Origin of the sequence: Pseudonocardia sp. ICBG162, from assembly GCF_020496225.1 — a bacterium.
Classification (GTDB): domain Bacteria; phylum Actinomycetota; class Actinomycetes; order Mycobacteriales; family Pseudonocardiaceae; genus Pseudonocardia; species Pseudonocardia alni.
This window is the reverse complement of the sequence record NZ_JAHLJD010000031.1, coordinates 852884-1078448: the sequence shown is the minus strand read 5'-3', so window position 1 is coordinate 1078448 and position 225565 is coordinate 852884. Positions and strand designations below refer to the sequence as shown.

Annotated in this window: 224 protein-coding genes, 1 tRNA gene, 1 pseudogene and 1 riboswitch (2 of these 227 cut by a window edge); of the genes and pseudogenes, 131 read left to right on the top strand and 95 right to left on the bottom strand. The window is 74.4% G+C overall.

Going from position 1 to position 225565, the window contains the following annotated elements; all coding sequences use genetic code 11:
* On the bottom strand, window positions 1-80 hold the start of the coding sequence (ppc, locus tag KPL60_RS29940; protein ID WP_226367883.1) for a phosphoenolpyruvate carboxylase. The gene continues 2689 nt to the left of window position 1, outside the view; 80 of the gene's 2769 nt are visible here — the first part of the coding sequence; its start codon is at window positions 78-80; the stop codon falls past the left edge of the window.
* A 207-nt stretch (window positions 81-287) separates the two neighbouring features.
* Between ppc and KPL60_RS29935 the strand changes: the two genes are divergently transcribed.
* A complete protein-coding gene (locus tag KPL60_RS29935) occupies window positions 288-2306 on the top strand; it encodes a beta-galactosidase (RefSeq protein WP_226367882.1) in 2019 nt (672 codons plus the stop codon).
* Window positions 2307-2445: 139 nt separating this feature from the next.
* Here KPL60_RS29935 and KPL60_RS29930 read toward each other — a convergent pair whose 3' ends face one another.
* From KPL60_RS29930 to KPL60_RS29910, 5 genes are read right to left on the bottom strand one after another with little or no spacing between them, the layout of a single operon-like run.
* Window positions 2446-2724 carry an HPr family phosphocarrier protein gene (locus tag KPL60_RS29930; protein ID WP_226354180.1) on the bottom strand — a complete coding sequence of 93 codons (279 nt, stop codon included), beginning with the start codon at window positions 2722-2724 and terminating at the stop codon, window positions 2446-2448.
* 26 nt (window positions 2725-2750) lie between these two features.
* Entirely contained in the window at window positions 2751-4265 is a 1515-nt protein-coding gene (locus KPL60_RS29925) for a PTS fructose transporter subunit IIC (protein WP_062398517.1), read from the bottom strand.
* On the bottom strand, window positions 4262-4711 hold the full coding sequence (locus KPL60_RS29920; protein ID WP_226354179.1) for a PTS sugar transporter subunit IIA: 450 nt from the start codon (window positions 4709-4711) through the stop codon (window positions 4262-4264). Before KPL60_RS29920 ends, KPL60_RS29925 begins: the two co-directional genes overlap by 4 nt.
* The gene (gene pfkB / locus KPL60_RS29915; protein WP_226356598.1) at window positions 4708-5655 is read right to left on the bottom strand and encodes a 1-phosphofructokinase; all 948 of its coding nucleotides are present in this window, start codon (window positions 5653-5655) and stop codon (window positions 4708-4710) included. The genes KPL60_RS29920 and pfkB overlap by 4 nt, the downstream gene beginning before the upstream one ends.
* Before the next feature lie 26 nt (window positions 5656-5681).
* Window positions 5682-6443: a DeoR/GlpR family DNA-binding transcription regulator gene (locus KPL60_RS29910; protein ID WP_226354178.1), complete on the bottom strand. Its 762-nt coding sequence runs from the start codon at window positions 6441-6443 to the stop codon at window positions 5682-5684.
* 98 nt (window positions 6444-6541) lie between these two features.
* On the opposite strand from KPL60_RS29910, the gene KPL60_RS29905 reads away from it, so the two are divergent.
* The 4 genes from KPL60_RS29905 (at window position 6542) to KPL60_RS29890 (ending at window position 11352) form a co-directional block, all read left to right on the top strand.
* Window positions 6542-8203, top strand: a complete 1662-nt coding sequence (locus tag KPL60_RS29905) for a phosphoenolpyruvate--protein phosphotransferase (RefSeq protein ID WP_226367881.1) — start codon at window positions 6542-6544, stop codon at window positions 8201-8203.
* Between the two features lie 203 nt (window positions 8204-8406).
* Entirely contained in the window at window positions 8407-10038 is a 1632-nt protein-coding gene (locus KPL60_RS34345; RefSeq protein WP_305080725.1) for a DICT sensory domain-containing protein, read from the top strand.
* Window positions 10039-10117: 79 nt separating this feature from the next.
* The gene (locus KPL60_RS29895) at window positions 10118-10735 is read left to right on the top strand and encodes a ClpP family protease (protein WP_226367880.1); all 618 of its coding nucleotides are present in this window, start codon (window positions 10118-10120) and stop codon (window positions 10733-10735) included.
* Window positions 10736-10740: 5 nt separating this feature from the next.
* The gene (locus KPL60_RS29890) at window positions 10741-11352 is read left to right on the top strand and encodes a ClpP family protease (RefSeq protein WP_062403890.1); all 612 of its coding nucleotides are present in this window, start codon (window positions 10741-10743) and stop codon (window positions 11350-11352) included.
* Window positions 11353-11363: 11 nt separating this feature from the next.
* On the opposite strand, the gene KPL60_RS29885 is transcribed toward KPL60_RS29890, so the two are convergent.
* From KPL60_RS29885 to KPL60_RS29875, 3 genes are all read right to left on the bottom strand, one after another.
* On the bottom strand, window positions 11364-11645 hold the full coding sequence (locus tag KPL60_RS29885; RefSeq protein WP_226354176.1) for a helix-turn-helix domain-containing protein: 282 nt from the start codon (window positions 11643-11645) through the stop codon (window positions 11364-11366).
* Window positions 11646-11716: 71 nt separating this feature from the next.
* A complete protein-coding gene (locus tag KPL60_RS29880; RefSeq protein WP_226367879.1) occupies window positions 11717-12562 on the bottom strand; it encodes an alpha/beta fold hydrolase in 846 nt (281 codons plus the stop codon).
* A 63-nt stretch (window positions 12563-12625) separates the two neighbouring features.
* A complete protein-coding gene (locus KPL60_RS29875) occupies window positions 12626-12946 on the bottom strand; it encodes a metalloregulator ArsR/SmtB family transcription factor (RefSeq protein WP_226354174.1) in 321 nt (106 codons plus the stop codon).
* A gap of 100 nt (window positions 12947-13046) precedes the next feature.
* On the opposite strand from KPL60_RS29875, the gene KPL60_RS29870 reads away from it, so the two are divergent.
* The gene (locus KPL60_RS29870) at window positions 13047-14978 is read left to right on the top strand and encodes a heavy metal translocating P-type ATPase (RefSeq protein ID WP_226367878.1); all 1932 of its coding nucleotides are present in this window, start codon (window positions 13047-13049) and stop codon (window positions 14976-14978) included.
* A gap of 22 nt (window positions 14979-15000) precedes the next feature.
* Here the strand turns inward: KPL60_RS29870 and KPL60_RS29865 are convergent, their stop codons facing one another.
* Window positions 15001-15624, bottom strand: coding sequence for a TetR/AcrR family transcriptional regulator (locus KPL60_RS29865; protein ID WP_226354172.1), 624 nt, complete (start codon window positions 15622-15624; stop codon window positions 15001-15003).
* 96 nt (window positions 15625-15720) lie between these two features.
* Between KPL60_RS29865 and KPL60_RS29860 the strand changes: the two genes are divergently transcribed.
* Window positions 15721-18015 carry a HAMP domain-containing sensor histidine kinase gene (locus KPL60_RS29860; protein WP_226368270.1) on the top strand — a complete coding sequence of 765 codons (2295 nt, stop codon included), beginning with the start codon at window positions 15721-15723 and terminating at the stop codon, window positions 18013-18015.
* 15 nt (window positions 18016-18030) lie between these two features.
* Here KPL60_RS29860 and KPL60_RS29855 read toward each other — a convergent pair whose 3' ends face one another.
* The gene (locus tag KPL60_RS29855) at window positions 18031-18720 is read right to left on the bottom strand and encodes a response regulator transcription factor (protein WP_073576792.1); all 690 of its coding nucleotides are present in this window, start codon (window positions 18718-18720) and stop codon (window positions 18031-18033) included.
* Window positions 18721-18821: 101 nt separating this feature from the next.
* Between KPL60_RS29855 and KPL60_RS29850 the strand changes: the two genes are divergently transcribed.
* The 8 genes from KPL60_RS29850 (at window position 18822) to KPL60_RS29815 (ending at window position 28402) form a co-directional block, all read left to right on the top strand.
* Entirely contained in the window at window positions 18822-20420 is a 1599-nt protein-coding gene (locus tag KPL60_RS29850; protein ID WP_226367877.1) for a carboxyl transferase domain-containing protein, read from the top strand.
* 8 nt (window positions 20421-20428) lie between these two features.
* The gene (locus KPL60_RS29845) at window positions 20429-22513 is read left to right on the top strand and encodes a biotin carboxylase N-terminal domain-containing protein (RefSeq protein ID WP_226367876.1); all 2085 of its coding nucleotides are present in this window, start codon (window positions 20429-20431) and stop codon (window positions 22511-22513) included.
* The gene (locus KPL60_RS29840; protein WP_100878929.1) at window positions 22510-23670 is read left to right on the top strand and encodes an acyl-CoA dehydrogenase family protein; all 1161 of its coding nucleotides are present in this window, start codon (window positions 22510-22512) and stop codon (window positions 23668-23670) included. Before KPL60_RS29845 ends, KPL60_RS29840 begins: the two co-directional genes overlap by 4 nt.
* A gap of 92 nt (window positions 23671-23762) precedes the next feature.
* Entirely contained in the window at window positions 23763-24782 is a 1020-nt protein-coding gene (locus KPL60_RS29835; protein WP_226367875.1) for an NADP-dependent oxidoreductase, read from the top strand.
* 22 nt (window positions 24783-24804) lie between these two features.
* Window positions 24805-26268, top strand: coding sequence for a fused MFS/spermidine synthase (locus tag KPL60_RS29830; protein ID WP_226367874.1), 1464 nt, complete (start codon window positions 24805-24807; stop codon window positions 26266-26268).
* Window positions 26269-26740: 472 nt separating this feature from the next.
* Entirely contained in the window at window positions 26741-27181 is a 441-nt protein-coding gene (locus KPL60_RS29825; protein ID WP_226354166.1) for a hypothetical protein, read from the top strand.
* Between the two features lie 64 nt (window positions 27182-27245).
* Window positions 27246-27845 (top strand): superoxide dismutase, encoded by a 600-nt coding sequence (locus tag KPL60_RS29820; RefSeq protein ID WP_226367873.1) that lies wholly within the window; start codon window positions 27246-27248, stop codon window positions 27843-27845.
* A complete protein-coding gene (locus tag KPL60_RS29815; RefSeq protein WP_226367872.1) occupies window positions 27842-28402 on the top strand; it encodes a flavin reductase family protein in 561 nt (186 codons plus the stop codon). The genes KPL60_RS29820 and KPL60_RS29815 overlap by 4 nt, the downstream gene beginning before the upstream one ends.
* Here the strand turns inward: KPL60_RS29815 and KPL60_RS29810 are convergent.
* On the bottom strand, window positions 28344-28520 hold the full coding sequence (locus KPL60_RS29810) for a hypothetical protein (protein ID WP_168172146.1): 177 nt from the start codon (window positions 28518-28520) through the stop codon (window positions 28344-28346). The genes KPL60_RS29815 and KPL60_RS29810 overlap by 59 nt on opposite strands.
* A gap of 301 nt (window positions 28521-28821) precedes the next feature.
* Between KPL60_RS29810 and KPL60_RS29805 the strand changes: the two genes are divergently transcribed.
* Window positions 28822-30198 carry an ATP-dependent 6-phosphofructokinase gene (locus KPL60_RS29805; RefSeq protein WP_226367871.1) on the top strand — a complete coding sequence of 459 codons (1377 nt, stop codon included), beginning with the start codon at window positions 28822-28824 and terminating at the stop codon, window positions 30196-30198.
* An 8-nt stretch (window positions 30199-30206) separates the two neighbouring features.
* Here KPL60_RS29805 and KPL60_RS29800 read toward each other — a convergent pair whose 3' ends face one another.
* Window positions 30207-31034, bottom strand: a complete 828-nt coding sequence (locus KPL60_RS29800; RefSeq protein ID WP_218622750.1) for a SirB1 family protein — start codon at window positions 31032-31034, stop codon at window positions 30207-30209.
* A gap of 19 nt (window positions 31035-31053) precedes the next feature.
* Window positions 31054-32016: an ATP-binding protein gene (locus tag KPL60_RS29795; protein ID WP_226367870.1), complete on the bottom strand. Its 963-nt coding sequence runs from the start codon at window positions 32014-32016 to the stop codon at window positions 31054-31056.
* A 222-nt stretch (window positions 32017-32238) separates the two neighbouring features.
* Between KPL60_RS29795 and KPL60_RS29790 the strand changes: the two genes are divergently transcribed.
* Together KPL60_RS29790 and KPL60_RS29785 are read left to right on the top strand one after the other, a co-directional pair.
* The gene (locus KPL60_RS29790; RefSeq protein ID WP_226354161.1) at window positions 32239-32691 is read left to right on the top strand and encodes a MaoC family dehydratase; all 453 of its coding nucleotides are present in this window, start codon (window positions 32239-32241) and stop codon (window positions 32689-32691) included.
* Between the two features lie 13 nt (window positions 32692-32704).
* Entirely contained in the window at window positions 32705-33913 is a 1209-nt protein-coding gene (locus KPL60_RS29785; RefSeq protein ID WP_226367869.1) for an acetyl-CoA C-acetyltransferase, read from the top strand.
* Between the two features lie 42 nt (window positions 33914-33955).
* Here KPL60_RS29785 and KPL60_RS29780 read toward each other — a convergent pair whose 3' ends face one another.
* Entirely contained in the window at window positions 33956-34444 is a 489-nt protein-coding gene (locus tag KPL60_RS29780) for an inorganic diphosphatase (RefSeq protein WP_073576771.1), read from the bottom strand.
* A gap of 226 nt (window positions 34445-34670) precedes the next feature.
* Here KPL60_RS29780 and dacB point away from each other — a divergent pair, with 226 nt between their 5' ends.
* From dacB to hpt, 4 genes are all read left to right on the top strand, one after another.
* Window positions 34671-36080 carry a D-alanyl-D-alanine carboxypeptidase/D-alanyl-D-alanine-endopeptidase gene (gene dacB / locus KPL60_RS29775; RefSeq protein ID WP_226354159.1) on the top strand — a complete coding sequence of 470 codons (1410 nt, stop codon included), beginning with the start codon at window positions 34671-34673 and terminating at the stop codon, window positions 36078-36080.
* 147 nt (window positions 36081-36227) lie between these two features.
* Window positions 36228-37205, top strand: a complete 978-nt coding sequence (locus tag KPL60_RS29770; RefSeq protein ID WP_235975617.1) for a zinc-dependent metalloprotease — start codon at window positions 36228-36230, stop codon at window positions 37203-37205.
* Window positions 37184-38314, top strand: a complete 1131-nt coding sequence (gene tilS / locus KPL60_RS29765; RefSeq protein ID WP_374228779.1) for a tRNA lysidine(34) synthetase TilS — start codon at window positions 37184-37186, stop codon at window positions 38312-38314. The genes KPL60_RS29770 and tilS overlap by 22 nt, the downstream gene beginning before the upstream one ends.
* 58 nt (window positions 38315-38372) lie before the next feature.
* Entirely contained in the window at window positions 38373-38933 is a 561-nt protein-coding gene (hpt, locus tag KPL60_RS29760; RefSeq protein WP_073576928.1) for a hypoxanthine phosphoribosyltransferase, read from the top strand.
* A 7-nt stretch (window positions 38934-38940) separates the two neighbouring features.
* On the opposite strand, the gene KPL60_RS29755 is transcribed toward hpt, so the two are convergent.
* Complete coding sequence (locus tag KPL60_RS29755) at window positions 38941-39951, bottom strand: S1 family peptidase (protein ID WP_226367868.1); 1011 nt, start codon at window positions 39949-39951, stop codon at window positions 38941-38943.
* A gap of 345 nt (window positions 39952-40296) precedes the next feature.
* Here KPL60_RS29755 and ftsH point away from each other — a divergent pair, with 345 nt between their 5' ends.
* The 11 genes from ftsH (at window position 40297) to KPL60_RS29700 (ending at window position 51028) form a co-directional block, all read left to right on the top strand.
* A complete protein-coding gene (gene ftsH / locus KPL60_RS29750) occupies window positions 40297-42804 on the top strand; it encodes an ATP-dependent zinc metalloprotease FtsH (RefSeq protein WP_226367867.1) in 2508 nt (835 codons plus the stop codon).
* 32 nt (window positions 42805-42836) lie between these two features.
* Window positions 42837-43451 (top strand): GTP cyclohydrolase I FolE, encoded by a 615-nt coding sequence (folE, locus tag KPL60_RS29745; RefSeq protein WP_226354155.1) that lies wholly within the window; start codon window positions 42837-42839, stop codon window positions 43449-43451.
* A 49-nt stretch (window positions 43452-43500) separates the two neighbouring features.
* Window positions 43501-44331 (top strand): dihydropteroate synthase, encoded by an 831-nt coding sequence (folP, locus tag KPL60_RS29740; protein ID WP_226356595.1) that lies wholly within the window; start codon window positions 43501-43503, stop codon window positions 44329-44331.
* Window positions 44328-44693, top strand: coding sequence for a dihydroneopterin aldolase (folB, locus tag KPL60_RS29735; RefSeq protein WP_073576766.1), 366 nt, complete (start codon window positions 44328-44330; stop codon window positions 44691-44693). The genes folP and folB overlap by 4 nt, the downstream gene beginning before the upstream one ends.
* Window positions 44690-45205 carry a 2-amino-4-hydroxy-6-hydroxymethyldihydropteridine diphosphokinase gene (gene folK, locus KPL60_RS29730; protein ID WP_226367866.1) on the top strand — a complete coding sequence of 172 codons (516 nt, stop codon included), beginning with the start codon at window positions 44690-44692 and terminating at the stop codon, window positions 45203-45205. The genes folB and folK overlap by 4 nt, the downstream gene beginning before the upstream one ends.
* Window positions 45202-45738 carry a DUF3180 domain-containing protein gene (locus KPL60_RS29725; protein WP_226354152.1) on the top strand — a complete coding sequence of 179 codons (537 nt, stop codon included), beginning with the start codon at window positions 45202-45204 and terminating at the stop codon, window positions 45736-45738. Before folK ends, KPL60_RS29725 begins: the two co-directional genes overlap by 4 nt.
* A gap of 48 nt (window positions 45739-45786) precedes the next feature.
* Window positions 45787-47688, top strand: coding sequence for a PrsW family intramembrane metalloprotease (locus KPL60_RS29720; protein ID WP_226367865.1), 1902 nt, complete (start codon window positions 45787-45789; stop codon window positions 47686-47688).
* A 285-nt stretch (window positions 47689-47973) separates the two neighbouring features.
* Window positions 47974-48897, top strand: coding sequence for a Rossmann-like and DUF2520 domain-containing protein (locus KPL60_RS29715; RefSeq protein ID WP_226354151.1), 924 nt, complete (start codon window positions 47974-47976; stop codon window positions 48895-48897).
* A complete protein-coding gene (gene panC, locus KPL60_RS29710; RefSeq protein ID WP_226367864.1) occupies window positions 48894-49781 on the top strand; it encodes a pantoate--beta-alanine ligase in 888 nt (295 codons plus the stop codon). Before KPL60_RS29715 ends, panC begins: the two co-directional genes overlap by 4 nt.
* Before the next feature lie 22 nt (window positions 49782-49803).
* A complete protein-coding gene (panD, locus tag KPL60_RS29705) occupies window positions 49804-50214 on the top strand; it encodes an aspartate 1-decarboxylase (protein ID WP_226354149.1) in 411 nt (136 codons plus the stop codon).
* A 10-nt stretch (window positions 50215-50224) separates the two neighbouring features.
* On the top strand, window positions 50225-51028 hold the full coding sequence (locus KPL60_RS29700) for a type III pantothenate kinase (RefSeq protein ID WP_226367863.1): 804 nt from the start codon (window positions 50225-50227) through the stop codon (window positions 51026-51028).
* 6 nt (window positions 51029-51034) lie between these two features.
* Here KPL60_RS29700 and KPL60_RS29695 read toward each other — a convergent pair whose 3' ends face one another.
* The gene (locus tag KPL60_RS29695; RefSeq protein WP_226367862.1) at window positions 51035-51796 is read right to left on the bottom strand and encodes a class I SAM-dependent methyltransferase; all 762 of its coding nucleotides are present in this window, start codon (window positions 51794-51796) and stop codon (window positions 51035-51037) included.
* Window positions 51797-51974: 178 nt separating this feature from the next.
* Between KPL60_RS29695 and lysS the strand changes: the two genes are divergently transcribed.
* From lysS to KPL60_RS29675, 4 genes are all read left to right on the top strand, one after another.
* Window positions 51975-53432: a lysine--tRNA ligase gene (gene lysS / locus KPL60_RS29690; RefSeq protein WP_226356594.1), complete on the top strand. Its 1458-nt coding sequence runs from the start codon at window positions 51975-51977 to the stop codon at window positions 53430-53432.
* 276 nt (window positions 53433-53708) lie between these two features.
* The gene (locus KPL60_RS29685; protein ID WP_226367861.1) at window positions 53709-54056 is read left to right on the top strand and encodes an Lsr2 family protein; all 348 of its coding nucleotides are present in this window, start codon (window positions 53709-53711) and stop codon (window positions 54054-54056) included.
* Window positions 54057-54135: 79 nt separating this feature from the next.
* On the top strand, window positions 54136-54963 hold the full coding sequence (locus tag KPL60_RS29680) for a siderophore-interacting protein (RefSeq protein ID WP_226367860.1): 828 nt from the start codon (window positions 54136-54138) through the stop codon (window positions 54961-54963).
* Window positions 54964-55193: 230 nt separating this feature from the next.
* Window positions 55194-57737 carry an ATP-dependent Clp protease ATP-binding subunit gene (locus tag KPL60_RS29675; protein ID WP_226354145.1) on the top strand — a complete coding sequence of 848 codons (2544 nt, stop codon included), beginning with the start codon at window positions 55194-55196 and terminating at the stop codon, window positions 57735-57737.
* Between the two features lie 71 nt (window positions 57738-57808).
* Here KPL60_RS29675 and KPL60_RS29670 read toward each other — a convergent pair whose 3' ends face one another.
* The gene (locus KPL60_RS29670; RefSeq protein ID WP_226367859.1) at window positions 57809-58495 is read right to left on the bottom strand and encodes a nucleoside/nucleotide kinase family protein; all 687 of its coding nucleotides are present in this window, start codon (window positions 58493-58495) and stop codon (window positions 57809-57811) included.
* A 29-nt stretch (window positions 58496-58524) separates the two neighbouring features.
* Between KPL60_RS29670 and KPL60_RS29665 the strand changes: the two genes are divergently transcribed.
* Window positions 58525-59559 (top strand): YihY/virulence factor BrkB family protein, encoded by a 1035-nt coding sequence (locus KPL60_RS29665; protein WP_226367858.1) that lies wholly within the window; start codon window positions 58525-58527, stop codon window positions 59557-59559.
* A gap of 4 nt (window positions 59560-59563) precedes the next feature.
* Here KPL60_RS29665 and KPL60_RS29660 read toward each other — a convergent pair whose 3' ends face one another.
* Window positions 59564-61039 carry a helix-turn-helix domain-containing protein gene (locus KPL60_RS29660; RefSeq protein WP_226354142.1) on the bottom strand — a complete coding sequence of 492 codons (1476 nt, stop codon included), beginning with the start codon at window positions 61037-61039 and terminating at the stop codon, window positions 59564-59566.
* A 191-nt stretch (window positions 61040-61230) separates the two neighbouring features.
* On the opposite strand from KPL60_RS29660, the gene KPL60_RS29655 reads away from it, so the two are divergent.
* From KPL60_RS29655 to KPL60_RS29645, 3 genes are all read left to right on the top strand, one after another.
* Complete coding sequence (locus KPL60_RS29655) at window positions 61231-62754, top strand: aldehyde dehydrogenase family protein (RefSeq protein ID WP_100878912.1); 1524 nt, start codon at window positions 61231-61233, stop codon at window positions 62752-62754.
* A complete protein-coding gene (locus tag KPL60_RS29650; RefSeq protein WP_226354141.1) occupies window positions 62754-63155 on the top strand; it encodes a DUF779 domain-containing protein in 402 nt (133 codons plus the stop codon). The genes KPL60_RS29655 and KPL60_RS29650 overlap by 1 nt, the downstream gene beginning before the upstream one ends.
* Window positions 63156-63220: 65 nt before the next feature.
* Complete coding sequence (locus KPL60_RS29645; protein ID WP_226367857.1) at window positions 63221-63805, top strand: cysteine hydrolase family protein; 585 nt, start codon at window positions 63221-63223, stop codon at window positions 63803-63805.
* 44 nt (window positions 63806-63849) lie between these two features.
* On the opposite strand, the pseudogene KPL60_RS29640 reads toward KPL60_RS29645, so the two are convergent.
* The 4 genes and pseudogenes from KPL60_RS29640 to KPL60_RS29625 all read right to left on the bottom strand — a co-directional run bounded on the left by KPL60_RS29640 (window position 63850) and on the right by KPL60_RS29625 (window position 66418).
* Window positions 63850-64589: pseudogene (locus tag KPL60_RS29640) on the bottom strand (NAD-dependent deacetylase).
* Between the two features lie 101 nt (window positions 64590-64690).
* Window positions 64691-65008 (bottom strand): antibiotic biosynthesis monooxygenase, encoded by a 318-nt coding sequence (locus KPL60_RS29635; protein ID WP_073576923.1) that lies wholly within the window; start codon window positions 65006-65008, stop codon window positions 64691-64693.
* Window positions 65009-65018: 10 nt separating this feature from the next.
* Window positions 65019-65372, bottom strand: a complete 354-nt coding sequence (locus KPL60_RS29630; RefSeq protein ID WP_208826218.1) for an MmcQ/YjbR family DNA-binding protein — start codon at window positions 65370-65372, stop codon at window positions 65019-65021.
* A 119-nt stretch (window positions 65373-65491) separates the two neighbouring features.
* Window positions 65492-66418, bottom strand: a complete 927-nt coding sequence (locus tag KPL60_RS29625; RefSeq protein WP_226367856.1) for an alpha/beta hydrolase — start codon at window positions 66416-66418, stop codon at window positions 65492-65494.
* A gap of 79 nt (window positions 66419-66497) precedes the next feature.
* Between KPL60_RS29625 and KPL60_RS29620 the strand changes: the two genes are divergently transcribed.
* Window positions 66498-67088, top strand: a complete 591-nt coding sequence (locus tag KPL60_RS29620; RefSeq protein ID WP_226367855.1) for a TetR/AcrR family transcriptional regulator — start codon at window positions 66498-66500, stop codon at window positions 67086-67088.
* Here the strand turns inward: KPL60_RS29620 and KPL60_RS29615 are convergent.
* Both KPL60_RS29615 and KPL60_RS29610 read right to left on the bottom strand, forming a co-directional pair.
* Window positions 67075-67575, bottom strand: coding sequence for a 2'-5' RNA ligase family protein (locus KPL60_RS29615; protein ID WP_226367854.1), 501 nt, complete (start codon window positions 67573-67575; stop codon window positions 67075-67077). The genes KPL60_RS29620 and KPL60_RS29615 overlap by 14 nt on opposite strands.
* An 11-nt stretch (window positions 67576-67586) precedes the next feature.
* Window positions 67587-68450, bottom strand: coding sequence for an A/G-specific adenine glycosylase (locus tag KPL60_RS29610; RefSeq protein WP_226367853.1), 864 nt, complete (start codon window positions 68448-68450; stop codon window positions 67587-67589).
* 426 nt (window positions 68451-68876) lie between these two features.
* On the opposite strand from KPL60_RS29610, the gene KPL60_RS29605 reads away from it, so the two are divergent.
* Window positions 68877-69713 (top strand): hypothetical protein, encoded by an 837-nt coding sequence (locus tag KPL60_RS29605; protein WP_226354134.1) that lies wholly within the window; start codon window positions 68877-68879, stop codon window positions 69711-69713.
* 3 nt (window positions 69714-69716) lie between these two features.
* On the opposite strand, the gene radA is transcribed toward KPL60_RS29605, so the two are convergent.
* Both radA and KPL60_RS29595 read right to left on the bottom strand, forming a co-directional pair.
* Window positions 69717-71096, bottom strand: coding sequence for a DNA repair protein RadA (gene radA / locus KPL60_RS29600; RefSeq protein ID WP_075309695.1), 1380 nt, complete (start codon window positions 71094-71096; stop codon window positions 69717-69719).
* Window positions 71093-71830: a copper chaperone PCu(A)C gene (locus KPL60_RS29595; RefSeq protein WP_226354133.1), complete on the bottom strand. Its 738-nt coding sequence runs from the start codon at window positions 71828-71830 to the stop codon at window positions 71093-71095. Before KPL60_RS29595 ends, radA begins: the two co-directional genes overlap by 4 nt.
* A gap of 344 nt (window positions 71831-72174) precedes the next feature.
* Here KPL60_RS29595 and KPL60_RS29590 point away from each other — a divergent pair, with 344 nt between their 5' ends.
* The 3 genes from KPL60_RS29590 to ispF are packed head-to-tail and all read left to right on the top strand — an operon-like array spanning window position 72175 to window position 73852.
* Window positions 72175-72666: a CarD family transcriptional regulator gene (locus KPL60_RS29590; RefSeq protein ID WP_020625956.1), complete on the top strand. Its 492-nt coding sequence runs from the start codon at window positions 72175-72177 to the stop codon at window positions 72664-72666.
* 5 nt (window positions 72667-72671) lie between these two features.
* Window positions 72672-73388 carry a 2-C-methyl-D-erythritol 4-phosphate cytidylyltransferase gene (gene ispD, locus KPL60_RS29585; protein WP_226367852.1) on the top strand — a complete coding sequence of 239 codons (717 nt, stop codon included), beginning with the start codon at window positions 72672-72674 and terminating at the stop codon, window positions 73386-73388.
* The gene (gene ispF, locus KPL60_RS29580; RefSeq protein ID WP_226354131.1) at window positions 73385-73852 is read left to right on the top strand and encodes a 2-C-methyl-D-erythritol 2,4-cyclodiphosphate synthase; all 468 of its coding nucleotides are present in this window, start codon (window positions 73385-73387) and stop codon (window positions 73850-73852) included. Before ispD ends, ispF begins: the two co-directional genes overlap by 4 nt.
* On the opposite strand, the gene KPL60_RS29575 is transcribed toward ispF, so the two are convergent.
* Entirely contained in the window at window positions 73849-74268 is a 420-nt protein-coding gene (locus KPL60_RS29575; RefSeq protein ID WP_226354130.1) for a glyoxalase/bleomycin resistance/extradiol dioxygenase family protein, read from the bottom strand. The two genes, ispF and KPL60_RS29575, sit on opposite strands and share 4 nt — an antisense overlap.
* Before the next feature lie 67 nt (window positions 74269-74335).
* Here KPL60_RS29575 and cysS point away from each other — a divergent pair, with 67 nt between their 5' ends.
* Together cysS and rlmB are read left to right on the top strand one after the other, a co-directional pair.
* Window positions 74336-75727: a cysteine--tRNA ligase gene (gene cysS, locus KPL60_RS29570; RefSeq protein ID WP_226367851.1), complete on the top strand. Its 1392-nt coding sequence runs from the start codon at window positions 74336-74338 to the stop codon at window positions 75725-75727.
* A 14-nt stretch (window positions 75728-75741) separates the two neighbouring features.
* Window positions 75742-76716 carry a 23S rRNA (guanosine(2251)-2'-O)-methyltransferase RlmB gene (rlmB, locus tag KPL60_RS29565; protein ID WP_226354128.1) on the top strand — a complete coding sequence of 325 codons (975 nt, stop codon included), beginning with the start codon at window positions 75742-75744 and terminating at the stop codon, window positions 76714-76716.
* Between the two features lie 112 nt (window positions 76717-76828).
* Here the strand turns inward: rlmB and KPL60_RS29560 are convergent, their stop codons facing one another.
* From KPL60_RS29560 to KPL60_RS29550, 3 genes are read right to left on the bottom strand one after another with little or no spacing between them, the layout of a single operon-like run.
* Window positions 76829-77674, bottom strand: a complete 846-nt coding sequence (locus KPL60_RS29560; protein WP_226356592.1) for a metal ABC transporter permease — start codon at window positions 77672-77674, stop codon at window positions 76829-76831.
* Window positions 77675-77682: 8 nt separating this feature from the next.
* On the bottom strand, window positions 77683-78519 hold the full coding sequence (locus tag KPL60_RS29555; protein WP_178375751.1) for a metal ABC transporter ATP-binding protein: 837 nt from the start codon (window positions 78517-78519) through the stop codon (window positions 77683-77685).
* Between the two features lies 1 nt (window position 78520).
* Complete coding sequence (locus KPL60_RS29550; protein ID WP_226367850.1) at window positions 78521-79534, bottom strand: metal ABC transporter solute-binding protein, Zn/Mn family; 1014 nt, start codon at window positions 79532-79534, stop codon at window positions 78521-78523.
* Between the two features lie 163 nt (window positions 79535-79697).
* On the opposite strand from KPL60_RS29550, the gene KPL60_RS29545 reads away from it, so the two are divergent.
* From KPL60_RS29545 to KPL60_RS29530, 3 genes are all read left to right on the top strand, one after another.
* Window positions 79698-80801, top strand: a complete 1104-nt coding sequence (locus tag KPL60_RS29545; protein ID WP_226354126.1) for a LacI family DNA-binding transcriptional regulator — start codon at window positions 79698-79700, stop codon at window positions 80799-80801.
* Window positions 80795-81637, top strand: a complete 843-nt coding sequence (locus KPL60_RS29540; RefSeq protein ID WP_226367849.1) for an MOSC domain-containing protein — start codon at window positions 80795-80797, stop codon at window positions 81635-81637. The genes KPL60_RS29545 and KPL60_RS29540 overlap by 7 nt, the downstream gene beginning before the upstream one ends.
* Window positions 81638-82081: 444 nt before the next feature.
* The gene (locus KPL60_RS29530; protein WP_226354124.1) at window positions 82082-83032 is read left to right on the top strand and encodes a transglycosylase domain-containing protein; all 951 of its coding nucleotides are present in this window, start codon (window positions 82082-82084) and stop codon (window positions 83030-83032) included.
* Between the two features lie 26 nt (window positions 83033-83058).
* Here the strand turns inward: KPL60_RS29530 and otsB are convergent, their stop codons facing one another.
* From otsB to KPL60_RS29515, 3 genes are read right to left on the bottom strand one after another with little or no spacing between them, the layout of a single operon-like run.
* Complete coding sequence (gene otsB / locus KPL60_RS29525; RefSeq protein ID WP_226354123.1) at window positions 83059-83823, bottom strand: trehalose-phosphatase; 765 nt, start codon at window positions 83821-83823, stop codon at window positions 83059-83061.
* The gene (locus KPL60_RS29520) at window positions 83820-85238 is read right to left on the bottom strand and encodes a trehalose-6-phosphate synthase (RefSeq protein WP_226354122.1); all 1419 of its coding nucleotides are present in this window, start codon (window positions 85236-85238) and stop codon (window positions 83820-83822) included. The genes otsB and KPL60_RS29520 overlap by 4 nt, the downstream gene beginning before the upstream one ends.
* Before the next feature lie 33 nt (window positions 85239-85271).
* Window positions 85272-86744 carry a threonine/serine exporter ThrE family protein gene (locus tag KPL60_RS29515; RefSeq protein ID WP_226354121.1) on the bottom strand — a complete coding sequence of 491 codons (1473 nt, stop codon included), beginning with the start codon at window positions 86742-86744 and terminating at the stop codon, window positions 85272-85274.
* A 153-nt stretch (window positions 86745-86897) separates the two neighbouring features.
* On the opposite strand from KPL60_RS29515, the gene KPL60_RS29510 reads away from it, so the two are divergent.
* From KPL60_RS29510 to KPL60_RS29500, 3 genes are all read left to right on the top strand, one after another.
* Window positions 86898-86972, top strand: a tRNA-Thr gene (locus KPL60_RS29510).
* Window positions 86973-87041: 69 nt separating this feature from the next.
* A complete protein-coding gene (locus KPL60_RS29505; protein WP_226367848.1) occupies window positions 87042-88853 on the top strand; it encodes a tyrosine-type recombinase/integrase in 1812 nt (603 codons plus the stop codon).
* Between the two features lie 20 nt (window positions 88854-88873).
* Window positions 88874-89785 carry a phosphotransferase enzyme family protein gene (locus KPL60_RS29500; RefSeq protein ID WP_226367847.1) on the top strand — a complete coding sequence of 304 codons (912 nt, stop codon included), beginning with the start codon at window positions 88874-88876 and terminating at the stop codon, window positions 89783-89785.
* Between the two features lie 222 nt (window positions 89786-90007).
* Here the strand turns inward: KPL60_RS29500 and KPL60_RS29495 are convergent, their stop codons facing one another.
* From KPL60_RS29495 to KPL60_RS29485, 3 genes are all read right to left on the bottom strand, one after another.
* Window positions 90008-90616 (bottom strand): DUF3800 domain-containing protein, encoded by a 609-nt coding sequence (locus KPL60_RS29495; protein ID WP_226367846.1) that lies wholly within the window; start codon window positions 90614-90616, stop codon window positions 90008-90010.
* 296 nt (window positions 90617-90912) lie between these two features.
* Entirely contained in the window at window positions 90913-91764 is an 852-nt protein-coding gene (locus tag KPL60_RS29490) for a hypothetical protein (protein WP_226367845.1), read from the bottom strand.
* Between the two features lie 669 nt (window positions 91765-92433).
* The gene (locus KPL60_RS29485) at window positions 92434-92793 is read right to left on the bottom strand and encodes a winged helix-turn-helix domain-containing protein (protein ID WP_226367844.1); all 360 of its coding nucleotides are present in this window, start codon (window positions 92791-92793) and stop codon (window positions 92434-92436) included.
* A gap of 141 nt (window positions 92794-92934) precedes the next feature.
* Here KPL60_RS29485 and KPL60_RS29480 point away from each other — a divergent pair, with 141 nt between their 5' ends.
* From KPL60_RS29480 to mobF, 11 genes are all read left to right on the top strand, one after another.
* Window positions 92935-93159, top strand: coding sequence for a helix-turn-helix domain-containing protein (locus KPL60_RS29480; protein ID WP_226367843.1), 225 nt, complete (start codon window positions 92935-92937; stop codon window positions 93157-93159).
* Window positions 93159-93398, top strand: coding sequence for a hypothetical protein (locus tag KPL60_RS29475; RefSeq protein ID WP_226367842.1), 240 nt, complete (start codon window positions 93159-93161; stop codon window positions 93396-93398). Before KPL60_RS29480 ends, KPL60_RS29475 begins: the two co-directional genes overlap by 1 nt.
* On the top strand, window positions 93395-93685 hold the full coding sequence (locus tag KPL60_RS29470; protein ID WP_226367841.1) for a hypothetical protein: 291 nt from the start codon (window positions 93395-93397) through the stop codon (window positions 93683-93685). The genes KPL60_RS29475 and KPL60_RS29470 overlap by 4 nt, the downstream gene beginning before the upstream one ends.
* A complete protein-coding gene (locus KPL60_RS29465; protein ID WP_226367840.1) occupies window positions 93682-94071 on the top strand; it encodes a hypothetical protein in 390 nt (129 codons plus the stop codon). The genes KPL60_RS29470 and KPL60_RS29465 overlap by 4 nt, the downstream gene beginning before the upstream one ends.
* 107 nt (window positions 94072-94178) lie before the next feature.
* Window positions 94179-94658 (top strand): WhiB family transcriptional regulator, encoded by a 480-nt coding sequence (locus tag KPL60_RS35265; RefSeq protein WP_374228778.1) that lies wholly within the window; start codon window positions 94179-94181, stop codon window positions 94656-94658.
* Window positions 94655-95194, top strand: coding sequence for a hypothetical protein (locus tag KPL60_RS29450; RefSeq protein WP_226367839.1), 540 nt, complete (start codon window positions 94655-94657; stop codon window positions 95192-95194). The genes KPL60_RS35265 and KPL60_RS29450 overlap by 4 nt, the downstream gene beginning before the upstream one ends.
* A gap of 2 nt (window positions 95195-95196) precedes the next feature.
* On the top strand, window positions 95197-97137 hold the full coding sequence (locus tag KPL60_RS29445; protein WP_226367838.1) for a type IV secretory system conjugative DNA transfer family protein: 1941 nt from the start codon (window positions 95197-95199) through the stop codon (window positions 97135-97137).
* Window positions 97134-98024: a hypothetical protein gene (locus tag KPL60_RS29440; protein ID WP_226367837.1), complete on the top strand. Its 891-nt coding sequence runs from the start codon at window positions 97134-97136 to the stop codon at window positions 98022-98024. The genes KPL60_RS29445 and KPL60_RS29440 overlap by 4 nt, the downstream gene beginning before the upstream one ends.
* Window positions 98021-98704 (top strand): hypothetical protein, encoded by a 684-nt coding sequence (locus KPL60_RS29435; protein ID WP_226367836.1) that lies wholly within the window; start codon window positions 98021-98023, stop codon window positions 98702-98704. The genes KPL60_RS29440 and KPL60_RS29435 overlap by 4 nt, the downstream gene beginning before the upstream one ends.
* Window positions 98701-99588 carry a hypothetical protein gene (locus tag KPL60_RS29430; protein WP_226367835.1) on the top strand — a complete coding sequence of 296 codons (888 nt, stop codon included), beginning with the start codon at window positions 98701-98703 and terminating at the stop codon, window positions 99586-99588. The genes KPL60_RS29435 and KPL60_RS29430 overlap by 4 nt, the downstream gene beginning before the upstream one ends.
* A gap of 202 nt (window positions 99589-99790) precedes the next feature.
* Complete coding sequence (gene mobF, locus KPL60_RS29425) at window positions 99791-104155, top strand: MobF family relaxase (protein ID WP_226367834.1); 4365 nt, start codon at window positions 99791-99793, stop codon at window positions 104153-104155.
* Window positions 104156-104237: 82 nt separating this feature from the next.
* On the opposite strand, the gene KPL60_RS29420 is transcribed toward mobF, so the two are convergent.
* Window positions 104238-104813: a hypothetical protein gene (locus KPL60_RS29420; RefSeq protein WP_226367833.1), complete on the bottom strand. Its 576-nt coding sequence runs from the start codon at window positions 104811-104813 to the stop codon at window positions 104238-104240.
* A 502-nt stretch (window positions 104814-105315) separates the two neighbouring features.
* On the opposite strand from KPL60_RS29420, the gene KPL60_RS29415 reads away from it, so the two are divergent.
* The 5 genes from KPL60_RS29415 (at window position 105316) to KPL60_RS29395 (ending at window position 108705) form a co-directional block, all read left to right on the top strand.
* On the top strand, window positions 105316-106161 hold the full coding sequence (locus KPL60_RS29415; RefSeq protein WP_226367832.1) for a hypothetical protein: 846 nt from the start codon (window positions 105316-105318) through the stop codon (window positions 106159-106161).
* The gene (locus tag KPL60_RS29410) at window positions 106131-106760 is read left to right on the top strand and encodes a hypothetical protein (RefSeq protein ID WP_226367831.1); all 630 of its coding nucleotides are present in this window, start codon (window positions 106131-106133) and stop codon (window positions 106758-106760) included. Before KPL60_RS29415 ends, KPL60_RS29410 begins: the two co-directional genes overlap by 31 nt.
* Window positions 106761-106880: 120 nt before the next feature.
* Window positions 106881-107801: a hypothetical protein gene (locus tag KPL60_RS29405; RefSeq protein WP_226367830.1), complete on the top strand. Its 921-nt coding sequence runs from the start codon at window positions 106881-106883 to the stop codon at window positions 107799-107801.
* Window positions 107802-107926: 125 nt separating this feature from the next.
* Window positions 107927-108172 carry a hypothetical protein gene (locus KPL60_RS29400; protein ID WP_226367829.1) on the top strand — a complete coding sequence of 82 codons (246 nt, stop codon included), beginning with the start codon at window positions 107927-107929 and terminating at the stop codon, window positions 108170-108172.
* A gap of 155 nt (window positions 108173-108327) precedes the next feature.
* Window positions 108328-108705 (top strand): hypothetical protein, encoded by a 378-nt coding sequence (locus KPL60_RS29395; RefSeq protein WP_226367828.1) that lies wholly within the window; start codon window positions 108328-108330, stop codon window positions 108703-108705.
* 231 nt (window positions 108706-108936) lie between these two features.
* On the opposite strand, the gene KPL60_RS29390 is transcribed toward KPL60_RS29395, so the two are convergent.
* From KPL60_RS29390 to KPL60_RS29380, 3 genes are read right to left on the bottom strand one after another with little or no spacing between them, the layout of a single operon-like run.
* The gene (locus KPL60_RS29390; protein WP_226367827.1) at window positions 108937-109398 is read right to left on the bottom strand and encodes a nitroreductase/quinone reductase family protein; all 462 of its coding nucleotides are present in this window, start codon (window positions 109396-109398) and stop codon (window positions 108937-108939) included.
* Between the two features lie 48 nt (window positions 109399-109446).
* On the bottom strand, window positions 109447-110442 hold the full coding sequence (locus tag KPL60_RS29385; RefSeq protein WP_226367826.1) for an alcohol dehydrogenase catalytic domain-containing protein: 996 nt from the start codon (window positions 110440-110442) through the stop codon (window positions 109447-109449).
* Entirely contained in the window at window positions 110439-111047 is a 609-nt protein-coding gene (locus KPL60_RS29380; RefSeq protein ID WP_226367825.1) for an NAD(P)-binding domain-containing protein, read from the bottom strand. Before KPL60_RS29380 ends, KPL60_RS29385 begins: the two co-directional genes overlap by 4 nt.
* Before the next feature lie 144 nt (window positions 111048-111191).
* Between KPL60_RS29380 and KPL60_RS29375 the strand changes: the two genes are divergently transcribed.
* Complete coding sequence (locus KPL60_RS29375; RefSeq protein WP_226367824.1) at window positions 111192-111803, top strand: TetR/AcrR family transcriptional regulator; 612 nt, start codon at window positions 111192-111194, stop codon at window positions 111801-111803.
* Window positions 111804-111927: 124 nt separating this feature from the next.
* Here KPL60_RS29375 and KPL60_RS29370 read toward each other — a convergent pair whose 3' ends face one another.
* Complete coding sequence (locus tag KPL60_RS29370) at window positions 111928-112557, bottom strand: TetR/AcrR family transcriptional regulator (protein ID WP_226367823.1); 630 nt, start codon at window positions 112555-112557, stop codon at window positions 111928-111930.
* Window positions 112558-112793: 236 nt separating this feature from the next.
* On the opposite strand from KPL60_RS29370, the gene KPL60_RS29365 reads away from it, so the two are divergent.
* Both KPL60_RS29365 and KPL60_RS29360 read left to right on the top strand, forming a co-directional pair.
* On the top strand, window positions 112794-114374 hold the full coding sequence (locus tag KPL60_RS29365; protein WP_226367822.1) for an alpha/beta hydrolase: 1581 nt from the start codon (window positions 112794-112796) through the stop codon (window positions 114372-114374).
* Between the two features lie 46 nt (window positions 114375-114420).
* Window positions 114421-115011, top strand: coding sequence for a hypothetical protein (locus KPL60_RS29360; RefSeq protein WP_226367821.1), 591 nt, complete (start codon window positions 114421-114423; stop codon window positions 115009-115011).
* Between the two features lie 212 nt (window positions 115012-115223).
* On the opposite strand, the gene KPL60_RS29355 is transcribed toward KPL60_RS29360, so the two are convergent.
* Window positions 115224-115682 carry a MarR family winged helix-turn-helix transcriptional regulator gene (locus KPL60_RS29355; protein WP_226367820.1) on the bottom strand — a complete coding sequence of 153 codons (459 nt, stop codon included), beginning with the start codon at window positions 115680-115682 and terminating at the stop codon, window positions 115224-115226.
* Window positions 115683-115731: 49 nt separating this feature from the next.
* Between KPL60_RS29355 and KPL60_RS29350 the strand changes: the two genes are divergently transcribed.
* The gene (locus tag KPL60_RS29350; protein ID WP_226367819.1) at window positions 115732-116226 is read left to right on the top strand and encodes a pyridoxamine 5'-phosphate oxidase; all 495 of its coding nucleotides are present in this window, start codon (window positions 115732-115734) and stop codon (window positions 116224-116226) included.
* A 64-nt stretch (window positions 116227-116290) separates the two neighbouring features.
* Here KPL60_RS29350 and KPL60_RS29345 read toward each other — a convergent pair whose 3' ends face one another.
* Entirely contained in the window at window positions 116291-117232 is a 942-nt protein-coding gene (locus tag KPL60_RS29345) for a GlxA family transcriptional regulator (protein ID WP_226367818.1), read from the bottom strand.
* A gap of 121 nt (window positions 117233-117353) precedes the next feature.
* On the opposite strand from KPL60_RS29345, the gene KPL60_RS29340 reads away from it, so the two are divergent.
* The 3 genes from KPL60_RS29340 to KPL60_RS29330 are packed head-to-tail and all read left to right on the top strand — an operon-like array spanning window position 117354 to window position 119432.
* Window positions 117354-118022 (top strand): DJ-1/PfpI family protein, encoded by a 669-nt coding sequence (locus KPL60_RS29340; protein WP_226367817.1) that lies wholly within the window; start codon window positions 117354-117356, stop codon window positions 118020-118022.
* A complete protein-coding gene (locus tag KPL60_RS29335) occupies window positions 118019-118426 on the top strand; it encodes a hypothetical protein (RefSeq protein WP_226367816.1) in 408 nt (135 codons plus the stop codon). The genes KPL60_RS29340 and KPL60_RS29335 overlap by 4 nt, the downstream gene beginning before the upstream one ends.
* Before the next feature lie 46 nt (window positions 118427-118472).
* A complete protein-coding gene (locus KPL60_RS29330; protein ID WP_374228776.1) occupies window positions 118473-119432 on the top strand; it encodes a ferritin-like domain-containing protein in 960 nt (319 codons plus the stop codon).
* 69 nt (window positions 119433-119501) lie between these two features.
* On the opposite strand, the gene KPL60_RS29325 is transcribed toward KPL60_RS29330, so the two are convergent.
* Window positions 119502-120215: a GAF and ANTAR domain-containing protein gene (locus tag KPL60_RS29325; protein ID WP_226367815.1), complete on the bottom strand. Its 714-nt coding sequence runs from the start codon at window positions 120213-120215 to the stop codon at window positions 119502-119504.
* 146 nt (window positions 120216-120361) lie between these two features.
* Here KPL60_RS29325 and KPL60_RS29320 point away from each other — a divergent pair, with 146 nt between their 5' ends.
* The 6 genes from KPL60_RS29320 (at window position 120362) to KPL60_RS29295 (ending at window position 127197) form a co-directional block, all read left to right on the top strand.
* Window positions 120362-121309 (top strand): acyl-CoA desaturase, encoded by a 948-nt coding sequence (locus KPL60_RS29320; protein WP_226367814.1) that lies wholly within the window; start codon window positions 120362-120364, stop codon window positions 121307-121309.
* A gap of 62 nt (window positions 121310-121371) precedes the next feature.
* Entirely contained in the window at window positions 121372-121680 is a 309-nt protein-coding gene (locus KPL60_RS29315) for a YciI family protein (RefSeq protein WP_226367813.1), read from the top strand.
* A 159-nt stretch (window positions 121681-121839) separates the two neighbouring features.
* Entirely contained in the window at window positions 121840-123375 is a 1536-nt protein-coding gene (locus tag KPL60_RS29310; RefSeq protein ID WP_226367812.1) for a long-chain fatty acid--CoA ligase, read from the top strand.
* A gap of 45 nt (window positions 123376-123420) precedes the next feature.
* Window positions 123421-124419, top strand: a complete 999-nt coding sequence (locus KPL60_RS29305) for an LLM class flavin-dependent oxidoreductase (RefSeq protein WP_208822968.1) — start codon at window positions 123421-123423, stop codon at window positions 124417-124419.
* 73 nt (window positions 124420-124492) lie between these two features.
* Complete coding sequence (locus KPL60_RS29300) at window positions 124493-126448, top strand: acetoacetate--CoA ligase (RefSeq protein WP_226367811.1); 1956 nt, start codon at window positions 124493-124495, stop codon at window positions 126446-126448.
* 2 nt (window positions 126449-126450) lie between these two features.
* The gene (locus KPL60_RS29295) at window positions 126451-127197 is read left to right on the top strand and encodes an LLM class flavin-dependent oxidoreductase (RefSeq protein ID WP_226367810.1); all 747 of its coding nucleotides are present in this window, start codon (window positions 126451-126453) and stop codon (window positions 127195-127197) included.
* 8 nt (window positions 127198-127205) lie between these two features.
* Here the strand turns inward: KPL60_RS29295 and KPL60_RS29290 are convergent, their stop codons facing one another.
* Both KPL60_RS29290 and KPL60_RS29285 read right to left on the bottom strand, forming a co-directional pair.
* On the bottom strand, window positions 127206-127979 hold the full coding sequence (locus KPL60_RS29290; RefSeq protein ID WP_226367809.1) for an SDR family NAD(P)-dependent oxidoreductase: 774 nt from the start codon (window positions 127977-127979) through the stop codon (window positions 127206-127208).
* Between the two features lie 58 nt (window positions 127980-128037).
* Window positions 128038-128349, bottom strand: a complete 312-nt coding sequence (locus KPL60_RS29285; RefSeq protein WP_226367808.1) for a hypothetical protein — start codon at window positions 128347-128349, stop codon at window positions 128038-128040.
* Window positions 128350-128518: 169 nt separating this feature from the next.
* Here KPL60_RS29285 and KPL60_RS29280 point away from each other — a divergent pair, with 169 nt between their 5' ends.
* Together KPL60_RS29280 and KPL60_RS29275 are read left to right on the top strand one after the other, a co-directional pair.
* Complete coding sequence (locus KPL60_RS29280) at window positions 128519-129679, top strand: LLM class flavin-dependent oxidoreductase (protein WP_226367807.1); 1161 nt, start codon at window positions 128519-128521, stop codon at window positions 129677-129679.
* Window positions 129676-130044: a nuclear transport factor 2 family protein gene (locus KPL60_RS29275; RefSeq protein ID WP_226367806.1), complete on the top strand. Its 369-nt coding sequence runs from the start codon at window positions 129676-129678 to the stop codon at window positions 130042-130044. Before KPL60_RS29280 ends, KPL60_RS29275 begins: the two co-directional genes overlap by 4 nt.
* A gap of 10 nt (window positions 130045-130054) precedes the next feature.
* Here the strand turns inward: KPL60_RS29275 and KPL60_RS29270 are convergent, their stop codons facing one another.
* Window positions 130055-130792, bottom strand: a complete 738-nt coding sequence (locus tag KPL60_RS29270) for a LuxR C-terminal-related transcriptional regulator (protein ID WP_226367805.1) — start codon at window positions 130790-130792, stop codon at window positions 130055-130057.
* Window positions 130793-130893: 101 nt separating this feature from the next.
* Between KPL60_RS29270 and KPL60_RS29265 the strand changes: the two genes are divergently transcribed.
* From KPL60_RS29265 to KPL60_RS29255, 3 genes are read left to right on the top strand one after another with little or no spacing between them, the layout of a single operon-like run.
* Entirely contained in the window at window positions 130894-132477 is a 1584-nt protein-coding gene (locus KPL60_RS29265; protein ID WP_226367804.1) for a class I adenylate-forming enzyme family protein, read from the top strand.
* Window positions 132474-132974 (top strand): flavin reductase family protein, encoded by a 501-nt coding sequence (locus KPL60_RS29260; protein ID WP_226367803.1) that lies wholly within the window; start codon window positions 132474-132476, stop codon window positions 132972-132974. Before KPL60_RS29265 ends, KPL60_RS29260 begins: the two co-directional genes overlap by 4 nt.
* Window positions 132971-134029 (top strand): zinc-binding dehydrogenase, encoded by a 1059-nt coding sequence (locus KPL60_RS29255; protein WP_226367802.1) that lies wholly within the window; start codon window positions 132971-132973, stop codon window positions 134027-134029. The genes KPL60_RS29260 and KPL60_RS29255 overlap by 4 nt, the downstream gene beginning before the upstream one ends.
* A 43-nt stretch (window positions 134030-134072) precedes the next feature.
* Here KPL60_RS29255 and KPL60_RS29250 read toward each other — a convergent pair whose 3' ends face one another.
* The 4 genes from KPL60_RS29250 to KPL60_RS29235 form a co-directional block, all read right to left on the bottom strand.
* On the bottom strand, window positions 134073-134276 hold the full coding sequence (locus KPL60_RS29250) for a CsbD family protein (protein WP_208822960.1): 204 nt from the start codon (window positions 134274-134276) through the stop codon (window positions 134073-134075).
* A 74-nt stretch (window positions 134277-134350) separates the two neighbouring features.
* Window positions 134351-135148, bottom strand: coding sequence for an aldo/keto reductase (locus KPL60_RS29245; protein ID WP_226368266.1), 798 nt, complete (start codon window positions 135146-135148; stop codon window positions 134351-134353).
* 145 nt (window positions 135149-135293) lie between these two features.
* Complete coding sequence (locus KPL60_RS29240) at window positions 135294-135734, bottom strand: CBS domain-containing protein (RefSeq protein WP_073576711.1); 441 nt, start codon at window positions 135732-135734, stop codon at window positions 135294-135296.
* A 35-nt stretch (window positions 135735-135769) separates the two neighbouring features.
* A complete protein-coding gene (locus tag KPL60_RS29235; RefSeq protein ID WP_226367801.1) occupies window positions 135770-136384 on the bottom strand; it encodes a carboxymuconolactone decarboxylase family protein in 615 nt (204 codons plus the stop codon).
* 189 nt (window positions 136385-136573) lie between these two features.
* Here KPL60_RS29235 and KPL60_RS29230 point away from each other — a divergent pair, with 189 nt between their 5' ends.
* Together KPL60_RS29230 and hppD are read left to right on the top strand one after the other, a co-directional pair.
* The gene (locus tag KPL60_RS29230) at window positions 136574-137620 is read left to right on the top strand and encodes a Glu/Leu/Phe/Val dehydrogenase dimerization domain-containing protein (RefSeq protein WP_226367800.1); all 1047 of its coding nucleotides are present in this window, start codon (window positions 136574-136576) and stop codon (window positions 137618-137620) included.
* A complete protein-coding gene (hppD, locus tag KPL60_RS29225) occupies window positions 137620-138816 on the top strand; it encodes a 4-hydroxyphenylpyruvate dioxygenase (RefSeq protein ID WP_226367799.1) in 1197 nt (398 codons plus the stop codon). The genes KPL60_RS29230 and hppD overlap by 1 nt, the downstream gene beginning before the upstream one ends.
* Window positions 138817-138836: 20 nt before the next feature.
* On the opposite strand, the gene KPL60_RS29220 is transcribed toward hppD, so the two are convergent.
* Window positions 138837-140234, bottom strand: a complete 1398-nt coding sequence (locus KPL60_RS29220; protein ID WP_226367798.1) for an amidase — start codon at window positions 140232-140234, stop codon at window positions 138837-138839.
* A 100-nt stretch (window positions 140235-140334) separates the two neighbouring features.
* Here KPL60_RS29220 and KPL60_RS29215 point away from each other — a divergent pair, with 100 nt between their 5' ends.
* From KPL60_RS29215 to KPL60_RS29200, 4 genes are all read left to right on the top strand, one after another.
* Window positions 140335-141975, top strand: coding sequence for a sigma-54-dependent Fis family transcriptional regulator (locus KPL60_RS29215; RefSeq protein ID WP_226367797.1), 1641 nt, complete (start codon window positions 140335-140337; stop codon window positions 141973-141975).
* Between the two features lie 114 nt (window positions 141976-142089).
* Window positions 142090-143202 carry an NDMA-dependent alcohol dehydrogenase gene (locus KPL60_RS29210; RefSeq protein WP_226354089.1) on the top strand — a complete coding sequence of 371 codons (1113 nt, stop codon included), beginning with the start codon at window positions 142090-142092 and terminating at the stop codon, window positions 143200-143202.
* The gene (locus tag KPL60_RS29205) at window positions 143202-144134 is read left to right on the top strand and encodes a MoxR family ATPase (protein ID WP_226354088.1); all 933 of its coding nucleotides are present in this window, start codon (window positions 143202-143204) and stop codon (window positions 144132-144134) included. Before KPL60_RS29210 ends, KPL60_RS29205 begins: the two co-directional genes overlap by 1 nt.
* Window positions 144135-144217: 83 nt before the next feature.
* Window positions 144218-145084, top strand: coding sequence for a VWA domain-containing protein (locus tag KPL60_RS29200; RefSeq protein ID WP_226354087.1), 867 nt, complete (start codon window positions 144218-144220; stop codon window positions 145082-145084).
* Between the two features lie 14 nt (window positions 145085-145098).
* Here KPL60_RS29200 and KPL60_RS29195 read toward each other — a convergent pair whose 3' ends face one another.
* The 9 genes from KPL60_RS29195 to KPL60_RS29155 form a co-directional block, all read right to left on the bottom strand.
* Window positions 145099-145641 (bottom strand): DUF1345 domain-containing protein, encoded by a 543-nt coding sequence (locus KPL60_RS29195; protein WP_226367796.1) that lies wholly within the window; start codon window positions 145639-145641, stop codon window positions 145099-145101.
* 226 nt (window positions 145642-145867) lie between these two features.
* A complete protein-coding gene (locus KPL60_RS29190) occupies window positions 145868-146797 on the bottom strand; it encodes an undecaprenyl-diphosphate phosphatase (RefSeq protein WP_226367795.1) in 930 nt (309 codons plus the stop codon).
* Between the two features lie 129 nt (window positions 146798-146926).
* The gene (locus KPL60_RS29185) at window positions 146927-147550 is read right to left on the bottom strand and encodes a DedA family protein (protein ID WP_208822936.1); all 624 of its coding nucleotides are present in this window, start codon (window positions 147548-147550) and stop codon (window positions 146927-146929) included.
* Window positions 147551-147828: 278 nt separating this feature from the next.
* A complete protein-coding gene (locus KPL60_RS29180) occupies window positions 147829-148587 on the bottom strand; it encodes an FAD:protein FMN transferase (RefSeq protein ID WP_226367794.1) in 759 nt (252 codons plus the stop codon).
* The gene (locus tag KPL60_RS29175; protein ID WP_226354083.1) at window positions 148584-149051 is read right to left on the bottom strand and encodes an FMN-binding protein; all 468 of its coding nucleotides are present in this window, start codon (window positions 149049-149051) and stop codon (window positions 148584-148586) included. Before KPL60_RS29175 ends, KPL60_RS29180 begins: the two co-directional genes overlap by 4 nt.
* A gap of 5 nt (window positions 149052-149056) precedes the next feature.
* On the bottom strand, window positions 149057-150472 hold the full coding sequence (locus tag KPL60_RS29170; RefSeq protein WP_226367793.1) for a ferric reductase-like transmembrane domain-containing protein: 1416 nt from the start codon (window positions 150470-150472) through the stop codon (window positions 149057-149059).
* A gap of 23 nt (window positions 150473-150495) precedes the next feature.
* Window positions 150496-151932 (bottom strand): HAMP domain-containing sensor histidine kinase, encoded by a 1437-nt coding sequence (locus KPL60_RS29165; protein WP_226354081.1) that lies wholly within the window; start codon window positions 151930-151932, stop codon window positions 150496-150498.
* Entirely contained in the window at window positions 151929-152627 is a 699-nt protein-coding gene (locus tag KPL60_RS29160; protein WP_255656658.1) for a response regulator transcription factor, read from the bottom strand. The genes KPL60_RS29165 and KPL60_RS29160 overlap by 4 nt, the downstream gene beginning before the upstream one ends.
* A gap of 12 nt (window positions 152628-152639) precedes the next feature.
* Window positions 152640-154031 (bottom strand): helix-turn-helix domain-containing protein, encoded by a 1392-nt coding sequence (locus KPL60_RS29155; protein ID WP_226354080.1) that lies wholly within the window; start codon window positions 154029-154031, stop codon window positions 152640-152642.
* A gap of 202 nt (window positions 154032-154233) precedes the next feature.
* Between KPL60_RS29155 and KPL60_RS29150 the strand changes: the two genes are divergently transcribed.
* Genes KPL60_RS29150 through KPL60_RS29140 form a run of 3 tightly spaced genes read left to right on the top strand, consistent with a single transcriptional unit; the run spans window position 154234 to window position 156988 of the window.
* Complete coding sequence (locus KPL60_RS29150; RefSeq protein ID WP_226354079.1) at window positions 154234-155250, top strand: amidohydrolase family protein; 1017 nt, start codon at window positions 154234-154236, stop codon at window positions 155248-155250.
* Window positions 155247-155966 carry an iron-sulfur cluster assembly protein gene (locus KPL60_RS29145; RefSeq protein ID WP_226354078.1) on the top strand — a complete coding sequence of 240 codons (720 nt, stop codon included), beginning with the start codon at window positions 155247-155249 and terminating at the stop codon, window positions 155964-155966. Before KPL60_RS29150 ends, KPL60_RS29145 begins: the two co-directional genes overlap by 4 nt.
* A complete protein-coding gene (locus tag KPL60_RS29140; protein WP_226367792.1) occupies window positions 155963-156988 on the top strand; it encodes an NAD(P)-dependent alcohol dehydrogenase in 1026 nt (341 codons plus the stop codon). The genes KPL60_RS29145 and KPL60_RS29140 overlap by 4 nt, the downstream gene beginning before the upstream one ends.
* 164 nt (window positions 156989-157152) lie before the next feature.
* On the opposite strand, the gene KPL60_RS29135 is transcribed toward KPL60_RS29140, so the two are convergent.
* The gene (locus KPL60_RS29135; protein WP_226354076.1) at window positions 157153-157614 is read right to left on the bottom strand and encodes a MarR family winged helix-turn-helix transcriptional regulator; all 462 of its coding nucleotides are present in this window, start codon (window positions 157612-157614) and stop codon (window positions 157153-157155) included.
* 100 nt (window positions 157615-157714) lie between these two features.
* Here KPL60_RS29135 and KPL60_RS29130 point away from each other — a divergent pair, with 100 nt between their 5' ends.
* Genes KPL60_RS29130 through KPL60_RS29120 form a run of 3 tightly spaced genes read left to right on the top strand, consistent with a single transcriptional unit; the run spans window position 157715 to window position 159923 of the window.
* Window positions 157715-158833 (top strand): LLM class flavin-dependent oxidoreductase, encoded by a 1119-nt coding sequence (locus KPL60_RS29130; protein WP_226367791.1) that lies wholly within the window; start codon window positions 157715-157717, stop codon window positions 158831-158833.
* On the top strand, window positions 158833-159408 hold the full coding sequence (locus KPL60_RS29125) for a CE1759 family FMN reductase (protein ID WP_226367790.1): 576 nt from the start codon (window positions 158833-158835) through the stop codon (window positions 159406-159408). Before KPL60_RS29130 ends, KPL60_RS29125 begins: the two co-directional genes overlap by 1 nt.
* A 5-nt stretch (window positions 159409-159413) precedes the next feature.
* Window positions 159414-159923 (top strand): VOC family protein, encoded by a 510-nt coding sequence (locus KPL60_RS29120; RefSeq protein ID WP_226354073.1) that lies wholly within the window; start codon window positions 159414-159416, stop codon window positions 159921-159923.
* 9 nt (window positions 159924-159932) lie between these two features.
* Here the strand turns inward: KPL60_RS29120 and KPL60_RS29115 are convergent, their stop codons facing one another.
* Complete coding sequence (locus tag KPL60_RS29115; protein ID WP_226367789.1) at window positions 159933-160517, bottom strand: hypothetical protein; 585 nt, start codon at window positions 160515-160517, stop codon at window positions 159933-159935.
* 44 nt (window positions 160518-160561) lie between these two features.
* Between KPL60_RS29115 and KPL60_RS29110 the strand changes: the two genes are divergently transcribed.
* The 4 genes from KPL60_RS29110 to KPL60_RS29095 all read left to right on the top strand — a co-directional run bounded on the left by KPL60_RS29110 (window position 160562) and on the right by KPL60_RS29095 (window position 165158).
* Complete coding sequence (locus KPL60_RS29110) at window positions 160562-161461, top strand: alpha/beta fold hydrolase (protein ID WP_226367788.1); 900 nt, start codon at window positions 160562-160564, stop codon at window positions 161459-161461.
* A gap of 31 nt (window positions 161462-161492) precedes the next feature.
* Window positions 161493-162050 (top strand): hypothetical protein, encoded by a 558-nt coding sequence (locus tag KPL60_RS29105; RefSeq protein ID WP_226367787.1) that lies wholly within the window; start codon window positions 161493-161495, stop codon window positions 162048-162050.
* Between the two features lie 59 nt (window positions 162051-162109).
* The gene (locus KPL60_RS29100) at window positions 162110-163510 is read left to right on the top strand and encodes an IS1380 family transposase (RefSeq protein ID WP_226365313.1); all 1401 of its coding nucleotides are present in this window, start codon (window positions 162110-162112) and stop codon (window positions 163508-163510) included.
* 124 nt (window positions 163511-163634) lie between these two features.
* Window positions 163635-165158, top strand: coding sequence for an alpha-amylase family glycosyl hydrolase (locus KPL60_RS29095; RefSeq protein WP_226367786.1), 1524 nt, complete (start codon window positions 163635-163637; stop codon window positions 165156-165158).
* 16 nt (window positions 165159-165174) lie between these two features.
* Here KPL60_RS29095 and KPL60_RS29090 read toward each other — a convergent pair whose 3' ends face one another.
* The 4 genes from KPL60_RS29090 to KPL60_RS29075 form a co-directional block, all read right to left on the bottom strand.
* A complete protein-coding gene (locus tag KPL60_RS29090) occupies window positions 165175-166254 on the bottom strand; it encodes a hypothetical protein (protein WP_226367785.1) in 1080 nt (359 codons plus the stop codon).
* A 120-nt stretch (window positions 166255-166374) separates the two neighbouring features.
* Window positions 166375-167349: an NAD(P)-dependent oxidoreductase gene (locus tag KPL60_RS29085; protein WP_226367784.1), complete on the bottom strand. Its 975-nt coding sequence runs from the start codon at window positions 167347-167349 to the stop codon at window positions 166375-166377.
* 17 nt (window positions 167350-167366) lie between these two features.
* A complete protein-coding gene (locus KPL60_RS29080; protein ID WP_374228774.1) occupies window positions 167367-169151 on the bottom strand; it encodes a choline/carnitine O-acyltransferase in 1785 nt (594 codons plus the stop codon).
* Window positions 169152-169156: 5 nt separating this feature from the next.
* On the bottom strand, window positions 169157-170026 hold the full coding sequence (locus tag KPL60_RS29075; protein WP_226367782.1) for a pre-mRNA-splicing factor SPF27 family protein: 870 nt from the start codon (window positions 170024-170026) through the stop codon (window positions 169157-169159).
* A 204-nt stretch (window positions 170027-170230) separates the two neighbouring features.
* Between KPL60_RS29075 and tatA the strand changes: the two genes are divergently transcribed.
* Together tatA and KPL60_RS29065 are read left to right on the top strand one after the other, a co-directional pair.
* A complete protein-coding gene (gene tatA, locus KPL60_RS29070) occupies window positions 170231-170506 on the top strand; it encodes a Sec-independent protein translocase subunit TatA (protein WP_255656654.1) in 276 nt (91 codons plus the stop codon).
* Window positions 170507-170526: 20 nt separating this feature from the next.
* Window positions 170527-171267, top strand: a complete 741-nt coding sequence (locus tag KPL60_RS29065; protein WP_226367780.1) for an SDR family oxidoreductase — start codon at window positions 170527-170529, stop codon at window positions 171265-171267.
* Between the two features lie 93 nt (window positions 171268-171360).
* Here the strand turns inward: KPL60_RS29065 and KPL60_RS29060 are convergent, their stop codons facing one another.
* Complete coding sequence (locus KPL60_RS29060; protein WP_226367779.1) at window positions 171361-171666, bottom strand: hypothetical protein; 306 nt, start codon at window positions 171664-171666, stop codon at window positions 171361-171363.
* Between the two features lie 326 nt (window positions 171667-171992).
* On the opposite strand from KPL60_RS29060, the gene ectA reads away from it, so the two are divergent.
* From ectA to thpD, 4 genes are all read left to right on the top strand, one after another.
* On the top strand, window positions 171993-172583 hold the full coding sequence (ectA, locus tag KPL60_RS29055) for a diaminobutyrate acetyltransferase (RefSeq protein WP_226367778.1): 591 nt from the start codon (window positions 171993-171995) through the stop codon (window positions 172581-172583).
* Window positions 172580-173833, top strand: a complete 1254-nt coding sequence (gene ectB / locus KPL60_RS29050) for a diaminobutyrate--2-oxoglutarate transaminase (protein ID WP_226367777.1) — start codon at window positions 172580-172582, stop codon at window positions 173831-173833. The genes ectA and ectB overlap by 4 nt, the downstream gene beginning before the upstream one ends.
* A 9-nt stretch (window positions 173834-173842) precedes the next feature.
* Window positions 173843-174238 carry an ectoine synthase gene (locus tag KPL60_RS29045; RefSeq protein WP_226354060.1) on the top strand — a complete coding sequence of 132 codons (396 nt, stop codon included), beginning with the start codon at window positions 173843-173845 and terminating at the stop codon, window positions 174236-174238.
* 128 nt (window positions 174239-174366) lie between these two features.
* Window positions 174367-175293: an ectoine hydroxylase gene (gene thpD, locus KPL60_RS29040; RefSeq protein WP_226367776.1), complete on the top strand. Its 927-nt coding sequence runs from the start codon at window positions 174367-174369 to the stop codon at window positions 175291-175293.
* 12 nt (window positions 175294-175305) lie between these two features.
* Here the strand turns inward: thpD and KPL60_RS29035 are convergent, their stop codons facing one another.
* The gene (locus tag KPL60_RS29035) at window positions 175306-176094 is read right to left on the bottom strand and encodes an SGNH/GDSL hydrolase family protein (protein ID WP_226367775.1); all 789 of its coding nucleotides are present in this window, start codon (window positions 176092-176094) and stop codon (window positions 175306-175308) included.
* A 153-nt stretch (window positions 176095-176247) separates the two neighbouring features.
* Here KPL60_RS29035 and KPL60_RS29030 point away from each other — a divergent pair, with 153 nt between their 5' ends.
* Both KPL60_RS29030 and KPL60_RS29025 read left to right on the top strand, forming a co-directional pair.
* Window positions 176248-176916, top strand: a complete 669-nt coding sequence (locus KPL60_RS29030) for a DUF3159 domain-containing protein (protein WP_226367774.1) — start codon at window positions 176248-176250, stop codon at window positions 176914-176916.
* A gap of 272 nt (window positions 176917-177188) precedes the next feature.
* Complete coding sequence (locus tag KPL60_RS29025; RefSeq protein ID WP_226354056.1) at window positions 177189-178394, top strand: hypothetical protein; 1206 nt, start codon at window positions 177189-177191, stop codon at window positions 178392-178394.
* 44 nt (window positions 178395-178438) lie between these two features.
* Here the strand turns inward: KPL60_RS29025 and thiE are convergent, their stop codons facing one another.
* Window positions 178439-179140, bottom strand: coding sequence for a thiamine phosphate synthase (gene thiE / locus KPL60_RS29020; protein WP_374228796.1), 702 nt, complete (start codon window positions 179138-179140; stop codon window positions 178439-178441).
* 30 nt (window positions 179141-179170) lie between these two features.
* Window positions 179171-179279: riboswitch (TPP riboswitch) on the top strand.
* Between thiE and thiO the strand changes: the two genes are divergently transcribed.
* The 3 genes from thiO to KPL60_RS29005 all read left to right on the top strand — a co-directional run bounded on the left by thiO (window position 179277) and on the right by KPL60_RS29005 (window position 181422).
* On the top strand, window positions 179277-180449 hold the full coding sequence (gene thiO / locus KPL60_RS29015; protein WP_226354054.1) for a glycine oxidase ThiO: 1173 nt from the start codon (window positions 179277-179279) through the stop codon (window positions 180447-180449). It overlaps the preceding riboswitch by 3 nt.
* The gene (gene thiS, locus KPL60_RS29010; protein ID WP_062398305.1) at window positions 180449-180649 is read left to right on the top strand and encodes a sulfur carrier protein ThiS; all 201 of its coding nucleotides are present in this window, start codon (window positions 180449-180451) and stop codon (window positions 180647-180649) included. The genes thiO and thiS overlap by 1 nt, the downstream gene beginning before the upstream one ends.
* Before the next feature lie 2 nt (window positions 180650-180651).
* Window positions 180652-181422 carry a thiazole synthase gene (locus KPL60_RS29005; RefSeq protein ID WP_226354053.1) on the top strand — a complete coding sequence of 257 codons (771 nt, stop codon included), beginning with the start codon at window positions 180652-180654 and terminating at the stop codon, window positions 181420-181422.
* Window positions 181423-181468: 46 nt separating this feature from the next.
* Here the strand turns inward: KPL60_RS29005 and KPL60_RS29000 are convergent, their stop codons facing one another.
* On the bottom strand, window positions 181469-181990 hold the full coding sequence (locus KPL60_RS29000; RefSeq protein WP_226354052.1) for a gamma carbonic anhydrase family protein: 522 nt from the start codon (window positions 181988-181990) through the stop codon (window positions 181469-181471).
* A 97-nt stretch (window positions 181991-182087) separates the two neighbouring features.
* On the bottom strand, window positions 182088-182693 hold the full coding sequence (locus tag KPL60_RS28995) for a hypothetical protein (RefSeq protein WP_226367772.1): 606 nt from the start codon (window positions 182691-182693) through the stop codon (window positions 182088-182090).
* Window positions 182694-182757: 64 nt separating this feature from the next.
* Here KPL60_RS28995 and KPL60_RS28990 point away from each other — a divergent pair, with 64 nt between their 5' ends.
* Window positions 182758-183564: a class I SAM-dependent methyltransferase gene (locus KPL60_RS28990; protein WP_226367771.1), complete on the top strand. Its 807-nt coding sequence runs from the start codon at window positions 182758-182760 to the stop codon at window positions 183562-183564.
* Between the two features lie 198 nt (window positions 183565-183762).
* Here the strand turns inward: KPL60_RS28990 and KPL60_RS28985 are convergent, their stop codons facing one another.
* The 7 genes from KPL60_RS28985 to KPL60_RS28955 all read right to left on the bottom strand — a co-directional run bounded on the left by KPL60_RS28985 (window position 183763) and on the right by KPL60_RS28955 (window position 193106).
* Window positions 183763-185556, bottom strand: a complete 1794-nt coding sequence (locus KPL60_RS28985; protein WP_226367770.1) for an HNH endonuclease signature motif containing protein — start codon at window positions 185554-185556, stop codon at window positions 183763-183765.
* Between the two features lie 503 nt (window positions 185557-186059).
* Window positions 186060-186998 (bottom strand): response regulator transcription factor, encoded by a 939-nt coding sequence (locus KPL60_RS28980; RefSeq protein WP_308016853.1) that lies wholly within the window; start codon window positions 186996-186998, stop codon window positions 186060-186062.
* Window positions 186995-188377: a histidine kinase gene (locus KPL60_RS28975; protein ID WP_308016852.1), complete on the bottom strand. Its 1383-nt coding sequence runs from the start codon at window positions 188375-188377 to the stop codon at window positions 186995-186997. The genes KPL60_RS28980 and KPL60_RS28975 overlap by 4 nt, the downstream gene beginning before the upstream one ends.
* A gap of 22 nt (window positions 188378-188399) precedes the next feature.
* A complete protein-coding gene (locus KPL60_RS28970; protein WP_226367769.1) occupies window positions 188400-189743 on the bottom strand; it encodes an iron-containing alcohol dehydrogenase in 1344 nt (447 codons plus the stop codon).
* A gap of 169 nt (window positions 189744-189912) precedes the next feature.
* Window positions 189913-191028 carry an XdhC/CoxI family protein gene (locus KPL60_RS28965; protein ID WP_226354047.1) on the bottom strand — a complete coding sequence of 372 codons (1116 nt, stop codon included), beginning with the start codon at window positions 191026-191028 and terminating at the stop codon, window positions 189913-189915.
* On the bottom strand, window positions 191021-192202 hold the full coding sequence (locus KPL60_RS28960; RefSeq protein WP_226367768.1) for a VWA domain-containing protein: 1182 nt from the start codon (window positions 192200-192202) through the stop codon (window positions 191021-191023). Before KPL60_RS28960 ends, KPL60_RS28965 begins: the two co-directional genes overlap by 8 nt.
* Before the next feature lie 10 nt (window positions 192203-192212).
* Complete coding sequence (locus KPL60_RS28955) at window positions 192213-193106, bottom strand: MoxR family ATPase (RefSeq protein WP_226354045.1); 894 nt, start codon at window positions 193104-193106, stop codon at window positions 192213-192215.
* Between the two features lie 578 nt (window positions 193107-193684).
* On the opposite strand from KPL60_RS28955, the gene KPL60_RS28950 reads away from it, so the two are divergent.
* The gene (locus tag KPL60_RS28950) at window positions 193685-194209 is read left to right on the top strand and encodes a transglycosylase family protein (RefSeq protein ID WP_226354044.1); all 525 of its coding nucleotides are present in this window, start codon (window positions 193685-193687) and stop codon (window positions 194207-194209) included.
* Between the two features lie 155 nt (window positions 194210-194364).
* On the opposite strand, the gene KPL60_RS28945 is transcribed toward KPL60_RS28950, so the two are convergent.
* The 3 genes from KPL60_RS28945 to moaC are packed head-to-tail and all read right to left on the bottom strand — an operon-like array spanning window position 194365 to window position 195799.
* A complete protein-coding gene (locus KPL60_RS28945; protein ID WP_226367767.1) occupies window positions 194365-194814 on the bottom strand; it encodes a molybdenum cofactor biosynthesis protein MoaE in 450 nt (149 codons plus the stop codon).
* Entirely contained in the window at window positions 194811-195293 is a 483-nt protein-coding gene (locus tag KPL60_RS28940; RefSeq protein ID WP_226367766.1) for a molybdenum cofactor biosynthesis protein B, read from the bottom strand. Before KPL60_RS28940 ends, KPL60_RS28945 begins: the two co-directional genes overlap by 4 nt.
* Window positions 195290-195799: a cyclic pyranopterin monophosphate synthase MoaC gene (gene moaC / locus KPL60_RS28935; RefSeq protein WP_083474373.1), complete on the bottom strand. Its 510-nt coding sequence runs from the start codon at window positions 195797-195799 to the stop codon at window positions 195290-195292. The genes KPL60_RS28940 and moaC overlap by 4 nt, the downstream gene beginning before the upstream one ends.
* Window positions 195800-196256: 457 nt before the next feature.
* Between moaC and KPL60_RS28930 the strand changes: the two genes are divergently transcribed.
* On the top strand, window positions 196257-196862 hold the full coding sequence (locus tag KPL60_RS28930) for a transglycosylase family protein (protein WP_226354041.1): 606 nt from the start codon (window positions 196257-196259) through the stop codon (window positions 196860-196862).
* 73 nt (window positions 196863-196935) lie between these two features.
* On the opposite strand, the gene KPL60_RS28925 is transcribed toward KPL60_RS28930, so the two are convergent.
* Together KPL60_RS28925 and KPL60_RS28920 are read right to left on the bottom strand one after the other, a co-directional pair.
* Window positions 196936-197538, bottom strand: coding sequence for an NTP transferase domain-containing protein (locus tag KPL60_RS28925; protein WP_073576670.1), 603 nt, complete (start codon window positions 197536-197538; stop codon window positions 196936-196938).
* Window positions 197539-197540: 2 nt separating this feature from the next.
* A complete protein-coding gene (locus KPL60_RS28920; protein WP_020623622.1) occupies window positions 197541-197723 on the bottom strand; it encodes a hypothetical protein in 183 nt (60 codons plus the stop codon).
* Between the two features lie 123 nt (window positions 197724-197846).
* Between KPL60_RS28920 and KPL60_RS28915 the strand changes: the two genes are divergently transcribed.
* Complete coding sequence (locus KPL60_RS28915; protein WP_226367765.1) at window positions 197847-200168, top strand: helicase-associated domain-containing protein; 2322 nt, start codon at window positions 197847-197849, stop codon at window positions 200166-200168.
* 78 nt (window positions 200169-200246) lie between these two features.
* Here the strand turns inward: KPL60_RS28915 and KPL60_RS28910 are convergent, their stop codons facing one another.
* The 4 genes from KPL60_RS28910 to KPL60_RS28895 form a co-directional block, all read right to left on the bottom strand.
* Window positions 200247-200816, bottom strand: a complete 570-nt coding sequence (locus KPL60_RS28910; protein WP_224387299.1) for an ATP/GTP-binding protein — start codon at window positions 200814-200816, stop codon at window positions 200247-200249.
* A gap of 28 nt (window positions 200817-200844) precedes the next feature.
* Window positions 200845-201555, bottom strand: a complete 711-nt coding sequence (locus KPL60_RS28905; RefSeq protein ID WP_226354039.1) for a DUF742 domain-containing protein — start codon at window positions 201553-201555, stop codon at window positions 200845-200847.
* Window positions 201556-201632: 77 nt separating this feature from the next.
* Window positions 201633-202061 carry a roadblock/LC7 domain-containing protein gene (locus KPL60_RS28900; RefSeq protein WP_020623626.1) on the bottom strand — a complete coding sequence of 143 codons (429 nt, stop codon included), beginning with the start codon at window positions 202059-202061 and terminating at the stop codon, window positions 201633-201635.
* Window positions 202058-206449, bottom strand: coding sequence for a nitrate- and nitrite sensing domain-containing protein (locus tag KPL60_RS28895; protein ID WP_226367764.1), 4392 nt, complete (start codon window positions 206447-206449; stop codon window positions 202058-202060). The genes KPL60_RS28900 and KPL60_RS28895 overlap by 4 nt, the downstream gene beginning before the upstream one ends.
* Before the next feature lie 363 nt (window positions 206450-206812).
* Between KPL60_RS28895 and KPL60_RS28890 the strand changes: the two genes are divergently transcribed.
* The 3 genes from KPL60_RS28890 (at window position 206813) to KPL60_RS34935 (ending at window position 209462) form a co-directional block, all read left to right on the top strand.
* On the top strand, window positions 206813-208474 hold the full coding sequence (locus KPL60_RS28890) for a DNA repair helicase XPB (protein WP_226367763.1): 1662 nt from the start codon (window positions 206813-206815) through the stop codon (window positions 208472-208474).
* An 82-nt stretch (window positions 208475-208556) separates the two neighbouring features.
* Entirely contained in the window at window positions 208557-208790 is a 234-nt protein-coding gene (locus tag KPL60_RS28885) for a hypothetical protein (protein ID WP_226354036.1), read from the top strand.
* Between the two features lie 120 nt (window positions 208791-208910).
* Complete coding sequence (locus KPL60_RS34935; protein ID WP_308016851.1) at window positions 208911-209462, top strand: PspC domain-containing protein; 552 nt, start codon at window positions 208911-208913, stop codon at window positions 209460-209462.
* Window positions 209463-209559: 97 nt separating this feature from the next.
* Here the strand turns inward: KPL60_RS34935 and KPL60_RS28875 are convergent, their stop codons facing one another.
* Complete coding sequence (locus tag KPL60_RS28875; RefSeq protein ID WP_226354035.1) at window positions 209560-210168, bottom strand: TIGR03086 family metal-binding protein; 609 nt, start codon at window positions 210166-210168, stop codon at window positions 209560-209562.
* A 63-nt stretch (window positions 210169-210231) separates the two neighbouring features.
* On the opposite strand from KPL60_RS28875, the gene KPL60_RS28870 reads away from it, so the two are divergent.
* Window positions 210232-211197, top strand: coding sequence for a YafY family protein (locus tag KPL60_RS28870; protein ID WP_226367762.1), 966 nt, complete (start codon window positions 210232-210234; stop codon window positions 211195-211197).
* A 91-nt stretch (window positions 211198-211288) separates the two neighbouring features.
* On the opposite strand, the gene groL is transcribed toward KPL60_RS28870, so the two are convergent.
* Window positions 211289-212917, bottom strand: coding sequence for a chaperonin GroEL (groL, locus tag KPL60_RS28865; protein WP_020622657.1), 1629 nt, complete (start codon window positions 212915-212917; stop codon window positions 211289-211291).
* A gap of 218 nt (window positions 212918-213135) precedes the next feature.
* On the opposite strand from groL, the gene glp reads away from it, so the two are divergent.
* The 4 genes from glp (at window position 213136) to KPL60_RS28845 (ending at window position 219092) form a co-directional block, all read left to right on the top strand.
* Entirely contained in the window at window positions 213136-214389 is a 1254-nt protein-coding gene (gene glp, locus KPL60_RS28860; protein WP_226367761.1) for a gephyrin-like molybdotransferase Glp, read from the top strand.
* Window positions 214390-214991: 602 nt separating this feature from the next.
* Window positions 214992-215702, top strand: a complete 711-nt coding sequence (locus KPL60_RS28855; protein WP_226354032.1) for a phosphatidylserine decarboxylase — start codon at window positions 214992-214994, stop codon at window positions 215700-215702.
* A 10-nt stretch (window positions 215703-215712) separates the two neighbouring features.
* The gene (gene pssA, locus KPL60_RS28850; RefSeq protein ID WP_226367760.1) at window positions 215713-216720 is read left to right on the top strand and encodes a CDP-diacylglycerol--serine O-phosphatidyltransferase; all 1008 of its coding nucleotides are present in this window, start codon (window positions 215713-215715) and stop codon (window positions 216718-216720) included.
* Between the two features lie 23 nt (window positions 216721-216743).
* Window positions 216744-219092 (top strand): AAA family ATPase, encoded by a 2349-nt coding sequence (locus tag KPL60_RS28845; protein WP_226367759.1) that lies wholly within the window; start codon window positions 216744-216746, stop codon window positions 219090-219092.
* A gap of 91 nt (window positions 219093-219183) precedes the next feature.
* Here KPL60_RS28845 and KPL60_RS28840 read toward each other — a convergent pair whose 3' ends face one another.
* The gene (locus KPL60_RS28840) at window positions 219184-219879 is read right to left on the bottom strand and encodes a LytR C-terminal domain-containing protein (protein WP_226367758.1); all 696 of its coding nucleotides are present in this window, start codon (window positions 219877-219879) and stop codon (window positions 219184-219186) included.
* 16 nt (window positions 219880-219895) lie between these two features.
* Window positions 219896-220213, bottom strand: coding sequence for a DUF3263 domain-containing protein (locus KPL60_RS28835; RefSeq protein WP_100878847.1), 318 nt, complete (start codon window positions 220211-220213; stop codon window positions 219896-219898).
* 204 nt (window positions 220214-220417) lie between these two features.
* On the opposite strand from KPL60_RS28835, the gene KPL60_RS28830 reads away from it, so the two are divergent.
* Entirely contained in the window at window positions 220418-220999 is a 582-nt protein-coding gene (locus KPL60_RS28830) for a peptide deformylase (protein WP_226354029.1), read from the top strand.
* Window positions 221000-221105: 106 nt separating this feature from the next.
* On the top strand, window positions 221106-221372 hold the full coding sequence (locus tag KPL60_RS28825) for a hypothetical protein (protein WP_226354028.1): 267 nt from the start codon (window positions 221106-221108) through the stop codon (window positions 221370-221372).
* 10 nt (window positions 221373-221382) lie between these two features.
* On the opposite strand, the gene KPL60_RS28820 is transcribed toward KPL60_RS28825, so the two are convergent.
* Complete coding sequence (locus tag KPL60_RS28820) at window positions 221383-222027, bottom strand: response regulator transcription factor (protein WP_226354027.1); 645 nt, start codon at window positions 222025-222027, stop codon at window positions 221383-221385.
* Entirely contained in the window at window positions 222024-223178 is a 1155-nt protein-coding gene (locus KPL60_RS28815; protein ID WP_226367757.1) for a sensor histidine kinase, read from the bottom strand. The genes KPL60_RS28820 and KPL60_RS28815 overlap by 4 nt, the downstream gene beginning before the upstream one ends.
* A gap of 122 nt (window positions 223179-223300) precedes the next feature.
* On the opposite strand from KPL60_RS28815, the gene KPL60_RS28810 reads away from it, so the two are divergent.
* Both KPL60_RS28810 and KPL60_RS28805 read left to right on the top strand, forming a co-directional pair.
* On the top strand, window positions 223301-224113 hold the full coding sequence (locus tag KPL60_RS28810; protein WP_226367756.1) for an ABC transporter ATP-binding protein: 813 nt from the start codon (window positions 223301-223303) through the stop codon (window positions 224111-224113).
* A protein-coding gene (locus KPL60_RS28805) for an FtsX-like permease family protein (RefSeq protein WP_226367755.1) crosses the window boundary here: on the top strand, window positions 224110-225565 show its 5' portion. Its footprint extends 659 nt past the window's final position; 1456 of the gene's 2115 nt are visible here — the first part of the coding sequence; the start codon lies at window positions 224110-224112; its stop codon lies beyond the right edge, outside the window. Before KPL60_RS28810 ends, KPL60_RS28805 begins: the two co-directional genes overlap by 4 nt.

The window sequence follows — 225565 nt, the reverse complement described above, 5'->3', positions numbered from 1 at the left end:
TTCTGCTCGCTCTCGCTGACGACGCCCGAGTGCGCGGTCAGCGAGTCGGGGGCGAGTGCGGTGGTCTCCGAGGGGCTCACGCAGGCTCTCCGGTTCTCCGCGCGGTGGCGCGGGTCGGGACGGGCCGCTCGCGTCGTCGGGAACGGGGTTCGGGCAGCGGCATCGTCCCCCGCCGGCGCGGGCCGGGGCCATCGCTGGCGCCGCCCGTAACCCCGGGGAAACCTGATCCGCACGAACCCGGACACATCCGCACGACATCGCACATCGTCGCGGGTCACACTGGGCGCATGACCCGCTGGCTGCGTCGCACCCCCGGTGCCTCCCGTCCCCGCATCGAGTTCGGGGCCGACTACAACCCCGAGCAGTGGCCGCGCGCGGTGTGGGAGTCCGACGTCGCACTCATGCGCGAGGCAGGCGTGACGGTCGCGACCGTCGGCGTCTTCTCCTGGGCGCTGCTCCAGCCCGCGCCGGACCGCTGGGACCTCGGGTGGCTCGACGACGTGCTGGACCTGCTGCACGCGGGCGGGATCGCCGTCGACCTCGCGACGGGCACGGCGTCACCCCCGCCGTGGCTGCACCACCGGCACCCGGAGATCCTCGCCGTCGACGCCGACGGCCGGACCCTGGCGCCGGGCGGGCGCCAGCACCACCGCCCGACCTCCCCGGTGTTCCGCCGCCACGCCCTCGCCCTGGTCGAGCGGCTCGCCCGCCGCTACGGCGACCACCCCGCGCTCGCCGCCTGGCACGTGTCCAACGAGCTGGGCTGCCACGACGTCCACGACCACTCCGACGACGCCCGGGTCGCGTTCCGGGCCTGGCTGCAGCGCCGCTACGGCGACCTCGACCGGCTCAACCACGCCTGGGGCACCGCGTTCTGGTCCCAGCACTACGGCGACTGGGACGAGATCGGCACCCCGCGCCGCACCGGCCCGGGCACCCACCCGAACCCGACCCAGCAGCTCGACTTCGCCCGCTTCTCCTCCGACGCCCTGCTCGACCACCTGCGCACCGAGCGGGACCTGCTGCGCGATCTCACCCCGGACGTGCCCGTGACCACCAACTTCATGGTGATGGGCGAGACCAGCGGCATGGACTACGCGACCTGGGCGCCCGAGGTCGACATCGTCGCCAACGACCACTACGTGTTCCCCGGCCCGGACGCCCGCGACGAGCTGTCGTTCTCGGCCAACCTCACCGGCAACCTCGCCGGCGGGCACCCGTGGTGGCTGATGGAGCACTCGACGTCGGCGGTGAACTGGCAGCCGGTCAACCGCGCCAAACGCCCCGGGGAGCTCGCCCGCGACGCGCTCACCCACCTCGCGCACGGCGCCGACGCGCTCTGCTTCTTCCAGTGGCGCCAGTCCGCGGCGGGCGCGGAGAAGTTCCACTCGGCGATGGTGCCGCACGCCGGGCCGGCCTCGGCGCTGTTCCGCGACGTCACCGCGCTCGGGGCGACACTGCGCGACCTGGCCCCGGTCGCCGGGGCGCGGCGGGTCCCCGCGCCGGCCGCGGTGCTGTGGGACTGGCCGTCGTGGTGGGCCGCCGAGCAGCCGTTCACCCCGACCACCGAGCTGCGCTACAAGGCCGAGGCGCTCGGCTGGTACCGGGCGTTCCTCGACGCCGGGGTGCGGGCCGACGTCACGTCCGCGGACGCGGACCTGTCCGGCTACGGGCTGGTCGTCGCCCCGGTGCTGCACGTGGTCGGCCCGGACCGGGCGGCCGCGCTGACCGCCTACGTCGGGGCCGGTGGGCACCTGGTCACCACCTACTTCTCCGGCACCGTCGACGACGACGCGCACGCCGTCCTCGGCGGCTACCCGGGCGCGCTGCGCGACCTGCTGGGCATCCGGGTCGAGGAGTTCGCGCCGCTCGACCCGGGCGCCGTCGTCGAGCTCGACGACGGCTCCACCGGTGACCTGTGGAGCGAGGCCGTGCAGGTGGTGGACCCGGCCGTCGAGGTGCTCGCCCGCTGGACCGGCGGCGGCACCGACCCGGCCGCGGGGGACCTCGCCGGGCTGCCCGCGGTGACCCGCCGCCCGGTCGGGGACGGGTCGGCGACCTACGTCCCGACCCGCCTCGCCGACCGCGCCCCGCTGCTGCGACGCCTGCTGGCCGCCGCCGGGATCGCCCCCGAGCTGCCCGGCGAGCTGGTGGGACGGGTGGAGCTGGTCCGCCGCGACGGGTTCCGGTTCGTCGTCAACCGGACCGACGCCCCCGTCGACCTGGGGCCGCTCGGCGCGGCGGAGGTGCTCGCCGGCCCGGCCGGCACCCTGCCCCCGCGCGGGGTGACCGTCCTGCGGGACTGAGCCGCGGGATCGAGCCGCACGTTCCGGCCCCCAAGAGGGCGGACACGTGCGTCTCGGCGGGACCGGGGTGCGGACGGCCGGACGCCCCGCCGCGCGGGAGGCGCGGCGGGGCGTCCGGGTCGTACCGGGTGACGCAGGGTCAGCTCGCGTCGAGGTCCTGCTCCAGCAGCGCGGCCAGGGCCGCGACGGCGGCCTCGCCCTGCTCGTCGTCGGAGGAGGTCAGCACGACCTCCTCGCCGGACTTCACGCCCAGGCCCATCACCGACAGGATCGAGGCGGCGTCGACCGGACCACGCTCGCCGTCGGCGGTCCCGATCCTCACCTTGACCCCCTGCTCCTTGGCGGCGGTCACGAACAGGTTGGCGGGGCGGGCGTGCAGCCCGACCGACGAACCGACCTTCACACGGCGCTCGGCCATGGTGGGTGCTCCTTCTCTCGGGTGGGTCAGCCCGCGACCGGCGCGGCGGCCGGGGCGGTGGCGGTCTGCTCGGCGGCGGCCGGGGCCGGGGTGCGGCGGGCCGACTTCAGGCCGACGACCAGGGCGGCGGAGACCAGGGTGCCCGCGATGATCGCCAGCAGGTAGGCGAACGGGTTGCCGATCAGCGGGACCACGAAGATGCCGCCGTGCGGGGCCCGCAGGGTCGCGCCGAAGGCCATCGACAGCGAGCCGGCCACCGCGGACCCGGCCATCAGCGACGGGATGACCCGCAGCGGGTCGGCCGCGGCGAACGGGATCGCGCCCTCGGTGATGAACGAGGCGCCCAGCAGCCAGGCGGCGCGGCCGTTCTCCTGCTCGGCCTTGGTGAACAGGTTCTTGCGGACGGCGGTGGCCAGGGCCAGCGCCAGCGGCGGGGTCATGCCGGCGGCCATGACCGCGGCCATGATCATCAGCGCGGTCTCGGAGCCGGTGGACAGCCCGGCGACGGCGAAGGCGTAGGCGGCCTTGTTGACCGGGCCGCCCATGTCGAAGGCCATCATCAGGCCGAGCAGGGCGCCGAGCAGGATCGCGTTGGTGCCCGACAGGCCGTTGAGCCAGTTGGTCAGGCCGGTCGTGGCGGCCGCGAGCGGTGTGCCGACGACCAGGAACATGATCGCGCCGACGACGGCGGTACCGATCAGCGGCAGCACCAGCACCGGCATGATCCCGGCCAGGGCGCGCGGCGGCTGCCACAGCTTGAGGCCGTAGATGACCGCACCGGCGAGCAGACCGGCGACCAGGCCGCCGAGGAACCCGGCGTGGGTCTGGACGGCGATCATGCCGCCGACGAAGCCGGGCACCAGGGCCGGGCGGTCGGCGATGGCGTAGGCGATGAAGCCGGCCAGGACCGGGACCAGGAAGCCGAACGCCAGGCCACCGACCTGGAAGAACAGCGCGGCCCAGGACTGCAGGGCACCCGGGTCGAAAACGACCGAGGCGACGCCGTCGTCACCGAAGGAGACGACGTCGGGCGCCTCGGTGATCTGGTAGCCGCCCAGGGCGAAGCCCAGCGCGATCAGCAGACCGCCGGCCGCGACGAACGGGATGACGTAGGAGACGCCGGTCATCAGCCAGCCGCGCAGCTTCGAGCCGAAGCCGGCGCCGAAGTTCTTGGTGTCCAGGTCGGACCCGTCGCGCTGGGCCGGGACGGCGGCCGCGGCCGAGCCCTTCGGCTGCGCGGTCGCCTTCGCGACGGCCTGCTCGATCAGGCCCGGCGCGCCGCCGATGGCCTTCTTGACCGGGGAGGTGACGGTCGGCAGGTGCGCGAAGCGCTCCTTGTCCCGCACCTCGACGTCGGCGGCCAGGATGATCGCCTCGGCCTCGTCGAGCTGGGCCTGGGTGAAGGGCGTCGAGCCCGCGGACCCCTGGGTCTCGACGACGATCTCGTGACCCGCCTCCTCGGCGGCGACCTCGAGGGCCTCGGCGGCCATGTAGGTGTGGGCGATGCCCGTCGGGCATGCGGTGACGGCGAGGAGCTTCACGCTCCCACCTCCTGCTGGATGAAGGTCGCGACGGCGGCCGGGTCGGTGGCGTTGCGGAGCTCGTTCTTGAACGAGGCACGGACCAGGCGACGGGCCAGCGCAGCGAGCACCGTCATGTGGTCGGTGTTCCCGCCCTCGGGGGCGGCGATCATGAAGATGAGGTCGGCGGGGCCGTCCTCGGCGCCGAAGTCGACACCCGACGGCGCGCGGCCGAAGGCCAGCGTCGGCTCGGTGACGGCCGCGGAACGGCAGTGCGGGATGCCGATGCCACCCTCCAGGCCGGTCGGCATCTGGGCCTCGCGGGCCTCGATGTCGGCGAGGAACCGGTCGAGATCGGTGACCCGGCCGGCCTTCACCAGGCGCTCGGCGAGCGCGGTGACGGCGGTCCTGCGGTCGGCCGACGGCACGTCGAGGTCGACCAGATCTGCGGTGATCAGTGCGGTCATGCGGCATCTCCGGTGAGGGCGAGGGTGACGTCCGGCGTGGGGGCCAGTTCGACGTCGTCGATTCGGATGTCGGCCGGACCCGGCGTGGCGGAGCCGGGCAGTCGGCAGGCGGCGGCGCCGTAGGCCACGGCCTGCCGCAGGGCGTCGGGTCCCTCCCCACCCGCGGCCAGGAACCCGGCCAGGGTGGAGTCACCGGCGCCCACCGTGCTGAGCACGGTGATCGGAGGGGTCCGGGCGTGGTACTCGCCGGACCGGTCGACCAGCAGGGCGCCACCGGCGCCCAGGCTGACCAGGACCGCGCCGATCCCGCGGGCACGCAGCTCGCGGGCGGCCAGCAGCACGTCGCCGAGGCTGCCCAGGGGGCGCCCGACGAGCTCGGCCAGCTCGGCGTGGTTGGGCTTCACGAGGTCGGGGGCCGCCGCGACGGCGTGGTGCAGCGGCGCGTCCGAGGTGTCGACGGCGATCCGCAGGCCGGGCCGGCGGCAGCGCCGGACCAGCTCGGCGTAGAAGTCGTCGCCGACGCCCGACGGCAGCGAGCCGCAGCCCACCAGCCAGGTCGCGCCCGCGCCGAGCGCGCAGGCCCGGTCCATCAGGGCCTCGACCTCGTCGGCGGCCAGGTGCGGGCCCCGCTCGTTGATCTTCGTGGTGACGCCGTCCGGCTCGACCAGGGTGATGTTGACCCGGGTGGCCTCGGTGATCGGCACCGCGACGGTGGTGACGTCGGTCGGCTCCAGCAGTGCGGCCAGCCGCTCGCCGGGCGTCGCGCCCGACGGCATCAGCGCCACCGTGCGGTGCCCGGCCGAGGCCAGGGCGCGGGCGACGTTGACGCCCTTGCCGCCGGGGTCGATCCGGACCGACTCGGCCCGGTGGACCTCGCCGCGCACCAGGTGCGGCAGCGCGATGGTCCGGTCCAGGCTCGGGTTCGGGGTGACCGTCACGAACATCCGCGGTGCGGGGACGGAACGGGGTGTCATGCGCGTACCACCTTGGGGCCGGCGGCCTCCAGCGCGGCGGCGTCCGCCGCGTCGAGGCCGGTGTCGGTGATCAGCGTGTCGACCTCGGCCAGCGTGCCGAAGCGGACGAACTGGTCGGAGCCGAACTTGCTGGCGTCGGCGAGGACGACGGTGCGGCGGGCGGCGCGCAGCATCGCCCGCTTGGTCGCGCCCTCGCCGGTGTCGGGTGTGGTGAGGCCGCGTGCCACGGAGAAGCCGTTGGTCCCGATGAAGGCGACGTCGATCGTGAGACCGGCCAGCACCTCGGTGCCCCAGTCGTCGACGGTGGCAAGCGTCGTCCCGCGGACCCGGCCGCCGAGCAGTCGCAGGTCCACGTTCGGGCGCCCGGCCAGCGAGGACGCGATCGGCAGCGAGTTGGTGACGACGGTGACGTCGCGCTCGCGGGGCAGGGTGCTCGCGAGCCGGGAGGTCGTGGTCCCGGCGTCGAGCAGGACGGTCGCGGCGGTGCCCAGCTCGGCGAGGGCGGCCTTGGCGATCCGCTCCTTCTCCGCGCCGAACTGGCTGTCGCGCTGGCCGACCCCGGGCTCGAAGTTCAGCAGGTCCGACGGGATCGCCCCGCCGTGCACCCGCCGGACGAGGGCCTGGCGCTCCAGGGTCCCGAGGTCCCGGCGGATGGTCTCGGGGGTGACATCGAGCTCCTCGGCGACAGCGGCCACGTCGACCCGGCCCCGATCCCGGGTCCGGTCGAGCAGCCACTGCTGACGCTCCGCTGCGTACATCTTCGTTCGCTCCCGCTTCGATGCTTGCTTGTGTCTGAGTATGTGGGTTTTACTGTGTTTGTCAACGGGTCACGTCGAAGTAACCCCGGGAGCCACTCATGCCGAGCACGACCGCCCTCACCGGAATCCCCGCCAGCCCCGGCCGTGCCGGCGGCCGCGTCGTCCGCGTCGCCGAGCCGCCGGGCGAGCCGGCCGCCGGCCCCGCCCCGGCCGACGCCTCCGCCGAGGCCGCGCGGATCGCGCCGGCCGTCGAGCTGGTGTCGCAGCGCCTGACCGCGCGCGCCGCGACCGTCAGCGGGGACGCGCGGGAGGTGCTCGAGGCGACCGTGACGATGGTCGGGGACCCGGCCCTGCTGGAGAGCGCGCAGGACCTGGTCACCGGCCAGGGCCGCCCCGCCGCGCGCGCGGTGTGGGAGGCCGCGAACTCCTTCGCGGAGATGCTGACGTCGATGGGCGGCTACATGGCCGAGCGCGCCCGCGACATCCACGACGTGCGCGACCGCATCGTCGCCGAGCTGCTGGGGCTGCCCGCGCCGGGCGTCGCCGACCTGGACGCGCCCGCCGTGCTCGTCGCGACCGACCTGGCCCCGGCCGACACCGCCGGGCTGAAGCCGGGCGTCGCGCTCGCCCTGGTCACCGAGCAGGGCGGCCCGACCAGCCACACCGCGATCCTCGCGCGTTCGCTGGGGATCCCCGCGGTCGTCGGCTGCGCGGGCGCGACCCGGATCGCCGAGGGTGCCGCGCTGACCGTCGACGGCGGCACCGGTGAGGTCGTCGAGGTCGCCACCCTCGACGAGGCCACCGCGTTCGCCGCCGCCTCCTCGGTCACCGCCGAGTGGGACGGCGTCGGCCGCACCGCCGACGGCCTGGTCGTGCCGGTCCTGGCCAACGTCGGCGACGGCCCCGGCGCGGCGAAGGCCGCGGACGCCCGGGCCGAGGGCGTCGGCCTGTTCCGCACCGAGCTCGCGTTCCTCTCCGCGGCCGAGGAACCCACCGAGGCCGCCCAGCGCGAGGTCTACACCGCGGTGCTGTCCGCGTTCGCCGGCAAGCCGGTCACCGCCCGCACCCTCGACGCCGGCGCGGACAAGCCGCTGCCGTTCCTGTCGCTCGACGGCGAGCCCAACCCGGCGCTGGGCGTGCGCGGCCTGCGGATCGCCCGCGTCCCGGGCAACGGCGACGGCGTGCTGGAGCGCCAGCTCGCCGCGCTCGCCGCCGCGGCGAAGGAGACCGGCGTCGCGCTCAAGGTGATGGCGCCGATGGTCGCCACCGCCGAGGAGGCGCGCTGGTTCGTGCAGCGCTGCCGGGCGCACGGCATCGAGCAGGCCGGCGTGATGATCGAGATCCCGGCCGCGGTGCTCACCGCCGACGAGATCATGGCCGAGGTCGACTTCGTCTCGGTCGGCACCAACGACCTGGCCCAGTACCTGTTCGCCGCGGACCGCCAGTCCGGGCCGGTGGCCGCGCTCAACGACCCGTGGCAGCCGGCGCTGCTGCGGCTGATCGGGTTGCTCGGCGAGGCGTCGGCGCGCACCGGCACCCCGGTCGGGGTGTGCGGCGAGGCCGCGGCCGACCCGGGGCTCGCCGCGGTGCTGGTGGGGCTCGGCGTCGCGAGCCTGTCGATGGGCTCGGGTGCGCTCGCCGCGGTCGGGGCGAACCTGGCCGGGCTGACGGTGGAGCAGTGCCGGGAGCGGGCCCGCGCGGCCTGCGCCGCGGCCGACCCGATCGCGGCCCGCCGGGCCGTCGCCGCCCTCGACGGCTGATCGTCCGTTCGTCGCGTCCGTCCTCCCGCTCGGCCGTGCGGTGGACGGACCGGCGGTCGTCACGCCGCTGGTCGCAGTGACCTGTGGTCCCACCGGACGTACCCGGCCACCGGTTGCCCTCGGCGACCCGCGGTTGTTGGCTCGACACACGGCGTGATCCTGTATCGCGAACCGGGGCGCCGTCCGACGACCGGAGGTCACCCATGTCCGAGGGACCGCTTGCCCACGCCGTCCGGGTGGCCTCGGAGCAGGCCTACGTCGACGGGCTGTCCGAGGGCCGCCGCGAGGCCTGGGAGCGGGCCTCGGGTGCGCGCCCGGAGCCGGCGTCGAAGCGGCTGCTCGTGCACCTGTCGCACTCCATCGAGCGCGCGGTGATGTCCGGGCCGCGGGAGGACCCGACGGTCGTCGTCGCGCTGTTCCAGCAGCTGCGCTTCTTCGACCGCGAGCGCGAGGTCTACGCGCGGATGGCCCAGGCCGGGATGCACGTCGTCGTCGCGTTCGCCGACGGCGGGGTGCACGACGTGCCGGACGGCGTCCACCTCGTGGTGCTGGACCCGGACGAGCCGCTGGCGTCGGAGTGGAGCGTCGTCGCGCTCGGGCCCGGGGCGGGTGCGTTCCTGGTCGCGACCGACCAGTACGCCCGCGACCCGCGCGAGCAGGGCGAGGCCGGGCGGGTGTTCCTCGGACGCTGGGGCTACGCCCGTGCCCAGGCCGGGACCGAGCTCGCGCGGCTGCGGTTCGCGCTGGGGGACCGGCTGCCGTCCTCGGTGCGGCGCACGGTCGACGAGCTGCTCGGCTCCTCGATGCCGACCGGCGGCGACCCGGCGGCCTCGGCGGGCACCACCGGCGAGGCGTGGGCGACGACCTCGCTCAACCACATGATCGACCGGTTGCTGTCGGCCCGGGCCGGCACCCGTGAGCTGCGGTCCCAGCTGGCCGACGCCCAGCGCGCCGCGGCCGCCCGTGCCGCCGCCGCGGTCGACCCGGCGAGCGGCCTGCCCACCGCCGAGGCCCTGGACCGCTTCGCCGGTCCGGCGGGGCCGGAGGCGCTGCCCGTCGGCGTCGCGCTGTTCGACCTGCCCGGCCTCGACGGCTCCGTCGTGCACGACGACGACCGCGCCGCCTGGTTCGCCGCCCACCAGGTCGCGGCGGCGATGACCCAGCCGCTCGGCCCGGTCGATGCGGCCCTGCGGCTGTCCGAGCGCGAGTTCGCGCTGGTCGTGCCCGGTGCCTCGGACCGGCACCTGGCCGGGCTCTGCGACCGGGTCGGCGAGCGGCTGGCGCTGGCCTCGCAGGGCTGGCCGGGCATCGCGCTGGCCGGGCGGGTCGCGTTCGCGGTCACGACGACCCGGCCGCTGCCGCTGGCCGACCTGCGCGAGGCGCTGGCCCACCTGCCTGAGGAACCGGGCGACGCCGGCCCGGTCGACGCCGGCCGGAACCCGGCCGGGGACCGCATCGTCGTCGCGGCGACCGGGCGGGAGGGCGCCCCGCCGCGGCCGTCCCCGGAGCCGTCGGCCGCGGCCCGGCACCGCGGTCCCGACGACGTCGCACCGCGCCCGCGCCCGGCCGGGAACGGCGGCGGGTCCGACGACCCGGTCGCGCCCCCGCCCGACGCGCACGCCCCGCCGCCGCGGCCCGCGCCGGCGCCGCCGCCGTCGCGGCCCCGGCCCTACCTCGACGCGTCCTCGACCGGCCCGCAGCCGGTCACCGGTGAGGCGGCCGCCGACCCGCGGGCCGCGGCGCAGGAGGCGCTGCGCCGCCTGGTCCAGGGCGACCAGGGTGCCGGCTACGACGTGTTCGCCGACCGGCACCCGGGCGGCGGTCACCCCGGCTGACCGGCGCGTTCGCCCTGGGCGGAGCTGCCCAGGGCAGAACCGGGCGCGGACCGGGCCGTCCCCCGGCCACGGTGGGGACATGAGCGACTCACCGCGCACCCCGCGCTTCGACGACCGCGCCCGCCGCGACCTCTACGACCAGCGCGTCGTGGTGCTCGACGGCCCCCTCGACGACGACAACGGCATCCTGCTCGCCACCCAGGTCGTGGCGCTGGCCGCCCGCGACCCGGACGCCGACATCGCCTTCTGGATCCACTCGCCCGGCGGGTCGGTGCCGGCGATGCTGGCGCTGCGGGACCTGTTCCGGCTGGTGCCCTGCGACGTCTCGACGCTCGTGCTCGGCATCGCCTACAGCGCCGGGCAGTTCCTGCTCTCGGCGGGCACCCCGGGCAAGCGGCGCGCGCTGCCGCACTCGCGGGTGCTGATGCACCAGGGCTCGTCGGGGATCGGCGGGACGGCCGTCGACATCGAGCTGCAGGCCGACGACCTGCGCCACACCCGCGACACCGTGCTCGGCCTGATCGCCCAGGACACCGGGCAGCCGGTGGACCGGATCTTCACCGACTCGCTGCACGACCGCTGGTACTCCGCGGCCGAGGCGCTCGACTACGGCTTCGTCGACGCCGTCGTCGACCGGTTCGACCAGGTGGTGCCGCGCCGCGGTGCCGTCCCGACCGGCTTCGGCGTGGGGCGGTGACGGCGGTGAGCACCTACACGATCCCGAACGTCATCGCCCGCACCCCGGGCGGCGAGCGGGTCCTCGACGTCTACTCCCACCTGCTCACCGAGCGGGTCGTCTACCTGGGCACCGAGATCGACGCGGGCGTGGCGAACGCGCTGATCGCCCAGCTGCTGTTCCTGGAGGCCGACGACCCCGACCGCGAGGTGCAGCTCTACGTCAACTGCGGGGGCGGCGATCCCAGCGCGATGCTCGGCATCTACGACACGCTGCGCCACGTCCGCTGCCCGGTCGCGACGACGTGCGTCGGCCAGGCCGTCTCGGTGGGCGCGGTGCTGCTCGCCGCCGGGACCGAGGGTCGTCGCGGCGCGCTGCCGCACGCCCGGGTCGTGCTGCACCAGCCGGCGGCGCAGGGCCGCGGGTCCATCCCGGACCTGATCCTGCAGGCCGACGAACTGGTCCGGATCCGCGCCGACATCGAGGAGATCCTGGCCCGGCACACCGGGCAGACCGTCGAGCGGCTGCGCGCCGACACCGACCACGACCGCGTGTTCACCGCGTCCGCGGCCCGGGACTACGGCCTGCTCGACACCGTGCTCGAACCGCAGCCGCCGCGCACCCGCGAGCGTCGCTGAGCGGCGCCGGGTCAGGCCGCCAGCGCGTAGGCGCACTGCGGCCCGTGCGCCCGCGGCGCCGTCGCGAGACCGTCGGCGACGCCGCGGGTCAGCCCGGCCAGGTCGGTCCCGAGCGCCCCGGCGACGGCGGCGATCATCTCGCTGGAGGGCTCCTTGCGGCCCCGCTCCACCTCCGAGAGGTACTGCGGGGACACCCCGGCGCGCCCGGCCGTCGCGTGCAGGGTCTCGCCGCGGGCGTGCCGCCGTCGTCGCAGCTCACGACCGAGTGCGTGCCGCCAGAGGGGTTCGCTCATGGGGGCACGGTAGGGCCGGACGGCGGCCGCGGTCCCCGGGTTCCGCCCACAGCGGAACCCGGGGCGGGCGCTCAGGCCTTCAGGAAGTCGAGCAGCGCGGCGTTGAACTCGTCGGGGTGGGTCGCGTTGAGACCGTGCGGGCCACCCTCGATCAGCACGAGCTGTGCACCCTCGATCGCCTCGTGCGAGCGCTTGCCGGACACTTCGAACGGGACGATCGCGTCGGCGTCGCCGTGGATGACCAGGGTCGGGATGCCGGCGTCGGAGACCTTCTGCACGTCGTCGCGGAAGTCGGTGCGCCCGAACGCGGTGATGCAGTCCAGGGTGCCCTTCGGCGACGCGAACTCGGCGATCGCGCGGTGGTAGGCACGGTTCGGCTCGCTGATCAGGTCGGTCCGGTCGCCCGCGGCGAAGAAGTTCGACGTGAACTCCTCCAGAAAGGCGATCCGGTCACCGGTGACGCCGCCCTGGAACTGCTCGATCGTGGCGTCGTCGAGACCGCCGTCGGGGTTGTCGTCGGACTGGTAGAGGTACGGCGGGACGGCCGCGGCCAGCACGGCGCGGGCGACCCGGTCGGTGCCGTGCCGCGCGATGTGGCGGACGACCTCGCCGCCGCCCATCGAGAACCCGACGAGGGTGGCCTCGCGCAGGTCGAGGTGCACGAGCAGGGCGTGCAGGTCGTCGGCGAAGGTGTCGTAGTCGTAGCCGTCCCAGGGCTGGGAGGACTGGCCGAAACCGCGACGGTCGTAGGTCACGACCCGGTGACCGGCGTCGACCAGCGCGGGGACCTGCTTCTCCCAGGACCTCCCCGACAGCGGCCAGCCGTGGATCAGCACGACGGGGGCGCCGGAACCCTGGTCGGTGTAGTGCAGCTCGACCGGGCTGCCGTTCTCGGTACCGATGCTGAGCTGGGGCATGGGGTGCTCCTCCGGGAAGATCGGTTGCGTCCTCCCGATTCGCGTACCCGCCCCGCCGCGGGCCTACCCGTCGACGGCCGTGCCCTGCCCGAGCATCCGCTCCAGCACGGCGCGGACGGTCGCGTCCTCCACGGTGTAGTACACGTAGGTCCCCTCGCGCCGGTTCTCGACCAGGCCCGACAGCCGCAGCTTGGACAGGTGCTGGCTCACCGCCGTGGGGGCGGCGCCGACCAGGTCGGCGAGGCAGGCCACCGAGGACTCGCCCTGCAGCAGCGCCCAGAGGATCTTGACCCGGGTCGGGTCGGAGAGCATGCGCATCGCGTCCGCCACCCGGCGGACCTCGTCCTCGGGCGGCATCGCGAAGCCGTGGATGGACTCGTGCACGACGCCGAGGATACCTGCGTGACTGCGCGGATGGTCCACCGTCTCACCATCTGGATGGCTGGCTGCGTATCTTCGTGCATGCGCAGGTATGGTTCCACGCATGCGATCCGCTCTGACCCTGCCCGAGGTCCGCTGGGCCGGGGCCTCCCTGCTGGCCTTCCTGGCCGCGCTCGGGGCCGACCTGCTCGGCGCGCCGTCCGCGGTGGTCGTCGGCCTGTACCTGGCCTGCTACGTCCTCGGCGGCTGGGAGCCCGCGCTCGAGGGCCTGCGCGCGCTCGGGGAGAAGCGGCTCGACGTCGACCTGCTGATGATCGTCGCCGCGGTCGCGGCCGCCGCGATCGGACAGTGGTTCGACGGCGGCCTGCTCGTCGTCATCTTCGCGACGTCCGGCGCGCTGGAGTCGGTCATGACCGCCCGCACCCGGGCCGGCATCCACGCGCTGCTCGACCTCGCCCCGGAGACGGCCACCGTCGCCGACGACGACGGCACCGAGCGCACCCTCCCGGCGGCCGGGCTCGTCGCGGGGCAGGTCGTGGTCGTCCGGCCGGGGGAGCGGGTCCCCGGCGACGGCACCGTGCTCGACGGGGTGTCGGAGGTCGACACCTCCGCGCTGACCGGGGAGCCGGTCCCGGCCCGCACCGGCCCCGGCGACGCGGTGCTCGCGGGCACCGTGAACGGCACCGGCGTGCTGCGGGTCCGGGTCTCGCGGGACGCGGCGGACACCGTCGTCGCGGGGGTCGCGGCGCAGGTCGAGCGGGCCGCGGAGACCAAGGCGGGCCGCCAGCTGTTCATCGAGCGCGTCGAGCAGCGCTACTCGGTGCTGGTCGTCGCGGGGACGGTGCTGCTGCTCACCGTGCCGCTGCTGCTCGGCGCCCCGTTCCAGGAGACGCTGCTGCGCGCGATCGTCTTCATGATCGTGGCCTCGCCGTGCGCGATCGTGCTCGCGACGATGCCGCCGCTGCTCGCCGCGGTCGCGGTGTCCGGCCGGCGCGGGACGCTGGTCAAGGACGTCACCGTGCTGGAGGCGCTCGCCGAGGTCGACACCGTGGTGCTCGACAAGACCGGCACGCTGACCTCCGGCCGCCCGCAGGTGGTGTCGGTGACCCCGCTCGGGTCCCGGCGCGCCGACGAGCTGCTCGCCCTGGCCGGGGCCGCCGAGGCCGGCAGCGAGCACGTGCTGGGCCGGGCGGTGCGCGCGCACGCCCTGGAGCGCGGCCTGCACCTGCCCCACGCCGAGGGGTTCACCGCGGTCCCGGGCGAGGGTGTGCGGGCGGTCGTCGGCGGGCGGAGCGTCGCCGTCGGGCGCCCGGAGCTCGCCGGTGACGTGGAGGTCCCCGGGGTCGCCGCGCTGCAGGAGGCGGGGCGGACCGCCGTCGTCGTGCTGGTGGACGGCGAGCCCGCCGGGGTGGTCGGGCTGTCCGACGAGCCGCGTCCGGGTGCCGCGACCGCGCTGGCCGCGCTGCGCCGCGAGGTCGGCGGCGACCCGCAGGTCCTCACCGGCGACGCCGAGCGCCCGGCCCGGGTGCTCGCCGGGCGGCTCGGCCTGACCCGGGTGCGGGCCGGGCTGCTGCCCGACGGCAAGGTCGAGGTCGTCCGCGCCGAGCAGGCCCGGGGCCGCCGGGTGCTCGCCGCGGGGGACGGCATCAACGACGCGCCGCTGCTCGCGTCGGCCGACGTCGGGCTCGTCGTCTCCGAGGGGGCGGGGGCGCTGTCCCTGGACGCCGCCGACGGCGTGCTCACCCGCGACCCGCTCGGCTCGCTGGCCCCGCTGGTCGTGCTGGCCCGGCGGGCGCGGCGGATCGCGCGGGCGAACCTGGCCTTCGCCGCCGCGGTGGTCGTCGTCCTGGTCGGGTGGGACCTGGTCGGGACGTTGCCGCTGGTCGTCGGCGTCGCCGGGCACGAGCTGTCCACGGTGCTGGTGTGCCTGAACGGGCTGCGGCTGCTCGTAGTCGCGCGCCGGGAGGACCGGCGGGCCCGGGCCGCCGTCGCGCCGGTCGCCGTGGCCGCCGAACGGGAGCGCGTCGGGGTCTGACGGGTGCTCGGCCCGGAGCTGGTCAGGCCGGGTCGACCGCCAGCGCGGCCAGCGCCATCCGGCGCAGCACCGCGGCCCGGGCGTCCGCCCCGCGCGGGGACGGCTGCTCGGCCCGCGGCGCGTACGGCGTGGAGTTGAGCAGGCCGAACACCCCGTGGGCGACGGTGCGGGCCTCGGCCGGGGCGACGTCGGGGTGCGCCCGGCGCAGCGTGTCCACCCACAGCTCGACGTAGGTGCGCTGCAGCCGCCGCACGGTGCGGCGCGGCTCCTCGGGCAGGTTCGCCAGGTCCCGGTCCTGCACGACGATCAGCTCCGGCTCGCGGGTCGCGAACGCGACGTGGAAGTCGACGAGGTCGGCCAGCGCGGCACGGGGGTCGTCGTGGTGCACGCGGGCGCGGCCGCCGTCGAGCAGGCGCTCGGAGATGTCGATGAGCAGCTCGGCGAGCAGCGCCTCCTTGCCGGGGAAGTGCCGGTAGAGGGCGGGGCCGCTGACACCGACCGCGGCGCCCAGGTCGGCGATGCTCACCCCGTGGAAGCCGTGCCGGGCGAACAGCCGGGCCGCCTCGGTGAGGATCTGCTCGCGCCGCGACGGGGCCTCCGTGCGCGCGCCCGCGCCGTCCGCGGGGGAGGGTCCTGCTGCGACCATCGGACGATCGTAGCGTCGTCGGTTAACGGTTGTTAACGCGCCGTGCGGTCCGTCTCAGGCTCCGCACAGGTCGGCGGCGATACCCTCGTGAGCGTGATGAGGACCCTGCGCCGGATGCGCGAGCGTCTCGGCGTGCGCGCCGCGTCCGCCCTCGCGGCGGCGACGGCGGTCGCGATGGTGCTCGTCGTCGCCGGTGTGTCGCTGGTGCTGATCCTCGAGAGCCAGCTGAAGCGCAACACCGAGGAGGCCCTGCTGGCCAACGCCCAGCAGGTGGCCGAGCGCATCCAGGCCAACTTCGCCGACTACCGCCCCGGCGACCCGGCCAAGGAGAACGCGGTGGTGACCACCGCCCGCCGCACCGACCTGGTGCAGGTCGTCACGGCCTGGAGCGACCGGACCGGCGCGCCCGACGACCGGGTCGGGTCGAACGGCGAGGGCCGCAACATCGAGGTGTTCGCCTCGTCCGAGCCGCTGGACGGCCAGCCGAAGCTGGTGGACTGGGTCCTCGCCCCGCACGAGACGCGCTCCCAGATGGACGTGCCGGTCACCTTCCACGACGCGGGCGGCCCGGAGCCCGACGCCGGGCCGCTGCAGACCGAGAACATGATGGTCGTCGGGCTCGGCGTGCGGGCCTTCGACCGGCCGATCACGATCTACTCCGCCCAGCCGACCGACCAGATGCACAGCGCCGTCGACCTCGTGACCTGGCTCGTCGCGGGCGGGGTCCCGCTGCTGGTGCTGGTCGCGGGCGGCTTCACCTATCTGTTCGCCGGCCGTGCGCTGCGCCCGGTGGAGGACATGCGGTCCCGGGTCGCCGGGATGGGCGACAAGGACCTCTCCCAGCGCGTCGACGAGCCGGCCGCCCGCGACGAGGTCGGCCGTCTCGCCCGCACCATGAACCAGATGCTCGGGCGGATCGAGTCCTCCCAGGCGACCCAGCGCCGCTTCGTCGCCGACGCCAGCCACGAGCTGCGCAGCCCGCTCGCGACCGTGTCGACCGGTCTGGAGCTGCTCGGCTCGGGCATGCCGGAGGCGTCCGCGGACCGGGCCACCGTCGACGTCCTGCGCGGGGAGGCCTCCCGGCTGACCGGCCTGGTCGAGAACCTGCTGTTCCTCGCCCGTGCCGACGAGCGCGGCATCGCGCCGCGCCGCGAGGAGGTCGACCTCGACGAGATCGCCGACGCCGAACGGGAGCGTCCGTCGGCCGAGACCGCCGTCGCGGTCCGGGTGACCAGCGAGCCCGTCCGGGTGGTCGGCGACCGCGGGCAGCTGGTCCGGGTGCTGCGCAACCTGGTCGACAACGCCAAGCGGCACGCGTCGTCGACGGTCGCGGTGTCGGTCCGGGCCGAGGGCGACCTCGCGGTGATCGAGGTCGACGACGACGGCAACGGCGTCCCCGAGGCCGACCGCGCCCGGGTCTTCGAGCGCTTCGTGCGGCTCGACGAGGCCCGCTCCCGCGGCGACGGCGGCTCCGGGCTCGGCCTGGCGATCGTCGCCGAGCTGGTCGCGGCGCACGGCGGGACCGTGGAGGCGACCTCGTCGCCGGAGCTGGGCGGGGCCCGGTTCCGGGTCACCGTGCCCGCCGTGACGGCGCCGCTTCCCGAGGAGGAGACCCCCGAACCGGTGGAGGCCGACCACGCCGGTGCCGGGCCCGACGGCGAGCCGGCCGCGGAGCTGTGCGACGACCGGCCCTCCGGCCCGATCCCGCGGGTGACCGCGCGGTCGCCGTGGGCGCGGGCCGAGGAGCCCGCCGACTTCGGCCCGGACGCGTGGCTGGGGCAGGGCGGCGCCGACCACGGGACACCGGAGCACGGCACGGCGCGGAACGTCACGGCGCAGAACGGTGCGGAGCAGCCCGACCCGGCGCGGAACGGTGCGGCGCGGAACGGTGCGGCGCAGGGCGGCGCGGCGTCGGGCGGCACCGCTCCGGTCCGCCCGGTCATGGGCTCCGCGGTCGCTCCCGAGGGCTCCGTGGGGGCGGGCGCGTCGGCGCGCGGGACCGCCGCTGCGGATGGCATGATGCGCACGCCCGGTGACCCGGCCGTCACCCACGGCTCGGGCACGGACGGTCGGACCCCGGACAGCGGTCCGGTGACGACCCCGCCCGACCCGGAGGACGACGTGTCCGCACCACCCGCCCGCAGTCGTCTCGACCCGCCGACCGGTCCGCTGCCGATCCGGCCGAACACCGTCGGCAGCCCGTTCGACGAGAACGCCACCCGGCCGTTGCCGGTCGTCACGCCGCGTGGGCAGCGGGGCCGTGGCGGCACCGCCGTCGCCAGCCGGGAGACGGCCCGTGACACCCGGGACACCGGGCGCGAGCCCGCCCGGGCCGAGCGGGAGCCGGTCGGGACGCCGTCGCCGCGGCGGCCGTTCGACCGTCGTCGCTGAGCGGGTCCCCGCAGGTCAGCGGGGCGGCGCGGGCGCGGGCTCGGACATCCGGTAGCCGACGCCGCGCAGCGTCTCGATGCTGTGCGTCCCGAACGGTGCGTCGATCTTGCGGCGCAGGTAGCCGACGTAGACCTCGACGACGTTGACCTCGCCGTCGTAGTGGGCGTCCCAGACCGAGCGCAGGATGTCGGTCTTGGTCACGACCTGCCCGGTGTTCTGCATCAGGTGCTCGAGCACGCCGAACTCGCGCGGGGTCAGCGGGATCTCGGTCTCGCCGCGGTGCACCCGGTGTGTGCCCGGGTCCAGGCTGAGGTCCCCGACCCGCAGGACGGTCGGTGCGGCCTCCCCGGCCCGGCGCAGCAGCGCGCGCAGTCGCGCCTGCAGCACGACGAACGAGAAGGGCTTGGTCAGGTAGTCGTCCGCGCCGAGGTCGAAGGCGTCGGCCTCGTCGTACTCGCCGTCCTTGGCGGTCAGCATGAGCACCGGCGTCCACACGCCGCGGTCGCGCAGGTGCTGCAGGATCCGGTAGCCCGACAGGCCCGGCAGCATGATGTCGAGGATGACCACGTCGTGCCGGCCGGTCAGCGCGAGCTGCAGCCCGGTGGGGCCGTCGTGCGCGACCTCCACCTCGTGCCCCTCCCCGGCGAGGCCGCGGCGGACCAGCTCGGCGAGCGGCTTCTCGTCCTCGACCAGTAGCAGGCGCACGCACCCAGCCTAGTCCGCGGGACGCCGGCTCTGGACGCCACGTGTTAACAACCGCTAACCTGTTAACGGTCATTAACAGACAGCGTTCCCCGGGAGGTCCGATGACGGCACCGCAGGCCCCACCCGCGCCGGCCCCGGAGGCCCCGCGGCTCGGCACGGCGGTGGATCCGGCCGACCCGCGCGCCGCGGAGAACGACGCCGCGCACCGCGCCCTGGTCGCCGACCTGCGCGACCGGCTGGAGCGGACCCGGCTCGGCGGGCCGGAGCGCTCGCGGGCCCGGCACGTCGAGCGCGGGAAGCTGCTGCCGCGCGACCGGGTGGACGCGCTGGTCGACCCGTCGTCGCCGTTCCTGGAGCTGTCCCCGCTGGCCGCGAACGGCATGTACGACGACCAGGCCCCCGGCGCCGGGATGATCACCGGGGTCGGGCGGGTCGCCGGCCGGGAGGTCGTGGTCGTCGCCAACGACGCGACCGTCAAGGGCGGCACCTACTACCCGATGACGGTCAAGAAGCACCTGCGCGCGCAGGAGGTGGCGCTGCACAACCGGCTGCCCTGCGTGTACCTGGTGGACTCCGGGGGCGCGTACCTGCCCGAGCAGGACGACGTGTTCCCCGACCGCGAGCACTTCGGCCGGATCTTCTACAACCAGGCGCAGATGTCCGGGCAGGGCATCCCGCAGATCGCCGCCGTCCTCGGCTCCTGCACCGCGGGTGGCGCCTACGTCCCCGCGATGAGCGACGAGGCCGTCATCGTCCGCAACCAGGGCACGATCTTCCTGGGCGGACCGCCGCTGGTGAAGGCCGCGACCGGCGAGGTCGTCACCGCCGAGGAGCTGGGCGGCGGGGACCTGCACGCGAAGGTCTCCGGCGTCACCGACCACCTCGCCGTCGACGACGCCGATGCGCTCGCCCGGGTCCGCGCGATCGTCGCGACGCTCGGTCCGCGCGCCCCGCGGCCGTGGGAGGTGCGCCCCACCGAGGAGCCCGCCGTCGACCCCGCCGGGCTCTACGCCGCGGTGCCCACCGACACCCGCACCCCCTACGACGTGCGCGAGGTCATCGCCCGCGTCGTCGACGGCTCGCGGTTCGCCGAGTTCAAGTCCGAGTACGGCACCACCCTGGTCACCGGGTTCGCCCGGATCCACGGCCACCCGGTCGGGATCGTCGCGAACAACGGGATCCTGTTCTCGGAGTCCGCGACCAAGGGCGCGCACTTCGTCGAGCTGTGCGACCAGCGCGGCATCCCGCTGGTGTTCCTGCAGAACATCTCCGGCTTCATGGTCGGCCGCGAGTACGAGGCGGGCGGCATCGCCCGCAACGGCGCGAAGATGGTCACCGCCGTCGCCTCCACCCGGGTGCCGAAGCTGACCGTCGTCATCGGCGGGTCCTTCGGCGCCGGCAACTACGCGATGTGCGGGCGGGCGTACTCGCCGCGGTTCCTGTTCATGTGGCCCAACGCCCGCATCTCGGTCATGGGCGGCGAGCAGGCCGCCACCGTGCTCGGCACCGTCGGCAACGCCGACCCGGACGCGATCCGCGCCCAGTACGAGGAGCAGGGACACCCCCTCTACTCCACCGCCCGGCTGTGGGACGACGGCGTCATCGACCCCGCCGACACCCGCACCGTCCTCGGGCTGTCCCTGTCCGTCGCCGCCAACGCGCCCCTGGCCGACCCGGCCTTCGGCGTCTTCCGGATGTGAGGCCCCCCATGGGATCGGCACTGTTCGACACCGTCCTGGTCGCGAACCGCGGCGAGATCGCGGTCCGCGTCATCCGCACCCTGCGCTCGCTGGGCGTCCGGTCGGTCGCCGTCTACTCCGACGCCGACGCCGCGGCCCCGCACGTCCGCGCCGCCGACGAGGCCGTCCGGATCGGCCCGGCCGCCGCCGGCGAGTCCTACCTGTCGGTGGAGAACGTGATCGCCGCCGCCCGGGCGACCGGTGCGCAGGCGATCCACCCCGGCTACGGCTTCCTGTCCGAGAACACCGCGTTCGCCGCCGCGTGCGAACAGGCGGGGATCGCCTTCGTCGGGCCGCCGTCGTCGGCGATCGAGGCGATGGGCGACAAGATCCGCGCCAAGCAGACCGTCGCCAAGGCCGGGGTGCCGGTCGTGCCCGGCTCCGACGGCTCCGGCCTCACCGACGACGACCTGGCCGCCGTCGTCGCCGACATCGGGTACCCGGTGCTGCTCAAGCCGTCCGCGGGCGGCGGGGGCAAGGGCATGCGCGAGGTGTACTCCCCGGAGCAGCTGGCCGACGCGATCGCCGGTGCGCGCCGCGAGGCCCGCGGCTCCTTCGGCGACGACACCCTGCTCGTCGAGCGGCTGGTCACCACGCCGCGGCACATCGAGATCCAGGTGATGGCCGACGCGCACGGCGCCGTCGTGCACCTCGGCGAGCGCGAGTGTTCGCTGCAGCGCCGCCACCAGAAGATCATCGAGGAGGCGCCGTCGGCTCTGCTCACCCCCGCGCAGCGCGACGAGATGGGCCGCGCCGCCTGCGAGGCCGCCCGCAGCGTCGGCTACACCGGGGCCGGGACCGTCGAGTTCATCGTGAGCTCGGACCGTCCCGACGAGTTCTTCTTCCTCGAGATGAACACCCGCCTGCAGGTCGAGCACCCGGTCACCGAGGAGGTCACCGGCCTGGACCTGGTCGAGCTGCAGCTGCGCGTCGCCGCGGGGGAGCCGCTGCCGATCACCCAGGACGACGTGGTGCTCACCGGGCACGCGATGGAGGCCCGGGTGTACGCCGAGGCCACCGCCGTGTCCGGCGACGCGCTCACCTTCCTCCCCTCCGGCGGGCCGGTGCTGGACTGGACGCCGCCGCCCGGGGTGCGGGTCGACGCCGGGATCGAGACCGGCACCGTCGTCGGGTCCGACTACGACCCGATGCTGGCCAAGGTCGTCGCCCACGGCGCCACCCGCGACGAGGCGCTGCGCCGGCTCGACGCCGCGCTGCGCGACACGGTGCTGCTCGGGCTCGACTCCAACATCGGGTTCCTGCGGGCCCTGCTCGCCGACGACGACGTCCGCGCCGGTGACCTCGACACCGGGCTGATCGCCCGGCGCGGCGCCGCGCTCGTCGACGACACGGTGCCCGCCGACGTCCTCGGTGCGGTCGCCGGTCTCGGGCTGCTGCGCCGGGAGCCGGCCGGGCCCGTGGTGGACCCCTTCGACGTCCCCGGTGGCTGGCGGGTCGGGGAGCCCGCCTGGACGGTGAGCCGCCTGGTCACCGGGGGCGCCGACGGTGCGGTCGAGGTGCGGGCCCGCGGCCGGGCGGCCGGGTTCGACCTGGCTTTGCCCACCGCCGGTGGAGCGGCGGACGGGGACGCGGGGGACACCGCCGTCCCGGCATCGGCGACGCCCGCCACGGCCGCCGTCCGGTGCCGCACCGTCGCCGTCGCACCGGGGGTCGTGGAGCACACCCAGGGCGGCCGCACCCGCCGGTTCGCCGTCGCCGAGGGTGCCGACGGGGTCGTCTGGATCGGCCGCGACGGGCACGCCTGGGGCGTGCGCGAGCAGGCGCCGACGGAGGCCGCCGCGGCCGCCGGCGGTGCGGGCGGGCCGGTCGTCTCGCCGATGCCGGGGACGGTGACCGTCGTCGAGGTCGCCGATGGGGACGCCGTCGTCGCAGGTCAGAAGTTGGTCGTCGTCGAGGCCATGAAGATGGAACACGTGCTCACCGCCCCCGTCGACGGGACGGTGCGCGAGCTGAGGGCCCGGGCCGGAGCCACCGTCGCGAAGGACGCGGTGCTGCTCGTGGTCGAGCCCGCCACCCAGGAGGAGCAGGCATGACCACCGCCCAGGACACCACCACCGCCGAGGAGTACGAGGCGCTGCGCGCCTCGGTCGAGGAGTTCGCCCGCAAGGAGGTCGCGCCCGTCATCGGCGACCTCTACATCCGCGAGGAGTTCCCCTACGACATCACCGCCAAGATGGGCGAGATGGGCCTGTTCGGCCTGCCCGTCCCCGAGTCCTACGGCGGCATGGGCGGCGACTACCACGCCCTCTGCCTGGCCCTGGAGGAGCTGGCCAGGGTCGACTCCTCGGTCGCGATCACCGTGGAGGCCGGCGTCGGGCTCGGTGCCATGCCGATCCTGCGCTTCGGCACCGACGAGCAGAAGGCGCGCTGGCTGCCCGACCTGGCCGCGGGCCGCACCCTCGGCGCGTTCGGCCTCACCGAGCCGGGCGGCGGCTCCGACGCCGGCGCCACCCGCACCACGGCCCGGCTCGACGGCGACGAGTGGGTGATCAACGGGTCGAAGTGCTTCATCACCAACTCCGGCACCGACATCACCTCGGTCGTCACCGTCACCGCCGTCACCGGCGAGAAGCCCGACGGCCGCAAGGAGATCTCGGCGATCCTCGTCCCGGCGGGCACGCCCGGGTTCACGGTGAGCGAGAAGTACTCCAAGGTCGGCTGGAACTGCTCCGACACCCGCGAGCTCTTCTTCGACGACGTCCGCGTCCCCGCGGCGAACCTGCTCGGCGAGCGCGGCCGCGGCTACGCCCAGTTCCTGTCCATCCTCGACGAGGGCCGGGTCGCGATCGCGGCGCTGGCGACCGGGCTGGCCCAGGGCTGCGTCGACGAGTCCGTCCGCTACGCCGGCGAGCGCGAGGCGTTCGGGAACACCATCGGCTCCTACCAGGCGATCCAGTTCAAGATCGCCGACATGGAGGCCCGCGCGCACACCGCCCGGCTGGCCTGGCAGCACGCCGCGCGGCTGCTCGTCGCGGGGGAGCCGTTCAAGAAGGAGGCGGCGATCGCCAAGCTCGTCTCGTCGAACGCCGCGATGGACAACGCGCGCGACGCCACCCAGATCTTCGGCGGCTACGGCTTCATGAACGAGTACCCGGTCGGGCGGTTCTACCGCGACGCGAAGATCCTCGAGGTCGGCGAGGGCACCTCCGAGGTGCAGAAGATGCTGATCGCGCGGCACCTGGGCCTGTAGCGACGATCCGTTCGGTCACCGAACGACATTCCCGTCACGCGCGTGACGACCGTGATGCGGTGCCGCGCGCGTGACGGGGGTAGACCGGTGTCATGAGCAACGAGGTCAACCACCAGGTACGGCTCGCCGCACGCCCGCAGGGCACCCCCGGCCCGGAGGTGTGGGAGCACACCACCGAGCCGGTGCCCGAGCCCGGCGAGGGCCGCATCGTCGTCCGGATCAGCCACATCTCGCTGGACCCGGCGATGCGCGGCTGGATGAACGAGGGGCGTTCGTACGCGCCCCCGGTCGGGATCGGCGAGGTGATGCGCGCGCTCGGCCTCGGTGAGGTCGTCGCGTCGAAGAACGCCGACTTCGCCGTCGGCGACACCGTCACCGGTGTGCTCGGCGTGCAGGAGTACGTGGAGAGCGACGGCCGCGGCCTGCAGAAGGTCTCCCCGACCGCGGACGTGCCGCCGGAGCGCTACCTCGCGCTGCTCGGCATGACCGGCATGACCGCCTACTTCGGGCTGTTCGACGTCGGCGCCCTCAAGGAGGGGGAGACGGTCGTCGTCTCCGGTGCGGCCGGCGCCGTCGGGTCGGTGGTCGGGCAGCTCGCGAAGGTCAAGGGCGCCCGGGTCATCGGCATCGCGGGCGGCCCCGAGAAGTGCGCGTGGATCACCGACGACCTCGGGTTCGACGCCGCGATCGACTACCGCTCCGACAACGTGTCGCAGCGACTCAAGGAGCTCGCCCCCGAGGGCGTCGACGTCTACTTCGACAACGTCGGCGGGGACATCCTCGACGCCGTGCTCGGCAGGCTCGCGATGCACGCCCGCGTCGTCATCTGCGGGGCGATCAGCCAGTACAACGCCGAGGGCGGCATGACCGGCCCGAAGAACTACATGAACCTGCTGGTCAGCCGGGCCCGCATGGAGGGCTTCCTGGTCGGGGACTACATCCCCCGCTGGGGCGAGGCCGGCACCGAGCTCGCCGGCTGGCTCGCCGACGGGCGCCTGCACAGCCGTGAGGACGTCGTCGACGGCGCCGTGTCCGACTTCCCGGAGGTGTTCCTCAAGCTGTTCCGCGGCGAGAACACCGGCAAGCTCGTGCTCCGGCTGAACCGGGCCTGATCCCGACCGGCACCATGGCGGGGTGCGCCTCGCCATGGCCCGGACCGCCGTCGTCGTCTCGGGGGCGGCGATCCTCGTCGTCGAGACCCTCGCGACCCGGCTCGTCGCGCCCTACGTCGGACTGACGCTCGAGTCGACCACCGCCGTGATCGGGGTGGCCCTCGCGGGGATCGCGGCGGGCGCCTCGCTGGGCGGGCGGTGGGCCGACGAGCGCGACCCGGTCGCCGTCGCCGCGCTGATGATGGTCGTCGGCGGGCTCGGCACCCTCGCCGTACGGCCGGTGGTCCGGCTGCTCGGGCCGCTGCTCGGCGCGGGGCCCTACGCCGCCGTGGTGCTCGTCGCCGCGTCCACCCTGGTCTCGGTGACGGCGCTGGCCGCGGTCACCCCGGCCGTCACCAAGGCCCGGCTGACCGGGCTGGACCGTTCCGGCGAGGTCGTCGGCGGGCTGTCCGCGGCGGGCACCCTCGGGTCGCTCGCCGGGACCTTCCTCACCGGGTTCGTGCTGGTCGCGCTGCTGCCGGTGAGCGCGATCCTGCTGGTCACCGCGGCCGCCTGCCTCGTGCTCGGGCTCGTCCTGGCACCCCGGCGGCGGCGCTCGGACATCGCGAAGGGCGGTGCCGCGGCGCTGCTGCTGGCCGTCGCGCTCGTCGCGCTGCCGGGGCGCTGCGACGCCGACACCACCTACTACTGCGCCGCCGTCCGGACCGACCCCGCGGACCCGGCCGGTCGCTATCTGGTGCTCGACGACCTGCGCCACTCCTACGTCCGCCTCGGCGACCCCGCGCACCTGGAGTTCGCCTACACCAAGCGGTTCGCCGCGGCCGTCGACACCGCGTTCCCGCAGGGGCGCCCGGTCGACGCGGTGCACATCGGCGGCGGCGCGCTGACCATGCCGCGCTGGCTCGCCGCGACCCGCCCCGGCAGCACCTCGACCGTGCTGGAGCTGGACCAGGGCGTGATCGACCTCGGCGTCCGCTCCCTGGACGCGGGCGGGATCCCCGGCACCACCGTGCGCACCGGCGACGCCCGGGTGAACCTCGCCGCGCTGCCCGACGACTCCGCCGACCTCGTCGTCGGCGACGCCTTCGGCGCCCGCTCGGTGCCCTGGCACCTGTCCACCGCGGAGTTCCTCGACGAGGTGCAGCGGGTGCTGCGCCCGGGCGGGCTCTACGTCCTCAACGTGATCGACCGGTACCCGCTCGACCTGGTCAAGGCCGCCACCGCGACCGTCGAGTCGCGGTTCGCGACGACGATGCTCCTCGCCCTCCCCGACGAGTTCGCCCCCGGTGGCGGCGGGAACGTCGTGGTCGTCGCCTCGGACCGGCCGCTCGACCCGGCCGCCCTCGGCGCCGCCGTCGCCCGCTCCGAACCGGCCGGCACGGTCCTCGCCCCGGACCGCACCGCCGCGTTCACCGCGGGGACGCCGGTCTTGACCGACGACCGCGCCCCGGTGGACCAGCTGATCACCACCGGGCTGGCGGGGTAGGGCGCCGTCCCCTCCGCGCCCCGGGGTGCGGTGCCCGGCTCGCCCTGCCCGGCTCGCCCTGCCGCGCTCGGCCTGACCTGCTCGGCCCGCCCTCGCCCTGCTCGCCCCGTCCCGTGCGGACCGCCCCCGCCCTGCTCGGCCCGCCGTGCCGCGCCCCGTTGCGATCGGCCGCGTCCCGCCGCGCCGCGTCCCGCCACGCCGAGATGCAGCTCAGCGGGAATTGTGGATCTCCAGGGCCCGCTGAGCTGCATCTCGACGCCGGTGATCCGTGCACGGACGATCCGGCCGCCTGACGGCCCCGTTCCCGTCGGTGGAATCGGTCCGGGCTCGGACGACTCGGGCCGTCGCCGAGCAGCCTCGCGGGAGACGCGCCCCGCCGGGAGGCGAGGCCCGGCCGCGCGGGGTCCGGATCACGCTAGGGTCGGCGACGGGGTCCGGTGGGCCCCGTCGGACGATCGAGGGGGAGACGGGCGTGGCGACCTGGGAGGACCTGAAGGCCTACGTCGTGGTCCGGTACGAGATCGTCCGCCAGGGTGCGGACGAGCTGCGGTTCCGGCTGCCGACGACCGAGGACCGGGACCAGCTCGTCGTCGTGAAGCGGGTGCGGGAGGGCGCGGGCCGCCCCGGCGTCGAGGTCACCGACGCGGCGGCCGCGGTCGCCGACCCGGACCAGGAGTGGGTGCAGATCGAGTCCCCGGTCGCACGGCTCGGCGAGGTCGACCTCGGCCGCGCCCTGGAGCTCGCGGGGCCGTCGGTGGTCGGTGGGCTGGCCGCGGAGGAGGGCGTCGTGGTGTTCCGGCACTCGATCCCGCTCGGCCCGGCCGCGCTGGACGGGTTCGAGTTCCCGTTCCGCCAGGTCGTCCACCTCGCCGACGAGCTGGAGCACGCGCTCACCGGGCGCGACGACAACTGAGGCCGGGCCGTGCGGCCGCCGTCACACTTGACCTGAAGTCCGGTTCAGCTATCAGGCTGCGGGCATGGCCGACTACACGCTTCCGGACCTGCCCTACGACTACTCCGCGCTCGCCCCGCACATCGCGCCCGAGATCATGGAGCTGCACCACTCCAAGCACCACAACACCTACGTCCAGGGCCTCAACACCACCCTCGACAAGCTCGCCGACGCCCGCGACAAGAACGACTTCGGCGCCGTCGTCGGACTCGAGAAGACCCTCGCGTTCAACCTCGGCGGCCACGTCAACCACTCCGCCTTCTGGAACAACCTCTCCCCCGACGGCGGCGACAAGCCCACCGGCGATCTCGCCACCGCCATCGACGACGACTTCGGCTCCTTCGACGGCTTCCAGGCCCACTTCACCGCCGCCGCCACCACCATCCAGGGCTCCGGCTGGGCCATCCTCGGCTACGACCAGCTCGGCGGACGCCTGCTCATCCACCAGCTCTACGACCAGCAGTCCCAGCTCCCCGCAGGCCAGACCCCCATCGTCCTGCTCGACATGTGGGAGCACGCCTTCTACCTGCAGTACCGCAACGTCAAGCCCGACTACGTCGCGGCCTGGTGGAACGTCGTCAACTGGGCCGACGCCGCCGAGCGGTTCGCCCGGGCGCGGGCGTGACGGTCGCCGATCCGGCCGGGGGCCTGCGGACGGCGTTCCGCGGGCACCCCGCCGGGGTCGCCGTGCTCACCGCGACCGGGCTCGACGGGCCGGTCGGGATGACGGCGTCGTCGGTCGCCTCGGTCGGGGTGGACCCGCCCGCGGTGTCGTTCTCGACCGCCCGTGACTCGCGGCTGGCCGGTGCGCTCGCCGGGGGCGGGACGGTCGTCGTGCACCTGCTCGACGACACCGACACCGGCCTCGCGGCGGCGTTCGCGGTCCCGGGCGCGGAACGGTTCGGGGCGGGCGTCCGGTGGATGGCCCTGCCGACCGGGGAGCCGTGGCTGGTCGACGTGGGCACCGCGCTGCGCTGCCGGGTCCTGTCGGTCACCGAGGTCGGGGCGTCGCTGCTGGTCGCGGCCGAGGTCGTCGAGCTGCTCGGGCTGCGCCGTCGCGGCCGGCCCCTGGTGTGGGTCGGACGGGCCTACCGCGGCGTCACCGTCGAGGACGCGGACGCGGTCACAGCGGCTGCGGATGCACGTCCAGCGCCTGGTCGATCACCGTGCGCAGGCGGTTGAGCAGCTCGTCGGCCTCGCTCCAGGTGACCGCGCCGGTCGCGACGCCGTGGCGCAGCTCCTCGGCGATGGTGCGGGCGAATCCGGTGGACCAGGTGTGACGGGGGTCGATGCTCCGCATGGACGAATTTTGCCCTACGCGACCTGCGGTGTTCACCCCGGGTGCTCGTTTCGTTCACAGCGCGTGTGCGACAGGGTGGGCGAAATCGGTGACGTCTGTCGATGCACACCGCAACGACGCGGGGCGGTCCGCGGGCCGGCCGGTGACGCAGCGGCGACGACGATGGTCCGATCGGCGGGACCCGGCGCACCCGCGGGTGGTCCCGCGGCGTCGTCCCCGGGGGTCGGATCGACGATTCGCCCGGTGTGCGTCACGATGATCGCCCGGCCCCCGGGCGAATCGATCCAGACGGAGTGTGCGCGTGACCACCTCGGAGTACAGCAGCATCACGCCCGGGGACCTGGCCATCGACACGCTCGGCCCGGCCCGCATCACCTCGCCGCTGGCGCCGCTGCTCGACGCCCGCCGCACCACCGAGCACTACGTCGACGCCGGTGACCGGGTCCTGCTCGACGACACCGCCGCCGGGATCCGCGCCCGCGGCGTCGAACCGGAGGAGCTGCCGGGCCTGGAGCCGTGCGGGCCGCGCCGGCAGATCTACTTCGACCCGTCGAAGACCCGCGCCGGGATCGTCACCTGCGGCGGGCTGTGCCCGGGGCTCAACGACGTCATCTCCGGCCTGGTCCGCACCCTGACCTACCACTACGGCGTGCGCCGGGTCGTCGGGTTCCGCAACGGCTACCGCGGCTTCGTCTCCTCCTACGGCCACGACGTCGTCGAGCTGAGCCCGGAGTCGGTGCGCGACATCCCGGTCGACGGCGGCACCTTCCTCGGCACCTCGCGCGGCCCGCAGGACCCCGAGGAGATCGTCGACTGCCTCGAGCAGATGCACCTCAACGTGCTGTTCGTGATCGGCGGCGACGGCACCATGCGCGGCGCGATGGAGATCGCCAGGGTGGTGGGGGAGCGGGGGCTGCGGATCGCCGTCGTCGGGATCCCGAAGACGATCGACAACGACATCCCGTTCATCGACCAGTCCTTCGGATTCCAGACGGCGTTCTCCCAGGCCAGCGAGGCCATCCGGTCGGTCACGGTGGAGGCCAAGTCCACCCCCGGCGGGGTCGGCCTGGTCAAGCTGATGGGCCGGCACTCCGGCTTCATCGCCTGCTACGCCTCGCTCGTGCGTTCCGACGCCGACGCCGTCCTGATCCCCGAGGTGCCCTTCGAGCTGGACGGCGAGACCGGTCTGCTGAACCACCTGCGACGACGGGTGTCCCAGCGCGGGCACGCGGTCGTCGTCGTCGCGGAGGGAGCCGGGCAGGAGATGCTGCCGCCGGTCGGGCGCACCGACGCCTCCGGCAACGCGAAGCTCTCCGACGTCGGCCCCTGGCTCAAGGAGCGCATCGCCGACTCCTTCGCCGACGCCGGGATGGAGACCACCGTCCGCTACGTCGACCCGAGCTACATCATCCGCAGCGTCCCCGCGAACCCCTACGACAGCGTGCACACCGTCCGGCTGTCCCAGGCCGCGGTGCACGCCGCCATGTCCGGGCGCACCGCGATGGTGGTCGGACGGGTGCGGCGCCGGTTCGTGCACATCCCGATGAGCCTGGCCGTCAGCCGTCGCAACCAGGTCGACCCGCACGGCGACCTGTGGATGGCGGTGCTGGAGTCGACCGGGCAGCCGTGGCGCTTCGGCGAGGACTCCGGCGCACCGACCCGGGCCCCGCACACCTGACCGGGGTCCTAGTTGAGATGGGCCCGGTGCTTCATCGCCTCGGTGCGCACCTCGTCCAGCACCTCGGCGCCCGAGCGCGATCCGCGCCCCGGACCGTCCACCCAGGACTCCATCAGCCGGGCCGCCTCGTCCCAGCGGGCCTGCGCGGCGAGCACCTCGCCGAGCTCGCGGATGAGCTCCGGGCCCTGGTGGCGCAGGCCCAGCCGCATCCGGAGCACCCACTCCAGGCCGTCGTGGTCGCGGGAGCGGCCGTAGGTCGCCCGCAGGTTCTCCAGCATCCGGGCGAGGATCTGGCGGGTCGAGGTGCGCGGCAGCATGCCCGAGTCGAAGGGCACCTCCGGGCCGGCGCCCGTCGTCGCGCGGAAGAGCTCCTCGCAGCCCGCCGGGTCGAGCCGCCTGCCGCCGTCGAAGGCGTCGACGAGGCGCTGGGTGCCGGGCACCCGCACCAGGAAGTGCCCGGGCATGCCGACGCCCTCCAGCGGTACCCCGGCCCGGCGGCCCACCTCGATCGCGACGACCGACAGGGTGATCGGGATGCCGGTGCGGCGCTCGAGGACGTCGGGCAGGAAGGAGTTGCGCGGGTCGGCGTAGTCGGTGGAGTTGCCGCGGAACCCGGCCTCGGTGAACAGCCGGTGCAGCAGCGACTCGAACCCGGTGACACCGTCGGCGAGCTCGTCGAGCGTCGCGCGGGCCCGTGCGGTGGACACCGCCGCGACCTCCGGGTCCGGGGCGGCGCCGGCAGCGATCGCCAGTGCGGCCTCGTCGAGCGGCGGTTCGGGCCCGGTCACCATCCGCAGGAAGCGGGTCACCGGGTCGGCGCGGTCGTGCCGGGTCACCCCGGGACCGTACCGGGATTCACGGGGGCGACATCGTGACGCGCACGACCGTGCCCGTCACCTGACCGGGATCGTCCTCCGCGGTCCACACCTGCAGCACGTCCGACAGCTCCGAGGCCAGCCACATCCCCCGGCCACGGTTCCCGGCGACCGGCGGTGCGGCGAGCCCGGGGAACGCGAGCTGGCACGTCGCGGCGTCGCTCATCTCCGAGACCAGCCCCGCCTCGGTGCGCCACATCCGCAGGACCGGGTGACCCGACCCGTGCTCGACGCCGTTGCTGATCAGCTCGTTGACCGCCAGCACGAGGTCGGAGATCCGGCTGGGCCCCAGCCCGGACAGCTCGGCCTGCCGCTCGACGACGCGCCGCATCGACCCGAGGTCGTCCAGGGTCACCGGCAGCGTCACGAGCGCAGGCCCCAGCTCGTCCGGCGGGCACTGCGGGTTCTCGGCCAGCAGCTCGTGGTCGTCGCGCCGGCAGCCGCTCGGGACCGGGGCGCCGTCGACGAGGAACTCGTCGTGCAGGGCCCCGGCGTGCGCGCGGTCGGCCTCGACGTCGGGGAAGCAGCACAGCAGCTCGACGGGCAGCGCGCGCAGGGCGTGCGAGAGGGCGAGGTCGAGGCGGGTCCAGTAGGCGGCGTCCGCACCGGGCAGCTCGACCGGCTGGCCGACCGTGCAGACCCCGGACGCGCCGTCGGCCAGCGCCTCGCGCACCGCGCGGCTCCAGCGCCCCGCGACCGTGAACGGCGGGGCCGAGTGCATCCGGTCCGGCGTGCGGAACTCCACCCCGGCGTCGTGGCCGAGGGAGCGGCGCAGCACCGCGGCACACCGCGGGTCGACCACCACGAGCGCACGACGGCCCGCCTCCAGTGCCTCGGTCACCGGTGCGGTGAGGGCGACGGCCTGGTGTTCGGGATCCCGGTACGGCACGGCCCGGTGGACGAGGCCGTCCGGGTCGGGACGCGGGGTGGTGGTGGCGGTCATCGGCGGTCGGGGGCGGTCGGGGTCATGGGGCGTAGGCCTTCCACGTCGAAGCTGTGCCCATCTGCTCAAGGCGGCTCCTGACGGGGTGACCATAACCAAGCCGCACCGGTCGTGTGGTGCGGGGCGTGTGTGTTCGACGACGTCGCACCCCCCGGCGGCCCGCGGTGCGGTAGGGAAAGCTGGAAACGGATCACCCATCACGCACCACGAACGGAGTGACAGATGCGCGTCTTCGACGGAGTGGACGAGCTGCGGGCGGCCAAGGGGACCGAGATCGGGACCTCGCCCTGGCTGACCGTCACGCAGGAGCGGATCGACGGCTTCGCCGACGCCACCGACGACCACCAGTGGATCCACGTCGACGCCGAGCGGGCCGCGTCCGGACCGTTCGGCGCCACCATCGCCCACGGCTTCCTGTCGCTGTCGCTGCTGCCCAAGCTGGTCCAGGCCGTCTACAAGGTGGACGGGGTCAAGATGGGCGTGAACTACGGCCTCAACAAGGTCCGGTTCACCAGCCCGCTGCCGGTGGGCAGCCGGATCCGCGGCCGGGTCGAGCTGACCGACGTCAGCGACGTCCCCGGCGGCGTCCAGCTCACCATCGGCGTGACCGTCGAGGTCGAGGGATCCGAGAAGCCCGCCCTGGTCGCCGAATGGCTGACCCGGCAGTTCGTCTAGGAGGAGAGACCCCATGCGTGATGCGGTGATCTGCGAGCCGCTGCGGACCCCGGTGGGCGGGTTCGGGGGGTCGCTGCGCGACGTCCCGGCCCACACCCTGGCCGCGACGGTGATCCGCGCCCTGATGGAGCGGACCGGGCTGGACCCCGACGTCGTCGAGGACGTCGTGCTGGGCAACTGCTACCCGACGATGGACGCCCCGGCGATCGGCCGGGTCGCCGCGCTCGACGCCGGCCTGCCGGTGACCGCGGGCGGCATCCAGATCGACCGCCGCTGCGGCTCGGGCCTGCAGGCCGTGCTCTACGCGGCCGGCCAGGTCCGGACGGGTGCGGCGGAGGTCGTGCTGGCCGGCGGCGCCGAGTCGATGTCGGGCGCGTCGTTCTACTCCACCGGGATGCGCTGGGGGGTCAAGGGCGGCGGCGTCACGCTGAACGACTCGCTGGCCCGCGGCCGCGTCACCGCCGGCGGGAAGAACTTCCCGGTGCCGGGCGGCATGCTGGAGACCGCGGAGAACCTGCGCCGCGACTACGCGATCCCGCGCGCCGAGCAGGACGAGTACGCCGTCCGCTCGCACCACCGGGCCGCGGCCGCGCAGGAGTCCGGGATGTTCGCCGAGGAGATCGTCCCGGTGACCGTGCCCGGCCGGAAGGGCGACACCGTCGTCGAGCGCGACGAGCACGTCCGCCCCGACTCGACGGTCGAGAAGCTGGCGACGCTGCGCCCGATCCTGGGCAAGGACGACCCGGACGCCACCGTGACCGCCGGCAACGCCTCCGGCCAGAACGACGGCGCCGCGATCTGCGTGGTGACCAGCCCGGAGAAGGCCGCCGAGCTAGGACTGCGCCCGCTGGCGAGGGTCGTGTCCTGGGGCCTGGGCGGGGTCCCGCCCAAGACGATGGGCATCGGCCCGGTCCCGGCGACGGCCAAGGCCCTGGACGTGGCCGGGCTGACCCTGGCCGACATCGACCTGATCGAGCTGAACGAGGCGTTCGCGGCGCAGGTCCTGGCCTGCACGCGGGAGTGGAAGTTCACCGACGCCGACTTCGAGCGCACCAACGTGCACGGGTCGGGGATCTCGATGGGGCACCCGGTCGGCGCCACCGGCGGCCGCATCCTGGCCACCCTCACCCGCGAGATGCAGCGTCGCGACGCCCGCTACGGGCTGGAGACGATGTGCATCGGCGGCGGCCAGGGGCTCGCCGCGGTGTTCGAGAAGGTGTGACCCGTACCCGGGGCGGCCGTGCGCGGCCGCCCCGGCGACCGGTCAGTGCCCGGCGTTCTTCGCGCGCTCGTAGGACGCCTTGATCTCGCGCTCGGCGTCGGCCCGGCCGACCCAGGACGCGCCCTCGACGCTCTTGCCCGGCTCGAGGGTCTTGTAGATCTCGAAGAAGTGCTGGATCTCCGCCCGGTCGAACTCGGCCAGGTGGTGGATGTCGCGCAGGTGCTCCTGGCGGGGGTCGTCCGAGGGGACGCAGAGGACCTTGTCGTCGCCGCCCTTCTCGTCCTTCATCCGGAACATGCCGATCGCGCGGGAGCGGATGACGCACCCCGGGAAGGTCGGCTCCTGCACCAGGACCAGGGCGTCCAGCGGGTCCCCGTCCTCGCCCAGGGTGTCGTCGATGAACCCGTAGTCGGCGGGGTACTGGGTGGCGGTGAACAGGGTGCGGTCGAGCCGGATACGTCCGGTCTCGTGATCGACCTCGTACTTGTTCCGGCCGCCCTTGGGGATTTCGATGGTGACGTCGAAGTCCACGGTTCGTTGCTCCTTGAAGAGGGTCAGCGGTCTTGTGTCACGGCTCCACCGGATCCGGGGCGGGGCCGCTGGCCCGCCCGCTCCGGCGGTGTCGGTGCTGCCCCCTAGTGTGAGGGACCGGGTGGGCACGGGTGCACGCCGGTGAGGGCGGAGCGGGCCGATGTGGCCCGCGTCGCACCACCGTGCGGGCAGGTCGGCCGCCGGACGAGCAGGTACAGGAGGGTCCGTGGGACGCAGGCATCGCCGGCCGGAGCGCAGCTACCGGCGGTTCGCCGTGGTCGCGGTCGCGGTGATGGCACTGGCCTCGCTGTTCGGCGCCGTCGCCCTGGCCGGGCCGGACGCCCGCAGCTCGTTCGGGCTCGGCACCGCCGCCACCCAGTACCCGCCGGTCCCGATGCCCGCGCTGCGCCCGCTCACGCCGACGGCGCCGGTGCCGAGCGCCGCCGGGATCACCCAGGCCCTGTCCTCCCAGCTCGACGCGCCCGAGCTCGGCGAGGTCACCGGGGTCGTCATGGACTCCGCGGCCCCGCGCGGGGTGAAGCCGATCTGGGAGCGCGACGGCGACCGCGGCATGGTCCCCGGCTCCACGACGAAGCTGCTCACCGCCGCGGCCGCGCTGCTGTCGCTGAACCCGACCGACCGGCTCGCGACCCGGGTCGTGCCCGGCCCGTCCCCGGACTCGGTCGTCCTCGTCGGGTCCGGCGACCCGTCGCTGACCGCGCTGCCCGACGGGCAGGACGGGCTCTACCCGGAGCCCGCGCGGATCGCCGACCTCGCCGAGCAGGTGAAGAAGGCCGTCGGCCGCCCGATCACGACGGTCTACACCGACGCGAGCCTCTGGAAGGGCCCGGCCGAGTCGCCGGGCTGGGGGCCCACCGACGTCGCGGACGGCTACGTCGCCCCGATGTCGGCGCTGATGCTCGACGGCGGGCGCACCGACCCGCTGCAGCAGGACGGCCCGCGCAGCACCGACCCCGCCGCGGCCGCCGGCAAGGCGCTGGCCCGCGCGCTCGGCGCCTCCGACGTCCGCGAGGGCGTCGCCGCCGCGAACGCGCCGGTGCTGGGCAGCGTGTCCTCCCCGCCGATCGCGAGCCTCATCGAGTACATGCTCACCGCCTCGGACAACGTCACCGCCGAGGCGATGGCCCGCCAGGTCGCGGTGTCCAAGGACGGCGAGGCCTCGTTCGACGGCGCCTCGAAGGCCGTCACCGAGGCGCTGGTCCAGGCCGGCTACGACGTGTCCGGGCTGAAGCTCGCCGACGGCAGCGGCCTGTCCCGGGACAACCTGATCCCGGCCCGGCTGCTCGGCGCGGTGCTGTCCTCGGCCGCCGCCCAGTCCGACAGCCCGACCGACGTGCAGTTCCTGCGCCCGATCCTCACCGGGCTCCCGGTCGCCGGTGGTGGCGGGACGCTCGCCGACCGGTTCGGCGACCCGCGGTCGGTCGCCGGGCGCGGCGTCGTGCGGGCCAAGACCGGCACGCTGTCCGGCGCCTCCAGCCTGGCCGGGGTCGTCACCGACGTCGACGGCAGGCTGCTGGTGTTCGCGCTGCTGTCCAACGGCACCTCGCCCGCCGACGCCCGGCCCGCGCTGGACCGCATCGCGGCGACGCTGTCGCGCTGCGGTTGCCGCGGCTGACCCGGTCTCGCGCACCCGTCGTCGCGGGTAGCGTGGGGACGCATGGAGACCGACACGACCGGCCAGGTCACCGGCCGCCGGCCCGACCGCACCGGCGCCGGACTGCCGGTGAACTGGTCCCTGGCCGCGTCGACGGCGGCCTCGCTGATGCCCGCCGGGCCCCGCACCACCCCCGCGGTGGCGGGCGCGCTGGTGGAGCGTCTGCGCACCGACTCCGCCCGCGCCGAGGGACACGTCCGCGAGGTCACCGGCCTCGGGGCGGACCTGCCGCTGCTGCCCGCCGACGTGCTGGACCGGCCCGCCTGGGCGCGTGCCGCCGTCGGGGGGATGGAGGCGCTGACCTCCGGCGCCCGGCTGCCCGACTCGCCGTGGCCGCTGCGCACGGTCACCGCGGCGGGCTCGGGGGTGCAGCTCGGCGCGCTGCTCGCCTACATGGGTGCCCGCGTGCTCGGCCAGTACGACCCGTTCGGCGGGCCCGGCGGGGCGGGGCGGCTCATCGTCGTCGCCCCGAACGTCTACGCCGCCTCGCGCTCGCTCGACGTCGACGGTGACCAGTTCGGCCTCTGGGTCTGCCTGCACGAGGCCACCCACCGGCTCCAGTTCACCGCGGTGCCGTGGCTGCGCGACCACTTCGCCGGGCTGGTCACCGAGCTGCTGTCGCTGCAGGAACCGGACACCGCGCGGCTCGCCCGGCTGCCCGACGCGATCCGCGCGCTGCGCGGCGAGGACGGCCGCAAGGCCGACGTGCTCGCCCTGGTCGAGCTGTTGCAGGGCCCCGAGCAGCGGGCCGTGCTCGACCGGCTGCTCGCCCTGTCGACCCTGCTGGAGGGGCACGCCGACCACGTCATGGACGCCGTCGGGCCGGACGTGGTCCCCGACGTCGCGCTCATCCGGCGCCGGTTCACCGAGCGCCGCCGCGGCGGCGGGCTGATCGACCGGATCCTGCGCGCGCTGCTCGGGGTCGAGGCGAAGATGCGCCAGTACGCCGTCGGCGCCGCGTTCTGCCGGGCCGTCGAGCGCGAGGCCGGGATGGCCGGGATCAACCGGGTCTGGGAGTCGCCCGAGACGCTGCCGACCCGCGCCGAGCTGGACGACCCCGCCGCGTGGCTGCGCCGCGTCGCCTGACGAGTCACGGGCCCGCCGCGGCGGGCCGGGTCCGGCGCGCCGTGCGGGCCGCACTGGACCGGCTGCCCGGTGACGCGGCCGCCGCCCCGCCGCTGGTCGCCTGCTCCGGCGGTGCCGACTCCACGGCGCTGGTGCTCGCCGTCCGGGAGGCCGTCGAGGGGCCGGTGCACGCCGCCGTCGTCGACCACGGGCTGCAGGACGGGTCCGCGGAGCGCTCGGCGGGGCTCGCCGCGCGGCTGCGCGGGCTCGGGGTGACGGCGACGGTGCACCCGGTCGTCGTCGGCGCCGTGGGCGGCCCCGAGGGCGCGGCCCGGACCGCCCGGTACGCGGCGCTGCGGGCGGCGCGGCCGTCGCCGTCGTCGCCGGTGCTGCTCGGGCACACCCTCGACGACCAGGCCGAGACGGTGCTGCTGGGCCTCGGCCGGGGCTCCGGGGCACGGTCTTTGTCCGGGATGCGTGAGTGGACCGAGCCGTGGCTGCGCCCGCTGCTCGGGGTGCGCCGGGCCGACACCGTCGCCGCCTGCGCGGCCGCCGGCGTCGCGGTCTGGGCGGACCCGCACAACGCCGACCCCCGCTTCGCCCGCTCCCGGCTGCGCCACGAGGTGCTGCCGCTGCTGGAGGACGTCCTGGGCGGCGGGGTCGCGGCCGCCCTCGCCCGCACCGCCGACCAGCTCCACGACGACGACGCCGCCCTCTCCGCCGCCGCGGCCCGGCTGCTGTCGGCGGCCCGCGTGGCCACGGACGGTGAGCGGGGTGCACCGGCGGGGGAGACCGGGCCGGGTGATTCCGGCGACAACGGCTCACCACCGGGTACCGCCGTGACCGACCCGACCGGGGTCGCGGCGGGGGTCGGGGAGGCCGTCGGCACCGCGCTCGACACCGGGGTCCTGGCCGCTGCCGAGCCCGCCGTGCGACGCCGGGTCCTGCGGGAATGGCTCGCCGGAGCGGGCGCGCGGGCCCTCACCGACGCGCAGCTGCGGGCCGCCGACGACCTCGTCGGGGCCTGGCGCGGGCAGGGCGGACCGGCGCTGGGCGGCGGCTTGGTGCTGGCCCGCGCCCGTGGCAGGCTCGTGCTGCGCCGCCGCAGCCGGCCGCGTGACCGGGCGTGACCGCGGGTCCGGTGGAGGCGTCGACCGGGCCGTCACACGGTCCGTGCGAGGGGGTCGGGTGTACGACGGGGACATCTCCTCGGTGCTGGTCACCGAGGAGCAGGTGCGCGAGAAGACCGCGGAGCTGGCGCAGCAGGTCGCCGGTGACTACGCCGACCTCGTGCGCGACGGCCGCGAGTCCGACCTCGTGCTGATCGGCGTCCTCAAGGGCGCCGTCATGTTCATGACCGACTTCGCCCGCGCGCTGCCCATCCCGGCCCAGCTGGAGTTCATGGCGGTCAGCTCCTACGGATCGTCGACCTCGTCGTCGGGCGTCGTGCGGATCCTCAAGGACCTCGACCGCGACATCGCCGGGCGGCACGTGCTGATCGTCGAGGACATCATCGACTCGGGGCTGACCCTGAACTGGCTGCTGGGCAACCTGCAGACCCGCTCGCCCGCGTCGCTGGAGGTCGTGACGCTGCTCCGCAAGCCGGACGCGGTGAAGGTCGACGTCCCGGTGCGCTACGTCGGCTTCGACATCCCGAACGAGTTCGTCGTCGGCTACGGCCTCGACTACGCCGAGCGCTACCGCGACCTGCCCTACATCGGCACGCTCGACCCGTCGGTCTACGCCTGAGCGCGGCTCAGCCGAGCCCGGGCCCGGCGGGTGTGGCCAGCGCCCGCGGGTCCACCCCGGCCGGGGCCACGGTGAACGCGGGCCCGCCGGCGAGCGCCAGACCGGCCGGACCGTCGGTGCGGGCGGCGTAGTCCAGCGCCCTCGCCAGGTCGGTGTACTCGATGCTGGGCAGGTCGTCGGTGGTGGTGAGGCTGGACAGCACGCCGATCGCGCGGCCCTGCGCGTCGAGCAGCGGGCTGCCCGACTCCCCGGCGACGCCGTCCTGCACGGCGAACACCGTGTGCCCCCAGCCGCCACCGACCTCGGCGGCGGCCGCACCGGCGCGCACCCCGACCGTGCGGACGCCGCCGGCGCCGGGCGGGTTGGTGAGGCCGTAGACGGGGGTGCCGGCGGGCAGCGGCGCGGTGCGGACCGCGCCGGGACCGCCGAAGAACGGCACCGCGGCACCCACCGAGGGGCGGGCGCCCGCGGGCAGCTCGACGAGTGCGAGGTCGTTGTAGGCGCAGACGTCGGGGTCGCGCTCCCCGCGGGCCTGCATGGTGTTCCACGAGCTCCACGCCAGCGTCCCGGTGACCGTGCCGTCGCGGCCGTGCACCAGCACCGGGGTGCCCAGCGGCACCGCGTCGGAGGTGCAGCCGTCGGTCTCGGTCTCGTCGCCGGTGCCGCCGCAGTGGGCGGCCTGCCCGAGGAAGGTGCGCTCGCCCGCGGTGAACACGAACCCGGCCGTGCACAGGCCCGCGCCGGTGGTCTCGGTGACGGTCCCCGGCCCGATCGACCCCGGCCCCGCGACGACGGCCGGGTGCGGAACGAGGTCGCTCGCCTCGGCCCGGGCGGTGGTCGCCGGCGGCGCGGTCACGACCGGCGGCGTCGGTGCGGCGGCCGCGGGCGCCGGGATCACGGGCACGGCGACGGCCGTCCCCACCGGCACGGTGAACACCGCCAGTGCCGCCGCGGCGGCGAGACCGGCGGCGAGCACCGACACCGTCCGCCGGGGTCCGGCCACCGCGTGCAGCGCCATCCGATCGTCCCTCCCGACCCGCAGACCATCGCCGCTGGACCGGACGGAGCAGGGCGCCGCTGCCCTCCGCCGCCGTCCGGGTACCGAGCGTGCTGCACAGTTGTCCCACACCACGGTGTCGACGTGTGCGTCGGGACACCCCTGTGGGGGAACCGGGCAGGTCGCCGGTTCGTTCATGGATCGGCCGCCCGCTCACCGGGCGGTCCGGCCAGGTCCGTCCGGAGCACTCCACCCACCGTGGGGCTATCCTTGCGGGTCAGGGCCCTCCGGCGGGGCGGTACACCGTCCGCCGCCGCTGCCGAGAACCACTCCCGGGAAGGTGAAGGCCACCCAGGCCGACGTTGCATGGACCGCAAGCGCCTGCTCCGCAACCCGCTGATCTGGATCCTCGTCGCACTCCTGATCTATCTCGGGTTCAGCCAGCTGTTCGACGACACCCGCGGATACACCGAGGTCACGACGTCGGTCGCGCTCTCCCAGGTGCAGTCGGGGAACGTCAAGGACGCCCTCGTCGAGGACCGTGAGCAGCAGCTCCGCCTCACGCTGGACCGCCCGATCGAGGTCAACGGCAACGAGACCACCCAGATCCTCACCCAGTACCCGGCGCAGATCTCCGGTCAGATCTTCGACCAGGTCCGCCAGGTCCCCGGGATCGCCGAGTACGACACCGTCGTCCGCCAGGACTCCTTCCTCTCCACGCTGCTGATCACGATGATCCCGCTGGCGCTGGTCCTGATCCTGCTGTTCTGGTTCCTGAACAACGCCCAGGGCGGCGGGAACCGGGTCATGAGCTTCGGCAAGTCCAAGGCCAAGCAGCTGAACAAGGACATGCCGAAGAACACGTTCGCGGACGTGGCGGGCGCCGACGAGGCGGTCGAGGAGCTCTACGAGATCAAGGACTTCCTGCAGAACCCGGGCCGCTACCAGGCCCTGGGCGCGAAGATCCCCAAGGGCGTGCTGCTCTACGGCCCGCCCGGCACCGGCAAGACGCTGCTGGCCCGTGCGGTCGCCGGCGAGGCGGGCGTGCCGTTCTACACGATCTCCGGGTCCGACTTCGTCGAGATGTTCGTCGGTGTCGGTGCCTCCCGGGTGCGCGACCTGTTCGAGCAGGCCAAGCAGAACGCGCCCTGCATCATCTTCGTCGACGAGATCGACGCGGTCGGCCGCCAGCGCGGCGCCGGCCTCGGCGGCGGGCACGACGAGCGCGAGCAGACCCTGAACCAGCTGCTCGTCGAGATGGACGGCTTCGACGCCCGCGGCGGCATCATCCTGATCGCCGCGACGAACCGGCCGGACATCCTGGACCCGGCGCTGCTGCGCCCGGGCCGGTTCGACCGGCAGATCCCGGTCGGCGCCCCCGACCTGGCGGGCCGTCGCGCGATCCTGAGCGTGCACTCCAAGGGCAAGCCCTTCGCCGACGACGTCGACCTCGAGTCGCTGGCCAAGCGCACCGTGGGCATGTCCGGTGCCGACCTCGCCAACGTGATCAACGAGGCCGCGCTGCTGACCGCCCGCGAGCACGGGACGCTGATCAACGGCGCCGCGCTGGAGGAGTCGGTCGACCGCGTCGTCGGCGGCCCCCGGCGCAAGTCGAAGATCGTCTCCGAGCGCGAGAAGAAGATCACCGCGTACCACGAGGGCGGGCACGCGCTGGCCGCGTGGGCGATGCCGGACCTGGAGCCGGTCTACAAGCTCACGATCCTGCCGCGCGGGCGCACCGGCGGGCACGCGCTCGTCGTCCCGGAGGACGACAAGGGCCTCATGACCCGCGCCGAGATGATCGCGCGGCTGGTCTTCGCGATGGGTGGGCGTTCGGCCGAGGAGCTCGTCTTCCACGAGCCCACGACCGGCGCGTCCTCCGACATCGACCAGGCCACCAAGATCGCCCGCGCGATGGTCACCGAGTACGGCATGAGCGCCAAGCTCGGCGCCGTCCGCTACGGCCGCGAGCAGGGCGACCCGTTCCTCGGCCGCTCGATGGGCAACCAGGCCGACTACTCGCTCGAGGTCGCCCACGAGATCGACGAGGAGGTGCGCAAGCTCATCGAGGCCGCGCACACCGAGGCGTGGGAGATCCTCAACACCTACCGCGACGTGCTCGACGACCTGGTGCTGGAGCTCCTGGACAAGGAGACCCTGAACCGCAAGGACCTCGAGCGGATCTTCGGGTCGGTGGAGAAGCGGCCGCGGATCACCGCGTTCGACGACTTCGGCGTGCGCACGCCGTCGGAGAAGCCGCCGATCAAGACCCGGCGCGAGCTGGCGCACGAGCGCGGTGAGGTCCTGCCGCCCGAGGAGGACGAGCGCACCCCGGCCGAGGTCGGCTCGGGCTCCGCGAACGGCTACGGCGACGCGCCCGGCACCCCCGGCGCCTCCCCGTTCCCGGCGGGCGGCTCGGTCCCGAGCCGCCCGGACGCCCCGAACGACGGCGGCTACGGCCCCGGTGACGGCGGCCCGGGCCACGGCGGCGGCAACGGCGGCAACGGGAACGGGAACGGCTACGGCGCGCCCGGCAACGGGCACGGCGCCCCGGCCCACGGCTACGGCCGGGCCGGGTCCTACGGCGGACCGGGGCAGCCCCCGCCGCCGGCCGTCGCCCCGAACTACGGCGCCCCGCCGGACTGGCGGCCCGCGACGACCCCGCAGGGGCAGAGCTGGCCGCCGCCGAACTGGGCGCAGCCGCCGCAGCAGGGTGGGCCGCAGGGCCCCGCCCAGGGTGGTCCGTGGCCCGGTCCCGGACCGGGCGACGGCGGCAACGGCAACGGCGCGCACGGCAACGGCGCGCCGGGTGGTGCGAACGACCCCGGCGCCGGCGAGCAACGGCGCGGACACGACCCGGAGGCAGGACACTGAGCACGTCGACGACGGACGGACGCTCCGGACCGGTGGAGTCCGCCGCGGTGGCGGCCGGGGTGACCCAGGCCGTACCCGGCGGGGTCGACCTGGACCGTGCGGAGCGCGCCGTCCGCGAGCTGCTGATCGCGGTCGGGGAGGACCCGGACCGCGAGGGCCTCAAGGAGACCCCGGCCCGGGTCGCGCGCGCCTACGGCGAGATCTTCGCCGGGCTGTTCGTCGACCCGGACACGGTGCTGGAGAAGACCTTCGACGAGGGCCACGGCGAGCTCGTGCTGGTCAAGGACATCCCGATGTTCTCCACCTGCGAGCACCACCTCGTGCCCTTCCACGGGGTGGCCCACGTCGGCTACATCCCGGCCGTCGACGGCCAGGTCACCGGGCTGTCCAAGCTGGCCCGGGTGGTCGACCTGTACGCCAAGCGCCCGCAGGTCCAGGAGCGGCTGACCGCGCAGATCGCCGACGCCCTGGTGCGCAAGCTGAACCCGCGCGCGGTGATCGTCGTGCTGGAGGCCGAGCACCTGTGCATGGCCATGCGCGGCATCCGCAAGCCGGGGTCGCGCACCACCACCTCGGCGGTGCGCGGGCTGTTCAAGAGCTCGGCGACCTCCCGCGCGGAGGCGCTCTCGCTGATCAGGGGGCGCTGACGTGGTCGCCCCCGGCGGGGCGTTGCCGGAGCTCGGCCGCTGCGCGGTCATGGGGATCCTGAACGTCACCCCCGACTCGTTCTCCGACGGCGGCCGCTACGTCGACCGGTCGCACGCCGTCGCGCACGGCGTCGCGATGCGCGACGCCGGGGCCGACCTCGTCGACGTCGGCGGGGAGTCGACCCGGCCCGGCGCGCAGCGGATCGACGCCGCGACCGAGCGGGACCGCGTCCTGCCGGTGGTGCGCGAGCTCGTCGCCGCGGGCGTGCGGGTCAGCGTCGACACGACCCGGTCCGAGGTCGCGCAGGCCTGCGTCGAGGCCGGTGCGGCGATGGTCAACGACGTCTCCGGCGGCCTGGCCGACCCGCGGATGGCCGCGGTCGTCGCCGAGGCGCGGACGCCCTGGGTGATCATGCACTGGCGCGGGCACAGCGCCGGCATGCAGCAGCTCGCGGGCTACGAGGACGTGATCGGCGAGGTCCGGTCCGAGCTCGTCGCCCGGGTCGACCACGCCGTGATGGCCGGGGTCGACCCCGGCCGCATCGTGCTCGACCCCGGTCTCGGGTTCGCCAAGAACGCCTCGCACAACTGGGCCCTGCTGCGCCGGCTCGACGTGTTCGTCGACCTGGGCTTCCCGGTGCTGGTCGGGGCCTCGCGCAAGCGGTTCCTCGGCGAGCTGCTGGCCTCGGCCGAGGGCGAGCCGCGCACCCCGCCGGGCCGCGACATCGCGACCGCCGCGGTCAGCGCGCTCGCCGCCAACGCGGGCGCCTGGGGCGTGCGGGTGCACGACGTCGAGTCCACGATGGACGCCATCGCGGTCGCCGCCGCCTGCCGGCTCGGCGCCTCGCGCGCCCGCACCCCGCGGGAGACCGGGCGGTGAGCGACCGGATCGAGCTACGGGGTCTGCGGGTCCGCGGGAACCACGGCGTGTTCGACCACGAGCGCCGCGACGGCCAGGAGTTCGTCGTCGACCTGGTGGTGCACGCCGACCTCGCGCCCGCCGCCGCCTCCGACGACCTGGCCGACACGCTGCACTACGGCGAGCTCGCCGAGCTGGCCGCGGGCATCGTCGGCGGTCCGGCCCGTGACCTCATCGAGGCCGTCGCCGGGGAGATCGCGCAGGCCGTGCTGGACTCCGACGCCCGGGTCGCCGCCGTCGAGGTGACGCTGCACAAGCCGTCGGCGCCGATCCCGCTGACCTTCGACGACGTCGCGGTCGTCCTGACCCGGAGCCGGGCGTGACCCGCGCGGTCCTGTCCCTCGGCTCCAACCTGGGCGACCGGGCCGCGCACCTGCGCACGGTCGTCGCGGACCTGGGGGCGGCCGTCGTGGCGGTGTCGCCGGTGTTCGAGACGGCGCCGTGGGGCGTGACCGACCAGCCGGACTTCCTCAACGCGGTGCTGGTCGCGGACGACCCGGCGCTCGACGCGTGGGGCTGGCTGCGCCGCGGGCAGGCCCTCGAGGACGCCTCGGGCCGGGTCCGCGAGCAGCGGTGGGGCCCGCGCACCCTCGACGTCGACGTGGTGCAGGTGACCGACGACGGCGCCCCGGTCACCTCGGACGACCCGGAGCTGCTCCTGCCGCACCCGGGCACCCCCGACCGGGCCACCGTGCTGCTGCCGTGGCTGCTCGCCGAGCCCGGCGCCGTCCTGCACGGGCACGGGCCGGTCGCCGACCTGCTGGACCGGCTCGGCCCGGACGGCCGTGCCGGCGTGCACCGCCGTGACGACGTCGTCCTGCGGGACCCGGCGTGACCGCGCCCGGACCGGGCGGACGGCGCCCCGGCCGCGGCCCGGACGACGACCCGCGCCCGACCGTCCGCCCGACCCGGGTCCGCGACGTCGCCGCGATCGCCGTGGTCGCGGCCCTGCTCGGCAACATTCTCGTCCAGCTGACCTACGGGTCGCTGCCGACGCTGCCGGTCGCCGCGGCGGTCGTCGTCGCGGTCCTCGCCGCCGCCGAGGCCGCGGGCGGGGTCGTGCTGCGGCGCCGGATCGAGCGCCGGAACGGGGCCGTCCCGGTACCGCCGCTCGTCGCGGCCCGGGCGGTGCTGCTCGCCAAGGCCTCCGCGGTCGGCGGCGCGGTGGTCGCCGGGCTGTGGGTGGGCGTGCTGATGCACACCCTGCCGCGGGCCGCGGTCGTGGTGGCCGCGTTCCGGGACAGCGTCGTCGCCGGGGTCGGCGTGGTCAGCGCGCTACTGCTGGTCGGCGCCGCGTTCTGGCTGGAGTACTGCTGCCGGTCCCCCGACGACCCGGACGACACCGACGGTGGGATCCGCGCGGGCTGAGGCGCGTCCCCCCGCGCGGACCGGGCCGGTTCTCTACGCTGGACGGTCATGACGTCCCCGACGCTCGGCCGCCCGTACGCCCCGGTGCCGGCGCCGTCCGCCAAGCGACGGGGCGTGCTGCTGCCGGTCGTGGGCCTGGTGGTGCTGGCCCTGCTCGCGGTGATCACGATCGGGGTGCTGCAACGCGCGATCGGGACGCCGGGGGTGATCGTCGGGACCCTGGCCGCGCTGCTGCCGGTCGTGCCGGTGGTGGCGGCGTTCCTCTGGGTGGACCGCTGGGAGCCCGAGCCGCCGCGGATGCTGATGGGCGCGTTCCTCTGGGGCGCCGGGTTCGCCGCGCTGGTCGCCCTGCTGATCAACACGAGCGCCTCGGCGGTGCTCGACGCGGCCGCCGGGCGCGGCGCGGGCGACCTGTTCGGCCCGGTCGTGGTCGCCCCGGTCGTCGAGGAGTTCACCAAGGGCCTGTTCCTGGTCGGGCTGCTGGTGTTCCGGCGCCGCGAGTTCGACGGGATCGTCGACGGCGTCGTCTACGCCGGGATCGTCGCGGCCGGGTTCGCGTTCAGCGAGAACATCCTCTACCTGGGCCGCGCGGTGTCCGAGCCGGAGTCGGCGGGCGTGCTCGCGACGCTGTTCGTCCGCGGCGTCGCCTCGCCGTTCGCGCACCCGCTGTTCACCTGCATGATCGGCATCGCCGCCGGGATCGCGGTGACCAGCCGCAGCATCGGGGTGCGGGTGCTGGCGATGATCGCCGGCTACGTCGCCGCGGTGGTGCTGCACGCGCTGTGGAACGGCGCGTCGGTGCTGGCCGCGACGCCCGGCGGCTTCTTCCAGATCTACCTGTTCGTGATGGTCCCGATCTTCGTCGGGCTGATCCTGCTCGTGGTGTTCGCCCGTCGCCGCGAGGCGCGGATCGTGGCCGCGCAGCTGCCCGGCTTCGCCGCCGCGGGCTGGATCGCGCCGAGCGAGGTGACGCTGCTGGCCCGGCTGTCCCGGCGGAAGGGCTGGCGCACGCTGGTGCGGCGCCGCTCCGGCCCGGCCGCGGCGAAGGCCGTCGCCGAGTACCAGTCCGCGGTCACCGAGCTGGCGTTCATGCGGAACCGGATCGCGCGCGGCGCGGTGCGGGAGAGCGCCCACGCCCTGCACGACGAGAAGCTGGCCGCGGTGCTGCGGGCCCGCGCCGTCGCCGTCGGGGTGCCGGAGGCGCTGGTCGCGGCCTGGGCGCGGAAGCGTCCGTCGGGCTGGGAGCCGCCGCCCCCGGCCGCGCCGGACGGCAGCTTCTCCGGCCAGTTCCGCATCCCGACCTTCCCCGACGGCGGCGGCGCGTCCTCCTCCGCGGGGCCCGCCGTGCCGCCGCTCCCGCCCGGCCCGGACACACTCATGACCGCGGCGCCCTGGGGGCGCCCCGAGGGACCGCGGGCCGCTCCGTGGTCGGGCGCGCCGCGGACCCCCACCCCGCCCGCCCCGTACGCCCCGGGGCCGCCCGGCGGCGCCCGTCCCGCCGGCCCGCGCGGTCCGGGGGCGGCCGATCCCGAGGCCCGCTCCGACGGCCCGGGCGTGCCCGGCCGTCCGCAGGAGCCGGCCCGACGTCCCGGCCACCCGGGTGCCGGGCCCGGTCCGGTCCCCGGCGGCCGGGGAGCGGGCTCGCCGTCACCCGGACACCAGCAGCCCGGACACCAGCAGCCCGGCCACCAGCAGCCCGGCCACCAGCAGCCCGGTTCCCCGGTGTCCGGTCCGGCACCGTCCGCCTCGCCGGCGCCGGGCCCCGCGGTCCCCGGCGCAGCCGGACCCGCCCCGGGGGGAGGCGACGAGCACCTCACCCGTGCCGTCCGCCGTCCGGAACCACCCGCCGCCGAAGCCCGCGGCCGCCACCACGACAACCCGTCCGACCCCGGCCCCACCCGTCCGATGCTCCGCCCCGACGACGACCCGGACCGTCCCGCCGCCCGGTGACCCGGGCCGATCCGGGGCCGATCCGGGCGCCGGGGACCGCCCGCCCGCCCCCACTCCGTCCCATGATCACCGGTTGTGGAGCGGAGCGTTCGCGAGGCGGGCGCCGAACTCCACAACCGTCGATCACCGACGGGGCCGGGGTGAGGCCGGTCTCAGGAGCACGCCCCGCCACCCGGCGCCCGTCTACCCTCGCGTCCGGCGCGCGGCCACCGGAGGTCGCGCCACCCGCGGATTGCCCGACCGGTACCCCACCAGGACCGGAACGGGAGGAAACGGATTCTCGTGATGGACTCTGCGATCGATGGCGGTCGCCCCGCGCGGCTCGCGGTCGGGGTGGTCTCGGCCGGTCGGGTCGGTGCGGTGCTGGGCGCCGCGCTCGCCCGCGCGGGCCACCACGTCGTCGCCGCCTCCGGGGTCTCGCAGGCCTCGGTGCGCCGGGCGGAGACCCTGCTCCCCGACGTCCCCCTGCTCCCGCCGGACGAGGTCTGCTCGCGCGCCGACCTGGTCCTGCTCGCCGTCCCCGACGACGTGCTGCCCGGCCTGGTCCGTGGCCTCGCCGCCGCCGGATGCTTCCGCCCGGGCCAGATCGCCGTCCACACGGCGGGGTCGCGCGGCGTCGCGGTGCTGGACCCGGCGACGGAGCGGGGTGTGCTGCCGCTGGCGCTGCACCCGGCGATGACGGTGACCGGCCGCCCCGAGGACGTCGACCGGCTCGCCGCCTGCTGCATCGGCGTCACCGCGCCCGGCGACCCGGAGCACGGCGACCCGCGCGACGCCGTCGGCTGGAGCGTCGCCGAGGCACTCGTGCTGGAGATGTCGGCCGAGCCCGTCCGCATCCCCGAGGCGATGCGCCCGCTCTACCACGCCGCGCTCGCCCACGGCGCCAACCACCTGACCACCCTGGTCGGGGACTGCGTGCAGCTGCTGGAGACCGCGGGCATCCGGCCCGCGGAGCGGCTCGTCGCGCCGCTGCTGTCGGCCGCGCTGGACAACGCGCTGCGCCACGGCGACCGCGCGCTGACCGGACCGGTCGCCCGCGGCGACGCCGGCACCGTCCGGACCCACCTGGAGCACATCGCCGACGCCGACGCCGACCTGGCCGCCGTCTACCGAGCGCTGGCCGGGCGCACCGCCCACCGCGCCGCCGCCGCCGGGCTCCTCGGCCCCGACGGCGTCCGCGACATCGAGACCGCACTGGAGGAGAAGTGAGCACCCCCGGCTCCACCCGGAACGGCTACGGCACCGGCCGGCTGACCGTGCACGCCGACCCGGCGAAGCTCGCCGCGGTCACCCGCGCGCTGCGCGGCGCGGGCCGCAAGGTCGTCCTCATCCCCACGATGGGCGCCCTGCACGAGGGCCACCGCGAGCTGATCCGGCACGCGAAGCGGATCCCCGGCGCCGTCGTCCCGGTCGTGTCGATCTTCGTGAACCCGCTGCAGTTCGGCGCGGGCGAGGACCTCGACCGCTACCCGCGCCCGATCGAGGCCGACCTCGACGCCTGCCGCGACGAGGGCGTCGAGCTGGTGTTCACCCCGCAGGTCGAGCACATGTACCCGCCGGGCTCGCAGACCCGCGTCACCGCCGGGCCGCTCGGCGACGAGCTGGATGGCGCCTCCCGGAAGGGGCACTTCGACGGCGTCCTGACCGTCGTGTCGAAGCTGTTCCACATCGTCGGCCCGGACGTCGCGCTGTTCGGCGAGAAGGACTACCAGCAGCTGACGCTGATCCGCCGGATGGTGCGCGACCTGGACTTCCCGACCCGGGTCGTCGGCGTCCCGACCGTCCGCGAGGACGACGGCCTGGCCCTGTCCTCGCGCAACGTCTACCTCGAGCCCGGGCAGCGCCGCGCCGCCGCCGTGCTGTCGCGCGCGCTCGCCGCCGGTGCCGCGGTGTCGGTCCGCGGGCACGACGCCGTGCTGGACGCCGCCCGCGCCGAGCTGGCGACCGAGCCGGAGGTCGACGTCGACTACCTCGAGCTGCGCGACACCGACCTCGGACCGGCCCCCGCCCCGGGCGCCGGGGACGGCCGCCTGCTCGTCGCCGCCCGGGTCGGCGCCACCCGCCTGATCGACAACGCCCCCATCGCGTTCTGACCGCGTCCCGAGGAGAACCGCCGTGAACCGCACGATGATGAAGTCCAAGATCCACCGCGCCACCGTGACGCAGGCCGACCTGCACTACGTCGGATCGGTCACCGTCGACGCCGACCTCATGGCGGCCGCCGACCTGCTCGAGGGCGAGCAGGTCAGCATCGTCGACATCACCAACGGTGCCCGCCTGGAGACCTACGTGATCACCGGCGAGCCCGGCTCCGGGGTGATCGGCATCAACGGCGCCGCCGCGCACCTGGTGCACCCCGGTGACCTGGTCATCCTGATCTCCTACGGCTCCTACGACGAGGCCGAGCTGCGCGACTACACCCCGCGCGTCGTCTTCGTCGACGCCGACAACCGGATCGCCGACCTGGGCGCCGACCCCGGGCACGCCCCGGCGGGTTCGGGCCTGCTGACCAGCGCGGCCCGCTGAGGACGACACGGTGCTGCTCTGCATCGACGTCGGGAACACCCACGTCTCGCTGGGGCTCTACCCCGACACCGGGACGGGTGCGGAGGCGCTCGACCCGGAGCCGGAGCGGCGCTGGCGGCTGCGCACCGACACCTCCGCGACCGCCGACGAGCTGGACCTGACCGTCACCGGGATGCTCGGCGCGCACTTCCCCGAGGTCACCGCGGTCGCCGCGCTGTCCACGGTGCCCGGACCGTCGCGGGAGCTGCGGACGCTGCTCTCGCGCTGGTCGGACCGGATGCGGACGCTCGTCGTCGGACCGGGGGTGCGGACGGGCGTGCCGCTGCTGGTGGACCACCCGCGCGAGGTGGGCGCGGACCGGGTCGTGAACTCGCTCGCCGCGCACCACCTGTTCGGCACCACCTGCATCTGCGTCGACCTCGGGACCTGCACGAACATCGACGTCGTCACCGCGAAGGGCGAGTTCCTCGGCGGGGCGCTGGCCCCGGGCATCGACATCGCGATGCAGGCGCTGGCCGAGCGGGCGTCGTCGCTGCGGCCGGTGGACCTGGTCGAGCCGCGCTCGGTGATCGGCCGGACGACGGTCGAGGCCGTCCAGGCCGGGGTGCTCTACGGCGCTGCCGGGCAGGTCGACGGGCTGGTCCGCCGGATCCTCGCCGAGCTGGGCCCGGACGCGCTGCCGGTCACCGTGATCGTCACCGGCGGTCTCGCGGAGCTGGTGTACGGCCGCGCGGACACGGTCACCCACCACGTCCCCGACCTGACGCTGCACGGGCTGCGGCTGACCCACCTGCGCCACCACCGCGCCCGCTGAGCCGGTTCAGGCGCGGCGCGCCCGCCACACGATGGTGCGCATCGGCATCGCGAACCGGCCGTCGGCGTCGGCGACCCGCCCGGTGAGGAAGGCGCGCACGGCGGCGAACACCGCGTCGCGTTCGGCGGGGGTGCTGAGCATCGCCCAGGAGTGCGTGGCGATGTCGGCGACGTGTTCCTCGACGCCGGTCGCCCGCGACCACGTGACCTGCTCCTGGTGCGCGTCGGTGAACCAGGGCTCGTCGGGGAGCCGGGCCGGGTCGCCGCCGCCGGCCGCATTACCGGGAACCCGTCGCCCGCGCTCGCCCACCCCGCCCAGCTCGTGGACCCAGGCGACGTCAGGATCCCCGCTGTTCCACAGCCCGGCCAGCAGCCCGCCGGGACGCAGCACCCGGGCGATCTCGGGGACGGCGACGTCCAGGTCGAACCAGTGCAGCGCCTGCCCGACCAGGACGGCGTCGACGTCGCCGTCGGGCAGCGGGATCCGTTCGGCGGACCCGGTCCGGGCGTCGGCGCCGGGGGTGCGTTCGCGCAGCACCGCGAGCATCGCCGCGTCCGGCTCGACCGCGACGACGTCGAGCCCGCGCGCGAGCAGGGTGCGGGTCAGCTTCCCGGTGCCCGCGCCCAGGTCGAGGACCCGCACCGGTCCCGGTCCGGCCCCGGCCAGCGCCAGGTCGACGGCGGCGTCGGGGTAGCCGGGACGGTGGTCGTCGTAGGCACGGGCGACGGCCCCGAACGTGCGCCCCCGTGCCACCCCCTCGTCGGTCACACCTCGCACGGTAGACCGCCGCGCCCCGCGTCGGGTCGCCCTCGCCGTGCTCCACACCCCGCCAGCAGCAGGCGGGGGTGACGGCGGGGCCCCGGGGGTACCGCCGATAGCCTGACGAGTCGTGAACACTCCCGGCACCCCGTCCGACCCGGCGACCGAGGCCGACCTCCCCGAGCAGATGCGGGTCCGCCGGGCCAAGCGCGCGGAGCTGATCGCCGCGGGCACCGACCCGTACCCCGTCGAGGTCCCCCGCACGCACTCGCTGCGCCAGGTCCGCGACGCCCACCCGGACCTGCCCGCGGACACCGCGACGGGCGAGACCGTCGCCGTCGCCGGCCGGGTGATCTTCGTGCGGAACACCGGCAAGCTGTGCTTCGCGACGCTGCGCGAGGGCGACGGCACCGAGCTGCAGGCCATGCTCTCGCTCGACCGGGTCGGGGCCGAGGCGCTGGCCGGCTGGAAGGCCGTCGTCGACATGGGTGACTTCGTCGCGGTGCGCGGTGAGGTCATCACCTCGCGACGGGGCGAGCTCTCGGTGATGGTCGACGAGTGGACGGTCGCCGCGAAGTCGGTCCGGCCGCTGCCGACCGCGCACAAGGAGCTCTCCGAGGAGAACCGGGTCCGGCAGCGCTACGTCGACCTCATCCTGCGCCCGCAGGCCCGCGAGACCGTGCGCGCGCGGTCCACCGTGCTGCGGACCGTCCGCGAGTCGCTCACCGGCCGCGACTTCATCGAGGTCGAGACGCCGATGCTGCAGAACCTGCACGGCGGTGCCACCGCGCGTCCGTTCGTGACGCACGCGAACGCACTCGACTCCGATCTGTATCTGCGGATCGCACCGGAGCTGTTCCTGAAGCGTTGCGTGGTCGGTGGTATCGAGCGCGTCTTCGAGCTGAACCGGGTGTTCCGGAACGAGGGCATCGACTCCACGCATTCCCCGGAGTTCGCGATGCTGGAGGCCTACCAGGCCTACGCGACCTACGACGACATGGCGGTCCTGACCCGGGAGCTGATCCAGTCCTCGGCGCAGGCGCTGTTCGGTTCCACCACGGTGCGCCACCACGACGGCACCGAGCACGATCTCGGTGGCGAGTGGCGATCGGTGACCATCTACGGATCGGTGTCCGAGGCCGTCGGGCAGGACGTGACGCCGGACACGGAACTGTCGGAACTGCAGCGGATCGCGCACACCCACGACGTCGACATCACCGATTATCCGACGGCCGCACAGATCGTGCTCGAGTTGTTCGAGAAGCTCGTCGAGCACACCCTGCACGAGCCGACCTTCGTGCGCGACTTCCCGGTCGAGGTGCGGCCGCTGACCCGCGCGCACCGCGACGACCCGCGGTTGTCGGAGTCCTGGGACCTCATCGTCTTCGGCGTGGAGCTGGCCACGGCCTACTCCGAGCTGGTGGACCCGGTCGAGCAGCGGGAACGCCTGCACGCCCAGTCGCTCAAGGCCGCGGCGGGCGACCCGGAGGCCATGCAGCTCGACGAGGACTTCCTGCGCGCCATGGAGTACGGCATGCCGCCCACCGGTGGGATGGGAATGGGTATCGACCGTCTCCTGATGACGCTGACCGGCCTCGGAATCCGCGAGACGATCCTGTTCCCGCTGGTCCGCGGCGAGTCCTGAACCGGTTCCGAACGCACATCCGACGACGTCCCCGGCCGCGAAGAGCGACCGGGGACGTCGTGTTTGTCGGACCCGTACGAGTGGTGTCGAACTCGTTTCGCCGTATTCTCCGTACCCAGGTCGACGCCACGAACATTTCTCGGATACGCTCTGATTCGAGTCGGAACCGGTACCCGGTGGCCTCATATTGCGTCCTGCTATTGCATCGCGCAGTCGCCGATGTCCGCCCCGGTCCCTCATCATGAACGTGTTCGGCCATTCAGGGAGGCTGCGGAGATGGCGCAGATCAAGGAAGTCCGGCTCGTCGACGATCTGACCGGCGACGCGGCTGACGAGACGATCGAGTTCGGTCTCGACGGACGCAACTACGAGATCGACCTGTCCGACGGGAATGCGAAGAAGCTGCGCGACGTGCTCGCCGACTACGTCGCGGCCGCCCGTCGCGCCGGTGGCGCGGCCCGCCGGCGCAGCAGCGGCTCCTCGGGCGCGGCGGCCCGCCGCCCGTCGGTCGACCGCGAGCAGAACCAGGCGATCCGCGAGTGGGCCCGCAACCGCGGGATGAAGGTCTCGGACCGCGGCCGCATCCCGGCCGAGGTGCTCGAGGCCTACCACCAGGAGAACTAAGGTCTGCCTTACCCAGTGGGGCGGGGGAGGGGTACCGTCGCGACGGCCCCTTCCCCTCTCGTCGTTGGGAGGCAGCCTGATGGCCCGCCCCGTCACCAATCTCCGGGTGCTCCGCACCGAACGCCTGAGCCCGCACATGGTGCGCGTCGTCGCCGGTGGCGACGGCCTGGCGGCGTTCCCCGTCACGGAGTACACCGACCGCTACGTCAAGATCCTCTTCCCGCTCCCCGGCGTCGAGTACCCCGAGCCGCTGGACATGGACCGGGTGCACGCCGAGCTGCCGCGTGACCGGTGGCCCGCCCAGCGGACCTACACCGTCCGCTCGCTCGACCACGCCGCCGGTGAGCTCGTCATCGACTTCGTCCACCACGGCGACACCGGCCTCGCCGGCCCGTGGGCGGCCGCCGCCCGCCCGGGCGACCGGCTGCGGATGCTCGGCCCGGGCGGCGCCTACGCCCCCGACCCGGACGCCGACTGGCACCTGCTCGTCGGCGACGAGGCCGCGCTGCCCGCGATCTGCGCCGCGCTCGAGCGGATCCCGGCCGGGCGGCCGGCCGTCGCCGTCCTGCAGGTGGACGGTCCCGGCGACGAGATCGACGTGCCCGCGGGCCCCGGGGTGGACGTGCGGTGGCTGTACCGCACCGACGCCGGGGGCGACCCGGACTCGGAGCAGCTGGCCGCCGTCGTCGCGGATCTGGAGTTCCTCCCCGGGCGCGTGCACGCCTTCGTGCACGGTGAGGCGATCGCCGTGCGCGAACTCCGCAGGCACCTCACCCGCGAGCGCGGCGTCGCCAAGGACGACCTGTCGATCTCCGGGTACTGGCGCCGCGGGCGTGACGAGGAGGGGTTCCGGCAGTTCAAGGCGGCCGAGCGGGAACGCGAGGAGGCCGCCGCCACGACCGGCTGACGTCTGCCGGGAACACGGCAGGTGTCACCCGTGTTACTGCGGGCACGTACCCCGGTGCACGTCAGGTGGAGGCGCCGGGGCCCCTTCGACCGATACAGTGGTATGAGGTCTCCCGTGAGGGTGGCCTGGCGCGGTGTCACGCGAGGGCGCAGTGTCGGTTCGGGCGAGCCCGGACCGTACGGAGATGCTGGTCGCGCCGTCAGTGAGGCGCAGCAGGCAAGGAGTGCGAATTGTTCGAGAGGTTCACCGACCGAGCGCGACGTGTTGTCGTCCTGGCCCAGGAAGAGGCCCGGATGCTCAACCACAACTACATCGGGACCGAGCACATCCTCCTTGGCCTGATCCACGAGGGAGAGGGCGTCGCCGCGAAGGCGCTCGAGTCCCTCGGTATCGCTCTGGAGGGCGTGCGACAGCAGGTCGAGGAGATCATCGGCCAGGGGCAGCAGGCCCCGTCCGGGCACATCCCCTTCACCCCCCGGGCGAAGAAGGTGCTGGAGCTGTCGCTGCGCGAGGCGCTGCAGCTCGGCCACAACTACATCGGGACCGAGCACATCCTGCTCGGGCTCATCCGCGAGGGCGAGGGCGTCGCGGCCCAGGTGCTGGTCAAGCTGGGCGCCGACCTCAACCGTGTCCGTCAGCAGGTGCTCCAGCTGCTGTCCGGCTACCAGGGCAAGGAGCCGCAGGAGAGCGGCACCGGTGGCCGTGGCGAGGGCACCCCGTCCTCGTCGCTGGTGCTGGACCAGTTCGGTCGCAACCTCACCCAGCAGGCCCGTGAGGGCAAGCTGGACCCGGTCATCGGCCGGGAGAAGGAGATCGAGCGGATCATGCAGGTCCTCTCGCGGAGGACCAAGAACAACCCGGTGCTGATCGGTGAGGCCGGCGTCGGCAAGACCGCCGCCGTCGAGGGCCTCGGCCAGGCGATCGTCAAGGGCGAGGTCCCGGAGACGCTGAAGGACAAGCAGCTCTACACCCTCGACCTGGGCTCGCTGGTCGCCGGTTCCCGCTACCGCGGTGACTTCGAGGAGCGCCTCAAGAAGGTGCTCAAGGAGATCCGCACCCGCGGCGACATCATCCTGTTCATCGACGAGATCCACACCCTGGTGGGTGCGGGTGCCGCCGAGGGCGCGATCGACGCCGCCTCGATCCTCAAGCCGATGCTGGCCCGCGGCGAGCTGCAGACCATCGGTGCGACGACGCTCGACGAGTACCGCAAGTACGTCGAGAAGGACCCCGCGCTGGAGCGCCGCTTCCAGCCGATCCAGGTGTCCGAGCCGTCGGTCGAGCACACGATCGAGATCCTGCGTGGTCTGCGTGACCGGTACGAGGCGCACCACCGCGTCACGATCACCGACGACGCACTGGCCTCGGCCGCGACGCTGGCCGACCGCTACATCAACGACCGCTTCCTGCCGGACAAGGCGATCGACCTGATCGACGAGGCCGGCGCCCGGATGCGCATCCGCCGGATGACGGCTCCGCCGGACCTGCGGGAGTTCGACGAGAAGATCGCGAACGTCCGCCGGGACAAGGAGTCGGCGATCGACGCGCAGGACTTCGAGCGGGCCGCGCACCTGCGCGACCAGGAGAAGACCCTGCTCGGCGAGAAGGCCGAGCGCGAGAAGCAGTGGAAGTCGGGCGACCTCGACGTCGTCGCGGAGGTCGACGGCGAGCAGATCGCCGAGGTGCTGGGGAACTGGACCGGCATCCCGGTGTTCAAGCTGACCGAGGAGGAGACGACCCGTCTGCTCAAGATGGAGGACGAGGTCCACAAGCGGATCATCGGCCAGGAGGACGCCGTCCGCTCCGTCTCGCAGGCGATCCGTCGTACCCGCGCCGGTCTGAAGGACCCGAAGCGCCCGTCCGGCTCGTTCATCTTCGCCGGCCCGTCCGGTGTCGGTAAGACCGAGCTGTCCAAGGCGCTCGCGAACTTCCTGTTCGGCGAGGACGACGCCCTCATCCAGATCGACATGGGTGAGTTCCACGACCGCTACACCGCCTCGCGGCTGTTCGGTGCCCCTCCCGGGTACGTCGGCTACGAGGAGGGCGGCCAGCTCACCGAGAAGGTGCGGCGCAAGCCGTTCTCGGTGGTGCTGTTCGACGAGATCGAGAAGGCGCACCAGGAGATCTACAACACGCTCCTGCAGGTGCTCGAGGACGGCCGTCTCACCGACGGTCAGGGACGCACGGTCGACTTCAAGAACACCGTGCTGATCTTCACCTCGAACCTGGGCACCCAGGACATCTCGAAGGCCGTGGGGCTGGGCTTCTCCTCCGGCGGCGACGAGAAGTCGAACTACGAGCGGATGAAGACGAAGGTCAACGACGAGCTGAAGAAGCACTTCAGGCCGGAGTTCCTCAACCGCATCGACGACATCATCGTCTTCCACCAGCTCAACCAGGAACAGATCATCCAGATGGTCGACCTGATGATCGGGCGGGTGGAGAAGCAGCTGGCGAACAAGGACATGGGCATCGAGCTCACCGACTCCGCCAAGAAGCTGCTGGCCCACCGCGGGTTCGACCCGGTCCTGGGCGCCCGGCCGCTGCGCCGGACGATCCAGCGGGAGATCGAGGACCAGCTGTCGGAGAAGATCCTGTTCGGCGAGATCGAGGCCGGGCAGATCGTCATCGTCGACGTCGAGGGCCTCGACACCTCCGCGGAGGAGGGCTCCAACGCCTGGTCGGACAAGGCCAAGTTCACCTTCCGTGGTGAGCGCAAGCCGTCCGAGCCGGTGCCGGACTCCCCGCCCACCGCGCTGGCCGGCGAGGAGTGAGACAGACCCACGCATGACGACGGCGGGCCGTCCCGGGAGTTCCCGGGGCGGCCCGCCGTCGTGTGCGGGTCCTACGCCGAGGGCAGCGCGACGACCAGGTCGGCCCGGTCCCGCGACGCCTCGACGAGCCGGGCGTTCGGCTCGTCGGTCCGTTCCACCCAGGCCCGGGCGGCCTCCGGTGTCTTGCCGAAGTGCACGTGCCGTGCGACCAGGCGTTTTAGGCGGAGCGCCTCGTCGGTCTCGTGGAACCAGACGGCGTCGAACCCGGCCCGCACCGCCCGCCAGCCGGGGGTGTCGAGGAGCAGGTAGTTGCCCTCGCTGACCACGAGCCGGCACTCCGGGTGCACCGGGACCGACCCGGCGACGGGCTGCTCGATCTCGCGGTCGAACGCCGGGGCGTACACCGGGCCCGCGCCGTCGTCGGGGGTGAGCCGCAGCCGGGCGAGCAGCGCGGCGTAGCCGTCGGCGTCGAAGGTGTCCGGGGCGCCCTTGCGGTGACGGCTGCCCAGCCGGTCCAGCTCGACGTCGGCGAGGTGGAAGCCGTCCATCGGGACGTGGGTGACCCAGCCGGGGCCGAGCCCGTCCGGGGGCGTGGCGGCGAGCGCCCGGACCAGGGCCAGCGCGACGGTCGTCTTCCCGGCCCCGGGGGCGCCCGCGATGCCGAGCACCGCCCGTCGTCGTCCGGCGGCGAGCGCCCGCGCGCGCTCCACCAGCTCGTCGAAGCGGTCGGTCCGGGCCGGGGTGTCCACGAGCGTCATTCTCACCCGCCTGCGGCTAGGTTCTGCGCATGAGCTCGGTGCGCCCGGTCCCCGAGACCCGGCTGATGACCGGCGAGGAGCTCTCCGCCGACGACGCCGCCCAGACGCTGCGCCGCTACGGCCTCGGGCACCTGCTGTCCGCGGGCTTCCTGCGCTTCCGCTACGGCGACGGCTTCTCCCACGCCCGCGCGTTCGGCCTGCAGCTCGCGCTCGCCGCCGTCCCGCTGATCATCGCCGGGGTCGGGCTGTCCGCCGCGGCGGGCGCCGAGGGGGCCTCGGAGGTCGTCGCCCGCACGGTGCTGGCGCTGTCCCCCGGGACCAGCGACGAGCTGGTCGCCGACGCCGTCCGCGGTGCCGGGGCGGGGGAGGCCGACCCGGACGACCCCGGTGAGCCCGCCGAGCGCGACGACACCCCCACCGGCGAGCGCGGCGAGCTGGTCCTCGTGCTCGGCCTGCTCACCGCGTTCGCCGCGGCGACCTCGGCGTTCGCGCAGCTGGAGCGGGGCGCGAACCGGATCTACGGCACCGAGCGGGACCGGCCCGCGCTCGCCAAGTACGCGCGTGCCGCGGCGCTCACCGCCACCGCGGGCGTCGCGATGGCGGCCGGGCTGCTGCTGATCGTGGCGGGGGAGCCGTTCGGGGACGCGGTGCGCGAGGTGTACCGGTGGGGCGCGGTCGCCGAGACGGTGTGGGACGTCGTGCGCTGGCCGGTCGGGCTGGCGCTGCTCGTCGTCGCGGTGACGGTGCTGCTGCGGTTCGCGCCGCGCCGTCGCCAGCCGGGACTGTCCTGGCTGGGGGCCGGGGCCGCGGTCACGGTGCTGCTGTGGCTGGTCGCGTCCGGGCTGCTGGGCCTCTACGTCGCCGTCGCGGACACCTTCGGTGAGACCTACGGCCCGCTGACGGCGGTGATGGCCCTGCTGATCTGGGCGAACATCACCGGGGTCGCGTTGCTGGCCGGGGTGGCGCTGTCCGCGCAGCTGGAGGCGGTGCGTGCCGGTGAGGAGGACCCGCGGCTGCCCGACTCCGACGACGACGGCATCCCCGACCACACCGACCCGGACTGAGCGCTCAGCCGAGCTCGTCGCGCCGCGGGTCCGACGACGGCAGCAGCGCCCGCAGCCGGTGGCGCAGCTCCTCGTCGTCGGTGCCGTCGCCCCGGCCGGCCCGGACCAGGGTCCACAGCGCGTCCGGGTCGTCGGCCCGCAGCAGCGCCGACCGGACGGCGACGGCGAGCTGCTCGCGGGCCCGGCGGATCTCCGGTGCGTCCGAGGTCGGCAGCAGCGGTCCGCGGGCGGCCTCGGCCGCGGCGTCGCGGATCCGGCCCTCCCGCAGCGCCGCGCGCAGCCGCAGGAAGTCGGCGTCGACCTCGGCGACGAGCCGGTAGGGCTGGGTGCGCACGGTGTCCTCGCCGACGGCGCGGCGCAGCCGGTGCACCTCGGCGCGCACGGTGATGGCGCGGCCGCCGTCGCCGTAGAGGGCGGCGGCGAGCTGGTCGGCGGTCAGTCCCTCCGGGTGCAGCGCCAGCAGCGCGAGGACCTCGGCGTGCCGCAGGCCCAGGCGCACCGGGCGCCCGTCCCGGCGGGCGACGACGGGGGTGCGCGCCCCGAGCAGCGGCAGCGTCAGGGCCGTCCGGACGGGTCCGCCCGCGGGCAGCCGCAGCAGCCAGCCCTCGCCGAGCGGCTCCAGCACCCCCGCGACGGGCCCGCCGCCCAGCGGCACCCCGCCGACCGCGACGCCGTCGACGACGACCCGGTCCCCGCCGTCGGGCAGGGCGATCCGCTCCGGGAACTCGCTGCCCGGCGACGCGGCCAGCACCCGCCCGTGCGCGGACAGCAGCGCGCCCGGGGTGCCGCCGAGCCGGGTCAGGTGCGGCCAGTACTCCTCGCGCAGCCGCCGGTCGTGGGCCTCGGCGATGGCCAGCAGCCGGTGCTCGGCCAGCCGCGCGGCCGCGGTGACCAGCGCCAGCGTCGTCGGGTGGAAGCTCTCCTCCGGCCCGGTGACGTCGACGGTGCCCACCACCCGTCCGGTCGCCGGGTCGCGCACCGGGGCGGCTGCGCAGGTCCACGGGTGGTAGGCGCTGACCAGGTGCTCGGCGGAGTGGATGCGGACCGGGGCGGCGCCGGCCAGCGCGGTGCCCATCGCGTTGGTCCCGACGGCGTCCTCGCTCCACCGGGTGCCCTCCACGAGGTCGACCCGCTCGGCCCGGGTCAGCACCGCGCGGGCGCCCTCGCGCCACAGGATCCGCCCCTGCTCGTCGGTCACGATCATCATGTGCCGGGCCTGCTCGGCGGCGTCGGTGAGCGTGTCGCGCAGCACCGGCAGCACGGACGCGAGGGGGTGCGCCGCCCGCCGGTCGGTGAGCTCGGCGCGGTCGTAGTCGTGCGGAGGGCGGGAGCGTTCCGGGTCGACCGCCGCGGCCAGCGAGCGGGCCCAGGAGGCGCGGACCTCGGGCCGGACCCCGGCGCCGCGCGCACCGGGGGAGCCGCCGAGCACGGCGTCGCGCGCCCGCTCGTACACCCGGCGATCCGCGTGCTGCGCTGCCACGTCCTCACCTTACGGTCAGCTTTGCCTTACCTGAATCGAATCCGCGTCATCGGTACTCACCGGAGGGTCAGGTTCCGCATCTGCGTGCAACTTCCGTGCAACCCCCACCTTCCTAGTGTCGGCGGTCACGCGCAACGTGCGTTCCGCACCGCGCCCTCGGTTCGACGAAGCACCTCAGGGAAGGACCATTCATGGCCGTCTACGCCAACCCCGGTCAGCCGGGCAGCGTCGTCTCCTTCAAGCCGCGCTACGAGCACTTCATCGGCGGCGAGTACGTCGCTCCGGTGAAGGGCCAGTACTTCGAGAACCCGACCCCGATCACCGGTGAGAACTTCACCGAGGTCGCCCGGGGCACCGCGGAGGACGTGGAGAAGGCGCTCGACGCCGCGCACGCCGCCGCCCCGGCCTGGGGGAAGACCTCCGCCGGCGAGCGCGCGAACATCCTGAACAAGATCGCCGACCGGGTCGAGGCCAACCTCGAGCTGATCGCCATCGCCGAGTCCTGGGACAACGGCAAGGCCTGCCGCGAGACCCTGGCCGCCGACATCCCGCTGGCCGTCGACCACCTGCGCTACTTCGCCGGTGCGATCCGGGCGCAGGAGGGCACCTCGTCGGAGATCGACGCCGACACCATCGCGTACCACTTCCACGAGCCGCTGGGCGTCGTCGGCCAGATCATCCCGTGGAACTTCCCGATCCTGATGGCGATCTGGAAGCTGGCCCCCGCGCTGGCCGCCGGCAACGCGATCGTCCTGAAGCCCGCCGAGCAGACCCCGGTCTCGATCCACGTGCTGCTCGAGCTGGTCGCCGACCTGCTCCCGCCGGGCGTGCTGAACGTCGTCAACGGCTTCGGCGTCGAGGCCGGCAAGCCGCTGGCGTCGAACAAGCGCATCCGCAAGATCGCCTTCACCGGTGAGACCACCACCGGCCGGCTGATCATGCAGTACGCCTCGGAGAACCTGATCCCGGTCACCCTGGAGCTGGGTGGCAAGAGCCCCAACATCTTCTTCGACGACGTCGCCTCGCAGCAGGACGCCTTCTACGACAAGGCGCTCGAGGGCTTCGCGATGTTCGCCCTCAACCAGGGCGAGGTCTGCACCTGCCCGTCGCGTGCCCTCGTCCAGGGCGGCATCTACGACGAGTTCATCGAGCAGGCCGTCAAGCGCGTCGAGCAGATCAAGCAGGGCAACCCGCTCGACACCGACGTCATGATGGGTGCGCAGGCCTCGAACGACCAGTTCGAGAAGATCCTCTCCTACATCGACATCGGCCGGCAGGAGGGCGCCAAGGTCCTCGCCGGTGGCGAGAAGGCCGAGCTGGGCGGCGACCTCGCGGGCGGCTACTACATCAAGCCGACCGTGTTCGAGGGCAACAACCAGATGCGGATCTTCCAGGAGGAGATCTTCGGGCCGGTCGTGTCGGTCGCGCGCTTCAGCGACTACGACGACGCCATGAAGATCGCCAACGACACGCTCTACGGCCTCGGCGCCGGCGTGTGGAGCCGCGACGCGAACACCGCCTACCGCGCGGGCCGCGAGATCCAGGCCGGCCGGGTGTGGGTGAACAACTACCACGCCTACCCGGCGCACGCGGCCTTCGGTGGCTACAAGCAGTCCGGCATCGGGCGCGAGAACCACAAGATGATGCTGGACCACTACCAGCAGACCAAGAACATCCTGCAGAGCTACTCGCCGAACGCGCTGGGCTTCTTCTGATGGGTGAGCCGGACGTCGGCGTCACCCCGACCGAGCGGGTGACGCTGACGCCGGCCGCCGCCGATCTGCTGGTCAGGCTCACCGACCTGCACGGTCCGCTGATGTTCCACCAGTCCGGTGGGTGCTGCGACGGCAGCGCCCCGATGTGCTTCCCGGACGGGGACTTCAAGACCGGCGACTCGGACGTCCACCTGGGAGACCTGCAGGTGGACGGTGTCGGGAAGCCGATCGGCTTCTGGATGTCGGCATCGCAGTACGAGTACTGGAAGCACACGCATCTCACGGTCGACGTCGTCAAGGGACGCGGCAGCGGGTTCTCGGTCGAGGCGCCGGAGGGCGTCCGGTTCCTGATCCGCTCGCGGCTGTTCACCGACGACGAGTACCGGGCGATGCAGGACTGACCACTCCACACCACGGCCCGGGACACCCGTCCCGGGCCGTGGTCGTCCCCGGCCGAGGAGCACCGATGACGCACACCCTGCGCGGGCTGATGGGCCTGCCGGCAGAACCGGCCCCGCTGTCCCGCTCCGCACTCATCATGATCGACCTGCAGAACACCTACACCGAGGGCGTGATGCGGCTGGAGAACGTCGAGCCGGCCCTCGGGGAGGCGGCCGAGCTGCTCGACCGCGCCCGCTCCGCCGGGTCCCGGATCATCCACATCCGGCACGACGCCGGCGAGGGCAGCCCGTACGACGTCACCGCGCCGATCGGCGCCATCCACGACTCGGTCGCCCCGCGCGACGGCGAGGCCGTGGTGACCAAGAACTTCCCCAGCGCGTTCGTCCACACCGGGCTGGCGGAGCTGCTGGAGGGCTACCAGGACCTGGTGCTCGCCGGGTTCATGACGCACATGTGCGTGAACTCCACCGCGCGCAGCGCGTTCTCCGGCGGCTACGTGCCGACCGTCGTCGCGGCGGCCACGGCCACCCGGGCCCTGCCCGGCGTGCACGGCACCGTCGCGGCGGCCGAGGTCCACGACGCGGCACTGGCCGGCCTCGCCGACCTGCCCGCGATCGTCGTCCCGGACCAGAAGGCCGTCCCCTCCTGAGCCCTGCCCCGCCCCGCGGCACGCAGGTGCGCGGGGCGGGCGGGTCAGAGGGCGGCGTCGATCGCGGCGAGGGTCGCGGCCGCGGGGGCCGCGATGCCGACCCCGCGGCCGTGGCGCACCTGCGGCTCGCGGACGTTGATCCGCACCAGCGCGCCGGTCGCGGCCGAGGCGAGCTCCGAGCGGCGACGCACCGTGGGCAGCGCACCGCCCGCCCCCAGCTCGACGACGACCACCCCGGTCCGGTGCGCCGCCAGCCAGTCCACGTGCCGCTGCAGCGCCGTCGCGGCGTGCGCGTCGTCCCAGCCGCCGTCGCCGAACATCAGGATCGCCGGACGGGCGAGGCCGCCGCAGCCCGGGCAGCGGGGCAGCTCGCCGACGGCACGCATGGTGGCCTCGTCGACCGGCACCTCGACGCCGTCGGCGGGCCACACGCCGTGACCGCAGAGCCGCAGGCACTGCAGGTGGTGGATGGAGCCGTGCACCTCGGCGACGTCGTCCGGGGCGAAGCCGGCCCGCTGGAACTGGCCGTCGACGTTCGAGGTGAACACGTTCGAGGGCACCCGGGCGGCCCAGCGGCGCAGCACCGCGAACCCCGGGTGCGGCACGGTGTCCCGGTAGAGGTGCAGGCGGTGGCCGTAGAAGCCCAGGCCAGCGCGGGGTCGTCGGCGAAGTGCGCGGGATCGGCCAGCTCCTCGAAGCGCAGGCCGAGGCGGGCGTAGGGCGGGTAGGCCCGCCAGAAGCCCTCGCCGCCGCGGAAGTCCGGCAGCCCGGAGTCGACGCCCATCCCGGCGCCCGCGGTGACCAGCAGGGCGTCCGCGTCGCGGACCAGGCGGGCCGCCGCGGCGATCTCGTCGGAGAAGGCCGCGGCGACCTCGCGGGCGTCGATCAGGACCCCGCCGCGATCTGCTGCAGGTCGACGACCTCGAACTCCAGCAGCGACGCGCCCTTGGCGACCGGCTGCGGCGAGCGCTGGCCGGCGTGCGCCTCGGCGGCCGGGCCCTCGCGCCACGCCTGGAAGTCGGCCTCGGTCTCCCAGCGGGTCACGACGAAGTACCGGTCGTCGCCGGAGACGGGGCGCAGCAGCTCGAACCCGAGGAAGCCGGGCTGCCCGTCGACGGCGTGCAGGCGGTTCGCGAACCGCTTCTCCAGCTCGGGGCCCGCGTTCTCCGGGACCTCGATCGCGTTGATCTTCACAATGGCCATGTCCGCCACGTTATCCCCGCCCGGCCTCGTCGACGCGCATGTGCCACGCGTCACCGACCAGCTCGGCCAGCCGGTCGTCGTCCACCTGGTCCAGGCGGACGAGCACCAGGGGCCACGGCGCGTGCCCGGCGTCGGTGAAGAACAGGTCGGGCTCGCCGAGCAACAGGGCCTGCTTCTCCGCCTCGTCGCCGACGTACAGCACCGCGACGTCGGTCCTGATCACCCGTCGTCTCCCGGGCACCCGCTCCGGCCAGGACCACACGAAGCCCTTGCCGCGCACCCGGAAGTCGAACCCCTCACTCGGGTTCTCGACGACGCCGTCGAGGGCGAGCGCGATCCGCCGCACGTCCTGTTCGTCCGCCACGGGGCGAGCCTAGGGGCGGCGAGCACCACAGGGGACGGTGCGCCCTCCGCGGCGACGACGGCGCGAGCGGCCCGCCGGGTCGCCGTCCGGGAGGCCGCCCGGCACCGGCGGGAGAGGTGTCAGCCCGTCGCCGTCCCGGACCGCACCGCGGCGACGTCGGCGGCGACCCGGTCGGCCGCCGCCGCGGCGGCCGGCGACACCTCGTCGAGCTGCAGGAAGTTGTGGATCATCCCCGCCTCGCGGCGCAGGGTCGTGGGCACGCCCGCCGCGGCGAGCCGCCGGGCGTAGGCCTCGGCCGGGTCGCGGATCGGATCGTGCTCGGCGGTGACGACGACCGCCGGGGGCAGCCCGGACAGGTCGGGGACGTGCAGCGGGCTGACCCGCGGGTCGTGGAGCAGGGACCCGTCGCCGCCGACCCACAGCCGGGCGAAGAAGGTCGCGGAGGCGGCGTCGAAGCCGTATCCGGTCGCCTTCTCCCGCATCGAGGCCGAGGTGGTGTCGGACAGGTCGGCGTTGGGGTACACCAGGACCTGCAGGTCCGGCAGCGCCTCCGGGGCCTCGTCGCGCAGCCGGAGGCAGGCCAGCGTCGCGAGCGTGCCGCCCGCGCTGTCCCCGCAGACGACGACGGCGCCCGGCGTGGCCCCCGGCCCGCCGGCGGCGACGGCCCGCAGGGTCGCGACGGTGTCGTCGACCGACGCGGGCCAGGGCGCCTCGGGCGCGAGCCGGTAGTCGACGGCGAGCACGTCGGCGCCCGCGGCCGCGGCCAGCCGCCGCACCGGCCGGTCGAACGACGCGACGCTGCCGACCGTCCAGCCGCCGCCGTGCAGGTACACGACCAGCGGCGCGGGCTCCGGCCCCGGCCGGTACAGCCGGCCCGGGCAGGTCGGCAGCGTGACCTCGCGGACCTCGTACATCTCCGGGCCCCGCGGCCGACCCGCGGCACGGGCCGCGATCGCCCCGCGGATCGCGGGGACGTCGGGCGAGCCGAATGCGGACGACGCGGCGGCGAACTCGGCCAGGGCCCGGTCGGCGAACTCCTGTGGCATGACAGGCCTCCTCTTCTGCACTTGAGTGCAACGGAGGTAGAATGCACTCGGATGCAGAAAATGTCGAGGGCGGAGGACGATGACGACGAGGGCCCCGGACCCGCGGCGCGTGCGCAGCCGCGAGCTGCTCTACGAGGCCGCGACCGCGCTCGTCGCCGAGCGGGGGTTCGCGGCGACGACGATGGAGGACATCGCGCACCGCGCGGGACTGTCCCGCCGCACGGCGTTCAACCACTTCCCGAGCAAGGGCGAGCTCGCGGTCGAGTGGGCGATGCGGCGCGAGGTCGCGGCGACCGCGGCCACCGGCGGGCCCGCACCCGGTGACCACGTCCCCGACCGGATCCGGGCCTGGTTCCGCGAGCTGGGCGCACTGACCGACGCCGACCCGGACGGGACCGAGCAGATGATGCTCGGCTGGCTCGCCGCGCTCGGGCCGGTCCGGCACCGGACGACCGCGGCCCGGCGGCTGGCGGAGTGGATCGAGCGGGGCCGCGACGGCGGGGGGATCGACCCGGCCACCGACCCGGACGTCGCCGCCGACCTCCTGTTCGACGGCTACCTCGGGGCCGTCCTGCGCTGGTGTGCGATCCCGGCCGACCGCCGCGGGCCGCTCACCCCCATGGTGGAGGCGCTGGTCGAGCAGGCCCTCGCGGGGCTCAGCCCGCGCTGAGGGCCACCGTCTCCCCGGTGCGCGAGTCGTGCAGCTCGACGGCGGTGATCCGCGCCCGCACCGGCTCGACCGGGTGCAGCCGCGCGAACGCCTCGGCGGGCCGCCCGGTCGCCAGCACCACGTGCGGCAGCCAGGAACCCGGCAGGTGCGCGGCGTGCGCGCCCCGCACCCGCCCGGCCAGCGCGTCGTGCACCGCCGTGTGCGCGGCCAGCACCTCGGGGTCGGTGACGGCGGTCAGCGCCAGCGCGTCCGGCGCGTCCGGGCCGACCGAGCCGAGCCCGGCCAGCCACAGCACCGGCAGCGCGACCAGGCGCAGCTGGGCGGTCAGCTCCCGCACGGCGGGCGGCGGGACCGTGCCCGCCGCGGCGACGGTCACGTGCGGCGTGCCGGCCGCGACCGGGATCCCGGCCGCGGCGAGCCGGTCGCGCAGCGCGGTGAGCGCGGCGGCGCCGTCGCCGTCGAGCCGGAAGCGGACGGTGCTGGGCATCGGTCCCCCGCTCAGACGGGGAGGGCGAAGCGGCCGTCGTCGGTCTGCTCGGCCAGGCCGTCGACCAGCAGCGAGTGCAGGCACCGGTCGCGCTGGCCCGCGTCGGACCAGACGGCGTCCAGCGCGGCCCGCTCGACCGGCCCGTGCGCGGTGCGCAGCACGTCCATGAGCTTGCCGCGTACCTGCCGGTCGGTGCCGGCGAAGCCCTGGACCGGCTTGCGCGGGCCGTCGTAGGCGGGCCTGCCGGCCGCCACCCAGGCGCAGCGGGCCGCGACCGGGCAGTCCGCGCAGCGCGGCGAGCGGGCGGTGCAGACGACCGCGCCCAGCTCCATCAGCCCGGCCGAGACGACGGCGGCCTCTGCGTCGTCGTCGGGCAGCAGTGCGTCCACGTCGGCCAGGTCGGCCCGGGTGCGGGCCGGTCCGGCGTCGCCCTGACCGTGCACCGCGCGGGCCACGACCCGGCGGACGTTGGTGTCGACGACGGCGGCGCGCAGCCCGAAGCCGAACGCCGCCACCGCCCGCGCGGTGTAGGAGCCGACACCGGGCAGGGCCTCGAGCGCCTCGACGTCGGAGGGGACGGCGTCGCCGTGCTGGGTGGCGATCGCCGCGGCCGCGTCGTGCAGCCGGATCGCGCGGCGCGGGTAGCCGAGCTTGCCCCAGGCCCGCAGCACGTCCGCGCGCGGCGCGGCGGCCAGCGACGACGGCGCAGGCCAGCGCTCCATCCAGTCCCGCCAGACCGGTTCGACCCGGGCGACCGGGGTCTGCTGGAGCATGAACTCGCTGACCAGCACGCCCCACGGGGTGGTCTCCGGGCGCCGCCACGGCAGGTCGCGGGCGTGCGCCCGGAACCACTGGGAGATCAGATCGGCCACCACCGCTCCAGTGTCGCGCGCCCCGGCCGGGCCCCCGGCGACGACCCCGCCGTGATCACGGAACGGGCACCGCCGGCGTCGCCCGGTGACCGTCCCGGTGCCGGCGTGTGGATCACGGTCCCTACCGCGCCCGCCACCGGGGCGCGCGCCACGACCGGGGCGGTTCCCGTCCGCGGGGGGCCGGGCGGGACCCTGTCGCCGGACGACGCCGGTCACCCCGGGTCGGTCCGCCACCCGCCCGGGGGTCGGGCGATCCGGGTCGCCGACCCCCGTCCGGGCCGGTCCCGGGAGTGCGCGCGCGGTCGTTCCGGCGCTGCGCTCACCCGGTCGGGACGCGCGGGTCGCCCCGCCGGGTGGACCTCGCCGGACATGTCCGGTCCCGGCGCGGCGGCGGCGACTTCGTGTAACCGGAGATCTACCGTCGGTGACATGCACCCGGTGGGTCCCCTGCCGGCGTCGGTCTACTGGCGCCGGCGCGCATGCGCGGTCGGCGTCGCGCTGCTCGCGCTCTTCGCGCTGCTGTGGCTCACCACCTGGCTGCTGATCCCGCGGGGCTCCGACGAGCCCGCCGGGACGGCCGCACGGACGACCCCCCAGTCGTCGCAGACCACACCGGACACGGGGACGGCCGCACCCGCGCCGCCCCCGGGGTCCCCGTCCCCGGCATCCCCAGCCCCGGGGACGGGGGCACCCGCGTCCGTGCCGCTCCCCGACCCCGCCGCGCCCGGATCCCCTCCGGCCGCCGCGGCGGGGACGTCCGCCGGGCCCGCGACCCCGAACGCGGGCCCGGCGGACGAGACGGTCCGCCCCGACGACACACCACGCCCGTCCGTGCAGGTGCCGCAGGCCGCACCCTCCCCGCCGACCGGTCCGGTGCCCTGTACCGACGCGATGATCGAGGTGCGCGCCGAGACCGGGCAACCGACCTACCCCTCCGGCGCGCGGCCCGAGCTGCGGCTGGTCGTCACCAACGTCTCCGGCCAGCCCTGCGTGCGCGACCTCGACGGCGCCCAGCAGGAGATCGCCGTCTGGAGCGGCGACGGGGCGACCAAGCTCTGGTCGTCCAACGACTGCGCCAACCCGTCGTCGGACGACCTGCGCACCCTGGTGCCCGGCCAGCCGGTGGCCTTCGCCGTGACCTGGACCGGGCTCGCCTCGGAGCCCGGCTGCGCGGGCGAGCGCACCCGGGTGGGCCCGGGCGGCTACCGGGTGCTGGCCCGGCTCGACCGGGTCGTGAGCGAGCCCGCCCCGCTGCTCATGAGCTGACGCTCAGCGGATGCGGGCCATGATCTCGCGCAGCGACGACGCCTCGGTGATCTGCATCCCGGTCCGCCCGACCTCGGCCCCGGTGGGGACGATCGCCCGGGTGAAGCCCAGCCGTGCGGCCTCCGCGAGGCGCCGGTCCACCCCGTGCACCCGGCGCAGCTCGCCGGCCAGCCCGAGCTCGCCCAGCACGACGAGGTCCGCGGGCAGCGCCGCGTCCCGCTTCGCCGAGACGACCGCCAGCGCGATCGCGAGGTCGGCCGCGGGCTCGGTGATCCGCATCCCGCCGACGGTGGCGGTGTAGACCTCGGCGTCGTGCAGCTTGAGCCCGCCCCGCCGCTCGACGACGGCGAGCAGCATCGGCACCCGGGACGAGTCCAGCCCGGTCACCGCGCGGCGCGGGCTCGGGATGTTCGCCCCCGCCACCAGCGCCTGCACCTCGGCCAGCAGCGGCCGTCGCCCGTCCATCACGACGGTCACCGCGGTCCCCGGCTGCACCGCGTCGGCGCCCTGACCGAACCGGCCGAGGAACAGCCCCGAGGGGTCGGCGAGACCGACGATGCCGGAGTCGCGCAGCTCGAAGCAGCCGACCTCGTCGGCCGGGCCGAACCGGTTCTTCACCCCGCGGACCATCCGCAGCGCCGAGTGCTTGTCGCCCTCGAAGTGCAGCACCACGTCGACGAGGTGCTCCAGCACCCGCGGACCCGCGATGCCGCCGTCCTTGGTGACGTGGCCGACGAGCAGCACGGCCAGGCCGCGTTCCTTCGCCAGCGCGGTCAGTCCCACGGTGACGGCGCGGGTCTGGGTCACCCCGCCGGGGCTGCCGTCGACCGAGGCGGTGGACATGGTCTGGATGGAGTCCACCACCAGCAGCGACGGCCGCAGCGCGTCGACGTGGCCGAGCACCGACTCGAGGTCGGACTCGGCGGCGAGGTAGAGCTCGTCGTGGACGCCGCCGGTGCGCTCGGCGCGCAGCCGGACCTGGCCCGCGGACTCCTCACCGGAGACGTAGAGGACCCGGGACCGGGCCGCTGCCTGCGCGGCGACCTCCAGGAGCAGCGTCGACTTGCCGACGCCCGGCTCACCGGCCAGCAGCACCACCGCGCCCGGGACGAGCCCGCCACCGAGGACCCGGTCCAGCTCGTCGACGCCGGTCGGCCGGGCCCGGGCGGAGTCCAGCTCCACCTCGGCGATCCGCCGGGCCGGGGTGCTGGGCGCCCCGGCGACGACGGTCCGGCCGCCCCCGCCGGTGCGCACCGGCTCGACCTGCTCCAGCGACCCCCAGGCCTGGCAGCCCGGGCAGCGCCCCACCCACTGCGCCGTGCGGTGGTCGCACTCGGTGCAGCGGTAGCCGCCCGAGCGGGCGGCGCGGGACCGGGGGGTCAGTTGCCGGCGACGCCGCCGGCGCCGCTGCCCTCGTTGCCGGGCGCGACGGGGGCGCCCTCACCGGCCGGGACCGGGTTCGACTGGTCGACCGGCGGGGCCTCGGCCTGGCCGCCGGTCTCGGAGTTGACGCCGGTCTCGGCGCCGTTGGTGCCCGACTCCTCCGTGCCGGTCGAGGCCCGCTCCGGGGCGTGCCCCGGCGAGTTCGTGTCGGTCGGCACGCCGGTCGGGACGGTGACGGTCACCGAGCCGGCCTTCTCGAACACGAACGTCATCGGGAGCTGCGCGCCGGAGGGGATCGGGCGGGTCAGGCCCTCGGCGACGAGCTGCACGCGCTTGGCGTTGGTCGGGGCCAGCTGCAGGTTGCCCGGCGAGACCAACGCGATGTCCTGCGGCATGGTCGCGTCGCCCTGGATCTGCACCGACGCCGCGGCCGGCGAGGTCACCGACACCAGCCGGTCGGCGACCGAGCCGGTGTTGACCAGGGTGGCGACGAGCGGTGCGGCGCCGCCCTGGCGGTAGAGCGCGTCCGGTCCCGCGGGCGTGGTCGGGTAGGCGACCTGGACGTCGCGCAGGTCGACCGAGCCGACCGAGGCGTTGGCGCCGTTGACGGCGGCGACCTGCTCTGCGGTCTGCGCGATCTGCCCGGCTCCACAGCCGCTGATCAGCAGGCCGGTCAGGGCGACGGCGCCGGCGACGCCGGCCAGGGTCCGGGCGGAACGGCGGGTGCGGCTCACGGTCGTCGTGTCCTTCCTTGCCGGTGCCCCGAAGTGCCCCCGGCGCACATGCTGGGTCTGTCGGGGGGCAGCCTAGTCGCGCGCTCCGACGCGTTGCGCGGTCGGGCACCCGGGTGTGACGACCGCGTCCCCGCCGGACGGTGGGGCGGCAGACCCGGTGGTCCGGGACGTGACGCGGCGGCGACCGGCACGTGGCCGGGCCGCCCCGGATGGGCGCCACACCCGCGGGAAACACGTTCCTCCGCCGTTGTCAACCCCCTGACCTGCGACGACGGTGAAAGCCGGTCACCGTCCCGCCCGGGCGACGTGTTAATCTGGACCCAGCGAAAGGGGCCAGAGGACACATGGTTTTCAAGGTCGGAGAGACCGTCGTCTACCCGCACCACGGTGCCGCGCTCATCGAGGCGATCGAGACCCGGACGATCAAGGGCGAGGAAGTGCAGTACCTCGTCCTGAAGGTCCAGCAGGGCGATCTGACGGTGCGCATCCCCGCCGACAACGTCGAGGTGGTCGGTGTTCGTGACGTCGTGGGCCAGGAGGGGCTGGATCGGGTCTTCGAGGTGTTGCGCGCGCCGCACACCGAGGAGCCCACGAACTGGTCGCGCCGGTACAAGGCGAACTGGGAGAAGCTCACGTCCGGTGACGTGAACAAGGTCGCCGAGGTCGTCCGCGACCTCTGGCGGCGGGAGAAGGACCGGGGCCTGTCCGCCGGTGAGAAGCGGATGCTGGCCAAGGCGAGGCAGATACTGGTCAGTGAGCTCGCGCTGGCCGAGGGCACCGACGAGGAGCGGGCCGAGGTCCTGCTCGACGAGGTGCTCGCCACCGCGAACGCCTGACCGGCGTGCACGGACCGTCCTCCGGGGCGGGTGTCGTCGCGGTGCTTCCCGCGGCCGGTTCCGGGGTGCGTCTGGGTGCAGGTGTGCCCAAGGCGTTCGTCGGACTGGCCGGGGTTCCCATGCTGGTACGCGCGGTCGACGGCCTTCTCGCGTCCGACGTCGTCGGACACGTGGTGGTCGTCGTCCCCGCGGACCAGGTGGACGCCGCCGCCGCCATGCTGCCCGGACGCCCGGCGACCGTCGTCGCCGGCGGTGCCGACCGCACCGCCTCCGTCGCGGCGGGTCTCGCCGCGACCGGGCCGGACGCCGAGGTCGTGCTGGTGCACGACGCCGCGCGCCCGCTCACACCACCCGACGTCGTCCGCCGGGTGGTCGACGCCGTGCGCGCGGGCGCGCCCGCGGTGATCCCGGTGCTCCCCGTGGCCGACACGGTCAAGCGGGTCGACGCCGCCGGGACCGTCGTGTCCACCGTGGACCGCTCCGAGCTGCGTGCGGTGCAGACACCGCAGGGGTTCCGCGCGGCCGACCTGCGCCGCGCCCACGCGGGCACACCCGACCCCCGCACCGACGACGCCGGGCTGGTCGAGGCGCTCGGCGACCCGGTCACCACCGTCGCCGGGGACCCGCTCGCGTTCAAGGTCACCACCGCGTGGGACCTGCGCATCGCCGAACTGCTGCTCGCCGGGGCGGGCCGCGTCACCGAGCACGAGGAACACGTATGAGGGTCGGGATCGGTACCGACGTGCACCCGGTCGAGCCGGGCCGCGACTGCTGGGTCGCGGGTCTGCTGTGGCCCGGGACCGACGGCTGCGCCGGGCACTCCGACGGCGACGTCGCCGCACACGCCCTGTGCGACGCCCTGCTGTCCGCGGCGGGGCTGGGCGACCTGGGCGCGGTGTTCGGCACCGGCCGTCCGGAGTGGACGGGTGCGAGCGGGGCGACCCTGCTCGCCGAGGTCCGCCGCCTGCTCACCCGCGACGGCTGGACCGTCGGCAACGCCGCCGTCCAGGTGGTCGGGAACGACCCGAAGATCGGGAAGCGCCGGGCCGAGGCCGAACGGGTGCTGTCGGAGGTGGTCGGCGGCCCGGTATCGGTGTCCGGCACGACCACCGACGGCCTGGGGCTGACCGGGCGCGGCGAGGGCCGCGCCGCCGTCGCGACGGCGCTGCTGCTGCCCGCGGGCTAGAGACGCCCGGTCCGCTCCTGGATCTGCTCCGGGGTGAGGTCGTCGGCGTGGGCCGCCACCATCCAGGCGTGGCCGAACGGGTCGGCGAGCCGGCCGCCGCGCTGCCCGTAGTCGTGGTCGGTCACCGGGAACAGCACCCGGCCGCCGTGCTCCACCATCGCCGCGGCGACCGCGTCCGGGTCGTCGACCTCCAGGGCCAGGATCACCGCGCCGGGCCCCGACGGCGCGGGGTCGACGTCGTCGCCGTCCTTGACGGCCCACTCCGCGCCGCCGGCCCGCAGCAGGGCGTGCACCACGGCGCCGGAGCCGTCGGTGTAGCGCTCCACGAGCTCCGCGCCGAACGCGGCGAGGTAGAAGTCGATCGCGGCGTCGGCGTCGTGCACGACCAGCCGCGGGTACATCCGCTGAACAGCCATGTCGGACACCTTGCCGCAGCGGCACCGCCCGTGTAGTGGACGAATCGGAGGCCCGTACCCTGGTGACGTGAGCCTCAGACTTCTCGACTCAGCGACCAGGGAGCAGCGTGCGTTCACGCCGCTGCGGGCCGGAGCAGTGTCGATGTACGTCTGTGGGGCGACGGTGCAGGGCCTGCCGCACATCGGTCACGTCCGCTCGGGCCTGAACTACGACGTGCTGCGCCGCTGGCTGGCCCGGTCCGGGTACGACGTCACGCTGGTCCGCAACGTCACCGACATCGACGACAAGATCCTGCGCAAGGCGCACGCCGCGGGCCGTCCGTGGTGGGAGTGGGCGGCCACCCACGAGCGGGCCTTCACCGCCGCGTACGACGCGCTGGGCTGCCTGCCGCCGTCGGTGGAGCCCCGGGCGACCGGGCACATCACGCAGATGGTCGAGCTGATCGAGCGGCTGGTCGAGCGCGGTCACGCCTACCCCGCGGGCGGCGACGTGTACTTCGCCGTGCGCACCCTGCCCGACTACGGCGCGCTGTCCGGTCAGCGCGTCGACGACGTCCACCAGGGTGAGGGCGAGGGCGGCGCCAAGCGCGACGCCCTGGACTTCACGCTGTGGAAGGCCGCCAAGCCCGGCGAGCCCAGCTGGCCCACCCCCTGGGGGAACGGGCGTCCCGGCTGGCACCTGGAGTGCTCGGCGATGGCGACCGCCTACCTCGGCCCGGAGTTCGACATCCACGGCGGCGGCCTCGACCTGGTGTTCCCGCACCACGAGAACGAGCGCGCCCAGAGCCACGCGGCCGGGGACGGGTTCGCCCGGTTCTGGCTGCACAACGCCTGGGTGACCATGGGCGGGGAGAAGATGTCGAAGTCGCTGGGGAACACCCTGGCGATCGAGAACCTGCTCGAGCGGGTCCGCCCGGCCGAGCTGCGCTACTACCTGGTCGGCCCGCACTACCGGTCGGCGATCGAGTACTCCGACGCCGCGCTGGACGAGGCCGTCGCCGCGTACCGGCGGATCGAGTCGTTCGTGCACCGGGTGCGCGAGCGGCACGGCCTGCCCGAGGTCGCGGCGGAGCTGCCCGGCGCGTTCACCGCCGCACTCGACGACGACCTGGGCACCCCGCTCGCGCTCGGCACCGTGCACACCCTGGTGCGCGAGGGCAACACCGCCCTCGACGCCGGGGACGTCACCGGTGCGCTGCGGGCCGCGTCCGCGGTCCGTGCGACGACCGAGGTACTCGGCCTGGACCCGCTGGCAGCCGGCGGCGTGGCCGAGGAGTCGGGCGACGCCGCCCGGCAGGCACTGGGCACCCTGGTGGAGACGATGCTCGAGCGCCGCCGGGCCGCGCGCGCCGAGCGCGACTTCGCCACCGCGGACCGGCTCCGCGACGAGCTGCTCGCCGCCGGGATCGCCGTCGAGGACGGCGCCGACGGCTCCACCTGGACTCTCAAAGACAACTAGGACTCGTAGAACTCATGGCAGGCAATTCCAAGCGCCGCGGTGCGATCCGTAAGGAAGGCACCAAGAAGGGCATGGTCGTCGGATCCGGCGGCCAGCCCCGGCGCGCACTGAAGGGCAAGGGCCCGACCCCGCCCGGCGAGATGCGACCCGGCCACCCGAAGGCGAGGGCGGCCGCGCGCCGCGCCGCCCAGGACCAGCAGCAGCGCCGGCGCCCGGTCGCGGGCCGTCGCGGTGACGGGGAGACCCCGGAGACCGTGCTCGGCCGCAACCCGGTCGTCGAGTGCCTGCGGGCCGGCGTCCCGGCGACGGCGCTGCAGGTGGCCACCGGCATGTCCGCCGACGACCGGGTCACCGAGGCCGTCGCGCTGGCCGCGGAGCGGGGCATCTCCATCCTGGAGGTGCCGCGCAACGACCTCGACCGGATCAGCGGCGGAGCGCTGCACCAGGGCCTCGCCCTGCAGGTGCCGCCCTATGCCTACGCCCACCCCGACGAGGTGCTGGAGGCCGCGTCGCACTCCGGGCGCCCGGCGCTGGCCGTCGCCCTGGACGGGGTGACCGACCCGCGCAACCTGGGTGCGGTCGTCCGGTCGGTGGGGGCGTTCGGCGGGCACGGCGTCGTCGTGCCGCAGCGGCGCGCCGCGGGCATGACCGCGGTGGCCTGGCGGACCTCGGCGGGCACCGCGGCCCGGGTCCCGGTCGCGCGCGCCACGAACCTGACCCGCACCCTGCAGGAGTACGCCTCCGCCGGGCTGATGGTCGCCGGTCTGGCCGCCGACGGCGACGTCTCCCTCGACGACTTCGACCTGGCCACCGGGCCGCTGGTGATCGTCACCGGGTCGGAGGGCAAGGGACTGTCCCGGCTGGTCCGCGAGACCTGCGACGTGACCGTCTCGATCCCCCTGGCCGGCCGCGTGGAGTCCCTGAACGCCTCGGTCGCCACCGGCGTGGTGCTGGCCGAGGTGGCCCGCCGCCGTCGCGTCGGCCGCTGACCCGACGCGTGATCGCCGCGACGCGCGGTGATCCGCTCCCCGCGCGCGTCCGGACGCACGCGACGGGCGGATCACCGCGCGGACAGCGGATCACCGCCGCCGGAGCCGAGGGTCAGGCGCGGACCGGGCCCCGGCCGCGCAGCCGGCCCACCAGCCGGCAGAGCAGGTAGGCGACGAACCCGATGGTCGCCACATAGGCCGAGATCGGCAGCCCCGGCGCCAGCGACAGGATCGTCCCGCCGACCAGCGCGACCTCCGCGATGACGATCGCGAGGACGGTCGCCAGCAGCGGGTTCGCAGTGACCCGGTTCGCCGCGGCGCCGGGCACGATCAGCACCGACAGCACCAGGATCGCGCCGACGATCGGCACGGCCAGCGCCGTCACCAGGCCGATCAGCACGCCGAACACCAGGGTCAGCGCGCGGACGGGCACGCCGCGCGCCAGCGCGACGTCGGGGTCGGTGCTGGCGAACAGCAGCGGCCGGTAGAGCAGCGCCAGGGTCACGAGCACGACGACGGCGACGACCCCCAGCACCCACAGGTTCTGCTGGTCGACCGACACGATGGAGCCGGTGAGCAGGCCGAACCGGTTGGAGGAGCGGCCGTCGTAGAGAGCCAGGAACAGCACTCCCAGGCCGAGCCCGAACGCCATCACCACGCCGATCGCGGAGTCCCGCTCGCGCTGGCGCAGGCCCAGCACGCCGAAGATCACCGCGGCGACGACGGCGCCCACCACCGCCCCCACCCCGACGGCGACGCCGAGCAGCAGCCCGGCCGCGGCCCCGGTAAAGGCCAGCTCGGCGGTGCCGTGCACGGCGAAGGCCATCCCGCGGCTGACGATCAGCGGGGCGAGCAGCCCGGCGACCAGCCCGAGCACCGCGCAGGCGATGAGCGCGTTGCGGACGAACGGGTAGCCCAGCAGCGTGCCGGTGCCGGACAGGTCGAGGATCCGGGCCAGGAACTCGGTCACGCGCCACCCCCGACCGCGACGCCGTGCTCGGCGTGCTCGTCCCGGGTGACCGGGGAGTCCTCGGCCCCGACGACGACCAGCCGGTCGCGGACCCGCAGCACGTCGACGTCGGTGCGGTAGAGCCGCGACAGCGTCTCCGAGGTCATGACCTCGTCGGTGGTGCCGATCGAGAACCGGCCGTCGACGAGGTAGAGGACCCGGTCCACCAGCGGCAGCACCGGGTTGATCTCGTGGGTCACGAACAGCACCGCGGTGCCCGCGGCGCGGCGGCGCTCGTCGATCAGCCGGGTCACGATCCGCTGGTGGGACAGGTCCAGGCTGAGCAGGGGCTCGTCGCACAGCAGTACCGCCGGGTCCCCGACGAGTGCCTGCGCGACCCGCAGCCGCTGCTGCTCGCCGCCGGACAGCCGCCCGACGGGGGCGTCGGCGTACCCGGTCCCGCCGACCTGGGCCAGCGCGCGGTCGACGCGCTCGCGCCGCTCGCGTCGCCGGCCCAGGCCGAGACCGAAGCGGTGCCCGTCGAGGCCGAGGCCGACGAGGTCGCGCCCGCGCAGCGGCAGATCCGGGTCGAGCGGCTGCTGCTGCGGGACGTAGCCGATCTCGGGGCTGCCGCGCCGCGGGGTGTGCCCGCCGACGGTCACGGTGCCGTCGGAGAGCGGGAGCAGCCCCAGCAGGACGCGCATCAGCGTCGTCTTGCCGGAGCCGTTCGGGCCGAGGACGGCGACGAACTCGCCGGGTGCGACGTCCAGATCGAGGCCGGACCACAGGGTCCGGTCCCCGAACCGGAGGCCCGCTCCGCGCAGCGACAGCGCGGACTGCTGCGAGGAACCCATGTCAGCGGTTCAGCGCCGCGGAGAGCTCGTCCAGGTTGGCGTTCATCCACTGCACCCAGTCGGTGGTGCCCGCGGGCAGCGTCTCCGACATCTCCACGACCGGGACGCCTCCCTTCTGGGCGGCGTCGCGGACCTGGTCGGTGGTCGGCGAGGTCGTCTGGCTGTTGAGGATCAGCGCGTCGACCGGCGGCTGCGCGGTGAACAGCCCCAGCATCTGCGCGACGACGGCGGCCGGCGGGTCGGTGCCCTCCTCGACGGCCGAGGAGAACTCCTGCGGGGTCGCGTTCGCGATCCCGGCGGCCTGCAGCAGGTAGGCGGGCACAGGCTCGGTGACGGCGACCCGGGCCCCCGGGTGCGCGCGGCCGATCTCGGTGGCCTTCGACGTCAGCTGGGCGACGCCGCCCTCGAGGGTCTTGGCGTTGGTGCGGAAGTACTCCGCGGCGCTCGGGTCGATGCGGCCGAGCTGGTCGGCGAGCTGCTCGGCGACGCGGCCGACCGCGGCCGGGTTGTACCAGACGTGCTCGTTGAACGAGCCGTGCTCGTGCTCGTGGTCCGCCGCGGCCGCGGGCGCGGGGGTGGCCTCGGCGGCGTGGTCGTGGCCGTGGTCGTCGGCGGCGGCCTCCTGGGCCCCCTCGATGCCGGAGACCTCGACGGCGTCCACCAGCGGGGCCTTGTTGCCGGACGCGGCGACGAGGTCGGTCATGAACGCGTCGTAGCCGCCGCCGTTCATGATCAGCAGCTGGGCCTCGCCGACGGTCGCCGCGTTCTGCGGGGTCGGCTCGTAGCCGTGCGGGTCGACGTCGGGGGAGCTGATGATCGACTCGACCCTGGCGTAGTTGCCGCCCACGGCGCGGGCGACCGCGCCCCAGGCGTCGGTGGAGGCGACGATCTTCACCTGCGGGGTGTCGGCGCTGGTGGGGGCGTCGACCTGGCCGGAGCCGCAGGCGGTCAGACCCAGGGCGAGTGCGGCCAGCCCGGCCACGAGCGCGGCCGGGCGGAGCGGGGATCGGGACACGGACGGAACTCCCATCAACATATCGGCATAGATTTATTGGAAATCATTCTCAGATTCACTCTACCGCTGTACGGGGAGCCGGGAACGCGTGCGGCGTGTGATCCCGTCGTGGCCGGTCGGGGCGGACTTTCACGTGCGTGACCGCGCCGCTACCGTTCGGGGAATGACCGGCCCCCAGCACCCGCGGCGTCCGGCGACGCTCGCGTCGCTGGCCGCCGAGCTCGGGGTCTCCCGGACGACCGTGTCGAACGCCTACAACCGTCCCGACCAGCTGTCCGCGCCGCTGCGCGAGCGCGTCCTGGAGGCGGCCCGGCGGCTCGGCTACCCGGGCCCGGACCCGGTCGCCCGCTCGCTGCGCACCCGGCGCGCTGGAGCGGTGGGCCTGCTGCTGACCGAGGCGCTCAGCTACGCCTTCCGCGACCCGGGCGCCACCGGCTTCCTGGAGGGGCTCGCGCTGGCCTGCGAGAAGGCGGGCACCGGCCTGCTGCTGATCCCGGTCAGCCCGGAGCACTCCGACGTCGACTCCGTCTACCAGGCCGGGGTCGACGGCTTCGTCGTCTACTCGGTCAGCGAGGACGACCCGCACTTCCGGGCCGTCCTGCAGCGCCCGGTGCCGACGGTCGTCTGCGACCAGCCCACCGGGATCACCGGGGTGGACCGCGTCGGCGTCGACGACCGCGCCGGGACCCTCGCGCTCGGGCGGCACCTCGTCGAGCTCGGCCACCGCCGCGTCGGTGTGCTCTGCATGCGCCTGTCCTCGCACCGGCACGACGGCAGGGCCGACGTCGCCCGGCAGGAGGGCAGCTCCTACGCCGTGCAGCGCGAACGCCTCGCCGGGCTGCGCGCGGCGCTCGCCGAGGCGGGCGTCGAGTGGGCCGACGTCCCGGTCATCGAGCGGTTCGAGCACTCCCTCGACGCCGGCGCGGACGGCGCCGCCACCCTGCTGGACTCCCACCCCGGGATCACCGCGCTGGTGTGCACCTCCGACATCCTCGCCCTCGGCGCGCTGCGCGAGGCCCGCGACCGCGGCCTGCGGGTGCCCGAGGACCTCTCGGTCGCCGGGTTCGACGGCGTGCCCGAGGCCGAGCGCGTCGGCCTGACCACGGTCCGCCAGCCGTTCCGGGAGAAGGGCCTCGAGGCCGGGCGGCTGCTGCTCGAACGCGGCGACCGCCACGTCCCCGAGCACGTCACGCTCCCGACCGAGCTGATCGTCGGGGTGACCACCCGCGAGCTGCGCCAGTCCGGGGAGTTCTTCTCCGGATGGTGAGCCTGACCGGGCTGCGCCCCTACCCGGTCAAGTCCTGCCGGGGCGCGGACGTGGCCCGCGCCGTCGTCGAACGGGCCGGTCTCGCCGGGGACCGGCGCTGGATGCTGGTCCGCGACGACGGCGCCATGGTCACCGCGCGCACCCACCCGCGGCTCGTGCTCGTCGCGCCCACCCCCGCCGCCGACGGGCTCCGCCTGACCGGACCGGGGCTGCCGCCGCTCACCGTCCCCGTGCCCGACGGCGAGCCGGTGCCGGCCCGCGTGCACCGCTGGGACACCGCGGGCGTCCCGGCCGGCCCGGAGGCCGACGCCTGGTTCTCCGAGCTGCTCGGCGACCCGGTCCGGCTGATCCACCTCGACGACCCGGCCCGGCGCCGTCCCGACCCCGACTTCTCCCACGACGACGACCGCGTCTCCTACGCCGACGGCTACCCGCTGCTGCTCGCCTCCACGGCCTCGCTGCACGCGCTGGACGCGCTCGTCGCCGACGGCCCGAACGCGGCCGAGGCGCCGCTGCCGATGACCCGGTTCCGGCCGAACGCCGTCGTCGACGGCGCACCCGCCTGGGCCGAGGACGGCTGGCGGCGCATCCGGATCGGCGCCGCGGAGTTCCGGGTGGCCAAGGGCTGCGCCCGCTGCGTGCTCACCACCGTCGACCCGGACACGGCGGTCAAGGGCCGCGAGCCGATGGCGACCCTGGCCCGGCACCGGCGGTTCGACGGCAAGGTGTGGTTCGGGGTCAACCTGATCCCGGACGACCCGGGCGCGGAGATCGCCGTCGGCGACGAGGTCGAGGTGCTCGACGCCGTCGACCCGGCCTGCGGTCCGCCGCGCTGACCCGGACCGGCCACGGTTCCTCCCGCCCCGTCGGTATCGTCGGGTTCGGGTCGCCCGTCCGGGTGGCCGGACCGGGGCGAGGGGGAGGCTGCGCTGAACGACGAGCGCGACCCCCGTCGCCGTCCACCGCCGCCGCCCCCGGGCCCCGCCGGGCGCGGACGACCGCTGCCCCCACCCGCCCCGCGCCCCGGCGCGGGTCCGCGACGCGTCGTGCCGCCCCCGCCGTCCGGACGTCCGCCGGCGGGCGGGCGGCCACCCCGCGCCGTGCCACCCCCTCCGGCCCCGCGACCCTCCGCGCCGCCCGACCGCCCGGACGCCCTGCGCCCGGCCCCGCGCCCCGCACCGTCCGACCGCCCGGACGTGCTCCACCCGGCTCAGCGGCCACTGCCCACGCGCCGCGGCGCCCGCCGGACCGGCCCGCCGCCGCGTCGCGGAGCGGTCCCCGTGCCCCGCCCCGAGGAGACCCGCGCCCCGCGCCGCCCGATCGGGCCGCAGATCGCGGCGCTGCGGGAACGGCTGCGCCGGCTGCGGCCGCAGCGGCCGCCGGGGACCCCGCCGCCGTCGACCCGGGCCCGGCTGCGCAGGCTGCTGCGCTGGGCCCTGGTCGCCCAGGCCGTCCCGCTGGTCCTGGTGCTGCTGTTCACCCTGGTCAACCCGCCGTACACGATGTTCCGGCTGTGGAACTTCGGGCCGACCGTCGCGCAGTGGACCGACGCCGAGCACGTGTCGCGCAACTTCCTGGTCGTCGTCATGGGGCAGGAGGACCAGCAGTTCCCGGAGCGCATCCTCGCCGTCGACTACGGGATGCAGTGGGCGCGGGTGCAGGCGTACATGGACGGCACCGACGACCCGTCCGGGTCGACCATCACCCAGCAGACGTCGAAGAACCTGTTCCTGTGGGCCGGGCGCTACCCGCCGCTGGAACCGGTGCGCAAGGCGCTGGAGATCCCGCCGGCGGAGACGATGGAGCTCGTCATGTCCAAGCGCCGGATCCTGGAGATCTACGTCAACGTCGCGCAGTTCGCGCCGCGCGTCTACGGCGTCTGCGCCGCCTCCTGGTACTACTTCGGCAAGTCCAGCCGCTCGCTCAGCGTGGACGAGTCCGCCCAGCTCATCGGGCTGCTGCCGTCCCCGCTGCACGTCGAACGCGCCCCCGGCGGCGGCATGCGCTTCCTCGGCGACACCAACGGCAACGGCGTCGCCGACCCCGGCGAACGCGGCTGGATCAGCGCGAAGGGCTACTGGCACGCCCGCGAGCGCGCCCCGCGCTGGTACGCCCAGATGGGCGGGCTCGCCGCCACCGAGGGCCTCGGGATCCCCGGCAACGCCTCCGACCTGCCCGCCGCCGACGACCCGTGCCGCGAGCCACCGGCCGCGCTGGCCGACCTCGACTGAGCCGCCGCGACCCGGTCAGGACCCGGTCAGGACCCGCAGCGCAGCGCGGCCAGCCGCTCCAGGACCCCGGCCATCTCCTGCGGGTCGGTGACCCGGAAGCGGGCCGCGGTGTCGCCGTCGCCGACCTTGATGCCGACGTCGCCGTCGCCCAGCACCCGGAACGCGGTCTCGTCGGTGACGTCGTCCCCGGCGAACAGCACCGCGTCCGCGTGCAGGGCCGACCGCAGCGCCTCGACCGCGGAGCCCTTGGTGGTCTCGACGACGGCCAGGTCCAGCACGTCCTTGCCCGCGACGGCGTCCACGCCGTCACCGACCCACTCGGCGTCGACCCGCTCCAGCAGCGCCGCCCCGGCGGCCGGGTCCATGCCGCGCACGTGCACCGCTCCGCCCGCGGGCTTGGTCTCCAGCCGCGCCCCGGGGGTCCCGTCGACCAGGGCGCGCAGCCCGTCGAGCAGCGCGGTCCGCCGGCGCTCCTGCTCGGGCGTCAGCAGGCCGCCGCGCCCGAGCAGGGCGGCGAGCCCGTCGTCGTACTCGGCGCCGTGGCTGCCCACCAGCCCGACCGGCGGGACGAACCCGGAGACGGTCGCGAGGTCGTCGCGGCCCCGGCCGGACAGCATCACGACGGTCGTCGCGTCGTGCGCGGCGAGGCGCCGGACGGCGTCGGCCGAGGCGGGCAGCGGCCGCGACGCCGACGGGTCGTCGACCAGCGGGGCCAGTACGCCGTCGAAGTCGAGGGCGACGAGCAGCCGCCCCACCCCGGCGAGCCGCTCCAGGGCGGCATCGGGGCTCACTGCTCGACCCGGATGCCGAGTGCCTCCAGGAACCCGGTGGCCCAGCGGTCGACGTCGTGGTCGAGGACCTGGCGGCGCAGCGTGCGCATCCGCTTGCGCCCCTCCTCGGCGTTCATGGTCAGCGCCGCGTAGAGCGCCTCCTTGACGCCGTCGGTGTCGTGCGGGTTGACCAGCAGTGCGCTGGTCAGCTCGATCGCGGCACCGGCGAACTCGGACAGCACGAGACAGCCGCCGTCGTCGGGTCGGCAGGCGACGTACTCCTTGGCGACGAGGTTCATGCCGTCGCGCAGCGGGGTCACGAGCATGACGTCGGCGGCGAGGAAGAACGCGGCGAGCTCCTCGCGCGGCAGCGACCGGTGCAGGTAGTGCACCGCCGGGTGCCCGACGCGGGCGAACTCGCCGTTGATCCGGCCGACGGCCTGCTCGATGTCGGCGCGCATCTGCTGGTAGTGCTCGACCCGCTCCCGCGACGGCGTCGCCAGCTGGATCATCACGGCGTCGTCGACGGACACCCGCTCCTCCTCGAGGAGCTCGTGGAACGCGCGGAGCCGGACGTCGATGCCCTTGGTGTAGTCGAGCCGGTCGACCCCCAGCACGATCTTCTCCGGGCTCCCGAGCTCCGTCCGGATCTCGGCGGCGCGCTTCTCGACCTCGGGGGTGCGGGCCAGCTCGTCGAGCCGGTGCGAGTCGATCGAGATCGGGAACGCGCCGAGCCGGATGCGCCGTCCGCCGTGGTGGAGCACCTCGGGGTCGCGGTCGGTGGAGGCCCCGGCGAGCTCCTGGGCGAGCCAGTGGAAGTTGCGGACGCCGCCGTCGGTGTGGAAGCCGACGAGGTCCGCGCCGAGCAGGCCCTCCATGATCCGGGTCCGCCACGGGAGCTGGCGGAACAGCTCGACCGGCGGGAACGGGATGTGCAGGAAGAAGCCGATCCGCAGGTCCGGGCGCAGCTCGCGCAGCTTCCCCGGGACGAGCTGGAGCTGGTAGTCCTGCACCCAGACCGTCGCACCCTGCGCGGCGACCTTCGCGACCTCCTCGGCGAAGCGCTGGTTCACCGCGGTGTAGGCGCGCCACCAGTGCCGGTGGAACTGCGGCGGTGCGACGACGTCGTGGTAGAGCGGCCAGAGCGTGCCGTTGGAGAAGCCCTCGTAGTAGTCGGTGACCTCCTGCGCGGTCAGCGTCACCGGGAACAGCGACAGGCCGTCCTCGGCGAAGGGCTCGACCTCGGCGTCGGGGACGCCGGGCCAGCCGACCCAGGCACCCTCCCGGGCCCGCAGGGTCGGCTCCAGCGCCGTGACCAGGCCGCCCGGGCTGCGACGCCAGGTGGTGCTGCCGTCCGGGTGCCGCTCCAGGTCCACGGGGAGCCTGTTGGCCACCACCACCAGATCCGCTGCGGTCACCGGTTCCCCTGTGGACACATGCCCTCCTCGACGCTCGCCCCGCGGCCGACCCTACTTCGGATCGGCCCCGTCGGCCGTGGCGTCCGACACCGGGGAACCGACGGCCGCGCCGCCGGTGGGCGAGTTCTCCGCTCCGCCCGGCCGGTCCTCCGGCCGGCGCCGGGGGCTGGCCACGAACTGCCCGAGGGCGACGCCCGCCGCCAGCGCGAGCCCGACGGCCAGCGCGATCGTGATCGTCACGAGCCCTTCGGAGGGGCCCTCGATCGCCAGCTGGTAGAAGCCGCGGTAGGCGGCGAGACCGGGCAGCAGGGGGGTGACCCCGGCCAGCGTGACGACCATCGGCGGGGTCTGGGTGCCCCGGCGCAGCAGACCCGCCGCCAGGCCGACGACGAGCGCCGCGGCCCCGGTCGCGGGCACCTGCCCGAGGCCGGCGTTCTGCGTGAGCAGGCCGTAGACCAGCCAGCTCGACGCGCCGACCGCACCCGCGATCGGCAGCGACCGTAGTGGCGCGTACCCGGCGAGTGCGTAGAACGCGGCCGCCAGCGCACCCGAGACCAGCGACAGCCCGAACTGGCCCGGCCCGGACGGCAGGTCCCCGGACACCTCGATCTGGGTGCCCATCGCGAGCCCGAGCTGCAGGCCCAGCACGACGCCGGTCAGCAGCCCCGCCGACAGCAGCGAGATCTCGACCATGCGGGCGGCCGCGGTCAGGTAGTAGCCGGTCAGGGCGTCCTGCACGGTGGAGACCACGCTCAGCCCGGACAGCAGCACCGTGATGCCCGCCGCGACGACGTAGGACGCCCGGGTGCCCGGCGGGAACACCTCCAGCTGCACCAGCGCGACCGTCGAGGCGGTGACGAGGAAGCCGCCGACCACCTGCTGGAAGAACGCCGCGACCCCGCGCCGGGCCAGCATCCGGCCGATCCGGTCGATGATCGCGGTGGTGACGAACGCCGTCGTCGCCGTGAGCGGACCGCCACCGAGCAGCAGGGCGATCGACGCGGCCAGCGCGGCCCAGCCGAACGTCGCCACCCAGCGGGGGTAGGGGTGCGGGTGCCGCACGACCTCCGACACCTTCGACGACGCCGCCCGCACGTCGAGCCGGCCCGCCTCGACGTCGCGGATGATCTCCTCGGTCTCGGCCAGCCGGGACAGGTCGAGCGTGCGGTAGCGGACCAGCCGCATCGTCGTCACCGGCTGCGCGGCGTTGCCCCGGTGGCAGCACATGGTGATCGAGGTGAACGTGATGTCCACGTCGACGGCGGGCAGGCCCGCCAGGTTGGCCAGCCGCAGCATCGTCGCCGTGACCTCGTCGACCGACTCGCCGGAGGACAGCTCGATCTCACCGATCCGCATGCAGAGGTCCAGGACCTCCTGCACGCGGGCGTCGTCGGGAACCTGCGGGCCGAGCATGAGCATCGGCACCGTCGACGGACCCGGGGTGAGCAGCCGTTTCGCGTCACGCCGCAGCGCGCCGCGCAGTCGCCGTGCGAACCGGTCGGCCGTCGGCGTCTCCTCGGCCACGATCCCTCCATTCCGTCGTGCGGGTCTGGCGTCGCCTACCAGGCTAGGGGCGGGCCGCCGACCGGCGTCGGGGCGTCGGCCGACCTCACACCGTCCGACGGCCGGACGGGGTGAGCGGTCGCGACGGAGGGGCGGGTTAGGCTGGGGCTGCCCGCCGGTGTAGCTCAGTGGTAGAGCAACCGCCTTGTAAGCGGTAGGTCGTCGGTTCGATCCCGACCTCCGGCTCCACTCTTAACCAGCGGTTTCGTTCGGACCGGGCCCGGCGGAACCGCTCGCGTGACCCCTTTCGTGACCCAGGTGAGTACCTACCATGACCACATGGCCGCCCGGGAGCAGCGCAGACGTAGTCCGCGGGGTGCGATCGACGTCCTCCCGAGCGGCGCACGCCGGGTGCGGGTGCACGCCGGGACCGACCCCGTCACGAAGCGGAAGCACCGGTTGGTCGAGGTCGTCCCGGCCGGGCCCGACGTCGAGGCACGAGCAGAGGCCGTGCGCGCCCGCATGGTCCAAGAGGTCGCGGAGCGCCGGAACCCGCGGACCGCGGCGACGGTCGAGCAGCTGCTCGACCGCTATCTGGAGCAGTTCGACGGAGCCGCGAGCACCCGGACGCTGTACCGCGGGTACGTGCGGAACCACATCCTTCCCCTGCTCGGCTCGGTGAAGGTGGCGCAGCTCGATCCGGAGACACTGGACTCGTACTACGCCGAGCTGCGCCGCTGTCGCGACCACTGCGACGGTTCCCGCCGGACCGACCACCGGACGAAGGCGCGGCACGAGTGCGACGCGCGGTGCGGGGCGCACCGGTGCCGTCCACTGGCCGCGTCGACGGTCCGACACATCCACTTCATCCTGTCGGGCGCGTTCCGCAAGGCCGTCCGGTGGCGCTGGATCGTGACGAGCCCGATCGGCCAGGCGGAGCCGCCGCCCGCGTCTAAGCCGAACCCGCAGCCGCCCACCGCGGCCCAGGCCGCCGCGATCGTCTCCGCGGCCTGGGAGGACCCGGACTGGGGGGCGCTGGTCTGGACGGCGATGACGACCGGCGCCCGGCGCGGGGAGCTGTGCGCCGTCCGATGGCCTGCGGTCGTGCTCGACGAGGGGCGGGAGACCCTGTGGCTCCGCCGAGCGATCGCGAAAGGCGACGACGGCCGGCCTGTCGAGGGCGATCTCAAGACCCACCAGCAGCGCCGGATCGCGCTCGACCAGGAGACCGCTGCAGTCCTCCGGGAGCACCGCCGCCGCTACGAACGACGAGCCGAGTCGCTGGGGCTGACCCCGAACCCCGACGGTTTCGTGTTCGGCCGTTCGCCGGACGGCGCGGACTTCGTCCTGCCCGACAGCGTGACGCAACGCTACGAGCGCCTGGCGAAGCGGCTGGGCGTCGGAACGACGTTCCACAAGCTCCGGCACTACTCCGCGACCGAGCTGATCGTCGCGGGCGTCGACCTGCGGACGGTCGCCGGACGTCTGGGCCACGGCAGCGGTGGCGTGACGACGCTGCGGACCTACACCGCGTGGGTGTCGGAGGCGGACCAGCGCGCGGCAGTCGGGATCGGGGCCGGGATGCCGACCCGCCCGGCTGAGGGTGAGCCGTTCGTTCGGGCACCACGTCATCCCTACGAGCTCGTCGCCGCCGCGGTCGCAGGGCGGATCGAGTCCGGCGAGCTGGCCGCGAGGGAGCCGATCCCGACGGCCGAGGCGCTGGCGGCGGAGCACGCGGTGTCGCTCTCGACCGCGCGGCGCGCAGTGGGCGTGCTGCGGGCCACCGGGTACATCGTCGAGGGGGCCGGCCGACCCCTTGTCGCAGCTCGCGGGCCGCGCGCGCCGCAACAGCCGGAACCCGAGCCGTCGCCGGCCATCTCTCCTGCGCCGCTGGCGTCTGCCTACTGGACGCTGACGGCCCGCGGGCCGGACGGCGTCCGGTACCCGCCGCGTGTCGTCGCGGGCAGCCTGGCCGACCTCGACGGGTTCCGCGCCCACCTGGTCGGCATCGCCAGGATCGAGGACCCCGGCAACACCGACACCGGGGAGTCCTGGATCGGGCGCTACGAGCTGGAAGTCGCACCGGTGGATCCGGCGTCACCGCTCGCTCCCATGACGCTGCGGTGGTAGCTGCTCACTACGGTTGGGCCGTGGCCGGTGCACCCAGCTCCCCGACCTTCGGGCGCGACTCGACGCTGCCCGTCCTGCACGAGGCGTGCCGTCGGGCCGGTCTGCCGTCCGACGGGGCCGAGCTGCTCCGGCTCGGCGAGAACGCGATCTACCGCCTCGCCGGTGCGCCCGTCGTCGTCCGGATCGCGCGGTCGGCGCAGCGATGGCCCGACGCGGTGAAGGAAGTCCGGATGTCCCGGTGGCTCGCAGAGCAGGGCGTCCGCGTCGTCCGGCTCGCGGACGTCGAGGACCAGCCGTTCGACGTCGAGGGATACCCGGTGACGTTCTGGGAGCACATCGATGGTCGGCGGGGGCGGCCGAGCGACGTCGGAGACCTCGCTCGCATCCTGCGGTCCATCCACGAGCTGCCCGTCGACCAGGCGCCGGAGCTGCCGACGTTCGACCCGTTCGCCCGGGTCGTGCACCGCATCGAGCAGTCACCCATCCCGGACGACGACCGGGCGTTCCTCGCGAAGACCCTCGACGAGGTTCGAGTCCAGCTCGGTGACTTGGAGTTCCCGCTTGCCCCTGCAGTGCTGCATGGAGACGCGCACGTGCAGAACCTGATGGTTCCGGCTGATGGCCGGCCGGTCGTCATCGACCTGGAGAACATGGCACTCGGGCAGCCGGAGTGGGATCTGAACGTCACGGCTGCCGAGTACCTAACAGCAGGCTTCTGGACCGCCAAGCAGTACAGGGAGTTCGTGGATGCCTACGGGTTCGATGTCACCAGCTGGTCGGGCTTCGAAGTTCTTCGGCCAGTACAGGCGATCAAGATGACTACGTGGCTGATGCAGAACGTCGATGAGGCGTCGAAGATCAGGGCCGAGTACGAGCGGAGAATCCGGACGATTCGGACTGGGCGAGACGAGCGCGACTGGAGCCCGTTCTAGACGTTTATCCAGGTCAGGGGTGGGGGCGAGACGAGCTGACGCGGTGGCGTCCCTCAAGATTGAGGCTTGAGGAACGCCACCCGGGTCAGTTGACATGGAGCTTTCGCGTGCCCCACCCACTTGAACCCAGCAGTGAGCCTGAGGCTCAAACCGGGTGACGCAGCAGTGAGCCTGGGGCTCAAACCACGTCGATGACAGGATACGTCCGCGCGAAGGGTTTGCTCAACCAGCCCGCCGTCGGCCACTCAGCTTGCCGGAGGCGACGGCTCGTAGCCTCGGCTCCTGTGCAGCTCGACCTCGGTACGTCGCGATGTTGAGACGTGCGTCTCGCCCATCAGTCAACTCGGGACGCTCGAACACTGTAGCCAGCTTCAGTGCGATCTTGCCCTTGTTGGAGCGGGTAGAGCGTGGCGCCAACGAAAGCATCCGTTCGTGACGGATAGCGCCCGCGACCATGTCGGCAACCTGCAAGATGTCGTTGGTCTTCGAGTCGAGCGCCACTGCTGACACCACGGAGGTGTTCTTCAGTCGTGCGTTGGTCAAGTTCCGCACGGTCTCTTCCAGCGACTCGCCAACCGGGGTCGACAGACCGTCGAGATGGACGCCGACGAGTTCACGACGGTTGATGCACCCGACCAGTAGCTGACTAGTGATCTCGGCATGAACCCGCCATTGATCTTCCCGTCCGCGGAAAGGGTCGTGCACCGAGCCCGAGACGACACACGCCGCGATCGTTGCGTCGGACTCGTGCAAGACACGGATGATCTCGCCGTAGACCGGGATCGAGCTGCGGTTGATCTCGGCGAACTGAACTCTCCACTGAACCCGCACTTCTCCCGCACTGCGAGCAGCTCACGTGCAAGCCTGCCAGGTTCTCGTACCTTCACGGAGGCGAGCACGAAGAAGTCGTTGTTCGATGCCCGAGCGCCGCTCTCGTCGATGAAGATTGAGGCCGTCGGGTACCGAAGGGGTACCGACACGGGGTCACCAGGTGCTCGCGCCATCGGTGTCCCCCAGGTATCAAGCGGATGAATCCTGAGCAGTCTACCCGTGCTCCCCGACAGCGTGATGCGACGACGCGGGCAGCGTCCACACGTTCGAGCGAAGCAGGTTGCTTGTGGCCACCTTCAACCCGATCGCGACGCGCGATCACTCAATTCCGCAAGCTCTGAAGCGTGTCGTTCGCGGGGGTATGCCGCGGATACCTGTTGAACAAAGTCGGCGACATAGCGCTGGTACCGGCTGGATTGCAGCGGCCCGGCCAGCTCGATCGCTGAGCGCGCCGCCGCGACGGCTTCGTCGAGCGATCCCTCCTGCATCGCCCCGGCCGCGGTGACCATATTGATGAACGCCCGGGTCCGGGGCGGGGTCGCGTCGGAGGCGATTGCCAGGCCGGCGAAGTGGCGGGTCTCCTCGCCGCGGCCGAGGTCGCGGAAGCAGTGTGCGGCCTCGCCGGCCAGCTCGGCGGGGTCGAAGTAGTTGATCCATGCCGGGTCGGCGTCGCCGCCCTGGTGTAGCGACGCCTCGGCCCGTCCGAGCGCCCGCTCGGCTCCGGGTCCGTCGGACAGCGACGCGAGGGCTCGCGCCTCCATCGCGTGCAGCATGGCGAGCGTGGCCGGTGCCGGGGTACCGGTGCTGGTGGTGATCGCTGCGCGGGAGAGCTGGACGGCGTCGCGGTAGCGGCCGAGGTAGTTGGCCTGGTGGCTGAGGTTGGCGAGGAGTCGCGCGCCGAGCAGGACGTCTCCGGCATCGCGGGCGAGGCGCAGTCCGTAGGTGAGGTACCGCTGCGCGGCGGCGTGGCGCCCGGCGTCGTACGCGCTCCACCCGAGCATTTGGGCGAGTTCCGCTGTGGCGGACAGGATGTCTGCGCGCCCGGCCCCACGGGGTAGCGAGCGGAGCAGCGGCAGTACCTGGCTGCGGAAGTAGAACAGCAGCAGCTCGCGGGTATGTCCGCCGCCGAGCTGGAAGTCCAGCTCCATGAGCCGTGCGGTCGTGAGCCGGATCGCCTCGGCATCGACCGGGACGTCGTCGGTGTCGGGTCGGCGGTACTCACTGTGGTCGTCGAACAGGTACCCGGTGATGATCGATGGGGTCGCGAACCCGTCCCAGGCGTGTGGGCCGGGGACGAGGATGCCGGCGGTGTCGGCTGCGGCGACGGAGTCGAGTCGTGCGGTCGCGGTGTCGGCGTCGTCGGGATAGACGACCGGCTCGACGGCGGCGGCCGGTTCTGCCTCGGCGGTGACGACGGCGGTAAAGCCGAGTCCGGCCGGGGTGAGGGTGCGTCCGAGCTTCTCCGACAGGCAGGTCGCGATCAGGACCGCGGTTTCGGCCCTGGGTTGTGTGCCGTCGAGCCACCTCTTGACGGTGACGTGGTCGGCGGCGCTGCGGACGCCGCGACGTGCGGCGAGGTCACGGACCCGGCGAGCGAGCCCGTTGTTTGGTCATCTCGGCTTCGCTCATCGCGCGACCGAGCGCGACATTCGGCGTCGTTCCGCCCATCCGTTCCACCGCCCGGAGGGGTTGCCTGCACCCCGTGTGCACCCCCTGTGCACGGATGCACCCCCTGAGCACACTGTAGGTAGGGGCACCGACGTTGTTTGCTGATTCGCATGGAGAGCATCGCAGAAGCAAACAGGCGGTTCAGGGAGCTACGGCCTGGAGGTCCGGCCCTCCAGCTCGGCCACCCGGGCTTCGAGCGCGGCGAGAGCGGTCGAGGTGCGGTCCTCGAGCTCGCGCAGTCGGACGGCGAGGTCGGAACGGTCGGCGTCGGTTCCGTCGCCGGGCTCGGCGGTGACGTACACGGCCTTGCCGGGCTGCCCCTGGACGACGCCCTCCTGACGCAGTTCGCGGACCGCGGCACGAACGACGGTCGTCGACACCTCGTAGGTGCGGGTGAGCTGCGACGTCGAGGGCAGCTCGCTCCCGACGGGGTAGGAGCCGGCGCGGATCGCGCGGCGTAGCTCGTCGGCCACCTGTAGGTACTTCGGGCGCCCCGTGTGCTCGGTCATCGGCCTCCTCCGGTCGGGAGCCTACGCAGCCCGGTGACGGGCGCGTAGCTGCCACGCACGGTGGGAGGCAACACGACGCAACCTTGTGCACTATGTGCATATGGTGCACCATGTGTGTATGGATACGAACGGAGAGCAGAGATGACGACGACCGGAGCCCCGAGTGCGGGGCCGACCTTCTACGACGTCCAGGAGGTGGCCGCGATGCTGAAGATGTCGCGGATGACCGTCTACCGGGCGATCTCGACCGGGGAGCTGCGGGCGGTCCGCGTGCGGGGCCGCTGGCTGGTCCCGGCCCAGGTCATCCAGACCCTCGTCGAGAACGCCGTCGCCGGTGTCCCCGCCGACCTGCGGGGCGGTGCGTGATGGGCAGCGTCGGAGTGCTGATCCTCGTCGCGCTGGTCGGGGCGTTCATCTGCGCCAAGGCACGCTCGGCCGGTGGCGCGGTCGCGTTCGCCGCGCTGGCCCTGGTGCTGTTCATCGCCACGCCGGTCGGGGCCGGTGTCCCGGCCGCCGTCGGGACCTTCGTGTCGGCGTTCGACCAGGCCGCAACTCCCGCACTGAATGGGACGCAGCAGGCCGGTACCTCCGGGAGCGGGTCGTGAGCGCGGCTGCCGACTACCCGGTCGACCACACGCTCGGTGACGACGTCATCGACGTCGCGGACCTGGTGTGCCCGGGCTGCTGGTCCCCGGTCATCGACGTCCCGCCGACTGGATGGCCCGCCCGGGCCGGTCACCTGCCCGAGTTCTCCCACGAGGACGGATCGGTGCTGTGCCCGGACGAGACCGGACGCGTCCCGGAGCCGGTCGAGGCGGGCGGGCTGCGCTACGCGCTCACCGAGCAGGGCTCCGGCGCGTCGCTGGACGTCGCCCGGGAGTGGTGGACGTGAGCACCCGACCCAACCTGGCGTCCGAGTCCCGGGACCCGGTCGCGCAGCCCGGCGACCTGGACCCGCGGCTGCTGTCCCCGACCGGACGCACGGAGCGGCTGCGCATCGTCGTCGAGCACTACGTCCCGGCCGCCGGACGGTGCCCGGGTTGCCGGTGGCCGGTACAGCGCCGCGAGGAGTGCCAGTCGCGGCAGGTGGCGCTCGCGCTGCTGGAGAACCGGCTGTTACCGGCGCGGCTGGCGCACCTGGCCGACGTCATGCCCGGCGCCCGGGGGGCCGGCCGCGACAGCGCCGCCGACCGAGACCTGCGGCGCGACGAGCTGGACGCGATGCCCGGGCTGTTCGCCGCCCCGGCCCGCACCCCGGACCGGGGGGACACGCGATGACCGAGGCGATCACACACCACGAGGGACGGCCCGGCGACGGGTTCTTGGCGGGACACAGCCGCCGGGCCGCTCTCACCGCACATCAGCAGAAGGCAGGCGAGGAGACGATGGTAGAGCGACACGACGACCGATGGCGCGAGCGCGCGGGGTGCCTGTCGGTGGACCCCGAGCTGTTCTTCCCGGTTGCGGAGGACGGCGCCGCGCACTCGCAGCAGGTCACCCGCGCGAAGCGGGTCTGCGGCCGGTGCCCGGTGCAGGCCGCGTGCCTGGAGTGGGCGATCGAGTCCCAGCCGCACGGCATCGCCGGCGGGATGACGGCCGCCGAGCGCCGCCGGGCCCGCGCGGTCCGGCCCGCCCGGCGCGTCACCGCGTGCGGGGGTGAGGTCGTCTTCGAGGTTCCGGTCGGAGTCCGGCAGGTCCCGTCGCGGAGCCGGTCCCCGATCGTCGCCGACGGTCGGGCCGCCCTCGCGGGGGGCGTCTCGCGACGAGAGGTCGCGAAGGCGTTCGGGGTGTCCCGACGCACGGTCGACCGGTGGGCCGCAGGCGTGGCCGCCGCTGACACCAACCCGGGCGGGGGTCACCGATGAGCGCGTTCGACGTCTCCCCGACGACCACGGCGTCCGGCCGGATCCGCGAGCTGCTGCGGCGGATCGCGGTCGAGGCGTTCGGCTCGACCGAGACCGAGGTCCCGATCCCCGGGTTCACCGTGTTCACCGACCGCCGTCTCGACGACCCGTTCGCCGGGATCGGTGCGGCGTTGCTGATGCGCACGGTCGCTGAGGGGCAGCTCTACGAGTACGCCCGTGCCGCTCGTGCGGCGGGCCGGTCGTGGGACGACATCGGCGCAGCGCTGGATCTGCCGTCGGGGGAGTACCGGCCGGTGGGGGAGCAGGCGTTCGACTGGCTGGTCTGCGGCCGGGTCCCGGACTCGGAGCCGGAGGGGGTGCGGTCGTGGCGGACGCCGTCGGCGTACTGGCGCTGCCCGAGCTGCGACGGGGTGGTCACCGACCACGGCCCGTGCGGCTCGCACCCCGACGACATCGAGTCCGGCCACACCGACGGCTGTGCCCGGCACCGCGCGGACATCGCCGCGTGGACCGCCCGGACCGGGTGGGGCGACTGACGATGAGCATCCTGTTCAGCTCCACCAGCCTCGTCCTCGCCGCCTTCGCCGCGGGCGCCCTGTTCGCCTGGGCGCGCGGCGCCCGCGCCCTGGCCGCCGGCCTCGCCGTGGTCGCGCTGCTCCCGGCCGCGACGATCGTCACCGCCCTGTCCTGGCCCGCCCTCGTCGCCGTGGTCGGGCTGGCGGGGGTGATCGTGTGGCACCGGTGGTCGCGTTCCTCGGCGACGGTGTCGCGGTGGGCTGCGCGGTCGCGCCGCAAGGTCGGCGTGGCCTCGTCGCTGGACATCGTCCGCCACGCCGGAACCCTCGCGGTCCGCCGCCGCACCGCCACGGTGCGCCCGTCCCTGGCCGGACTCCCGCGCTGGCAGCGGCTCCGGCTCGCCACCTCCGAGGCTGCGGTGGAGCTGTGCCGCACCGGCGTGTTGCGGGTGTGGGCGCTGGTCGAGGACGTCGTGATCGTCGTCGGCGGCCCCCGCACCGGCAAGACCGGCTGGCTCGCCGGGCGAGTCCTGGACGCCCCTGGCGCCGCGCTGGTGACCTCGACCCGCACCGACCTGCTCGACCTGTGCGGACCGTTGCGCCGCCAGGACCGGGGCGAGGTGTTCGTGTTCAACCCGGCCGGCCTCGGTGGTCGGGCGTCGACGATCACGTTCGACCCGCTGACTGGCTGCACCGACCCCGTCACCGCCACCGAGCGCGCCACGGACATGCTCGCCGCCGTCGCCTCCGGCTCGGGCGGGGACCGCGAGTTCTGGGACGGCCAGGCCCGTCGCGTCCTCGCCGCCCTGCTGCACGCCGCCGCCCTCGGCGGCAAGCGGATGGCCGACGTCCTCGGATGGGTCGCCGACCCCGACACCGCCGGCCGCGAGGTCCCCGCGCTGCTGCGCCGCTCGGGGGTGACCGCGTTCGAGCAGGACGTCATGCAGTTCCTCACCACCAACGAGCGCACCCGCTCCTCGATCACCTCCAGCGTCATGCCCGCCCTCGGATGGCTCACCCACCCCGCAGCCGCAGCAGCCGCCGAGCCGGGGGAGGGATTCGACGTCGCGCGCCTCCTCGACGACCGCGCGACGGTGTTCCTGCTCGGCGCCGAGGAAGCCCAGACCGCACCCCTGGTGTGCGCCCTCACCGGACACATCGCCCGCGAGGCCCGCCGCCTCGCCGCCGGACAGCCCAAGGGCCGGCTGGACCCGCCGCTCGGACTGTTCCTCGACGAGGCCGCCCTCATCTCCCCGGTCCCCCTCGAATCGTGGACCGCGGACATGGGCGGCCGGGGCGTGACGATCCTGTGCGCGTTCCAGTCCCGCGCCCAGCTCCTCGCCCGCTGGGGAGAGCACAAGGCCGCAACGATCCTGAACAACACCGCCGCCGTCATGATCTTCGGCGGGACCCGGGACAAGGCAGACCTGGAGTTCTGGTCCACCCTGGCCGGGGAGCGCGACGAGCGGGTCACCACGACCGACGACCACGGCCGCGTCGCCTCGCGCAGCGTGCGGAAGGTGCCGGTGTTGGCTCCGGCGCAGATCGCGAATCTGCCCGCGGGGCGGGTAGTGGTGATCCGGCGCGGCATCGCCCCGGTGATCGGTCGGGCGCAGATGGCGTGGAAGCGGCGCGACGTCCGGCGTCGGGCGCGGCTGCTGGCGCGGATCGAGGCGGAGACCCGCTGGCACCGCCGCGGCGAGGCTCTGCGCGCCTGGACGGACCAGCAGCTCGGACACGCCCTCACCGTGCTCGCTGCGCGGTGGCCGGAACGGTTCGGCGAGGTGGCGGAGCGGGTGCGGTCGTCCAACGCGATGTTCGCGGAGCTGCGCGCGATCCGCCGGAGCGGCGAGCACGACCAGGCCGTCGAGGCGACGGCGCTGCTCGAGCCAGGCCCGCACGGTGAGGGCGGTCGTCCGGCCGGCCCGGCCGATGGCGCGGGTGACGGGCGGTGGACCCGATGAGCGGGCGCTACGAGATGTGGACCCCGTCCCAGGCCGTCGACCGGCTCGCCGCCGACCTCCCCGGAGGCCGGGCGGACGCCGAGCAGGTCGTCGCGTCCTACCTGCGGGACGCGACCGGTGCGCACGGCCGGCCGTCGTCGGGGTGGCGGCTGGACGAGTTCGACCTCGACGACGCCCGCGCCCGGTTCGGGTGGGTCGACTTCGCGGGCGGGGAGACCGTCGCCCAGGCCCGCACCCGTGCCGATGCCGCCGCGATTGCGGCGCTGCGGGAGGCGCGGGGGACGTCGGCGATCACCGACCGGACCCGGCTGTTCGGGCTGCACTCCGACGCCGAGATGTGGGGCTACCGCGCCCACACAGTCGGGCTCGACGAGCTGACCAACACCACGGCGTGTGACCCGCAGCCGCGGCTCGTGACCGTCGCGCGGGAGGGGCGCGAGCGCTCGCACCGCGAGGCCACCGCCGTCCATGACGCCCGCCAGGCCGCCGCCGAGGCGGCGGCCGAGGTCGCCGCGCTCGACGAGCACTCGAACGACCGGGCTGCCGACGACGGTCCCGCTGACCAGAGCGAGGCGGACCGGGTGGACCCGAACGATGACCGCGACCGTACCGCGCAGGACGCCCGCGTCGAGACGATCACCTACGAGCGAGGCGACCGGGAACGGGTTCTCGACGAGGGCCCGGGGTCGTTCGTGGGCGGTCTGTGGTTCACCCCGGACCCGGCCGTGGAGGGCGGGGTCCGGCCGCTGACCGATACGGAGATACGGCGGGTCTCGGACCTGGTCCGTGCGACGCAGGTCGAGGCGCTGGCCGACGATCTGGCGCCCCGAGACATCCCGTCGTCCGCTCCGCGGGCCGACGTCGACGCGACGGAGTGGGGCCGATGAACACGCCCCCGCACCCCGACACCTCCTCGAAGGCGGACGGTCCGACCGGTGTCGCGGTCGCCGGGCTGGCCCGGCAGGTCGACGACCTGAACCGCAGGCTCGACGCGCTCGGTCCCGTCAACGGACGGATCGACGAGTTGACCCAGGTCGTGGCGGAGCTGAGCCAGACCCTCGCGACGGTCGCCGCGCGGCGGCGGCCGGCCCCGGCCCCGTCGTGGCTGCTCGCCCCGACCGAGCCGGACAAGGTCGCGGCACTGCTCGACGAGCTGACCGGGTGGCTTCGGGTGGTGTTCCTGCGCTACCCCGACGGTGCTGCGGTCGTGCCGGAGTGCTGGGCCTGGCACGCCGACGTCGTCGAGGAGCTGCTGTGGCTCATGCACGCCTGGTGCGCCGCCTACCAGGGCCCCGACGCCTCGGTGCAGCTCGCCGGGGACTGGCACGACCGCCAGCGGCCCGGGGTGGTCAACCGGCTCCGCAAGTCCGTCGGGTCGTGCTCGATCGAGAGGCACCAGACCCGACCCGGGTGGGGTGCCCCGCCCGGGGCTCCGCCGACGGTGCCGGGGGAGCAGCACGCGTCGCTGATCACCGCGTGGTGGGCGAACGGACGCGAGCAGGCGCCACCCGAGCCGGGGACCACCGCCGCTGCGGCGTCCGGCCCGATCGGCGGTGCGCTCGGATGACGGCCACCGGAACACGGAGCGGTCGCGCCGGCCGGGCCGCGATCTGGCTGCCGGGCCTGGCCGTCGCGGTCGGGGCCGCGGTCGCGACGGCGCACGGCCTGTTCGAGGTCGCGCTCGCCGCGCGGGTCCCGGCCGGGATCGCCTGGATCTACCCACTGATCACCGACGGCCTCGCACTGGTCGCCTACACCGCCACGGCCCGGCTGTCCGGGTCGGCGGCCCGCTACGCCTGGTCGGTGGTGATCGTCTCGGCTGGGCTGTCGGGGCTCGCGCAGGCGGTCTACCTCGCTTCCGACACCGTCACCGCGGGTGGGGAGCTGGCCGTGAGCGCCGCGCTGCGGTTCGGGGTCGGGGCGTGGCCCGCGATCGCCGCCGCCGTCGTCGCGCACCTGCTCTACCTCCTCGCCGAGAACGACACCGGCGAGCAGCCTGAGCACCACGACCGGCAGGCGCCGGGCGGCGCGGCCGGATGTCGTGTCCGGGCGACGATCACCGTCCCGCCGTCCGGCCGGACACCGGCGGGACAGCCCGACGAGGTGGGACACGGTCCGGCTGTCCCGCCCGCGCTGGACGGACCGGTGATCCCGGGCCCGCCGCGGCCGGTGTCCCACCCTGCCCCGCGCCCCGCCGTCCGGCCGGAGGGCTCCGGCCCGGGTGGGACGGGCGGGTCGGGTGCGGGCGCGCAGGAGCGCGCCCGCACCACCGCCCAGACCCACCGTCAGCGCCACGGAGCCCTCCCGACGGTGCGCGAGCTGCAGGACCTGGCTGACGTCGGCCGGGGCACTGCTGCCCGCGCCCTCCAGCAGCTCCGCGACACCCCACCGCAGACCGCGAGCGGCCTGCACCTCGTCCCCGACGAGCCCCAGAACAGGACCACTCGATGAGCGCCAGCAGCGAGAAGACCACCGCGACCGAGCAGAACGCCAGAACCGAGAGCGACTACCCCGAACAGAGCAACAAGAGCCCAAGATCAAAAGCAGCACACCGATGCATCACGATCCGAGGGGGCGGGCCGGCCTCCGGCCGGCCACGCCGCAGGACCTGTGCCGTCGACCGCGACCAGGCCCCGACCACGATCGTTTCGGGGTGGTCGGGGTGCTGAGCATCTCCTCGGGCTACAGCCCGGAGTACTTGTTGAAGGAGGTTGCGACCGGGCGGGAGAACTACTACACCGGCGCGGTTGCCGAGGGCGAGCCGCCGGGGCGTTGGTGGGGCGCGGGTGCGGAGAAGCTCGGCCTGCGTGGTCTGGTGGACGCCCAGGACATGCGGGCGGTCTACGAGCGGTTCATCGACCCTCGGGACGCCGCGTTCGGGGACCCGCAGCGGTGGGACAGTGCGGCGACGTTGGGACACGTGGGACGTAAGTACCGGACGGCCGAGGAGCTGTACGAGCAGGCGTTGGAACGCGAGCCGGACGCCGCCGCGGAACGCCGCGCGGAGCTGCGTACCGAGGCGGGCAAGGCGGCCCGGCACAATGTGGCGTTCTTCGACATCACGTTCAGCGTGCAGAAGTCGGTGACGCTGCTGCACACCGCGTTCGAGGCCCGTGAGGTCGCTGCCCGCAACGCGGGCGACGAGGAGACCGCCGCGGCGTGGGGCCAGTTCCGCACGGCGGTCGAGGACGCGATCTGGGCGGGCAACAACGCCGCCCTGGCCTACTTGCAGGACAAGGCCGGTTACACCCGGGTCGGGCATCACGGCGGCGCGGCCGGCCGCTACGCCGACGCCCACGAGTGGACCGTGGCGTCGTTCTTCCAGCACGACTCCCGCGACGGGGACCCGCAACTCCACATCCACAACGGCACCCTGAACCGGGTGCAGGGACCGGACGGGCAGTGGCGCACCCTCGACGGCCGCTCGCTGTACCGGTGGCGCCCGGCCGCGGCAGCGGTAGCGGAGCGCACGACCGAGGAGACGCTGGCCTACACCCTGGGGACGCTCGCGGTGACGCGTCCGGACGGGAAGTCCCGGGAGATCCTCGGCGTGCCGGACGGGGCGATGTCGCTGCTGTCCTCGCGCCGGCACAAGGTGACCGCGAAGACCGCGGAGCTGTTCGAGGCGTTCGAGGACCGTTACGGCCGCGCCCCGAACTCCGCCGAGCGCGATCGGCTGTCCCGGCAGGCGACGTTCGCCACGCGGGCGGCGAAGTCCCACGACGGGCAGACCCGGGAGGAGTTCCTGGATGAGACCGCGGCGAAGCTGCGCGCGGACATCGACGGCGGGCTGGCCGGGATCGCCGACACCGCCCTCGCCGCGCGCCGCGAGGGCGTGGCGCCGCAGACGTTCAATCCGACCGCGGTCGTGGAGATCGCGGTCGCCGACGTGCGGGACCGCAAGGCCGGCTGGACTCGCGCCGATCTCACCCGGGCGGTGAACGCGGCCCTGCCGGACTACCTCGGCGTCCCCGACGGTGCTGATGTGGCGACGCTGTTGGATCAGCTCACCGACGTCGCGTTGGAGCACCTGGTCGACCTCGACGCCGCCGAGCCCGGCGAGGACTTGCTGCCTGCCGACATGCGGACCGCGAACGGGGAGTCGGTGTTCCGCGCGCCGGGCGGGCGGCTCTACACCACGACCGACCAGATCCGCTCCGAGCGGATCCTGTTGGCGGCGACCGCCGCCCACGACGGCACCGCGCTCACCCGCGGCGCGGCGGACCGCTTCGTCGACCGGCTCCGGACCGACGGCATCGAGCTGGGTGTCGACCAGGCCGCGGCGGTGCGCGGGATCCTGACCTCCGGTGCTCGCGTCGAGACTCTCGTCGGGCCCGCGGGGACCGGGAAGTCGTTCGTGGTCGGCGCCCTGGCGAGGGCGTGGAGCGACCCGACCCTGCCCACCGGACCCGACGGCGCCCCGCCCGCCGCGCCGCGGCGGGTGTTCGGGTTGGCGACCAGCCAGAAGGCCACCGAGGTCCTGACCGCCGAAGGGCTGACCGCGGCGAACATCGCCCGCTGGTCGGCCACCCAGGCCCGCCTCGACGCCGCACCGGCCGAGCGCCGCACCCGCGACGGTGACGAGGCGTGGCGGCTGGGAGAGGGCGACCTCGTTGTGGTCGACGAGTCCGCGATGACCGACACCGCGTCGCTGGACGCGATCCACGCCCGGGTCCAGGCGGCCGGGGCGAAGCTGCTGCTCACCGGTGACCACCGCCAGCTCTCCGCGGTCGGCGCCGGCGGCGCGATGGACCTGCTCGCCACGGCGGGGTCGAGCTACGAGCTGACCGACGCCCGCCGGTTCAGCGCCGGGTGGGAACGAGGCGCCTCGCTGCGGCTGCGCGAGGCCGACCAGACGGTGTTGCAGGACTACCACCAGCACGGCCGCCTCCTCGACGCCGGAGACCGCGACGGCGCGGAAGAATCCGCCGCGCGGGCGTGGCTGGCCGACACCCTCTCCGGTAAGAAATCGCTGCTACTGGTCGATTCCAACGACCAGGCCGCCCGCGTCTCCGCAAGCGTTCGGGCCGAGCTCGTCCGGCTCGGCCGGGTCGCCGAGACCGGCGTGGGGTTGGGGATGCAGGGGACCGTGGCCGGGGTCGGGGACCTGGTCGAGGCCCGCGCGATCGACTGGACCCTGGCCGGGTACGAGGGCAACCGGCGGCCGGTGATGAACCGCGACCTGTTCCGAGTCACCGCGGTCCGCGACGACGGCGCACTGGAGGTCACCACCGACACCCACGGCACCGGGACCGGAGACCGCATGGTCCTGCCGGCCGCCTACGTCGCCGAGCACCTCGCGCTCGGCTACGCCGGAACCACCCACGCCGGGCAGGGCGCGACGGTCGACACCACCCACAGCGTCGTCACCCCCGCGACCCGCGCGAACTCCCTCTACGTCGGCATGTCCCGCGGCCGGGACTGCAACACCGCCCACGTCACCACCCACACCGGCCCCGACGACCTCGCCGACGGCACCCCGCAGGCGCACAGCATCCACCGCAGCCCCGTCGCCGCGGTCGCGACGATCCTCGACGGCGCCGACCAGGCCGTCGCCCAGTCCGCTCTCGCCACCGAGGCCGCCTCGACCGAGCGGGCGGCCAGTGCGGCGACCGCGGCCGAGCGGCTCGCCGACGGCGCACAGCGGGTCGCCACCGCGCGCACCGCGCATTCGCTCGACCAGCTCGTCGCCACCGGGGCCCTGACCGCCGACGAGCGGGCGCAGCTCGCCGCGGAGGATGGCACCGCCGCCCTGACCCGCATCCTGCGCCGCGCCGAGCTGGCCGGGCACGACCCGCACACCGTGCTCACCGACGCCGTGCAGCGCGGACCGCTGTTCGGGTCGCGCAGCGTCGCGAACGTGCTCTACTCCCGCATCCGCGACTCGCACCGCTTCGACCCGGTGGGGGAGCGCTGGACAGACTGGGTGCCGCGCACCGACGAGGACAGCTGGAACACCTACCTGCAGGTGCTGGCCGAGGCGGCCGACCAGCGCGCTGCCCGACTCGGCGCCGACGCGGTCGCGGAACCGCCGCGGTGGGCGGTGGACGCCTTCGGGGAGCCTCCGGCCGACCAGCAGGCGCGCCAGCGGTGGCAGAGCGCCGTCGGGCAGGTCGCGGCCTACCGGGAGGTCCGCGGCCATGACGACGACACCGACCCGCTCGGCCCGGCGCCGCAGCCGGGGCAGGTCGAGCAGTTCGCCGCGCACCGCGCCGCGTGGCGGGCGCTGGGCCGCCCGGAGGTCGAACGCGAGCACCTGGAGCTGTCCAACGGCCAGCTCCGGATTCGCGTGCGCGCCTACGAGCGCGAGCTGGCCGCGGCACCCCGCTACGTCGGCAACGAGCTTGCCGGAACCCGCCAAGCCGCCGCACGCTACGAGCAGGACGCCGCCCTACGCCGCGCCGAAGCCGAGAACACCGACCAACAGGTCGAGCGCGAACGCCTCACCATCGAGGCCGAGCAGGCCGCAGCCCTGGCACGCTCGCTCACCGAGCGGGCCGAGGAACTGCAGCAGGTCGACGACGCCCGGGGCCTGTGGCTGCTCCACACCACTCAGACCCGGTTGCAGGCGGAGTTGTCCAAAGCCGAGTTGGCCTCCCGCGACGCCACCGACGACCCGGCTGACCACGTCACTGCCGAGGAATGGATGACCGCCCACCTGGTCGCCCAGGCCGAGGACGAGCAGCACCGCGAGATCACCGACGCCGACCTCGTCGACGACCTCGACCCCGCCGAACACGACGACGCCGCGACACACGAGGCGAACCTCCACGACGCGCCCCGGTCCGGCGCCTCGGAGGACGTCGTCCGGGTCCCGACCGCGGACGAGGCCGCCGACTCGGTCGCCCAGGCCGGGCGGGTACTCGACGAGATCGCCTACCGCGACGCCCTCGACGCGCAGGACGGCGAACAGCACGACCGCCACCAGCAGCTCACCCAATGGCACTACGACGACCAGACCGCCGAACAGGCCAACGCCCACGACGCAGAGGACCAGCTGGAACCGTCCGGTCTGTAGCTGCTCGGGACGAGACGGGGCGGGGAGCCGACGACTTGGTCGGCTCCCCGCCCTCGTTCCGTCCACCGGCTGCGGTGTGCCGCTACACGGCCGGCCGCTGGCGGTCGGCCAGTGTGCGGATGTGCTCCCAGTGGCGCACCGACTCGTCCAGCTCGCGCTCCTCCCGACTGTGCTTGGCTGCCAGTAGCGCCGGACGCGACCGATCCACCGGCAGGCAGTAGACCTCTGAGCCCGGCACGACCGCCCCGGACTCGTCGCGGTCCGGAATCCCGATCGGCGGCTCCGCCCGCACCCCCAGCAGCCACGACAGCCCCTGCCAGACGCCGCAGCACTGCACCCGATGCGTCGCCACCGTCGGCCCCGGCAGCGCCCCGAGCCGCTGCCAATCCTGCGCCGTCGGCTCGGGCCGTCCCGCCGCGACCGACAGCGCCGCCCAGGACTCGCCCCGCACGAACTCCCAGCTCGGCGGGACCGACCGCACCGTCACCGGCGTCTGTCGCTCGGCCGGCCGCAGGATCCAGTCCAGGGCGACGAACACCCCCAACGCGCTGTCCTCAGCGGCGACGGTCGCCACCTGGTGCGCGTTCCACCAGCAGTCCCGCACCTGCTGCTCGGCAGGGACCACCCACCCGGGCAGCGGACCGATGCTCTGGCTCATGGCGCGAGTATGCGACCGAGCACCGACAGAACCGGGCCAACACCGTGGGGCTCCGCCCCACACCCCGGCCCTCGCCGGGCAGGCAGGTCTCCGAGATGTGCGCCCGGGCGACCCGCTGCGGTCTGGTCGTGGGAGGCGGTGGTTCGCGCCATCGCGACGACCTCCCGAAGGGCTATCACACCCAGAACAGGGGGCAAGCCTGACGAGGTGGCCGGGTCGCAGCGGCGCCCAAACCCGGGGCGCCGGCTGTAAGTGGTCGAGTAGGTGGGGCGGTTGCCCCCTGCTCTGGGCGTGATCGGGCTGCGCCAGGTCGACGAGATGGCGCGAACAACTACCGTGGGAAACGCTCAGAACTCGCCTGCACGGGTGATGCAGGCAGACCACCGGAGCAGGCCGTAGGCACTCGGTCGCGAATCCATGAAAGTCGCTGACTTCGTAGGAAGTAGGGTATGTGTCGAAATGCCCGAGCAGTCGACCTCTAGATGATCACTAAGGAGGGGGCGTGGTCGATAACAGCGGTGGCCAGGTTCCTGGCCGTGAGGTCGTTTCGCATCTTCTTGTCCCCAGCGGAGGCCAATGCTGGCGTTGCCAGTCAAGGCCTGCCTCTACCGGCGAACACAAGTTTAAGCGTGCGAATCTCTCGCGACTCATGAAGCCGGGCGATCTCCTGTTATGGGGTGATGGCGAGAAACTTCACGAGATCCGAGGGAAGAGTGGAGTTAATCGGGACAGATATGGGGTTGTAAAGTTCCCCAAGTCAATGTGTGAGCCCTGCAACAATCAGTACTCACGAGAGTTCGATCTGGCATACGATAAATACTCCGTGTATATCGAGTCTACATGGGTGCGAGTGGCCCCGGGGTTCAACCTCCACGAGGTCTACGGTGAGGGCTGGGCCAAGGACGCATTGAATCTGGCTCGCTACTTTGCTAAGCACTTCGGCTGCCGAATGGCCAAGGACGGAATCCCCATCCCGGCGTCTCTGCGGGAATTTCTTGCGGGGGCAACGGATATGCCTGACGCTCGAATGTCGATCATCTCGACCGACTCTATTCATCGGAACTATGGTAAAGGCATGTCAATAAGTCCGAATTACGTCTGGACTGACGATGACGGCACGCGATTCACGGGAATGGTGGCGGCCGCGTATGTTCGCTCGATTGGTGTCAGGTACGAATGGCAAGTGGAAGGAATCCCTGATGAGTTGCGGTCGCAGTTCTTCGACTACCCATACCCAGTAATCAACTTCTTTCGCGACGATGATGATATGGCGCGAGGTATAACGAGGAAGCCTGGTCGTTTCGCGAGGTTCATGCAGTGGGCAAATACGCCGCCGGGGACTCGATGAAGGCCGAAACCGTAGACTCGATCATGGGTGAGTTTCACACGTTCCTGAACGACGCAGCTGGCGTTCTGGGGTACGCACTGACTGGGGTCCAGCTTTCGAGTCTTCAGTTCGAGGCCTCCTGTAAGCAGTTCGGCGATCAGGCTAGTGGCGTTCCCGTCGAGATGACAGTTCTCGTCGATGGCGAGGATGCAAGTCGTGTGGAGACCTTTCATGTGTGGAGGCAAGACGCAGTACGAGAGAATCTAGCTGACGGAGGGCTCGTCCAGGCTCAGATCGGCCATCAGTGGCTCCTGATGGTCTTTCATGCTTGGGAGGACGAGTACCGGCCTCGCTTGGCAGTCGCACGGCAGATGTCGATAGCAGAAGTCTCGGATCCTGTGCTGGGTGACCTGCGGCATATGCGGAACGATATTGTTCACCATCGCGGAGTGGCGACTCAGAAGAACTCGGGTCGATGCGAGCAGCTCAAATGGTTCAAGGCGGGCGAGCGAATGGTTATTGACCGTCAGATGGTCTGGCAGATCATGAACTACTTTGGCCTGACATTCCCTGCTCCTGAAGAGGGGCGACCCTACTATCTCTATCGGACGGAGTTCTGATCTATCTACATCGGTAGCGATAACGTCCGCTGGCCCGCCTTTCGTCGGCGTGCACCCCGACTCTTCCTGCATTGAGTCTAAAGGTGCTTACGTCCGGCTGGTCTGCGCTATGCTTGCACCGTGGACTCCCATGGCTCGCGGTTTGAGCTTTCTCGACGAGCAGATCCTCAGTTCTATACGGCCAACGTAGGTGGTTTGAGCTGGACGGTCATGGACTTCATGGCTGAGCATCGTCGCCTTGAGAGCTACGGCGTTGCGCTACTTGAACGGACGATCGCCACTCTGAACTCGGTGATTCCAGACGATCCGTCATTACCCGACGCTCAGGCAATGCACCGCTCCTGGGTGCAGGGGCCGGAATTCAACTTCGCAGACTCCGCCATCCTATTCTCGGGTCGTCGTGGTAGCGGGCCGTTCTATGCCGTGTGGGATACCAATATCCTTCTTGACTACTTCGAGCACGGATCCAGGTTATGGTCTGGCCGCGAGTTGCCGACGGAGCTGGATGACGAGTACCTCAGTGATCTTGAATGCCTTCAGCTTGTGATGGCCTTGTGGGCTATTCGCGACATTCGATTTGTCGTGCTGCGAGAGTCAGTGGATGACGCCAAGAAGAAGCTAAGCCAGGAACGTCGACTGCTGCGACGAAATGCTTTTGATGAGTTTGCGTGCGCGCTGGTATTGACGCCAGACGGAGACAGTGGCCACAATATCTCTCGGCACGGTCTCCTGGCTCTTCCTCGAACCGTCTTTGATGATGCGATGAACAATGTACCGCGAGGCCTGGACCGGCGCATGGTCTCGGCGGCGTGCCGCTATGGGGCGCACGCATACGTCACGCGAGACAAGAAAGTGCTGCGAGCCGCCCCTCATTTTCGGTCATTGGGACTGTCTATTATTAGCCCTGGCGATCTATTCGAAAGCCTACTCGCCGCCGGTGCGTTCAATTGCGTGCTAAACCCCCAGCTAGCCTATTGGCCCCTTCCGGATCAGCAGCGGGTTGCGCATCTGATCCGCGCCCTCCCGGACTACGACCTTTGATTGCCACATCGCGCGTAGTCTGCGGGATCGCTGGCTCGTGCGAACCTGCGGTAGACCTGCCGGCGAGCTGCGGAAGGGCACCGACGAAGCTGACATGTGAACGCCCTGAGCTGAACGGACTCCTGGTGAGCAAGGTCCGCGTAACGAGGATCGACGGCCCTCACGCGGGCATCCATGTCTTGTCCGACGAGCACGAGCTGGTGGAGCGGTTCGCCGTCCCCCAGTCGGAGTTCGGGAACCCGCTGCTGTCCCATCAGCTAGCTGGCGTGGACAGCGCCGTGTTGCGGGAGATCTACAGCTTAGTCGCCGAGGAGGGCGAGAAGCGCTACCGATACGCAGTCCACGAGATGAGTGGAGGACGCTCCGAGTGAGTCGGCGACGGGCAAAGGATACGGGTCCATGGATGCGCCCGCACGCCATCGACTTGACACCCCGTGGGCCAGGAGCGCCCACATCGCCGTCCCCGCGCGGTCCGTGGTGGCGGTCTGCCACCGTAACTGGTCTGATCGGCGCTTTGGCCGGTGTTGTGGCGACACTGGTCGGGACGAGCCTGTCGACGGCTCAAGCGGAGCGGACGTTCTACGGGGAGCAGCGCGCGGAGGCGTACTCGGAGTTCCTCACGGTCACGAACGACGCGACGGATGCGCTGCAAGCGGCAGCGCGGGAGATCCCGGACGGATCAATCGGCAACCGGGCCAACGCCGAGACGCGAACTAAGGTGTTCAACGCTTACCAGCGGGTCCGCCTCGTCGGAACCGAGGAGGCAGAGGATCGAGCCTCGCGGTACTTCATCGTGCTGTTGTCGCGGGCAGCGGCGGGGGACGGCGACTACCGCGACGCACTCGTTGCGGCCCGGACGGAGTTCTTCAACCAGGCGCGTGCCGATCTGGCGCCCGGTGGCTGAGCTGGTCAACGACGCGTGGCATCACCGGTGGTGCGAACCACGGTCCGGCAGTGTTGCCCGTGTTGCCGAGGCACCCCGCTCCGTGGCTGTTGCCGCAGGTACGAGGCTCGTGTTCAGCGTCGAGACCAACTTGTAAGCGGTAGGTCGTCGGTTCGATCCCGACCTCCGGCTCCATGTCCGACCTGCGGTCACCTCCGGCGGTGGATCCCTGCGGCGAGGTTCGTCGGCAGGTCAGGCCGTGACGGGTTCGAGCAGCACCAACGGCACCTCGCGGTCGCCGAGGCGGACGGCGCGCTCGCGCAGGTCGACGAAGAACGGGTACAGCTCGTCGGCGTAGGCGAGCCAGTCCGCTCGCTCGGCGCCCTCGGCGGTGCGTGCGGTCATCAGCGCCCGGCGGGCCCCGTCCTGGAGCTGCGCGGTGTGGTGGGCCATCAGGTTGTGGAACCAGCCCGGGTGCCGGGCCTGCCCACCGGCCGACGCGCCGAGGGCGTAGACACCGCCGCGCTCGATCCGCATCAGGGCGGTCTTGCGCAGCGTGCCCGACCGCGCGCCGCGGGTGGTCAGGATGACGACAGGTCCGCCCAGCATGGTCGCGCCCTCCCTGCCGTCGGTGCGCTCGTAGAGCTCGACCTGTTCGCGGGTGGCGGGGTCGGAGCTGGGGGCGTACTCGCCGTCCAGCAGGTCCGGTGTCATGTCGGGTCGTTCCTTCCGTCGGTGGGGCCCGGGCCGGACGGGCCGGGGTCAGAGAGTGATCACGGTCTTGCCGACCGTCCGGCGGCTCTCGACGAGCGTGTGCGCGGTCCGCATGGTCTCGGGGGTCAGTCCGCGAAGGGTCGTCGTGCCGATCGGGCGCAGGCGTCCGGCGGCGACGTCGTCCGCCGCGCGGGCGAGGATCCGGCTCTGGCGAGCGGCATCGCCGCCGGTGACGATCGTGCTGAACACCATCTCGCCGTGCAGCGACAGCGACCTGCCGGCGACCGCCTCCATGTCCCAGCGTCCGGGCGCGTCGACGAAGGCGAGGTGCCCGAACGGGCGCAGCAGATCGACGATCGAGGCGAGCCGGCTGCCGGTGTCCGAGGTGGACAGCACGAGGTCGACGGCGCCGATCCCGGCGTCGCGCAGCTGTGCGGCGAGGTCGCCGTGGTGGTCGACGACGAGATCGGCCCCCATGGCGGTGGCCCACTCCCGTGACTCGGGCCGGGACGCCGTGCCGATCACGAACGTCGACGTCCACGCCGCGAGCAGCTGTGTGGCCATCGAACCCACACCGCCGGCGCTGCCGATGACCAGGACGTTCCCGACACCGGCGGGCGGTGCGTCGCGGTCGCGGGCCAGTGCCTCCCATGCGGTGAGCACACCGATCGGCAGGGAGGCGGCGTCGGCGAACGTGAGCTCGTCGGCGATCGGGGCGACGACTCGATGATCGACCGCGACGCGTTCGGCCCAGCTCCCGTCGCGGGTGATGTCGCCGGTGCCCATGACCCGGTCCCCGATCGCGAATCCGGTGGCCGCGGGCCCGGTCGCGACGACGACGCCGGCGAACTCCCACCCGAGGACGACGCGGCCGCCCGGCGGCGCACTGCGGGTCCGCCGGATCGCCGCCTCGCCGGGGTTGATGCCGATCGCCCGCACCTCGACCAGCAGGTCACCGGCACGCAACCGCGGTTCGGTGACGTCGACCAGGTCGATGGCGAACGCGTCGAGCGGGTGCGCCCGTTCGTAGGCGAGTGCCTTCACCGCGCTTCTCCGGCCGGGTCCTGCCGCAGGGCGTGCAGGGCCGAGAGCGGGCCGCCGACCTGCATCAGCCGCCCGCCGTCGCGCAGCGTTCCGGCGTCGACCGGCGCGAACCCCATGCGGTCGGCGACGTCGTGGAACGTGGCCTTGGCCGCGGCGTCGTCGCCGGCGTAGAACAGCAGCTGCCGTCCCTTCGGGTGTCGGGGGTCGGCGGCGATGTAGCGGGCGTAGAGGGTGTTGAACGCCTTGACCACGCGTGCGCCGGGAGCCAGCGTCGCGACGAGCTCGCTCGGCGTCACCGCACCGGGATCGACGCCCGCCGCCTCCGTCATCCGGTTCGTCGTGTCCACCAGGATGCGGCCGTCCCAGGGCGGGAGCCCGGCCAGTGCGTCGCCGACCCGCGGCCACGGCACGGTCAGGAACACCATGTCCGCCCGCGCGGCCTCGTCGACCGGCGCCGCCCGCGCCGACGGCCCCAGCCGCGCCACGACATCGCGCAGCGAGCCGGGGCCGCGGCTGTTGCTCAGGGTCACGGCGTGCCCCGCCGCCACCAGATGACCGGCGACGGCCTCCGCGACCGTTCCGGCGCCGATGGTTCCGAACCGCATGACGACCTCCTTTTGATGATGACTCACATCAATAACTACACGACGGCAGGCGGGTGTCGTCAAGTCGGGCGGACCGTTTTGATGGTGGTCATCATCGACTGCGGACTAGACTCCGCCCGGGTTCTCGCCTGGGAGGTGGTCGACGTGCCCCGCGTCACACGGGAGCAGAAGCAGCGCAACCGCGAGCGGATCCTGGCCGCAGCGGGCGAGGGTTTCCGGCTGCGCGGCATCGACGGCACGGGCATCGAAGGGCTGATGAAGTCGGCGGGCATGACCCACGGCGGCTTCTACAACCACTTCGCGTCCAAGAGCGACCTCGCCGTCGAGGTCCTGCACCAGGGGTTCGTCGACTCGCTGGCGGCGCTCGACGCCATCCGCGCGGCGCACGCCGGCTCGGCGCGCGCAGCCCTGCACGGCATGGTCGACCAGTACATCGACGCCGAGCACCGCGACCACCCCGAGACCGGATGCCCCTCGGCCGCGCTCGTCTCCGACGCCGGGCGGCACGACACCGCCGCGCAGGCCGAGTACCGCCGCGGCCTGGACGGCTACTTCGAGGCCATCGCGGAGATGGTGATCGAGTGCGGCCGCGAGTCCGGTACCGAGATCGCCCCGGTCGAGGCCAGGGAGCAGGCGGTGGCGCTGTTCAGTCAGATGGTCGGCGCGCTCCTGCTCTCCCGCGCGGTCGCCGACGTCGCCCCCGACCTGTCGGACGAGGTCCTCGCGACCAACCGGAACCGCCTCACGGGCCGGTGAGCATGCGGCGCCGCCGGACGAGTACGGGCGGCGGAGTCGGATGATCGTGAGCTGAAAGTGGACGACGGGCGTCGCGGCCCCCTGATGACGTGGCGCTACGGCGATGTCGGTGGCGCCGGCGTGCTCAGGGCCCCGATCGCTCCACCGGTGCCTCCCGGCGAGGCGGGTAGGCGTCCCTTATGCGGTGCAGGGTGTTCGTCACGACGGCGCGGACATCCGCCTCCTGCAGGGGGGTCGAGGACAGGGCCGAACCGAGCGAGAAGCCTTCGACCAGGGTCAGCAGCAGGAGCGCTTCGCGGTGCAGCGCCTCGTCGTCGATCACGCGGTCGGCGAGTGCCTCGCGCAGGAGTGCCCGGATCGCCTTTGCGGCCGCGAGCGAGGTCGTGGCGACCTCGGCTGCGAACTGCGGATCCGTGCGCGCCATCACCCTGTACTCGACGAGCGCGATGTTCTCCTTGCGTTCCTGCTCGCTGGTGGGTGCGACGAACACGACCAGATCGGCGACCCGGCTCGCCGGGTCCCCGGACAGCTGCGGGTTGCGGTGCTCGGCGCGCTGGAGCAGGACCCTCAACGTGAACGACATGACCTCCCTCAGGTTGTCGCCGAAGTAGTGCCGGATGCTCCCGATGGCCAGGCCTGAGCGGGTGGCGATCCGCGCGAGGGTCACCGAGCGAAGTCCGTGTGCGGCGATCTCGTCGATCACGGCGTCGGCGACCTGCGCTCGCCGGGTGTCCGGGTCGACGCGTCTGGGCATGGCTCCAAAATATCGTCCCGTTATGGCATGAGCATGCTATCTTTCTAGCATGCTCATGCCAGGAACGGTGTCGTCCAGGGACTAGGGCCCACCTCTCACCGTCCTCGCCGAGCCCACAGCGATCCGCGTCCGGCGTCTCCCGGTCACGGCCGGCAGGTCCTTCCTCCTCTGCAGGTCGTCGACCCGGCCGGGCGCGCATCGCCGTCGCCGACCCTGCGACCCGACCCAGGAGAGACATGTCCTCGTATCGCCGACGCCCGTACCGATCGGGACGGGCCGCTTCCCGTCTCGCCGCGGCCATCACCGTCATCCCCGTCGTCCTGCTGGCGGCCTGCACGTCGACGACCCCGCCGGCGCCCGGTGGTCAGGCGGACTCGGCCGCCTATCTGACGCAGGAGCTCGACTGGGGCGGCTGCACGGACACCGCGACGAACGCCGCGGACGCCGAGCTGTTCGCGAACCCCGCACTCGAGTGTGCGTCGGTCGAGGTTCCGCTCGACTACGGCGCCCCGGAGGGCGTGAGGGCGCGGATCGCCCTCACGCGTCTCCCCGCCCGGGGAGAGGCCGAGGGGTCACTGCTGATCAACCCCGGCGGCCCCGGCGGATCCGGCACCAGCTTCGTGGCGTCCTTCCTGCCCCAGTGGCAGAACGGTCCCGTCGCCGAGCGCTTCGACATCGTCGGCTTCGACCCGCGCGGGATCGGAGCGTCGACCCCGGCCCTCGACTGCTACACCGACGAGGAGTACGACGCCGGAGATGTTCCCCGGTTCGGCGCCGTCTACGACATCACCAGCGCCGAGCAGGCGGTGGACCACGCGCAGCGCTGCATCGACGGCTCCGGAGGCGTCGAGAACCTCGTCAACGCCGGATCGGCGAACGTCGTGCGCGACATGGACATCCTGCGGGAGGTCCTCGGCGACGAGCGGCTGACCTACCTCGGCTACAGCTACGGCTCCGAGATCGGCGCCATGTACCTCGCCGCGCACCCCGACAAGGTCCGTGCCGTCGTGCTCGACAGCGCCGTCGGACCCGACTGGACACCGAGCGAGCTCCGCCTCGCCCAGTTCGCCGCCTCCCAGGCCCGGTTCGACGAGGTCGCCGCGCTCTGCGCCCGGTCGGCCGACTGTGTCCTCGGGCCCGATCCCGCAGCGGCGAACGATCGTCTGCACGAGATCGTCGCACCGCTGGTCGAGACCCCGGCGGCCACCACCGACGGCAGGGCCGTGAGCGTCTGGGACGTCTATCTGGGGATCACGGCGGGTCAGGCCGCGGAGGCGCACTGGCCCGACCTCATCTCCGCCCTGACCGAACTCGACGCGGGCAACGCCGACGAGATCCTGGCCCTGCGCGACGGCTTCTACAGCCGCACCGCCGACGGGGTCTACACCACCGACATCGACACGAACATCGCCGTGCGCTGCATGGACTGGCCCCGCCTGAGCGCGGAGGAGCAGACCGTGCTCGCGCGCGAGGTCGGGAACGTCGCGCCGATGTTCGACATCGACCTGCTGACGGCGGGGACCTATCACAGCGAGTGCGAGGCGTGGCCCGCACCGCCGACACGCGACGAACCGTGGCTGCCCGCCGATCTCGAGGGCCTGCCCGAGACGCTCGTCGTGGGGATCACCGGTGATCCCGCGACGCCCTACGAGGGCAGCGTCTCCATGGCACGAACCCTCGACGCGAGCCTGCTCACCGTCGACGGCAAGCAGCACGGCGCCTACCTCCTCGGTGGCAGTACGTGCGTCGACGTTGCGGTCGACGCCTACCTGCTCGACCTCGAGACCCCGCCGGTCGATGCCCGATGCAGCCTCTGACCGGACGGCCGAGGACCGCTCCCACTGACAGGACGAGGTGACGACGATGCTCCGACCCGTTCGACTCCACCAGGCACTGAGCCGCACCGTCCACACGATCACGCTGCCGGACCCCGATGGGCCGGCCGTCTGGGCCGTCGAGACCCGCACCACCGAGGACCACCGCGCCCGGCTCTACCGGGACGGGCAGCGCACCAGCACGGCCGAGATGCCCGCCACCTTCACCGTCCCCGGAGGGAGGATCGAGGTCGACGCCGGGTTGTACGGCGTCACCCGGGTCCATCTCGTCACCCCCGACGGACGGGAACGCAGACTGGCCCCGGCTCCGGGGACCCTGGAGCACCGGCGCGCAGTCCTGACCCGGGACCACCCTCGTCTGAGCAGGGGGATCGCCGCCACCGCCGTGATGATCCTGCTGGTCAACCTCGTCCTCGCCGCACCCGTATGGCTCGAGATGGTCAGCTCGATCCCGGAGGTGGCGGACCGGTTCGGGACGTTCACCTCGCCGGTGATCCTGCCCGGCTGGCTGCTCGGGACCCTCACGGTCGCCGGTGTCGTCGCCGCCATGGAACGAGCAGTCACCTGGCGGCACAACCGCATCGTCGACGCCGAGACCATCTGGACCTCGCTCCAGTAGTCGCTTCCCGTGCCCCGCGTGACCCGCGGACGCTGCGCGCAGTGGCCCGGGGGTGTGCACCGTGGGACGGCGATCGGACACGGGTCGGCAGGTCGGAGCGCGGCGTGACCGGTGTACGGACGTGTACGCGGTAGGTCCTCGGTTCGATCCCGACCTCCGGCTCCGGCCTCGACCGGAGTACGCCCGTCCCGAGGCCCGGTTCCCCCGCGTGGTCACTGTGGTGGGCGGACCCGGCGTTCCCGGGCCGCGTCCGCGCCGACCCATTCCAGGGCCTGGTTCGCGGTGGATCGCAGTGCGCGTACCCGGTCGGCGCCGAGTGTCTCGCCCAGCTCGGCCTCGAGTTCGGCGCGCACACGGCGGGTCGTCTCGACGGCGTCGCGGCCCCGTGTGGACAGGGCGATCCGGCGGGTCCGGGCGTCGGACGGGTCGGGTTCGCGGCTGAGGTAGCCGAGATCGACCAGCTCGCCGACCGCTTTCGAGGCGGCCTGCTGGGTGACGCCCATCCGCACGGCGATCTCCCCGATCGACCGCGGCCCGTCGACGACGTGCTGGACGAGGTAGCCGTGCGAGGTGCGCAGGTACGGGTGTCCGGCGGCCCGTACCCGCTGCAACGCCCGGTCGGTGAGTGCTGCCCCGGCGAGGGTGACGGCGGTGACGAGGTCCCAGTCCATTCCACCACCATAGTTGTGCAACCATGGTTGTGCATCTACGGTGGCCGGCATGCCGTCCTCGACGCCCACTCCGCAGCCCGACCCGACCGGATTCGTGACGATCGCGCACCGCGTCGTCTGGTGTGCGATGGCCACCGTCGACGTCCGGGGGCGGCCGCGGTCGCGGATCGTGCACCCGGTGTGGACGATCGGCACGGACGGTGTGCCGGTCGGGCGGATCGTGTCCCGGCGCGGGTCGCCGAAGGCGGCGCACCTGGCCGGGACGCCCTTCGCCTCGTGTGCCTACCGGGGCGAGGACCACACCGTCGCGGTCGCCGAGTGCGAGGCCGGGTGGGATCCGCAGCCGGACTGGGACCTGTTCCGCGTGCCGCCGTATCCGGTGGGTTTCGAGCCGGACGCGATGTTCGCCGGCGGGACCGGGTCGCCCGACGCCGGGGTGGTCGTGTTGCGGCCCTGGCGGCTGCGCTGGGCCGAGGGCGGCGATCTGGCGGCCGGACACGCCCAGCAGGTGTGGAGGGCATCGGACGCGGTCTCGACCCGGTGAGCGTGGGGCCGTCTGCGGTCTCCCGCTCCACGTCCCCCGACGCCCCCTCCGGCGACCCGCCGGCTCAGCCCCGGCCGAACGTCCGCCGGTAGGCCCCCGGGTTGACCCCGACGGTCTGGACGAACTGGGCGCGGAAGTTGCTCGGCGACGGGAACCCGACCTGCGCGGCGATCCGCTCGACGGTGTGGTCGGTGAGCTCCAGGAGCTCCTGCGCGTGCCGGACGCGGACGCCGGTGAGCCACTGGATCGGGCTCTGCCCCGTCTCGGCGTGGAAGCGCCGCGTCAGGGTGCGGCTGCTCGTGCCGGCCGCGGCCGCGATGTCGGCGAGGGCGAGCGGCCGGTGTGCGTTCTCCTCGATCCAGGCCAGGGTCGCCTCCAGCGTCGCGGTGCGGTGCGTCGGGCGGTTGCGCAGGACGAACTGGCCCTGGCCGCCGGTGCGCTGCAGGGGGGCGACGGCCAGCCGGGCCGCGTCGGCCGCCACCGCGACACCGTGGTCGCGCTCGACGATGTGCAGGCACAGGTCGAGCCCCGCCGACGCGCCCGCCGACGTCAGGACCTGGCCGTTGTCGGTGAACAGCACGTCGGCGTCGACGTGGACGGCCGGGTGGCGGCGGGCGAGCTCCTCGGCGGCGAGCCAGTGCGTGGTCGCCCGCAGCCCGTCGAGCAGCCCCGCCTCGGCGAGGGTGAACGCGCCCACGCAGATCGACGCCAGCCGGGTCCCCGCAGCCGCGGCCGCACGCAGCGCCTCGACGACCGCGGGCGGCGTCGGCGCGGAGGTGTCGTTGCGGCCGGGGACCACGACGAGGTCCGCCCGGCGCACCTCGTCGAGCCCGGCGCCGACGCCGATGCGCAGCGGTCCCGCGCCGACCTCCGGCTCCGGCCCGGCCACGACGATCCGGTAGCCCGGGCGTCCGTCCGGCAGCCGCACGCGCCCGAGCGTCTCGACCGGCGTGGCCAGATCGAATGCGATCACGTCCTCCAGTGCCAGCACCACGACCGTGTACACAAGACGAAGCTAGCCCACTGTGGGGTGGCTGGATACAGGTGTTCATTGTCCAGATAGACGGTGGTCGCGCCCGTCGCCGGCGCGCACGATGGCGATGGACGCCCCAGCGAGAGGACCCGCCGTGCCCCACCCCCGTGTGCAGTTCGTGCTCTTCGACGGCTTCGACCCGCTCGACGTCATCGCGCCGTGCGAGGTCCTGACCGCCGGGAGCGACGTCCTCGGCGGCGCGCTCGACATCGGATTCGTGTCCGCTGAGGGCCCCCGGGACGTCGTCTCCGGGGTCCCCGGCATCACGCTCGCCGCCACCGCGGCGCTGGACCCGACCGCGCCCGGCTACGTCGTGGTGCCCGGGGCCGCGGGCCCGGTCGACGGCGACCCGGACGAGATCGACACCATCCCCGTGCTGCTCTCCCGGTTCGCGGCCGGGCCCGCGGCCCCGCTGCTGCGCGCCTGCCTGGACCACACCGCCGTCACCGTCGCGACGGTCTGCGGCGGGTCGCTCGCGCTGGCCATGGCCGGACTCCTGGAGGGCCGGACGGCGACCACACACGTCCTCGGTGTGGACCTGCTGGAGGCGGCCGGCGTCACCGCCGTGCGTGCCCGCGTCGTCGACGACGGCGACCTCGTCACCGCGGGCGGTGTCACCTCCGGCCTCGACCTCGGGCTCCACCTGCTCGAACGCGACTTCGGCCCGCGGATCGCGCACGCCGTCGAGGAGCTGTTCGAGTACGAGCGCCGGGGGACCGCCTGGCGGGACACCGGCCTCGTCGCGGCGGAGGGGGCCGCGTGAGCACCGGCGTCGCCGGGACCTGGCACCTGCGGATGAGGACGCCGATCGGCACCATCGACGCCGACTACCGGTTCACCGAGACCGACGGTGGCCTGACCGGCACCGCCGTCGGCGCGGGCGAGACGACGACGCTGGACGACGTCGTCCGCACCCCGACGCCCGAGGGGGAGCGCCTCACCTGGACGCAGCGGGTCACCCGGCCGATGCGGCTGAACCTCGAGTACGACGTGGTGGTCACCGGTGACACGCTCGTCGGCCACTCCCGGGCCGGACGCCTGCCCCGCACCGCCGTCTCCGGTGAGCGGACGGGCGACCGACGGCGGGCGTCACCCGATGGTCCGCGTGTCGTTGGGAGGGCGGAGGGTCCCGTTCCGGTGACCGTCCACGATCCGATCTCGGAGTGACGGCCCCGGACCCGGCCGCCTCGTCGGGCAGACACGGGGAGATCTCGTGTTCCACGGTTTCACGTCGAAGTTCCTGAACGACTCCATCGAGCGCAGCACCGAGAGCGGGATGGACCGCCGCCGGTTCCTGCGTGCCGCGGGCCTGACCGGTGCCGGGGTGGCCGGGCTCGGCCTGCTCGGCGCCGGCATCGCCTCGGCGGGCGAGGAGGGCTCGGGCGAGGGCGACGACGGCGGCGTCTCCGACGCGGCCGTCCTCAACTTCGCCCTCAACCTCGAGTACCTGGAGGCGGAGTTCTACCTGCGTGCGGTCACCGGCGACGGGCTGAAGGACTCCCAGATCGACGGCAAGGGCGAGCTCGGCGGCGTCACCGGCGGCTACCCGGTGAAGTTCGAGACCCGCATCGGCCGCCAGTACGCCGAGGAGATCGCCCAGGACGAGCGCGCGCACGTCGACTTCCTGCGTGCGGCACTCGGCGACGCGAAGGTCGCCCGCCCCGAGATCGATCTGCAGGCGGCCTTCACCGCCGCCGCGCAGGCCGCCGGGGTGATCGGGAAGGGCGAGACGTTCGACCCGTTCAAGGACGAGACGAGCTTCCTGCTGGGCGCGTTCATCTTCGAGGACGTCGGCGTCACCGCCTACAAGGGCGCGGCCCCGCTGGTGTCGAACAAGACGTTCCTGGAGGCGGCCGCGGGCATCCTGGCGGTCGAGGCGTACCACGCCGGCCTCGTCCGGACCCTGCTGCTGCAGGGCGGCGGGGCCGAGGCCGTCGGGAAGATCTCCGACGCCCGAGACTCCCTCGACGGCCCGTCCGACCTCGACCAGGGGATCGTCGACGGGAACGGCAACGCCAACATCGTCCCGGCCGACGAGAACTCGATCGCGTTCTCCCGCACGCCGGGCCAGGTGCTCAACATCGTCTACCTGAACCCGGAGGCGGTCACCTCCGGCGGGTTCTTCCCGGCCGGTGTGAACGGTGCGGTGAACACGAGCGACGCCAACGGCTGACGGCCGTCGCGGAGGCCGCCGGTCCCGGGCGCGACCGGGACCGGCGGCACCCGCGCGTCGCGCACACGATCAGGTCCCCAGGACGTGCGACGGGTCGACCCGCCGTTCCACGACCGCGGACGCGACCTCGGTCAGGGGGCGCCCGCGCCGGCGGGCGTGGGTGCGCAGGTGCTCGAACGCCGTCGTGACGTCGATTCCCGCGTGCGCCGAGAGCGCCCCCTTCGCCTGTTCGACGACGATCCGGCTCTGCAGTGCCTCCCGCAGCTGGGCGTTCTCGCGCGCGACGCGCACCCGTTCCAGGACGCGGTCGATCCCGACGGCCGCCGCCTCGGCGAGGACCCGCGCGGCGTCGAGGTCGGGCGCCGAGGAGCTCCGGCCGAGGATCAGCAGCGCGCCGTGTCCCGCCGTCCCCGCTCCCGCCGTGCCGTGGCCGACGGGGAACGCCCACGCCGACCCGAGGTCGGCCGTCGTCGCCTTCGCGACGAAGGCGAGCCAGCGGGCCCGCTCACCGGCGAGGTCGACGCTGACGACCGGGCGGCCGCTGCGGGCGCACTCGCCGCCGGGGCCCTGTCCGAAGCCCGCCGACAGCACCTCCCGCGACCCCCGCGGCCCCGAGGTGACGACGCCGCGCACGGCCCCCTCGGAGTGGAGCGCGGCGCCCGCGGTCAGCCCGGTGAACCCGCCCGCCGCGCGGACCAGGGCCTCGAGCACCCCGGACGGGTCGGCGGCCTCGCCCGCCACGATCCCGAGGACCAGCTCGCCGACGTCCGCAGAGGTGCGCATCGCACAGCGTTCGGAACCTCCGGGGGGTCCGGTTCTGCTCCCGGGGGTACGGGATCGAGCGAACGGCCCAGCCGAGGAGATACCCCCTCCCACACAGGGGGGCCAGCAGGACTGTGCCGGCACCCGTCACACGATGTAGTGGAGCCATGACAACACTCGACGCGGCGCCGGCTCCCACGAAGAGCGGGCCCGCACCCGTCCTGGACGGGAAGCGTCCTCCGGGCGAGATGTTCCTGGTGGGGCTGTTCGTCGTCCTGCCGACCCTGGCGCTGCTCGCGGCCGTCCCCCTTGCCTGGAGCGTGGGCTTCCTGGGCTGGACCGACGTCGTGCTGGCTTTCGTCTTCTACTACGTGAGCTGCCTCGGCGTCACGGTCGGGTTCCACCGGTACTTCACCCACGGCGCGTTCAAGGCGAAGCGCCCGCTGCGGATCGCGCTGGCGATCGCGGGCAGCCTGTCGCTGCAGGGCAGCGTGCTCGACTGGGTCGGTGACCACCGCCGGCACCACGCGTTCTCCGACAAGGAGGGCGACCCGCACTCGCCGTGGCTCTACGGCACCGGCCCGATGGCCCTGGTCAAGGGTTTCTGGCACGCCCACCTGGGCTGGCTGTTCCAGCGCGACCTGACCAACATGAAGCGGTTCGCGCCGGACCTGCTGGAGGACCGCGACATCGCGCGCGTCGACAAGGCGTTCCCGCTGATCGTCGTCGCGAGCCTGCTCGGCCCGGCACTGCTCGGCGGTCTGATCACGATGTCCTGGTGGGGCGCGCTGACCGCGCTGTTCTGGGCGGGCTTCGTCCGCGTCGCGGTGCTGCACCACGTCACCTGGTCGATCAACTCGATCTGCCACATCTGGGGCGAGCGCCCGTTCGCGGCGCGTGACCGGTCCGCCAACGTCTGGTGGCTGGCCCTGCTGTCCTGCGGCGAGTCCTGGCACAACCTGCACCACGCCGACCCGACCTGCGCCCGGCACGGCGTGAAGAAGGGTCAGATCGACATCTCCGCCGTGGTCATCCGCGGTCTCGAGAAGGCGGGCTGGGCGACGAACGTCCGCTGGCCCACCACCCGTCGCCTGGAGCGCCTCGCGGCGAAGTGACGACGACGAACGGCGACGCCGACGGCAACCCCGTCGGCGTCGTCGCGTGCGAGGATCGCGGTGTGGCCACGACCTTCGCACTGATCTACACCTACACCGACGACACGGAGCTCCGGGACGCCACGCGTCCGGCCCACCGTGACTACCTGCGTCCCTTCGCCGAGGACGGGACGATGCTCGTCGCCGGTGCCTGGGCCCCGGGCGAGGCCCCGGGCGGCCTGCTGATCTTCCGCGTCGAGGACCGGGCCGCCGTGCAGGCGATCGTCGACGCGGACCCGTTCTCCACGGCCGGCGTCGTGGCCCGCGCCGAGATCCGCGAGTGGGCGCCGCCGCTGGGCCCGCTGGCCGGGTCGCTGACCGGACAGGCGTAGGCACCCCCCGGCACCACGACGGCGGACGGACCGGGACCACCTTCCCGGGCCGTCCGCCGTCGGCGTTCCCCACCCCGGTCGGGCAGGAAATCTTGACAACTGTCCAGATTCCCGCCACGGTCGTCGCTGTCCGCAACGGTGCAGATCCGGGGAGCCGCGATGTCGCTGACCTTCTACCTCGACAAGGGCGCCTCCCTCGATCCCGCGGCCCCCTGCCTGACCCTCGACGGCACGACGCTGTCCTACGGCGACGTCGTCGAGCTCTCGTACTCCGTCGCGCGGGCGCTGCGACGCTCCGGCGTCGCGCCGGGGGACAAGGTCGGCATCCTCTCGGCGAACGACCCGACCGCGTTCTCCTGCGTGTTCGGCATCGCCCGCGCCGGTGCGGTGTGGTGCCCGATCAACCCGCGCAACGCGGCGGGTGAGACCGCCGAGCTGCTCGACCTGTTCGACTGCACCACGCTCATCTACCAGCCCTCCTTCGACGGCCTGGTCGCCGAGATCGCCCCGGACCTTCCGCAGCTGACCACCCTGGTGCGCCTCGGTGACCCCGGCCCGGACGGCCGTGCCGTGGCCTTCGACGCCTGGCTCGACGCCGCCCGCGACGACCCGTCCGCCGAGGCGGCACCGCCCGACGAGATCGTGGCGCTGGTCGGCACCGGCGGCACCACCGGGCGTCCCAAGGGCGTGCTGCTGACCGACCGCAGCGTCGAGACGATGTCGGCGATCACGCTGATGAGCTACCCGTTCGACGAGCGGCCGGTCTACCTCGCGCTGGCGCCGCTGACCCACGCCGCGGGCGTCCTGTGCTTCCCGGTGATGGCCCGCGGCGGCGAGGTCGTGATCATGGCGAAGCCCGACGTCGGGCGGTTCCTGGAGCTCATCGAGGCGCACCGGGTGACGCACACGTTCCTGCCGCCGACGCTGATCTACATGGTCCTCGGCCACGAGGCGCTCGACGCGACGGACCTGTCGTCGCTGCAGTGCTTCTGGTACGGCGCGGCCCCGATGTCGGTGGCCCGGCTGACCGAGGCTCTGACCCGGATCGGCCCGATGGCGCAGCTGTTCGGCCAGTCCGAGGCGCCGATGATGATCTCGACGATGTCCCCGGCCGAGCACCGCAGGCCCGACGGGAGCATCGACACCGAGCGGCTGTCCTCGGCGGGGCGCCCGTCGCCGCTGGTCACCGTCGCGATCCTGGACCAGCAGGGACACCCGGTCCCGCGCGGCGAGCGCGGTGAGATCTGCGTCCGCGGCTCGCTGGTGATGGCCGGCTACCACCGCAACCCCGAGGCCACCGCGGAGGTGTCCGCGCACGGCTGGCACCACACCGGCGACATCGGCCGGCTCGACGACGACGGCTTCCTGTACATCGTCGACCGCGCCAAGGACATGGTGATCACCGGCGGCTTCAACGTGTACTCCGCCGAGGTGGAGCAGGCCCTGATGGCGCACGACGCCGTCCGGGACTGCGCGGTGGTCGGCCTGCCCGACGAGAAGTGGGGCGAACGGGTCACCGCGGTGGTCCAGCCCCAGCCCGGTGCCGAGATCGACACCGGCGAACTGGCCGCGTTCGTCAAGGCGCGCATCGGTTCCGTGAAGACCCCCAAGCAGATCGAGATCTGGACCGATCTCCCGCGCTCGACTGTGGGTAAAGTTCTCAAGAACGAGATCCGAGTCACACTCTCCCGTTAGCGACACCGTAAGCGACACTGTCATGCCGCAAGGAGGCAGCATCACATGAAGCTCGCTCTGTACCTCCCCAACTTCCGCGACCTCGTCACGGTCAAGGAGCTGGAGGACCTCACCGCGCTCGCCGAGGACCTGGACTTCGACTCGGTCTGGACGCTCGACCGGATCGTCGTCCCGGAGAAGTCCGACCGCCAGGAGCTGCAGTACTCGTTCGGCATGATGGACGGGCTGCCGAACGCCCTGCCGGTATCCTCGCGCGGCAAGTGGTTCCAGGGCTACCCGCTGATCCCGTGGCTCGCCGCGAAGACCACCAAGGTCCGTATCGGGATGAGCATCATCGACACGCCGTTCCGCTCGCCCGGCGTCCTCGCCGCGGAGCTGGCGACCATCGACCACCTCTCCGGCGGCCGGCTCAACGTCGGTGTCGGTTCCGGCTGGATGCCCGAGGAGTTCGCCGCGGCGAGCGCCGCGCACATCTTCCCGAAGCGCCACAAGCACGTGCGCGAGTCGATCGAGATCATGCAGGGCGTCTGGGACAAGAGCGCCGACCACTACGAGTTCCACGGCGAGTTCGCCGACTTCGAGGCGTGCGGCTTCGGGCACAAGCCGCTGCAGGACCCGCGCCCGCCGATCTTCATGAGCGGCCTCAAGGACCCGCTGCGCTCGGCGCGCCGGATCACCAAGTACGACCTCGACGGCTGGATCGGCATCCAGGACTCGCCCGAGGGCCTCGCCAAGTGGATCACCGCCATCGACGAGCAGTTCGAGGAGATCGGCAGCCCGAAGCGGGCCAAGGACCTCGAGATCTGCTCGATGATCTGGACGGTCATCACCGACGAGGAGGTCGACCAGACCGTCAACGGCGTCGCGTCGAACCTGCTGGTGGGCACCGAGAAGCAGCTCACCGACCGGCTCAAGGCGTACAAGGAGGCGGGCATGACCATGCCGCTGATCTGGCCGCCGTTCGCCGACGTCCCGGTGTCGAAGACGCTCGACGACCTCAAGCGGATCAAGAACGACATCATGCCGAAGGTGCTCGCCTCCTGACACGGACGAGCCGGTGGCGGGCCCGTTCCCCGGTGGGCGGGCCCGCCACCGCACGGCACGAGAGGTGACCGGCATGGCCGACGACGTCCTCTGGACCCCGCCCGCGGAACGCGTCGAGCGGTCCGCGCTGCGCGCCTACCTCGACTGGCTGGCCGAGCGGGAGGGCCGCCCGTTCGACGACCACGACGCCCTGCACGCGTGGTCGGTCGCCGACGTCGACCGGTTCTGGCGTTCGGTCGTCGACCACTACGACGTCGCGTTCTCGACGCCGTGGGAGCAGGTCCGCACCGCGGACGCCATGCCGCACACCCGGTGGTTCACCGGGGCCCGGCTGAACTGGGCCGACCACGCGCTGCGCCGCGGCGCCGACGACGACCCCGCCCTGGTGTGCGTGCAGGAGGGCGGCACCCCTGCCCGTGAGATCACCTGGGCGCAGCTGCGCCGCTCGGTCGCGGCCGCCGCCGGCTGGCTGCGCCGGGCCGGGGTGCGCCCCGGCGACCGGGTCTGCGCCTACCTGCCCAACACCGAGCACGCCGTGATCGGGCTGCTGGCCGCGGCCGCGGTCGGCGCGGTCTGGTCGTGCTGCTCGCCGGACTTCGGCGCCGAGGGCACCATCGGACGGCTCGCCCAGCTCGAACCGACCGTGCTCGTCGTCGCCGACGGCTACCACTGGAACGGCAGGCAGGTCGACCGCGCCGACGTCGTCGCGCGGCTGCGGGCCGAGCTGCCGACCGTGCGCCACGTCGTGCACGTCCCGTACGTGTTCGACCGGCCCGCCCCCGAGGGCACGACGCCGTGGGACGAGCTGCTCGCCGTCGACGCCGAACCGGAGTTCGCGCAGGTCGAGTTCTCGCACCCGCTGTGGGTGCTGTTCACCTCCGGCACCACCGGCCTGCCGAAGGGCCTCGTGCACGGTCACGGCGGCATCACCCTCGAGGGCCTGAAGTGGTCCGGGCTGTACTGCGGCCTGCGGCCCGGCGAGCGCATGTTCACCTACACCTCCACCGGCTGGGCGCTGTGGAACATGCACCTCGGCGCGCTCACCCAGGGCGCGAGCATCGTGCTCTACGAGGGCAGCCCCGGCCACCCGCCCGGCGCGGTCTGGGAGGCCGCCGCCCGGACCGGCGCCGACGTCGTCCTGATGGGGGCGGCGGTGGTGACCGCGACGGCGAACACCGGTGTCTCCCCGCGCGCCGAGCACGACCTGTCCCGGGTGCGGCACGTGATGGTCAGCGGCTCCGCGCTGCCCCCGGCCGGCTACGACTGGTTGTACGAGCACGTCTCACCGGACCTGCGGATCGACTCCACCAGCGGCGGCACCGACATCTCCGGCTCCTTCGTCGGCGCGAACGAGTACTCCCCGGTCCGGGCGGGCCGGATCGGCGGGCGGCTGGCCGGCGTCGACTGCGCCGCGTGGGACGACGACGGCAACCCGGTCGTCGACGAGGTCGGGGACCTGGTCGTCACCCAGCCGATGCCGTCGATGCCGGTGCATCTGTGGAACGACCCCGGCGCCGAGCGCTACACCGACTCCTACTTCGACACCTGGCCCGGCGTCTGGCGGCACGGCGACTGGGTGACCGTGCACGGCGACGGCAGCGTCTCCATCCACGGCCGCTCGGACTCCACGCTGAACCGGCAGGGCGTGCGGCTGGGCAGCGGCGACTTCTACGACGTCCTGGAGACGATGGAGGAGATCACCGAGGCCCTGGTCGTCGGCGTCGACCTCCCCGACGACGGGTACTGGCTGGGCCTGTTCGTCGTCCCGGCCGAGGGCCACCCGCTCGACTACGCGCTCCGGGAGAAGATCGTCACGACGCTGCGGACCCGGCTCACCGCGCGGCACGTGCCCGACGAGATCGTCGAGGCACCCGCGGTGCCGCACACGCTCAGCGGCAAGCGGCTGGAGGTGCCGATCAAGAAGCTGATGGCCGGGCGCCCGCTGGAGCGGGCCGCCAACATCGCCTCGGTCGACGACCCCGAGGCGCTGCGCTGGTACGCGCGCTTCGCCGCCGAACGGCAGGGCTGACGGTGCGCCTGGGGGCCACGCTCGCGCACCTGTCCGACGCGCCGCCGTACCCGGTGGCGCCGTGGGCGCGACGCCTCACCGGGGCCGGCTTCGCCCACCTGTGGGCGCCGGAGATCATCGGCCGCGGCCGGCTCGTGCCGGACCCGTTCGTGGCGCTGGCCGCCGCGGCCGGGGCCACCGACGGCGTCGGGCTGGCGACCGGCACGATCCAGGTCCCGCTGCACCATCCCGCGGAGCTCGCGCACCGGATGCTGTCGCTGCAGGCCGTCTGCGGGGACCGGCTGGCCCTCGGGATCAGCCCCGGCTCCACCCGCGACGACTACGCGACCCTCGACCGCGAGCACCGCAGCCGTTTCCGCGTCTTCGACGAGAACGTGGTCCGGCTGCGTGAGCTGCTGGAACGCGGCGGCGACGACCGCGCCCGGCTCGCCGACCCGCCGCTCTCCCGGCCGCCGCTGCTGCTGGGCTCCTGGGGTGCGAACGTCGAGAAGGCGGCCCGGTCCTTCGACGGCTGGCTGGCCTCGGGCTACCGCACCTCGCCCGCGGAGATGGTGGAGGCGCTGGGCCGCTACCGGGCCGCGGGTGGACGCCGCGCCGTCGCCTACGCGCTGCCGGTGCCCGCCGGCGTCGACCTCGGCCGGCTGCGCGAGGACCTGCTCCGCTACGCCGACGCGGGCTTCGACGACGCCGTCGTGGTCGTCGAACCCGGTGGGCCGGACCCGGAACGGGTCCGGGCGCTGCTGCCGTAGCGACCGCGTCAGGACGGCACGGCCGCGGAGATGTCCGGGTAGTTGGTGATCTCCCAGCCGCCGTCGACGACGAGGCTGGTCCCGTTCACGTACGACGCGTCCGGCCCGGCCAGGAACACGGCGGGCCCGGCGAGCTCGTCCGGGTCGGCGGGCCGGCCCGCGAGGATCCGGGCGGCGAAGTCCTGCTCGACCGGGCCGCCGTCGAACCAGCCCGCGGTCAGCGGGGTGCGCACCAGACCGGGCAGCACCGCGTTGACCCGGATCCCGTGGCGCGCCAGCTCCAGCGCGGCGTTCTTCGTCAGCATCTCGACGCCGGCCTTCCCCGCCGCGTAGGAGCTGCCGCCGTAGAGCGGGACGTGCGCGTTCAGCGACGCGATGTTGACGATCGCGCCGCCCCGACCGGTGTCGCGGATGGCGCGACCGCCGTACCGGATGCCCAGGTAGGTGCCGCCGAGCACGAGGTCGACGGTGGAGCGCCAGTCGTCCTCGTCGCCGTCGAGGACGGTGCCCAGCCGCGCGGCCCCGGCCACGTTGAACACCAGGTCCAGACCGCCGAACGCCTCGACGGCCGCGGCGCAGGCGGCCTCGACGTCGGCCGCCCGGGTGACATCGGTGACCGCGCTGCGCAGCCGCTCGCCCGACGGGCCCGCCGCGAGCCGTCCGGCGTCGAGGTCGGCGAGCAGCACGCTCGCCCCCGCCGCGTGCAGGCGCGCGGTGATCGCCGCCCCGATGCCCGATGCCGCCCCGGTGACCAGGGCGACCCTGCCCGTGAAGTCCGTCATGACCGCGACGGTAGGACCACTGTGACCCGGCGGTGAAGTGCACGAAGGTGCACGTGCCTCAGGTGCGCTCGACGTGCGCGCGCACCGACTCCCCGTCGTCGGAGAGCCAGCCCTTGCCCCGGGCGTAGCCGAGCATCCCGGCCAGGTCGTCCTCCCAGCCCGGGCCGACCCGGCCGGCGGCCAGGCCGCGGACCGTGTCGACCCGCACCAGGACGTGGTCGCCGTCGTCGGTGACCTCGCCGAGCCCGGTGCTCCGCACGGTGTCGGCGAGCTGCTCGGCGGACAGGTCCGCCGGTGCGGTGACGTGGAAGGCACGCACGTCGGCGGGGTCGACGAGCTCGACGTCGCCGGGGGTGATCCGGAAGTACATGCGCCCGACGCTAGCCCGCCCCGGCGGATCCGGACAGTGCACCGAGGGGGACACCCGGGCGTCCCCTTTCGTGCACTCGCCGGACCACGGCCGCCCGGAGCACGGTGACCACACGACGTCACCGACGGTGCGACGCGACGACGCGTCGCCGACGAGAGGGTCCCCTCCGATGGCCAGGCTGAAGTTCGGCATCTTCCTCGCTCCCGTGCACGCCCCGGGGCTCAACCCGACCCTGCTGTTCGAGCAGGACCTGGAGCTGATCGAGTACCTCGACCGGCTCGGCTACGACGAGGCGTGGTTCGGCGAGCACCACTCCGCGGGCAGCGAGATCTACGCGTCCCCGGAGCTGATGATCGCCGCGGCCGCGCAGCGCACCCGGCAGATCCGGCTCGGCACCGGCGTCACCTCCATCGCGTACCACAACCCGCTGTGGGTGGCGGACCGCATGGTGCAGCTCGACCACATGACCCGCGGCCGGGCGATGCTCGGTGTCGGGCCCGGCTCGCTGCCGACCGACTCGGCGATGATCGGGCTGAACCCGACCCAGACCCGGGAGCTGCTCGGCACCAACCTCGACATCATCCTGCGTCTGCTGCGCGGGGAGAGCGTCACCGCCGAGACCCCGACCCACTCGCTGTTCGACGCCCGGCTGCAGCTGGCGCCCTACTCCGACCCGCTGTTCGACATCGCCGTCGCCGCGGTCGCCTCGCCGACCGGCGCCCGCCTCGCCGGGACGCACGGCCTGGGCCTGCTCAGCATCGGCGCGACCCTGTCCGCCGACGGCTTCGACGCGCTCGCCCACCACTGGGACGTGATGGAGGAGCGCGCCACCGCGGCCGGCACGCAGGTCGACCGCTCCGGCTGGCGGCTGGTCAGCCCGTTCCACCTCGCCGAGACCGCCGACCAGGCCTACCGCGAGGTCGAGTACGGCATCGAGCACTGGTTCGGCTACTTCCAGAAGGTCGCGGCCTTCCCGCAGATGGCGGTCTCCGGCGACAACGTCAAGGAGATGATCCAGTTCATCAACGAGGCCGGGATCGGCGTGATCGGCACCCCGGACCAGGCCCGCGCCCAGGTGCAGCGCCTCGTCGACCAGGCGGGCGGCTTCGGCAGCCTGCTGCTGATGGGCCACGACTGGGCCGACCCGGCCGCGACGAAGCACTCGTTCGAGCTGTTCGCCCGTGAGGTCGCCCCGCACTTCCAGGGCCAGGCGCAGCCGACCGTCGACGCCGCCCGGCGCGCCTCGGAGGTGCGTGACGGCCACTCGAAGGCCCAGCTCGACGCGGTCGCGCACATGACCGAGAAGTACGAGCAGGAGCGCACCCGGTGACCGCGGCCGCCCGCGTCGTCGACGCGCTCATGACCCTCGACCCGGGGGAGAGCCTGTTCGCCCCCGGTGCCGTCACCTGGCACGGCTTCGACGAGGTCGAGGCGCCGACGGTGCCGGACACGTTCGGGTCGGTCCGCGCCATCCGGTCGGTCGTGCCGGACTTCGCGATGACCGGGGTCCGCACGCACGACGCCGGGCCGGTGTCGGTCGCGCAGTACACGCTGCGCGGCACCCTGCCCGACGGTGCGACGTTCCGGGCGCCCGCGGTGCTCGTCGTGCACACCGGCGACGACGGCCGGGTCACCCGGATCGAGGAGTACGTCGACACCGCGCAGCTCGCCCCGCTGTTCGCGGCGCTGGGCTGAACCCCGCGGGTCAGCCGTCGTGCAGCAGCAGGGCCAGCTCGGTCCTGCTCTGCGCGCCGGTCCGTTCCAGCAGTCGGCTGACGTACTTCTTCACGGTGTCCTCGGACAGCTCCATCGTCCGGGCGATCATCGCGTTGGTCATGCCGCGTCGCACCAGGTCCGCGGTCTGGGCGAGCCGCGGGGGCAGCGACGGCGCGGCGGATGCCGCCCGGTCCGGCAGGTGCCGGGCCACGGCATCGAGCTGGCGGCCCAGCAGCCGCAGCACCGCGAGCTCCTGCGGGCCGACGGTCCCGGGCGGGCCGAAGATCCCGAACAGGGCCTCACGTCCGCCCGGCCCGACCCGGACGGCGGCCAGGTTCCCCAGGCCGTGGTGGGCCAGCCAGTCGACGTAGGGCCGGTCGGCGGCACCGACCGGCTCGCCGGCGTCGATCGCGGCGGCGTGCGTGCGGTGCAGGACGGCCGCCTCCCGGGGCCGGGCGAACACGTCGTGCCGCTCCCAGCGGTCCCGGTACTCGCGGATCAGCGTGCGCTGGTGGCCGTTGAGCAGCGGGGCCGGGTCCTGGAACAGCCCGCGGTAGGTGGACCCGACGAAGAACGTGGTGTTGCGGAAGCCGAGCACCGAGCCCAGCGCCTCCAGCGTGGCGTCGGCGAACCCGGCCACGTCCCGGGCGCGGTCGACCCGCTCCAGCACGGCGAACACCTGGCCGAGCTGTCCGGCGGACAGCGTCGAGGCCTCCGCGGCACGCATCGTCGTCGTACCTCCCCACACACCGCTGTGTGGGCCCGATCATAGCCCGCCCCCGGTGGCCGACCGTCGTCCGAACAGACCGATCCCTCCAGGAGGAACGCGTGACCGCACCACCCGCATCGGTGCTCGAGGCCTTCCGCGCGACGGTGGCCGCCGCCCCCGGCGACCCCGTGCTGCGCTGCCCCGGGCGCGACCTCACCGCGGCCGAGGTGGACCGTCGTTCGGACGCGTTCGCCGTCGCGCTGCTGGCCGGCGGCCTGCGCCCGGGCGACCGGGTGGCGTTGTACCTGCAGAACGACCCGCAGTACGTGGTGGCGTTGCTCGCGGTGTGGAAGGCCGGTGGCGTCGCGGTGGCGGTGAACCCGATGCTGACCGCGCGTGAGGTGCGGTTGATCCTCGACGACTCCGGGGCGCGGGTGCTGGTCGCGTTGGCCGGGTTGCACCGCGCGCACGGTGCGACGGCGGTGGAGGGGTCGTCGGTGGTGACGGTGGTGACCGCCGATCCGTTCGACGACGCCCCGCTGCTGCGCCCGCAGGATCATGTCCGGTCGGTCCCGGAGGGCACCCGGGACCTGGCCGCGTTGATCGCGGAGCACGACGGTGATGTGCCGCCGCCGCACGCACCGGAGCCGGGTGAGGTGGCGGTGTCGACCTACACCTCGGGGACCACGGGGAAGCCGAAGGGGGCGTGCAACACCCACGGCAACGTGGTGGCCGGTGGGCTCGCCTACCGCGACTGGTACGGCATCACCGCACCCGGTGCGGTCCTCGGGATCGCGCCGTTGTTCCACGTCACCGGCCTGTCCGGGCACATCGCCGCGGCCCTGGTGGCCGGGGTGCCGCTGGTGCTGACCCACCGCTTCGACCCGGGCGTGGTCGCCGACGCGGTGCGGGCGACCCGACCGACGTTCACGGTCGCGGCGATCACCGCGTTGATGGCGCTGTGCCGGTCCGACCCGGACCCGCGGGACCTGTTCGCCTCGTTCACCGCGGTCGCCTCCGGAGGCGCGCCGATCGCGCCCGCCGTCGTCGCGGAGTTCGAGGCCGCGACGGGTCTGTACGTGCACAACGCCTACGGGATGACCGAGACGACCTCGCCCACCCACGCCGTGCCGGTGGGGGAGCGGGCCCCGGTCGACCCCCGCTCGGGGGCGCTGTCGGTGGGCCGCCCGGTCCCGGACTGCGTCGCGCGGATCGACGCCCCGGACGAGTCGGGGGTGGGGGAGCTGCTGGTGCGTGGTGGCCGGGTCGTGCCGGGTTACTGGCAGCGGCCCGGGGAGACCGCGGCGGCGTTCACCGAGGGCTGGTTGCGGACCGGGGACGTCGGGTTCGTCGACGACGACGGCTGGTTCTTCGTGGTGGACCGGAAGAAGGACGTGATCGTGGCGAGTGGCTACAAGGTGTGGCCGCGGGATGTGGAGGACGTGCTGCTGTCCCATCCGGCGGTGGTCGATGCGGCGGTGGTGGGTGTGCCCGACGAGCGGCGTGGGGAGACGGTCAAGGCCGTGGTCGCGTTCCGGCCGGGTGTCGTCGACCCGCCGTCCCCGGACGAGCTGATCGCGTGGTCGCGGGAACGGATGGCCGCCTACAAGTACCCGCGGATCGTCGAGGTCGTCGGCGAGATCCCGAAGACCGCGACCGGGAAGGTCCTGCGCCGCGCACTACGCCAGGAGGACACCCGATGAGCATCGATCCGCAGCGCTTCCGCACGGTGCTCGGCGCGTTCTGCTCCGGCATCACCGTGGTCACCGCGCTCGACGCCGACGGCGCACCTCTCGGGCTGACCTGCCAGTCGTTCAGCTCGCTGTCGCTGGACCCGCCGCTGGTCCTGCTCGCCCCGGCACGCAGCTCCAGCACCTGGCCGCGGATCCGCGCCGCCGGTGGGTTCGGCGTCGCCGTCCTCGCCGCCGGGCAGGAGGACGTCGCGCTCGCGATGGCGCGCAGCGGCACCGACAAGTTCGCCGGCCTGGACTGGGCGCCCTCGGCGCACGGGCGTCCGCGCCCGGCCGGGATCGCGGCCTGGCTGGACTGCGACCTGCACGCCGAGCACGACGGCGGCGACCACACCGTCGTCGTCGGAGCCGTACGCGACCTCGACGTGACCGACCACCCGCCGCTGCTCTACCACCGGGGCGCGTTCGCGACCCTGCACCGCTCCGAGGACCGAGGAGACACCCCGTGAAGGCTCTGCGCTGGCACGCCCGCGGCGACGTCCGGCTCGACGACGTCGACGAACCGGTCGCCGGACCCGGCGAGATCACCGTCGAGGTGGCGGCCGCCGGGATCTGCGGCTCCGACATCCACGAGTACCGGGGCGGGCCGATCGCCGTCCCGGTCGACGCCGACCACCCGCTGACCGGGCAGCGCGCGCCGGTGACCCTCGGCCACGAGCTGGCGGGCACCGTCGTCGCCGTCGGGGAGGGGGTCCGCGACATCGGCGTCGGCGACCGCGTCGCGGTGAGCGCGGTGCTGCGCTGCGGGACCTGCCGGACCTGCGCCGCCGGGCTGCCCCAGCTGTGCGCCACCCTCGGGTTCCACGGGCTCAGCGGCGGCGGGGGCGGCTTCGCCCCGCTGGACACCTTCCCCGCCTACCTCGCCCACCGGCTGCCCGACGCGGTGGACACCGAGACGGGCGCACTGCTCGAACCGCTCGCGACCGGGGTGCACGCGGTCGCCCGGTCCGGGATCGGGCCCGGGAGCACGGTGCTCGTCGCGGGCGCCGGCCCGATCGGCCTGATGACGGTCGTCGCGGCCCGGGCCCGCGGCGCCGCGACAGTACTGGTCGCCGAACCGGCACCTGCCCGGGCCCGCGCCGCGACGGCACTGGGCGCGGACGCCGTGCTGGACCCGCTCACCGAGGACGTCGGTGAGCGGGTCCGCGAGCTGACCGGCGGGACCGGGGTGGACGCCGCGTTCGACGCCGCCGCGGCCCCGACCAGCTTCGACACCGTCCTGGCCGCGGTGCGGCCGCGGGGCACCGTGGTGAACGTCGCCGCCTGGGAGCAGCCGGTCGCGTTCCACCCGAACCTGCTGCTGTTCGGCGAGCCGACGGTCACCGGCGCCCTGGCCTACACCCCGGAGGACTTCGCCGAGGCGATCCGGATCGCGGCGTCGGGGACCGTGGACCTGGGAGCCCTGGTCACACGCCGGATCCGGCTCGCCGACGCCGTCACCGACGGGTTCGCGCGGCTCGCCGCCGCGCCCGGCGACGACATCAAGGTGCTCGTCGTGCCGTGACCGGGCCGCGGCGGTGTGCGTCGCCGTCACGCCACCGCCGAACTCAGCCCTTCGAGCCGCCGAACGCGTCCTTCACGTTGCCCGCGGCGTCCTTGAGCTTCTCGCCGGCGTCCTTCAGCGACGCCTTCGACTGCTCGGCCTTGCCCTCGGCCTGGAGCTCCCGGTCGCCGGTGGCCGCACCGGCCTTCTCCTTGGCGACGCCCACGGCGTTCTCGGCCTTGTTCTTGACCTTGTCGGTGAACGACACGACTGCCTCCTCGATGGACTGGTCGTTCGAGGATGCTCGCTCCGCCGTCCTCACGCGGACGTGACACACGTCACTCAGGACGCGATGCGATCCACCCGGTCGGGCACCGGGCCGATCCGGCCCCGTCCGTCGGACCGGTGCAGCGCGGCGACGGCGTCGAGGTCGGCTCGGTCGAGAGCGAACCCGGCGAGGTCGCGGTTGGCGGCGATGCGCCCCGGGTCGTCGGACTTCGGGACGGCGACGGTGCCCTGCTGCAGGTGCCAGCGCAGGACCACCTGGGCGGGGGTGACGCCGTGCCGGTCGGCGATCCGGGCCAGGACCGGCTCGCCGAGGACCGCGCCGCGGCCCAGCGGGCTCCAGGCGCCGGTGACGATGCCCAGCGCGGCGTGCACCGCGCGCAGCTCCGGCTGCTGGTGGTGCGGGTGCAGCTCGACCTGGTTGAGCGCCGGGAGCCGGCCGCCGAGCGAGCGGAGCCTGCGCAGGTGCGACGGCCGGAAGTTCGACACCCCGACCGCGCGGGTGCGGCCGTCGGCGAGCAGCTGCTCCATCGCCTCCCAGGTCGACAGGCAGTGCCCGAGGTCGTCGTTGGGCCAGTGCACGAGCAGCAGGTCGACGTGGTCGAGCCCCAGCCGGTCCAGGCTGCGCCGTGCCGCGCCCAGCGCGTCGGGGCGGTCGCCGTCGACGTTCCAGACCTTGGTGGTCACGAACAGCTCGGAGCGGGGCAGGCCGGACCCGGCCAGCGCGGCACCGACGCCGGTCTCGTTCTCGTAGACGGCGGCGGTGTCGATGCTGCGGTAGCCCTGCGCGAGCGCCTCGGCGACGGCGGCGCGGGCGTCGCGGGACTCGGACACGCCGAACCCGACACGGGGCATGGCGACGCCCCCGTCCAGGAGCACGGTGTCGTCGGGGTGGGTCACCGGGAGGGTCCTCTCGACTGCGGGTGGCGACGGCGGCGTCGGAGGTGGTCACCCCGTCCAGCGTCCGGCCCGGCGCCGGTGTTCCCCGCGGTGGGCGGCCTCACGGCCCGTCCGGGGCCGCCGCGCGCTCGTCGATCCGGGCCTGGATGCCCGCGTCGGAGCAGAACCCGCGACCGTGCCGCTTGAGGCAGAGCAGCCCGAGCAGCCGGCCGGCGTCGTCGACGACGGCGACCCGCCGCCGCCCGGCGTCGGCCATCGCCGCCCAGGTCGAGGCCAGGTCGTCGCCGGCGTGGGCCACCCGCCCGCCGAGTGTCCCGAGGGGCGCGGCGGGCTCGTCCGGGCCGGCCCCGGTCAGGTCGGCCCGGTCGACCACGGCGAGCAGCCGCCCGGCGTCGAGGACCAGCAGCGAGTGCACCTTGGGCCGCTCGAACGCCGCCCACGCCTGCGCGACGGTCGTCGCCGGTCCACAGGTCTTGGGGAAGGTGTGCATGGCCGCGGCCACGCGCACCCCGTCCGGTGCGGTGCTCGGTGCGGTGCTCATCGCGACCCTCCCCTCTCCACGCGGGTTACCCGGCCTCACTCCGGCCGGAACACGGCGAGTGCCGTGGCCAGCATCGAGTAGTACCCGGTCAGCCACACCAGCGCCGCGAGGGTGTCCCGGCCCAGTGCCCGCAGCGCGGTGGCGTAGGCGCCGTCGCCCAGGTCGTGCTGGGTGAGCAGGGCCCGCACGGTGGTCAGCGCGACCCGCTCGGCCTCGTCGAGGCCGTCGGGGACGCCGCCGTCGAGCAGGTCCTGCAGCTGTGCCCCGGACAGCCCGGTGTCGCGGGCGAGGCCCTCGTGCGCGGACCACTCGAACGCCGACCCGTGGTGCACGGCGACGGCGAGCACGGCCAGCTCGCGCAGCCGCGGCGGGAGGTCGTCGTCGGTGCGCAGGGCCGCGCCGACCTGCTGCACGGCGTCGCCGATGCGCGGGGAGAACAGCATCGTCGCGAACGGGCCGAGCAGGCGGTCGGCGTCGTCGACCAGCGGGACCCGGGCCTGCGCGCGGCGCGGGCCGGTCGCGATGCGGGCGTGCAGCGCGGCGCGCTCGGGGTCCAGCCCGGCCGGGTCCGACGGCGCGGTCCGCGGGTGGACCGGCGGTCGCGGCCTGCCGCGCAGGTCGGCGGGCGTCGTGGCGTCGCTGGTCGTCACCGGTCCAGGTTACGGACGCGGGCGACGGGCCCCGGGAGTGACGCCGGTCTCCTGGACGATCCGTCCAGGTCGACCGGCACCGTGGCCCGGTGACCTGCCGTCGATGTGCAGCTCGTGATGGGCCGGTTGCGCAGATACCGGGGTCAGGGGTGCCCTCGCTGCACACCAGCGAGGCGATGGAGGCGCGGGATGGCTCTGCCCGAGTGGGACGGCGAACTGACCTCGGTCCGGTACGACCGGGGGACGGGCGCGTGGTTCGTGATCGGGGTGCACTCGACCCGGCTCGGCCCGGCGTCGGGCGGGACCCGCGCGATGGTCTACCCCTCGCCCGACGACGCCGTCGCCGACGCCCGCCGCCTCGCCGGGGCGATGACGCTGAAGATGGCCGTCGCGGGCCTGCCGATGGGCGGCGGCAAGTCGGTGATCGCGCTCCCGGCGCCGCGCGCCGAGCTCGGCGACGCGACCTGGCGGCGCATCCTGGAGATCCATGCGGCCAACCTGGAGCTGCTCGGCGGGAACTACACCACCGGCCCGGACGTCGGGACCTGCTCGGCCGACATGGACGTGCTCGCCGGCCTGACCCCGCACGTGTTCGGCCGCTCGGTCGCGGCGGGCGGGCCCGGCTCGTCCGGCCCGATGACCGCCCTCGGGGTGTTCGCCGCGATCCGCGCGGGAGTCGCGGAGGCCGGGTTCGACGGCGTCGACGGGCTGCGGGTGCTGGTCCAGGGGCTCGGCGCGGTCGGCGCCGACGTCGCCCGGCTCGCCGCCGACGCCGGGGCCAAGCTGATCGTCACCGACGTCGACCCGGCCCGCTGCGCCGCGGCCGCCGACGAGCTGGGCGCCGAGGTGGTCGACACCGGAGCGGTGACCACCCGCGAGTGCGACGTGCTGGTCCCGTGCGCCACCGGCGGGCTGATCACCGCCGAGGTCGCCGCGACCGTCCCCACCGCGGTGGTCGCGGGCGCGGCGAACAACCTGCTCGCCGACCCGTACGCGGCCGAGGTCCTGCGCCGGCGCGGGATCGTCCACGCCCCGGACTTCGTCGCGAACGCCGGCGGCGCCATCCACCTGGTCGGCCGCGAGGTCCTCGGCTGGAGCGCCGACGCCGTCGCCGACCGGACCCGCGCGATCGGCGACACCCTGACCGGCGTCTTCGCCGACGCCCGCACGCACGGCACCAGCACGGTCACCGCGGCGCAGGACCTGGCCGCCCGCACGCTGACGGGAGAGCACTGATGGACATCCTCACCGACTCCGAGAAGCTCGCCGACCTCGACGCCGCCGCCCTGCACCGCCTGGTCGGCCTCGTCGAGCACGACGACTCCGCCGACCCGTTCCCGGTCACCGGCTGGGACGCCGTGGTCTGGGCGGTCGGCAACGCCACCCAGGCCGCGCAGCTCTACCAGGTCGTCCACGGCATGGAGCTCGTCGCGTACTCCGGGCCGGAGACCGGCAACCGCGACCACCACTCCTACGTGCTGCGCTCGGGCGCGGTCCGGTTCGAGCTGCGTGGCGCCGTCGACCCGGACAGCCCGGTCGCCGACCACCACCGCCGGCACGGCGACGGCATCGTCGACATCGCCCTCGAGGTCCCCGACGTCGACCGCTGCATCGCCCACGCCCGCGCCCAGGGCGCCACCGTGCTCGTCGAGCCGCACGACACGACCGACGAGCACGGCACCGTGCGCTCCGCCGCGATCGCCACCTACGGCGACACCCGGCACACCCTGGTCGACCGGTCCCGCTACACCGGCCCGTACCTGCCCGGCCACGTCGCCCGCAGCTCGTCGGTGGACCGGCCCGCGGACGCGCCGCGCCGGCTGTTCCAGGCGCTCGACCACGTCGTCGGGAACGTGGAGTACGGGCGCATGGACTCCTGGGTGGACTTCTACCACCGGATCATGGGCTTCACGAACATGGCCGAGTTCATCGGCGACGACATCGCCACCGACTACTCGGCGCTGATGAGCAAGGTCGTCGCGTCGGGCAACCACCGCGTGAAGTTCCCGCTCAACGAGCCCAGCCCCGGCCGGCGGAAGTCCCAGATCGACGAGTACCTGGACTTCCACCGCGGCCCCGGCGCCCAGCACCTCGCGCTGGCGACGAACGACATCCTCACCACCGTCGACGTGCTGCGTTCCCGCGGCGTGGAGTTCCTCGACACCCCGGACGCCTACTACTCCGACCCGGAGCTGCGGGCCCGGATCGGGTCGGTGCGGGTGCCGATCGAGGAGCTGGCGTCCCGCGGGATCCTCGTCGACCGCGACGAGGACGGCTACCTGCTGCAGATCTTCACCAAGCCGGTCGGGGACCGGCCCACGGTGTTCTTCGAGCTCATCGAGCGGCACGGCTCGCTCGGCTTCGGCAAGGGCAACTTCAAGGCGCTGTTCGAGGCGATCGAGCGGGAGCAGGAGCGCCGCGGCAACGTCTGAGCGGCAGTGTCCCGGCCGGGTCAGTCCCGGATCCGCCGCCAGGGGCGGTCGGCCTCGATGGCGTACGCGAGCTCCAGCAGCGTCCGTTCGTCGCCGACCGTGCCCTCCAGGTGCACCCCCACCGGCAGCCCACCGGCCGTCGCCCCGGCGGGCAGCGCGACCGCGGGCGCCCCGGCGACGTTGGCCAGCGGGGTGAACGCCACGTAGTCGAGCAGCCGGGCGGTGAGCTGCTCGATCGGCACCGTCGGCGCGAGCCACCCGATCTCCGGCGGGGTGTGCGCGAGCACCGGGGAGAGCAGCACGTCGTGCCGGGTGAACAGCTCGGCGTGGGTGGCCGCGACCCGGCGCAGCCGGTGCAGGAACACCGGGGTGCGGGCCAGCGCGCGACGGTAGTGGTCGGCCAGGCCGTGGGTCAGGCCGTCGAGGCGGTGCGGGTCGAAGGTGCGCCCGTGCAGCAGCCGCCCGCCGGTGACCACGGAGAACGCGAGCAGCCCCCAGTAGTCGAGGAAGTCGTCGACGAACCGGGTCCCCACCCCGGTGACGGCCTCGGACACCTCGTGGCCCTGCTTGGCGAGCAGCTCCGCGACGGCGGTGACGGTCTCGCGGGTGTCGGCGTCGACGGCCGCGCCGGTGGGGGACTCCAGCAGCAGCCCGACCCGCAGGCGTCGCCGGGCGGGGCCCTCGACCAGGCCCAGCGGGGGCAGCGCCGGGTTGCGGCGCCCGCGGTCGGCGGCGCCGAGGAACACCGCGGTGTCGCGCACCGAGCGGGACACCACGCCGTCGGCGACGAGGTCGATCGGCATCCGGGTCCCGGTCGCGTTCGGCGCCAGCCGCCCCCTCGACGGCTTGAGCCCGACCAGCCCGCAGGCCGCGGCCGGGATGCGGATCGAGCCGCCGCCGTCGTTGGCGTGGGCCAGCGGCACCACCCCGGCGGCGACGAGCGCGGCCGCCCCGCCCGACGACGCGCCGGCCGAGAAGCGCGGGTCCCACGGGTTGCGGGTCGGCTCGGCGTCGGCGAACTCGGTGGAGGCGTTCAGGCCGTACTCCGGCATCCGGGTCGTGCCCAGCAGGTCCAGCCCGCACGCGAGCAGCTGCCGGGCCACCTCGGCGTGCTCGCGCGACGGGGCCGGGACGAACGCCCGGGTGCCGTGGCCCGCGGGCCAGCCCCGGACCTCGACGTTGTCCTTGACCAGCGTCGGCACCCCGGCCAGCGGGCCGCCGGCGTCCCCGGTGACGGGGTCGGCGGTGCGGTCCAGGGCGAGTCCGTGCAGGTGCGGCTCGACCCGGGCGGCGCGCGCGGCGACGGCGGCGCGCAGCTCGGCGGGCGCGACCTCACGGCGGCGCAGCCGCTCGGCGAGGGCGACGGCGTCGTCGTCGCCCAGGGCGTCGTCGGTGAACGCGTGCACGCGTCGGTCCATGTCGGACGATCCTGCACCCCGCCCGCCCGCACACGACCGGGGACCCGGCCGGGCGCGGGTAGTGTCGCCTCCGTCACCACGGTCACGGAAGGTGTGCGCCATGGGTTTCGACGGAGCCGTCGGCCGATCCGCCCCGGGGGGCGTGCGCGAGCACATCGCCTCGTCCTGGCGGCGTGCGCGGCTGGCGGGCATCGACCCGGAGGGCGCCGACCGGCCGGAGGTCGCGGAGGTCGACCGGGTCGGCCGGCTCGCCGTCGCCGCGGAGCCGGTGCTGCGGGCGCTGGCGGCCGAGCTCGCCGGTGAGCCGTTCTCGGTGCAGCTCGCCGACCGCGACTGCCGGATCCTCGACATCTGGTGCGACGACCGCACCCTCGACTCGGCCTTCGACGACATCGGCCTGGTGGTCGGGGCGGCCGCCGACGAGCAGGTGCTGGGGACCAACGGGATCGGCACGGCCGCCGAGACCGGCCGCGGCATCGCGGTCCACGGCGAGGAGCACTTCCTGGCCGGGCTCAAGGGCGTCAGCTGCTTCGGCCACCCGATCCGGCACCCGCTGCGCGGCCGCACCGAGGGCGTCCTCGACATCACCGTCGTCGGCGGGCGCGCCCACCCGCTGTTCGCGCCGCTGCTCTCGCGTGCCGCCCGGGACATCGAGGAGCGGATCGTCGAGACCGCCCGCGACGGCGACCGCAGGCTGTTCCTCGCCTTCCAGGAGGCCACCCGGCGGCGCTCGTCGCCGATCGCGGTCCTCGGCTCGGACGTGGTGCTGACCAACCGCAGCGCCGTCACCGTGCTGGGCGAGGGCGGGATGGACCTGCTTGCGACGCTGCGGACCGAGGTCGTCGAGAACGGCCCGCTGACCCGGGTGCTGGAGGCGCCCGACGGCGCCGGGATCCGGGTGCGGGCCGAGACCGTCGCGGACACCGCGGACGGCGTGCTGTTCCACCTCGTCCCGGTCCGTGCGGCGCCGCGCGAGCCGGTCCGCCGCACCGCGCGGCCGGTCCCCACCGGGCGCTCGGTGCTGGTCGCGGGCGAGCCCGGGACCGGGCGCAGCACCGAGGCGGCCCGGCTGCTCGGCATCGCCGACCCGGTCGTGCTGGCGGCCACCGACGCCCTCACCGGACCGTCCCGGGACTGGGCGGCCCGGCTGTCCGCGCTGGTCGGGGAGGGGGTGCCCGCGGTCGTCGTCGACGACGTGGAGGTCCTGCCCGAGGAGCTCTGCGCCGTGCTCCGCCCGCTGCTCGACGCCGGCCCGACCCGTCTCGTGCTCACCTGCGGCCCGGTCGGGGAGCTGCCCGTCCCGGCGGCGCGGCTGGTCGCCCGGTGCGCGAGCCGCATCGAGCTCGCGCCGCTGCGCGAACGCCGCGACGAGCTGCCCGGTCTGGTCGCCGACGTCGCCGCGCGGGTCCGGCCGGGCCGGGAGCTGATCCTGACCCGGTCCGCGGTCGCGGCGCTGTCCGCGTACGCCTGGCCGGGCAACCTCACCGAGCTGACCCGGGTTGTGACCGAGCTGGCGCACCTGCCCGGGACCCGCCGGATCGACGTCGACGACCTGCCGGAGCACCTGCGGCCCGGCCCGCGGACCACCCGGCTCGGCGGCCGGGAGCGCGCCGAACGGGTCGCGATCCAGCACGCCCTGACGGTCGCGGGCGGCAACAAGCGCGAGGCCGCGCGGGCGCTCGGGATCAGCCGCACCACCCTGTACCGCCGGATGCGCGCGCTCGACGTGGCGGAGGCGTAGCGCCGCCCGGGTATGAGGCAGTGCGCACGTGTCCACATGTGGAACACGCCACACCCCCGCGGGTGGGACAGGATCGGGACGACACCGACGTCACCAGCGCAGAGGAGCGTGCCCGTGAAGACCAAGGCAGCAGTCGTCTACGAGGCCGGCAAGCCGATCGAGATCGAGGAGCTCGAGCTCGACGGGCCGCAGCAGGGTGAGGTCCTCATCCGCTACACCCACGCCGGGCTGTGCCACTCCGACGTCCACATCGCGCACGGCGACCTCGAGGCGCGCCTGCCGATGGTCCTCGGGCACGAGGGCGCCGGGATCATCGAGGACGTCGGCCCGGGTGTCACCCGGGTGAAGCCGGGCGATCACGTCGTCTGCTCGTTCATCCCCAACTGCGGGGTCTGCCGCTGGTGCGCGACCGGGCAGCAGGCCATCTGCGACATGGGCGCGACCATCCTCGAGGGCTACCTGCCGGGCGAGCGCTTCCCCTTCACCGGGCCGAAGGGCCAGTACGGCGCGATGTGCATGCTGGGCACGTTCTCCCAGTACTCCACGATCCACCAGAACTCGGTGGTCAAGGTCGACGACGACCTCCCGCTGGACAAGGCCGTGCTCGTCGGCTGCGGCGTGCCCACCGGGTGGGGCTCCGCGGTCAACGCGGCGAAGGTCGAGCCGGGCGACACGGTGATCGTCGCCGGCGTCGGCGGCATCGGCATCAACGCCGTCCAGGGCGCCCGCTACGCCGGCGCGAAGAACCTCATCGCCGTCGACCCGCTGGCCAACAAGCGCGAGAAGGCGATGGAGCTCGGCGCCACGCACGCCGTCGCCACCGCCGCCGAGGCCGGTGACCTGGCCCGCGCGATGACCAACGGCAACGGCGCGGACAAGACGATCGTCACCGCGGGCATCGTGACCGAGGAGATCGTCACCGGCGCGTTCGAGAACACCGGCAAGGGCGGCACCGTCGTGCTGACCGGCCTGAACAAGCTCTCGACGACCAACGTCCAGCTGCCGGGCTCGATCCTGACGCTGTTCAAGAAGACGGTGAAGGGCTCGCTGTTCGGCGACTGCAACCCGACCGTCGACATCCCCAAGATCCTCGGCCTCTACCAGAGCGGGGACCTGAAGCTCGACGAGATCATCACGCGGACCTACACCCTCGAGCAGGTCAACGAGGGCTACGACGACCTGCTCGCGGGCAAGAACGTCCGCGGCGTCCTCGTCCACGAGCACTGATGGGGTCTGTCACGAACCCCGCGGGACCGGCTGCGGCCGGCCCCGCGGGGACCCCCGTCGTCGGCCGCGGCCGGGAGGTCGAGCTCCTCGTCGCGGCGCTGGAGGCCGGCGCCCACGTCGTCCTGGAGGGCCCGCCGGGCACCGGGAAGACGACGCTGCTGCGGTCGGTGGCCGAGGAGGCCGAGCTCCCGTTCGTGTTCGTCGAGGGCAACGCCGAGCTCACCCCGGCCCGGCTGGTCGGGCACTTCGACCCGGCCCAGGTGCTGGAGCGCGGCTACAACCCCGAGACCTTCGTCGACGGCCCGCTGGCCGAGGCGCTGCGCTCCGGTGCCCTGCTCTACGTCGAGGAGATCAACCGGATCCCGGAGGAGACCCTCAACGTCCTCATCACCGTGATGAGCGAGGGCGAGCTGCACGTTCCCCGGCTCGGCCGGATCACCGCGCACGGCGGCTTCCGGCTGGTCGCCGCGATGAACCCGTTCGACGCCGTCGGCACCGCCCGGATCTCCTCCGCCGTCTACGACCGGGTCTGCCGGATCGCGATGGGCTACCAGACCGCCGGGGACGAGACCGCGGTCGTCGCGCTGCGCGGCCCCGCGGTCGACGAGCAGTGGCGGGCCAAGGTCGTCTCCCTGGTCCGCCGGACCCGGGAGCACCCGGACGTGCACGTCGGCTCCTCGGTACGCGGGGCGATCGACATCGTCCGCATCACCACGGCGCTGGCCGCCCGGCGCGGCCGGAAGACCACCGACTGGCGGGCCGGGCTGGACGCGGCGCTGGTCGCGCTGTCCGGCCGGATCCGGCTCACGGAGTCCGGCTCCCGCAGCGCCGAGGACATCGTCCGCGAGCTGTACACGGCCGAGTTCGGCCGGGAACCCGCCGAGGACGCCGACGAGGCACCGGACGGCGGTGATGCGTCGGGGGGAGCCTGAGCCCGCCACCGGCGGGCGGTCCCCGGCCCGCGGACGGCTCCACCCGTCCGTCCCGGCCGCGTGCGCGCCCGGAGGACCGCACGGTGGCCCGCAGCTCCCTGGCGGGCCACCCGGGGTTCACCGAGATCTCGCCCGAGGTCGGGGTGCTCGACGTCGACGCGTTCGACGCCGCGCTGGCCGAGCGTCCCGACGAGACGCTGACGCTGCTCATCGACATGGGCAAGGCCACCGACGAGAAGCTGCGGGCGGCGGCCCGCAGGCTCGCCGGCCGGGTCGTGCTGGAGATCGGCCGCTCCGGCCGGGTCACCCGGCGCGGCATCGGCAGGCTGCGGGCGGTCCCGGCGGACCGCGGCGGCGACCTGGACCTGGACGCCTCGCTGGGCGCGGTCGCCGAGGCCCGCGCGGCGCGGCGACCGGTCGGGCTCGACGAGCTGACCGCGCGCACCTGGGCGCGGCCCGCGCTCGCGTTGTGCCTGGTGGTGGACGCGTCCGGGTCGATGGGCGGGGACCGGCTCGCCGCGGCGGCGCTGACCGCCGCGGCCTGCGCGTTCCGGGCGCCCGGTGACCACGCGGTGCTGTCGTTCGCGGCCGAGACCCAGGTCCTGCGCGACATCGGGTCCACCCGTCCGCCGTCGGCGGTCGTCGACCGGGTGCTGGGCCTGCGCGGGCACGGGGTGACCGCGCTGTCCGGTGCGTTGCGGGCGGCCACCGCGCAGCTGGAACGGACGCGGGCGGAGCGGCGGATCGTCGTGCTGCTCTCGGACTGCCGGGCCACCGACGACCACGACCCGGTCCCGGCGGCGCGGCGGGTCCCGGAGCTGCTGATCCTGGCTCCGGAGTCCGACCACGAGCAGGCGGCCGAGCTGGCCGCGCGCAGCAACGCGCGGTGGGCGCCGGTCGCCGGCCCGTCGGACGCACCGGGGGTGCTGCGGACCCTCCTGGGAGGCTGAGTTCCGCCCGGGACTCAGCCGCCCAGGACGTTCACGGCGCGGGAGACGACGAGCGCGATCGTCACCAGCGACACCAGCGCCTGGACGAGCATCAGCATCTTCGCCCACCGGCTCAGCGGCATCACGTCGGTGGGGCTGAACGCGGTGGCGTTGGTGAACGACAGGTACAGGTAGTCGGCGAAGCGGGGCTCCCAGTCGGCGTCGTGCGGGTCGGTGCTCTGCATCTGCACGAACAGGAAGTCCGCGGTGGGACGGCGGCCGTGCGCCCGCGCCGCCGGCCCGCCGCGGTCGAGCTGCCAGTACCAGACCGCGAACGCGATGATGTTGGTCAGCCAGATCGCCGCCCCACTGGCCAGCAGCGGGGCGGCCGAGCCGCCGGAGGAGCCGTCGAGGATCGCGGTGACCAGTAGTCCCGCCGACACCGCGTTCGCCACGCTCAGCAGCCCGACCAGGGCCAGCCCGAGGCCGCGCAGCAGCGCCGACTCGCGGTCCATCCGGGCCGGGCCGGCCACCGCGAGCACGACCAGCACCACCAGCTCAGCGACGGCAGCAGCCACCGCGACACCAGGGTGAGCTGGTCGGGCAGCAGCAGCTGCAGCCCGATCGCGACGACGATCGCCGCCGCGGCGGGCCACCGGTGTTCGCCGGGGGTGACCCGCTTCCAGGCGGGCACGATGCGGCGCCCGCCGTCGCCGAGCCGGTCCAGCTCGCGGCGGATGGCGTCCAGGGCGTGCCGGTGCGGGTCGGCCGACGGGTCGCTCATGACCACGATCCTGCTCCTCGTCAGCGGACGGTGAACCACAGCAGGCAGCCGAGCCCGGCGACCACGCAGTAGATCCCGAACGGGCGCAGCGAGCGGGTCTCGAAGCAGCGGGACAGGAACCGCACCGACAGGTACGCCCCGAGCCCGGACAGCAGGCTCCCCACCAGGATCTGCGGCCGGATGCCGTCCCCGAGCGGACCGGCGAGGTCGCCCAGCTTCAGCACGCCCGCGGCCAGGATGACCGGCGTCGCGAGCAGGAACGACAGCCGCGCCGCGTCGACGTGCGGGAGGCCCTTGAGCAGCCCGGCCGTCATCGCGGACCCCGACCGGCTGATCCCCGGGGCCAGCGCGGCGATCTGGGCCGCGCCGACGGTCACCACGTCACGCACGCGGAGCCGGGCGATGCGGTGGTCGGAGGCGACCTCGGTGGCGAGCAGCACCGTCCCCGGCTCGGCCCTGCCGCCGGCGGCCGTCGTCGCGGGGGCGGGTGCGGGGCGTCGCCGCAGGTGCTCGACGACCAGCAGGACGGCGCCGTTGAGCACGAGGAACAGCGCGGTCGGGACGGGCAGCGCCAGGTAGGTGCGGAAGACCCGGTCGAGTGCGAGCCCGGCCAGCCCGACGGGGACGGTCGCGAGCACCAGCAGCCAGGCCAGGCGCTGGTCGGGGTCGCGGACCTCGCGGCGGGCCACCGAGGTCACCAGCCCACGCACGATCCGCACCCAGTCGGCGCGGAAGTGCACGATCAGGGCCAGTGCCGTCGCCACGTGCAGCCCCACGACGAACGCCAGGTACGGCGACCGCGGTGCGCTCACGTCGAGGTCGGCCGCCCAGCTCCCGCCGACGACGGCGGGCAGCAGGATGCTGTGGCCGAGGCTGGAGACCGGGAACAGCTCGGCGACGCCCTGCATCGCCCCGATCACGATCGCCTCGGCCCAGGTCAACGTGCTCACCGCGTGGTCCTCTCCCGTGGTCCGGCCGTGCGTCCCGGACGGTGCTCGCCGGGGGTGGTCCGGGGTGTGGCGACACGCCGGGGGTGCCCCGGGACGTCGGGGACGTTCGGCGCGAGGGGGTCGACCCGGTCAGGACCGGGCGTCGGCGCGGCGTCGCGAGCCGGTGGCCCGCACGATCGCGGTGCGGCCGAGGACCAGGGTCAGCCCGACGGCGATCCCGCCGACGACGAGCAGCCAGGGCCGCGACTCCAGGTCGGTGGCGAGCCGGTCACCGGCCGCGTAGCCGATCCCGACGAGCACCGCGGCGCGTACCGCGGTGGTGGGGATGATCCAGGCCAGGAAGCGGCGGTAGCCGACCTTGGACAGCCCGGCCGCCAGGTAGGCCGGGATCGCACCGATGTCGACGAGCTTGGCGCCGATGACGATCCGCGGCAGGTGCGTGTGGACCTCGCGGGTCAGCACCTCGCGGCGCTCCTCGGTCAGGCCCAGCCGGTTCAGCACGCGGGCGACGGCCGGCCGGTCGCCGTTGCGGCCCAGCGCGTAGAGCGCGGTGTCCCCGACGACGTCGGCGACCAGCGCGGCCAGCCACACCCCCCACCAGGGCAGCTGACCGGCCCCGGCGAGCGCGGCGGCGGCGACGGTGACGATCGGACCCTCGAGGAACGCCCCGACCCCGATCACGAGGAGCGACCGGACGGGCGCAGCAGGGATCGCGGCCAGCAGTGCGGCCACGGTGTCCGCGAGTCCGAACACGAACGCCTCCCATCAGGTCCTACACCGAATGGTGCCCTGTGTGCCGCACCGGGCGGCGGGCGCCCCGCCGTCGTCGCACGACGCGGGCTCCTCGTCACCGGGTGTGACCGCGCCGTCGGCTGGCGGTGTCGAGGTCCGTGGCCGGGCCGGCCGCCGGGTCTCCCGGGGCGTCGTTGCCCGGCACATCGATCGTCCCACCGTCGGCCGGGATCGGCAGGCCCGGAGCACCCGCCACGGCCGTGAGCACGGCCACCGGTAGCGCCGGTCCGGTGAGCGCGTCACCCGTCCGGGTGGTGCGGGCCCGCGACGGCGACGGCGGCCCCGTCCCCGCCGACGACGAGCGCGGTGCGCCCGGCCCGGTGGGAGAGCCAGTCCGCGGCTCCGGACCCGAGCGCGTAGGCGGTCGTCGCGTCGACGTCGGCCCGGGTCAGCGACGCGTCGAGCACCGTCACCTGGGCCACCCCGCGCGGGACCCGGCCGGTGCGGCCGTCGACGAGGTGGTGTCCGCGGTGCGCGGTGCCGGAGGTGGCGACCGCGCCGTCGACGACGGGGACGGTCGCGACCAGCCGGCGTGGGTCGGCGGGGTCCTCGATCCCGATCCGCCAGGGTTCCCCGTCGTCGGCGGCGCGGGCCTGGAGGTCCCCGCCCGCGGCGAGGCACCAGCCGGTGTCGTCGAGGGCACGCAGGTGCCGGCAGGCACGTTCGACGGCCCAGCCCTTCACCACGCCGGAGGGGTCGCGCCGCCCGTGCGGCCGGACGGTGAACGCCCCGCCCGAGGAGCGGGCCGCGGCGTCGCCGATCGCGAGGACCTCGGCGACCTCGGCGGGTGCGTCGGCGACGGTGAGCTCACCGCGCCCGATCCGGGAGACCGCGGAGTCCGGGCGGTAGGTGCTGAACACGGCGTCGGCGTGACGCAGGTCGGCGACGACGGCGGCCCACGCGCCGCGGGCGGCGGCGTCGGCGGTGTGCCTGCCGCGCAGGGCCAGCGACACCGCCGTCCCCATGACGTGGTCGACGTGGCGGACGGGCGCGGTCACGACGGCAGCCCCGCCCGGTCCAGCGCGCTCTGCAGCGAGGTGACGTAGCCGTCGCTGGTGTAGGTCGCGCCGCTGACCATGTCGATGCCCGCGCCCTGCGCGGCGACGGTCTCGTCGACGAGCTGCGGGACCGCCATGGCGTTGATCCGCTGGTCCCTGCCGTCGCCGTCGGGGTACTCGGGCACGTCGACGGCGGTGATCCGTCCGCCGGCCACGGTGATCCGCACCTGCACCGGTCCGTACCGGGTCTGCGCGGCGTCCCCGGTGACGGTGGTCCCGCCGGAGGTCGCGGTCGTCGCGCCCGCGCCGGTCGTGGACGTCCCGGACGGGGCGGAGGTCCCGGAGGAGGTGGGCAGCGGTGTGGTGGTCGCGGCGGCTTCCGGGCCGGAGGTCGAGGTCCGGTACCCGAACAGCAGGGTGAGGGCGCTGAGCGTGGCCATGAGGCCGACGACGATGCGGCGCACGGGGGTCACCATCCGAAGTGTTCGACGTGGACGCGGTCGGCGGGGACGCCGCCCGCGGCGAGGGTGCGCACGACCAGGGCGGTCCACGGGGTGGGGCCGCAGACGTAGACGTCGCGGTGGGCCAGGTCCGGCACCCGGGCGCGCAGCGCGGCGAGGTCGTCGCCCGGGCCGACGGCGTGGCCGAGCCAGGAGTCGTCGCGACGACGGGGACCGGCGACGGGGACGAGCTCGCAGCGCCCGCCCGCCGACAGGGCGGTGAGCTCGCGGGCGAACAGGGGCTCGTCGGCGAAGCGGTGCACCAGGGTGATCCGTCCGGGGCCCGCCGGGTCGTGGACGAACTCCTCGACGAGCGCCCGCAGCGGTGTGATGCCCACCCCGGCGCCGATGAGCAGCACGTCCGGCGCGGTGCGGGCGTGCGCGGTCAGCCGTCCGAAGGGGCCCTCGACGAGGACCCGGGTCCCGGGACGCAGCCCGGCCACGGCGGCGCTGCCGTCGCCGAGGTCCTTGACGGTGATCCGCAGCGCGCGGCCGTCCGGTGCCGCCGACAGCGAGTACGGGTGGCCCCGGGTCCAGCCGCTGCCGGTCAGGAAGCGCCAGGTCAGGAACTGTCCGGCGCGGGCGCCGAGTGCGTGGAGCCGGTGCCCGGCCAGGTGCACGGACACGCTGCCGTCGCCCTCGGGCACGATCGCGGTGACCACGATCCGGTGCCGCACCGAGCGGGCCACCGGCAGCGCGACGCGCCAGAGGAGCACCGCGCCGAGTGCGGCGCCCCACAGCCCCCACCAGAACACGGTGCGCGCGGTCGAGGCGGTGAACTCCTGCCCGGTCCACAGCTGGTGCGGCAGCGCGAGCCCGGCGCCGAGGTAGGCGTAGAGGTGCAGCAGGTGCCAGGACTCGTAGCGCAGCCGTACCCGGGCGGCGCGCACGCTGGTCACGACGACCAGCACCAGGCAGGCGGTGCCCGCCGCGGCGAGCAGCATCCCGGGCGTGTCCCACGTGAGGTCCCACAGCGTGCCGGGGGTGGCGAACAGGTCCCCGGCGGCGTAGCCCCAGGTCACGAGCCCGATGTGGGCGAGCATCCCGGTGAACGACACGAACCCGACGGTGCGGTGGACGGCGGCGAGGCCGTCCTGGCCGAAGGCCCGCTCCAGCACCGGGACCCGGGCCATGAGCAGCACCTGCACCAGCAGCAGGACCGAGGCGACCAGCCCGGTCAGCCGGCCCGCCGAGGTGAGCCCGGACGCCCAGCCGCCCAGGTCGCGCAGCCCGCCGCCGGCCGCCCACCACCAGGTGACCGGCAGGAGCGCGGCCCAGAGCGCGATCCCGGACCCGAAACGGACCCGGGAGTCGAGCCGGGCGCGCCGGCCGGCGGGGGCGACCCGGGCGGGTGGGGGAGCGGGTCGGACGGCGAGGGTGGACATCGGCTCCCCGGGGGGCTCGGCGGTCAGGTACCTCCGAGGCTCGTCGCGTCCGGTGAGGTGTCGGCATGAGAAGGGTCGGAATCCGGTGAGAGCCGCCGCGCGCCGACGGTGAAGCCCACCGCGGCGCCACCGCCGGGCCGGTTGCCGGCGAAGACGGTGCCGTCGTGGGCGAGGGCGACGTCGCGCACGATCGCGAGTCCGAGCCCGGAGCCGGGCAGGGCGCGGGCGGCGTCGGCGCGGTGGAAGCGGTCGAAGATCCGCTCGGTCTCCCCGGTGTCGATGCCGGGGCCGCGGTCGGCGACCGTCACGGTCCCGCCCCGCACCTCCACCTCGACGACGTGGTCGGGGTCGGCGTCGAACTTCGCCGCGTTCTCGAGCAGGTTGCCCACGGCCCGCTCCAGCCCGGAGGCCCGCCCCCGCAGCAGGGGGGCGCCGCCGCCGTCGTCGTCGACGGTGATCGTGCGCCCGGTGCGCCGCCGGGTGCGCTCCACCGCCGCCCCGACGACGGCGGCGAGGTCCACCTCGGTCTCCGGCTCGTCGGTGCGCCGGGCCAGCGCCAGCTCGACCAGCTCCTCGACCAGCCGGGCCAGCTCCCGGGTCTCGCCGTCGATGTCGGCGACGAGCCGTTCGCGCGACTCCGGGGGGAGCCGGTCGATCCGGCGCAGCACGCTGGCGTTGGTGCGCAGGCTGGTCAGCGGGGTGCGCAGCTCGTGCGCCGCGTCCTGGACCAGGCGTTCCTGGGCGTCGCGGGCGTCGGCGAGGCGGCGCAGCATCGTGTTGACCGACGCCGAGAGCCGGGCGACCTCGTCGCGGCCCTCCACCGGCACGACGCGTTCGCCCAGCCCGGACTCGGCGACCTGCTCGGTGAGCGCGGTCAGCCGGACCAGGCGCCGGGTGATCCGGCTCGCGAGCAGCCGCCCCAGCACAGCGGCGACCAGCGCGACGAGGACCGAGGCCACCGCGATCTCCAGCGCGGTCCCGGCGAGGACCCGCCGGGAGCGGTCGACGTCGACGCCGACCTGCAGCGCCGAGCCGCCGACCGCGGTGGTGAGGACCCGGTAGGTCTGGTCACCGACCCGGACCTCGGTGCTCGTCGCCTCCCCGCCCATGGGGTCGGCGGCCAGTGCCCGGTCGGCCGCGGACACCGGGAGGTCGACCTCCCGTCCGCCGAGCGGGACGACGGTGCCGTCGGCGCCGATCCGCCGCCCGACGAGCTGGCGCGGGTCGTCCCAGTCGTGCATGCCGGGCCCCGGGCCGTCGGGGTCGGGCAGCTCGGCGACCGGCTCGCCGAGCACCGCGGTCTGTCCGCCGGCCAGCGCGGTCGTCGTGGCCTGCAGGCTGCGGTCGATCTCGTCGGAGATCCGGTCCGACGCCGAGCGGTAGCTGAGCACCCCGACCGTCGCGGCGACGACGGCGGCGACCACCGCGAACGCCACCGCGAGCCGGGTGCCGAGCGTCATCCGCGGCGCACCGTGTACCCCACCCCGCGCACGGTGTGGATCACCTCCCCGGCGCCCGCCGCGGCGAGCTTGCGCCGCAGGTAGCCGATGTAGACGGCGAGGTTCTTGGAGTCGGCGCCGAAGTCGTAGCCCCAGATCCGCTGGTAGACGCCCGCGTGGTCGAGCACGATGCCGACGTTGCGCACCAGCAGCTCCAGCAGGTCGAACTCGGTCTTGGTCAGGGTCAGCTCGGTGGCCTCCCACCAGGCGCGACGCGCGGCCGGGTCGAGCCGCAGCCCACCCGCGGCGAGGGCGCCGCCCCGCTCGTCGCCCGGCGGGGCGGCCCGGCGCAGCAGCGCGCGCAGCCGGGCCAGGAGCTCGTCGAGCTCGAAGGGCTTGGGCAGGTAGTCGTCGGCGCCGGCGTCCAGCCCGGCGACCCGGTCCGGGGTCTCGACGCGCGCGGTCAGCATCAGCACCGGGGTGCGGTCGCCGTCGGCGCGCAGCACACGGCACACCCCGAGGCCGTCGAGGCCGGGCATCATCACGTCGAGCACCAGCGCGTCGACGGGGTCACGGCGGACCCGGGTGAGGACCTCGACGCCGTCGGCGGCACCCACGACGGTGTAGCCCTCCAGCTCCAGGGCACGGGCGAGGGACTCCCGGATCGCGCGGTCGTCGTCGGCGACCAGGACCGTCTGCGGCACGTCACCGATCATGCCGCAACGGTCTCACCGGGAGGTCGTGATCCCGTAGCGCTGCACCCGCCGGTACGCCGTCGCGCGGCTGATGCCGAGCGTCTCCGCGGCCCGGGTGACGCTCATGCCGTGCTCGGTGAGGCAGCGGACCAGCTCGTCGCGCTCCAGCGACTCGATCCGGGTCAGCGAGCCCGACCGGGTCGCGAGCAGCTCCGGGGGCAGGTGCCGCACGTCGACGAGGCTGCTGCGGGCGGCGGCGTCGCGCACGGTGCGGCGCAGCTGCTCGACGTTGCCGGGCCAGGAGTAGGTGCGCAGCGCGCGGGCGGCGGCGTCGGTGAAAGTGACGCCGTCGCGGGCGAGGTGCGCGGCGAGCACCGGCACGTCCTCGGGACGGTGGCGCAGCGCCGGCACCTCGACGACGACGTCGAGCAGCCGTGACAGCGCGTCCGGTATCCCGTCGACACCGCCCGCGGTGACGCTCAGCGACGCCCGCGGCAGCGACCGGACCAGCGCCGCCAGCCGGGTCGCGACGGGCGCGGGCAGCTCGTGCACCCGCCCCGCGATGACCGCGGTGTCGTCCTTGCCCAGCTCCGGGGACCACAGCGACAGCCAGGACACCGCGTCCTCGGCGGCCGGCGGGCGGGCGTGCAGCACCCGGTGCCGAGGGCGGACGGTGCGCAGGGCCGCGGCGAGCAGCGCGGACTTGCCCGCACCGGGCTCGCCGACCACCCCGACCCGGGCGCCGTCGCGCAGCGCGTCGCGGACCTCGTCGAGCGCGGCGGCCCAGGCCGGGCCGAGCGCCGCGGTCCCGCCGACGGGCTGCGGGGCGACCCGGAAGACCTCGCCGCGCGGCGCGCGCCGGGGGCTCGCGCCGCGTCCGTGCGCGAGCATCAGCGCCGAGGTCTGCCCGGCGGCGGTGCGCGCCAGCGCGAGCAGCAGACCGTCGGAGCGCTGCGACCAGGTGGTGAGGTTGATGCTGCCGAGCAGCGACCCGTCGACGGGGTCGAGCACCGGGGCCGCCGCGCAGGTGTAGCCCCACAGCCCGGTGCAGTAGTGCTCGTCCCCGCGGACCAGCGACGGGACCCGGTCGGCCAGGGCCAGACCGAGCCCGGTGGTCCCCGCCTCCCGCTCGCCGAAGGCGAACCCGGGCGCGAGGTAGGTGCGGTCCAGCGCGTCGAGCAGGGCGCGCTCGTCGCACAGCCGGGAGACGACGATGCCGTCGGCGTCGGTCAGCATCAGCGAGATCGGCTCGCCCGGCAGCCCCTCGTGCAGCCCGGCGAGCACCTCGCCGCCGCACCGGGCGAACAGCGAGCCGTCGTCGACGGCGCCGGTGAACGCCGGGTCGACCGCCTCGGTGGGAGCGCCGTAGGTCTCGCTGCGCGCCCAGGACGCCGAGATCCGGGCCGGAGCCAGTGACTGCCCCATCGCGCGTACCTCCTCGTACCTGTTGCTCACGACCGTGTCACATCGGCGACGCCGTCGCGACGCCGTCTCGTCTCAGCTTGAGACGGTGATCACGACCGCCGGGGCGCCGCCGTTCCTACCGTCGCCGACGGACGCGGGATCCCCACCGGCCCGCGCAGTCGCGGGGTGCCCACCACCTCGCCGCGACCTGAGAGGGACGACGATGTACTCGAAGAACGGTGAGTCCTACTTCATCGTGGACGCCCACGTGGCGCTCTGGGACGCACGCCCGGAGAACCAGCGCAACATCCACGGCAAGCAGTTCATCGACTGCTTCTACGACTACCACCGCAACCTGAGCCCCGAGTCCGAGGTCTGGCCCTACGAGGACTACCTCTACCAGGGCGGCGAGCGGCTGATGAAGGACCTGTTCACCGACGGCCACGTCGACCACGCCGTCTTCCAGCCCGCCCACCTCGGCGAGTTCTACACCGCCGGGTTCGGCCGGACCGAGGAGGCGTTCGCCCTCGCGCAGGCCCACCCGGACAAGCTGACCTACAACCACAACTGGGACCCGCGCAACGGCGAGCAGGGCCTGCGGCAGCTGCGCGAGGACGCGAAGCGCTTCGGCCTGAAGGGCGCGAAGCTCTACACCGCGGAGTGGCACGGCGAGTCCCGCGGCTGGAAGCTCGACGACTACTGGTCCTACAAGTACTTCGAGGCGGCCCAGGAGCTGGGCATCCGCAACATCCACATCCACAAGGGCCCCACCATCCGCCCGCTGGACCGCGACGCGTTCGACGTCGCCGACGTGGACAAGGCCGCCACCGACTTCACCGACCTGAACTTCGTCATCGAGCACTGCGGCCTGCCGCGCCTCGAGGACTTCTGCTGGATCGCCACCCAGGAGCCGAACGTGCACGCCGGCCTGGCCGTCGCGATGCCGTTCATCCACACCCGGCCCAAGTACTTCGGCCAGATCATCGGTGAGCTCCTGTACTGGCTGGGCGAGGACCGCATCCAGTTCTCCAGCGACTACGCGATCTGGACCCCGCGCTGGCTGGTCGAGCGCTTCGTGGACTTCGAGATCCCGGACGAGCTGTCCGAGTACGCGCCGCTGACCACCGCCCAGAAGAAGAAGATCCTGGGTCTCAACGCCGCGGCGATGTACGACATCGAGGTCCCCGCCGAGCTGCGGCTGCGCGACGAGACCCCGACCGAGGTCCCGGTGGCGTCGTGAGCGCCCCCGCCCTCGCCCGCACCTCGCGTGCGGACCAGGCGTTCCGGGCGCTCGACGCCGTCGTCGACCCCGAGCTGGACGAGCCGATCACCGACCTGGAGTTCGTCCGCTCCCTCGACGTCGACGGCGACCGGGTCACCGTGCACCTGCGCCTGCCCACCGCGTTCTGCGCGCCGAACTTCGCGTACCTGATGTGCTCGGACGCGAAGGACGTGCTCACCGCGCTGGACTGGACCGGTGAGGTCGTGGTCGAGCTCGACGACCACCACGACTCCGACCTCATCAACGCCGGGCTGGCCGCCGACGCCGGCTACAAGGGCACCTTCCGGCACGAGGCCGAGTCCGACCTCGACGAGCTGCGCGAGACCTTCCGGCGCAAGGCGCACACCGCCGCGATGGAGCGCTCGCTCACCGGGCTGCTGCGGGTCGACCCGGACCGGACGCCCGAGTCGCTGCACGGCGTCACGCTGGCCGACCTGCCCGCGGGCCCGGCCACCGACGCCCTGCTGCGCCGCCGCGCGGCGATCGGCCTGCCCACCGGCGGCGACCGGCCGGTCCTGGTCGGCCACGACGGCGTCCCGTACCCGGCCGAGCAGGTCCCGCTGAAGCTGCGGATGGCCCGCTCGGTGCGGATCTCCATCGAGGGCAACGCCCACTTCTGCCGCGGGCTCCTGAAGACCCGCTACCCCGAGTCCGTGAAGGGATCCGTGTCGTGAGAGCAGTACAGGTGGTCGGCTACCACCGGCCGATGGAGCTGACCGAGGTCCCGAAGCCGGAGGTCGTCGACCCGTTCGACGTCGTCGTCCGGATCGGCGGGGCCGGGGTGTGCCGCACCGACCTGCACGTCCTCGAGGGGCAGTGGGCGGAGAAGTCGCAGGTCGCGCTGCCCTACACGATCGGCCACGAGAACGCGGGCTGGGTCGAGTCCGTGGGGTCGGCCGTGACCCACGTCCGCGAGGGCGACGGCGTCATCCTGCACCCGCTCGCCACCTGCGGCCTGTGCCGCGCCTGCCGCTCCGGCGACGACGTGCACTGCACCGCCTCGGCGTTCCCGGGCATCGACACCCACGGCGGCTACGCGGAGTACCTGCGCACCTCGGCGCGCAGCGTCGTGAAGCTGGACCCGTCGCTGCAGCCCGCCGACGTCGCCGCCCTCGCCGACGCCGGCCTCACCGCCTACCACGCCGCGGCCAAGGCCTCACGCCGGCTGGGCCCGCGCGACACCTGCGTCGTCATCGGGGCGGGCGGGCTCGGCCACATCGGCATCCAGGTGTTGAAGGCGCTGACCCCGGCCCGGCTGGTCGTGCTCGACCGCAACCCGGACGCGGTGAAGCTGGCGCTGGAGATCGGCGCCGACGACGGGATCGTCGCCGACGGCGGGCAGGTCGAGGAGGTCCTGTCGCTCACCGGCGGGAACGGCGCCGAGGCCGTCATCGACTTCGTCGGCGAGGGCGGCTCCACCGCCCAGGGCCTGGCGATGACGCGGCGGGCCGGGGACTACCACGTCGTCGGCTACGGCGAGAACGTCGACGTCCCGACGATCGACCTGATCTCGGCCGAGGTGAACGTGGTCGGCAACCTGGTCGGGTCCTACAACGACCTGTGCGACCTGATGGAGCTGGCCGCCCGCGGCCGGGTCACGCTGCACACCAGCACCTACGCCCTGGACGACTTCCAGTCCGCGCTCGACGACCTCGACGCCGGGAAGGTCAGGGGCCGCGCCATCCTGGTGCCCTGACCTGCTGTTCTATTCGTGGTCACGCTCACGACGGCCCGTACCGGCGACGCCCGGTGCGGGCCGTCGCGCGTTCCGCGGAACGCGCCGGGCGGACGTCGCGGGGGGCCGGGTCGCGTTCCGCGGAACGCGACCGGGCGGTGTCGTGGGCCGGTGCCGCGGGCCGGTCAGGCGGGGTCGCGGCCGTCGAGCCGGGCCTGCACCGCGGCGGTGATCCGGGTCAGCGCGGCCACGTCGTCGTCGGACAGCGCGTCGAAGACCAGCTCCCGCACGGTGTCCACGTGCCCCGGCGCCGCGGCCTCGATCGCCGCCCGGCCCGCCCCGGTGAGCACGACGTAGTTGCCGCGGCCGTCGTCGTCGCACTCCTCGCGGGCGACCAGGCCGCGCTTCTGCATCCGGGCCAGGTGGTGGGAGAGCCTGCTCTTCTCCCACTCCAGCGATGTCGCCAGCTCCAGCACCCGGCACCGTTCGTCGGGCCGGTCGGTCAGCGCCACCAGCACGTCGAAGTCGGTGATCGAGAGCCCCGACCCGGCCTGCAGCCGCCGGTGCAGCTCGCCCTGCAGGCGCGCCTGCATCCGGAGCAGCCCTCGCCAGGCCGCCTGCTCGCGCTCGTCCAGCCACCGTGTCACGGGGCCCACCCTACCGGAATAGTTGACGCATCACCTATGTTGCTGCACGATGTAGATGACGGATCAACCAACGGTCCGTCGACGAGCAGAGGAGGAAGCCGTGCAGTTCGGAGTCTTCACGGTCAGCGACATCACGCCGGACCCGACGACCGGCCGCACGCCGACCGAGGCCCAGCGGATCCAGGACGTCCTGACCATCGCGAAGCACGCGGAGCAGGTCGGGCTCGACGTCTTCGCGATCGGCGAGCACCACAACCCGCCGTTCTTCTCCTCGTCGCCGACCACCACGCTCGGCTACCTCGCGGGCGTCACCGAGACCCTGCAGCTGTCCACCTCGACCACGCTGATCACCACGAACGACCCGGTGAAGATCGCCGAGGACTTCGCGATGCTGCAGCACGTGGCCGGGGGCCGCGTCGACCTCATACTCGGCCGCGGCAACACCGGCCCGGTCTACCCGTGGTTCGGCCAGGACATCCGCCAGGGCCTGAACCTGGCGGTCGAGAACTACGCGCTGCTGCGGAAGCTGTGGGACACCGAGGTCGTCGACTGGGAGGGGCACTTCCGTACCCCGCTGCAGGGCTTCACCTCGACCCCGCGCCCGCTCGACGGCGTCGCACCGTTCGTGTGGCACGGCTCGATCCGCAGCCCCGAGATCGCCGAGCAGGCCGCGTACTACGGCGACGGCTTCTTCCACAACCACATCTTCTGGCCGGCGTCGCACACCAAGCGGATGGTCGAGTTCTACCGCAAGCGCTGGGAGCACCACGGTCACGGACCGGCCGAGCGCGCGATCGTCGGCCTCGGTGGCCAGGTGTTCATGCGCCACAACAGCCAGGACGCGGTGCGCGAGTTCCGGCCGTACTTCGACAACGCCCCGGTCTACGGGCACGGGCCCTCCCTGGAGGACTTCACCCGCGAGACCCCGCTGACCGTCGGCAGCCCGCAGCAGGTCATCGAGCGGACGCTCGGCTTCCGCGACTACGTCGGCGACTACCAGCGTCAGCTGTTCCTCATCGACCACGCTGGCCTGCCGCTGAAGACCGTGCTGGAGCAGCTCGACCTGCTGGGCGAGGAGGTCGTGCCGGTGCTGCGCACGGAGTTCGCCGCGCTGCGCGCGCCCGGTGTGCCGGACGCGCCGACCCACGCCTCGCTGGTCGCCGCCCGCGACGCCGCGGGCACCGGCAGCACCGGGACGCAGGAGAAGGAGGTCGCGTGATGACCGCCCGCAGGATCGTCGTGCTCAGCGCCGGGCTGTCGACGCCGTCGTCGACCCGGCTGCTGGCCGACCGGGGCGAGCGGGCCGAGGTGCAGGTCGTGGAGCTGCGCGAGCACGCCCGCGACCTCGCCGACCACCTGGTCGCCGGCTTCCCGAACACCGCGCTGGCGCCGGTGCTGGAGTCGGTGGCCGCGGCGGACGCCGTCGTCGCCGTGACGCCGATCTTCTCGGCGTCCTACAGCGGGCTGTTCAAGACCTTCGTCGACGTCCTGGACCGCGACGCGCTCACCGGCACCCCGGTGCTGCTCGCCGCGACCGGCGGCACGGCGCGGCACTCGCTGGCCCTGGAGCACGCGATGCGCCCGCTGTTCGCGTACCTGCGGGCCGCGACGGTCCCGACCGCGGTGTTCGCCGCGCCCGAGGACTGGGGCGCGACCGAGGTGGGCACCACGCTGGAGGGCCGCGTCGCGCGGGCCGCCGGTGAGCTGGCGTCCGCCGTCGCGGCCCGGCCCGCCACCACCCGCACCGACGCGTTCGACGACGTCCCCGACTTCACCGCACTGCTGAAGGGCTGACCACCATGACCGACACCGGCACCCCCACCGACACCACCGCCCTCGACGCCGCCCGCGACCGCATCCGCTCCGCCCACCTGAAGCCCGCGGGGGAGCGGCCGGCCTCGACCGCCCGCGGCCTGCACCACACCGCCCTGGTGAGCTCGGACGTCGAGCGGACCGTGCGCTTCTACCAGGACGTCCTCGGCTTCCCGCTCACCGAGCTGATCGAGAACCGGGACTACCCGGGGTCCTCGCACTTCTTCTTCGACATCGGCAACGGGAACCTGCTCGCGTTCTTCGACTTCCCGGGCCTCGACGTCGGCCCCTACGCCGAGGTCCTCGGCGGGCTGCACCACATGGCGATCAGCGTCGAGCCGCAGCGGTGGGACGAGCTCGTCGCGCGGCTCACCGAGGCCGGGGTGGAGCACGAGGTGCACTCCGGTGTCTCGGTCTACTTCCGCGACCCCGACGGCGCCCGCATCGAGCTCATCGCCGACCCGCTGGGGGAGATGTACGGTCAGCACGTGCTGTGAGCGGGGTGCTCACCGGCGGACGCTGACGTGGACGTGGTCGAAGTGCCCGCCGGTGGCGTCCTCCGGGTCGTAGACCCCGCCGCCGTTGTACGGCCGCCCCCAGTTCTCCCGGCCCTCCCCGGAGTCCCCGGTGCCGCGGTACCAGATCCGGCCCTGCCAGATCACGTACCGGACCCGCAGCTCGGAGGCGTTGTCGCGGGCCCAGTTCGCGACCGCCCAGCCGTCCTCCAGGTCCTGCCCGGCGGGGAACTCGCCGTAGCGGGCGGGGAAGGCGTCGCACGCCCGGCCCGCGGGGTGGTCGCTCGACGGGTTCCACGCGTGCTCCGACCAGCACGTGACCGCCCGCACCGGCGCCCCCGGGCCCGGCTCGCCGAACCGCCCGACGAGGGCGTCGTGCAGGCGCAGCGCGGACGGGGTGAGGCAGCCCGACGTCGTCGGGTCCGGCTGGTCGCACTGCTCCGGAGGGGGCGGGTCGACCAGGTCGCGCAGGTCGTCGGAGGTGAACCCGCGGCTTCCGGCGAACCAGGCCAGACCGCCGGCGAGCAGGGCCAGCACGAGGAGCACGCCCAGCACGGGGGCGACGCGGGTCTTCACGGGGGCTTCGTCCGTTCTGTCGGAGTGCTTCCCACGGTACGGCGATGAGTCCGGTGCCCGCCGACGGTCGACACCACGACACCACCCGCGAGGAGGCACCCATGACCGTCGTGACCACGGATCTGCTCGACCGCCCGGACGCCCGCATCACCTTCGACGTCCGCGGCACCGGCCCGCTGCTCGTGCTCGTCGGCTCGCCGATGGGTGCCGAGGGCTTCGGCCCGCTCGCCGACGCGATGGCCGACGACCACACCGTCGTCACGTTCGACCCGCGCGGCACCGGCCGCAGCCCCGCCGACGACCCGGACACCGACTCCACCGTCGCGCTGCGGGCGGCGGACCTCGCCGCGCTGGTCGAGCACGTCGGCGGCGCCCCGGTCACCCTGTTCGGCTCCAGCGGCGGGGCGGTGGTGTCGCTCGCGCTGGCACAGGAGCGCCCCGAGCTGGTGGGGGTCGTCGTCGCGCACGAACCGCCGCTGGAGGAGCTGCTGCCCGACGCGGCGGAGCACCGCGCGGCGACCGAGCAGATCATCGGCACCTACCGGGAGCAGGGCGCCGCCGCGGCCTGGGCGCTGTTCCTGGCGTCGGCCGGGCTGCCGGGCGCGGCACCCGACGACGCCGCGCAGAGCGCGGCCGACGACGCCGGGCTCCCCGCGACCGACGGCGACGCGACCGCGCAGCAGGCCGCCGACGAACGGCACTTCTTCCTGCACGAGATGCGCGAGACGGTCCGGTGGCGTCCGGACCCGCAGCGACTGCGCGGGCGGCGGGTCGTCGTCGGCATCGGGTCCGCCTCGGCCGGGCAGATCTGCGACCGGACCTCCCGCGCGCTGGCCGCGGAGCTGGGCCGGGACCCGGAGCCGTTCCCCGGCGGGCACGTCGGATGGCTGGAGGACCCGGCCGGTTTCGTCGCCCGGCTGCGGGAGGTGCTGGCGCGCACCTGACAGCGGCCGCGCGGTTCGGCAGGATGGCGCGGTGATCAGCACGACCGCTGCGGGCGACGCCGTCCGTGCCCGGCCCGACTCCGAGCGTCGCCGCCGGGCCCGGGCCGCCCTGCACGACCTGCTCCCGCAGCTGTCCCGGGAGGCGGTCGCCGCGCTCGGCGCGGTCGAGGCGGCGGGGTTCCTCGCCCGCACCGAACGCTGGTACGCCGACGCGCACCTGCCGCTGGACGCGCTCTACGGCGCCGTCGCCGACCCGGGCGGGCTGACCGCCCGGCTGGTGCGCGCCGCGCTGGCCGCCGCGGCCGCCCGCCCGCAGGCGCTGCGCGAGCTCGACCGTCGCCGCGAGGTCGACGGCGACTGGTTCCAGGACCCCCGCACCGTCGGCTACGTCGCCTACACCGACCGCTTCGCGGGCACCCTGCGCGGCATCCGCACCCGCCTGGACCACCTGTCCGACCTGGGCGTGCGGTACCTGCACCTGATGCCACTGCTCAAGCCGCGCGACGGTGAGAACGACGGCGGTTACGCCTGGATCCACCGCAGGTATGCGCCGGTAGGGGCGGGTCGTGACACACGAATGCCCTTCTGAGCTGGGAAGATGTGCTTACCACGGCAACATCGATCCCTGCAGAGAAGGGCATCCGCTGGATGCGACTATCCCACGCCTGCCGCGCGATCAGCGTGCGCTTCGATGATCCGAATCTCGTGTCGTGTGTCGGGCTGGTCCCGGTCATGGCGCTGGCCGCCAGGTGCGGGCTGCGGTCCCTGCTGGCCGAGACGTTGACCCTGACCGGGACGGGCGCCGCGAACGCGGCCGCGAAGATCACCGCGCTGATCGGCGGGATGGTCGCCGGGGCGGACTCGATCACCGACATGGACATGCTGCGCCACGGCGGCATGGGCCGGGTGTTCGACCAGGTGCGGGCTCCATCGACGCTGGGGACGTTCCTGCGCCGGTTCACCTTCGGTCACGTCCGCCAACTCGACGCCGTCGCCGCGCGCCTGCTGGCTCGGCTCGCCGCGGCGACCCCGCTGCTGAGGAGCGCCGATCAGGTCGCCTACCTCGATCTGGATGACACGGTGCGCCGCACCTACGGGTACGCCAAGCAGGGCGCCGGACGCGGCTACACCGGGGTGAAAGGGTTGAACGCGCTGCTCGCGGTGCTGTCCGCCCCGGCCGCGGCGCCGGTGATCGCGGCGACCCGGCTGCGGCGCGGCGCGACGAACTCCGCCCGCGGCGCGCCCCGGCTGCTGGCCGAAGCGCTGGGCACTGCACGCCGGATCGGTGCCGGCAGCGCCCGCCACGCGATGCTGCTGGTCCGCGCGGACTCGGCCTACTACGGCCACGACATCATCAACACCTGCCGCCGCGCCGGAGCCCGGTTCTCGGTCACCGCCCGACTCACCAAGACCGTGACCAGGGCGATCAGCAGCATCGACGACGATGCGTGGACCGCGATCCGCTACCCGAACGCGATCTACGACCAGGACGAGCAACGCTGGATCTCCGACGCCGAGGTCGCCGAAGTGTCGTTCACCGCGTTCACCGGCCGCCGCAAGGCAGACCACGTCACCGCCCGGCTGATCGTGCGCCGCGTGCGGCGTCTCAACCCCCGCACCGTCACGGCCGGGCAGTCGGAGATGTTCGCGGTCTACCGCTACCACGCGGTGTTCACCGACACCCCCGAGCCGATGCTGGCGGCGGAGGCCACCCACCGTGACCACGCCATCATCGAGCAGGTCATCGCCGAACTGAAGAACGGCCCGCTCGCCCACCTGCCCTCCGGGGTGTTCACCGCGAACGCCGCCTGGCTGGTCTGCGCCGCGATCTCCCATAACCTCACCCGCGCCGCCGGTGCCCTGGCCGGCGGCCGGCATGCCCGTGAACGCGCCGCGAGCCTGCGCCGACGACTCATCGTCACCCCCGCCCGGGTCGCGCACTCCGCGCACCAACAGGTAGTCCACCTCCCCCGGGACTGGCCCTGGGAACCCGGCTTGGACGAACTGTTCCGCCGCGCTCTGCACGACCCCCTCCCCGCAGCGTCCTGACCACCCCCCACCAGGGCCGACCGGAGAACACCAGTGGAACAGCCGGACAGTCCGGCGGCTCACCCGCGCCCCGGCACCACTACCAGTCCCAAAAGATCAACAACCTGGCGGCTCAAGATCGACGGTGGATCCAGGTTACGCCGTCGCCGACTACACCGCCGTCGACCCGCGGCTGGGCACGATGGACGACCTGGAGTCCCTCGCCGGGGCGCTGCGCGAGCGCGGGATGAGCCTGTGCGTGGACCTCGTCCTCAACCACACCGCCGCCGAGCACCCGTGGGCGCGCGGCTGGCTCGCCGGCGACCCGCGCTACGCCGGCTTCTACACCGCCTACCCGGACCGGGAGATGCCCGACGCCTGGGAGGCGACGATCCCCGACGTCTTCCCCGACCGCGCGCCCGGATCGTTCAGCTGGGTGCCCGGGGCGAACGGCGGCGACGGCGGCTGGGTGTGGACGACGTTCTGGGACTACCAGTGGGACCTCGACTGGACCTGCCCCGAGGTGTTCGCCGCGATGCTCGGCACCGTGTTCACCCTGGCCGGGCGCGGGGTCGAGGTGCTGCGGATGGACGCGGCGCCGTTCCTCGGCAAGCGACTCGGCACGAACTGCCAGAACCAGCCCGAGGCCCACGACGTGCTGCAGGCGCTGCACGCGCTCACCCGGATCGCGGCCCCGGCGGTGGTCTTCAAGGCGGAGGCGATCGTCGCGCCCGACGACCTCGTCGGCTACCTCGGCGCGCACGACCGCTACCGCCCCGAGTGCGAGCTGGCCTACCACAACCAGCTCATGGTGATGCTGTGGTCGAGCCTGGCCACCCGCGACGCCCGCCTCGCCGCGCACGCGCTGCGCCGGATGACCCCCGCCCCGTCGGCGACGGCGTGGGCGACCTACGTCCGCTGCCACGACGACATCGGCTGGGCCGTCTCCGACGTCGACGCCGCCGCCGTCGGCTGGGACGGCCCGTCGCACCGGCGGTTCCTCAACGACTTCTTCGCCGGACGCTTCCCGGGCAGCTTCGCCCGCGGCGCCCTGTTCCAGGAGGACCCCGACACCGGGGACGCCCGCATCTCCGGCAGCGCCGCCGCGCTCTGCGGCATCGACGACGCCCGCACCCGCCACGACCCCGCCGCCCTCGACGCGGGTGTGCGACGCCTGCTGCTCGCGCACGCCGTCGTCTACGGCTGGGGCGGCATCCCCCTGCTCTACATGGGCGACGAGCTCGCCCTGGCCAACGACACCGGCTACCGCGCCGACCCCGAGCGCGCCGCGGACAACCGCTGGATGCACCGGCCCCCGATGGACGAGGCCGCGTTCGCCCGCCGCTACGACCCGGACACGGTGGAGGGCCGGGTGTTCGGCGCGCTGACCGGGTTCGCCGCGGTGCGGGCCGAGCTGCCCGCGCTGCACGCGTCGGCGCCGGTGGAGGTCCCCGAGCTCGACGACCCCGCCGTGCTCGGATGGACGCGGCGGCACCCGCGCGGCGGCCGCTTCGTCGGGCTGGTCAACGTCGCGGATCGGCCCGCCTCGGTCGACGCCGCCCTGGTCACCGGCCTGGACACGGTGCTGTCCTCCGACGGGCCGGTCCGCACCGAGGGCGGGCGGGCCCACCTCCCGCCGCTGTCCTGGGCGTGGCTCGCAGAGCCGTGAGCCACGCCCGGCGTCGTCAGTAGCTCCCGAACGGCGTGCCGCCCCCGAACAGCGGTGACGTGCTCATGGCCTCGCGGAACTCCAGGAACATCACGAGCCCGTAGACCGCCGAGGCCAGGAACACCAGGCAGGACAGCGACACCAGCACGTAGGTGATGACCCGCAGCACGGTGAGCGCGGTCGGATCCTTGGCCACGGTCACCGGGGCCGGTACGGACGCCGCGGCCGCCGGGCGGTGCGCCGTGGTGACCGGCCCGGTCGCCTCGACGCCCGGTCCCGCCGGTGCGGTCGCCCGGGCCGGGGGCCCGGTCCGCTCGGCGAGCTCGTCCCGCGCCGGGGCGGCGGTCCGGCCGGACGCGCCGAAGCGGGCCGCGGCGGCCTCGGCCACCGTCGCCGGTCGATGCCCGCCGGACTCCGACGGGGGCCGCGGCGCCGGAACGGCCCCGGTCCCGGTCCCGCTCCCGAGGGCGGTGCGCTCGGCGACCGCGGTGCCGCCGGTCTCCCCGTGGACGGCGCGCTCCTCCCGGCCGTACGCGGCGGCCGGGGCGGCGGCGGCCGGGGCGGCGGCGGTCGGGGCTGCGGCGGTCGGCGCGACGGCGGTCGGCGCGGCGTCGTCCTCCTCGGCGGTGACCGGGTAGGGCGGCCCGCCGTCGATCGCGGTCCCGCCACGGGACTCGGGGTCGCCATACTCGCCGTAGGCGGCCCGGGTCGGGGTGACCGGCTCCTCGGGCTGGCGGTGCGCGGCCCGGCCGTACGCGCCGTACCCGCCGTCGTCGGGGTCGTCCCCGCCCGGCTGCGACCCGCCCGCCGGCACGGGGGCGCCGTAGCCCTCGTAGCGCATCGGTGCGGCGTACCCGCCCCGCCCGACGGTCGGCTGCGGCCCGGTCCCGCCGTACAGCTCGCCGAAGCCCTCCGGGTCGGTGGGCGTGGCCCGCTCCACCGGCCGCGACGACCGCAGGTCCGGGTAGCCGCCCTGGTAGGAGTCCTCGGGGAACTCGTGGTCGTCGAACCCGTGCCGCGGTCGCGGCGACGGCCGTGCGCGGTCGGCGTCGGCACCGCGCGGGCCGGGGCTGGGTCGGTGCTGCGGGCCGGTCATGGCAGGACCTCCGGGGTACGGCGTCACGGTCGGCGACACGTGCTGTGTCACCTCTACCGCCGGTCGTACCCACGGCGTTAGCCCTTACGACCTACAGTCACCCGGTCCGGCGAGGTGAAATCACCGGGTGTACACCCCGGTCGGGGAATCGTGGTACCCCTTCGCCCCGACGGCGTCGGCCAGCGGGCTGCGCGGCGGCCCGCCGTCACGCACCCGCGCGACGACGGCGTCGACGTCCCAGACCGGGGTCCAGCCGAGCTCGGCGACCGCCCGGTCCGGGCAGTACACCCGGTCCACCGGCGGGACCGGCCGGCCGCGCTCGGCCAGCAGCGCGGCGAGGGCCGGGGCCCGCCGCTCCAGCACCGCGGCCGGGTCACGGCCCAGCTCGGCGAGGTCGGACCGGCGGAACGGCGTCGGTGCGCCGACCACGTAGCGGGCGAACCCGAGCCCGGGTGCCCGCCGGGCCGCGGCCAGGTGCGCGGACACGACGTCGGCGACGTCGACCCGCCGGTGGCAGAACTCGACCAGCTTGAGCGTGGTGTCGTCGTGGACGGCGCGGACCTCGTCGCGGTCGTCGGCCTCGGGGAAGAACCGCGAGGTCCGCAGCACCACCACCGGCAGCCCCGGGTCCAGCGCGGCCAGCTCGCACAGGTCCTCGGCGGCGGTCTTGGTGGCGCCGTAGACGTTGCGCACCCGCGGGACCACGGTCTCGTCGATCCAGGTCGCGGGCCCGCCCGGCGCCGGGGTCAGCGCGCGGCCGAAGGCGCTGGTCGAGGACGTGAACACCACGCCCCGCACCCCCGCGGCGGCGGACTCCTCCAGCACCGCGAGGGTGCCCGACACGTTCGTGTCGACGAAGTCCTGCCTGCTGTGCGAGCCGACGTGCGGCTTGTGCAGCGTCGCGGTGTGCAGCACGTGGGTGACCCCGCGCAGCGCCGACCGCAGGGCGTCGCGGTCGGTCAGCGACGCGACGACCGCGGTCCACGGCGAGGGCCGCCGGTCCAGGCCGACGACGGGCACCCCGTCGCCGGCCAGCGTGCGGACCAGCGCCTCACCGAGGTGGCCGGAACTGCCGGTGACGAGGACCCGCTCCATCCCACCAGTGAACCCGCTCAGGCAAGCAGGTTCCGCAGCTCGGTCACCGCCGTCCGCAGCTCCCGGGCGAAGGCGTGCATCCCCTCGGCCTGGTCGGCCGGGGTGGACAGGTGCACGTGGAAGCGGTCGGGCAGCAGGACGTAGGCCACCCCGATGCAGCGCGAGCTGGTCGAGCCGAACCCGAAGTACCGGATGTTGTCCGACGGCGCGGAGCTGGTCGACAGCCAGTCGTCGCGCATGATCGTCCAGCCGGGAGAGTCGAACACCGCGAGCTGCTCGGTGACGCCCAGCTCCGCCCCGCGACGGCGCCGGATCCAGTCCAGCTCCCACAGGTGCTGCTCGGGCGCGTCGCCCTGCTGGCACTGCTTCGCGCGGGCGCCGTGCGCCGCGGCGGCGGCCCGGAAGGTGTCGACCTTGTCGGCGTCGGAGGCCAGCGGGTCCCCCATGGTGTCGACGAAGGTCACCATCTCCGGCGTGATCACCCGCATCGCCTCGGTGCGGCCGCGCCGGAACTGCCGGGTCGCGATCGACTCGTAGGTGGCCCCGGTGACGCCCTTGGCCCGCCGGTGCGCGACCTGGTAGCAGGCCTGCACGAAGGCGTCCGGGGAGCACTTCAGGGCCTTGGCGTCGCGGGCGCCGAAGTCGTCGAAGGCGACGAGCTCGGTGGCGGTGGCGTCGAGGAACGCCGCGAACGCGTCGTGCGCGCGGGTGACGGTGGCGCGCAGGTCGTCGTCGAGGACGAACCGCAGCTCGCCGTGCGGCGGGACGCCCTGCGGGCGGGTCCCGATCCGCTCGGCGTGCACCTCGACCGGGTCGGCGAACATGGCGTCGACCAGGGTGAGCACGGTCGTGCCGTCCAGCTCGCAGTGCTCGACGTTGATCCCGGCGGTGCCGTCGGCGAGCACCACGATCGACAGCGCCTTGTCGAACCAGCGGTCACCGGAGTCCCCGGCCAGCAGGGTCCGCGCGGCGGACTCCTCGTCGGCGGGGTCGGTCTCGTCGAGACAGATCGCGAGCAGCGCCCGCTCCACGAGGTCGACGGCCTCGGCGTTGGCCGGGTCCAGCCCGGTCAGCCGGTCCCGCACCGCGGCCCACTCGGCGCGGGCCAGGGTGGTCAGCGCGCCGACCGCGTCGCCGGTGGCGGCCCGCTCGGGGTGGGCGTCGCGGATCTCGCGCAGCGCGCCGGCGATCTCCTCGGCGGTGTGCGCCGCCCCGTCCGGCCCGATCACGTCGAGGCGGTGGATCCGGCCGCGGTGCAGCACCACGACGTGCCGCTCGGTGGACGGGCCCGGCCAGTCGTCGCTGTAGGGGGTGCGGACGCTGTCCTGGGGGTCGCCCGGGATGCGGGTGGTGGAGAAGATGTGGCGGCTCTGGTCCATCGACTGCGCCACGTCGCGGTTGAGCAGCGGCGGGAACGTCCCGGCGTCGAGGTCGGCCTTGTGCCCGAGGGCGGCCACGGTGAGCTCCGCGGCCCGCTCGCACGGGTCGGAGGTCGGGCCCGGCCCGAACAGGAAGAAGAAGTTCGCGTTGAGCGCGATCCGGTCGCGCCGGCCCAGGTAGCGCGACGGCCAGAACGCGTCCAGCCAGCTGTGGGCGCCGGCGTCGAAGCGCTCGAGGTCGGCCTGGAGCACCGACGCGGGGCCGCCCTCGGCGAGCAGCTCGCGGGCGGCGGACTCGGTGCGCGCGTACTCGTCGGGGGTGAGCAGCGGGGCGCACCACTCGAGGAAGCGGTCGACCGAGGCGGACAGGGTCGGGAGCGGCACCTTCGGCAGGTCGTCGTCGGCCGCGAACGTGGTGGTCACGGGCATCAGTCCAGCAGCCCGTCGACGCGCACGGCGCGCGACCCCCCGTGTTCGGACAGTGTTCTCCCGAACAGCTGGCGGGTGCGGACCGCGCTGCCGACCACCCCGGGGCGGGTGCTGTAGGAGAAGATCGCCGTGTGCCGGGCGGTGTCGCCGCGCACCTCGGTCACCCGGTGCAGCGAGTACCGGCCGCGGAACAGCTGCAGGTCACCGGGGCGCAGCACCAGCTGTCGGACGCGGTCGCCGCCCCTGCCGTGCAGGACCTCGGCGACGTCGGCGGTGTTCTCCGAGGAGGTGCTGCGGATGTCCGGGCAGTACTCGAAGACCCCGCCGGCCTCCGGCGCGCGGGTGAGCAGGCTGATCGCGATCTCGTTGGTGTCGAAGTGCCAGGGGTGCGACCGGCCGGCGCCGACGACGTTCAGGCACAGCCCGGCCAGCGGGTCGGCCAGCTCGTGCAGCTCGGGTACGCCGGTGCAGGCGGCGAGGAAGGCGCGGAAGGCGGGCTGCGGATACAGGCGGTGGACCACCGCGGCGGCCGGGATCCGGTCGCGGGCGACGAAGGCGTTGCCCCGCTCCATCGGCACCCGCGCCGGGTGGTCGGCGGGCAGCGAGGGGTCGGGGTCGGTGTTGTAGACGTTGACCACGGCGGTCTCGTAGTGTGCCAGCGGGGCGACCGCCTCGCCCTCGGTCCGCAGCCGGTCCCGCCACGACGCCCGGACGAACCCGGGGAGCACCGCGCAGCCGTCGGCGGCGAGCTGGGCGCGGGCCCGGCGGACCGCGTCCTTCCACCCGGACGAGCCCGGTTCGTGCACCGGGTAGCGGGTCAGGTCGACCGGGTCGAGCTCCTGCGGGGCCGCGAGTGCGGTCGGCTGCACGGATCAGCTCCTTCGTGCCCGGGCAGCGCCGGTGCCGCCCACGGTGTCACCGTCATCCAAACCCGTTCGACGTCGCCGGATCAACGGTGAGTGACCGAGCGATCAGTTTCCGTGCGCCGTGGGAGGCTGTTCTTGCGAGAGGGAACCCCGGCGGAGGATGGTTCGTTGATCCCGTCGGCGAGCGAGGAGGCTGTCATGGGAGCTATGAGCCCCACCCACTGGTTGATCGTGCTGGTCGTGCTGGTCCTGCTGTTCGGCGCGAAGAAGCTGCCGGAGATGGCGCGGTCGGTCGGTCGGTCCAGCCGGATCCTGAAGAGCGAGATGCGCGGCCTGCGCGACGACGACGAGCGCCCCGGGGAGATCGGCCCCGGCGGCGCGACCCGCGCGGACACCGAGGTCCGTGACCCCGGTGCCCGGCAGCCGGGGACGCCGGAGGGCACCGCCCGTCCGGAGCCCGGCCCCGAGGCCCACCGGGCCTGACACCGCAGGACGGACGACGTATGACGGTGCTCGTGACGGGGGCCAGCCGCGGGGTCGGCGCGGCCACCGCCCGGCTCCTGGCCGCTCGCGGCCAGGACGTCCTCGTCGGGCACCGGGCGTCCCCCGAGGACGCCGCGGCCGTCGTGGCCGAGTGCCGGGCGGCCGGGGTGCACGCCGACGCGGTCGCCGCGGACGTCACCCGTACCGAGGGCGTCGAGCGCCTGTTCGACGCGGCGGCGGCCATGCCGTCGCCGCTGACCGGTGTGGTCGCGAACGCCGGCGGGGCCCCCTCACGGCAGCGTCTCGAGGACATGAGCGACGCCCGGATCGACGAGGTCCTCTCGCTCAACCTGCGTGCGGCCCTGCTGTGCTCGCGCGAGGCGGTGCACCACATGTCCACCCGCTACGGCGGGGCGGGCGGTGTGCTCGTGCACGTGACCTCCCGCGCGGCGGTGCTCGGCTCGCCCGACGAGTGGAACGACTACGCGGCCGCGAAGGCCGGGGTCGAGGCGCTCGTCGTCGGGCTCGCGAAGGAGGTCGCCGCGGACGGGATCCGGGTGGCGGCCGTACGGCCGGGCCTGCTCGACACCGACTTCCACGCCCGGGCCGGTGAGCCGGGGCGGATCGAGCGGATGGCGCCGTCGATCCCGATGGGCCGTGCCGGCCACCCCGACGAGGTGGCGACGGCGATCGCCTGGCTCCTGTCGGACGAGGCCAGCTACGTCACCGGGGCCGTGCTGGACGTGTCCGGCGGGCGCTGAGCCGACGGGTCGGGGGAGCCACCGGCGCGGGTCGGGGCCCGGCCGGCGGTGGGGGAACGGACCGGCTGTGTGGACGGCGGTCGGCGGCGGCGCTCAGGAGGCGGCGCGGGCCGAGCGTCCGAAACCGATCCGCCCGCGGCGGCGGGCACGGCGCCCGGCCCCGGAGGTCTCGGCACACAGCAGGCACCCGTCCCCGGGCGGGGAGGCCAGCGACGCCGGCAGCACCACGTGGCCGCAGAGCGCTGTGCAGTGGCCCGTCCCGGCGGCGAGCGAGTCGGACAGGACCGCCTGCGCGACGACGTGGCTGCGGTTGTCGCCGGCACAGGTGACCGTGACGGTCGGCTCCTGCGGCGCGGTCGCCACGGCCACGGGGCGCGTACTGGCGGGTGTCACCGACACGACAGCTCCTACGGGCACGATTCGACGGAGTATTCATCGTCACCCCGCAGCGGTGCAGATGCAAGTGCATCCGCACGATTGGCCGAACGTGCGGCCGGGTGGTCGCGGAGCGTGGCGAGCGCCACGTCGGGCCCCCCGGCCGCTCCGGACGGGGGTCCCGGGCGCCGTCCGGACCGGCCGGTGATCACGGTGTCTTCCAGGGCGGACACCGGGTACCGCCGCGCAGGGCCCGGCTGTGGCGCCGGTCACGTGGATCACGGCCCCGGAGGCCGCCGCCCGTCGTCAGCGGCTGCGACGTGCGCCCGACGGCACTAATCTCGCCAGTCATGACCGCTCCCGAACAGGCTCCTCCTCGGGCGTCCACGGTTCCGGACGGGGACGCCGCGACCGGCGCACCCGCCCCGGCGGCCGACGCCGACGGTGACCATTCGTACGAGATCGGCTCCCCGGTTCCGGCGGACGGGGTGGACATGTGGCGGCTGGCGGTGGAGGCGCGGACGCTGGACGCGAACTCCCGCTACGCCTACGTTCTGTGGTGCCGCGACTTCGCGCGCACCTCGGTCATCGCCCGGCGCGACGACGGCCGCGCGGTCGGCTACGTGACCGGCTACCTGCGTCCGGAGAACGGCGCCCTGCTCATCTGGCAGGTGTGCGTCGACCCGGTGGCACGCGGGGCCGGTCTGGCCGGCCGGCTGCTGGACGCCGTGTGGGACCAGGCGGGCGCCGAGCGGATGGAGACCACCATCACGCCGGACAACGCCTCCTCGATCCGCCTCTTCACGAAGTTCGCGGAGCGCCACGACATGACGATCGAGCGGGAGGACCTCTTCGGTCCCGACCTGCTCGGTGACGAGCACGAGCCGGAGAACCTGTATCTCATCGGCCCGATCGCAGCAGACAAGGGTGGGAACACATGACCGTTTTCGAGGATCTCGAGTCCCAGGTCCGGAGCTACTGCCGCAACTGGCCCGTCGTCTTCGACACGGCGAAGGGAAGCCGTCTGACCGACGTCGACGGCCACTCCTACCTGGACTTCTTCGGTGGCGCGGGTGCCCTGAACTACGGGCACAACCCCGAGGTGCTCAAGAAGCCGCTGATCGAGTACCTGACCCGTGACGGCATCACCCACGGGCTGGACATGTACACCTCGGCCAAGGGTGAGTTCCTCCAGACCTTCGAGGACGTCATCCTCAAGCCGCGGGACCTGCAGTACAAGGTGCAGTTCCCCGGCCCGACCGGCGCCAACGCCGTCGAGTCCGCGCTGAAGCTCGCGCGCAAGATCAGCGGTCGGGAGGCGCTGATCAACTTCACCAACGCCTTCCACGGCATGACGCTGGGCGCGCTGTCGGTGACCGGCAACTCGATGAAGCGCGGTGGCGCGGGCATCCCGCTGGTCCACTCGACGCCGATGCCGTTCGACAACTACTTCGACGGCAAGATGCCCGACTTCCTGTGGTTCGAGAAGGTCCTCGACGACACCGGGTCCAGCCTCAACGAGCCGGCCGCGGTCATCGTCGAGACCGTGCAGGGCGAGGGCGGGCTCAACCCGGCCCGCATCGAGTGGCTGCAGGGTCTGCGCGACCTGTGCACCCGCAAGGGCATCCTGATGATCGTCGACGACGTGCAGATGGGCTGCGGCCGGACCGGCCCGTTCTTCTCCTTCGAGATCGCGGGCATCGAGCCCGACATCGTCACCATCTCGAAGTCCATCTCCGGCTACGGCCTGCCGATGGCGCTCGTGCTGATCAAGCCCGAGTACGACCAGTGGGGCCCCGGCGAGCACAACGGCACCTTCCGCGGCAACAACCCCGCGTTCGTCACCGCCACGCACACGCTGCGCAACTGGTGGACCGACGACACGCTGGAGAAGGAGACGCTGCGCAAGGGCGAGAAGGTCGAGGAGGCCTTCAACAAGATCATCGGTGACAACCAGGGCACCGAGATGTTCACCAAGGGCCGTGGGATGGCGCGGGGCATCCAGTTCGAGGGGGAGGGTCTCGCCGAGAAGGTGGCGGCCAAGGCCTTCGAGCACCGCCTGCTGCTGGAGACCGCCGGTCCGAACGACGAGGTCCTCAAGCTCCTGGCGCCGCTCACGACCACCGACGACGAGCTCGACGAGGGTCTTGCGATCATCGGCGAGTCCGTCAAGACCGTCATCGGGAGCTGATCAACAACCATGATCGTCCGCACCATCGACGAGATCACCGACACCGAGCGCGACGTGATCTCCGAGGACCAGCAGTGGCGCAGCAAGCGCATCGTCCTGGCCAACGACAAGGTGGGGTTCTCGGTCCACGAGACCACGCTGAAGGCCGGCACGGTCAACGACTTCTGGTACGCGAACCACATCGAGGCCGTCTTCATCACCTCCGGTGAGGGGGAGCTGTACGACAAGGACAACGACGTCACGTACCAGCTCAAGCCGGGCTCGATCTACGTGCTGAACGGCAACGAGAAGCACCAGCTCCGCCCGAAGACCGAGATCGTCTGCGTGTGCGTGTTCAACCCGCCGGTGACCGGCCGCGAGGTGCACGACGAGAACGGCGTGTACCCGCTGGTCACGGAGGACTGAGCCTCCGTACGAGGACCGACACCGCGAGGGGTGTTTCCGCTGTACGACAGCGGGAACGCCCCTCGCGGCCGTTCACACGGCATCCATCCGAAGGGACACCGAACCCACAGCGACTCACAGGAGGGTCCATGACCGCACCGGTCGGAGACGCCCAACCGCGTCTCGCGCGCCCCGCCGGGGACCGCTACCCCACCCGCGTCTCCAGCACCCCCGCCTTCATCGACCGCGCCGAGCCCACCGTCTGGAGCGACCGGGCGAGCGCGGGCATGTTCGGCGCCCAGGAGCTGGAGGCGCACGAGCGCGACGGCTTCGTGCAGGTGCCGGACCTGCTCACGTCCGACGAGGTTGCGGAGTACCAGGCCGAGCTGGACCGGCTCGCCCACGACCCCGCGGTCCGCGCCGACGAGCGTTGCGTCGTCGAGAAGTCCTCCGACGAGGTCCGCTCGATCTTCGAGGTCCACCTGATCTCCGAGGCGATCGGCCGGCTGGTGGGCGACGAGCGGGTGCTGTCGCGGGCCCGTCAGATCCTCGGCTCCGACGTGTACGTCCACCAGAGCCGCATCAACTACAAGCCCGGGCTCGGCGGCGGGGGCTTCTTCTGGCACTCCGACTTCGAGACCTGGCACGCCGAGGACGGCATGCCCGGCCCGCGCGCGGTGAGCTGCTCGATCTCGCTGACCGACAACCACGCGTTCAACGGCTGTCTGATGATCATGCCGGGCTCACACCGGACGTTCGTGTCCTGCGTCGGCGAGACGCCGGAGGACTACCACCTGACGTCGCTGACGGAGCAGGAGATCGGCACCCCCGACCCGGGGTCGATCGCGAAGCTCGCCGAGCGCCACGGCATCGCCATGATGACCGGCGAGGCGGGCGGCGCCACGTTCTTCGACTCCAACTGCATGCACGGGTCGGGGGACAACATCACCCCGTACCCACGCTCGAACATCTTCCTGGTGTTCAACAGCGTCGAGAACGCCTGTGTGGCGCCGTTCTCCGCCCCGCGACCGCGGCCGTCCCACATCGCCGCCCGGGACCTTTCCCCGGTGCGCTGAGCGGTCCCGCGCTCAGGCGCCCTGGAGGGGTGAGAGCTCCGGGCGCTTGGGCCGGTAGTCGTCCCACGTGTGCGTGCCGCGCAGCCTCCTGCGCAGGTACGGCATCACGTGGTGGGTGACCCACCGCAGGTCCTCGGCCTGGCGCGCGGTCCAGGGGGCCGGCCCGTCCTCGGGCTCCGGCCACGGCCCACGCCAGTCCGGGGCCTGCTCGCCGAGGGTCTCGAGCACCCGCCAGGCGACCCGCTCGTGCGCGTGCGGGACCAGGTGCAGCCGGTCCGGCCCCCAGGCCCGCGGGTCGGCGAGGCAGTCCATCGCCCACAGGTCGACGACGCGGCAGCCGTGCCGTTCGGCGGCGGCCCGCATGTCCTCGTTGTAGCAGGCGATCCGGCCGCGCAGCCTGCGGATGAACGGGTGCATCCGGCGCAGGTCGAAGCCGGTGAAGATGAGCACCTCGGCGCCGGTCGCGACCAGCCTGCCGAGCGCGGTGTCGAAGCGGGCGGCGAGGTCGTCGACGTCGCAGGACCAGCCGATGATGTCGTTGCCGCCCGCGCAGAAGGTGACCAGGTCGGGGCGCATCCGTTCGGCGACCGGGATCTGCTCGTCGACGATCTGGTCCAGCACCTTCCCGCGCACGGCGAGGTTGGCGTAGCCGAAGCCGGGGCGGCGGTGGGCGAGGGTCTCGGCGACGCGGTCGGCCCAGCCGCGGGCCCGGCCGTCGGGGGTGAGGTCGTCGAGCCCCTCGGTGAAACTGTCGCCGATCGCGACGTAGCTCCGGTGCTGTGCGTGCCTCTGCTGGTGCATCGACACGGCCCCCTCTCGTCCCCGGTCCTCCGCGTGCCTTGTCTGTTGTTCACCGCAACGATGTCCGGTGTTACGGCGATGATCACCCTGTTCCGGGCTGTCCGCCAATCGGATCCGTCGACCCGGCGCGCGGGATAGGGCACCCTTAGCGGGGTGACACCCGATCCAGCTCCCCGCACCGCGTCCCGGGACGACCCGGGACTCGCCGAACTGCTCGGTGGCCGGGCCGGTGCCGTGGACGCCTCGATACCGGTGGTCGCGTTCGTGCTCGCCTGGGTGGTCGCGGGGGCGGCGGGGTCGGCGTTCCCGATCAACTGGGGGGCCGGTGCGGCCATCGTCGCGGGGGCCGTCGTGGCCGGGTGGCGGCTGTACCGGGGCCGACGGCCGCGCGCGGTGCTGTTCGGGCTGGCCGGGGTCGTCGTCGCCGCCGGGATCGCGTTGGTGACCGGGCGGGCGTCGGACTTCTTCCTGGTCCAGATCGTGTCCAACGTCGGCAGCGCGCTGGCCTGGGCGATCTCGATCGTCGTGCGGTGGCCGCTGCTGGGGGTCGTCGTCGGCGGGCTGCTGGGACAGCGCACGAGGTGGCGGCGCGATCCGGACCTGCTCCGCGGGTACCAGCGGGCGTCCTGGGCGTGGGTGGCGCAGTACGTCCTACGGCTGTCGGTCTTCCTCCCGTTGTGGGCGGCCGACCAGGTCGTGCTCCTGGGTGTCGCGCGGACCGTGCTGAGCCCGGTGCTGGTCGGGCTGAGCGTGCTCGTGTCGTGGCCGTTGCTGCGTACGGCCCTGCCGGCCGATCACCCGGGCATCCGTCACCCCCGGTGACAGGCCCTGACACCTCGTAGCGCTAGAATCGTGATCTTCCCGTGACCTTCGCTCGGTCGTGTGAAGGTCACCACTTCGGGTGATCGTCCGGCGCAATCGTGGCCTCCCGGACGTTCCCCCGGGGCGAGCCGCCGCACCGACGATCACTGCAAGGAGCCATGCCACACCAGCGCCCCCCGGAGCCCGGCTTCGGCGACGCCCCCCGTGGCGTCCCCGGCCCGGCCCGTCCCCCCGCCCAGCCGTCCGCTCCCCGACCCGGTACCGGTCGCCCGGTGGCCGCCCCCGACGCCCCGCGGCTGCCCCGCCAGCGCACCGCGCACCCGCCCCGCACGCACGGCGGCCGGGTCCCGCAGCCGCCGTCGGGCGCCGTCCGCGGCCGGACCACGCAGACCCCGCCCGGTGGCCGTCCGGTGAACCCGGTCGTGCCCGGGCCGGGCGTGCCGGATGGGACCCCGCCCGGCGGGCGTCCGCGCACCCGGGTGCTGCCGCCCGCGTCGGACACGACCCGCGCGGCCGGTCCCGGCGGTCCGGTGGGCCCGGTCGGCGGTGGACCGAACGGGCCCGGTGGGTCCGGAGGCTCGGGCGGGTCCGGTGACGGCTCCGGCGACGCCTCGTCGGACACCACGAAGGCGAGCGGCCTCAAGGCCGACCTCAGCCCGACGAAGATCGCAGCCGGCGCCGGCGCGGCGATCGTCACGGCGGTGCTCGGCTCGTTCCTCGGCGCGGTCGGCACGGTGATCGGCGCGGCGCTCGGCTCGATCATCTCGACGCTGGCCACCACGCTGTTCACCCGCTCGCTCGAGGTCAGCAAGGACAAGGCACTCGAGCTGAAGGACAAGGCGACCCGGCGCGGCAAGGGCGTCGCCGAGGGCACCGCTGTCGCCGCGCAGAACGGTGCCGGCCACGGTCTCGCCGGGCCCACCGGCGAGGAGACGGTGCTGCTGGACCCGTGGCAGACACCCGGCGGCACCACCCGCGCCGCCGGAGCGGGCCACGGCCGGTTCCGCCGGGTCCGGGTCACCCGCAAGACGGTGATCGTGTCCGCGGTGCTCGGCGTCGTCACCTTCGCGGTGTCGATGTTCCTGATCTCCGGCATCGAGTTCGTGAAGGGCTCGTCGCTGTCCGGCTCGTCCGGGACCTCGGTGAGCAACGTCGTCCGCGGCGGTGCTCCTCCCGCCCAGCAGGAGAACGACCGGGGCGAGGGCTCCGGGGGCGACTCGTCGACGTCGTCGTCGAGCTCGACCTCCACCGAGGAGTCGGGGACCAGTACCTCGGAGTCGTCGACCAGCACCCGTGACCGGGACTCCGGTCAGGACGGCTCGGGCTCGTCGAACCCGCTGCAGGACGGGCTGAACCGGGTCCTGCCGACCCAGCAGCCGGGCTCCGGCCAGTCGGGTCAGGACTCGGGCGGGCAGAACTCCGGCGGCCAGGGCTCGGGCAACCAGGGCTCGGGCCAGGGGTCCGGCACGCAGAACTGACCCGCGTGCCCGCGGCGCCGGATCCCGGCGCCGCGGGGCCGGGCTCAGCGCAGACGGGCCCGAAGCGCCGCCGCGGCCGCGCGCGGGTCCTCGGCCTCGGTGATCGCCCGGACGACGACGATCCGGTCCGCACCGGCGTCGAGGACCTCGTCGAGGCGGTCGCCGTCGATGCCCCCGATCGCGAACCACGGCCGCGCCGGGGCCCGTCCGGCGACCGTGCGCACCAGGTCCAGGCCGGGTGCCGGGCGTCCCGGCTTGGTCGGGGTCGGCCAGCACGGGCCGACGCAGAAGTAGTCGACGCCGTCCTCGTCGGCGGCGGTCAGGGTCTCGGCGGGGCTGTGCGAGGACCGGCCGACGAGCACGTCGTCGCCGACGACCCGGCGCGCCCACGCCACCGGCAGGTCGTCCTGGCCGAGGTGCAGCACGTCGGCGCCCGCGGCGAGCGCGACGTCGGCGCGGTCGTTCACCGCGAGCAGCGCGCCGTGCCGGCGGCAGGCGTCGGCGAGCACCTCCAGTGCGGCGAGCTCGGCGCTCGCCTCCAGCGGCCCGTCGGGCCCGCCCTTGTCCCGCAGCTGGACGATGTCGACCCCGCCGGCGAGCGCGGCGTCGGCGAACTCCGCCAGGTCACCGCGCGCGGTGCGGGCGTCGGTGCACAGGTAGAGACGGGCGTCGGTGAGGCCGTCGAGCCGGGCGCGCCGGGTGTCGCCGGTGCCGGGACGGGTATCGGTGTCGGACACGGCTCGCAGGCTACGGCGTAGCCTGGGCCCCGGACGACGACGAACCACGGGAGCCCGGACAGCGGGCTGAGAGGGGATCCGCGACGCGGTCCCGACCGTCGAACCTGATCCGGGTCATGCCGGCGCAGGGAGTGAGGTGGATCCGATGAGCGCGAGTGCCGGACGGCTGGTCGTCGCGGGTGCGGGGGCCGTCGGCCTGTCCGTCGCCCGCGCGGCGGCCCGCGACGGCTGGTCGGTGACGGTGTTCGATCCGGCCCCCGGCCGCGGCGCGTCCTGGGTGGCCGGCGGGATGCTCGCCCCGGTCACCGAGGCCTGGCCCGGCGAGGAGGACCTGCTCGCCCTCGGGCTGGACTCGGTCGCACGCTGGCCGGAGTTCGCCGCGGCCCTGTCCGCCGACGCCGGCACCGACGCCGGGCTGCACCCGGAGGGCACCGTCGTCGCCGCGACCGGGTCCGGGGACCGCGCCGAGCTGACCGCGCTCGCGGACTACCTGGAGTCCCTCGGCCGCGACGTGCACCGGCTGACCGGCCGTGAGCTGCGCCGCCTCGAACCCGCGCTGGGCCCGGAGGTCCGCGGCGGCCTGTCGGTGCCCGACGACCCGTCGGTGGACAACCGGCGGCTGCTCGCCGCACTGGCGACCGCGGCCGGGCGGGCCGGGGTCGTCGTCTCCGACCGCGGGGTCGCGCGCGTGCTCGACGACGGCGTCCGTGTCACCGGCGTGCGGCTCGCGGACGGGACCGAGGTCGCGGCGGACGCGGTCGTCGTCGCGGCGGGGGCGCACTCGTCGTCGCTGCACCCGGTGCTCGACGGGCTGGTCCGCCCGGTGAAGGGCGAGATCCTGCGGCTGACCCGGCGCGCCGGGGCGCTGCCGCCGCCGTCGCGGACGGTGCGGGCGCTCGTCGACGGACGGCCGGTCTACGCCGTGCCGAGGACGCTGCCCGGGTACGGCGACCTCGTCGTCGGCGCGACGACGGCGGAGAACGGATTCGACACCGACGTCACCGTCGGCGGGGTGCGCGACCTGCTGCGCGACGCCGAGCGGATCCTGCCCGGTATCGCCGAGTACGCGCTGACCGAGACCGCGGCCGGGCTGCGGCCGGGCAGCCGGGACAACCTGCCGCTGATCGGGCGCACCGGGCCCGACGGGCTGATCGCGGCGACCGGGCACGGCCGCAACGGGATGCTGCTGGTACCGGTGACCGCGGCGGCCGTCGCGGCGCTGCTGCGCGGCGACGACGTGCCGGAACCGGTCCGCGCGGCGGACCCGCGACGGTTCGCCCCGGCCGCCGCCGGGGCACGCGAGGAGGGGAACCACTGATGCGGATCGTGCTGAACGGCGAGCACCGCGACGTCGACGACGGCGCCGACCTCGCCCGGATCCTGGCCGAGGCCGGGCTGCCGGAGCGGGGGATCGCCGTCGCCGTCGACGGGGAGGTCGTGCCGCGCACGTCGTGGGCCGGGCACCGCCCCGCCGACGGCGCGCGGGTCGAGGTCCTGACCGCGGTACAGGGAGGATGAGCATGGCTGTGCAGACCGACAAGCTCGCGTTCGGTGACCACCTGTTCGACTCGCGGCTGGTGATGGGCACCGGTGGTGCCGCGAACCTGGAGATCCTGGAGCGGGCGCTGGTCGCGTCCGGCACCGAGCTGACGACGGTGGCGCTGCGACGCGTCGACGTCGCGGGCGGGACCGGGCTGCTGGACCTGCTGCGCCGCCTCGGGATCGCCGTGCTGCCCAACACCGCGGGCTGCCGGACCGCCGCCGAGGCGGTGCTCACGGCGCGGATGGCGCGCGAGGCGATGGAGACCGACCTGGTGAAGCTGGAGGTCGTCGCCGACGAGACGACGCTGCTGCCCGACCCGGTCGAGCTCCTCGACGCCGCCGAGCAGCTCGTCGACGACGGCTTCACCGTGCTGCCCTACACCAACGACGACCCGATCCTCGCCCGTCGCCTGGAGCAGGTCGGGTGCGCCGCGGTCATGCCGCTCGGCTCGCCGATCGGCACCGGGCTGGGCATCCGCAACCCGCACAACATCGAGATGATCGTGGCCGCCGCGGGCGTGCCGGTCGTGCTCGACGCCGGGATCGGCACCGCCTCCGAGGCGGCGCTGGCGATGGAGCTGGGCTGCGACGCCGTCCTGCTCGCCACCGCGGTCACCCGTGCCGCCGACCCGGAGCGGATGGCGCGCGCGATGCGCCGCGGGGTGGAGGCGGGCTGGGACGCCCGGCACGCCGGCCGGATCCCGCGCCGCTACCGGGCACAGGCGAGCTCCCCCGAACGCGAGGACTGACGGTCCGGCGCGTTCCGCGGAACGCGCCGGAACCGATCGGGAGGCCTCAGGCGGGGGTGACGCCGTCGGCGTGCCGCCGGGCCAGGGCGCGGTAGAAGTCCGGGTTGGTCCGCACCCACCAGCGGGCCTGCTCGGTCAGCTCGCCGCGCTCCTTCGCCGCGGAGCCGAGCATCAGCCGGTCGGCGGGCAGCTCGGAGTTCGGCGCGACCGTCGACCCGGCGGCGACCATCGCGCCCTCGCCGATCCGGGCACCGTCCTGCACGGTGCTGCCGTTCCCGACGACCGCCCGTGCCCCGATCACGGCACCGTGCACCACGCACAGGTGCCCGATCGTGGCGCCCTCGCCGATCTCGGTGACCGGGTCGTCGCCGCCGTGCAGCACCGACCCGTCCTGCACGTTGGCGCCGGCGCGCACGACGATCGGCCCGAGGTCGGCGCGGAGCACGGCGTTGTACCAGATCGAGGCGCCCTCCTCGACGCGTACGTCCCCGACGAGCGTCGCGGTCGGGGCGACGAAGGCGTCCGGGTGCACGGTGGGGGAGAGGCCCTCCAGGGCGAACAGCGGCATGGTCGACAGCTTCGCACCCTCCGCGGTGCCCGTCGGCAACGAGACCGCGTCATCGCCCGGTCGTCGCGTCATCGCCCGGTCGTCGTCGTGCCGTCGCTCAGTCGTGCGGGTGCGCGTGCAGGCCCAGGTCGGACAGCTCCAGCGCGGCCAGCGCGGCCACGACGGCCGGGTCCCCGGACCGCCACGCCGCCGCCGGGTCCGGCGCGACCCGGACCAGCCGCGACACCGGCACCCGGGACAGCGCCCGCACGGCCAGCAGGTCCGGCGCGGCGGCCCGCGCGGCGACGGCGGCACCGGCCCGCCGGGCGTAGCGCAGCCGCAGCGGCAGCCAGCCGAGCAGCACCGGCAGCAGCATCACCAGCGGGACGACGACCAGCGCCCCCGCCGCGAGGGTGCCGACGGCGTCGCCGAACTCCCGCCCCGCCGCGACGAGCTCGGTGCCCGCCCCCGCGGCCGGATCCAGCGCGCGGGCCAGGTCGGACCCGATGAACGGGATCGCCCCGACCGCCCCGGCGACCCCGGTGAAGGCGTCGGAGACCCGCCCGCCCGCGAGGACCAGCGAGTCGCCGGGCCCACGCAGCGCGGACAGCCCGTCGTGCACGGCCACGCCGGCGGTGACGGCGAGGACCGTCCACAGCAGCGCGACGACGTCGGCGACGACCTGGCGGGCGATCCGGTCGGGGCGTTCGGCGTACCAGCGCATCGGTCCTGTCTACCGGGACCGGAAACCGGTCGTCCCCGCGGCCCGCCCGTGCTCTGCTGGGCGGGTGGACCGCTCGCTCTCCCTCAACCGCGCCTCCTGGGACGACCGCGCCCCGCTGCACGCGCAGAGCCCCGACTACGGCGTGGACGCCCTCGTCGCCGATCCCGCACGGCTGTCCGGGGTGGTCCGCTACGACGCCGACCGGCTCGGCCCGATCGCGGGCCTGCGCGTCGTGCACCTGCAGTGCCACATCGGCACCGACACGCTGTCGCTGCACCGGCTCGGCGCCCGGGTCACCGGCCTGGACTTCTCCCCGGCCTCGCTGGAGCAGGCCCGCGCCCTCGCGGCCCGCGCCGGAGCCGACATCGACTACGTCGAGTCCGACGTCCTGCGCGCCGACGAGGTCCTGCCGCACCACGGGTTCGACGTGGCCTACACCGGCATCGGCGCACTCTGCTGGCTGCCGAGCGTCACCCGGTGGGCGGCGGTCGTCGCCCGGCTGCTCGCCCCCGGCGGCCGGCTGCTCGTCCGGGACATGCACCCGTTCCTCGCGACCCTCGACGAGCACCTCGCCGTCCGCTACCCCTGGTTCGAGACGACCGAACCGCTGGAGTTCGACGACGACAGCAGCTACGTCGCCACCGCACGCCCCCTGACCGCGACCGTGACCCACGAGTGGAGCCACGGCCTCGGGGAGATCGTCACCGCGCTGCTCGACCAGGGACTGACGCTGACCGGTCTCACCGAGCACCGGACCGTCCCCTGGGAGGCCCTGCCCGGCCGGATGGCCGAGGACGACGACGGCGAGTGGCACGTGACCGACGGCCTCCCCGACGTGCCACTGAGCTTCACCGTCCAGGCGACGCGCTGACCGGACCGGTCACGGGCGCGCCGACCCGGTCCGGGCGTGGATGCCGGGTGGGCGGGCGACGTCGCGTTCCGCGGAACGCGGTCCGTGCCCTGGCTCGCGCCGGTTCCGCGCCGATCTCCTGCCGGCCCGGTGCGCTGCGGTCCGCGTCGGCTCCCGGCCGGGTGCGTGCTCGGCCGCCCGGCGGAGGACCGGCGGGGTTCAGGCCGCGGCAGCCGTCGTGCCGGGCGGGAGCAGGGCGTCGAGGATCGGCTCGGGGTCGAGCCGGTCGCCGTACCAGTCCGGGCTGAGGGTGCTGCGATCGATCCGCAGCCGGGCCCGCGTGTTCCGTTCGACGAGGGACTCGGCGCTGCCGTCCAGCGGTCTGCCCGTGGCCTTGACGGGAGTGCCGTCGGGCCGGTGGAACAGCCAGTCCTCGCCGGGTGGGCGCAGGAGAAGGTAGCCGTGGTCGTGCACCAGCCGGTGGTGGAACGAGCAGAGCAGGACCAGGTTGTCGACGTCCGTCGGCCCGCCCCGCAGCCAGTGCCGGACGTGGTGGGCGTGTAGGTGGCGGGTGTGGTGGCACCCCGGGAACCGGCAGGAACCGCCGCCGTCGGCGGTCAGGGCGGCGATCTGCGCCGGGCTCGCCAGGCGCCTGCTCCGGCCGAGGTACATCCGGTTCGCGGCGCGGTCGGTGAGCAGCACCCGGGCCCGGGCGTCGCAGGCCAGGCGCTCGGCGGTGCTCGCGGCGATCTCGGGGCCGCCGGCGAGCCGCGCGGTGCCGGTCCCCGCGTCGACGACGACCGTCACCCGCGCCGCGCCCCGCTCCACCACCGCGCCACCGGCCGCTCCCGGCTCGCGGACGACCAGGTCCAGCAGGGCGTCGGCCCGCCGGGCGGCCAGGGTGTCGACGACGGCGCCCGGTGCCTGCTCCTCCGTGCGGCGGGCCTGTTCGTGCGGATCGGGCCCGTCCCATCCCGACCGTCGCCCCTCACGTGCGGCCGGATCGTCGGTGTCGTCGTCGCCGGGCGGCGTGGTGGGGCCGGCGGGAGCCGGGCGAGCGGCGGCGACCCCGGCCTCGATCGCCGCGACCAGGAGGGCGCCGTCCTCGGGAGTGAGCCGGGCCCGGACGACCAGGGACCCGTCGACGTCGTGGTGCCAGCTCACCCCACGCCGGGCGGCGAGGTCGCGCGGCGGCGCGCAGCGTCGGCGGACCGCCCGGACGACGGTCTCGACATGGCTCGCGGTCCCGCCCAGCGCGAGGTCCAGGAGCACCTGCTCGGCGTCCGGCCCGGCCGCGGCCCGCGGAGGATCGTCCGGCTCGGCTTGTCCGTGCGACTCCGGAGCGGCGACGGCGACCGGCCGGCTCCCCGTGCCGTCCCACGGACCGGTGTTCCCGGCGGGTGACGTGGTGGCCCCGTCCGCCCTCCCGGCGTCCGACAGGTCGGAGCCGGCGCCCGTTCCGCGGGCGGAACCGTCTCCGTCTCCAGCGCCGTGACCCGTGCCCGTGTCGCACACGTCTCCCGCACCCCGGACGGCGTCGTCAGGCCCTTCCCGTGACGCGCCGTCGACCGATGCCCCGCCGGAGCCGTCGGCGGGGTCGCCAACGGGGCGCCGGAGCGGCTCCGTGGCGGGGGCCGGCGAAGCGGCGGCGGCCATGCGGTCGAGGGCCGCGTCGTCCGCGCCGACGAGGCGGGTGACGGCCCGGACCTTCGAGTAGGAGATCCGGCCGGCCGCGAACGCCTCGGTGATCCGGGGCAGCCGGGTCAGCGCGTGCGCGACGCGCAGGTGCTCGGTGGCGGTGCGCAGGCTCATCCCCGCGCGCCAGGTCAGCCAGTGGGCGCAGGACCGGACGCCGACGCCGCACCAGCCGCCGCGGTCGTCGAACTCGGCGAGCAGGCGCAGGAACCGGCACTCGGCGGCGGCGATGTGGCCGGCGAGACCGAGGAGCTCGGACTCGAGATCCGGCAGGCTCAGCTCACCGGCGGGCGTGGTCGTGAGGGTGGAGGTCGGCACGGCACTCTCCTTCGTCGAACGTGTGTTCGATTGGAGTGTGCCGGGTGGGTCCGACAGTTCCGGTCCGCACCGACGGTGGGATCCGGCCCGGACCGGGGCGATCGCGTTCCGCGGAACGCGGCCGCGCGGTTGCGTGGTCGCCTACGTCCGCAGGTCGGAGAGACGGACGGACTGTCCGCCGGACCCCTCCCGGTCCACCGGCCGGCGGGCATCCGGGCCCGGGATCGCGTTCCGCGGAACGTGCGCCGGGGTGTGGGAGCGCGGTCCGGCCGCCTGTCGGGGTCCGGGTGCACGGGGACTGTCGAGGCCGTCCGTGGGGACCGCGCCGCGGGCGCGGTACGCGGGCTCGACCACGGCGCTCCGAGAGCGGACCGCGTTCCGCGGAACGCGATCCGGAGTCGTCGACGACGCCCCTCGGCTCGCGCGCGCACCCTCACGCTGTGCCGCTGTGCCGCCGTGACGTGAGGAAGGGCGGGCGGAGAGGGGTGGCCGGGACGTCGGGGTCAGAGGAGGCCGAGCTTGGTGGCCGCATAGACCGCCTCGGCACGACGCGACACCATCAGCTTGCGCATCAGGTTGCCGACGTGGAACTTGACCGTCGTCTCGGAGATGAACAGCTCGGCGCCGATCGCGCGGTTGGACAGCCCCCGGGCCAGCAGGCGGAGCACGTCCAGCTCACGGTCGGTCAGCCGTTCCCGGTCGGGCATCCCGCCGGACAGCGACCGCACCATCGCCGACGCCGACCGGGCGTCGAACGCGCTCTCCCCGCGGGACACCGCGCGGATGGCACGGACGAGTTCGGTGGTGTCGACGTCCTTCACCACGTAGCCGCGGGCGCCGGCCTGCACCGACTCGACGACGAGGCGGTCCTCGGCGAAGGTCGTCAGCACCAGCACCCCGATGCCGGGGTGGTCGGCGCACAGCTTGCGGCAGACCTCGAGACCGTCGGTCTGCGGGCCGGACGCCAGCTTGAGGTCGAGCAGCACCACCTGCGGCCGGCCGGTCGCGACGGCGGCGAACGCCTCCGGTGCGCTGCCCGCCTCGCCGACGATGCGCAGGTCGTCCTCGCGCTCCAGGACCGCGCGCAGCCCCTGGCGCATGATCGAGTGGTCGTCGACCAGCACGATCCGGATCGGCCGCGCCACGACGCCCGCGGGACCGGGACCGGTGCGGGTCGCCGCGGTCCCGCCGGACCCGTGCATCCCGCCGCCCGGCGCGTTCCCGCCGCCCTGCCCGGGGCCCGCCTGACCGGGGATGCCGTGACCACCGCCGTGACCGCCCCCGTGACCACCGCCGTGGCCGGGGCCGCGCGCGCCGACACCGGCCCCGCCGCGGGCATCCGGTCCGCCGCCGCTGCGGGCGTCCGTGCCGGTGCGGCCCCGGGCGGCGCCGCCGGTGGCGTGCCCGGGACCTCCCGGGGCGGTCCGTGTGCCGCTGCTCATCCGAGCTCCTTCCCCGGCGTCCCGATCGGGACGTCCACCTGCACCTGCAGCCCACCGATCCGCGAGCGGCGGAACCGCAGGGTCCCGCCCATCTCGCGGGCGCGGGCGTCCATGTTCACGAGGCCGCGGTGCTCCCCGGAGGGGCCGCGGACCGACGCCGCACGCAGCGTGCGGCGGATCTGCTCGGGGGAGGCGCCGCCGTCGTCGGAGATCGACAGGCGGACGCGGCCGTCGGCGTAGGCCAGCCGCACCACCGCCCGCGAGGCCGACGCGTGCATCGCCGTGTTGAACAACGCCTCGCCGGCGATCCGGAACAGCGACTGCTCGTGCTCGTGCGGCAGCGGCACCGGGGCCCCGCCGATCGTCACCTCGACCCGCAGCTCGTCGGGCATGTGCACGGTGGACAGCTGCCGCAGCATCGAGGGCAGGTCCTTGTCGGCGTGGTCGTCGTCGTTGAGTGCGTAGATCGCCGACCGCAGCTGCTCGACGGCGCGCCGCGTCAGGTCCTTGGCCGTGTCGAGGTGCTGGAGCAGGTCCGGCTCGGTGATCTCCGACCGGCACAGCTCGATGTGCATCCCGGCCGACAGGGCGTACTGGGTGACGCTGTCGTGCAGCTCGCGGGCGATGCGGTGCCGCTCGTTGTCGAGGACCTCCCGCTGGCGGGCCGCGCCGAGTGCCTGCTGGGTGAGCATCAGCTCGTCGTTGCGGACGCGCAGGTCCTCGGCCTGGGCCGCGGTGCGCGCGTGCAGCCGCTCGGCCCGCTCCAGCAGCGCGCAGTTCTGCAGCGCCGAGGCCGTCTGACCGGCCAGGATGCGCAGCACCGAGTGGTCGGTGTCGTCGATGTGGCGTTCCGGCGGCGTCCACGCGACGAACCCGCCGACGGTGCGTCCGTCGAGCCGGATCGGGACGTGCAGATGCCGGGGACGCGGGTCGTCGCCGTGGTGGTGGAGGTGGCCGTCGCCGGCGTGCAGCCGTTCCACGTGCCGGCGCACGCGCTCGGGCACCGACCCCAGGTCGGCCCACTCGACACCGTCCGGTCCGAGGACGACGTGCCGCGGCGCGGCGTCGGGCAGCTCGCCGTCGACGAGCCCGAGCACCACCCAGTCCGCCGACAGGTGGTCGGCGGCCGCGTCGGCGACCGCCCGGACCAGGGCCTCGGAGCCCTCCATCGTGCGGACCAGCGCGGCCGAGATCCGGTCCAGTGCGAGGATGACCCGGCGCAGCCGCTCGGCTCCCTCGCGGTACTCCGGGTAGAACGACGGCTTGCCCGTCCGCAGGCCGGTGAGCTGGTCGAGGTCGGGGCGGGCCCGGGCCCCGGCGGCCGGCGACGAGGGCGGTGCGGGTGTGCGGCGGCGCGGGAAGCGGGCGGCGGCGGTCACCGCGAGGGCCTCCGTGCGGGCGTCACAGCGCTTCCCGGAACAGGTTCTCGATCTGCTCCACGCTCGCCGTGCGCGGGTTGGTGGTCAGGCAGGCGTCGCCGAGGGTGAGCCGGGACAGCCGTGGGACGTCGGCTTCGCGCACCCCGATCGCGGCGAGCCCGGTCGGGACGCCGACCTCGTCGGCCAGCTTGCGGACCTCGGTCGCGACCATGTCCACGGCCTCGTCGCCGGGCATCCCCGGCCGGGCGGGCAGCCCCATGGCCTGGGCGATCGGGACGAAGCGCGCCGCGTCGGCGTCGGAGGCCGAGCCGTTGAACCGGATCACGTGCGGCAGCAGCACCCCGTTGATCAGGCCGTGCGGCAGGTCGAGCATGCCGCCGACCTGGTGGCTCATCGCGTGGGTGGCGCCGAGGATCGCGTTCGTGAACGCCAGGCCCGCCTCGAGCGCGGCCTGCGCCATCGCGGTGCGGGGGCCGTCGTCGTGGCGGCGGATCATCGTTGTCGGCAGGTTGGCGTGGACGAGCGCGACCGCGTGCAGCGCGTGGGTGTCGGTCAGCGGGCCGTGGGCCAGCGACACGAACGCCTCGATGCCGTGGGTCAGCGCGTCCAGGCCGGTCGCGGCGTTGAGCCAGTCCGGCATGGTGACGAGCAGCCGCGGGTCGATCACCGAGACGTCCGGGACCAGGGCCCGCCCCATGATGGTGATCTTGGTGAGACGTGCCGTGTCGGTGATGATGCAGAACTGCGAGACGTCGGCGCCGGTGCCCGAGGTCGACGGCACCATCACCAGCGGCGGGATCGGGTTGGCGATGCGGTCGATGCCCTCGTAGTCGAGGATCGTGCCGCCGTTGGCCGCGAGCAGGGCGACGCCCTTCGCGGCGTCGATCACCGAGCCGCCGCCGACGCCGATCACCACGTCGCAGCCGGAGCTCTCGTAGCGCTCGAACCCGGCCTGGATCTCGTGGTCCTTCGGGTTCGGGGTGATCTCGTTCCACAGCTGCGGGCGCAGGCCCGCGGCGCGCAGGTGGCGCAGCAGCTCGGCGGGCCACCCGGCCTCGGTCACCCCCGGGTCGGTGACGACGAACGGCCGGCGCGCACCGAGCCGCAGAGCGGCGTGCGCGGTCTCCGGCAGCGAGTCCGGCCCGAAGACGATCTCGGGGGCGTGGAACTTGGACAGCCGCGGCCGCGGCTCCCGCGGGCTGTGCGCCGCGCGGACGGTGTAGCCCTCGTCGGTGCCGGACGTGCCGGTCTCCCCGTCGAGCACGAGAACGGTCTCCCGTCGCACGGTCCCGCGGTGCCCGTGGTCAGGGGCGACGGAGCCGGCCGAACCGGTGAGGACCACGTTGCCCTCCTCCTGCTGCTGCACGTTTCGACTCGCCGCTCGACGACGGCGACGAGCGGCTCGGTCACGAGCGTGTGGCCCACGGTACAGGGACACCCCCTCCCCGGACCCGTTCGATCGGCGGGCGGCAGAACGGACCGCAGGTCGGGGCCGGTGTCCGGACCGGCCCCGTCCTGACCGAAAGCGGAGGGACTCAGGACGCGTGGATGGGCCCCTCGCGTTCGGCCAGCCGGATGCCCTCGCCGCCCCAGTGCTGGGCGATCATCTCCGCGGCGATCGACACCGCGGTCTCCTCCGGGGTGCGGGCGCCCAGGTCCAGCCCGATCGGCGACGACATCTTCGCGATCTCGGCCTCGGTCACGCCCCGCTCGCGCAGGCGCTCGAGCCGGTCGTCGTGGGTGCGCCGCGAGCCCATCGCCCCGATGTAGCCGACCTCGGGCAGCCGCAGCGCGACCTCCAGCAGCGGCACGTCGAACTTCGGGTCGTGGGTGAGCACGCACAGCGCGGTGCGCTGGTCGATCCGGCCCGCGTCGGCCTCGGCCTGCAGGTACCGGTGCGGCCACTCGACGACGACCTCGTTGGCCCCCGGGAAGCGGCTCGCGGTCGCGAACACCGGACGGGCGTCGCAGACGGTCACCCGGAAGCCGAGGAAGGTGCCCATCCGGGCCACCGCGGCGGCGAAGTCGATCGCCCCGAACACGATCATGCGGGGCGGCGGCGCGAACGACTCGACGAAGATCTGCAGACCCTCCCCGCGACGCTCGCCGTGGACGCCGTAGGTCAGCGTCGCGTTGCGGCCGGAGTCGAGCAGACCGCGGACGTCGTCGCGCACGGCGTCGTCGATCCGGTCCGAGCCGGTGCCGCCCTCGGTCCGGTCCGGCCAGACGATCAGGCGCCTGCCGAGCAGCTCCGAGGGGCCCGCGACGACCGTGGCCACCGCGACCGGGTCCTCGTCGCGGATCGCCTCGGCGATCCGGCCGAGCTGTGCGTAGGTCTCCGGGGTCACCTTCTCCACGAAGATGTCGAGGATGCCGCCGCAGGTCAGGCCGACGGCGAACGCGTCGTCGTCGGAGACGCCGTAGCGCTGCAGCACCGGTCGTTCCTCGGACAGCACCTGCTGCCCGAGCTCGTAGACCGCGCCCTCGACGCACCCGCCCGAGACCGAGCCGACGGCCTCGCCCGCCGGGCCGACGAGCATCGATGCCCCCGGCTGGCGCGGTGCGGACCGGAAGGTCCCGACCACCGTCGCGAGCGCGGCCGGCTCACCGTTCTTCCACCAGCCTTCGAGCTGGTCGATCACGTCACGCATTGCGCACCACCTCGAGCAGTTTCTCCAGCGTGTCCAGGCTGTGCCCGGCCAGCAGGTCGTCCAAGTGCGGAAGGGCCGCGACTATTCCCCCCTGGACCGGGGCGTAGCCGTCCTTGCCCGCGTGCGGGTTGACCCAGACCAGCCGGTGGGCCAGCCGGGACAGCTGCTCGGCCTGAGTGCCGAGCAGCTCGGTGCCTCCGCGCTCCCAGCCGTCGGAGAAGACGACCACGACCGCCCGCCGGGCCGCACCGCGGCGTCCCCAGCGGTCGACGAAGGCCTGCAGCACCTCGCCCAGCCGGGTGCCGCCCGACCAGTCCGGGATGGCCCTGCCCGCGGCGCGCAGCGCGTGCTCGGGGTCGCGCAGCCGCAGCTCACGGGTGATGCGGGTGAGCCGGGTGCCCAGGGTGAACGCCTCGACCGAGCGCGGCGAGCGACGGACGACGACGTGGGCGAAGCGCATCAGCGCGTCCGCGTAGGGCTCCATCGACCCCGAGACGTCGATCAGCAGCACGACCTTGCGCGGCCGGCGCGAGGTGTCGCGCCGGGCCAGCCGGAAGATCTCGCCCTGGTTGCGCAGCGCCGTGCGCAACGTGCGCTGCGGGTCGGCCTCGCCGTGCCGGTTCCGCCTGCGGCGCCGCGACGCCCGGGTCGGCGGCTCCGGCTTCAGCAGGGTCATCAGCCGGCGCAGGTGCTCGCGCTCGGCGGGGGAGAGCTCCCCGAGGTCGCGGTTGCGCAGGATCTCCGCGCCGGTCGCGGCGGCCTTGATCTGCGGGCCGTCGGTGTCGTCGGGGTCGTCCTCCCCGCCCTCGCTGCCGGGCAGCAGCGCGGCCAGCTTGGGTGGTGCGGGCGGGCGGTCGTCACGGTTGCTCGACGGGCGGTTGCTGGTCGGCTCGAACCAGGACGGGAACGCCAGGTCGTACCGGACGATGTCGTCGGGGTCGGCGCACAGCGTCAGTCGGCCTGCCCAGTACGCCTGGTCCCGGTCGGTGACCTCCAGGGTGTCGAGCGCCTGCAGGTAGGCGGTCACCCGGTCCTGGGTGACCGGGACCCCCGCCGCGCGCAGGACCTCGGTGAACCCGACGAATCCGGTCAGCAGCTCGTCGGTGGTGCCGGTGGGCTCCGCCGCGGGCGGCCGTGGCGGGGCCGCGGGGGACGGGCTCGGGGGGACGGTCATCGCGGCCGGGTCAGGACGCCAGCAGGGTGTCGAGCTGCTTGTGGACCCGGTCGGCGTCCTCCCGGTACTTGAGGACGGCCCCGAGGGTGCGCGCCGCCGACTCCGGATCCAGGTGCCGGGCACCGATCAGCTGCAACGCCCGGGCCCAGTCCAGGGTCTCGGCGACGCCCGGGGGCTTGATCAGGTCGGCGTGGCGCAGCTTCTGCACGGCCCGCGCGACCGACGCGGCGAGGCGCTCGGGCACCTCGGGCAGCCTGCTGTGCAGGATCTCGATCTCGCGCTCGATGTTCGGGTGCTCCAGCCAGAGATAGAGGCAGCGCCGCTTGAGCGCGTCGTGCACCTCGCGCGTCCGGTTCGAGGTGAGGACGACGACCGGCGGCGTCGCGGCGCGCACCTCCCCGAGCTCGGGGATGGTCACCGCGTGCTCGGTGAGGACCTCCAGCAGGAAGGCCTCGAACTCGTCGTCGGCGCGGTCGATCTCGTCGATGAGCAGCACCGACGGGCTGGTGCGCAGCGCCTGCAGGATCGGGCGGGCCAGCAGGAAGCGCTCGTCGTAGAGGCCGGCCTCGACGCTGTCCGGGTCGAACCCGTCGCGCCCGCTCGCGGCCTCCAGGGTGCGCAGGTGCAGCAGCTGCCGGGGGAAGTCCCAGTCGTAGAGGGCCTGACCGGCGTCGATACCGTCGTGGCACTGCAGGCGGATGAGCGGTGCGTCCAGCGTGGCGGCCAGTGCCTGGGCCAGCGCGGTCTTACCGGTCCCCGGCTCGCCCTCGCAGAAGAGCGGACGGTTCATGCGCATGGCGAGGAAGGCCGCCGTCGCGAGACCGTCGTCGGCGAGGTAGCCGGTCGCGCGCAGCGCGTCGGCGAGCTCGTCCGGGCTCCCGGGGCCGGGTGCGGGTTCGTTCACCGAACCAGCATTCAGGACGAGCGGTGAACGCGGCCACACCAGGAGGGCCCCTCCTCACCGCGCGGGCGGGTCCGGGACCTCCCCGTGAAGACGAACGAGGGGCCCGGAAGGTTCGAGTTGCTTCCGGATCAGAAATGTTCACGACCGCGAGATAGGTCCATGATGTGAAGCCGTTGACCAGTGCGTTTAGGGAGAATCTGATAATTACATCGTTGTTACAGTGATTCCGCTCACGGGCCCCTTCATTGACGAATTCTTTCCGCGCATTCACCTTTCTCGTCGGCCGGTCCACCGGAGCGGCCGCCTGAACGAGTCACACATCCGGACCCGCCGCGCCGAACCACCCCCGTCCCGCGGCTGTCCGGTCCGTCGAGGAAACGGAACGGGACGGGGACGAGAGAGACCACCTCCGCGGGCGTCATGGACGTCGCTCCCCGGTCCCGATCGACGCACCCGCGACGACACGGTGGGCACAACTGTGCCCTGGGGACCTCCTGCGCGGAGTGTGCGTGTCCTCGGGACGGCGCGGTGGGAGCGAAACGATGACCAAGGGACCCAAGGGCCGAAGTCTCCTGCGCATGGCTGCGGCGGGTGTCGTCGCGGTCGGCGCGACGGCTGCGATCGCCGGTACCGCCAACGCCGCCCCGGACAGTGTCTGGGACCAGCTCGCCCAGTGCGAGAGCGGCGGGAACTGGTCGATCAACACGGGTAACGGGTACCATGGTGGGCTGCAGTTCTCGCCGTCCACCTGGTCCGCCTACGGCGGCCAGGGCTCGGCGTACAACGCCAGCCGCTCCGAGCAGATCGCCGTCGCCGAGAAGGTGCTGGCCGCCCAGGGCTGGGGCGCCTGGCCGTCCTGCTCGAAGAAGCTGGGCATCACCGGCTACTCGGCCGACACCAACAAGCGTGTGAAGGCGTCGGCCCCCGCCGCCGCGCCGAAGAAGGCCGCCGCCCCGGCCGCCGGTGGCTACACCGTCAAGTCGGGCGACACGCTGGGCCGGATCGCGGCCGCGCACGGCACCTCGGTGGCGAAGCTGGCCGCCGCGAACGGCATCGGCAACGTGAACGTGATCAGCGTCGGCCAGGTCCTGAACCTCGGCTGATCCCGCCGACCGTCCCCGGACCGCCATCCGGGACGGACGGCACGGGGCGCGCGGTGTCCCCAGCACCCGCCCCGGCGGACGACGGCCCGGGTCCCCTTCCCCTCGCGGGGAGGCGGACCCGGGCCGTTCCGTCGTTCCGGGGGTGCGCGGCCGGATCAGGTCGAGTTGACCCATTCGTCGGAGCCGTCGGCGAACCGCTGGTGCTTCCAGACCGGCAGCAGCCGCTTCACCTCGTCGACGAGCTCGGCGCAGGCGGTGAACGCCTCCCCGCGGTGCTCGGCGGCGACGGCGCAGGCGAGGGCGACCTCGCCGATGTCGAGCGGGCCGACCCGGTGGCTGACCGCGAGCGCCCGGACGCCGGGGGAGTGCGCGGCCACCTGCTCGGCGACCTCGGCGACGATCCGGGCGGCCGTCGGGTGCGCGCTGTACTCCAGTCCGTGCACCGACTTGCCGCCGTCGTGGTCGCGCACGACGCCGGCGAAGGTGACGACCGCGCCGGCCGCGGCGTGCTCGACCAGGCGGGCGTGCTCGTCGACGTCGAGCGGCTCCTCGCCGACGGCCGCACGCAGGACCGTCGCGGTCCGCGTGGTCGCGGGTTCGGTCATCGGTGGTCTCCTCCGTGCAGCTGGTCGACCGCGTGGTCGAGGACCCCGGCGAGCATGCCGAGGCCGTCCTTCACCCCGCCCGGGGAGCCGGGCAGGTTGACGATCAGGGTGCGGCCCGCGACCCCGGCCAGGCCGCGGGAGAGCACCGCGGTGGGCACCTTCTCCTCCCCGGCGCGGCGGATCGCGTCGGCCAGGCCCGGGATCTCGTGGTCGAGCACGGCCCGGGTGACCTCGGGGGTGGCGTCGGTGGGGGAGATGCCGGTGCCCCCGGTGGTGACGACGACCGCGACCCCGTCGGCGACGGCCGCCCGCAGCGCCTGCCCGACCGGCTCGCCGTCCGGCACGACGACCGGGTCCGGGGTGTCGTAGCCGCGCTCGCGCAGCCAGGCGACGATCGGCGGCCCGCCGCGGTCGGTGTAGACGCCCGCCGCGGCGCGGTTGGACGCGGTGACGACCCGGGCGGTGCGCGCGGCGGTCATGCCCCGCGCTCCCACAGCCCGGTCTTGCCGCCCTCCTTGCGCTCGACGCGCACGGCGTCGAGCACGGCGGCCGGGTCCACGGCCTTGATCATGTCGTGCAGGGTGAGCCCGGCGACGGCGACCGCGGTCAGCGCCTCCATCTCCACCCCGGTGCGGTCGGTGGTGCGGACCTCGGCGCGGATGGCGACCCGGCCGGCGTCGCCGTCGGTGGCCGGGGTCAGGTCCAGCGTCACCCCGCTGATCGCGATCGGGTGGCAGAGCGGGACGAGGTCCGGGGTGCGCTTGGCGCCCATGATCCCGGCGATGCGGGCGGTGGCGAGTGCGTCGCCCTTGGGGAGGCCGTCGGTCTCCAGCAGGTGCACGACCTCGGCCGTGGTGTGCACGGTCCCGGTCGCGACGGCGGCGCGGCGGCCGGGCTGCTTGTCGGAGACGTCGACCATCCGGGCCGCCCCGGCGTCGTCGACGTGGCTGAGCGCGGGGCCGGGCCGGTTGTGCTCGGTGGTCACGACCCCGACAGTACGGGGGGCGTCGGTAGGGTGGCCCCCGCCACTCCGTGTGCACGGACCGGGGCCCCCGGATGGCCCAGTGACTGTGATCTGTATCACGTTTGTGGAACCGATCGCACTGTTTGCGCGAACGTTTCCCGTTCGTGATCGGGGCTCGTCACCTGCGCAAACGCAGGGCCCGAACATCATGTGTCCGGTACGTCCGACGCCACGCCGTGTCGCCGTCGACTTTCGCGTCGTCCTGACGTGACCTACCTTCGGTCCCGGTTCGGCCGACTCCCCCATGCGGTCGGGCTCCGGTGCCGCAACGCTCCCTGTCCGGCGGTCCACCGGCCCCCGAGGTATCGGTGTGGGACAGGGCCGATCGTCAGACGGATCGGTGGCCGCTCCCCCGGCCGCCGGAACGGGCACCCACTCCCCGGGTGCGGTTCGGGTCGCGTCACGCGGGAGACCTGCCATGCCTCGTTACCGTGGGAAACACCGTAAACCGAGCACCGCCGGCCGCACGATCGTCCGGACCGCCGTCGCCGGTGCCGTCCTCGGCGCCCCGATGCTGGCCGTCGTGGGCACCGCGAACGCCGCCACCGACTCCACCTGGGACTCGCTCGCGCACTGCGAGAGCACCGGGAACTGGGCCGCGAACACCGGCAACGGCTACTACGGCGGCCTGCAGTTCAGTCCGAGCACCTGGAAGGCCTACGGCGGCGGCGAGTACGCCACGTCGGCGCACCAGGCCACCCGGGCCCAGCAGATCGCCGTCGCCGAGAAGGTCCTGGCCGCCCAGGGCTGGAACGCCTGGCCGTCGTGCTCGTCGAAGACCGGCGCGTCCGGGTCCGCCACGCCGCGGACCCTGGAGACCGACACCGGCACCCGGGCCCCGGAGCGCGTGAAGGCCAGCGCCCCCGCGGCGTCGTCCGGCGGCACCTACACGGTGAAGTCCGGCGACACCCTGGGACAGATCGCGGCCGCGCACGGCATCGCGAACTGGAAGGACCTGCTGTCCAAGAACCCGGGCCTCGGCGCCGGGCACCTGATCACCCCCGGCCAGGTCATCAACACCTGATCCCGGCACGACGATGCCCCGGTCCCTCCGCGAGGGACCGGGGCACGCGTGTGTCGGGGGCCGGTGCTGCGGCTCAGGTACCGGCGAGGCGGCGCAGCTGCCCCGGGGTGTCGACATCGTCCGGGACGGCGACGTCGCCGCACTCGACCAGCTCCACGTCGGAGCGGCCGGCCAGGTAGTCACGGGCGCCGGAGTCCCCGGAGGACAGCGCGACGACCCCGGACCAGTGGTCCCGGCCGAGCAACACCGGGTGCCCGGGGACGCCGTCGAACGCGGCGCGCCGCAGCGACGACGGCCCGGCGCCGTCGACGACCCGGCGGATCGCCTCCGGCCCGATGCCCGGCAGGTCGACCAGGTGCACCAGCGCCGCGCCGGTGCCGGGCAGGTGGGTCAGCGACCCGAGCCCGCGCCGCAGCGACGCACCCATGCCCTCGTCCCAGTCCTCGGCGACCACGACACCGACGTCACTGCCGTCGGTACCGAGGCCGGCGCCGCGCAGCACGTCGGTGACGTCGTCGGCGCGGGCGCCGAGCACGACGGTGACCGGGCCGCACCCACCCGCCTGCAGCGCTTTCACCGCCCGCACCGCGAGCGGCTCACCGTGCAGTCGGACCAGCGCCTTCGGGGTGCCCATGCGGCGCCCGGCGCCGCCCGCGAGCAACAGGCCGGCGACCACGGTCAGCGGTTGATCTCGGTGACCGGGTGCTCGTAGGGCACGCTCGCGACCGGGAACTCGATGTCACCGAACGGCGACATGTTTCCCTGGACGCTGCCCAGGAGCTCGGTGACCGGGTGGTCGCCGTCCTCGGAGTGCGGCCACTCCGGGTGGATCCGGTCCTGCTTCGCGGGCTTGGCGGCCATCGCGTCCTCCAGCGTCGTCGTCCGGTCCCGGGCGGGACCGCGGCAGTCTCCTGTGCCCAGTATCGCGGACGCGGGCGCGGCTGTCCGCCCCGGTGCGCCCGCGATCGTCCGACTACCCTGGCGATGATGCAGACGTCCCTGGTCGAGTGGTTGCGCGGGCAGGACGACGGGTTCCTCGCCGCGCTGCTGCGCGCGCGTCCGGACCTCGCCGTCCCACCCCCCGGCGACCTCACCGTGCTCGCGACCCGCGCCTCGATCCGGGCGTCGGTGCAGCGCGCCTGTGAGGACCTGGGCACCGTCGCGCTGACCGTGCTGGACGCGCTGGTGCTGGCGACGGCCTGGCGGACCCCCGCCGACGCGACGACGCCCGGCGCGGGCCTGCGCGGCTGGCTCGGCGCCGACGTCGACGCGGCCACCGTCGCCGAGGGACTCGCCGCGCTGCGCGACCGCGCGCTGGCCTGGGGTCCGGACGACGCGGTGTCGCTGGTCCCCGCGGCCGCCGACGTCGTCGGGCCGTGGCCCGCCGGGCTCGGCGCCCCCGCCACCGGTGCGGCGGCGGGCCCCGAGCTCGGCACGCTGCTCGCCGGGGTGGGCGACGACGAGCGCAAGGTCCTCGACGTGCTCGCCCAGGGCCCGCCGGTCGGCCGCTCCCGCAATGCGAACGGCTCGACCGGGCCGGTCGGCTCGCTCGTCGACAAGGGACTGCTCGTGCGCCGCGACGCCGACACCGTCGAGCTGCCCCGCCAGGTCGCGCTCGCCCTGCGCGGCGACCGTCCGATGGGGCCGCTGGACCTGTCCCGGCCGGACGTCCCGCTGCGCGCGCGGGAGACCTCGCTGGTCGACGGCACCGGCGCGGGGGCTGCGCTGCAGTTCCTGCGCCGCACCGACCTGCTCCTGGAGTGGCTGGCGCGGGAGTCCGTGCCGGTGCTGCGCTCGGGCGGGTTCGGCGTCCGCGAGCTCAAGCGTGCGGCGAAGGCGGCCGACACCGACGAGCCGACCGCCGCGCTGATCCTGGAGATCCTGCACGCCGCGGACCTGGTCGGGGCGACCGAGTCGGTGGCCCCGGAGTGGCTGCCGACCACCACGTGGGACGTCTGGGGGACCGGCCCTGAGGAGTCCCGCTGGGCGGTGCTGGCCCAGGCCTGGCTGGAGCTGCCGCGGCTGCCCGGGCTGGTGGGGCGCCGCGACGAGACCGGCAAGCCGATCACCGCCCTGTCCGACGGGCCGCGCCGTCCGCCGGCCGCGCGGGACCGCCGCCGGGTCCTGGACGCGCTCGCCGACCTCGCGCCCGGCACCTCGGTGGGGTCGCCGGAGGACCTGGCGCGGCTACTGGCCTGGCACGCCCCGCGGCGCGGCGGACGGCTGCGCGACGAGACGGTCGGCTGGACGGTCGCCGAGGCCACCGCGATCGGCGTGGTCGCCCTCGACGCGCTCACCACGGCCGGACGGGTGCTGCTCGACCCGGCCCTGCGCCCGGACCCGGCGCACCCCACCCGGCACCCCACCGAGCTGGCCGCGACGCTGCACGCGGCGCTGCCCGCCCCGGTGGAGGAGATCCTGCTGCAGGCCGACCTGACCGCCGTCGCACCCGGGCGGCTGTCGGCGGACCTCGCGCACGAGCTCGCGATCCTGGCCGAGGTCGAGTCCGCGGGCGGCGCCACGGTGTACCGCTTCACCGAGCGCAGCCTGCGCCGGGCGCTGGACACCGGCCGCACCGCCGACGACGTCCGCGCGATCCTCGAGGCCCGCTCCCGCACCCCGGTCCCGCAGACCCTGACCTATCTCGTGGACGACGTCGCCCGCCGGCACGGCAGGCTGCGCGGCGGCGCGGTCAGCTGCTTCCTGCGCTCCGACGACGAGGTGCTCCTGTCCGAGGTGCTCGCCCACGAGGCGGCCGAGGAGCTGGGGCTGCGCCGGATCGCCCCGACCGTCGTGGTCAGCTCGCTGCCGCTGGCCGAGGTGCTCGACGGGCTGCGGGCCGCCGGGTTCAGCCCGGCCGCGGAGGACGCGGGCGGCGCCGTCGTCGACCTCGGGCCGAAGGGGCGGCGCACCGAGCCGCGGCTGCGTCGCGGCACCCGCGACGCCGGCCGGGTCGTCGACCGGTCCCCGACGAACCGGGCCGAGGAGCTCGTCGAGCGGCTGCGGGCGGGGGACCGCCTGGCCGGGGTGCGCGACAGCGTCGCCGGGCGGCGTGAGCTCACCGGCGCGACCGGGAACCTGGCCTCGCTGCAGGAGGCGGTGCGCGAGGGCCGGACCGTGTGGATCGGCTACGTCGACGCGCACGGCGTCGCCGGGGACCGGGTGCTCGCGCCGGTCTCGGTCGGCGGCGGGTACGTCGAGGGCCGTGACGCGCTCGACGGCGAGCTGCGCCGCATCCAGCTGCACCGCATCACCTCGATCGCGCCGGTGGACGCCGGATCGGAGCAACCGGCCGGACGCGACTAGCCCCGGACGCGGTACCGCGGCGGCGCCGGCACGCGAGGTGCCGGCGCCGCCGCGGTGTCCGGGTCGGTCGGGTACGGGTCAGCGCGCGCCGGCGGCCATCCGCTGGTGCATCGCGTGCTGCACCAGCGCGATCAGGGTCTCCTTGGTCGACTGCCGGTGCCGGGCGTCGCACACGACCATCGGGACGGCCGGGTCGATCGACATCGCCTCGCGCACGTCGTCGAGGGTGTGCTGCAGCTGCCCGTCGAAGGCGTTGACCCCGACGACGTAGGGCAGGCCACGGTCCTCGAAGAAGTCGATCGCGGCGAAGGAGTCGGCCAGGCGCCGGGTGTCGACGAGGACGACGGCGCCGATCGCGCCGCGGACCAGGTCGTCCCACATGAACCAGAACCGCTGCTGGCCCGGCGTACCGAACAGGTAGAGCACCAGGTCGGAGTCCAGCGAGACGCGGCCGAAGTCCATCGCGACGGTCGTGGACCGCTTGTTGGGGGTGGCGGAGAGGTCGTCGTGCGACGCGCTCGCCTCGGTCATCACCGCCTCGGTGGTCAGCGGCATGATCTCCGAGACCGATCCGACGAAGGTGGTCTTCCCGACGCCGAACCCACCGGCCACCACGATCTTGGCCGACATCGTCGCGGCACGGGCCATCCCGGCCGCGGGCTGGGGCGGCTGTGGCCTAGAGCCGACGGAGTCCACTCAACACCCTTTCCATCAGCGCGAGGTCCGGCGCGTTGCCGGGGGTGCTCGCGGTCTGGTGAACGGTCACCGTGCCGTTCGAGGCCATGTCCCCGAGCAGCACCCGGGCCACGCCCAGGGGGAGCGACAGCAGCGCCGCGACCTCGGCCACCGAGCGGGTCTGCTCGAGCAGCAGGTCGGCGACGGAGCGGTGCTCCATCGGCAGCCGTTCCAGCTGGCTGCGGGCCCGGTTGCTGACCGAGACCAGGGTCTCGACGGCCAGCTCGTAGCCCGACTTGGTCCGTCCCCGCGTCCAGGCGTAGGGCCGGACGAAGGCGGCGCCACCCGCGGACGGGGGCACCGGCGGCGGCGCTGCCACTGGGTCGTGCGCGGGGCTCGGCCCCGTGTTCTGTGCCGGGTACGGCGACGGCGCCGGCCGGTCCGGCCGGTCACCGGTCCGCTGGGCCTCCAGCTCGGCCGGGGTGGGCGGCAGCCCGTAGGCCGCCGACCCACCGATGGGACCGGTCACCTCGGCCGGGTCCGGCGGTGGGACCGGCCGCCCGGGGGCGGCGACCTCCGGCTCGACGTCGTCCTCCGGACGGTTGCGCCCCCATCGGCGCTTCTTCGGCTTGCGCTTGGAGTCCAGGCTGAACCCGTTCATGACGTCGGCGAACGTCGGCTCGGGGCCGTGTCCGCCCGGGTCCTGGGTCATCGGATCTCACCCGCTCTGGTCGATCCTGGGATGGGGTGCATGACGGTAACGCGTCCTGGGGGTCCGGAGTCGCGGCCTCAGGGCCCGAACGAACCCTGCAGCTCCGCGCGCAGCTCCGGGGTGAGCAGCTGGCCGACCCGGTCGACCAGCAGCGTCATCTCGTAGCCGACGAGGCCGATGTCGCAGCTCGGCGAGGCGAGCACGGCCAGGCAGGAGCCGTCGCTGATCGACATCAGCAGCACGATCCCGCGGTCCATCTCGACGACGGTCTGCACGACGCCACCGGCGTCGAAGCAGCGCGCGGCGCCCTGGGTCAGGCTGACCAGACCGGATGCGACGGCGGCGAGCTGGTCGGCCCGGTCGCGCGGCAGCCGGTCGGACGCGGTCAGCAGCAGCCCGTCGGTCGACACCACGATGGCGTGCGCGACACCCGGGACGCGCTCCGCGAAGTTGGTGACCAGCCAGCCGAAACGGCTCTGGCTCGGCTGTGCCTGCGGTGCCCTCACTGGTTCTCCTCGGGGTCGGACGAGTTCGGTCGGTCCGCGGCGGGCTCGGGGGTGCCGGTCGCGGTGGTGTCCTGCGGGGCACGGGTGCCCTGCCGGTCGTGCTGGTCCTGCGGGTCGTGCTGCTCGGAGTCGCCGTCGACCGTGTCCGTCGTGCCGGCCAGTGCGTTGCGGCGGACACCGGAGGCGCTCTCCCGGCCCTGACGCACGCCCTGCTGGTAGCTGGCGAGACGGCCACGGACGCTCTCGGCGTCCCTCGGCTCCGCCGGAGCGGGGCTGAGCACGGTCGATCCTGCCGCACTGCCCGGGAGCAGTCGCGCCCGCGGGCGTCGCTTGGGCAGTCCGGCGGTCGTCAGGTCGTCACCGGTGGTCTCCGACTCGTCGCCGTCGGTGGCCTCGCGGGCCTGCCGCCAGACGTCGTCGGCGGGGGAGGCGAAGCCCGACGGGGGCGCCGGGGCGTCGGCCGCGGCGGGGGCCGGAGCACCGGCCGGGGCGCCGCCGTTCGGGCCGGCACCGTCCTGCCAGCGGACCGGCACCGAGCGGTTCGAGCGAAACCAGGCGGAGGCGATGTCGTCGAAGATCGGGGTGGTCTGACCCATGTCGAACCCGGTCTGGGCCCGGGCCGACTCGACCGCCCCGGGGCGCCGGAGCTGACCCCGGTCGCCCTCGACGGGCACCTTCGGTGCGAACAGCTCGTCCTGCGAGGAACCGGCGGCGTTCGCGGCGAGGCTCGCCGGGCCCGCGGCCCGGCCACTCTCCCGCTTCGGCAGCGGTGCGGGTGCCTGCCGGCCCGGCGCCTGCTGCACCGGACGCTCCTGCGGCGCCTCCGGGTGCTGAGCCTGTGGGACCGGCTGAGCCTGCTGGACCGGCTGTGCCTGCTGGGAGGCGGGCTGCTGCGGTCCGCGGGCCGGTGCCGGGGGCGGGCCCTGGCGGCCGGGCCCACGGGTGGGCAGCGCCGGTCCGGCGCCGCGGGCCGGCATGACCGGGCGTCGCGACGGGGAGGGGCGGGACCCGTTGGTGCGGGCCGGGAGCGGCCCGCCCATCGGCGTACGGCCGGACGGGCGGATCGTCGGGAGGGCCGCGGTCTCGGGGTCGGTACCGGCGGAGCCGCCGTCCCCGGATCCGGTCTCCCCGGACCCGCCGTCCGCTGCCGAGCCGTCCACGGATGCGGTGTCCGCGGGACGGTCGCCGTCGGCGCCGGTCCCGGGGACCTCCGTGGACGCGGCCGCCCCGGTGGTGTCGTCCGCGGTGGTGTCGGACGGGGCGCTCACGTCGGTTCCGGTCGCGTCCGCGGTCCCGGTCCCGGTCCCGTCGTGGGCGTGACCGTCGGTCCCGCGGGCGTCGGTGCGGTCCCCGGGGGCCGGGGGGAACGGCGCGATGCCGTTCGTCCGGGCCGCGAGCGGGGTCTCCTCCGGGGCGGTCCCGTCGGTGTCCCGGACGGCGTCCCGGTCGGTGGCGTCCTCGGTGTCCCCGTCGGCGTCCCGGTCGGCGACCGTGTCGGTGGCCCGGGGGGCCTCGGAGCCGTCGGTGTCCGGGTCGGTCGCGTCCGGACCGGCCTCGGTGTCGGCGTCGGCCTCCGCGGAGCCCTCGTCGTCGGCCGGGGTCCGCCGCTGGTCCTCGGGACGGTCACCGATCGCCCGGTCCAGGACGACGGTGTCGTCCATGTCGCGGTCGGCGCGGGCCCGGGCCGCGGCGGCCGCCGCAGCGGCACCCGCCAGCCCGAGCGCGGCGGCGGCCGACGGGGCCGCGGTGCCGCCGGAGTGGTCCGCGTCGTCGGTGCCGTCCGTATCGGTGTGGTCGCCGTCGGTGTGGTCGGTGCCGTCGGCGGGGACCGCGGCCTCGGTGTCCTCGGTGTCCGTGAGGGACCCGGCGCCGGTGCCCGCGTCGCCGGACGGGCCGTCACCGTCGCCGGACGGGGCCGGGCCGGTGCCCCGGAACGCCTCGGCGCCGCGCGGGGCGTCGCCGTCGGCGGGACCGGAGCCGGCCTCGTCGGCCGGGGTGAAGACGTCGGCCGGGGTACGCCCGTCGCGCGCGCCGTCCTGCGACGGCGCGAAGGCCGACAGACCCTGCGGGGCGGACCCGTTCAGGGTCGGGGCCGACCCGTCGGCGGTCTGCCCGCCGGCGTCGCCGGGGGCCGCGTTCTTCGTCAGCGACGACCCCGGACGGCGCGTCGGCAGGCTCGAGCCCGAGCCGTTGCGCGCCGTCGTGGACGAGGGCGTACCGGTCTCGAAGGTCGGGGTCATCGGGCCGTCGGAGCCCGCGACCATCGACGGCAGCGACCCACCGCGACCGTTCCCGTTCACCGCGACCGGGGAGTCCGGGCGGGGCCCGTCGGGCGCTCCGCCGCCGGTCAGCGCCGGGGCCGGCAGCTGCGGGGCCTGCTGCTCGCCACCCTGGGGCGGCACGCCGCCCCAGGTGCCCGGGTCGCCGTCGCGGCGCTGCTCGGGCAGCTGCGCGGAGGGCACCAGCTGCGGCGGGACGGTCACCGAGGCGCTCAGCCCACCGGAGCCGCCGCCGACGGCGGCCGAGGCGAGCCGGACGCCGACGCGGTGCCGTGCGGCCAGCCGGCCGACCACGAACAGGCCCATCCGCCGGGAGGCCGACACGTCGACCTCGGCCGGGCCGGACAGGCGCTGGTTGGCGTCGACCAGCTCGGAGTCGGTCATGCCGACACCGCGGTCGGAGATCTCGACCAGCAGCGACTCGTCGGCGGTGCGGGTCGTCGACATGACGACCTGCGAGTCCGGCGGCGAGAAGTTCGTCGCGTTGTCCAGCAGCTCGGCGAGCAGGTGGACGAGGTCGTTCGCGGCGCGACCGGCGATCGTCGCGTTCGGCGGGGTCTGCACGACGACCCGCTGGTACTGCTCGACCTCCGACACCGCGGCCCGCAGGACGTCGACGACCTGCACCGGCGCCACGTTCCGCTTCGCCAGGTCGGTGCCCGCCAGGACCAGCAGGTTCTCGCTGTTGCGGCGCATACGGGTCGCGAGGTGGTCCAGCTGGAACAGGTTCGACAGCTGGTCCGGGTCCTGCTCGTTGCTCTCCAGCTGCTCGATCAGCTGCAGCTGGCGCTCGACCAGCGCCTGCGAGCGGCGGGAGAGGTTGACGAACATCGAGTTGACGTTCTGCTGCAGCGCGGCCTGGTCGGCGGCGAGGCGGATCGCCTGGCCGTGCACGGCGTCGAAGGCCCGTGCCACCTGGCCGATCTCGTCGCGGCTGTCCAGCGGGACCGGCTCGACGAGCGCGTTCGGTGCCTGCCCGGAGCGCATGCTCTGCACCGCCGCGGGCAGCTTCTGCTCCGCGACCTCGAGCGCCGAGCTGCGCAGCAGGCGCAGCGAACGGACCATCTGACGGCCCAGCAGCAGGATGATGCCCGCGGTCAGCAGGATCGTGAGCATCAGCAGCACGGAGTTGAGGCCCGCGGTGTTGCCCGCCTGCTCGGCGGCCGCGGCCCGGCCGTCGACGAACGCCTGCTCGGCGGCGGCGGTGGACTGGTCTACCGCGGCGACGGACCGGTCGACGGCGGCGTTCCACGCGTTCGGGTCGACCGGCGGCGCGACCCCCGGCGGGACCGCGAGTGCCTGGTCGCGCAGCGCGTTGCGCTCGCCGTTCGCCTGGCCCGCGCCGAAGTTCCCGAAGGACTCGGCCTGCTCCGGCGTCAGCGACGACTGGAAGTCACCGGCCGCGGCCTGGAACGAGGCCTCGGCCCCGGTGACCTGCGCGCGCTGCTGCTCCTCCAGCGTCCCCGCGGCGAGCGCGCCACCGATCACGGTGCGCTCGAGCTGCAGGGCCTCGCGGGCGCTCGACCCGGCGGCGATCGCCGTGGTCAGGCCGGCGGTGTCGGCGGTCTGCAGCCGCCCCACCAGCGCCCGGTCCAGCCCCAGCGTGCGCTGGACGACCGTGGTGTAGCGGCCGGTGAGGTCGGCGGCCGCGGTCGGGCCCTCGGCGACCTGCGACCGGATGACCGGCAGCTGGCCCAGCGTGGTGTCCGCCTGCCGGCGGGCCGTGGCCAGGTCGGGGGCCTGCTGCTCGGCGGTGTCGAGCCCCGCCGTGGTGGCCTGCAGCGCCTGGTCGGTCGTGGCCTGCGCCCGGTCGACGGCGGCCCGGTCACCGAGCCGGTTGCCCGCCACGAAGCGGACCGCGGCGTCGCGCTCGGTCTGCAGTGCGCCGGTCAGCGTCTCGATCTGGCGGTGCACGTCGACCAGGCCGCTGCCGCGGCCGAGCTCCTCGGCCACGTTGGCCTGGTCGACGACGCGGACGGCGCCGATGGACAGGGCGAGGACCGTGGGCACCAGACCGACGACCGCCAGCTTGGCGACCAGGCTCCAGTTCCGCGGGTCGAGTCGCTCCGACCACGTGCTCGGGCGTTCCGTGCTGGTCACGGTGGTCACGGCGAGATCTCCCTGTCGGTCTCCGGTCCGGGGACGGGCGGCGCGGCGGGCACGAGGTCGGGGAGCATCAGCTGGTCCGGTGCGCCTTTCGGGGTCACGACGGGAACCGCTCGACCACACCACGACCGACACGGGGCGGCGGTTGCCGCGTCCCGGGGGAGTCGGACGGATATGATCGTGCCGGGTCCCGTCTGTGCGTGACGGACGGCTGCCGAGTCTAGCCCCCGGAACCCCCGTCTCCCGAGTGGCGTAGGGCCGGTTGCCTCATGGTCACGTGACGTGACACACGCCGACCGCTCGTCTCCGCTCGGCGTCCGGCGGACCCGCACCGCTCCGTTCCCCGGCCTCGAGAGGATTCGTTCCGTGACCGACGGCCCCCTGATCGTCCAGTCCGACAAGACGCTGCTGCTCGAGGTCGACCACCCCGACTCCGCGGCGGCCCGTGCGGCCATCGCGCCCTTCGCCGAGCTGGAGCGGGCGCCCGAGCACGTCCACACCTACCGGGTCACCCCGCTGGCCCTGTGGAACGCGCGCGCCGCCGGGCACGACGCCGAGCAGGTCGTCGACGCGCTGGTCCGCTGGGCCCGCTACCCGGTCCCGCAGCCGCTCCTGGTCGACGTCGTCGACACGATGGGGCGCTACGGGCGGCTGCAGCTGTCCAACCACCCCGCGCACGGCCTCGTCCTCACCGCGCTGGACCGCGCCGTGCTGGAGGAGATCCTCCGGCAGAAGAAGATCAGCCCGATGCTGGGCGCGCGGCTCGACGACGACACCGTCGTCGTGCACCCGTCCGAGCGCGGGCACCTCAAGCAGGCGCTGCTCAAGGTCGGCTGGCCTGCCGAGGACCTCGCCGGGTACGTCGACGGCGAGGCCCACCCGATCGCCCTGGAGCAGGACGGCTGGACGCTGCGCGACTACCAGCAGCAGGCCGTCGACGGGTTCTGGGAGGGCGGCTCGGGCGTGGTCGTGCTGCCCTGCGGCGCCGGCAAGACGCTGGTCGGTGCGGCCGCGATGGCCAAGGCTGGCGCGACGACCCTGATCCTGGTCACCAACACCGTCTCCGGGCGGCAGTGGAAGCGCGAGCTGATCGCGCGGACGTCGCTGACCGAGGAGGAGATCGGCGAGTGCTCGGGCGAGAAGAAGGAGATCCGCCCGGTCACCATCGCCACCTACCAGGTCGTCACCCGCAAGACCAAGGGCGAGTACAAGCACCTGGAGCTGTTCGACTCCCGCGACTGGGGCCTGGTCGTCTACGACGAGGTGCACCTCCTCCCGGCGCCGGTCTTCCGGATGACGGCGGACCTGCAGTCCCGCCGCAGGCTCGGCCTCACCGCGACCCTGGTCCGCGAGGACGGCCGCGAGGGCGACGTGTTCTCCCTGATCGGCCCGAAGCGCTACGACGCCCCGTGGCGTGACATCGAGGCGCAGGGCTGGATCGCGCCCGCCGAGTGCATCGAGGTGCGGGTCACGCTGACCGACGCCGAGCGGATGTCCTACGCGACGGCGGACTCCGAGGAGCGCTACCGGACGGCGTCGACGGCGAACACCAAGCTCAACGTCGTGCAGGCGATCCTCGACCGGCACTCCGGGGAGCAGACGCTCGTCATCGGGGCCTACCTGGAGCAGCTCGACGCGCTGGGGGAGAAGCTCGGTGCCCCGGTCATCCAGGGCTCCACCCGCAACAAGGAGCGGGAGAAGCTGTTCGACGCGTTCCGCCGCGGTGAGATCGCGACGCTGGTCGTCTCCAAGGTCGCGAACTTCTCCATCGACCTGCCGGAGGCGACGATCGCGGTGCAGGTCAGCGGCACGTTCGGGTCCCGACAGGAGGAGGCCCAGCGGCTCGGGCGCCTGCTGCGCCCGAAGAACGACGGCCGCCAGGCGCACTTCTACTCGGTGGTGTCCCGCGACACCGTGGACACCGACTACGCCGCGCACCGGCAGCGCTTCCTCGCCGAGCAGGGCTACGCCTACCGGATCGTCGACGCCGACGACCTCCTCGGCCCCGCCCTGCCCGACGCCGGCTGAGCCCGCTCACCCGGACCGGGGGCCTCCGTACGGCGCCGATCACGGGCACACTGGTGCCGTTCGCGACGGCCGGGGAGGGCACATGTCGACCGCCCTGTGGATCCTCGTGGGGATCGGGGCGTGGCTGGTCCTGTCGGTCGTCGTCGCGCTGGTGCTCGGCCGGGTGGTGCGCATGCGGGACCGGCAGGTGCCCGACCCGCCGCCCCGGCCGGGCCCGCCGTCCGCGGCCCCGCCGGAGCAGCGCGGCCCGGTCGAGCCGCCGCCCGGCCACCTCCCGCCCGGATCCCGCCCGCCCGAACCCCGCCCGCCGGGCTGAGCGGCACCGCGACCCCGGGACGCGCGGGGCCGCGCCCCTGAGACGGGGCCGTCCCGGCTCCGGGTCGGTCTCCGGGCTCGTCCCGAGTCCCGGCGCGCGCCGGGACGACAGCCTGGAGCCATGGAGAACAACGCGAGCACGACCGGCACGGCACCGACCGGGACCGACGTCCACGACGCCTCGACCGAGGCCGTCGGGACCGACGACGCCGGGGTGACCGCCCGGGTTCCGGTCGCCGCGGCGGCCACCGGTCCCGACACGCTCGGCGCCGCCGGGGGCGCCACCCCCGGCATGCCGGAGGGCACCGGCACCGCGGGACCCGAGGTCCCGCCCACCGGCACCGGCCCCTCCGACGCGGGCCCGGCCGCCGCTCCGCACCCCGGGGCCGCCCACCCCGGTCCGGGCACCGGGGCGCCGTACACCGCGGGCGCGCCGTACGGCGGCGCCGGGACCCGGACGACGGCGCAGGCGATCGGCGACCGCGTCGCCGCGTTCCGGCTCCGGCGCAGCAGCACTGACCGAATGCTCGGCGGTGTCTGCGGCGGTCTCGCCGCCGACCTGGGTGCGGACGCCGCGCTGCTGCGCATCGCGGTCCTCGTCCTGACCCTGTTCACCGGCGGCGCGGCGGCACTGGTCTACCTCGCCGCCTGGCTGATCGCACCGGCCGCCTGAGCCGGCGGGGTGGGCGGGGTGTCGGCGTCGCGGCTCACGAGGGGGAGCCGCGACGCCGGAGCCCCGGTCCACTCAGGGCGTCAGCCCACCCGGCCCGTCAGCCGACCCAGCCCGTCGACACCCGGCCCGACCAGTTCGCCAGCCGCTCGGTCGGCCCCGCCTCCGGGCGGTGCTCCACGACCGGGCCGAACGGCACCGGGCCGCCACGCCGCTCGGCGGGCAGGTACGCGTGGGCGGTGGCGAGCGCCGTCGTCGCCAGCTCCGGGTCGGCCTCCGGGTCCTGCCCGGTGGCGACGGCCAGGTCCCAGCCGTGCACCAGCGTCTCGTTCAGGTAGACGGCCAGTGCGGCCCGCGCCGGGACCTCGCCGAACGGCAGCCGCGCGACCCGGTCGAGGAGCGCCTCGCCGTCCGGGCCGGACCAGACGGCCTGCAGTGCCGCCGCCTCGTCGACGTAGGCGGACACCGGGTCGTCGAGGACGTCGTCGCTGACCAGCGGGGCGGCCATCGGGTCGGTCCCGGCGGCCAGCGCCGCCGGCCTGCGCAGCGTCGTGACCAGGTGCGCGAGCAGGGTGCGGACGTCGAAGTCGTCGCAGGGGGTGGGGTCGGCCATCCGGTCGGCGGGGACGGCCCGGGCGAGGCCGGCGACCCAGTCGAGAGCGGCCAGGTAGGCGGGGCGCGGGTCGGTGGTGAGCGTCGGGTTCGTCATGGGCGCCAGCGTGCCCGCGATACCCGACACCTCCTGTCGTGATTCCGTGACATTCTCCGGGACGTGCGCGCCGACCGGCTCCTGTCCCTCGTGCTCCTGCTGCGCCACCGCGGCCGGACCACCGCCGCCGTGCTCGCGCGCGAGCTGGAGGTCTCCGAGCGCACCGTGCTGCGCGACGTCGAGGCCCTGTCCGCCGCGGGCATCCCGGTCTACGCCGAACGCGGCAGGCACGGCGGCTTCGCGCTGCTGCCGGGCTTCACCACCGACCTCACCGGCCTGACCCCGGGGGAGGCGGTCGCGCTGCTCGGCTCCGGCGCGACGTCGACGCCCGGCGCGCTCGGGCTGGGGCCGGAGTTCGCCTCGGCCATGCGCAAGATCGTCGCCGCGCTGCCGGACGCCGCCCGGGAACAGGCCACCGACGCCGCCGGCCGGGTGCTGGTCCGGCGCGGTGGCTGGCTGCGCGACTCCGACGACGGCGCGACCACCGACGTGCTCACCGCCGTCCAGCGCGCGGTGTTCGGCGGGGTCCGGCTCCGCATCCGCTACCGGACCGGGACCCGGCCGGGGGCGGAGCCCGGGCCCGCCGCCGAACGCGTCGTCGACCCGGTCGGGCTGGTCCAGGCGTCGGGGCGCTGGTACCTGCTGGCGCTGCGCGACGGGGAGGACCGCACCTACCGGGTGTCGCGGATCGAGGAGGCCGAGCCGCTGGCCGAGCCCGCGCACCGGCCCGAGGGCGTAGACCTGGAGGAGCTGTGGCTGCGCCGCCGGGAGGACTTCCGGGCACGGCGGCCCGGGGTCCGGGTCCGCCTCGCGCTGCCCGCCGACCGCCGCGACGCGCTGTCCGCCGTCACCGTCGACGAGGAACGGACCCGGGACGGGACGACCGAGGTCGTCGCCGCGTTCGGGGACCTCGTCCACGCCGGGCGGGTGCTGTGGCCGTTGCTGCCGGACGTGCGGGTGCTGGACCCGCCGGAGCTGGTGACGGCGCTGCGGGAGCGGGCCCGCGCGGCCGTCGTCGCCCTGGGGTGACGGCGGCCCCCGGACGCGCCGCGGGGGCGGCACCGGCGAACCGGTACCGCCCCCGCGGGGTGGTGCTGTGTGCCTGGTGAGGCAGGACCGATCAGAAGTCCATGCCACCCATGCCACCGGTCGGGTCGGCGGGGGCGCCGCCACCCTTCTCCGGCTTGTCGGCGATGACCGCCTCGGTGGTGAGGAACAGGGCCGCGATGGAGGCCGCGTTCTGCAGCGCCGAGCGGGTCACCTTGGCGGGGTCGATGATCCCGGCCTTGATGAGGTCCTTGTACTCGCCGGTGGCGGCGTCGAGGCCCTCACCGGTGGGCAGGTTGCGGACCTTCTCCGCGACGACGCCGCCCTCGAGGCCGGCGTTGACCGCGATCTGCTTGAGCGGGGCCTCCAGCGCGACCTTGACGATGTTCGCGCCGGTGGCCTCGTCACCGTCCAGGCCGAGGCCCTCGAACAGACCGGCACCGGCCTGGATGAGCGCCACGCCGCCGCCGGCGACGATGCCCTCCTCGACGGCCGCCTTCGCGTTGCGGACGGCGTCCTCGATGCGGTGCTTGCGCTCCTTGAGCTCGACCTCGGTCGCCGCGCCGGCCTTGATGACGGCGACGCCGCCGGCCAGCTTGGCGAGGCGCTCCTGGAGCTTCTCGCGGTCGTAGTCGGAGTCGGTGCGGTCGATCTCGGCGCGGATCTGGTTGACCCGGCCGGCGATCTGGTCGGCGTCACCGGCGCCGTCGACGATGGTGGTCTCGTCCTTGGTCACGACGACCTTGCGGGCGGTGCCCAGCAGGGACAGGTCGGCGGTGTCGAGCTTGAGGCCGACCTTCTCCGAGATGACCTCGCCACCGGTCAGGATGGCCATGTCGGCCAGCATCGCCTCGCGGCGGTCACCGAAGCCCGGGGCCTTGACGGCGACGGACTTGAAGGTGCCACGGATCTTGTTGACGACCAGGGTGGCCAGGGCCTCGCCCTCGACGTCCTCGGCGATGATGGCGAGCGGCTTGCCCGACTGCATGACCTTCTCCAGCAGCGGGAGCAGGTCCTTGACGGTCGAGATCTTGGAGGAGACGAGGAGGACGTACGGGTCCTCGAGCTCGACCTCCATGCGCTCGGCGTCGGTCACGAAGTAGGGCGAGATGTAGCCCTTGTCGAAGCGCATGCCCTCGGTGAGCTCGAGCTCGAGCCCGAAGGTCTGCGACTCCTCGACCGTGATGACGCCTTCCTTGCCGACCTTGTCCATCGCCTCGGCGATGAGCTCACCGATCTGCGGGTCGGCGGCCGAGATGGAGGCCGTGGCAGCGATCTGCTCCTTGGTCTCGATCTCCTTGGCCGACTTCAGCAGCGCCTGGGAGACGGCCTCGGTGGCCTTCTCGATGCCGCGCTTGAGCGACATCGGGTTCGCGCCGGCGGCCACGTTGCGCAGGCCCTCACGGACCAGCGCCTGGGCCAGCACGGTGGCGGTGGTGGTGCCGTCGCCCGCGATGTCGTCGGTCTTCTTGGCGACCTCCTTCACCAGCTCGGCGCCGATCTTCTCCCAGGAGTCCTCGAGCTCGATCTCCTTGGCGATCGACACACCGTCGTTGGTGATGGTCGGCGCGCCCCACTTCTTCTCGAGCACGACGTTGCGGCCCTTCGGGCCCAGCGTCACCTTGACGGCGTCGGCGAGGGTGTTCATGCCCCGCTCGAGGCCCCGACGGGCCTCCTCGTCGAACGCGATCTGCTTCGCCATGGGGGTGTTGCCCTCCGATAGAGGTGAGTCGAGTGATCGGATGCGGTGCCCGCGACGGACGCCCGGCAACCCTGCGCCGGACTCACCGACCCGACCTTGGCACTCCACGGACACGAGTGCCAGTGGATGCTGAGCCCGTTTCTAGCACTCGCCCGTGGTGAGTGCAAGCGGACCCTGCCCGGCTGCGGGCCGTCCGCGACGGCGGGCAGGATGGGGCCATGAGCACCTGGTCGCAGGCCGGTCCGCGCACCGTCTCCGAGCACGCCGCGGCGGTCGCGGCCCTGCTGCCGCCGACCGGGACCGAGCCGGTCGCGCTGGCCGCCGCGAGCGGCCGGGTACTGGCCGAGGACCTGACGGCGGGCGTCGCGCTGCCGCCCTTCGACAACTCCGCGATGGACGGCTACGCGGTCCGCGCGGCCGAGCTCGCCGGCGCCTCGGCGGCCTCGCCGGTGGAGCTCCCGGTCGCGGCCGACATCCCGGCCGGGCGCACCGACGTCCCCGCGCTGGCGCCGGGCACGGTGGCCAGGATCATGACGGGCGCCCCCGTCCCCGGGGGCGCGGACGCGATCGTGCCGGTCGAGCAGACCGACGCCGGTCCCGGCGGCGGGCTCGACCGCGTCCGGATCCACGAGGCCCCGCAGCCGGGCGCGTTCGTCCGCCGGGCCGGCGAGGACGCCGCGTCGGGTGCCGTCGTGCTGCGCGCCGGGACGGTGCTGGCCGCGCCCCAGATCGGGCTCGCCGCCGCGGTCGGCCGGGCCGAGCTGCCGGTCCGCCGCCGCCCGCACGTGCTCGTGCTGTCCACCGGCTCGGAGCTCGTCGCCCCGGGCGGCACGCTGGAGCCCGGGCAGATCTACGAGTCCAACGGCACGATGCTCGCCGTCGCGGTCCGGGAGGCCGGCGCGACGGCCGAGCAGCTGTCCTTCGTCCCCGATGACGTCGAGCGGTTCCGTGTGGTGCTCGCGGAGAAGGTCGGCGACGGCGTGGACCTCGTCCTCACCTCCGGCGGCGTGAGCGCCGGCGCCTACGAGGTCGTCAAGGACGCCATGACCGGCCACGGCGTGGAGTTCGGCAAGGTCGCGATGCAGCCCGGCGGTCCGCAGGGCTGCGGGCGGCTCGAGCTGGGCGGGACCGAGGTCGCCACCGTCACCCTGCCCGGGAACCCGGTGAGCTCCCAGGTCTCGTTCGAGGTGTTCGTCCGGCCCGCGCTCCGGGCGGCGGCCGGGCACCCCGCACCGGAGCGGCCGGTGGTGACCGCCCGGCTGTCCGGGGCGCTGTCCTCGCCCGCCGGGCGCCGCCAGTTCCGGCGCGGCCTGCTCGACGCCGCCGCCGGGACCGTGTCCGAGGTGGGGTCCACCGGGTCGCACCTGATCGCGGCGCTCGCCCGGGCCGACTGCCTGATCGACCTGCCCGCCGACACCACCTCCGTCGCCGACGGCGAGCAGGTCGCGGTCTGGCTGCTCGACGCCCCGTGACCCGGCGTCCGATGGTCACCGCCCGGCGCGCCGGGCGGTGACACGCGGAGCCGGGCGGGCCGGAAAGGCGTCCGGGTGTCGCGAGCAGGATCGCGCTCTGCGACGGGCTCACCACTCTCGCGGACGTGCGGCTGCGCCGAAAGTGTGAGCTGTTTCATAGGCAGTCGGGGCAACGATCTCACCGCGCGCGACGTCCTAGGGGGTGTCCGTTCGGCCGAAAGAGGTAGATCACGGCGGACATCCGTCGTGATCTGGACTGCCGGTCGTCGGAGAGGAATACTTTCTGGTGTGAAGGGGTAGACCCTTTACAGCACAAGACCCACCGCCCGTCGCTGGGGAGCGGACGAGCGGTTCCAAGGCCGGGGTCGTCGTCTCGGGGGACGACGGCCCCGGCCCTTTTAATGCCCCCGACCGGCCCGCGGGGTCGCGCACCGCGTGCGGACGGCGCCGGGCACGAACCGACGATCGTGCCACCGGTTCCGTCCCGGTACGGGGACCCCCGGATCCTCGGCGTGTCCCGGTCGTCCCGCCGGACAGCCGTCCGCGGCGCCCGCGTAGCGTTGGTGATCCCCCACCGGAGCATCAGGAGCCGACGACCCACCATGGCCGAAGGAACCGGGACCTCCCCGACCCACATCGCCCGACTGGTCCGGGACGCGATCCCCCCGATGCACCCGGGCGGGCGTCCGATCGTCGCCGGTGTGGCACTCGCCGCGGCGGGGGTGCGCGCCCTCACCGGCCGCGGCACCCTGCCGGGCCTGCTCGCCACCGCGGCCACCGCGCTGTTCTTCCGCGACCCCGTCCGGACCCCGCCGCTGCGCACCGACGCGGTGCTGGCCCCCGCCGACGGCGCGGTCGCCACCGTGACCGAGACGGTCCCGCCCGCCGAGCTCGACCTGCCGCGCGTCCCGCACACCCGGGTCTCGATCTTCCTGACCGTGCTCGACGTGCACGTCCAGTGGGTCCCGGTGCACGGCCGCGTCGCGCGGGTCCAGTACTCGCCCGGCACGTTCCTGTCCGCGGACCTGGACAAGGCGAGCGAGGACAACGAGCGCAACGCGATCACCGTGGTCCGCGCCGACGGCGTCGGGGTCGGGGTCGTGCAGATCGCCGGCCTGCTGGCCCGCCGGATCGTCTGCGCCCTGCGCGACGGCGACGAGGTCGCCGCGGGCGAGCGGTTCGGCCTCATCCGGTTCGGCTCGCGCGTGGACACCTACCTCCCGCCCGGGACGACCGCGCTGGTCCGCCCCGGCCAGCGGACCGTGGGCGGGGAGACCGTGCTCGGCCTGGTGGCCGGGCCGGCGGAGCGCTGAGGTCGTGGGGATGTCCCGCCCCGCCGGCGGTTATCCCGCCGGCGTGCGGCTGCTGCCGAACGCGGTCACCGTCCTCAACCTCTGTGCGGGCCTGACCGCGGTCTACTTCGCGCTCCAGTCGCGCTTCGACTTCGCGATCATCGCCGTCCTGGCGGCCGCGCTCTGCGACGCCCTCGACGGCGGCCTGGCCCGGCTGCTCGACGCCTCCAGCCGGATCGGCGCCGAGCTCGACTCGCTGGCCGACCTGGTGTCCTTCGGCGTCGCCCCCGCCCTGGTCATCTACATCTGGGCGTTCGAGGGCACCCGGGCCGGCTGGATGGTGGCCCTGGTGTTCGCGGTGTGCATGGCGCTGCGCCTGGCACGCTTCAACACCCTGATCGACGACGACAGCGCCCCGCCGTTCGCCCGCGAGTTCTTCGTCGGCGTCCCGGCACCCGCGGCCGCGCTGACCGCGGGCATCCCGATCTACCTGTGGCTGCACTTCGGTCAGGGCTGGTGGTCGGAGCGGCCGCTGGTCGCGGTGTGGGCGCTGATCACGGCCGGGCTCATGGTCAGCCGCATCCCGACGCTGTCGCTCAAGACGGTCCGGGTCTCCCCGCGCACCACCCGCTGGCTGCTCGTCGGGGTGGCCGCGGTCGTCGCGATCCTGATCACGATCCCGTTCCTCGGGATCGCCGTCGCCGGGCTCGCCTACCTGCTGCTCCTGCCCTGGACGGCCTACCGCTACCGCTGGCTGTCGCGCCACCCCGAGGCGTGGGACGTGCCGACCCGTCAGCGTCGCGCCGTCGCCCGCGCGGCCCGGTCCGCCCGTCGGCTCGGTCTGCGGCCGCCGCTGCGCCGCCGGGTCGCCGGCCGTGCCGGTGCGGTGGCCCGCGGTGTCCGGCGCCGGCTCGACCCGGAGGGCGAGGCCCGCCGGGACGGCATGCGCGACACCGGTGCCGTCCGCGACCCGCGCGGTCCGGGCGTCGCCGCCGCGCCCCGCGGTTCCGGCCGCCGCCTCGGCCTGCGCCGTCGCTGACCCGATCCCCCGGAGGACCGCCCGTGCTGGAGCTCGTCGCCCGACTGGCCCCCGCGGCCGCCGACGCCCGCCGCGGCGTCGTCCGGCTGCACCCCGAGGTGCTCGCCGCGCTCGGCCTGCGCTCCTGGGACGCGGTGACCCTCACCGGGGCCCGGGTCACCGCGGCGCTCGCCGTCGCCGGTGAGCCGGGCGACCCGCACGGTCAGGCCCGCTTCGACGACGTCACCCTGTCCAACGCCGGGCTGACCGACGGCGCGACCGTCGTCGTCGCGCCGGCGCCGGTCACCGCGGCCCGCGAGGTGCGCCTGGTCGGGTCCGCGCTGACCACCGCGACGGTCGCCCCGGCGACGCTGCGGCTCGCCCTGATGGGCAAGGTCCTGGTCCGCGGCGACGCCGTGTCCCTGCTCCCGCAGGACATCGCCCCGGCGGCCGGGGCCGACGTCCGCTCGGTGCGCCGTGCGCTGGCCGCGGCCGTCGGCGGGACGTGGACCTCGGAGCTGCTGACCGTGGCGGTCGCCGACCCGGCGGGGCCGGTCGTGGTGACGCCGTCGACGGTCGTGGGCTGGCAGGGCGGCCGCGACACCGGCGACCCCGCACCGGCCGCGGCCGGCGCGCTCCGCATCCCCGCTTCCGGCGTCCCCGGGAACGGCGGCCCGGCCCTCGCGGGACCGGCGGCGCCCGGGCCCGGTGTCCCCGGCCCGGGCGGGGCCGCCGCCCCCTCCGTCGTGGGAGCCACGGGAGCCGCGGCCGGAGCCGACGCGCCCGCCGGACCCGCCGAGCCCGTGTTGCCGCTGGAGGACCTCGCCGCGAACGAGGCCGTCGCCCGCCGCCTGCTGGACTGGTTCGAGCTCATGTTCCGGCGCCCGGAGCTGCTGACCCGGCTCGGCGGCGACGCCCGGCTCGGCGTGCTCGTCTCCGGGCCGGAGGGCGCGGGCAAGGCGACCCTGGTGCGCAGCGCGGCCGCGGCGGCGGGCGCCCGGTGCGTCGAGCTCGTGGCCCCGGCCGTCGCCGCCGTCGAGCCGGCCGCCGCGGCCGAGCGGGTCCGGGCGGCGATCGCGCAGGCCCGCACCGGCGGGACCGGCACCGGCGCACCCGCAGTGCTGCTCGTACACGACGCGCACGCCCTGCTTCCCGCCACCGACCCGCCGCCGCTGGCCACCCTGGTGCTCGACGAGCTGCGCGCGGCGACCGCGCCGGGCGGGCCCGCGCTCGTCGTCACCAGTGCCGAGCCGGAGGCCCTGGATCCGCGGCTGCGGGCGCCCGACCTGGTCGACCGCGAGCTGTCGGTAGGCCTGCCCGACGCCGCGACCCGGCGCGCGCTGCTCGAGCGGCTGCTGGCCGACGTACCCCGGGCCGGCGACGTCGACCTGGGCGCGGTCGCCGCCCGCACACCGGGCTTCGTCGTCGCCGACCTCGCGGCGGTCCGCCGGGAGGCCGCGGTGAGCGCGGCGCTGCGCGGCACCGGCTCCGAACCCACCGAGCAGGTCCGCCAGTCCGACCTGCTCGACGCCGTCGGCTCGGTCCGCCCGATCTCGCTGTCCGGTGGCGGCACGCTGGGCAGCGGCGGCCTCACCCTCGACGACGTCGGTGACATGACCGAGGTCAAGGCGGCCCTCACCGAGGCCGTGCTGTGGCCGCTGCGCCACCCGGACTCGTTCGCCCGGCTCGGGGTCGACGCCCCGCGCGGGGTGCTGCTCTACGGCCCGCCGGGTGGTGGCAAGACGTTCCTGCTGCGTGCGCTCGCCGGCTCCGGTGACCTCAACGTGTTCGCGGTGAAGGGCGCCGAGCTGCTCGACAAGTACGTCGGCGAGTCCGAGCGCGCGGTCCGCGAGCTGTTCCGCCGGGCGGCCGAGGCCGCCCCCGCACTGATCTTCCTCGACGAGGTCGACGCGCTCGCCCCGCGCCGCGGCGGCTCCACCGACGCCGGGGTGGCCGACCGCGTCGTCGCCGCGCTGCTGACCGAGCTGGACGGCGCGACACCGCTGCGCGAGGTCGTCGTGGTCGGGGCGACGAACCGGCCCGAGCTGATCGACCCCGCGATGCTGCGCCCGGGCCGGCTGGAGCGGCTGGTGTTCGTCCCGCCGCCGGACGCCGACGCGCGGGCGGACATCCTGCGCGCGGCGGGCCGCGACGTGCCGCTGGCCGACGACGTGGACCTCGACGCGCTCGCGTCCGAACTGGACGGCTACTCGGCCGCGGACTGCGCGGCGCTGCTGCGCGAGTCGGCGCTGACCGCGATGCGCGAGTCCCTCGCCGCGGGCGAGGTGACCGCCGCGCACCTGGCGACGGCGCGCCGCACGGTGCGGGCGTCGCTGGACCCGGCGCAGGTCGCCGAGCTAAAGGCCTACGCCCGCCGCCGCAGCGACGGCTGAGCCGTCGCAGGGGCGCGGCACCGGAACAGCGGCACCGGGACAGCAGAACGGCCCCGGACGGGATCGTCCGGGGCCGCTGCGGTCGTCGGGGTCAGGCGGCGGAGAAGTCCCGCGTCACGATGACGATGACGCCGGGCGTCGCGTCCTGGATGCCGTCGAAGCGGGGCTCGGAACGGATGCCGAACTTCTTCGCGATCTCCTCGGCCGCGGCCTTCTCGCCGGTGCCCTGCCGGTAGTAGACGGTCGTGGTCGGGATGACGCCCTGGGAGTAGTTCTGCACCTGGGACACGGTCCAGCCGTTGGTGCGGAACTCCCCGGCCGCCTTCTCGGCGAGACCGCGGATGGTCGAGTTGTTGTAGATCCGCACGACCGGGCGGGCCGCGACGGCGGACCCCTCACCGGCGGCGGAGCCGGAGCCGCCCTGGCCCGCGGAGCCGGAGCTCGCGGCGGGCGGCGCGGCGACGGCCGGGCCCGCGCCGTCGTACCCGGGGGAGCCCGGCGTGCCGGGCGCTCCGGGGGTGAACGGTGAGGTCTCCCCGGGGGTGCCCGGGGCGGGGGTGCCGCCGGTGCCGGGCGCGGCGCCGTCGCCGGTGCCGTCCCCCGGAGCGGGGGCCGGGGCCGGGGCGGGCTCGGCCGACGCCGACGGGGGCGCGGCCTGGTTGCCGCCGTCCTCACCGCCGCCGGTGAGGCCGATCAGGCCGACGACAGCGGCGACCACACCGACGCCGATCAGCGCGATACCGGCGATCTTCAGCGGTGACTGCCCGCCGGACGCGGGTGCGGTCATCGTGACCTCCTGGCTGTCAGGGCTCGAGGCCGAGGCGACGGGCGGCGCGGGTGCGCTGCCTGCTGGAACGCAGCCGGCGCAGACGCTTGACCAGCAGCGGGTCCACCGCCAGCGCCTCGGGCTTGTCGACCAGGGCGTTCAGCACCTGGTAGTAGCGGGTGGCCGACATGTCGAACAGCTCGCGGATCGCCTGTTCCTTGGCACCCGCGTACTTCCACCACTGGGCCTCGAACGCGAGGATCTCGCGTTCGCGACGGTCGAGCTCGCGGGGGGACGCGGCAGCGGTGCGCCGGTGCGCTCCGCGGCGTTCCGGCAGGGACCCGGCGGACTCCATCACGCTCCTCGAGCGGACGACGATCTCGTGCTGCGGCGGCCCCGCCCGGGCGCCGCGACGACGAACGACACGTCTGTCATTCGCGGTGCGGATTCAACCACAGGGGACCGACGGTCCCGGGCTGCGACGCGCCTGGAGGGCGGGTTGGACGACACCGAAACCGCCCGGCCGGGTCACGTCCGGCGGCGACCGTAGGCTGCTCCGGTGACGGTTCTGCGCATCCGCATGGTCGGCGACCCCGTGCTCCACACCCCCACCCGCCCCGTCGGCACGGTCGACGACACGGTCCGGACGCTGGTCGAGGACATGTTCGAGACGATGGCCGCGGCGAACGGCGTGGGGCTCGCGGCCAACCAGGTGGGAGTGGACCTGCGGCTGTTCGTCTTCGACTGCCCCGACGAGGAGACGCGCACGATGCGGCGCGGTGTCGTGGTCGACCCGGTGCTGGAGACCGACGGGATCCCGGAGGTCATGCCCGACGCGGACGACGACCAGGAGGGCTGCCTGTCGGTGCCCGGCGAGAACTTCGCGACCGGCCGGGCGGAGTGGGCCCGGGTCACCGGCACCGACCTCGACGGCGAGCCGGTCTCCTACGAGGGGCGCGGCTTCTTCGCCCGGTGCCTGCAGCACGAGACCGACCACCTCGACGGCCACCTGTACCTGGACCGGCTGATGGGCCGCCACCAGCGCGCGGCGAAGAAGATGCTCAAGCGCAACGGCTGGGGCTCGCCGTCGGACTCGTGGGACCCGTCGGCCGTCGAGGCCGAGGACGTCCCCCGGGGATGACCCCGGGTCCGACCCCGGGAGTCATACCCCGGTACTAGGGGTCGACCTGCGAGACCGGCCCCGCGGCCGATGTGGCGGGGTGCCCCCGGCGGGCACCGTGGTCCCCATGCTGCTCTCGATCCTCGCCGTCGCCCCCGTCCTCGCGGTGCTGCTGGTCATGGCCGCGCAGCCGCTGTTCGAGCTGTGGGACGCCCGCGCCTCCGACCACGACCGCGCCCGCTCCGCCGGTGCCGTGCTCGACTCCGACGCCCCCGCGCTGCCGGTCGTGCCGGCCGCCTACCCGGAGGCGCTCGGCGACGTCGCCGCACCGCTGCGGATCCCCGCGCCGCGCGGCCCGCTCGCCCCGGTCGGCCGGAGCGCGGCCCGGGCCTGAGGGCCCGGCCCTACTCGACCAGCCGGTTCTCCCACGCCCACGCCGCGATCTCCACCCGGTTGCGGGCGTCCAGCTTGGACCCGATGTTCGCGATGTGGGTCTTCACCGTGGACAGCGACACGAACAGGTCCCCGGCGATCTCGGAGTTCGTCCGGCCCCGGGCCACCGCCTTCACCACCTCCAGCTCGCGCGGTGACAGCGCGGCGTGGACCTCGGCGCGGGCCGGCTCCGGCTCGGTCAGCCGTTCCAGCAGCCGCACGGTGACCGACGGCGACACCAGCGCGTCGCCCGCCGCGGCGGCCCGGACCGCCTCGACGAGCAGCCGCGGGCCCGCCGTCTTCAGCAGGAACCCGCAGGCCCCCGAGCGCAGCGCGCCGTAGACGTACTCGTCGAGGTCGAAGGTCGTCACCACCACGATCCGCGGGGGGAACGGGTCCGCGCTCAGCGCGCGGGTCGCGGCGATCCCGTCCATCCCCGGCATCCGGACGTCCATGAGCACGACGTCCGGGCGCAGCTCGCGGGCCATGGCGACGGCGTCGGTGCCGGTGGCGGCCTCGCCGACGACCTCGATGCCGTCCTCGGCGGACAGGATCAGCCCGAAGCCGGTGCGCACCATCTCCTGGTCGTCGGCGAGCAGGACACGGATCGCGGTCACCGACCCGCCCCGGCGGGCACCTCGGCGACGACGATCCACCGGCCGGGCCCGTCCGGCCCGGCGTGCAGCGAGCCGTCGAGGGCCTCCACCCGCTCACGCATCCCGGCCAGCCCGAACCCGCCCGGGTCGCGCAGCGGGTTCTCGGTCCCGGTCCCGTCGTTGTGCACCACGGTCACCAGTCTCCCGGCCTGCAGGTGCACGCCGACCGACACCGTCGTCGCGCCGGGGGCGTGCCGGTGCACGTTGGTCAGGGCCTCGCGCACCACTCGGAACGCGGTGGCCGCGACCGCGGGCCCGAGCACGGCGGTCCGCACCTCGGGGGCGATCTCCAGCCGGGTGCGGGTCCGCTCGGGGTCGAACCGCGCGACCACGTCCTCGACGTCGGCGATGTCGTGACCCGGGGCGCGGTCGGCGCCGCCGTCGGCACCGGCGCGCAGCACCCCGACCATGCGGCGCATCCCGTCGAGGGCCTCGGCGCCGGCCCGCTCGATGGACTCCAGCGCCCGGCCGGCCTCCTCCGGGCGGCTCCCCGCGACGACGACCCCGGCCTGCGCGGCCACCACGATCGCGGTCACGTGGTGGGCGACGGTGTCGTGCAGCTCGCGGGCCAGCTCCAGGCGCTCGTCGTTGCGGGCCTGGGCGAGCCGGGCCGAGCGGCGCTGGGTCAGCTCGCGCGCCGCGGTCGCGACGACCATCGTCCCGGCCCAGCCGACGACGGTCAGGCTGGCGAACACCTCACTGTCGTTCCCCGGGACCCGCAGCAGCGGCATGCCCACGATCACCAGCAGCGACACCGCCGCCGCGCCGAGGACGACCCGGACCGGAGCGGTCCGCACCGTCGCCACCGTGACCACGGCCAGCGCGAACAGCTCGGTCAGCGACACGAACGGGATCCCGCCGAGGAACACCGCGGCGGCCGAGCCGCCCGCGGACAGCGCGACCGCCACCACCGCGACGCCGAGCGGCCCGGCGTCGACCCGGTGCCGGGTGAGCACGACGCCCGCCACGAGGAGGCCGTAGACCGCGCCGCTCTGCGCCCACGTCGTCCCGTAGCCGAGGCCGAGCGCGACATCGCACCCGGCCCAGAACAGGTAGGCGAGCAGCTCCAGCCCGACCAGGACGGGGCGGCCACGGCGGGTTGCGGTGCGCATGGATCACACCGTAGGACGCGTCCGGGCCCGTCGACCTCGGTCGGAAGTACGACGACCCGGTCGGGCAACGCCCTACCACGGGCCGATGCCCCGGACCCCCGTCGAGCGGCAGCCTCGTCGTCATGATCGAGGGGTTGAGGAATCCGGCCGACGTGCCGTCGCAGGTCGCCGCGGCGACGGTGAACCTGGTGCGCACCTACGGGCGGGGGCGCGCCACGGTCCGCGCGCTCGACGGCGTCACCCTGTGGCTGCCCGCGGGGCGGTTCACCGCGGTGATGGGCCCGAGCGGGTCGGGCAAGTCGACACTGCTGCACTGCCTGGCCGGGCTGGACCGGCCGACGTCCGGGCAGGTGCTACTGGGCGGGACCGACCTCGGGAGCCTCGACGACACCGCGCTGACCCGGGTCCGGCGCGACCGGATGGGCTTCGTCTTCCAGGACGGCAACCTGCTGCCGCACCTCACCGCGGGCGAGAACATCGACCTGGCGGCCTCCCTGGCCGGGCGCAGGCCGAACCACGCCTGGCGGGCCGAGCTCGTCGAACGGCTCGGCATCGCCGACCGGCTCACCCACCTGCCCTCGGAGCTGTCCGGCGGGCAGCGTCAGCGCGTCGCGGTGGCCAGGGCGCTGCTCGGGCGCCCGGAGATCGTCGTCGCCGACGAGCCGACCGGTGCGCTCGACACGCGTTCCGGGCGCGAGCTGCTGGGCCTGCTGCGAGCCTGCGTCGACGACTACGGCCAGACCGTCGTCATGGTCACCCACGACCCGATCGCCGCCTCCGCGTCGGACCAGGTCCTGCTGCTGCGCGACGGCCGTGCCGCGGGCCGGCTGGACCGGCCCACCCCGGACCGGGTGCTGTCCGCGATGGGCGCGCTGACCGGCGCCGACGACCCCGCCCTGTCCGACGTCACGGCCACCGGGCCGGTGACCCGGTGAACCCCGCCACCCGCGCCGCGGTCGCCGGTGCCCGGCGCAGTCCGCGCCGGCCGCTGCTGACCGGGCTGGCCGTGCTGGTGGCGACGGTGTTCGCCGCCGGTGCGGTGCTGCTGACCGCGAGCCTGCGCGCCGACCTCGTCGGGAGCACGTCCTCGGTGCCCGCGGGCGCGACCTTCGCCGTGGAGACCGACACCTCCGCCGGGGCCGCCACCACGGAGCTGCAGGATCGGCTGCGCGCGGTGCCCGGGGTGACCGCGGTGTCGACCGCCCGGTCGGGGACGGCCGCCGTCGTCGCGGGTGGCGCGAGCGGCAGCTGGCTGCTGAGCACCGACCCGATGACCGGGCCGCTGCAGGGACTGGAGCCGGTGACGGCCGGTCGCCTGCCGTCCGGGCCGGGGGAGGCGCTGATCGGGGCGGGCACCGCGGAGCGCACCGGGCTCGCCCCCGGCGCCACCGTCGGCCTCGGCGACCGCACGCTGACCGTCACCGGTGTGGTGCCGGTCCGGTCCGAGTACGGCGACGTGCTCGTCGTGCGCGACGACGACCCGGCCGCCGCCGGTCTGTCCGGCTACCGGACCGCCGTCGCGGGGGACCCGGACCCGGCCGCGCTCGCCGCCGTCCCGGGCGTCACCGGGGTCCGGACCGCCGACGACCAGCGCACCGAGGACCTGGCGTCGGCGTCGGCGTCGGCGGACGCGCTGCTCGCCGGGCTGTCGGTGTTCGTCGGGCTGGCGCTGGTCGCCGCGGCCGTGGTGGTCGCCTCGACGTTCCGGATCGTGCTGGCCCGCCGCACCCGTGAGCTGGCGCTGCTGCGCTGCGTCGGCGCGGGCCGCGGGCAGGTGACGCGGTCGGTGCTGGTCGAGGCGGCGCTCACCGGGCTGGTCGCGGGGGTCGCCGGGGCGCTCGTGGCCGTCGCGGGCGGGTGGGCCGCCCTGGCGGCGGCGGGCGCGGCCGGGGTGGACGTACCGGCGCTCGTGGTGCCGTGGGGTCGGCTCGCGGGATGCGTGCTGCTGGCGGTCGTCGTGACGGTGCTGGCCGCGCTGGCCCCGGCGCTCGCCGCCGGCCGGACCCCGCCGGTGGTGGCGCTCGGCGCGGCGGACGCGAGCGGTGCCCGCGCACCGCGGGCCCGGGTGCGGCTGCCGCTCGCCGCGGTCGCGCTCGTCCTGGCCGTGGTCCTCGCCGTCGCCGGGGTGGGGATGGGCAGCCCGCTGGCGGGGACGGCGCTGGCCGCGCTGTCCGGGATGCTGGTGTTCGCGGCGCTCGTGGTGACCGGACCGTTCGTAGTGTCCGGGGCGGCGGCGCTGGTGGCGCCGGTCGTCGCACGCTGGGCGCCGGGGCGGATCGCGGTGGGCAACGCGCGGCGGATGTCGCGGCGCACCGCGGCGATGACGACGGTCCTGTCGCTGGGTGTGGGCCTGACCGCGGCGCTGCTGGTGGCCGTGGCCGGCGCCT

Bases quoted from the DNA above. Each gene is read 5' to 3' on its own strand.
- KPL60_RS29935 (WP_226367882.1), top strand. From the start codon at position 288: ATGACCCGCTGGCTGCGTCGCACCCCCGGTGCCTCCCGTCCCCGCATC.
- KPL60_RS29930 (WP_226354180.1), bottom strand. From the start codon at position 2,724: ATGGCCGAGCGCCGTGTGAAGGTCGGTTCGTCGGTCGGGCTGCACGCC.
- KPL60_RS29920 (WP_226354179.1), bottom strand. From the start codon at position 4,711: ATGACCGCACTGATCACCGCAGATCTGGTCGACCTCGACGTGCCGTCG.
- pfkB (WP_226356598.1), bottom strand. From the start codon at position 5,655: ATGTTCGTGACGGTCACCCCGAACCCGAGCCTGGACCGGACCATCGCG.
- KPL60_RS29910 (WP_226354178.1), bottom strand. From the start codon at position 6,443: ATGTACGCAGCGGAGCGTCAGCAGTGGCTGCTCGACCGGACCCGGGAT.
- KPL60_RS29905 (WP_226367881.1), top strand. From the start codon at position 6,542: ATGCCGAGCACGACCGCCCTCACCGGAATCCCCGCCAGCCCCGGCCGT.
- KPL60_RS34345 (WP_305080725.1), top strand. From the start codon at position 8,407: ATGTCCGAGGGACCGCTTGCCCACGCCGTCCGGGTGGCCTCGGAGCAG.
- KPL60_RS29895 (WP_226367880.1), top strand. From the start codon at position 10,118: ATGAGCGACTCACCGCGCACCCCGCGCTTCGACGACCGCGCCCGCCGC.
- KPL60_RS29885 (WP_226354176.1), bottom strand. From the start codon at position 11,645: ATGAGCGAACCCCTCTGGCGGCACGCACTCGGTCGTGAGCTGCGACGA.
- KPL60_RS29880 (WP_226367879.1), bottom strand. From the start codon at position 12,562: ATGCCCCAGCTCAGCATCGGTACCGAGAACGGCAGCCCGGTCGAGCTG.
- KPL60_RS29870 (WP_226367878.1), top strand. From the start codon at position 13,047: ATGCGATCCGCTCTGACCCTGCCCGAGGTCCGCTGGGCCGGGGCCTCC.
- KPL60_RS29865 (WP_226354172.1), bottom strand. From the start codon at position 15,624: ATGGTCGCAGCAGGACCCTCCCCCGCGGACGGCGCGGGCGCGCGCACG.
- KPL60_RS29860 (WP_226368270.1), top strand. From the start codon at position 15,721: ATGAGGACCCTGCGCCGGATGCGCGAGCGTCTCGGCGTGCGCGCCGCG.
- KPL60_RS29850 (WP_226367877.1), top strand. From the start codon at position 18,822: ATGACGGCACCGCAGGCCCCACCCGCGCCGGCCCCGGAGGCCCCGCGG.
- KPL60_RS29845 (WP_226367876.1), top strand. From the start codon at position 20,429: ATGGGATCGGCACTGTTCGACACCGTCCTGGTCGCGAACCGCGGCGAG.
- KPL60_RS29840 (WP_100878929.1), top strand. From the start codon at position 22,510: ATGACCACCGCCCAGGACACCACCACCGCCGAGGAGTACGAGGCGCTG.
- KPL60_RS29835 (WP_226367875.1), top strand. From the start codon at position 23,763: ATGAGCAACGAGGTCAACCACCAGGTACGGCTCGCCGCACGCCCGCAG.
- KPL60_RS29820 (WP_226367873.1), top strand. From the start codon at position 27,246: ATGGCCGACTACACGCTTCCGGACCTGCCCTACGACTACTCCGCGCTC.
- KPL60_RS29810 (WP_168172146.1), bottom strand. From the start codon at position 28,520: ATGCGGAGCATCGACCCCCGTCACACCTGGTCCACCGGATTCGCCCGC.
- KPL60_RS29795 (WP_226367870.1), bottom strand. From the start codon at position 32,016: ATGACCGCCACCACCACCCCGCGTCCCGACCCGGACGGCCTCGTCCAC.
- KPL60_RS29790 (WP_226354161.1), top strand. From the start codon at position 32,239: ATGCGCGTCTTCGACGGAGTGGACGAGCTGCGGGCGGCCAAGGGGACC.
- KPL60_RS29785 (WP_226367869.1), top strand. From the start codon at position 32,705: ATGCGTGATGCGGTGATCTGCGAGCCGCTGCGGACCCCGGTGGGCGGG.
- KPL60_RS29770 (WP_235975617.1), top strand. From the start codon at position 36,228: ATGCCCGCCGGGCCCCGCACCACCCCCGCGGTGGCGGGCGCGCTGGTG.
- KPL60_RS29755 (WP_226367868.1), bottom strand. From the start codon at position 39,951: ATGGCGCTGCACGCGGTGGCCGGACCCCGGCGGACGGTGTCGGTGCTC.
- ftsH (WP_226367867.1), top strand. From the start codon at position 40,297: ATGGACCGCAAGCGCCTGCTCCGCAACCCGCTGATCTGGATCCTCGTC.
- folP (WP_226356595.1), top strand. From the start codon at position 43,501: ATGGGGATCCTGAACGTCACCCCCGACTCGTTCTCCGACGGCGGCCGC.
- KPL60_RS29720 (WP_226367865.1), top strand. From the start codon at position 45,787: ATGACGTCCCCGACGCTCGGCCGCCCGTACGCCCCGGTGCCGGCGCCG.
- KPL60_RS29715 (WP_226354151.1), top strand. From the start codon at position 47,974: ATGGACTCTGCGATCGATGGCGGTCGCCCCGCGCGGCTCGCGGTCGGG.
- lysS (WP_226356594.1), top strand. From the start codon at position 51,975: ATGCGGGTCCGCCGGGCCAAGCGCGCGGAGCTGATCGCCGCGGGCACC.
- KPL60_RS29685 (WP_226367861.1), top strand. From the start codon at position 53,709: ATGGCGCAGATCAAGGAAGTCCGGCTCGTCGACGATCTGACCGGCGAC.
- KPL60_RS29680 (WP_226367860.1), top strand. From the start codon at position 54,136: ATGGCCCGCCCCGTCACCAATCTCCGGGTGCTCCGCACCGAACGCCTG.
- KPL60_RS29670 (WP_226367859.1), bottom strand. From the start codon at position 58,495: ATGACGCTCGTGGACACCCCGGCCCGGACCGACCGCTTCGACGAGCTG.
- KPL60_RS29665 (WP_226367858.1), top strand. From the start codon at position 58,525: ATGAGCTCGGTGCGCCCGGTCCCCGAGACCCGGCTGATGACCGGCGAG.
- KPL60_RS29655 (WP_100878912.1), top strand. From the start codon at position 61,231: ATGGCCGTCTACGCCAACCCCGGTCAGCCGGGCAGCGTCGTCTCCTTC.
- KPL60_RS29650 (WP_226354141.1), top strand. From the start codon at position 62,754: ATGGGTGAGCCGGACGTCGGCGTCACCCCGACCGAGCGGGTGACGCTG.
- KPL60_RS29645 (WP_226367857.1), top strand. From the start codon at position 63,221: ATGACGCACACCCTGCGCGGGCTGATGGGCCTGCCGGCAGAACCGGCC.
- KPL60_RS29635 (WP_073576923.1), bottom strand. From the start codon at position 65,008: ATGGCCATTGTGAAGATCAACGCGATCGAGGTCCCGGAGAACGCGGGC.
- KPL60_RS29625 (WP_226367856.1), bottom strand. From the start codon at position 66,418: ATGCCACAGGAGTTCGCCGACCGGGCCCTGGCCGAGTTCGCCGCCGCG.
- KPL60_RS29620 (WP_226367855.1), top strand. From the start codon at position 66,498: ATGACGACGAGGGCCCCGGACCCGCGGCGCGTGCGCAGCCGCGAGCTG.
- KPL60_RS29615 (WP_226367854.1), bottom strand. From the start codon at position 67,575: ATGCCCAGCACCGTCCGCTTCCGGCTCGACGGCGACGGCGCCGCCGCG.
- KPL60_RS29605 (WP_226354134.1), top strand. From the start codon at position 68,877: ATGCACCCGGTGGGTCCCCTGCCGGCGTCGGTCTACTGGCGCCGGCGC.
- KPL60_RS29590 (WP_020625956.1), top strand. From the start codon at position 72,175: ATGGTTTTCAAGGTCGGAGAGACCGTCGTCTACCCGCACCACGGTGCC.
- ispF (WP_226354131.1), top strand. From the start codon at position 73,385: ATGAGGGTCGGGATCGGTACCGACGTGCACCCGGTCGAGCCGGGCCGC.
- KPL60_RS29575 (WP_226354130.1), bottom strand. From the start codon at position 74,268: ATGGCTGTTCAGCGGATGTACCCGCGGCTGGTCGTGCACGACGCCGAC.
- rlmB (WP_226354128.1), top strand. From the start codon at position 75,742: ATGGCAGGCAATTCCAAGCGCCGCGGTGCGATCCGTAAGGAAGGCACC.
- KPL60_RS29555 (WP_178375751.1), bottom strand. From the start codon at position 78,519: ATGGGTTCCTCGCAGCAGTCCGCGCTGTCGCTGCGCGGAGCGGGCCTC.
- KPL60_RS29545 (WP_226354126.1), top strand. From the start codon at position 79,698: ATGACCGGCCCCCAGCACCCGCGGCGTCCGGCGACGCTCGCGTCGCTG.
- KPL60_RS29540 (WP_226367849.1), top strand. From the start codon at position 80,795: ATGGTGAGCCTGACCGGGCTGCGCCCCTACCCGGTCAAGTCCTGCCGG.
- KPL60_RS29490 (WP_226367845.1), bottom strand. From the start codon at position 91,764: ATGGAGCTGGACTTCCAGCTCGGCGGCGGACATACCCGCGAGCTGCTG.
- KPL60_RS29485 (WP_226367844.1), bottom strand. From the start codon at position 92,793: ATGACCGAGCACACGGGGCGCCCGAAGTACCTACAGGTGGCCGACGAG.
- KPL60_RS29480 (WP_226367843.1), top strand. From the start codon at position 92,935: ATGACGACGACCGGAGCCCCGAGTGCGGGGCCGACCTTCTACGACGTC.
- KPL60_RS29475 (WP_226367842.1), top strand. From the start codon at position 93,159: ATGGGCAGCGTCGGAGTGCTGATCCTCGTCGCGCTGGTCGGGGCGTTC.
- KPL60_RS35265 (WP_374228778.1), top strand. From the start codon at position 94,179: ATGGTAGAGCGACACGACGACCGATGGCGCGAGCGCGCGGGGTGCCTG.
- KPL60_RS29450 (WP_226367839.1), top strand. From the start codon at position 94,655: ATGAGCGCGTTCGACGTCTCCCCGACGACCACGGCGTCCGGCCGGATC.
- KPL60_RS29445 (WP_226367838.1), top strand. From the start codon at position 95,197: ATGAGCATCCTGTTCAGCTCCACCAGCCTCGTCCTCGCCGCCTTCGCC.
- KPL60_RS29440 (WP_226367837.1), top strand. From the start codon at position 97,134: ATGAGCGGGCGCTACGAGATGTGGACCCCGTCCCAGGCCGTCGACCGG.
- KPL60_RS29435 (WP_226367836.1), top strand. From the start codon at position 98,021: ATGAACACGCCCCCGCACCCCGACACCTCCTCGAAGGCGGACGGTCCG.
- KPL60_RS29430 (WP_226367835.1), top strand. From the start codon at position 98,701: ATGACGGCCACCGGAACACGGAGCGGTCGCGCCGGCCGGGCCGCGATC.
- KPL60_RS29420 (WP_226367833.1), bottom strand. From the start codon at position 104,813: ATGAGCCAGAGCATCGGTCCGCTGCCCGGGTGGGTGGTCCCTGCCGAG.
- KPL60_RS29390 (WP_226367827.1), bottom strand. From the start codon at position 109,398: ATGACACCGGACCTGCTGGACGGCGAGTACGCCCCCAGCTCCGACCCC.
- KPL60_RS29380 (WP_226367825.1), bottom strand. From the start codon at position 111,047: ATGCGGTTCGGAACCATCGGCGCCGGAACGGTCGCGGAGGCCGTCGCC.
- KPL60_RS29370 (WP_226367823.1), bottom strand. From the start codon at position 112,557: ATGCCCAGACGCGTCGACCCGGACACCCGGCGAGCGCAGGTCGCCGAC.
- KPL60_RS29365 (WP_226367822.1), top strand. From the start codon at position 112,794: ATGTCCTCGTATCGCCGACGCCCGTACCGATCGGGACGGGCCGCTTCC.
- KPL60_RS29360 (WP_226367821.1), top strand. From the start codon at position 114,421: ATGCTCCGACCCGTTCGACTCCACCAGGCACTGAGCCGCACCGTCCAC.
- KPL60_RS29355 (WP_226367820.1), bottom strand. From the start codon at position 115,682: ATGGACTGGGACCTCGTCACCGCCGTCACCCTCGCCGGGGCAGCACTC.
- KPL60_RS29350 (WP_226367819.1), top strand. From the start codon at position 115,732: ATGCCGTCCTCGACGCCCACTCCGCAGCCCGACCCGACCGGATTCGTG.
- KPL60_RS29325 (WP_226367815.1), bottom strand. From the start codon at position 120,215: ATGCGCACCTCTGCGGACGTCGGCGAGCTGGTCCTCGGGATCGTGGCG.
- KPL60_RS29320 (WP_226367814.1), top strand. From the start codon at position 120,362: ATGACAACACTCGACGCGGCGCCGGCTCCCACGAAGAGCGGGCCCGCA.
- KPL60_RS29310 (WP_226367812.1), top strand. From the start codon at position 121,840: ATGTCGCTGACCTTCTACCTCGACAAGGGCGCCTCCCTCGATCCCGCG.
- KPL60_RS29305 (WP_208822968.1), top strand. From the start codon at position 123,421: ATGAAGCTCGCTCTGTACCTCCCCAACTTCCGCGACCTCGTCACGGTC.
- KPL60_RS29300 (WP_226367811.1), top strand. From the start codon at position 124,493: ATGGCCGACGACGTCCTCTGGACCCCGCCCGCGGAACGCGTCGAGCGG.
- KPL60_RS29290 (WP_226367809.1), bottom strand. From the start codon at position 127,979: ATGACGGACTTCACGGGCAGGGTCGCCCTGGTCACCGGGGCGGCATCG.
- KPL60_RS29285 (WP_226367808.1), bottom strand. From the start codon at position 128,349: ATGTACTTCCGGATCACCCCCGGCGACGTCGAGCTCGTCGACCCCGCC.
- KPL60_RS29280 (WP_226367807.1), top strand. From the start codon at position 128,519: ATGGCCAGGCTGAAGTTCGGCATCTTCCTCGCTCCCGTGCACGCCCCG.
- KPL60_RS29270 (WP_226367805.1), bottom strand. From the start codon at position 130,792: ATGCGTGCCGCGGAGGCCTCGACGCTGTCCGCCGGACAGCTCGGCCAG.
- KPL60_RS29260 (WP_226367803.1), top strand. From the start codon at position 132,474: ATGAGCATCGATCCGCAGCGCTTCCGCACGGTGCTCGGCGCGTTCTGC.
- KPL60_RS29245 (WP_226368266.1), bottom strand. From the start codon at position 135,148: ATGCCCCGTGTCGGGTTCGGCGTGTCCGAGTCCCGCGACGCCCGCGCC.
- KPL60_RS29240 (WP_073576711.1), bottom strand. From the start codon at position 135,734: ATGAGCACCGCACCGAGCACCGCACCGGACGGGGTGCGCGTGGCCGCG.
- KPL60_RS29230 (WP_226367800.1), top strand. From the start codon at position 136,574: ATGGCTCTGCCCGAGTGGGACGGCGAACTGACCTCGGTCCGGTACGAC.
- hppD (WP_226367799.1), top strand. From the start codon at position 137,620: ATGGACATCCTCACCGACTCCGAGAAGCTCGCCGACCTCGACGCCGCC.
- KPL60_RS29220 (WP_226367798.1), bottom strand. From the start codon at position 140,234: ATGGACCGACGCGTGCACGCGTTCACCGACGACGCCCTGGGCGACGAC.
- KPL60_RS29215 (WP_226367797.1), top strand. From the start codon at position 140,335: ATGGGTTTCGACGGAGCCGTCGGCCGATCCGCCCCGGGGGGCGTGCGC.
- KPL60_RS29205 (WP_226354088.1), top strand. From the start codon at position 143,202: ATGGGGTCTGTCACGAACCCCGCGGGACCGGCTGCGGCCGGCCCCGCG.
- KPL60_RS29170 (WP_226367793.1), bottom strand. From the start codon at position 150,472: ATGTCCACCCTCGCCGTCCGACCCGCTCCCCCACCCGCCCGGGTCGCC.
- KPL60_RS29165 (WP_226354081.1), bottom strand. From the start codon at position 151,932: ATGACGCTCGGCACCCGGCTCGCGGTGGCGTTCGCGGTGGTCGCCGCC.
- KPL60_RS29160 (WP_255656658.1), bottom strand. From the start codon at position 152,627: ATGATCGGTGACGTGCCGCAGACGGTCCTGGTCGCCGACGACGACCGC.
- KPL60_RS29155 (WP_226354080.1), bottom strand. From the start codon at position 154,031: ATGGGGCAGTCACTGGCTCCGGCCCGGATCTCGGCGTCCTGGGCGCGC.
- KPL60_RS29150 (WP_226354079.1), top strand. From the start codon at position 154,234: ATGTACTCGAAGAACGGTGAGTCCTACTTCATCGTGGACGCCCACGTG.
- KPL60_RS29125 (WP_226367790.1), top strand. From the start codon at position 158,833: ATGACCGCCCGCAGGATCGTCGTGCTCAGCGCCGGGCTGTCGACGCCG.
- KPL60_RS29120 (WP_226354073.1), top strand. From the start codon at position 159,414: ATGACCGACACCGGCACCCCCACCGACACCACCGCCCTCGACGCCGCC.
- KPL60_RS29110 (WP_226367788.1), top strand. From the start codon at position 160,562: ATGAGTCCGGTGCCCGCCGACGGTCGACACCACGACACCACCCGCGAG.
- KPL60_RS29100 (WP_226365313.1), top strand. From the start codon at position 162,110: ATGCGACTATCCCACGCCTGCCGCGCGATCAGCGTGCGCTTCGATGAT.
- KPL60_RS29090 (WP_226367785.1), bottom strand. From the start codon at position 166,254: ATGACCGGCCCGCAGCACCGACCCAGCCCCGGCCCGCGCGGTGCCGAC.
- KPL60_RS29085 (WP_226367784.1), bottom strand. From the start codon at position 167,349: ATGGAGCGGGTCCTCGTCACCGGCAGTTCCGGCCACCTCGGTGAGGCG.
- tatA (WP_255656654.1), top strand. From the start codon at position 170,231: ATGAGCCCCACCCACTGGTTGATCGTGCTGGTCGTGCTGGTCCTGCTG.
- KPL60_RS29065 (WP_226367780.1), top strand. From the start codon at position 170,527: ATGACGGTGCTCGTGACGGGGGCCAGCCGCGGGGTCGGCGCGGCCACC.
- ectA (WP_226367778.1), top strand. From the start codon at position 171,993: ATGACCGCTCCCGAACAGGCTCCTCCTCGGGCGTCCACGGTTCCGGAC.
- ectB (WP_226367777.1), top strand. From the start codon at position 172,580: ATGACCGTTTTCGAGGATCTCGAGTCCCAGGTCCGGAGCTACTGCCGC.
- KPL60_RS29045 (WP_226354060.1), top strand. From the start codon at position 173,843: ATGATCGTCCGCACCATCGACGAGATCACCGACACCGAGCGCGACGTG.
- thpD (WP_226367776.1), top strand. From the start codon at position 174,367: ATGACCGCACCGGTCGGAGACGCCCAACCGCGTCTCGCGCGCCCCGCC.
- KPL60_RS29035 (WP_226367775.1), bottom strand. From the start codon at position 176,094: ATGCACCAGCAGAGGCACGCACAGCACCGGAGCTACGTCGCGATCGGC.
- thiO (WP_226354054.1), top strand. From the start codon at position 179,277: ATGAGCGCGAGTGCCGGACGGCTGGTCGTCGCGGGTGCGGGGGCCGTC.
- thiS (WP_062398305.1), top strand. From the start codon at position 180,449: ATGCGGATCGTGCTGAACGGCGAGCACCGCGACGTCGACGACGGCGCC.
- KPL60_RS29005 (WP_226354053.1), top strand. From the start codon at position 180,652: ATGGCTGTGCAGACCGACAAGCTCGCGTTCGGTGACCACCTGTTCGAC.
- KPL60_RS29000 (WP_226354052.1), bottom strand. From the start codon at position 181,990: ATGCCGCTGTTCGCCCTGGAGGGCCTCTCCCCCACCGTGCACCCGGAC.
- KPL60_RS28995 (WP_226367772.1), bottom strand. From the start codon at position 182,693: ATGCGCTGGTACGCCGAACGCCCCGACCGGATCGCCCGCCAGGTCGTC.
- KPL60_RS28980 (WP_308016853.1), bottom strand. From the start codon at position 186,998: ATGAGCAGCGGCACACGGACCGCCCCGGGAGGTCCCGGGCACGCCACC.
- KPL60_RS28965 (WP_226354047.1), bottom strand. From the start codon at position 191,028: ATGCGTGACGTGATCGACCAGCTCGAAGGCTGGTGGAAGAACGGTGAG.
- KPL60_RS28960 (WP_226367768.1), bottom strand. From the start codon at position 192,202: ATGACCGTCCCCCCGAGCCCGTCCCCCGCGGCCCCGCCACGGCCGCCC.
- KPL60_RS28950 (WP_226354044.1), top strand. From the start codon at position 193,685: ATGGCTGCGGCGGGTGTCGTCGCGGTCGGCGCGACGGCTGCGATCGCC.
- KPL60_RS28945 (WP_226367767.1), bottom strand. From the start codon at position 194,814: ATGACCGAACCCGCGACCACGCGGACCGCGACGGTCCTGCGTGCGGCC.
- KPL60_RS28940 (WP_226367766.1), bottom strand. From the start codon at position 195,293: ATGACCGCCGCGCGCACCGCCCGGGTCGTCACCGCGTCCAACCGCGCC.
- KPL60_RS28930 (WP_226354041.1), top strand. From the start codon at position 196,257: ATGCCTCGTTACCGTGGGAAACACCGTAAACCGAGCACCGCCGGCCGC.
- KPL60_RS28920 (WP_020623622.1), bottom strand. From the start codon at position 197,723: ATGGCCGCCAAGCCCGCGAAGCAGGACCGGATCCACCCGGAGTGGCCG.
- KPL60_RS28915 (WP_226367765.1), top strand. From the start codon at position 197,847: ATGATGCAGACGTCCCTGGTCGAGTGGTTGCGCGGGCAGGACGACGGG.
- KPL60_RS28910 (WP_224387299.1), bottom strand. From the start codon at position 200,816: ATGGCCCGTGCCGCGACGATGTCGGCCAAGATCGTGGTGGCCGGTGGG.
- KPL60_RS28905 (WP_226354039.1), bottom strand. From the start codon at position 201,555: ATGACCCAGGACCCGGGCGGACACGGCCCCGAGCCGACGTTCGCCGAC.
- KPL60_RS28885 (WP_226354036.1), top strand. From the start codon at position 208,557: ATGTCGACCGCCCTGTGGATCCTCGTGGGGATCGGGGCGTGGCTGGTC.
- KPL60_RS34935 (WP_308016851.1), top strand. From the start codon at position 208,911: ATGGAGAACAACGCGAGCACGACCGGCACGGCACCGACCGGGACCGAC.
- KPL60_RS28875 (WP_226354035.1), bottom strand. From the start codon at position 210,168: ATGACGAACCCGACGCTCACCACCGACCCGCGCCCCGCCTACCTGGCC.
- groL (WP_020622657.1), bottom strand. From the start codon at position 212,917: ATGGCGAAGCAGATCGCGTTCGACGAGGAGGCCCGTCGGGGCCTCGAG.
- glp (WP_226367761.1), top strand. From the start codon at position 213,136: ATGAGCACCTGGTCGCAGGCCGGTCCGCGCACCGTCTCCGAGCACGCC.
- KPL60_RS28855 (WP_226354032.1), top strand. From the start codon at position 214,992: ATGGCCGAAGGAACCGGGACCTCCCCGACCCACATCGCCCGACTGGTC.
- pssA (WP_226367760.1), top strand. From the start codon at position 215,713: ATGTCCCGCCCCGCCGGCGGTTATCCCGCCGGCGTGCGGCTGCTGCCG.
- KPL60_RS28840 (WP_226367758.1), bottom strand. From the start codon at position 219,879: ATGACCGCACCCGCGTCCGGCGGGCAGTCACCGCTGAAGATCGCCGGT.
- KPL60_RS28835 (WP_100878847.1), bottom strand. From the start codon at position 220,213: ATGGAGTCCGCCGGGTCCCTGCCGGAACGCCGCGGAGCGCACCGGCGC.
- KPL60_RS28825 (WP_226354028.1), top strand. From the start codon at position 221,106: ATGCTGCTCTCGATCCTCGCCGTCGCCCCCGTCCTCGCGGTGCTGCTG.
- KPL60_RS28815 (WP_226367757.1), bottom strand. From the start codon at position 223,178: ATGCGCACCGCAACCCGCCGTGGCCGCCCCGTCCTGGTCGGGCTGGAG.
- KPL60_RS28810 (WP_226367756.1), top strand. From the start codon at position 223,301: ATGATCGAGGGGTTGAGGAATCCGGCCGACGTGCCGTCGCAGGTCGCC.